Source organism: Pantoea eucalypti (assembly GCF_009646115.1).
Lineage (GTDB): Bacteria > Pseudomonadota > Gammaproteobacteria > Enterobacterales > Enterobacteriaceae > Pantoea > Pantoea eucalypti.
This window is the reverse complement of sequence record NZ_CP045720.1, coordinates 401,500-628,582: the sequence shown is the minus strand read 5'-3', so window position 1 is coordinate 628,582 and position 227,083 is coordinate 401,500. Positions and strand designations below refer to the sequence as shown.

Genomic DNA, 227,083 nt, shown 5'->3' with positions numbered 1-227,083 from the left:
AAGATTTGGTTAGTGTAAATAATGGGAAGCTAGAGTTATATAGTCATAATGCTTATGTAAAAATGGATGCAAATGGCGAAGAATATAAAACATTACCATTTTACTTCAAAGGAACTATACTTAGCATTACTTTAGCATGTGATGAAAAGTATTATCGACTCACATCAGAACTAGGGAGTTAATATGAATATTTCTATCAAAGAATTTATCGGTCCTCGATGCATTTTAAAAGATGACGGGCAAAAATTATTTGATATGGTTGCACCACATATTAACGACAGAGAGCAAGTAACGCTAGACTTCTCGAATGTTAAGATGTTTGCTTCACCTTTTTTTAATTTTAGCATCGGTCAGTTGCTCAATGCATTTCCGCAAAGCGATTTGTCAGGGTTATTGCACCTCGAAAACCTAGACCCTGTTGGGCATTCAATTGTTGATCGAGTGGTAGAGAATGTAAGCCGTTTCAATTCAAATGTGGACTACAAGCGAATTGTAGATGAAATACTTGAGCAGCAAGCCAAGGAGGCAGACTAATGGCTTTCAATGGTAAGATTTTATCGAATGTTTACAATATCAATAAATATACACCAAAAGATTCGGACAGTTTTTTTGTAGATACTAATGTATGGTTTTGGCTCACTTATTCCAAAGGCATACCTTCAAATAGACAATATCTCCAATGCTATAACCAGTTTATCAATTCAGCCTTGGGAAAAAATGCCACTCTTTTTCACTCAGGACTTTCATTGGCTGAGCTTGCACATATTATTGAAAAGTCGGAAAGAGAAATACACGAAAAAGTTGTCAATAAAAAGATCGGCACTAAAGACTTCCGCCATATTTATAGTAATGAAAGAAATGCAGCTATAAATGAAATCAAAACATCTTGGTTGCAAGTTGAGTCTTTGGCCACACAGATAGAAATTAGTGTTTGTGAGGAATTGACCAATGAATGTGTTAATCTAATGCCTAATAACACTTTAGATGGCTATGACTTGATGATTCATGAAAGCATGAAGTCTTCTGGAGTTCTAAATATCATTACTGATGATGGTGACTATACTACCGTTGATGGTATTAATGTTTACACTTCTAATGCAAATGTTTTAGCAGCAGCAGCGAGTCAAAATAAACTAGCTAACTAGTATCATGGGCATTTTATTATCCATACTGTTTGGGATTGTAGATGCCCCTTCATTCCTTGTCCCACAAGCACATTGTTCTCAATAAAATAATTGTATTGTCATATTTTTCATTCTCCTCTAAAGCACCAAACACCGCTCAAACCCCGCCACAGCTGGATATCATCGTTTTAAAGCATCATCACCAGAGATCCACTTGTAATCTGCCAGCTAACGTAAAACAAATCATTCCTTTATATTTCATAAAGATAAAACCTCATCGAGATCCAATTGAGATCCATGAAACTGAAAAAGATTGAAATTCTTTTCACTCTTTTCATTTGGAGGACTGTGTCAGAAAGCCAGCAGCCATGCGCTCTGTCGATACTGTTTGTAAAAAAATGAAACTGAAATATTTTTATGATGCAAAACCAGCAGGCGGGTGCGGTGTAGCGCCGATTTTGTCTGCGCAGCGATTATTTTGCCGGGGCTGACGCGCAGCCAGTGCCACGCTGTGCGGATGATCTATCTATGGTTACTGTGCGAGATGGCTGCGCATGTGCGTGGTGCATAGTGCGGCTGAGGCGTTCTGGTGACGGGTAATAAAAAACCCGCTGTGATAGCGGGTCGGTGTGATGGCTTAGCCAATGACGGGGGAATACTTCTTACTAAGCGCAGCAGCCTGCTGGCCACTCTGCCCGATAGCGCTGCTGTTCGTGGGCTGTCCTGTTGACGGGTGCGTATGATTTGCCAGTTGTTCAGCCAATTGCTGTACCAGCGCCACTGTATCGAGCATCAACTGGGCCACGTTAATCTTCTCTGAACCAATCCACACCACCGGCGCGATGATTTCCTGACGTGTACCGGCAATGCTCTGGCGCAGCTGGCCAATTTTCTCAGTCAGTGCCTGCCCGACTTTTATCGCCGCGCTGCCGGTGACGTCCGTTTCCGCATTGCCGCCCACTGTAATCAGTTGATTCTGCTGTGCGACCACGCTGTAACTGCCGGTTGTTACGTGCTGGATGGCTCCGGCCATCAGTGACGCCGTGCCGATCACAGTAGTTCTGTCCGTGGCTTTGACCGTCGTTTCCCTGCTGACCAGCTCACGCTTTTCCATATCCGCTTTAACTTCCCGGCTCATTGATGTTTCACGAATGGCCTGATCGGTCTGGCGCTCCCAGTCTCCCGCCTGCGTTACCCGTTGTGAAACTTCCGCGCGCTGCTGCTGCAGCTGTTCGCCCGGCTTCACGTCCGGCAGGCTGGTCCCTCCCGGCATCGTCTGCCGCACAAACGGCTTGTCCGGGCGTCCGCCGGTAAAACCCACCTCAACCAGCGTACCCTCCGGTGGGAACTGGAACATGCCGGAATCATTACCGGCCATCGGTACGGGCAGCGGCACGGCAGGATAAACCGGCGTACTGCCGTCCGGATTGCCGTCAGCGTCCAGCAGCTGCAGATTGACGGCATAGCGCGGCCTGAAGGGGTCAGCATGAAGGGGTCAGCAAAGTTTCCACTTTTGACCGCCTCAGTCGGGGCAACAACGCGCGCCATTTTAGGCAGGTGCAGGCCGCTGGCCAGCTCCGGATAATGGCTTTCCACCTGACGCTGCACCGGTGTTTTCTGCAGCGGCTGGCCTGTTGTGCGGTTTCGCGGCGTCCAGGTGATAATTCTGTGTCATATAGCGATTCTTCTGTGAAGGAGTTCCGTTATGGTCAGGCCTTAGGGAAGGTAGATCATATTATTGTAATTGTGTGGCAGCTGACAAAACGGGGAACTTTATCACCTGCTGTGAGCAATCAGAAAAGCCAGCGCCCTGCACGGGCTGACTCAATAAACATTCTTATGGTCAGTGGCTCTTTATCCTGTTTTACATTTTTGCGTGAGAACAGCGAGGAGGTTTTCCAGGGGAAATAAGCGACAAGATTGAAGCCTGCTGGCTGCACATCAAAGTCATTAAAAAACTTTTTCGCCATTTCAGCGATATCATCCGCCTCGAACTGTTCCTGCAGAATGTCATCGTCGCCGACTTCAATTTTCTTCAACAGAAACGTCGTCACCAGCGGCAGCTCACGCAGAATAAATTCGCGCACTGCATCAGGGGTTGCTGTCATATTATTCACCAGATTTTATCCTCCGGTCGCACAATCAGGTTATAGCGATGGACAGTGTGGAAACTAATTTGTGCAACATCGTTTGCCAGAATCAACCATCCGACAACAGGCACGGCTCTGCCTACAAATGCCCCCAGATTATTTACCCAAAAAATCTTCAGCCCACGCAGGCTGAAAGATTTGGCGGTCAGCGTTGGCAGAATGCGGCGCCGGAATTTGTAAGAAAGGTGTTTGCGGAAAAAGAGCGACGCAACGGAAGTACCGGGGGTTGCCGTGTTAGGTTTCCCTGGTACGTCGATATTATTGTTGCCCAGAATTAATCCCGCAACGGCCAAAATATCCTGAACGCCTAGTTGCTTTTGTGTCTCATCAATAAGTATCCAGAACAGCAACTCCTGCGGCGTCAGATTAGGCAATTGGTTGAAATAATACGTACCATCCAGTTGCTCTGTTGTATCCATACCTGCTGATCCCTTTCGTTAAATGGTTAGCGAATTTTACTTTACCATCTGTGTGCCAGGTTGTTAATCCATTGCCAGTTCGCCCGTCAGGCGGGCTTTTCGGGCCAACTGATATGCGGCGTGGCTAACACATTGGTGATCTGCACTGCCCATACGTACTTCATCCAGGCGGTGAGCGCGGCCATAATATCAAGTTTTTGGGCAAGTCGTTGCCCGCTCAGAGAAAGGCATAGCATGGCGATAGGTAAATTACCCACTGGGGAATGGCAGACTCAGGTTTTCCCGAACGGCCGAGACGATAAGAGAATACGCCGCCAGTTCGCCACTAAAGGCGAAGCGCAATCTTTTAAGAAGTTCGTAAAAGATCAGCGTCAGGACAAGCCTTGGCTGGGTGAGAAAACAGATAAGCGCCGGATAATTGAGCTGGTTGAATTGTGGTTCAACACGCATGGCATCACCTTGGCGGATGGTGAGAAGCGGCGAACTACGATGGCGTTCGCCTGCGAAGCGATGGGAAATCCACTCGCTACCGAGTTCAACGCGAAGATTTTTGCGTCTTATCGCGAGCAGCGGTTAAGCGGGAAGATCACCCGCTCCAGCCGAGTGAAGACAGTTACGCCGCGCACAGTTAATTTAGAGCTGGCGTATTTCAGGGCGATGTTCAACGAGCTGCGTCGATTGGATGAATGGACCGCAGCTAATCCACTTGAGAACGTACGCGAATTTAAGATCAGTGAATCCGAGATGGCGTATCTCACCATTGAGGAAATCAGAACCCTCCTCGCCGAATGTGAGAACAGCCGATCTAAAGATCTGACGACCATTGTGAAAATCTGCCTGGCAACAGGTGCACGATGGAGTGAAGCCGAAGGCTTGAAGGGCAACCAAATCCGCACCGGTCAGATCATCTACGTGAAAACTAAAGGCAAGAAAAACCGCGCGGTGCCGATAACTGAAAAATTACAGGCTGATCTGCCATCCAGCAGGAAAGCGCAGGAGCTCTTTAAACCTTGTTACTCAGCCTTTAGAAAGGCTATGCAACGCGCTGGTATCGAGACACCTGCAGGGCAGCTTACGCATGTTTTGCGCCACACCTTCGCGTCTCACTTCATGATGAATGGTGGCAACATCCTTGTGCTTCAGCGAATATTGGGACATACAGATATTAAGGTGACTATGCGGTACGCACATTTTGCACCGGATCATTTGTCGGAAGCAATGTTGCTTAACCCATTAAACTTCGTGGAGCTATAATTATTATGAAATGTGAGCTTATTCATAATACTCAACCTCCAAATCACACTGAATCTATTTTTCAATTAAAATCATCATATAGATAACGAACTAAATAACAAATCCCTTTAAGCACTAAAGATTCAATAATATGATTAATACGTCGCGCCATAGAAAATAGAAACTTAGCAAATAGCGAAACCTTGATTCATCAGAGTATATGGGCATCAAAATTATTAAGGAGAAAAATGTTAAACTCTAAAGACATTATAAATTCCTCAAAAGATTATTTTATTTTAGTAGGAAAAAATGGAAGCGGCAAAAGTAGGCTGCTGCACAATTTAGCTGAAGAGTTTCACGATTCAGGATACACTACAATTGCAGTTTCAAATACTCTTTTTGATAAATTTCGAACTCATCAAAAAAGCCTAAACTACAACTATATCGGCAATAAACTTGGTAGGAATTTTCCTGCTCAAGCGATCAAAAAAACTCTTTCCACTAAAAGCAAGAATAAAGTCAATAGCATATTTTCAGTTTTAGACCATATAGGATATGAACAGACAATTGGAATTTCAGTGAAATTCAAGAAAAAATTCAAAGATGCAATAAGATATAATAAAAACTCAGCAGGCGATTACTATCCAATTTTCTTTGATAGCAGCGATGAAGAAATACCTGATGAGCTTAAAATGGCCATAGATAAAGCTATTCATCAGATAAACTACGGTTACAGCGCTTTAGTTTGGCTAAATAATCAAAGCAATGTATTTTATGAAGGTAATTTCGACGCCTATTTGCTTTTACTAAAGTTCGAAAAAATTTTGAAAAAGGCAAAAATAATATCAGGAATAGAAGTTTTTTTGAGAAAAGGAAAAACGTCATTTCCACTGAGTTTTGCAAGTTCAGGAGAACTATCTTTTATAGCATTACTCGTACATATTGCTTTTTGTGCAAATGACCGCTCATTTATTTTTATCGATGAACCTGAGAATAGTCTTCACCCTCAATGGCAAAGGGAGTATTTCGACCTTCTGAAGGGAGCTATTGGATACAATCGATGTAAAGTTATTGTAGCAACACATTCACCTCTTATTATATCTTCTGTTTCAGAAAAGAATGAAGTGGCAATTTTCAAGAGAGAAAATGACTTTTTTTCCAGAGTTGTATCTTTTAGTGATAATGCTGAAGAGTTATATATTGATTATTTTGACACGCTGACACCTAAGAACAGAGCCTTATCAAACCGATGTGTAGATATCATTGATAAATTTACAAGCGGTGAAATATCATTAAAAACTGCAAGAGAACGTCTTGCGGAATTTCAAGACATGGCAAATGACATTGCTCAAGAAAAATTCCTTATTGGTGTTGGTGAGTTAATTTCAAAAGTTGCCATTAAGAAAGGGATTGAATAATGAATAACATTTCATTTCTAGAAGAGGAAAGAGTCTTAATGGCAAACGCTATCGAGCAAGGCCATACATTCTGGAGTGATGAGTCTCTTGGTGATCTTAAAAGAAAAATAAAAAATCACCTTAGACAAAATCAGCAGGAATGTTGTTGTTATTGTTCTCGTAACATTGACGATGAATTTAACATGGTACTTGACATTGAGCATATTATTCCAAAATCAAAAATCAAGTCAGAAATGTTTGAGATGATGAATTTGGCAGTATCTTGTAAAAGATGCAACATGAGAATTAAAGGTGAGGATGTTTCTTTTATTGAGGGAGATTTTGAAGATTTCAAAGCTTCTGAAAATTATTATCAAACCGAATGTTATAAGTTTATTCATCCCAACATTGATAATTGGGATGAAAACTTAACATATTTAGTGGCTCAAGTTAATAGAAGAAAAATTGTTTATTATAATGTAATGCCCGGAAGTGCAAAAGGGGAATTTACCAAAAAATATTTTGAGCTCGATAAAATTCAAGCTAATACATTTGATGAGGCACAGGAAGCTACAGGTAGAAAAGAACCCTTTGACCCGAAAATTGCTGAACAGTTTTCAAATCTCGTCAATTCAATGTTAGGTTAAAGTAAATTAAAGCTAAGAAAATTCAACAGCTATTAATCTATAACTATTATTAAGGCGAATTTTACAAACCCTTTAAAATAAAAAATCATTGAGAGTTACATCAAAAAACTGTTCAAAATGGAGTTCTTAAATTAGAGATAAAATATGTATAACTTAAATCCTGTTCTAAAATTGTACTTATCATTTAAGTGAAATCTTCTATTGATGATTGGCAGCAAAGTGGCAGCAGAGCGCAACGCTATATGCCACTTTTCATCACTATTCGGCCTAGCGGAAACTTAGAAATCAGTAAGTTACTGATTTCACTCACTTCAAATTGGGACTCATAATCCCCTGGTCGCTGGTTCAAACCCAGCAGGGGCCACCAAATTTAGTGATAAAAAAAACATATACTTAAGCCGCTCGTTGAAGCGGCTTTTTTGTTACTGGCTTTTCGAGTGGCGGCAAAGTGGCGATGCATTTTCACTGCCATGGGAAATCCTCAACTGATTATCCTGAGCAGCCCGAATCAAGACCGTGAATTGCAGAGCCTTCTGCGAGTCTTTATCATCAATGGCACGGCTGGCGCCACACAGCAGAATCAGTAGACGGTTTCAAAGAGTCCACCACGCATCAATAATGGCTGAAGCCGGAAACAGCGACCCGGTTTCTCACCTGTAACTAACCCTCAACGCCTCTCATAAATCCGGCCCATTAAATATTAGCTTCATGTTAAAGTCATTGGCATTGCCTGACTCGAACAAGTGAGCAACAGCTATGCATCAGATTTTCGAAATACTCTCAGAGTTATTTAGCGCGTGGCCTGTCATGTCGGGAAAGCGAAAGGAGAAGAAGCCCGCCAAGGACACCAGGAAGATCTCAGGTCTTGCCTACGAACCTTTATGCAAGATAACGCCCGACCAAAAAAGAAATGATGTGCCGCACAAAGATGAGAGCAACTGAGAAAACGTACTCATCCTCATATTTGCTGGTGTGAACACAAGCGAGACTGGCAGAAGCTATCTTCCACGCTGACCGTTTTACCTCAGCTCACAGTTTTCATCCTCTCAAGCGGCACCGCGAATCGTCAGCGATAGTCCTGAATGTGGCGTCATCGCCACATCGCAGATCATTATCCCGAAAGCGCCCGCAACACCATACTGGGTAAGGTACGACAACGGGTTGTGATATTCTCCAGCCAAACCTGGCGATATCCCGCATTGCCCTCTGCCTGATCGTCAGATTTAGTCATCTCTCATCCTTTCTGATCTGCAACCGCTCTTCATCCGAAGTTATCCCTGCGACCTGTCGATAACGTATGGAGAAAAGGTAGCTGCGATTAAAACAGCCTGACGAGGCAATTACTGTCGCCAGCATTTAGATTTCAGGTAATTTAACCCGCGCAAACCCCATGCTATCTTGTGGTTTTGATTTTTTCAGTGGGCAAAACAGATGACAAAGTTGCGGGTAGGGATCGTGTTTGGCGGGAAGTCGGCCGAGCATGAGGTGTCGTTGCAGTCGGCCAAAAATATCCTTGAGGCGATCGACAAAACCAGGTTTGACGTGGTGTTGCTGGGCATCGACAAACAGGGACACTGGCGTCTGAATGATGCGTCCAACTTCTTACTTAACGCTGAAAATCCGGCGCTGATCGCACTGAATCACGCCGCTGAAGATGTGGCGCTGGTGCCGGGCAAGACGCAGCAGCAGATCATCACCCGTCACAACGCCCATCCACTGTCGCAAATCGACGTTATCTTCCCGATTGTTCACGGTACGCTGGGTGAAGATGGTTCTCTGCAGGGTCTGCTACGTATGGCCTCTTTACCGTTCGTCGGGTCCGATGTGCTGGGTTCTGCGGTGAGCATGGACAAAGATTTCACCAAACGCCTGCTACGCGATGCCGGCCTCAACGTCGCGCCGTGGCTGAGCGTCACTCAGGCACAACGCGCCCATCTGGATCCAGAGGCCGTGATTGCCCGCTTTGGTCTGCCGCTGTTTATCAAACCCGCCAACCAGGGTTCTTCAGTGGGCGTGAGCAAAGTAGATAGCATTGAAGAGTTTGATGCCGCGCTGGCACTGGCTTTCTCCTTTGACCGCAAAGTACTGATTGAACAGGGGATAAAAGGTCGGGAGATTGAGTGCGCGGTGCTGGGCAACGATGCGCCCGAAGCCAGCCCCTGTGGCGAAGTGGTGGTGCATGACGCCTTCTACTCGTATGACACCAAATATATCTCTGAGAGCGGTGCGCAGACGGTGGTCCCGGCGGCTATCGCAGCGGAAACCAGCGATGCGATTCGTGACGTCGCCATCAAGGCCTTTACCGCGCTGGAGTGCTTTGGCATGGCGCGCGTCGATGTGTTCCTGACTGACGACGGCGAAATTATCGTCAATGAAGTGAATACCCTGCCCGGCTTTACCAATATCAGCATGTACCCGAAACTCTGGCAGGCAGCCGGGCTCAGCTATCAGGATCTAATCAGCCGTCTGATCGACCTGGCGATTGAACGCCACCAGCAGGCCAGCACGCTGAAAAGCAGCGTCAGTTGACCCGCCCCGGCGGCGTGGCGTTATGCCACGTCGCTGGAGATGCCGCAATAGTTGACGGGTGAGGTCTGGTTACGGCCATTGCGCTTCGAGAGATAGAGGTTTTTATCCGCTGCCGAAATGAGCCGGTTAATCACGCGGTGCCACTCCGTCGCTTCTCCGGCACTGCTATGCGCCAGCCCCAGGCTGACGGTCACGGTAGCCGTACTGCCCTGTAGCCAGAATTTCTCTTTCGCCATCTTCTGCCGGATGCTCTCGGCGAGAAAATAAAGCTTTGCGGGATTCTGGTCGAACAGCACCACCACAAATTCCTCTCCGCCAAACCGGCAGACACGTCCCTCTTTACCGATAACCTGCTGCATCCGGCGAGCGATCTCTTCCAGCACGCTGTCACCCGCGTCATGACCAAAATTATCATTAATCGCTTTGAAGTAGTCGACATCCAGCAGAATCACACCCACCTTACGATCCGGGAAAATAGGCTCCGCACCCAGGCTTTCATATAAGCCGGAACGCGACAGCAGCCGGGTCAGGAAATCGTAATTCGCGCGCAGCGCGAGCCGTTGATTCAGCTGGCGAATGGCATCCATGCTCGCGGCCACGATCAGCGGGCTAATTGCGATAGTCGCCACACCCAGCCGCGCCGAGGTCAGGTGGCTGACGGGCAGGAGGGTATCATCGCCCTGAATGTTCATTACGCCGTGCGAAACCAGAATGATTTCGACAATACCGCTCAGCAGAATCACCAGGCTGGTCAGCGGCATCGGCAACACGATGGCACACCACACCAGCGCCGGAACCGGTAACGTCAGGCTACCTGCGCCACCCATTATTGCCCCAATCATCATCGAAAAGATCAGAGCGATAACGGGTGCCAGCTTGCGCAGCTGCAAAAACTGGCGGGGCGACAGCGACGACCAGTCACGCGTCAGCAAAAACGGCAGCACCATGAGCCCGGTAGAGAACTGCTCACTAAACCACTCACCCCAGGCCATCGCCAGACCGACAGTGAAATCAGCCTGCTGTGCCAGTGCCCCCCAGCTGGCACAGGCTAACGCGGCCAGCAGGCAGGCGGGGAAAATACGTAGCACATTGATAATGCGCTCCCTTCCGGAATCATTCTGACGATGCTTTATCAGCAGCGTAACCGCTATCAGCACAAACAGAAGATTCGCCAGGTTTAGCGTGAAGGCAGAAAGCGCCCAGCCTGAAAAAACAGTGTCGTTAAACACCATGCCAGCAAACGTAGCCAGGTAATAGCGGGTCTGATGCAGATAAGGATTTCGGACGATAACGCCAGTGACGATCGCGTTGACTGGCCAGAACAGTGACAGCTCCTGTGGGATGCGCAGGTGTCCGCCGATAAAGCAAAATAACAACGTCACTAAAAACAGCGAAAATGCGTTCTTCTTAGCGTTGTGCTCTTCAAACAGCTGCATGCGCATACATCCGGACCTTGTCGCAGAGAGGCTGGCTGTCCACGTCAGCCTGCACAGGCGCGTGGTGTCAGAATGATTAAATCCTGGATACTCTCACTGTCATCCGGCGGTCAACCGCCCTTCCTGGGCTGACTCCGCAAAGTGACCCTGAAGAGTCTAACCCCATCAGATGACAGTAAAAATTGGGGACTTATTATGCCTCGCAAATAAAAAAATCGGATATCCGAGATATCCGATTTTTGCCTCTCAAACGACTTTACCGTTGCGTTTATCGCTATTTTACCGCAACCGGCCACTGACTCAGGCGAATGCCGCGTTTGTCTGCGTTATCGCCAAAATCTTTCAGCACCGCTTTGACGTCGGGATCGATATATTCCGCATTGTCGTTATCAACGATGACCACGCTGTTCTCCGGGATCTCATCCAGCAATCCCTGGAGCCTGGGATTATGCATAAAGGTCAGGTTCTGCTGAAAGCGCAGCACATAGTGGTCATCATAGCGGGTGAGCTGCAGTGCGTTGCGATGACTCTTGTAGATGCTATAGAGGATCTGCGTGGCGATACCGATACCAATACCGACCAGCATGCCCAGCGTGATAATCCCGATGATGGTGGCCAGAAACGGCACGTACTGCTGCGCGCCCATCCGGAACTGCTCAACGAACAGTCGCGGTGTCGCCAGTTTATAACCGGTATAGAGCAGTACGGCAGCGAGGCTGGCCAGCGGAATGGCATTAAGCATCTCGCTGAACCACATGCCGCAAATCAGCAGCAGTACACCGTGAATGAAAATCGACAATTTGGTCTGCGCACCCGCACTGACGTTCACTGAACTGCGCACAATCACCGCCGTGATCGGCATCGCCCCAAGGAAACCGGCCGCCAGGTTACCGATACCCTGCGCGAACATCTCTTTGTTGGGCGACGGCGCGGGCGTCTGAGGACGCAGTTTTTTCAGCGCCTCCTGGCTCAGCAGAGTTTCCAGACTGGCGACCAGGGCTAAGGTCACCGCAACCACCCAGACCTGCGGATTCTGCCAGGCCATCCAGTCAGGCGTTTCCAGCTCCGCCACCAGCGCAGAGACGCTGTCAAAAGCGGGCAGCGAAATGCGAGCCAGACCCTGCGTCATCTCAGGAAACAGCCTCCCACCCATCACGGTAGCCAGGCAGCCGATGAGCACGGCTATCAGCGGGCCGGGGATCCAGGCCAGCGCTTTGATCCGTTTAACCGGTGCGGTGGTCCAGAGACATAAAATGGCCAGACCGACACCCGCTACCAGGATGGCGGGCAGCGAGAAGGTCATCTCGCCGGTCACCAGCGACACCAGCTCCGCATCGCCAGCGGCACCCAGTGCCACCGGGATCTGCTGCATGATGAGCAGCAAACCAATCGCCGCCAGCATCCCTTTGATGACGCTGCCCGGCACCAGCGAAATAAACCGTCCGGCACGCAGCAGACCAAACAGGCATTGCAGTGCCCCGGCAATAATCAGTGCAGTGAGAAACGCGGAGAAACTGCCTAGCGACGCCATTGAGGCGACCACGATAGTGACCAGGCCCGCTGCCGGGCCGCTGACGGCAAATCGGGATGGACTCAGCGACGTCACGACCAGACCGCCAATCACACCCGTCAGCAGACCGGCAAACGGCGGTAATCCGCTGGCCTGTGCGATGCCAAGACAGAGCGGTAAGGCGACCAGAAACACCACCAGACCCGCCGGAATATCGCGACGCAGGGTATCGAGGTTCATAATGAAGGTTCCTCTGCAGATTGATGAATCAGTTCTTTGAGATGACCGGAGCGCAGGTCATAAACACAACCAAACACCTCCAGTTCCTGGCCCGATTGCCAGATTTGCCGGACCGGTTCAGATTTCACCAGTCTGGCGAATTGCGCCTTCACGTTGGCCTCAACCAGCCGATCAAGCTGTTCACCCGGCGCCACGTCTGAGGCCGGGCTTTCTGCCAGCCCCTGCTGAATATCATTTCGCAGCGTCTGAATACGTCTCGCCAGCGCGCTTTCCTGTCCGTCCAGCACGCTGCCCGGCAGGTTTTGCGCGGCTTCTACGCCGCCACAGCCATAGTGGCCGCTAAGGACAATGCGTTTCACACCGAGAAAGAAGAGCGCGTATTGCAGTACGCTCAGCAAATTGTCGTCGTCCTCAATCACCATGTTGGCGATATTACGATGTACAAAGAGTTCGCCAGGATGGGAGCCGGTTAATACCTCAGCCGGAACGCGACTATCAGAGCAACCTATCCAGAGTGAGTGCGGCTTTTGCTGATGAAGGAATTTTTTAAAATAATCCGGATTACGCTGGCGGCGCTGCAAGGCCCAACTGCGATTTTTCGCTAATAAGGGTTTAAGTGTCGTCACAATCATCTTCTCTCTACTACCGGGATGTCGCATCCTGGCTAACCACAACATGTGTCGGCACACAAATAAAGCATGAGCCGCCAGGGAAATAAGAACTGAATCACAGAAAAAGGTTATAGACGCTAACCATTCCCAATGCACGGGCAATATTTCACAACGCTTTGTTCTCACGGGTTTTGTCAATTTGCCGTCAGTAAGAGTCAGGGTTACGTAAATTTAATTAAGCAGCAAAGACGAAAGGGAAAAGCCAGAATTCATTTTTAATGAATCAAAAACATGTAGTTAGAAAATTAACTAAAGTTAATGCTGACAAATAAATACAAGCATTAACAAAGGGGTTTTTCAGCACCATACCAGCCAGCGCTCATTTCACCAGGAATCCTCTTAATTAAAAAATTAACCATTAGCACAATCAACCGGCTTAATGGGTATAAGCCAGTCAGATATACCTGTATTGAGTTAAGAAGGGAGCAAGAGATGATTAATTTAATTTGCAGGAAAATAGTGACGACAGTAAGTAAATAAGGACCAATAATAAACAGAGCCTGAACGAGCAGGCTCTTTTTCTTGACGAATTATTTACCGTTCCAGCTCTGCAGACGTGATTCACGCACCGACAACTGCTGTTCCGGGGTCAGCTTATTGTAGTTTTCCGCCATTCCGCTCTCCCAGTCGCCGTAGAGTGGATTAGGTAACACGATAAACTGCGTCCCGAACTGCTGATGATTAAGATTCACGAAATCGCGACGCGTCTGATTCCCTTTATGCCAGGTCGCCCCACCAAAATCGTTGAGGTTATCGCCGACGTAAAGCACCACGTTATAGCCCGCATTTTTGATGGCATCGAAACGTGCCTGCTTATTGGAGCTGTCGGTATTCAGACGTACCGTTTTATCGCTGACGTCAGGGAAGCCGAGCTGCTGCATATTGGCGACCGTGGCAGCGTAATCTTTCTGATCGCGGTTCGACACATAAAACAGCGTGCCGCCATTCTCTGTCACATGACGCGCGAACTCAACCGCGCCCGGCACCGCTTTCGCCTGACGCGCCTGCGTCCAGGCTGACCAGGTTTTGCTGCTGAACGGCTGGCCGTTTTTCGCCTGCCACGCGCTGTAGGCGCTGTTATCCAGCATGGTTTCATCCAGATCGACAATCACCGCTTTGGGTTTGCCGGTCAGCGACGGTGCCTGATCAAATGCCATGCGCGCGGTGTTAAACGCCTGCCAGGTCAGCGCCTGATATTCGCCAGACTGCTGGAACCAGTTTACAGCCAGCACCGATTGCTGACCGAGTTGCTGTTGCGCGGTCTGATGTGTCGACGAGGCGCAGCCGGTCAGGAGCAGCGCGACCAGTCCGGATGCTGCGAGTTTTGCGGAGGTTTTCATCATTTCATCCTTAAGGTGAGAAAGGTCTGAGGAGAAGCTTCAAAAATGTAGCAGTTAACGTAAGCTGTTGGCAGCCCAACGCACGCTGTTATAACAGGAGATTCTTATGGCCGTGATCCCGCGCTCGCCGTTGCTCGATTCGCTGGAGTGGCTCGATTATGCGTTTCAGCCAGCCGGTGAGCCGCCTCCCGCCGATGCCGCCTATGGACATCAGCGCCACAGCGCAACCGTGGTCACCGATAGTGAGAACATTCCGCCCAAAAGCTGTGAGTCCGATGGCGTGATCGGCAGCGGAACGCGACCGGTGGCGGTCTACACCGCCGATTGTCTGCCGGTGCTGTTCGCCGACCGCCAACAGCGGATCGTGGCGGCGGTGCATGCCGGACTTAAGGGTACGCTGGCGGGTGTGCTGACCCGCGCGGTAGAAAAACTGGGCGAGCAGGGCTGCAACCCACAGGATCTGGTGGTGGCGATTGGCCCGGCGATGGGCCCCTGCTGCTATGAGCTGGCCGAACCGCAGCTGGCGGAGATTGCGCAGAACCCAGCGTTTACCAGCGGGTTACGCTGGCACCGGAATCAACCGGTAAACCCACAAGCACAACGTCCACAGGCCGCAGCCCATCAGCAGGGTGTCTGGTTCGATCTGCCCGCACTGGCGACGCAGCTGCTGGTCAACGCGGGTGTGCCGGCCGCGCAGATCGACAACGTTAATGTCTGCACCTATTGCATGGCCGAGAGCGGTTCCAGCTACCGCTTCAATACCCACCATAGCAGCGGCTATCGTTCGCGCTATTCGTGGATCCGGCGGCGTTAACGGTTTCAGAGCCAGAAACATTAAAAGCCACGCACGCCACGGATGGCCGTGTTGCTTAAGGCCCGGGTTCCCTGCGCACGCTCGCCCTGCTCACCTGCCGATGTTTATGATTTCACTCACACCCTGACATTCTTTCACTTTTTTTTAATGCAGAAGTGGCTAGAGTAAACTCATCCGACCACTTTGCTGTGAGTGACTACCATGTCCGTCAATCCTGATTATCCTGCGCTGTTTACGCCGCTGGATCTTGGCTTTACCCGCCTGAGAAACCGCTTTCTGATGGGGTCGATGCATACCGGCCTGGAAGAGCATCCGGATGGCGCAGCCCGGCTGGCGGCGTTCTACGGCGAGCGGGCACGGGAAGGCGTAGCGCTGATTGTCACCGGCGGCATCGCCCCCAATGCGCAGGGTGTTACCACCGCGCATGGCGCGATGCTCACCGACGAAGCACAATGCAGCTGGCATCGACAAATCACAGAAGCGGTGCATCAGCATCAGGGAAAAATTGCACTGCAGATCCTGCATACCGGTCGTTACAGCTATCAGCCCGATCTGGTCGCGCCCTCCGCCCGTCAGGCACCCATCAACCCGTTTACGCCACAGGCGATGAGCGAGACGGCGATTGAACAGACCATTGAGGACTTCGCCCGCTGCGCGCGGCTGGCCCAGCAGGCAGGTTACGATGGTGTGGAGATCATGGGGTCCGAAGGCTACCTGATTAATCAGTTTCTGGTGAAACACACCAATCAGCGCACCGACCGCTGGGGCGGCGACTTCCGCCAGCGGATGCAGTTCGCACTGGCGATTACCCGCGCGGTTCGCGCAGCTACCGGCGACGCCTTTATCATTATCTTCCGGCTGTCGATGCTCGACCTGATCGAAGAAGGCAGTTCGCTGGAGGAGACCCTGTTGCTGGCGGGCGAGCTGGAACAGTGCGGCGTCACGCTGTTCAATACCGGCATCGGCTGGCACGAAGCGCGCATCCCGACCATCGCCACCTGCGTGCCGCGCGCGGCCTTTGCATGGGTGACGCAGCGCCTGCGTGCCCACGTTTCGGTGCCGGTGATCGCCACCAACCGTATTAACCATCCCGCTGTCGCTGAGGCCCTGTTGCAGTCGGGCTGTGCCGATATGGTGTCGATGGCACGCCCTTTCCTCGCCGACCCCGCCTTTGTCAGCAAAGCGCAGCGCGGCGAACCGGACAGCATCAACACCTGCATCGCCTGTAATCAGGCCTGCCTTGACCAGGTGTTCGCCGGTAAAATCACCTCCTGCCTGGTCAATCCGCGCGCCTGCCATGAGTCGCTGATGCCGGTCATCGCCAGCACCGCACCGCGCAGACTGGCAGTGGTGGGTGCCGGCCCGGCCGGGATGGCGTTTGCCCTGCAGGCGGCGCAGCGCGGACATCAGGTGACGCTCTATGAGGCCGCGCCCGAGATTGGCGGTCAGTTCAATATTGCCCGGCAGATCCCCGGCAAATCTGAGTTCAGTGAAACACTGCGTTATTTCCGCTATCAGCTGGCAGCAGCAGGCGTGACAGTTCAGACCGGCCGGCGGGTCACGGCAGATACCCTGAGTGATGCAGATGAAGTGGTGCTCGCAACCGGCATTAAGCCGCGTACACCGGCTATTCCGGGCATCCATCACCCCAGTGTGCTGAGTTATCTGGAGGTGCTGCGCGATAAGCGCCCGGTGGGTAAACGGGTGGCGATTATTGGCGCGGGTGGGATTGGCTTTGATGTGGCGGAGTATCTGTCTCAGCCGTCGCATGACGAGGACCTGGCGGCGTTTTACGCCGAATGGGGCATCGACCACAGCCTGACACAGCGCGGCGGCCTGGTTGCCCCACAGCCGCCTGCCGCATCACGGCAAATCTGGCTATTGCAGCGCCGATCAGGGAAACCGGGTGCCGGGCTGGCAAAAACGACCGGCTGGATTCATCGCACCAGCCTTCAGGCGCGCGGCGTGGAGATGTGGGGCGGCATTGAATATCTGGCCATTGATGACAGCGGCCTGCACGTGCGGCGTAACGGTGAAACGCTGCTGCTGGAGGTGGATAACGTGATTATCTGTGCCGGCCAGGAGCCGCAGCGCGAACTGGAAGCCGCGCTGCGTGCAAAAGGACAGGTGGTAACCGTAATAGGCGGCGCAGATGTCGCGGAGGAACTGGATGCGCGCCGCGCGATTGCGCAGGCAACGCAACTCGCTTTGACGATCTGACTAGCGCATTTTCACCGCGCGCAGCACCACAAACTTCTGGTTTGAGGCGATCAGCGTACAGTTGCCGAACAACTTTTTCAGCTTGTGGTGATAATCGAGGTGGCGGTTGCCGACAATGCGCAACTCGCCGCCATACTGAAGGCAGCGTTTCGCATCGCGGAACATCTGCCATGCCAGATGATCGGTAACAGCGTGCTGCTGATGGAATGGCGGGTTGCACAGCACCGCGTGCAGCCGATCTGATGGATAGCCGCTCAGCACGTTATTCACCAGGAACTGACAGCGCGACAGGTCATCAGGACGGTTTACTTCCACGTTAAGCTTGCTGGAGGCGACCGCCATATAAGACTCATCAAGGAAATGCACCTCGGCCTGCGGGTTCTGCTCCAGCGCCACCAGCCCTACCACACCGTTGCCACAGCCCAGATCGACAATCTCACCTTCAATGTTTTCAGGCAGATGCTGCACAAACAGCCGTGCGCCGATATCCAGCGAAGAACGCGAGAAGACGTTAGCGTAGTTGTGGATCTGATAAGGGGTGCCATCCAGCGGCCAGACCAGCGTCGGCGTGGCCTCACGCAGTTCAGGCTGACTGAACTGGCTGTAGATCAGGCGCGCTTTTTTCCAGGCCAGTGAGGTTTTGGTTTCACCGATGATCTGTTCGAACAGCTGCAGAGTCGAGTTGTGGATCTCTTTGGCGCGCGCCGCCGCCACAATCACCGTATCAGGCGTGACGACTTCACGAATGGCACGCAACTGATGCTCCAGCAACGCCAGCGTTTTAGGCACTTTAATCAGCACCGCCGCCGGAGCCGCGGGCAGCTCAGCCAGGCTATCAACAAAGTGTACGTTGCTGTCATCCATCTCATTGAAGCTCAGATTTTGGCGGGCGGCCTGCTGGCTCAGCCAGGAGTCGCTGACGTGCCAGACAGTGCGCGGATTCAGGGCGCAGGTTAACGCCCCGAAGCTGTCGTTGAAGATCAGCACGGGTCCTTCTGGCAGCGCCTGCTGTAACAGGTATTCATCAGCCGCATCCCAGGCTTGTAATGGACTTTCGTCACGCATCTGCGGGAAGCGATGCAGGATCAGTGTGCGATCGTTCAGTTCAAGTTGGCTCATGAATTCTCCGGCGTGGTACACTCTGATTGATTTTCGCCCCAAAATCGGGGGCGCAGTATACTGTCTTTCGCCAGGAATCCCTAATGTCCTCACTGATCTACCTTCAGGGTTATCCTGCCCCTCTTCTTGAGCAGGTCCAGACGCTAATCGCCCACCAGCGCTTAGGTGCATTTCTGCAGGAACGCTATCCTGACACCCACGACGTGATGAGTGATAAGGCGCTGTATGACTACACGCAGGCGCTGAAAAACCGCTATATGCGCAACGCGCCGCCAATCAGCAAAGTGATGTGGGATAACAAGATCAAGGTGATGAAGCATGCACTTGGACTGCACACGGCTATCTCGCGGATTCAGGGCGGCAAACTCAAGGCGAAAGCGGAAATCCGTATCTCAACCTTTTTCCGCCTCGCCCCTGAGCCATTTCTGCGGATGATCGTGGTGCATGAGCTGGCCCACCTGAAAGAGAAAGACCACGATAAAGCGTTTTACCAGCTCTGCTGCCATATGGAGCCGGATTACCACCAGCTCGAATTTGACGCACGCCTGTGGATGACTGACCAGGCGATGCGCGGCAATGCGGCTTAAAGAAACTCCTGCGCTTTCTGAATCAGGCTGGTTTTAGTCAGCGCCCCCAGAAAGCGTCGCTCCTGGGGATTATTCAGCACCGGCAGTCGTTCCAGCGTCACCGCCGCAAACGCCTCCCACCCCTCACGCATACTCTGATTCTGATAGACCACCGGGAAATCCTGATCCATGACACACTGTACCGGTGAGTCGAGAGTAATTTCCTGCGCCAGCACCCGGCGCGAAATCTCATGGATCGAGACCACACCGAGGAAAGCACCTGCGGCGTTGATCACATAGACGTAGCGCTCACGCTTCAGCGAACTGACCGCCAGCGCCTGCCCCACTGACTCCTCCGGCTGCAATGCCGCACCGGGAATAATCAGCTCAGCTATACGCATGTTATCGAAATCATACTTCGCCTCTGAACGGCTGAAGTGATGACTTACGACCGGATAGGTACTGGCGGATTGCAGGCGATAGACCACCATCGACGCCAGCACGGTGGCAATCATCAGCGGAAACAGCAGGCTGCTATTCAGCGTCATCTCCAGCACCATCAGCATCGCCATCAATGGCGCCTGACTGACCGCCGCCAGCACCGCTGCCATGCCAATCGCGGCATAAAGCAGCACATTGCCCAGCGGCAAATGCAGCGCCGCCCCGATCATCGCGATAATCACCCCAAGCAGCGCGCCTATCAGCAGCGAAGGCGTAAAGAGTCCGCCGACAGCGTTCGACCCCACAGACAGGCTGGTGGCGAGGGTTTTCAGCACCAGCAACAACAGTAATCCCGGCAGCAGATAGTCGCCTGCCATGACTTTGACGATGACTTCGTAGCCGTTGCCGAGAATATCAGTAGAGATCAGCGCCAGTAAGCCGACGGCGAATCCACCCGCGCCCAGGCGCAAGGGCAGAGAAGCGATGCCGCTGAACAGTACTTTGCTGCGGGCGATGCATTTAATCAGAAGCCAGCCCGCCAGACCGGCGCTCAAACCAATGACCACCGTCATCAACAGGCTGCTGAGATCCATGGCGAAGTTTGCGTCTGCCAGCGGATAGAGCGCGCTGCGGAAGCCCAGCGTCCACATGGTCATCACCGCTGTCGCCGACGCGATAATCAGAGGGATCAGCCGCTGCAGCGCAGAAATACCAAACGCAATCTCCGCCACAAAAATCGCTGAGGCCAGTGGCGCATGATAGACCGACGCCAGGCCCGCCGCAGCCGCCATCGCCACCACGTCACTGTTTTTCAGGTTCAGTGAGGCCGGTAACAGGCGGCCAATCGCACTGCCGCACAGCGCCGAAAGCTGTACCATCGGCCCCTCTTTACCGATCGACGCACCGCTGCCGATACTGGCAATCGACGATAAGGCACGGAACAGCGAGGTTCGTGTCGGTACCGCATCGAGTCGGGCGTTGATCACTTCAAGATAATCCGTTTTCACCGTCTGCTGTTGCTCAATGGCGACCGCATAACGCAAAAAATAGCCCGCCAGCACCCCGCCCGCCCCCACCAGCAGCGGCCAGAAGATCCACGGCCAGAGATGCAGGGATTCGGTAATTTCGCCACTGCGGGCAAAGAGCAGATGGTTGATCAGTTCTATCACGCCGCGAAAAGCCAGCGTCACCAGCGACGCCGCACACCCGACCGGAATGGCGATCAGTAGTGTGGTCCAGTTTAATGCGTGCTTACTTGCTTTCACCTTCGCTCCCTGGTTGATGCCTGAATATCATGGCTTCAGCATATTATTGGAATGCGGATCGCAGGATCAATCCTTGCGTACCCGGCCCCCTTGCACCGCCTCGGGGAGATGTTACTCTGCCGCTTTAACGCTGCCGGAGAGATGACGTGATTCGTTTTGCCATTGTGGGAACAAACTGGATTACACGCCAGTTTATTGATGCCGCCCATGAAACCGGAGCGATGAAGCTCTGTGCGGTCTACTCACGCAGTCAGCAGCAGGCCGACGCCTTTATTGCTGATTATCCCTGCAAACAGACCTTTACCTCACTGGATGCCCTGGCCGCCTGCCCGGAGATCGACGCGGTCTATCTTGCCAGCCCCAATGCCCTGCACTGCCAGCAGGCGCTGCTGTTTATGTCGCACGGCAAGCATGTGATTTGCGAAAAACCGCTGGCCTCTAACCTGGCGGAAGTGGAGCAGATGATCGCCTGCGCCCGTGAGCATCAGGTGGTGCTGTTCGAGGCGTTTAAAACCGCCAGCCTGCCAAACTTCCAGCGGCTGAAGCAGGCGCTGCCAGACGTGGGTACACTGCGAAAAGCCCTGCTGAATTACTGCCAGTACTCCTCACGTTATCCGCGTTATCTCAACGGCGAGAACCCTAATACCTTTGATCCCCGCTGGTCGAATGGCTCAGTCATGGATATCGGTTATTACTGCCTGGCATCGGCAGTAGCACTATGGGGCGAGCCAGACCGTGTGCAGGCCACCGCGACGTTGCTGGCGAGCGGCGTGGATGCCCATGGCGTGGTGGTGCTGAGCTACGGCGATTTCGACGTGACGATTCTGCATTCCAAGGTGAGTGACTCTTCACTGCCCAGCGAAATTCAGGGTGAAGCGGGTACGCTGGTCATTGAGAAGCTTTCGGAGTGCCAGAAGCTGAACTTTATTCCTCGTGGTGCTGAAAAGCAGGCGCTGAGTGAGCCGCAGCATATCAACACCATGCTATATGAAGCGGCTGCGTTTGCACGGCTGGTTGAGCAGCGTCAGGTGGACCATCCCGGACTGGAGGTTTCGCGGATTACCGCCGCGCTTCTGACCGAAATCCGCCGCCAGACCGGTGTCATCTTCCCGGCCGATCAGGCTGCTGTGTAAATATTTCTAAATATGTCTGAGATAGGTTGCTTCCTGTGCGGCTAAACCGTAACTTACTCTCCTGCAAAGGGGAGTAACTTGTAAGCTGATTGATCGTCACTACGTTGCGAAAGCATCCGGTCATCAGGCAACCCGGAATCGATTTCTGTGTTGTAAGTGAGACCTTGCCGGAAGGCGAGGTTTGCTTACACAAAAATAAGCGGCTGACGTCTTCTGACTTCAGCCGTTTTTTTTCTTTTTAAGACAGGATACGAATATGCAAACTGTGGGTACGCCTTTACTCTGGGGCAGCTTTGCGGTTGTGGTGCTTATCATGCTGGCTATCGACCTGCTGTTGCAGGGACGCCGCGGCGCGCAGACCATGTCTTTCAAACAGGCGGCTGTCTGGTCGCTGATCTGGGTTTCCGTCTCACTGCTGTTTAGCGCCGCTTTCTGGTGGTATCTGGAGGGCAGCGTGGGACGTGAAGTCGCTAACACCCAGACGCTCGCCTTCCTGACCGGCTACGTTCTGGAAAAAGCGCTGGCGGTAGATAACGTCTTCGTCTGGCTGATGCTGTTCAGCTACTTCTCTATTCCGGCTAACCTGCAGCGCCGTGTACTGATCTACGGTGTGTTAGGCGCTATCGTGCTGCGTACTATCATGATCTTTGCCGGTAGCTGGCTGGTCACCCAGTTCAGCTGGATCCTCTATGTGTTCGGTGCCTTCCTGCTGTTTACCGGTGTGAAGATGGCGCTGGCAAAAGAGGATGACGGTGCAGTGGGTGACAAACCGGTGGTGCGCTGGTTGCGTAAGCATTTACGCATGACCGATGATCTCGACGGCGAGAAGTTCTTTACCCGCAAAAACGGCGTGCTGTTTGCGACCCCGCTGCTGCTGGTGCTAATCATGGTGGAACTCAGCGATGTGATCTTTGCCGTCGACAGTATCCCGGCCATTTTCGCCGTAACCACCGACCCGTTCATCGTGCTGACCTCAAACCTCTTCGCTATCCTGGGCTTGCGTGCCATGTACTTCCTGCTGGCAAACGTGGCAGAACGCTTCTCGATGCTGAAGTATGGTCTGGCGATTGTGCTGGTGTTTATCGGCTTTAAGATGCTGATTGTGGACCTGTACCATATCCCGGTTGGTATCTCACTGGGTGTGGTCGGCGCCATTCTGGCCTCAACCCTGCTGATTAATGCCTGGGTTAACCGCAAAAGAGATCAGAAAAAGATCGCACCATAATTACCTGCAGGGGCAGCGTATGCCCCTGTTTTATTTTGCGACAGACTGTCGTGCCATTTCATCCCTCTGTCACACTTCCACTATTCAGCATAATTAAAATCTGACCTGCGCCACACTGACAGAACTTTCTCTTTTCTCATCTGATGTTTTCCTTATACTCCGCCGGGCAAACCGTTTTAGCCGATGTAAAACATCGCGTCTGAAACTACATCCGCGACAAAATACAGAAAATATTATGCAGAAAACTTTCTCCGCACGACTGGGCACGCTGCTCGCCGGAAGCCTGGTGAAGCAAATCTTGATTGGGCTGATCGCTGGTGTGGCGCTCGCCTGGATTTCACACGATGCCGCGCTGGCAGTCGGTCTGCTGGGTGAACTGTTTGTCAGTGCGCTGAAAGCGGTCGCGCCATTGCTGGTACTGATGCTGGTGATCGCCTCGATTGCCAACCACCAGCAGGGCCAGAAAAGTAATATCCGGCCAATTATCATGCTCTATCTGCTGAGCACCTTTTTCGCTGCGGTGGTCGCGGTGGTCTTCAGCCATCTGGTTCCGCAGACACTTACACTGGCGGCAGGCACCACGGAAATCGTTCCTCCTTCCGGCATCACCGAAGTGCTCCATGGGCTGCTGATGAGCATGGTCGCCAACCCAATCACCGCGCTGATGCAGGCTAACTATATTGGCATTCTGGTGTGGGCCATTGGCCTGGGGCTGGCGTTCCGTCACAGCAGTGACAGCACCCGCGCCTTGCTGAATGATGCGTCTCATGCCGTAACCTGGCTGGTACGCTGCGTCATCCGCTGCGCGCCAGTCGGTATTTTCGGTCTGGTGGCATCGATTCTGGCTTCAACCGGCTTTGGGGCACTGTGGCAATATGCGCATCTGCTGGCGCTGTTGATCGGCTGTATGCTGCTGATGGCACTGGTGGTGAACCCGATGTTAGTGTTCTCTAAAATCCGCCGTAACCCTTATCCACTGGTCTTCACCTGCCTGCGTGAAAGTGGCGTCACCGCCTTCTTTACCCGCAGTTCTGCTGCCAACATTCCGGTGAATATGGCGCTGGCGAAACGTCTGGATCTGGATGAGGATACCTATTCGGTGTCGATTCCGCTGGGCGCAACCATCAGTATGGCGGGTGCGTCGATCACGATTACCGTGCTGACGCTGGCGGCGGTGCATACGCTGGGGATCAGCATTGATGTGCCGACGGCGATTCTGCTGAGTCTGGTGGCGTCACTCTGCGCTTGTGGTGCATCGGGCGTGGCGGGCGGTTCGCTGCTGCTGATTCCGGTAGCCTGCAATATGTTCGGTATTCCGAATGACCTGGCGATGCAGGTGGTGGCGGTCGGCTTTATTATCGGCGTACTGCAGGATTCGGCGGAAACCGCGCTGAATTCCTCGACTGACATTCTGTTTACTGCCGCCGTCTGTCAGGCAGAAGCAGAGCGCGAAACCAGCCGGGCTTAATCTTTCAGATAGCTCAAAAGCTCAAAGAGCGGGTGGCAGAGTCCGAAGAGCAAAGCGTCCCGCGCCAGGGAAGGCGCGGGCCGAGCGAGCAGGGATGCTTTAAGCGACTTTGCGATCGGACTCTGCCATCCGCGAAGGGCACAGGATTAACCGACGGTAATGACGACCTCAAGGCCGCCATTTCGTCCGGCAGACTATAACGTCACACCACTTTTGAAAATCGCCAGCTCGCGGAAGTCGTTCTTCTCGTTGTTGGTCGGCTGACCGCTGGCAATCGCCACAATGCTGTCGACAAAATCTTCCAGCAGCGCATCCATGCTCATGCCCTCGATCAACCGTCCGGCATTAAAGTCGATCCAGTGCGGTTTCTTCTCCGCCAGCGGCGTGTTGGTCGCCAGCTTCACTGTTGGCACAAAACCGCCATATGGCGTGCCGCGTCCGGTACTGAACAGCACCATGTGGCAACCGGCTCCTGCCAGCGCACTGGTAGCGACCGCATCATTGCCCGGCGCACTCAGCAGATTGAGACCAGGCGTTTTTAACCGCTCGCCATACTTCAGCACATCGACGACCTGGCTCTGCCCCGCTTTCTGAGTACAGCCCAGTGACTTCTCTTCCAGCGTGGTGATGCCGCCTGCTTTATTGCCCGGCGACGGATTCTCGTAGATGGGCTGCTGGTGATCGATAAAGTACTGCTTGAAGTCATTGATCATGGCGACTGTTTTGCCGAAGGTCTCTTCGTCGCGACAGCGACTCATCAGAATCCGCTCTGCGCCAAACATTTCTGGCACTTCGGTCAGCACAGTCGTGCCGCCATTGGCGATCATCTGGTCCGAGAAACGCCCCAGTAACGGGTTGGCCGTGATGCCAGACAAACCGTCCGAACCGCCGCACTCCAGACCAAACTTCAGCTCGCTGAGTTTGCCTGGTTCACGCCGGTCATGCCGCATTTTTTCATACAAGGCATGCAGGCGCTCCAGCCCGGCTTCAACCTCATCATCATGCTGCTGGCACACCATAAATTCGACCCGGTCGCTTTCAAACGCGCCGAGGGTCTCACGGAAAACATCGACCTGATTGTTTTCACAACCGAGACCAATCACCAGCACCGCACCCGCATTAGGGTGGCGCACCATATTCTGCAGCATGGTGCGGGTATTTTCGTGGTCCTGCCCCAGTTGCGAACAGCCGAAGGTGTGGCTGAACAGGAATGCGCCATCGATTCCTTCGGCCTCCTGTGTCTCTTTCAGGAAACGCTGCAGGATCTGACGCGCAATGCCGTTTACACAGCCGACGGTCGGCAGGATCCACAGCTCATTGCGGATGCCGACTTCGCCGTTAGCACGACGATAGATCTGTACCTCACGATCACCCGGCTGCGGCGGTAAGGTCACGAACTCAGGCTGATACGCATACTCATCCAGATCGCTGAGATTGGTGCGGGCGTTCTGCGAATGGATTAACTCACCGGCGGCCACAGGCTGGGTGGCATGGGCAATCGGCAACCCATACTTGATCACCAGCTCATCCTGGGCGATAGGCTGCAGGGCAAATTTATGCCCGCGCCCGACCGCCTGTTGCACCGACACACTCAGTGGTGGCAGCTCTATGGTGGCGCCCGCCTCTAAGTCACGTAACGCCACGGCGACATTGTCGCGGGGATCAATTTTAATTGCGTCTTGCATAGCGTTATCTCAGTTGGCTCAGCGCCTCACGCATTCCGTGGGCGATGATATTTTGCAGGTGTTGGGTGACAACCGTAGCCAGTCCGGGCTGACGGGTTAAATCTTCGCCCCAGTGTTGCGCGTCGCTAAGCACGCCGTGCACCAGCTGTTGCGGTGACAGCTGATCCGCATCAAGTGCTTTCCAGGCGTCGGCGTAGTGCTGTAACCACTGCGGCTCATCCTGTAATGGCCAGCTTTTACCGGCTGACTCGCCGCGATAAAAGGCGATCAGCGCCGCCAGCGCAAAAGTGATGTGTGTCGGCCAGTTGCCCGTTTGCTGATGCGCGGCAAGCAGTGGCGTCAACAGACGGGTGCGGAACTTGGTCATGCCATTAAGCGCAATCGACAGCAGCGCATGGCGAATGAACGGATTGCGGAAGCGGCGTTGTACCGCATCAGCAAAGGCGTGCAGTTCATCGGCTGGCAGATCCAGCGTCGGGATCACTTCATGACGCAGCAGGTTATCCACAAATCCGGCAATCGCCGGATCGGCCATCGCCTCCCCGACACTTTCAACACCGGCCAGAAACGCCACCGGCACCATCGCGGTATGTGCGCCATTGAGGATCGCCACTTTCTGCGCTTTATAGGGCGCAATGTCATCCACATGACGCACCTGTGGCGACAGCGCCGCCAGTTTCAGTTCACTGAACAGCGCCGACGGCCCCTGAATCACAAACTGGTAGTAGACTTCGCCCGCCACCAGATAGCGATCTTCATAACCCAGTTCACGTTGCAACTGCTCGCTTTCCGCCGGAAAGCCGGTAACGATGCGGTCAACCAGGGTGTTATAGAAAGCACAGTGCTCATGAACCCAGGTTTTAAATTCGGATGGCAGATGCCAGTGATCGGCGTAACGCAGCACCAGATCGCGCAACGCGTCGCCGTTATGGTCAATCAGCTCACACGGCACCACCAGCCAGCCACGATCGCTGGCGCCATTGAAATGGGAATAGCGCGCCCACAGCAGCTGCGTCAGTTTGCCGGGGAAGCTGCTGGCGGGCTGATCGGTGAGCTGATCCGTGCCAACAAAGGCGATGCCCGCCTCAGTGGTGTTGGAGAAAACCATGCGCAGGTCGGGATTCCGGGCCAGCGCCATAAATTCAACAAACTGCTGCCAGGGCTGGATCTCACGGTTGAGGCTGCGGATCAGCCGGGTTTCACTGACCTGCTCGCCCTGATCGTTGAGTCCGCGGATCAGCGTGGTGTAGAGGCCATCCTGCTGATTCAGGCTGTCGCTGACTTCACGGTTGCGCGGCCGCACCACCACAATTCCGGCATCGGTGCCCTGATGTTCATTCAGCCAGTCAATCTGCCAGTCAATAAAGACGCGCAGGAAGTTACCTTCGCCGAACTGAATCACCCGGTCGCGATAGCGTGCGCCCGGGAAGTCGTGGCGGTTTAGCCTTTTCATCATCAGGCTCCCAGCTCGATGCCGAAGTAATCGCGGGCATTGTTGAAGCAGATGTTCTGAACCATCTGGCCTAACAGCGCTTCATCGGCTGGCGCTTCACCCTGCTCTACCCAGCGGCCAATCATCTGGCACAGCAACCGGCGGAAATATTCGTGGCGGGTGTAAGAGAGGAAGCTGCGGCTGTCGGTCAGCATCCCGACGAAGCGGCTCAGCAGGCCAATCTGCGCCAGCTGGGTCATCTGACGCTGCATACCGTCCAGCTGGTCATTGAACCACCAGGCGGAACCAAACTGCATTTTCCCCGCCTGACCTTCACCCTGGAAGTTGCCTGCCATCGTCGCCAGTACTTCGTTATCGCGCGGATTCAGGCAATAGAGGATGGTTTTCGGCAGCGCATTATTAAGGTTCTGTGCGCCCAGCAGGCGGGCCAGCGGTTCAGCCAGCGGCTGGTCGTTAATGGAGTCAAAGCCCACATCCGGCCCCAGCAACTGGTACTGGCGTGGGTTGGTATTGCGCAGTGCGCCAATGTGATACTGCTGTACCCAGCCACGGCGGGCATATTCGCTGCCCAGCCAGACCAGTACCGCCGTTTTGAACTGCGCCGTTTCGTGCGGATTCGGTGCTGTACCGCTGCGACGGCGCGCCAGAATCGCATCCAGCGTGGCGTCGTCCGCCTCGGCATAACAGACCACATCCAGCGCGTGATCGGAGACTTTGCAGCCATGCGCCGCAAAGTGATCCAGCCGCTGATACAGTGCGCTGCGCAGATCGTCAAAACGCTGCACGCTGATGTCGGTCAGTTGTTCCAGCGTCTCAATCCACGGCAGGAAGGTGTCGGCTTCGATATTAAAGGCTTTGTCCGGACGCCAGCTCGGCAGCACTTTAACGCTGAAACTGGTGTCGTCTGCCAGCGCGCGGTGATGGCGCAGGTCATCCAGCGGATCGTCTGTGGTGCCGACCATCTTCACCTTCATCTGCTGCATGATGCCTCGCGTGGTAAAGCTATCCTGCGCCAGCAGTTCATTGCAGCGATGCCAGATATTGTCGGCGGTTTTCTCAGAAAGCAGCGTGTCGGTAATGCCGAAAGGCCGGCGTAATTCCAGGTGGGTCCAGTGATAGAGCGGGTTGCCGATGGTGTGCGGCACGGTACGCGCCCAGGCGTCAAACTTTTCACGATCGCTGGCGTTGCCGGTACAGAACGCCTCAGCCACACCGTTGGCGCGCATTGCCCGCCACTTGTAGTGATCGCCCTTCAGCCAGATGTCATAAAGATTGGCAAAGCGATAATTTTCGGCAATCTGCTGCGGCGGTAAGTGGCAGTGATAGTCGAAAATCGGCTGATCCTTCGCGTAGTCGTGATAGAGACGGCGGGCGAATTCACTATCCAGCAAAAAATCCTCGGTCATGAAACGTGACATACATGCTTCCTCATCTACTGAACCACTGATGGCCCAAAGTTATCATACCAATTTTAGTCCGTTACGGATTTATTTGCGATCCTGCTCACATAAACGGCGATGTCTGGCTACCGTTATGGACATTTTTGTCGCCCGTAGCGCGCTAAATGGCTGTCATTACGCAGGTTTCCAGTATCCCACAGTGCAGAAAGGGTTTTTGTGATGGCTCTCAACTTTTAAAGTTGTATAACAAGTTAGGCTCTCGTCCTATCGTGAGGTCGTTAGCGGCCCACAAATGGCAAGGTAAGAACAGGGTTGCTCAGACAGAACCTGCGGGCGTGAGCAGAGCTGCATCACGGGCTGTCCCGCTCCAGATAACAACAGCGGCAAGACCGCATACAGAACTGGAAGAGGTAGAGGATGCGTAAGATCAAAGGGTTACGCTGGTACATGATTGGACTGGTGACGATCGGTACGGTATTAGGGTATCTGACCCGTAATACCATCGCCGTGGCGGCCCCGACATTGATGACAGAGCTGCATATCACTACGCAGCAGTATTCATACATCATTGCGGCCTATTCAGCCTGCTATACGCTGATGCAACCGGTGGCGGGTTATGTGCTGGATCTGCTGGGCACCAAAGTCGGCTACGCCGTGTTTGCTGTGCTGTGGGCAATCTTCTGTGCCGCCACGGCGATGGCAGGCAGTTGGGGCGGCCTTGCTCTGGCGCGTGGTGCCGTCGGTGCGGCTGAAGCGGCGATGATCCCGGCGGGTCTCAAAGCGAGTAGTGAGTGGTTCCCGGCCAAAGAGCGTTCGGTCGCGGTAGGCTACTTCAACGTCGGTTCATCTATCGGTGCGATGCTGGCTCCGCCGCTGGTGGTCTGGGCAATCGTGGCACACAGCTGGCAGATGGCCTTTATCATGACCGGTGTGCTGAGCATGGTCTGGGCACTCTGCTGGCTGGTGTTTTACAAACATCCGAAACAGCAGAAGAAGCTGAGTGATGAAGAGCGCGACTACATTATCTCCGGTCAGGAAGCACAGCATCAGACCGGCAACACCCGCAAAATGTCGGCGCTGCAGATTATCCGTAACCGCCAGTTCTGGGGCATTGCTCTGCCGCGTTTTCTGGCAGAACCGGCGTGGGGAACCTTCAACGCCTGGATTCCGCTGTTTATGTTTAAGGTGTACGGCTTCAATCTGAAAGAGATTGCGATGTTCGCCTGGATGCCGATGCTGTTCGCGGACTTCGGCTGCATCCTGGGCGGCTATCTGCCGCCGCTGTTTCAGCGCTGGTTCGGCGTTAACCTGATCGTTTCCCGTAAAATGGTGGTGACGATGGGTGCGCTGTTAATGATTGCGCCGGGCACCATTGGCCTGTTCACCAGCCCTTACGTTGCCATTGGTCTGCTGTGCGTCGGCGGCTTTGCGCATCAGGCCCTTTCAGGTGCGCTCATTACCCTGTCGTCAGACGTTTTCGGCCGTAATGAAGTCGCGACGGCTAACGGCCTGACCGGCATGGCAGCCTGGACCGCCAGCACGATGTTTGCGCTGGTCGTGGGTGCCCTGGCCGATACGCTGGGCTTCAGCCCGCTGTTTGCTGCCCTGGCGGTGTTCGATCTGCTGGGTGCCGCAGTGATCTGGACAGTCCTGAAAAATAAACCGATTTCAGAGCTGGAAGCGGAAACGGTGATTCCACCAGCCAGCGCCGTTCACAATTGATTTGCCGGGCTGGCGCGAGCCAGCCCATTTCCTCGCACCGCCTGAAGTGGTATAACAACTTATCTGTCTGCTACCAGGATTGTGCTATGGACCTCACTGAATCCCGTCGACTCTACCAACAGCTTGCCAGCGAGCTCAAAAGCCGCATTGAAACCGGAATCTATCCGGTGGGCGACAAACTGCCTGCTGAACGCCTGATTGCCGAAGAGATGGAAGTGAGCCGCACCGTTGTCCGTGAAGCGATCATCATGCTGGAAGTAGAAGGCTATGTTGAGGTCCGTAAAGGATCGGGTATTCACGTCATTGCCAGCCAGCAGCAGAATCGCATCGCCCCCACCAGCAGCCAGCTGGAATTTGCCACCTTTGGCCCGTTTGAGCTACTGCAGGCGCGCCAGCTCATTGAAAGTAACGTGGCCGAGTTCGCAGCCACCCAGGTCACGCGTCAGGACATTATCGACCTGATGGCGATTCAGGAAAAAGCCCGCCAGGAGGATCACTTCCGTGATTCCGAGTGGGACATGCAGTTTCATGTGCGCATCGCGCAATCCACCCAGAACAGTGCTTTAGCCGCCATCGTTGAAAAAATGTGGCTGCACCGCCTGCACAATCCCTACTGGCTCAAACTTCATGAACATATCGACCAGCGCAGCATTCTCAGCTGGTGCGACGACCACGATCAGATTCTCAAAGCGCTGATGCGTAAAGATCCCGCCGCCAGCAAACTGGCGATGTGGCAACATCTGGAAAATACTAAACAGATGCTGTTTAACGCGACGGCGGATGATTTTGAATTTAACGTGGATCGTTACATGTTCGGTGAGAATCCGGTCATCCTGCCTGATGGGTCCAATAACGCCCGTTAAAAGCGCCTGAAAACAGCCTGAGATGGTCAGTTAATCTGCAATAGTGTCAGGTCATGTAAAGCTCCTTTTTACAGGGCGTTTCACAAGGTAAAACTCCTGTTCGCAAGAGAGTTTTACTGTCTCAGACAGGCGATTTTTGTTACAGTTATCGCCCTTTTATTACCCTTTGCGACAAGGGTTTATAAAGTTGCTGATTTAACAATCGATTCTGGAAGGATCCGGAAAATCCCGCCCAGGCTGCGCGCCTAAAATTTATAACGAAATGCCGGTCTGCGTTTAAGTCCCTGTGGGACATGTTTAACAATGATGTTCAGGAATGATTGATGGATATTTTGCAAGCGTTGCTGCATGCCCTGTGGCAACAGGACTATGAAACTCTCTCCGATCCCACGCTGGTATGGGCCATTTACGGCGTGTTGTTCATGATTTTATTCTTAGAAAATGGCCTTCTTCCTGCCGCATTTCTGCCGGGTGACAGTCTGCTGATTCTGGTCGGTGTACTGATTGCCAAAGGCACCATGAGTTTCCCTTTAACGATTCTGGTTCTGACGACCGGCGCCAGTCTTGGCTGCTGGGTGAGTTACATACAGGGCCGCTGGCTGGGTAATACACCCACGGTTCAGAAATGGCTCTCTCATCTGCCTGCCCAGTACCATCTGCGCGCGCACAGCATGTTTCACCGTCACGGCTTATCTGCCCTGCTGATTGGTCGCTTTATCGCCTTTGTCCGAACGCTGCTGCCCACCATTGCCGGGCTGTCAGGCCTCAGCAATGCCCGTTTTCAGTTCTTTAACTGGGTCAGTGCATTCCTGTGGGTGGTAATTTTGACCGTTATCGGCTTCGCGCTGGGAAAAACCCCGATTTTCCGTCGTTACGAAGATGAGATGATGTTTTTCCTGATGATGCTGCCACTGGCGCTGCTGGTATTTGGCCTGGTGGGATCGCTGGTGGTGTTATGGCGTAAACGACAGGCGAATCAAAACGGGAAAGCCGAGTAATGAAACTGCTGCAGGCTATTCCTAAACGGTGGTTACCGTGGTTGATTGCTGGCGCGTTTGCGCTGGTCGCGCTCTGTGCGATCCCACCTTTGATGAAGCACGAGACAGTGGTGCAGATTCGGGTTTCTCATGCAGGTGCAACGCTGCCAGATGGTTTTTATCTCTATCAGCAATTAAGCGCACAAGGTATTCGTATCAAAAGCATAACGCCCGCGGGTGATGCGCTGATCATTCATTTTGACAGCGAAGAACAGAGTCTGGCAGCACAGAAGGTGTTGCGCCGCCTGTTGCCACAAGGCTTTATTGTGGCGCAGCACGATCACTCTCAGCACCTTTCGCTGGCGTAATCCCCCTCTCCCTCTTTTTCAGACCGTTGCCGCATGCCGCGACGGTCTGAAAGCCGCTCTATCTCCCGGTCTTCTTTGAACTTTTTACTATCGGTGTCTATGCTTAAGCGAGAGTCGATTCTGAGCACCCGCAGGCACAAGATCGCGCAGGTGATGAGGAGTCAGGTCGCAATGGAAGGTTCAGGACCGATGAAATATCAAGTATTGATGGGCATTGCTCTGTTTTCGCTATCGGGTTCGCTGCTGGCAGCAGAATCGCTGTGTGAGCAGAAAGAGCAGGATATTCAGCGTGAAATTGGGATGGCGCAAAAGCATAACAACCAGCGCCGGGTTAATGGTCTGGAGCGCGCGCTGACCGAAGTCCGGGCAGATTGCAGCGATAAAAAGCTTGAAGCCGCCCATCTGGAAAGAATTAACGCCCAAAAGCAGAAAGTTGCAGAGCGTGAGCACGCACTCAGGGAAGAGCGTGAAGAGGGCCATGACAGGGAAAAGATTGCTAAGCGACAACAAAAACTGGATGAAGCGCGCCGGGAACTGAAAAAGTTACAGGCGGAGCCCTATTAATTGGAATTAACCAACTGATGTTAAAGGAGTATTTTATGTCTAAAGACACATCATCGGAACATTTGCGTGCTGAACTGAAAAACCTCGCCGATACCCTGGAAGAAGTACTGAGCAGCAGTACTGAAAAATCCAAAGGTGAGCTGGATAAACTTCGCAGCAAAGCGCGTGATGCGCTGGACAGCTCACGTGAACGTCTGGGCGAATCAAGCGAGCGCATTGCTGCGACTACGCGTGAAGCGGCACAGAGAGCTGAAGGCTATGTGCGTGAAAATCCATGGCATGGTGTGGGCATCGGTGCAGCGATTGGCGTCGCACTGGGCATGCTCATTTCGCGTCGTTAACTATGGCTGACTCACAGCACAACCACGGCCCGGCTAAAGGGGTCATTAACATCGGCCAGCGTATTGTGACCACGCTGGTTGGCATGGTCGAGACGCGTGTTCGTCTGGCAGTGGTGGAACTGGAGCATGAGAAAGCTAACCTGATTCAGCTGCTGTTGATGGTTGGCCTGACAATGCTGTTCACTGCATTTGGTCTGATGAGCCTGATGGTTCTGATTATCTGGGCAGTAGATGCACAGTACCGTCTGATGGCCATTGGCATCACAACCGGCACACTGTTCCTGCTGGCGGTCATTCTGGGACTCTGGACACTTCACAAGTCGCGTCAGTCAACGCTGTTACGCCATACGCGTAAAGAGCTGGAAACTGATCGTAATTTGCTTGAGGAACAACGCTGATGAGCCGCCGCGAGCGTGAAGAACGCATCCATGAACTGCTTAAGCATGTGCAGCAGCAGCGGCTGGATTTAAGCGCTGCGCGGCGTGACTGGCTGGAAGGGACCGCCCATTACGATCGTGGCTGGTTTACTTTCCTCAGCTTACGTCGCTATCTGGCGATTGGCAGCAGCGCGCTGGCCGTCTACTCCATTCGTAGTCCCAGTAAGCTCTTACGCTGGGCCAAACGGGGATTCGGTGCCTGGAGTACCTGGCGCATGATTAAATCGGCTCTGCCACCGCGTTAATTTTGTTAATAGCCGGTCCTGAAAAGGCCGGCTTTTCTTCATCAGATTTTCTGAAAAACACAGACAGTATATCTCGCTTACAACCTTTCCACTCCGCGATTATCATCTCCAGCCATCAACCCAATGAACGCAGTAGTGCTTTCAGCGGGCATAAACCCTGCGGGCAGTTTGCCCTGCATTCCTGATAGCGCTGGAGTAGATGATGAAAAAATTCGAAGATGTCGGTTTATTAGTGGCTCGCATCCTGATGCCAATCCTGTTCATTACGGCCGGCTGGGGCAAGATCACCGGTTATGCAGGTACTCAGCAATATATGGAAGCGATGGGCGTCCCTGGCTTTATGCTGCCGCTGGTTATTCTGCTGGAGTTTGGCGGCGGTCTGGCCATTCTGTTTGGTTTCCTGACCCGTTTCACTGCCCTGTTCACTGCAGGCTTCACCATCCTGACCGCGTTTCTGTTTCACAGTAACTTTGCCGAAGGTGTGAATCAGTTGATGTTCATGAAAAACCTCTCTATCGCGGGTGGTTTCCTGGTGTTAGGTCTGGTGGGTCCAGGCGCATACAGCATTGATCGCCTGATCAGCAAAAGAAAACCACAGACGATTGCGCGCTAATCTCACATAAAGCGTAATGCCACATATACTTAGCAGGGCGGGGAAATTACCCCGCCCTGTTTGCATTGGAGCCACTATGGGACAGTTAATTGACGGTGTCTGGCATGACACCTGGTACGACACCAAATCCACTGGCGGACGTTTCAAACGTTCAGAGTCGGCTTTTCGCAACTGGGTCACGGCGGACGGTAGCGCCGGTCCGGTGGGCAAAGCGGGATTTGCTGCTGAGCGCGATCGCTATCATCTTTATGTCTCGCTGGCCTGCCCCTGGGCGCACCGTACGCTACTGATGCGTCAGCTGAAGGGTCTGGATAGCATGATCGACGTCTCCGTGGTGCATCCGTTGATGCTGGAGAACGGCTGGACCTTCGATGACACCTTTCAGGATGCGACGGGCGATAAGCTCTATCAGAACGAGTTCCTTTATCAGCTCTATTTGCATGCTGACCCGCAGTACAGTGGCCGTGTAACCGTGCCGGTATTATGGGACAAGCAGCAGAACACCATCGTCAGCAATGAATCGGCTGATATCATCCGCATGTTCAACAGTGCGTTTGATGCGGTCGGTGCCCGTGCCGGTGACTACTATCCGGTAGCGCTGCGCGAGAAGATTGATGAGCTGAATGGCTGGATCTACGATACGGTTAATAACGGCGTGTATAAATCGGGTTTTGCGACGTCGCAGTCCGCGTACGATGAGGCAGTGACTGCGCTGTTCCATTCGCTGTCGCGACTGGAGCAGCTCCTGGGCCAGCATCGCTATCTTACCGGTGATCAGCTGACCGAAGCGGATCTGCGTTTGTGGACCACGCTGGTGCGCTTTGATCCCGTCTATGTGACTCACTTTAAGTGCGATCGCCACCGGATCAGTGATTACAGAAACCTGAGCGGTTTCCTGCGTGATATCTATCAGATGCCGGGCATTGCAGAGACAGTCAATCTGCCGCATATCCGTCACCACTACTATTGCAGTCACAAGACCATTAACCCGAACGGCGTGATTTCGCTTGGGCCAGCGTTTGACTGGGATGAACCGCACGGCCGCGGTTAAGCTGCATTCGTATAGCGCCACAAAGCAAAAACCCCGCCGAAGCGGGGTTTTTGGTAAAAAATCGACGCTGACCGGTAAGCCACGTTCTTTTCATAGAGAGCGTCGTGGACAGTCATTCATCGCTGCCTGCACATAGCCCGCAAAAGCAAAAACCCCGCCGGAGCGGGGTTTCTGGTAAAAAGTCGAAGCTGACCGTTAAGCCGCGTTCTTTTCATAGAGAGCGTCGTGGACAGTCATTCATCGCTGCCTGCACATAGCCCGCAAAAGCAAAAACCCCGCCGGAGCGGGGTTTCTGGTAAAACGTCGACGCTGACCGTTAAGCCGCGTTCTTTTCATAGAGAGCGTCGTGGACAGTCATTCATCGCTGCCTGCACATAGCCCGCAAAAGCAAAAACCCCGCCGGAGCGGGGTTTCTGGTAAAAAGTCGACGCTGACCGTTAAGCCGCGTTCTTTTCATAGAGAGCGTCGTGGACAGTCATTCATCGCTGCCTGCACATAGCCCGCAAAAGCAAAAACCCCGCCGGAGCGGGGTTTCTGGTAAAAAGTCGACGCTGACCGTTAAGCCGCGTTCTTTTCATAGAGAGCGTCGTGGACAGTCATTCATCGCTGCCTGCACATAGCCCGCAAAAGCAAAAACCCCGCCGGAGCGGGGTTTCTGGTAAAAAGTCGAAGCTGACCGTTAAGCCGGGTTCTGTCGTGGACAGTCATTCATCTAGGCCAGCAATCGCTCACTGGCTCAAGCAGCCTACCCGGGTTCAGTACGGGCCGTACCTTGTGAACCCCTATTTGGCCTTGCTCCGGGTGGAGTTTACCGTGCCACGAACTGTTGCCAGTCGCGCGGTGCGCTCTTACCGCACCCTTTCACCCTTACCTGATCCCATTTCTGGGCCATCGGCGGTTTGCTCTCTGTTGCACTGGTCGTAGGCTTGCGCCTCCCAGGCGTTACCTGGCACCCTGCCCTATGGAGCCCGGACTTTCCTCCCCTCTGCCCGTCTCCCCACAAGTGAGGACGACGACAAAGCGGCGACTGTCTGGTCAGCTTCGGCGCGGGATAATAGGACATCCGAAGGCATTTGTCACGCCTCTTGCTGCTCCAGCGCATACTTATAAAGGGCATTCTTCTTTACGCTGTGGATCTCAGCGGTCAGCGCAGCCGCGCGCTTCAACGGCAGCTCTTTCTGCAACAGCGCCAGCGTACGCAGCGCATCGGCCGGTAACGCATCGTCATCGTCAACCTTGTGCCCTTCAACAATCAACACCATCTCGCCTTTGCGACGATTTTCATCTTCTTTGACCCAGGCCAGCAGCTCGCCGACCGGCGCACCATAAATCGACTCCCAGGTTTTGGTCAGCTCACGAGCCAGCACAACGTAGCGCTCAGGCCCCAGCTCACTCACCATATCCTGCAGGCTGTCGATTAAACGATGGGTTGATTCATAGAAAATCAGCGTGCGTGGCTCCTGCACCAGTGCTCGCAGGGTATCGCAACGGCCTTTGGTTTTTGCGGGCAGAAACCCTTCGTAACAGAAACGATCGGATGGCAGTCCTGCGGCGCTCAATGCGGCAATGGCGGCACAGGCGCCCGGTAGCGGCACTACACGAATGCCCGCTTCACGGCAGCGGCGCACCAGATGGTAGCCCGGATCGTTAATCAGCGGCGTGCCAGCATCGGAAACTAAGGCTATGCTTTGACCCTCTTGCAGCTTCGTCAGCAGCAGCTCAGCCTTATGCTGCTCGTTGTGGTCATGAAGTGAGAAGAGTCGCGCATTGATGGCGAAATGTTGTAGCAACAGCCCGGTATGACGTGTATCTTCCGCAGCGACCAGATCGACGCTCGAAAGCACCGTCAGCGCCCGCTGGGTGATATCACCCAAATTACCAATCGGGGTTGGAACGATGTAGAGCGTGCTGGCAGAAATCTCTGCCCGATCGAGTTGTTTCATTGTTTCATCCGAATTGCCGATTTAATATTGAGCATCTTGAAAAAAACATCACTGGATACAGTATGCTTCCTTCAAAAGTCGTTCGTCATAAAGCAGGACGCTTTCTGCCTGTCATTCTTGCAGGGCTGATTTTAGCCGCATGTAGCGGTCAGGCGCCGCAAACCTCAACCGTCAATATTCAGGGGCCAGCCACCGCCAGCTCCGCTTACTATCTGCAGCAAGCGCAGCAAAGCAGCGATGATAGCAAGACCGACTGGCAATTACTCGCAATCCGCGCCCTGTTGAAGGAAGGAAAGTATCCCGAGGCCACTCAGCAACTGAGTCAGTTGCCGCAGCAGCTCTCTGAGACGCAGCAACAGGAATCTCTGCTGCTGAAAGCGCAGTTGTTGATTGCCCAGCAGAAATCCAAAGACGCTGAACCGCTGTTAGCAGCGGTAAAGACCAGCGCACTGTCGCAGGATCAGCTGGCGCGTTACTACAGCCTGCAAATTGCCAGCGCGCAGGGCCGCCCTTCACTCTCACTGCTGCGCAACTATATTGCTCAGGAACCGCTGCTGAAAGACGCCGATCATCAGAGCAATATTGACGCTACCTGGCAGACCCTGACGCAGATGTCGCCACAGGAAGCCAGCAACCTGGTGATCAATGCCGACGAAAATGTGCTGCAGGGCTGGCTGGATCTGCTCGCGGTCTGGCGTGCTAATGCCCAGGATGCAGAAATGCTGAAGTCCGGCATCAAAGACTGGCAGACTCGCTATCCGCAGAACCCGGCGGCCAAAACGTTACCGACGCAGCTGAGCCAGATGCAGAACTACACCAAAGCCTCTACCAGCATCATCGCGCTGCTGCTGCCGCTGAATGGCCAGGCACAGGTGTTCGCGAATGCCATCCAGAAAGGCTTTAACGACGCGAAGAACGGCGTATCCGCGCCGGTCGCACAGCCTGCGGCAGCAACTGCCCAGCCCGCCGCTGCGGATGCAACAGCCAGCGCGCAACCTGCCGCCGCTGCGGGATCGTCTGCCGATCCGATCAGCGCACCGCAGCAGTCTGCTACCACCACACCACAGCAACAGCCTCAGTCACAGTCACAGCCTCAATCTCAGCCTGCCGCCGCCGCACCGGCCAGCAGCGCTCAGATCAAGGTCTATGACACCAGCAGCCAGCCGATTGAGCAGGTGATGCAGCAGGCACAGCAGGATGGCGCCACTATCGTGGTTGGCCCACTGCTGAAGAGCAACGTTGAGAAGGTCGCCAACAGCCAGACACCCTTAAACGTGCTGGCGCTCAACGAGCCGGAAAAGATCCAGAACCATCCGAATATCTGCTACTTTGCGCTTTCTCCTGAAGACGAAGCACGCGATGCCGCGCACCATATCTGGGACCAGGGCAAACGTCAGCCGCTGCTGCTGGTTCCGCGCAGCGGCCTTGGCGATCGCGTGACAAACGCTTTTGCACAGGAGTGGCAGACGCTGGGTGGCAGCACCGTCATGCAGCAGCGCTTTGGCTCGACCGCTGAGCTGAAACAGGGCATTAACAGCGGCGCGGGCATCAGCCTGTCAGGTACGCCGGTCAATGCGGCACCTGCTGAGCCGCAGGGCGTTTCCATTGCGGGCCTGACCATTCCGGCACCGCAACAGAGCACGCCTGATGTGGTCAGCACCAGCAGCGGCGGTGGCATCGATGCGGTCTACATCGTCTCGACCCAGGATGAACTGCAGCTGATCAAACCGATGATCACCATGCGCACCGGCAGTCGCAGCAACATCTCGCTCTACGCCAGTTCGCGCAGCGCGCAGGCTGGTGCCGGCCCGGACTTCCGGCTTGAAATGGATGGCCTGCAGTTCAGCGATATTCCGCTGCTCTCCGGCAGCAATCCTGGCCTGATGCAGCAGACATCGAAGTCATTCAATAATGACTACTCGCTGGTGCGCCTCTATGCCATGGGTATGGATGCCTGGACGCTGGCGAACCACTTTAACCAGATGCGCCAGTCACCTGGCTTCACGCTGGATGGCAATACCGGCAAGCTCAGCGCCGACACGGATTGTGTGATCAACAGGAAGTTGACATGGAATCAGTATCGCCGGGGCGAAATCGCACCGGCCAACTAAATCGCCGTCAGATTGGCGCCGGACATGAAGAAGATGCCCGGCGCTATCTGGAGCAGGCTGGCCTGATATGGGTCGCCAGTAATGTTCACTTTCGCAATGGTGAACTTGACCTGATTATGCGTGACGGGCACTGTTGGGTGTTTGTTGAAGTCCGCTACCGACGCGATGCGCGTTATGGTGGCGCGCTCGCCAGCGTAACCCGGAATAAACAACAAAAGCTGCTGCGCGCTGCCGCTCTCTGGCTGGCGCAACGCGGCGGCAGTTTTGAAACAGTGAATTGCCGTTTCGACATCATCGCCATTACCGGCACGGCGCTCGAGTGGCTGCCGAATGCCTTTAATGCAGACGTTTAGAACCAGGTGGTCGTGTGCAGGAAAGAATTAAAGCGTGTTTTACCGAAAGTATTCAGACTCAGATTGCCGCAGCCGAGGCGTTGCCCGATGCCATCTCCCGCGCGGCCATGACGCTGGTGCAGTCGTTATTGAATGGCAATAAAATCCTGAGCTGTGGCAACGGTGCCTCATCCGCCAATGCCCAGCACTTCGCCGCCAGCATGATCAATCGTTTCGAGACCGAACGCCCCAGCTTACCGGCGCTGGCGTTAAGTGCCGACAACGTGATGCTGACCGCGATTGGGAATGATCGTCTGCACGATGAGATCTATGCCAAGCAGGTACGCGCGCTGGGACACGCAGGTGATGTGTTACTGGCCATCTCGACCCGTGGCAACACCCGTGACATCGTTAAGGCCGTAGAAGCAGCGGTGACACGCGATATGACTATCGTTGCGCTTACCGGGTATGATGGCGGAGAGCTCGCCGGACTGCTGGGTCCGCAGGATGTGGAAATCCGCATTCCGTCGCACCGCAGCGCCCGTATTCAGGAGATGCATATGCTCACCGTGAATTGCTTATGCGATCTGATCGATAACACTCTCTTTCCCCATCAGGAATGACTGAAGGAGCACGAATGAAAGCATTGAATGCTATAGCTATTCTGTTAACCGCCATGCTACTGCAGGGCTGCGTGGCGGTCGTCGCTGGCGGCGCAGCTGTTGCCACCAAAACGGCCACGGATCCCCGCTCGGTGGGTACACAGGTTGATGACGGCACGCTGGAGCTACGCGTCACGAACGCGCTGGCAAAAGATCAGCAGATTAAAACCGATGCCCGCGTTGTCGCCACCGCCTATCAGGGCAAAGTGCTGCTGACCGGTCAGGCGCCTTCGCAGGAGATCGCCAATCGTGCCAAACAGATCACCATGGGCGTTGATGGCGCAACCGAGGTCTATAACGAGATCCGCATCGGCCAGAAAGTGACGCTGGGCACCACGTCGTCAGACACCTGGATTACCACCAAAATCCGCTCGCAGCTGTTGGGCAGCGATCAGGTGAAATCCTCCAACGTGAAGGTGACGACGGAGAATGGCGAAGTGTTCCTGCTGGGTCTGGTGACACAACAGGAAGCGCAGGCCGCGGCTGATGTCGCCAGCCGCGTCAGTGGCGTGAAACACGTCACCACCGCCTTTACCATGCTGAAGTAACACGCTAAAACGCAAAAAGGCGGCTATGGCCGCCTTTTTTATTGCCCGATTTTCAGACCGGAATATCGATGACCAGCGCGCGGGTCGCGGTTTTCGCCTTCAGCTGCAACAGCTTCTCTTCCTGCAAAAACGCACCATCGCCACAGCCCAGCTTTTCCTGATGATCCGTGCCGGACATCGCCTCCAGCGAACCATGAATTGACTGCAGATAGGCGCGTGGCCCCTGTATCCGCAGCGAGTGCTGTTCGCCCGGCGCCAGCTCAACCTGATGAATCCACACCTGCTGACGCAACTGCAGACTGTCATCTATCCCATCCGGCGAGGCGATCAGCTGAGACAACCGGCCTTCCGTCAGGGCAATCTTTTGCATCCGCGGATTTTCGCGCTCAGGACAGGCTGACAGCCATAGCTGCATACGTGTCAGTGGACGATCTTTGCTCAGGTTAATTTCGGTGTAACTTACCCCCTGCTGGGCAGAGAGCAGCAGCGCCTCTCCTTCCCGCACGCTGATGGTGTTGCCTTCGCTGTCGCGGTATTCAGCTTCACCCTGCAGCACGATGTTCAGCACATCGACCTGAGGATAGGTACGCGGCTGAAAAGCCGCACCCGGTGCCAGCACTTCCTGGTTCAGAACACGCAGCGATGCGTAACCCATCAGTTTAGGATCAAAATAGTGGCCAAAAGAGAAACTGTAACGCCCCTGCAACCAGCCGAAATCGGCCTGACCACATGCGGACGCACTGCGTGTCGTTATCATTATTTACCTCCGGCATCCGGTGACGAGGATCGGCCACGGACTTTATGCACCCATGGTAAAAGTCTGGACGCCGGATTGTTAGCCAGTTAATCTGCCCGGCATGTTCAAATTTCCTGACAGAGAACCGGGATGGCCAAAGAGCGTGCATTAACCCTTGAATCTTTACGCGTTATGGATGCGATTGATCGACGTGGCAGTTTTGCAGCAGCAGCAGATGAACTGGGGCGTGTCCCTTCAGCCCTCAGCTACACCATGCAAAAGCTGGAAGAGGAGCTGGATGTGGTGCTGTTTGACCGCTCCGGTCACCGCACTAAATTTACCAACGTGGGACGCATGCTGCTGGAGCGTGGCCGGGTACTGCTGGAAGCGGCCGATAAGCTCACCACCGATGCGGAAGCGCTGGCGCGTGGCTGGGAAACCCATCTGACCATCGTTACTGAAGCGCTGGTGCCCATTGATGCACTGTTTCCGCTGGTGACAAAGCTGGCTGACAAAGCCAATACACAATTTTCGCTGGTTACCGAAGTATTGGCAGGCGCGTGGGAGCGGCTGGAACAGGGCCGTGCCGATATCGTGATCGCCCCCGATATGCACTTCCGTGCCTCCACCGAGATCAATACCCGTAAGCTCTACACCATGATGAGTGTTTACGTCGCCAGTGCTGACCATCCAATCCATAACGAGCCTGAACCTCAGTCTGAAGTGACGCGGGTGAAATACCGGGGCATTGCAGTGGCAGATACCGCGCGTGAGCGCCCGGTGCTGACCGTGCAGTTACTGGATAAACAGCAGCGCCTGACCGTAAGCAGCATGGATGATAAGCGCCGTGCCCTGCTGGCGGGGCTGGGTGTCGCAACCATGCCCTATTCACTGGTGGAGCAGGATATCGCGGAAGGCCGTCTGCGCGTGGTGAGTCCGGAATACACTCGCGAGGTTGATATTATTATGGCGTGGCGGCGCGACAGCATGGGCGAAGCCAAATCCTGGTGTCTGCGCGAGATCCCCCGCCTGCTGGCGAAGAAAAACTAAAAGCCTATGGCCGACTCAGGCAATCCATCGCCACCGCCCTGAAGCAGGTGAAATCGGTGCAGTCCCGCAGCCGGGTCATCGCCCTTTCACGCAGGAACGTCACAAACAGATCGTATATCGCCATCGCCTCTTCATATTCACTTTTGCTGATCGCCAGCAGGAAGATGACATAGGCGGTATCGTCTCCCCAGGGAATACCGTGTGGGGCCAGCACGGTATAGACCACGGTTTTCTTTGCCAGGAGTCCCAGCGAGTGCGGCAGCGCAATGCCTTCGCCCAGCATCGTGCTGACAATCGCTTCACGCTCTTCGACCGACGGATAGAACGCCTCATCCACAAACCCCTCCTCCTGTAGCTGATCGCTTAGCTGGCGGAACAGCTCAGACCGGGTCGTCGGCTGGTCGACAATATGAAAGTGCTGGGCATCAAAAAATTTCGCCAACATATAGGGCCGCGTACGATCGACCAGCACCAGCTTGCCAATCTGCTCCAGCTGAAAACCGGTGGGAAACGGTGACATCACCACCACGGGTTTCTCTTTTTCGCTGAGCCGGATGGTTGAGATGACAAAATCTTCGTCAATGCGACTGCGCGCCTCATACTCGCGCTGTGACAGTCGGGCCGTGACCTGCAACTGCGGATATTTCCGCAGCAACATCGCTTCAATCATGCGCAGCGTGGAGTTACCGCTGTCGCACACCAGCAGCACCTGTGGATGACGCTGATAGCCCACGTCATAGTGGCGCTCCAGTCCGACACCAATATGCAGCACCAGAAAGCCAATCTCATTCTCGGTAATGACGTAAGGCGTATATTTCCCCCAGCTGGTCACCGCCGCCAGGGTGACATCATAGGCCATCGGATAGTGCTGCTTGATGTTGCTGAGCAGCGGGTTAGGGATGTGAATCTGATAGCGCACCCGGGTAATCATGGTTTTGATGTGGGTAAGCAGATCGGCTCGCAGCTGTTGATCGTTTTGCAGATTGAAGTTGTAGTGCGTGTTGATAAAGCTGAGCAGGTAATCCACCAGCGCGTCGGCATCATCGGCATTGATGGCGCTGGGAGCGATCGCCTGAATGCGCCGCGCGGCAATGTTAACCCGCAGCCAGTTTTCTTCAGCGGGTGAAATTGGTTTGCTGACCAGTGGACGCATCAGATTAATCAGCTGATGTGCCGCTTCACGCACCTCATCGCCAATCTCCTCAGCACCGGGATCGTTAAGCGGATAACCTTCGCTGATGCGACGCACAGCAACGGCGCAATAGAGCCGCAGATAGCGCTCGCCCTCATCACTGAGGCGAATGTTGTGCTGCGCAAAACAGCTTTGCAGCAGCGGACGCAGCGTCTCCAGCATGCCGCTGTTCAGCGCTTCAATAGTCAGCAGCGGACTCTCTGGCATCGCCTGATCGATTTGCCATAACAGGTCGGTGAGACAGGTCCGAATCGCCACTTCGCTGCCAAATAGCTTCATGCCGTAGTGCGGTTTACTCTCAATGGTGAGGTGATAGCGACCCAGCCACTCGCGCACCTCTGCCATATCGTTCTGCAGGGTCGCGCGGCTGACAAACCACTCTTCCGCCAGCTCTTCAAGTTTCAGTGAATAGGCAGCGGTAAGAAAACGGGTCAGGAGGTAGCGAACCCGGTCCTGCGAGGTACGCGGCACCCGCAGCGGTGAGGCAGTATGCTGCTGCAGATGCTGAAAGCGCTGAGCATCCTCGATCTTCAGCTGATAACCCGCGCCACGGCTCAGGATAAACTGCGCACCATGATCTGCCAGCAGCGCATTCAGCGCCGTAATATCGGTACGCACGGTGCGTGTCGAGACAGCAAAACGCCGCGCCAGCTCATCCTGAGGCAGCGTTTCGTTTTGCAGGGCATCGAACAGTTGCGCAAGGCGCTGATTGGGAAATCTCACAAGCGTTACCTGTTTGCTGGCAGAGAGTGAAAACTTCAGCCTACGGCGTTCGTCACGCAACGTCCATGCTGCACGATCTGCCTGTCAAAGGCAGATCGTGTCGATCACCGGGCCAGTACTGTTTTACAGATGGCCAGCAGCTGCTTCACATCGTCAATGCGGGTCTCTCCGCTGGCTTTGTCAATGATCGAACTGTAGACGTGCGGGATCACTTTGCTGACGCCCGCGTCCAGCGCAATGCGCACGATCTCGCCGACGTTTTCCAGATCGATGCCGCCGGTGGGCTCCAGCCAGAAATCCTGTTTTGCACAGGCTACCGCCACAGCGCGGTACTCATCCACCGCCTGCAGACCCCCCATCGGGAAATATTTCACCGAGCTGCCGCCCATATCCTGCAGCATCGCAATCGCCGTTTCGATGGACACAATCCCATCCTGCCGTTTTGCGCTGCGCGGTCCGGTAGAAATTTTTACCTGACCTGGCGTGCCGGTTGGCGAGACCAGACCGTTCACAATAGTCTGTGACTGACCCAACAGCGCACGACTGGTGGCGACACCGGTAAAGACCTGATTCACATGCTGCGGTTGCAGCACCGCCGAAATCTCACTGACCATCTGTGACTGATTTGGATCGCCCGCGCCCAGGCCCACCGAGAGTGCATTATCGATCAGCGCAGCATATTCACGCATATCAGCGATAGCGGCGTCATTGCTGGTGTAGTTTTTTGACAGCACGCCGACCAGCACGTGCCCTTCTGCTGCCTGCCAGATAGCGCGCGCATTCTCTTTTGATCCCGCAAGGACGTTAAGGCAGAGACGATCCTGATAAAAATTAGGTGTCAGCGTCATGCGTGTTTCTCCCCGTTTAACAGTGCCTGAATGCGGGTAAAAATAGTGTGCAGTTGATCGGCGCTGACGCTGCGCACATCCGCTTCAATGATTCCTTCGTTGGCTTTATAGCCGCGGAAATAGATCGCTATATCGCCCTTTTTCAGCGCCTGCACCAGATCGCCGGTGCGTTGCTGGATCGCGGCTTCATCGAACTTAATTTCAGCGCGGGCGATATCGCGTCCGGCACTGTCCCACACGACGCGGGCTGTCACGCCGTTCAGGCTGTTAAGCTGTTCAATAAACGGCGTCATTTTTTCCACCATCTGCGCGCCGCTGATTTTTGGCTGTGACAGATAATTTTCAATCGCCTGGGTCAGCCCCAGAATCCCCTCTTTGCCCACTTTCATTGCGCGGCCAATGCCGTTGGTCTGGCGTTTGACCCACTCAACGTAGTGGTGTCTGCCAATCACCAGCCCGCTGGTCGGCCCTTCAATCGCTTTTGCGCCGCTGTAGATCACCAGATCGGCGCCCGCCTGGTAGTAGCATTGCAAATCCTCTTCTGCTGCCGCATCGACGATAAGCGGGAGGCCATGCTCACGCGCAACCGTCGCGGCCTGCGCCACATCAAGATGGCTCTTCTGTACGCAGTGGTGCGATTTCACATAGAGGATCGCCGCCGTCTGTGGCGTGATCGCCGCCGCCAGCTGGGCAGGTGAGCATTCGTTGCTGTAACCCGCTTCCACCAGTTGCCCGCCACCCAGCGCCACCATGCTGCCGACCGGCGCGCCATAGTTCACGTTGTGCCCTTTCGGCACCACAATCTGGTGCGGAACGGTCAGCGGCGCGGCGTGCAGGTTATCCACCAGCCAGTCGTTGTCTTTTACAATCACCGCCGCCACGCACTGGGCGATTCCGGCCGAGGCGCAGGAGACCACCAGCGCGTTCTCCACTTTCAGCAGACCGGCGATATACGCACCGGTCTTATCCACCAGATCTTTCATTTCGAAGTAGTGATCGAGGCCATACTTCACCGTATCGACCACGTCACTCGATGGGGTCGATACGCCGAGGATCGTCATACGGCCAGAGGCGTTAATCACCGGCTTCAGGCCATACTTTTCATAAACCGAGGTCATGCGCTATTCCTTCTTCAGTGGCGATCCACGTACCAGCGACCACCGCCGCCAGCGGAACCAGTTGCTTCTCACCGGCGACCTCTTCACCTTCGGAATCGATAAAGGGCCGGGTTTCCTCTTTGATGCTAAAAACAGTCAGATCGGCGTCGTAGCCGACTTTCAGCTGGCCTTTACGCAGCAGGCGCAATCCGGCGGCCGCGTTTATCGTCACGCAGTCGATGACCTGCGGCAACGTCATGCCGACGCTGAAAAATTTCGACATCACATGCGCCAGGCTGTGAACCGGCCCGGCCAGACGATTGCGGCAGTAAATGTCAGAGCTGATGGTGTCGGGCAGAATGCCCTGCGCAATCGCCACCCGGGCGACCTCAAAGCTGAAGCTGGCGCTGCCGTGGCCGACATCAAGTTTTACGCCGCGCGCAATGGCATGTTTAACCGCTGCTTTGAGTTCACCCTGCGGCGTCAGAATGCGGTTGGGTTTGCCATTAAAGCAGTGCGTGATGATGTCGCCCGTGGTGAGCAGATCGGCAATCTGGTCAAGATTGGGCGGATTATTGCCAATATGAACCATCAGTGGCAGACCGCCGCTCGCCTGTTGAATAGCCTTCGCTTTTATCAGTGGCTGGACGCCGTTCTGACCGACCACGCTGCTGCTGATGCGCGCCTTAAGGCCGACGATAAAATCCGGCAGTCGCGCTACAGCCTGCTTCACCGCCTCCCCGTCGATCTGCGTCATGTCGGCCAGCTCATTCTGAGTGACGATGCCGGTGCGGGCGATATTAATCAGCGCATACACCTGGGTCTGTGCTGCGCGCGTCAGCTGGTAGAAATCATCGATGTGCTCTGCGCCGGTGCTGCCTGCATCGACCACCGTGGTGACACCGTGCGCTACGCCAATCGCGTCCGCTTCATCATGATAAAGGGGAGATTTGGGATAGCAGTGAACGTGGGAGTCGATCCAGCCCGCACTGAGGTAGAAGCGAGCCGCCAGATCGCGCTCGCGCCGTGCCGTGCCCTGCACGTTGCCCACGGCGGCGATGCGGCCATCCTGCAGCGCAATGTCGACCACCTGCTCATCGCTAAGGCGCGCATTGCGGATAATCAAGTCGTACATGGTTTCTCCTTAACGGCAGCCCGCTGCCGGGCTGCCGGTGAGATCAGAGAGCAATCGGGAACAGCGCACCCAGGATCATCGCGCCGAGAATCGCACCGCCGGTGATCGGCTTGTTCCAGAGATAGAACAGCAGCGCACCCAGCAGCGAACCCAGACCAATCGGAATCGAGGCCGCCATGGCGGACAGGATAATCAGCGGACCCAGAAAGCGCCCTGAGGCATTACCGGCTCCCATCATCACGTCTGCGCCGTAGGTGGAGTCGCTCTGATTGATGGTGAATTTACGCGCCAGAATAATCAGGTAGCCAATCGCCACACCAATCACCAGGCCCGTCACCAGCGAGGCCGCAAAATTCGCTACCGGAAAGACGATGCCCGCGCCCAGCAGCAGTGCCGGCACGCCCAGGCCGACGCCGGTCTGAATCGCCCCGCCGATATCCAGAATGCCCACCAGTGAACCTTCAATAATGCGGGCAAACAGGAAACTGGCACCAAAAGCGGCGACTGCGCCGTAGACGCCGGTCTCCATGCCTGCGCGCAGCATCGACACAAATGCCACCTCGTTGAACGCGCCGATGCCGTAGAGGTAATACATGTGCGTCCCGGCAAAGACGCCCGAGGAGAGCAGGCCAACAAAGATCGGGAAAGACCAGTCGGCATACCAGAAGCCTTTATTTTCGTTCATCGCATCGCCTCTTATTTGCCGCTGACTGAGTTGTGGATCATGTCGAGCCAGCCGGGAATGCCGAGCTGGAAGGACTGCAACAGCTTCATATCGAAACCACGGAAGAAGCCGCTCAGCACAAACAGCAGCACGATAGCGGTCATCATCACTTTGGTAACCCGATTCCAGCCGCTCTCTTCCACCCCTTTGCCGATCAGGATACCCAGCACCAGCCCAGGCACGGCATTGCCCATGATTAGCTGTGCCAGACCGCCAAAAATGGTGGCCCAGAAGCCTGACTTTTTACCTGCGTCGATTGCTGCCAGCCAGAAGATTACCGGCATCACCGTGTTCACCAGCAGGTTAGCGGCGGGCACCAGCACTTTGACTGCGGTAACCTGCAGCGCTGCGGGAACAGCTGACGCGGTAGAGTTGAGAAAGGCAACGACGATCATGCCGATAATGCCGCAGGCGATGGCCATTTTTTTCGGGTCGTGCAGCGTCTCTGCCACATTACGATTCTTCACCATCAGCGCGGCCGCGCCCCAGTTTGGGATGATGCGGTGATCGACATCCTGCGTGAATGAACCGGCTGCAACCGACGATGCCCAGGCATTGAAAAAGAAGCCAAGACCAAAGGAGAAATGAGAGGCCGGATCGCCTTCGCACGAGTTCAGCTCGCCCAGCGTACGAAAGGCGCCCATGCCCTGGGTGGTGGGCGCGTGGAACATGCGTGCAGCACCCGCCCCCACACCCACACCGACCAGTCCGCCAATGATCAACGACTTAAACAAAATGATTAAAAACATGTTGTTGTACCTTGTTGTCGTTTTTACCCATCCTGCCTCAGCGCCCGCGTCGCTCCGGTCTTAGCGTCGCGCTATCGCGACAGCTGAGATTCGGTTCAGTAGCGGGCTGATGTAAACAGGGTCTGTTTTACGATGCCGCCGTAAACGTCACCCGTTCGGTGTCGAAAACGGTGACGCTGACAGTGATCTCCAGGGTGACGCTGAAGCTTCGCCGCTGACGTGCCAGAAAGAAGAAGAGAAACTTCTCGGTTTTTACGCTCTCCTGCGCGCACAGCACCCGGACATCCTGCGGTTCGATGCGCAGCAGAATTTTTTGCGTCGCGCGCAGAACCTGGTTTTGCACCCGACTCAGCGCGTCTGCAAAGGCTTTCGCTTTGGTATCGCCTTTGCCTTCGACCGTCACCTGAGTAACGTATTGTTCTTTCATAATCAGCTGCCGTGCTTCTTGTTCCAGGCCTGCACCAGCCGCTCGCCTAACTCTTCTTTATCCATGAAACCAAAACCCAGTACCGTGGCACCTTCATTAATGGCGGTGACGCCCTCATCGATAGAGCGCATACCATGCTTTGCTTTGTAGCCATATTTGTTCTGGGCGGTAATGGCGCCAGCGCCGCCGCTGCCGCAGAAGGAGATACCGAAATCGGCATTTTCTGCCTTCATCACGTCACCCAGTTTCATATCAGCCGCCACACCGGGTACCACAACAGCACGGCCACCCGCTTTTTCGATGCCAATAGCCACTTTCTGGCCTTTACCTAAACGATCGCCAATCACTACTGTTACCATGTTGTCTTCCTCTCTAGTTGTTGGATCGCGCGACTTCAATATGCACTGACAGCAGCCAGGCCTCTTCCCGGGGCAGATTGCCAAACAGATCGACCACCTGCTGCGCCAGTGCCACGGTTTCCGGTGGAATATCTTCAAACAGCTCCGCTTCCACGTCCGGCAGCGGCTCTCCGCTCAGCGAGCGTGACGCCATGGCGCCGACATGGGATTGCAGCATCTGCTGCTGGACCGCGTTGGGCTGAATGCCATGCTGCTGATAGAGCGCCGCAATCTGCGTCATTACGCTGTCAGCCAGTTGCTGCACTTTCTCCGGTGACGCTTCATACACCGGGACGCCCTTATTGCTCACCTTGCTACTCCTGTTAAATCGGATAATTCGCGTTAAAAATAAATTAACGGTCATCACCCCGACTGTGGAGAGGCAACATTTCCAGCAGTAAGTGGAAATTGACGTGAAGGTTGTGCGTCAGATCGCAGCCTGCACGCTTAGTGCGACAGGCGTCGCATAATGCGCAAAATGCGGGTTTTAACAGGTAAAGACGACGATGTTGTGCGGCGACAGGCGCGTTGCAAGAGGCTTTACGGCGCGGTAATAAGCAGAAGTGATGGTAAAAATCGCCGGTCAGGGTGACCGGCGATCTGATTAACGGAATTTCTTATGGTTGGTATTGCGGATGTCATCAAATTTAGCAGCTTCGCGCTTAGCGCCATCCACGTTGTTGGCTTTCGCCAGTGCACTGACCACGTCGATCTGCGCAATCAGCGAATCGAGGCCCGCCTGATAATCTTTGACCTGCGCGCTGTCAGCAGGCTGACCTTCCAGCTTATCCGGCGTTGATTTTTTGGCATCCTGCGCCGCGGCACGCATTTTGGTTAACGCCTGCTGCATCTCCTGAGCATTGTCACTTTTCTTGACGATTTTCAGGTTCGCATTCAGCGTGTCCATATCCTTTTCCAGATCCGCCGCATAGAGGCTGACGCTGGAGAACAACAGAGAAGCCGACAACATTGCAATCACATGCTTACGCATCATTATTTCCTTTTTATTGTGATGAAAAAAAAGCAGCCTGCAGGCTGCTTCAGAAATCCATCTTATTGTCCCGCTATTTTCATCTCAGGCAGTAACACGGAACCGCACTGGATATTACTGCGGGTTTCAATATCGTCACCAATGGTCACCATGTTGCGCCACATCTCTTTGAGATTTCCGGCGATAGTGACTTCGCTGACCGGGTACTGAATAACGCCATTCTCGACCCAGAAACCGGCTGCACCGCGTGAGTAGTCCCCAGTAATGGCGCTGACGCCCTGGCCCATCAGTTCAGTCACCACTAATCCGGTGCCCATCTGCTTCAGCAGTTCGTCAAAGCTGTGGCCCTGGCCCGCAATGCGCCAGTTATGGATGCCACCAGCATGACCGGTGCTGGTCAGGCCCAGTTTACGGGCTGAATAGCTGGTCAACAGCCAGGTCTGCAGCACACCATCTTTGATGATGTCGCGCGCCTGAGTCCGCACCCCTTCGCTGTCGAATGGCGTGGAGGCGAGCCCTTTCAGCAGATGCGGCTGCTCATTAATAGTGAGCCACTCCGGCAGGATCTGCTGCCCCATGGAATCCAGCAGGAAGGTCGATTTACGGTACACGCTGCCACCGCTGATCGCGCCCACCAGATGACCAAACAAGCCGGTCGCCACTTCAGAAGCAAAAATCACCGGGGCTTTCATGGTCGGCAGTTTACGCGGAGCCAGACGGGAGAGCGTACGGCGTGCGCACTCTGCACCCACCCACTCCGGGCTTTTCAGATCCTCAAACGCACGGCCAATGGTATAAGCGTAATCACGCTCCATATTGCCATCCTGCTCGGCAATGACGCTGCTGGAGAGCGAGTGGCGGCTTGAGCAGTAGCTCTGCAACATACCGTGGCTGTTGCCAAAGACTTTGATGCCGACGTGGCTATTGAAACTGCCCCCTTCGGTGTTCGTAATACGCTTGTCTGCACGCAGCGACGCCTGCTCCGCCTGTGCCGCCAGTTCAATGGCGCGGTCGGCGTCAATCTCCCACGGATGGTAGAGATCCAGGTCCGGCGCATCATACGCGAGTAACTCCGCGTCAGCCGGGCCGGCAAACGGATCGGGCGAGGTGTAGCGCGCAATATCAATCGCCGCCTGCACGGTGCGTTTGATGGCGTCCGGACTGAGGTCGGTCGATGAGGCGCTGCCTTTACGATTCTGATGATAGACGGTGATGCCCAGCGCACCATCGCTGTTGAATTCGACGTTTTCCACTTCGCCATAGCGGGTGCTGACCCCGATGCCGGTAGTTTTACTTACTGCCACTTCCGCGCTGTCAGTGCTTGCTTTAGCCAGTTCAAGTGCCTGCGCAATGGCCTGCTCCAGGACTTTTCGCTGTTCTGCAACCTGAGTAGATACGTTCATCGACCTGCCCATAATCTTATGTGTGAATGATTTGAGTCTATCAGAGTCAGAGAACAATTTCGCAGTCACCCGATAAACTGGTACGATTAGCCTCTTTTTTTTGGGAGCCCGGAAATGACCAAACAGCCCGATGAGTGGCTCGACGATGTGCCAGATAATGACGAAGAAGAAGATGAAGAGATTATCTGGGTCAGTAAGAGTGAAATTAAACGCGATGCAGAAGAGTTAAAGCGCCTGGGTGCCGAACTGGTTGATCTGGGTAAAAACTCGCTGGATAAAATCCCGCTGGATGAGCGCCTGCGTAACGAAGTTGAACTGGCGCAGCGCATTAAGAAAGAGGGTCGCCGCCGTCAGCTGCAGCTGATCGGTAAACTGCTGCGCAGTATAGATGTGGAGCCGATTCGTGTTGCGCTGGACAAGCTCAATAATCGCCACAATCAGCAGGTTGCACTGTTCCATAAACTGGAAATGTTGCGCGATCGTCTGATTGAGCAGGGCGATGAGGCGATGGGCGATGTGATTGCGCTCTATCCCGAAGCCGATCGTCAGCAGTTACGCAGCATGATTCGTAACGCGCAGAAAGAGAAAGCGGGCAATAAGCCGCCGAAGTCTGCACGTCAGATTTTCCAGTATCTGCGCGAGCTGGCCGAAGCGAAGTAATGCCATGGCAGACGTGCTCAGACAGAGCACGGCCAGGGCAGGAAGTCTGAGCGGATTTGTAACGGCAAGAGATGAAAGGATTTACCAGGATTTTCCTGCAAAATAAGCGCCCTGTCGGGCGCCTGTCATATCAGGCCAGCCTGTCCAGCAGCTTCTGATGAATACCGCCGAACCCGCCGTTGCTCATGACCAGAATCGTGTCGCCTGGCTGAGCGGCTTTGACCACCATTTCGACCAGGGTATCGATATCCGCACTCCAGTGCGCAGGCGGTATACACGCTTCTGCCACGTCTGAAACCTGCCACGGAATATGGTGAGGCTGGAACAGGAAGACCTCATCAGCCCGCGCCAGAGACGGGGCCAGATCGTTTTTGCTGACGCCCATCTTCATCGTGTTGGAGCGTGGCTCCAGTACCGCCAGGATACGTGCTCTGCCGCCCACTTTACTGCGCAGCGCAGCCAGTGTTGCCAGAATCGCGGTCGGATGATGCGCGAAGTCATCATAGACTTTGATGCTGTTCACTTCACCGCGCAGCTCCAGCCGGCGACGTGCATTGATAAAGGTGTTCAGCGCCTGGCCTGCATCTTCCGGCTTCACACCGACATGCCGCGCGGCCGCAATCGCCATCAGGCCATTGTGCATGTTGTGTTCGCCAACCAGGCCCCAGTTCACTTCCCCGACTTTTTCGCCGTCGAGCCAGATTTCCCAGTGAGAGGCATCGTTGGTCAGCTTCTTCGCCTGCCAGCGCCCGTGCTCGCCAACGCTCTCCTGCTCACTCCAGCAGCCCATCGCCATTACCTGTTTGAGGTTAGGATCATGTTCCGGCAACAGGATCTTGCCCTGACCCGGCACGATCCGCACCAGATGGTGGAACTGCTTCTGGATCGCCCGCAGATCATCAAAGATGTCAGCATGATCAAACTCAAGGTTGTTGAGGATCAGGGTACGCGGACAGTAATGGACGAACTTGGAACGCTTGTCGAAAAACGCGCAGTCATACTCATCCGCTTCAATGACGAAGAATGGACTTTTTCCTAATTTTGCTGAGACATCGAAGTTTCCTGGTACACCACCAATAATGAAGCCGGGTTCAAGGCCGCATGCCTCGAGAATCCACGCTGCCATGCCTGCTGTGGTGGTTTTACCGTGGGTTCCGGCCACTGCCAGTACCCAGCGATCGCGCAGCACAAAATCGTGCAGCCACTGTGGGCCAGAGAGGTAGGGAATGTTGCGTTCCAGTACGGCTTCCACGCAAGGATTACCCCGCGTCATCGCATTGCCGATGATGACTAAGTCAGGCATCGGATCCAGCTGGCTGGCGTCATAACCTTCCGTTAATTCAATGCCTTGCTGTTCGAGCAGGGTACTCATTGGCGGATAAACGTTGGCGTCTGAACCGGTCACCTGATGACCAAGTGAACGTGCCAGCATCGCCAGACCGCCCATAAAAGTGCCACAAATCCCGAGGATGTGAATGCGCATAACATGATCCATTACTCAAAAGTTCGGCGCACAGTGTAACGCTGGTCGCGGACGGAAGAAACGGATTAGGACTATGGTTTTTGAAGTTCATTCGGCTAAACTGCGTACGCATCCGTTGGCAGACTGTTACGCGTGCTGCCACTCCATCGAAGATTCAGGGAATGTGTTATGAAAACGTTGGGCGAATTTATCGTCGAGAAGCAGCACGACTTTCCGCACGCCACAGGTGAACTGACGGCGCTGATTTCAGCTATCAAGCTGGGTGCCAAAATTATCCACCGCGACATCAATAAAGCCGGTTTAGTGGATATCCTTGGTGCCAGCGGCGTCGAGAATATTCAGGGTGAGCAGCAGATGAAACTGGATCTGTTTGCTAACGAAAAACTGAAGGCGGCACTGAAAGCACGTGGCATCGTCGCCGGTATCGCTTCTGAGGAAGAAGACGAGTTCGTTATCTTTGAAGGTGAGGAAAACGGTAAGTACGTGGTGTTAATGGATCCACTGGATGGTTCTTCTAACATCGACGTTAACGTTTCCGTCGGCACCATTTTCTCTATTTATCATCGCGTCAGTGAACCTGGCACGCCAGTGGTTGAAGCGGACTTCATGCAGCCGGGCAACAAGCAGGTTGCAGCAGGTTACGTGGTCTACGGCTCGTCCACCATGATGGTTTACACCACCGGTGCAGGCGTGCATGCGTTTACTTACGATCCGTCACTGGGTGTGTTCTGCCTCAGTCACGAACGTATGACCTATCCACCAACGGGTTACACCTACTCCATTAACGAAGGTAACTACATTCGTTTCCCGCAGGGTGTGAAGAAATATCTGAAGTTCTGTCAGGAAGAGGATCTGCCAACGCATCGTCCTTATACCTCACGTTACATCGGCTCGCTGGTTGCGGATTTCCATCGTAACCTGCTGAAAGGCGGTATCTACCTCTACCCAAGCACCGCCAGCCATCCTCAGGGTAAGCTGCGTCTATTGTATGAGTGCAACCCGATGGCGTTCCTGGCCGAGCAGGCGGGCGGTAAAGCCACCGACGGACAGAGACGTATTCTGGATATTCCACCGGTCACGCTGCATCAGCGTTGCCCGTTCTACTGCGGTAATGAGGCGATGGTGAACGACGTTGAGCGTTTCCTGGCTGAGTTCCCGGATTGCCGTCAGGGTTAATCAAACTCTGACCTGATAATCTTCATAAAAGCCTGCTCAATGCAGGCTTTTTTATTATTCCGCTAATTTCGCGTGTCAATCGCATCGCGATGCTGGTAATAATGGGCTATCTCTTTTTCAGCACGTTTGCGCATACCTGAATTAGCGGGAAAATGAACTAATCCTGCAAAATATGAAAGCAGCCCCAGGAAACTGATGAGTAAGCCAAAAAAGGATCCAGCAGAAATTATGAATATTCCCAGTGCCAGTGCTGCCAGACCTGTAACTAAGAGCATAGAAGCAGTGAAAATTCGGGATATTATCTTTGATTTGTTAAAATATAACTTACCATCATTGTCGACGCTCAAAACATATTGATGGACAGCAAAATATTTAAAATCTGTTATTTCACTCGAACAGTTAATTACGCCGATAACTTCCCGCTGAATAATCCTGTTTTTTATACCGTAAACCCTCTGGTTTAGCAGCGTCGCATAACGTTTTTTTAGATGCTCCGCTTCTTCCTCTTCAATAAATTCGTTATTAATTTCATTTTTCAGAAGTTTAATTTTATTGCTAAGTGTATGCTGAAAAACATGTTCAATCTTAATGTTTTTAGCAATCCGGCGAATCACATAAAATATAGTAAGTAATATCACAGCCATCACGACATCCAGAGGCGAACGTTCCAGCAGGGAAGTTAGCCTTTCAATGCTTTCAACGAATAAGGTATCCATATTCTCACTCCTGAAAATTTATAATAATCATTAAAGATCCATGGTAACTAAAAAGCATATGAGATAAACATATTTAGACTTGAAAAAAATTTAATATGTCGACTTCAGCAAAAATGAGAAAAAGAATGAGCGCATCATAAATGCGCTCACCATTTTTACGCCGTCTGCAATCTGAACTGTGCCATAGTTGCCTGAAGCTGATCGGACTGCGCTTCCAGCGACTGGGTCGCGGCGGTTGCCTGCTCAACCAGCGCGGCGTTCTGCTGCGCCGCCGCATCCATCTGAGTGACGGCCAGATTGACCTGCTCAATGCCACGGCTCTGCTCGTCGGAGGCCATCGAGATCTCTTTCATCAGTGCGGTTACGCGCATCACTTCACCAGAAATCTCATCCATGGTTTCCCCGGCGCGCGTCGCCATCTCGCTGCCCTCTTTGACCCGCGACTGTGAATCACTGATCAGCGTACGGATCTCTTTAGCCGCGTTAGCACTGCGCTGTGCCAGCGTGCGCACTTCATTTGCCACAACCGCAAAGCCCCGGCCCTGCTCGCCTGCCCGCGCCGCTTCCACGGCGGCGTTGAGCGCCAGAATGTTGGTCTGGAAGGCAATGCCGTCAATCACGCTAAGAATGTCGCCGATGCGATTGGCGCTGTCGGTAATCTCATTCATTTTTTCCATCACGTAGCTGACCACCTCAGCGCCGCGATCGGCGGTCTCGGAGACCGCGCTAGCCAGCTGATTCGCTTGCTGAGCATTCGTGGCGTTAAGGCGCACCGTGGCCGTGAGCTGCTCCATGCTGGCCGCCGTCTGCTCCAGCGAGGCGGCGGACTCTTCGGTGCGCTGCGACAGATTGACGTTACCGGCCGCCAGTTCACGGCTGCCGATGTCGATCTGCATACTCGCTTCACGCACCTGACTCACTGAGGTCCGCAATGAGTCCTGCATCCCGCTCAGTGCATGGTTAAGCCGGCCCAGCTCATTGTTGCTGGACGGTGGCAGCGCCTGCGACAGATCACCCGCCGCGATCTGCTCAAGATGGACAATCGCCTGGTTCAGCGGCTGCAGCAGCATCCGGCGCAGCAGTTGCCAGGCAAGCACCAGCAGCAGCAACGTTAATATCCCTGCCACACCGATCAGGATTTTCATTTTGGTTTCGTTTTGGGCCGCCTGCACCAGCTGAGCCTGCGTGACCTGGTCAGCAAACTGGCTGAAGTCAGTGACCGCCTTATCGTAACTGGCCGCCAGTGTTGCCAGGTTGCCTTCCAGCAGCTGGTAATATTCGTCGGTATATTGCTTATCCAGCGCGTCCATCATCGGTTTGATGCCCTGGTCGAGATAGGCTTTGTAACTGGCTGAAACCGCATCCGCCAGCATCTTACCGTGCGCCGTCACCGTTCCTGCGTCCACAAAGCGCTTCAGGTTGAGTTGTGATGACACCACATCCGCCTGTGAGAGTTTTGTAACTGCCGCGCCCTCTTCCAGCATACCAATTTCAATTTTACGCACTGCCAGCGCCGCGTTAGCGCGGGCACGCATCAGATCTGAATTGCTCTTATAAAGACTGTTCAGCTCGATCCCCTGAATGCGGTTAACCACATCCAGCGAGCGGTTTCCTTTGTTAATTGCCACGATACCCATAGAACTCACCGCCAACAGCAGCAGTGTCATAAATGCCAGCAAAGCCAGCAACCCCGTGCGAAGTGATAACTGTTTCATCCTGATAGTTTCCGTGTATGTGAAAAGGCGAATTTCAAGCGGCCTCAAAGCGGAGGAATTATCGGCAGTAACGGTCCGAAACTTTAACGCTGATTAGTGTTAACAACTTGATCATCACAGAAACATCCATCAAGCTGATTGCCGCCCATCCGTTATCCGGAGAAAAGAATGAAACCAGGTTTGTTTCTGATGCTGATCTGCCTCAGCACATCGGCGCTGGCAGAGGATATGCCGTCAGACGCTTCGCCTGATCGCTGCCTCAATAATGCCTCAACGACTCTTGCAATGAATCAGTGCTACGCGGCAGCAAGCAAGGTCTGGGATCAGGCGATGAATAAGCAGTACAACAAGCTGATGAAAACGCTCTCCGGCGAACCGAAGAACAAACTGCGTGCCGCTCAGCGTGCCTGGCTGAGCTACCGCGACAGCTGGCTGGAGGCGAGTCGCAGTCAGCTCAGTTCTCAGGGAACACTGGGTAGCGTGGCCCTGAGCGCGCAGCATCTGAGCCTGGTACGTAATCAGGCGCTGATGTTGCAATCACTTTCTAAAGGCAGTTGTGCGAATCCCGATGACTGCTGATCGATAACTGGCTTTTGCACTGGCGGAAGTCAGTGCGTTCCATAACCTTCAGGGAGAAACCATGGCTGCTTACGCCTCGACCATCATTCTGATTTGCCTCGCCGTGCTGAGTTATTTCGTACACAACAATGCGGTCACAATTTCGATTCTGGTGCTGCTGGCGATTAAAATTACCCCGCTGGCGCAGTTATTCCCCTACGTCGAAAAACAGGGCATTACCTTAGGCATCATTATTCTTACTGTGGCAGTCATGGCGCCGCTGGCCAGCGGCTCATTGCCCGCCTCCACCTTAATCAAATCCTTTGCCAACTGGAAGTCGATTGTGGCGATTCTGGTGGGGATTTTTGTCGCCTGGCTGGGCGGTCGTGGCGTGAATTTTATGAGCGTACAACCCTCTGTAATCGGAGGTCTGCTGATTGGTACGGTGATAGGCGTCGCGTTCTTTCGTGGCGTGCCAGTAGGGCCACTGATTGCCGCAGGCATTGTTTCACTGTTTGTGGCAGCTAAGTAGCGTTTGGGCGCATTCCGAAACGCCAAAAAGGGGGCATACATTCAGAGTCAGTTGGCTATAATAGCCGACACTCAACATACGACTACTGAAGGAATACCAGATGAGTTTGAACCAGGTGCCAGCAGGTAAAGACCTGCCAGAAGATATCTACGTTGTCATTGAGATCCCAGCGAACGCTGATCCGATCAAATATGAAGTTGATAAAGAGTCTGGTGCCCTGTTTGTAGACCGTTTCATGTCTACCGCCATGTTCTATCCGTGCAACTACGGTTACATCAACCATACCCTTTCTCTGGATGGTGATCCGGTTGACGTACTGGTTCCAACCCCGTATCCACTGGTCCCAGGCTCCGTGATCCGCTGCCGTCCGGTTGGCGTGCTGAAAATGACCGACGAGTCTGGTGAAGATGCCAAACTGGTTGCAGTTCCGCACACCAAGCTTTCTAAAGAGTACGATCACATCAAAGATGTGAACGACCTGCCAGAACTGCTGCGTGCACAGATCACCCACTTCTTTGAACACTACAAAGATCTGGAAAAAGGCAAATGGGTGAAAGTGGATGGCTGGGATAACGCCGAAGCCGCTAAAGCTGAAATCATCTCCTCTTATGAGCGCGCACAGAAGAAGTAATTCTGCTGCCGGTTTGTAAGTCGAAAAAAAAACACCGTCCAAATGGACGGTGTTTTTGTTCAGGCCTCTGGCTCCTCATCACGCTTTAGCCAGTCACCACTCATAATGCGCTGGCGTCCTGCCACTGAGCGTTGATAGACATAAAGCCATGCACTGCCAAACGGCGTCTGAGTCAGAAATCGTTTGTACTCTCCCCCTTTGGTGCGAAGCGCATCCAGCTCCGCAAGGGTTGAGGCATCAATGCGGTACACCTCACAATGTACCGCTCCATTGCCCTCTATTACGCCGGGATAATGGCCCAGACTATACAGCTCAAAGCCTTCAATCTGGTGATCACCCAGCCACTGCGCATTGGTCATCCAGTGACTGTTTCCCTGTTTGCGCCGTAAACTGCCGTAGACAATTATTCGCATTGCTAAAACTCAAACTGATAGAGCAAATCGAGAGCCTGATCCACACCGGACACGGCTTCCAGATAGAGCTTAGGCATCAGGCGGTAACGCAAGGTTAACGTCGCCAGTGAATCAAATATGCCAACACCGTATTTTACCTGCAGACCCGGTAGCACGTAGCCGCTGACCTGCACCTGCTGGCTATCGCCAACACCGGCAGTATCAACGGCGAGATTGCTGACACCGAAGGTCTCTCCGATTTTACCCACAACCTGACCACTTTGTGCAACCCCTAAGCCAACAAGTGCCGACGTTAGAGCGTTACTGTCGCCGTCGCTGCCTAATCCCTGACCACGCAGCAGGTAGGAAAGCGCTTCCTGTTGCGACATCGCCGGATCGGAGAAGACTTCCGCTTTAGGTTCATCGGCAAGGCCGGTCACGCGCAGACCGGCAGTGACGCCATCTTCCGTCGCATCCGGGTTACGAATGGCTTCCAGGTTAACGTAAGGCTGATCAGGCGGCCCGGCAAACTGCAGCTCACCTTTACGCACAATCAGATCCTGACCATAGGCGTGGAAGCGACCGGATGGAATGTTGATCTGGCCGTTTAAGCCCAGTCCTGACTTATCCTGCACCATTTTCAGATCGCCATTCAGCTTCGCTTTAAGACCAAATGCAGACAGACGCACATCGTTGCCGACGTGGATCACCAGGTTACTGTTAATCGGAATCGCAGCGGTTTGCGGTGCAATTGGCTTCAGCTGTTTATCCAGCATCACCTCATCTGACGAGACGCCCGTCGCGCTTTCCGGCACTTCCTGCACCGTAATGCGCGCCCACGGAATATCGACGCTGCCATCAAGGTTAAAGGCGGCTGGCGTCGCTTCAAATACCAGATCCGGCGAGACATCCATGCGCACCATCGGCGGCACGGTGACGCGAACCCGACTGCCCTGCGCCGCAATGCGCGCACGCCAGTTATCGAGCTGGCTCCAGTCGGCGTTACCGCTGAGATTGATGTTGCCCTGTGCAGTCTGGACCAGTCCGTTCAGGGTCGAGCTCATACCGTTGAACACCAGATTCAGGTTAGCGGCGGTCAGATCGACCGGCATAAAGTTGCCATCCACATCCACACCCGTCAGACCCAACTGCCCAAACACCTGCGGCTGCTGCACACTTCCCCCCAGGCGAAGGCTGCTGTTCAGGCTGCCTTTGATCTTCTCGCCCTGCATCAGCGCAGGATTGATCATCGCCAGCGAGATATTGCGGATGTTCACGTTACCGCCCAGCGTGCGGCGATTTTGCGGATCGTCGATCTGCACGTTGCCATCCAGCTGCCCGTTTTTGGCAATGCGGATCAGCCAGTCGAGCTGTGCGCGACCGTTTCGCAGTGCGGCATTCAGGTTAAGCGTGTCAAAGGCGATCGGCAGGCTGTTGCCCTGAACATCCTGCACCACTTTTACGCCGTTACCCTTCAGCGCCACAGTACCGGTTGGCAGGCTGCCATCCGCCGTCCAGTTAACGCGTACATCGCCACTGAACAGGCCGCTGAGCTGGGTTGCCTCCGGCATAAATGGCTTGACCATCGCAAGGTCAAAACGGTTCAGCACCACATGCGCCTTACCTGCCGGGCCCGCTTCAATCGGCTCCGGTACACAAATTTGTGCATTCGGGTTCTGCCAGCAATGCGGCCCGATGGTCGCCGTCTGACGGCTGTTCAGATAGTCAATGGCCATGGCGCGGGTCAGACGCCACTCGCCCACGGGCGTGTCAAAGCGGGTATCGTTTAGCGAGCCTTTCCAGCGCTCGGCCTGGCGATCAAAGCTGCCGTTGAGCGCCAGCTGACCCGAGACCGGTTTGCCCTGCACAGTCAGCTTCATCTGATGCTGACGCTCATTCCCCTCTGCATTCAGCGTCAGCAGGCCGATGTTCAGCGCATCCTGCTTCAGTTGCTCAACGCGAAGTTGCAGTTTACCGGCCACCTGTTCGCCGGAGCGGACATCGCCATTCAGGGTGACGCGATTAATCTGCATCTGCTGCCAGCGCAGACCACGGGCATTGAGATCGGCCAGCAGCTGCGGTGCCTTCAGAGTGCCACGCGCTTTAATCGTGCCGTTGACCACGCCGCCCAGACCCGGCAGCGCATTATCGAGCTGTGGCGCATCAATACTGGCATCAAGATCCAGACTGTCGCCCAGCGCCCCTTTGACATCCAGATGGTTGCGTCCCAGCGCCAGCTTAATACCCGGGACCGTCCACTGGTTGTAGCTGTTACCGGTCAGTGAGCCGTCAGCGGTTACGGCATTCTTTTTCACGTTACCTTTTAGCTGAAGCTGCGGCACGCTCAGCTGCCAGGTGCCGCCATACAGACTGCCGCGCGTGGTGATTTTGCCATCCAGTCGCGCGGGCCAGTCGGGATACTGTTTAGCGGTATTGATTCCCGCCAGCGTCAGTTCACTGCGCCAGCTGATCGCCTTGCTCCAGTCCACCAGCGCGGTGAGATCGATATTGCCCTGCAGCGCAGCCACGCGCAGACGATCGAGGCTGAACTGCTCAACGTTGCCTTTACCCGTCAGCGAGACATTGGCCGGTGGCACAGATTCGCCCTTCACGGCGGTTTGCAGCGACATTACATAGTCGGTGGCTTTGCCTTTGAACTGATAGTTCAGGTTATCGGCCTGATACTGTATCGGCCCCGTTAGCGGCCAGCGCAGTTGCGGACTGGTCAGTTGCAATGACAGCGGCAGTCCCGCGACCGCCAGTTGGGTCGTCGCATCCAGCTGCGCATTCACCGGACCTGAGAGGTTCAGGCCCAGCTTCAACTCGTCGCGCATCGCGCCGTTAAGTTTCAGCGCCAGCTTTTCGCCTTTAATCGGATCGGTATTGACCGTGCCGTTCAGGGAGAAATCGAGCGGCCAGTTATCCGCCAGCGTCGCCTGTCCGCTACCCTTCAGGTTGCCAAGATTCGAGTCCACTTCCAGCGTTGTCAGTTGCATCTGTCGATCGGCGGTTCTCGCTTTCAGCAACAACCGGCTGACGGAGACATCGGTGTCGCCGGTAATGCGCAGCTGTTCACCCAGAATCTGCTGCACGTCAATATCCAGCGGCAGACGGAAATCGGGCAGCGCAGGCAGCAGCGGTTGAGCAAACATTGCCTGCAGCGTTTCGCCCAGCGGTTTCTCAGCGGGATGCGGCTGCTGAACTTTCGGATCGACCACCTCTTCCTTCACCACTTTTGCCGCTTTTGGCAGCGCAATCAGCAGGCTTTGGATATGGGTCGGATTCAGCGTCAGCGCACGATCCTGCCACTGCAGGCCCGTGGTGAAATCAAGCAGCGAGATCGCGGTGTCATCAACCTTCACATTGATGTTGTGCAGGCCAAGATGACGCAGCGTGATGGGGTATGGTGTGCTGAGGTTAGTGTTGCTACTCTCCTCTTCCGGTGCGGCGGCGGCAGGTGCCATTTTCTTGCTGTCGACGACCACGCTGATATCGCGCAGGGAGACATCGTTGACGCACACGGAGGAGTGCAGCAGGCAGTTGAGATCCACCGCCAGGTGAATCTGCCCGGCATCAACACTGACGCCGGGCATCTCAAAGCGCAGACCGTTAAGGGTCAGGTTACGCCAGCCGCCATCGACCTGTTTGATCGACAGGCCAGGCACCCAGCGCGATGCACCCTTGAGCACTAAATGCAGTCCCGGCGTGGTCCCGATTAAAAATGCCACGCCACCCAACAGCACAACCAGAAAGATCAGAATACCGATCAGGACCTTTTTCCACAGCTTCATAGTTCAGGCCCCAGTCCTACGTAAAATTGCAATCCATGCTCCTCGTCATCCCCGATAGGTCTGGCAATATCAAATTTGATGGGGCCAACCGGTGAAGACCAGCGCACACCGACACCTGCACCGGTTTTGATATTGCTCTGTTTAATGTCGTTAACCGCTTCGCCTGAGTCGACAAACACCGCGCCCCACCATTTACCGGTGACGTTATACTGATATTCCAGCGATCCGGTGGCGAGTTTTGATGCCCCGGTGAGTTTGCCGTCGTCGTCACGCGGTGAAATATTTTTGTATTTGTAACCGCGAATACTGCGGTCACCACCCGCGAAGAAGCGCAGATCCGGTGGCACCTTGTCGAAGTCGTTGGTTTCAATCCAGCCAAGATTGCCGCGCGCCACAAAGCGATGACTGTCACCGAGAGTGCGAATCCAGACGTTTTGCGCCTGCAGAATCAGGAAGTCGACGTCGGAGCCCCATGTCGTATCGGAAACGTCGACGGAGTAGCGCTGTGAGTCGCCCCAGGTCGGCATCAGACCGCCGCGCGAGCGTGTGCGGTTTACGCTGACGCCGGGATAGAGCAGCATGGTGGTATTGGTCACACTGCCCTGCGTAAAGTGATCCAGGCTCCAGCGCAGGTTGACCGCCTTCTGCCAGCCGCTGCTGCTGTCCCAGTTGCGCGACATCGCAAGCGTGGTGGTGTCGGCTTTGGTGTCGTTAAGGTCGGTACGCTTGAGGCCTCCGGAGAAGGTGTAGTACTGCTCCAGTGGGCTCTTCAGTAACGGGACTTTATAGCTGAGGTCGACCTGCTGTTCCGGCGCAGACACGTAGGCGCTGGCTGTCAGGCTGTGGCCGCTGTCGTTGATCCACGGTTTTTTCCACGTTCCTTTCAGCCGCGGACCGACGTCAGTTGAGTAGCCGACGCCGGTTTCAATGGTGTTTTCGGTGCGGGGTGACATCACGGCACTCAGCGGCAGCACTTTAGTCTGTCGTCCCTTGCTGAATTCCGGCGCGACCACCACCGAATTAAACCAGCCGGTGGCGGAGAGGCGGCGATTCAGTTCGGCCAGATCGCGTGAGCTGTAGTAATCCCCTTCTTTAAAGGGCACCAGATTTTGCAGATACTCTTCACGAATCTGCGATCCCTGAAAAGTGACGTCACCAAAGCGATAGCGCTCGCCGCTGTCGTAGTCGATATCCCAGAACGCTTCATGGCGCTCAACCGAGACGCCGAGCTGGCTTTTTTTAAAGGTGCCGTCGAAGTAGCCGTTACGCAGCGCAAGATTAGAGAAGCCGCTTTTAAATTTGTCATACTGCCCGTGGTTAAGCTGCGTGCCCACTTTGGGCCGTCCCTGCTTCACCCAGGCTTTGTAATCAGGATCATTGCGCGCATCACCTTCCACCACAATGGTGCTGCCGCCAATTTTGACAGCCTCGCCCGGCGTCACATGTGCGATTAATACCGGCCGTCCTCCCTTCGCAGGCGCGGGGCGGGATTCGAAGTCGATGGTCGGCTCGTAATAACCAAGGGCGCGCAGCCCCTCTTTTATTGCAACAGAGACACGTGCACGAAAACGGCCATCATTCGAGACCTCGTCGCTGCCGATGGTGGAAAGGCGCGCTCTGACATTCTTTTGCAGATCCCCGGTTAAGCCATCTACCTGTAATCGCACGGTCGCCGCCTCAAGGGCGGGCGCGGCAAGCAGCAGGCCAGCTATGCAATAAACATAAAATCGTGGCACCTGTACTCCTGTTAATCATGCCGGCCCCTTTTCCGCGGGGCACTTATTAATCATCTTTGCCCGCACTACCGCAACGGCAACATCCTCATCATAGCCGCACTTTATGGCAAACGGCGGCGCAAAATCGACTTCTAACTCAAATAACGCGGCTATTGTCGGTAAATGGGGGGATTGATACAACTCCTGCAGGCGGGAATGAGCGGTCCAAAATGATTCACTCAGATAAATCTGAGTCGATAACGTACCGTTCTGCCTGCTAATCCTGAGGGAAGCGGCAGATTGCCCTCTGGCGGCCCGATGAGCGCTCCTGCTATAATCTGCCACCACAGGCATTCCGCCTGTTTTCATTTCTGCCCCGACATGTACGTTGTCGAACTGGCGCAGACATTTTTGGCACGGATAGCTCTGTTTCACGGATAAACCAACTCTGTTTGCGCTTACCCACGCTGCCCAGGCCAAAAATGACAAGTGGATAACCCTTTGGATCTCATATGTTAGATAGCTTGCTTGTCATTTTATTGCTGATTGTAATCAGTGCCTTTTTCTCCCTGTCGGAGATCTCGCTGGCGGCCGCCCGTAAGATCAAACTGAAACTTCTGGCCGACGAAGGCAACGTCAATGCCCAGCGTGTGCTGAAAATGCAGGAAACGCCGGGCATGTTCTTCACCGTGGTGCAGATTGGCCTTAACGCTGTCGCCATCCTGGGCGGTATTGTCGGCGACGCGGCATTTTCACCGGTTTTCAGCGGCCTGTTTAACCGCTTTGTTTCGCCGGAACTGGCGGAACAGCTCAGCTTTATCTGTTCATTCACCATCGTGACCAGCCTGTTTATCCTGTTTGCCGACTTAACACCAAAGCGGGTTGGCATGGTCGCACCGGAAACCATCGCGCTGCGCATCATCAATCCGATGCGTTTCTGCCTGTTAGTGATGCGTCCGCTGGTATTTCTGTTTAATGGCCTGGCCAACGTCTTCTTCCGTATTTTCAAGCTGCCGATGGTGCGTAAAGATGACATCACCTCCGACGATATCTACGCGGTGGTGGAAGCCGGTGCGCTGGCGGGCGTTCTGCGCAAGCAGGAGCATGAGCTGATTGAAAACGTGTTTGAGCTGGAGTCACGTACCGTTCCCTCTTCAATGACCTCACGCGAGAATATTGTCTGGTTTGATCTGCACGAAGATGAGACCAGCCTCAAGACCAAAATCGCCCAGCATCCTCATTCGAAGTTTCTGGTCTGCAGCGGCGACATCGATCATATCGTTGGCTATGTCGACTCAAAAGAGCTGCTGCTGCGCGTACTCGGCAATCAGAGCATGGCGCTGAACAGCGGCCTGCAGATTCGCTCTGCGCTAATCGTGCCGGACACGCTGACGCTCTCAGAAGCGCTGGAAAGTTTTAAAACCGCTGGTGAAGATTTCGCGGTGATCATGAACGAATATGCGCTGGTCGTGGGCATCATTACGCTGAATGACGTCATGACCACACTGATGGGCGATCTGGTCGGTCAGGGCATGGAAGAGCAGATCGTGGCGCGCGATGAGAATTCATGGCTGGTTGAAGGCGGCACACCGATTGATGACGTAATGCGCGTGCTGGACATCGATGATTTCCCGCAGTCAGGCAACTACGAAACCATCGGCGGCTTTATGATGTATATGCTGCGTAAGATTCCAAAGCGTACCGATTTTGTGAAGTTTGCTGGCTATAAGTTCGAAGTGGTAGATATCGATAGCTACCGTATCGATCAGCTGCTGGTCACCCGCATTGATGAACGACCACCCGTGCTGAACCTGACCAAAACCGAAGAAGAGTAAATGACTCAGAGCGTGTCCCGGCGGCTATTATTGTCCCAGGCAGTCCTGGATACAGAGCGCGCGGAACAACCGGAACGTTTACGTAGCAGTTGGAGATTGTGGGCACCGTCCGTGTTCGGACAGGCAAAGGGAATAGCCTGATAGGTCATACACTAAGGGCGCCATCGGCGCCCTTGTTATTAGTTGAACTCAAGTTTGAGACGAACGACCTGGCGGTTAATTTCTGACATCACGCTCAGGTGCTGTTTGTCTTTGACGCGAGGGATTAATACTTTCCCTTTATCGAACTCGAACGCGCCCACGTCCTTGATATACAACCTTCCTTTGAAAAGCGTTTTTACATATTTCGCTATTTGTAGCGGATTATAGCGCTGGAAGATCTTCATGCTGTTTAACTCCTGTACATTTTTAAGCACGCTTCGCCGTTTCCAAATTTGGTTCCAGCCCATGAAGCGCGAATTCGCGATAACTATAGAACACTAAAACTGACTGATGTTCCTAAAAGTGAATTTTTTTACTGAATTGACACATCATTACAGAACACTCTGTTATCAGGCTCACACAACACAGTATAAACCTTCATTGATTAAGGAATTGTGGCGGCCATAACAAACCTGACACCTTTCCAGGACAGGCGCATCATCCCTGCTTACTATTGCAGTAAAATGACTGACTGGTCTGATCACCTAAGGAAATAACAATGCGTATAACCCTGGCAGCTGTGGCGTTGTCTCTGTTGATACCGGCAGGCGCGATGGCTCAAAACCTCAGACTGGATATGCGGGTACCGGCTGTAGGCGTGAATGACAAAGGCGAGCTGTTATTGCAACAGGAGAAGTTTAGCTACAAAAACTGGAATAGCGCGCAGCTCAGCGGAAAAGTTCGCGTCATCCAGCATATTGCGGGTCGCTCATCTGCGAAAGAGATGAACGCGGCACTGGTAGAAGCGATCAAAGCCGCGAAGCTGCCGCATGATCGCTATCAGACCACCACCATCGTCAATACCGATGACGCGATTCCGGGCACGGGCATGTTTGTGCGCAGCAGCGTCGAGACCAACAAGCAGCAATATCCCTGGTCTCAGTTTGTCATAGACAGCAAAGGCAACGTGCAGCACAGCTGGCAGTTACAGCCTGGTGGTTCCGCCATCGTCGTGCTGGATAAGCAGGGCAAAGTGAAGTTTGTGAAGGATGGTTCGCTGACGCAGGATGAAGTGACAAAAGTTATCGCGCTGGTCAACTCACTGCTGAAAGAGTAATGCTGAACACCCGGGAGCGAGAGAATCGCTCGCCGGGCATTTATGCCAATATCGTCTTAAAAGAGCGAAACGCGGAAGCCGGGATTCAGGAAGGATTCGCGCGGCGCATAGTCCAGGGTTTTGCCCTGCCAGTCATGTACATGCGCACCCGCAGCCATCGCCACGGCATGACCCGCGCCGGTATCCCAGATATTGGTTGGCCCGAAACGGGGATAGAGCTGAGCTTTACCTTCTGCCACCAGACAGAATTTCAGTGAGGAGCCGGTCGCAACGGTCTGATGCTCACCTAACTGCTTCAGGTACTCTTTCATCTCGTCGTCGTCACCATGTGAGCGGCTGACCACGACCAGCGGAGGACGTGCGTCACGGACATGAATCTGTTCGCGATGACCGCCCTCTTCTTTCCACGCTTTACCCTCTGCCGCGGAATACATTACGCCCAGCACTGGCGCATAGACGACGCCCATCACCGGCTTGCCCGCTTCAATCAGCGCAATATTGACGGTAAATTCACCGTTACGCTTGATGAACTCTTTGGTGCCATCCAGCGGATCAACCAGCCAGTAGCGTTGCCAGTGCTGACGGACATCCCAGGCTGGCGGATCTTCTTCTGAAAGTACCGGTATGTCAGGCGATAGCTGTTTCAGCCCCTCCATGATGACTTCATGCGCCGCGATATCCGCAGCGGTCACCGGCGAATCGTCCGATTTGTGAGAAACGTCAAGCGGCGCGGCACCGTTATAGACCTGCATAATCGCGTCGCCAGCTTCGCGTGCCAGTTGGCAGATTTGCTCTAACATTTTTCACCTCGTTTTTGTCTGTCTGCTGCAGGATCAGCCCATCTTCAGATAGTGACATTTTAGCAGTTCCGCCTGACCAGCCTGTTTACTGGTCCGGCGGCAATTCAATTTATAGATATATCAATATCATAGTTACGTGCTTATCGCCATGCTGCCGCCAGTGAGCCTTTATCGTATAAGAATGAGTCGCAGGCTGATGCGTCAAAACGTTATATCCATCACGATTTAAAATGACTATCTGTCATGCTTTTACATTATTTTGAGAGCCTGATTTTAATTTGCAGCAGGAGCAAGCATGTTTAAGCCCGGAATGATGTTACTGGCCCTGAGCGTTTCCGTCGCCGCCCAGGCCGCGACGGTGGATTTACGCGTACTGGAAACCACCGATCTGCACAGCAATATGATGGATTTCGACTACTACAAAGATACGCCAACCGAGAAATTTGGTCTGGTGCGCACCGCCACGCTGATTCACGCCGCCCGGCAGGAGGTGAAGAACAGCCTGCTGGTTGATAACGGCGACATCATTCAGGGCAGCCCATTGGGCGACTACATGGCGGCTAAAGGGCTGCGTGAGGGTGAAATCCATCCGGTCTACAAGGCGCTTAATACGCTGGATTACGCTGTCGGCAACCTCGGTAACCATGAATTCAATTATGGCCTGCCCTACCTGAAAAAAGCGCTGGCGGGTGCGCGCTTCCCTTATGTGAACGCCAACGTGATTGATGTGAAGAGCGGCAAACCGCTGTTTACCCCTTACCTCATCAAATCCACTACGGTGGTTGATCGCGAGGGCAAATCGCAGACCCTGAAGATTGGCTATATCGGCTTTGTGCCGCCGCAGATCATGGTGTGGGATAAAGCCAATCTGCAGGGCAAGGTACGGGTGGATGACATCACCGAAACAGCTCGCCGCTATGTGCCTGAGATGCGCGCGCAGGGTGCCGATCTGATTATTGCTATCCCTCACTCCGGCCTGAGCAGCGAGCCGTATCACGCAATGGCAGAAAACTCGGTTTACTACCTCAGCCAGGTGGAAGATATTAACGCCATCCTGTTTGGTCATGCGCATGCCGTCTTCCCCAGCAAGGAGTTTGCTGGCATCAAAGGCGCAGACATTGCTAACGGCACGCTGAACGGGGTTCCGGCGGTGATGCCAGGCATGTGGGGCGATCATCTTGGCGTGGTCGATCTGGTGCTGAACAATGAGGGCGGACGCTGGCAGGTGAGCAGCGGCAAAGCAGAGGCGCGACCGATCTACGATACTGCCGCGAAGAAATCGCTGGCGGCGGAAGATCCGGCGCTGGTGAAAGTGCTGGCTGACGATCACCGCGCCACGCGGGAGTTTGTGGCGAAGCCCATCGGCAAGTCGGCTGACGTAATGTACAGCTATCTGTCGCTGGTTCAGGACGATCCAACGGTGCAGATCGTCAATAATGCGCAGCGCGCTTATGTGGAGCATTTCATTCAGGGCGATCCGGATCTGGGCCGTTTGCCGGTGCTCTCTGCTGCCGCGCCGTTTAAAGCGGGCGGACGTAAAAACGATCCTGCCAGCTATGTCGAAGTGGAGAAAGGTGCCCTGACTTTCCGTAATGCGGCCGATCTCTATCTCTATCCCAATACACTGGTCGTGATGAAAGTCACGGGTGCGCAGGTGAAAGAGTGGCTGGAATGCTCAGCAGGCCAGTTTAACCAGATCGATCCGCACAGCAGCAAAACGCAGTCGCTGATTAACTGGGATTTCCGCACCTATAACTTCGATGTGATTGATGGAGTCAATTATCAGATTGATGTGACCCAGCCCGCGCGTTATGACGCAGAGTGTCAGTTGATCCATCCTGACGCCTCACGCATCCGTCAGCTTACCTGGCAGGGTAAACCCATCGATCCGCAGGCTCTCTTCCTGGTGGCGACCAATAACTATCGCGCATATGGCGGCAAGTTTGCCGGCACCGGAGATAAGTACATCGCCTTTGCCTCGCCAGATGAGAACCGTTCGGTGGTAGCAGCCTACATCAGCGCGGAAACCAAAGCGCATGGCGCAGTTCAGCCGAAGGCGGACAATAACTGGCGTCTGGCACCGATTACCTCATCCACTCCGCTCGATATTCAGTTTGAAACGGCACCGGGCGATAAGGCGACCGGATTTATTAAGCAGCATGCGCAATATCCGCTTCAGCCCAAAGGAACAGATGCGATTGGCTTTGCACTGTGGCAGGTAAATTTACAGCAGAAATAAGGCGGGAGAAAACGCTGCAACCGGGGTGGTTGCAGCGTCTTATCTTACAGGATTTCCAGCAGCTCAACTTCGAAGAGCAGCGTGCTGAATGGTGGGATAGAGGCACCCGCACCGCGCTCGCCATACGCCAGGTTCTGTGGGATCACCAGTTCCCATTTTGAGCCAACCGGCATCAGCGTCAGCGCTTCAATCCAGCCAGGGATAACGCCGCTTACCGGGAATTCTGCCGGTTCGCCACGGGCAACTGAGCTGTCGAACACGGTGCCGTCGATCAGTTTGCCGGTGTAGTGAACGCGTACGCGATCCTGACGTGATGGGATTGGACCTTCACCCTGAGTAATCACGCTGAACTGCAGGCCTGATTCGGTGCTGCTCACGCCTTCACGCTGCGCATGTTCCTGCAGGAATGCCTGACCTTCTGCGGCCATAGCTTCGGTACGCTCACGACGCACGCCTTCCGCGCGTTCGTGCACTTCACGCAGTGCGCGATGAACCACATCAACCGGTACGGCCGGCGAGTTCCCTTCCAGCGCGTCGCGCAGACCCGCGAGCAGTGCTTCTGGTTGCAGACCCTGCAGACCAGATTCCAGCAACTGCTGGCCAACCTGTAAACCAATACCGTAACTTGCTTGTGCTTCGACGCTGTCGAAAGAAGGGGTAGTCATCTTCGTTCCTTTCACTCTCGGATAAATTCGAACCGGCAGCATAGCAGCGCAGGCCGCTGGCGTAAAATGCCCTGCGTCGCAGATGACTTTTGCTGATGAAAGAGAAACAATAGCCACGTCAAATTTATCAATGCTGGCAGGCACTTCGCGCCGGTATTGCCCATACTATAACTATCGATGGGGATCACCTCATCTGTAGCACCTGAATAAGAGAGCAAACATGGGCCAGATTGCCCCACGCCGCCGCAGGATGCGTGCAAAACAAATGGTATCCCGGCTGCAGACCTGGCTGGCCGCACGCAGGCTACAGCAAACTGCCGGAGAGGAGGAAACCCGAATGGCTTCAGACACGTCATCCCGCCTGCCGACATGGCTTCAGCGTATCTGGCATTTTACCGACCATATTCGCTGGATGGATCCGCTGCCTGCGCCGCACCGTCGTGGCATTGTGGCGGCACTGCTGGTGATGCTGGTGGCGTTTCTCTGGCCCACCAGTACCCTGCGTTATCCGGTCGAGCAGTCTTCGCCTTCTGCGGAGAAAGAGGTGCCGATGCAGGCGGATATTTATGATAACAACCGTGCCCGTCAGCCTTCATCCTCAGCGTCTCAGCAGACGCCAAAAGCTGATTCTCAGGGCGAATGGCGCAATATGACCATTGCGTCGGGTCAGACGCTGGCGCAGCTGTTTCGTGACAACAGTCTGCCGGTCAATGATGTGTTTGCGATGGCGCGGGTGGAAGGCAGTGACCAGCCGCTCAGCTCACTGAAAAGTGGTCAGCAGGTGAAAATCCGTCAGGATGCGCAGGGTGTGGTAACCGGTCTGACCGTTGATGGCGCAAATGGCCCGGTGCTGTTTACGCGTCAGCCAGATGGCAGCTTTATTCGCGCGCAGTAAGGCCAACAGCAGTTTATTGAAAGGCATAAAAACAAAAACGCCGGCACAAGGCCGGCGTTGATGTCGTGCTCAGTTAATAAAATTAACCAGCAACAACTTTCACGTTCAGTTTAGCGAAGACTTCGCTGTGAACCTGGAAGCTTACTTCATGCTCACCGGTAGTGCGCAGAACGCCGTTCGGCAGACGAACTTCGCTCTTAGCGACTTCAACGCCAGCTGCAGTAACTGCATCAGCGATGTCGCGGGTACCGATTGAACCGAACAGTTTACCTTCATCGCCCGCTTTAGACGTGATGGTTACAGTGCCCAGTGCATTGATTTTCTCAGCGCGTGCAGTTGCTGCAGACTGAACGTCAGCCAGTTTGGCTTCCAGTTCAGCACGGCGTGCTTCGAAGAACTCAACGTTTTTCTTGGTAGCAGGAACAGCTTTGCCCTGTGGTACCAGGAAGTTACGAGCATAGCCCGCTTTAACGTTAACCTGATCACCCAGGGTGCCAAGGTTTGCTACTTTATCAAGCAGAATAACTTGCATTACCTTATCCTCTTAAAGTCGTTAATGGACAGTTGCCGATTACTGATGACGATCAGTGTACGGCAGCAGAGACAGGTAACGCGCACGCTTGATGCAGCGAGCCAACTGACGCTGGTATTTTGCACGAGTACCGGTGATACGGCTCGGGACAATTTTACCGCTTTCGGTAATGTAGTTTTTCAACGTTGCGATGTCTTTGTAATCGATCTCAACAACGCCTTCCGCGGTGAAACGGCAGAACTTGCGACGACGGAAATAACGTGCCATTAGGCTAGTCTCCAGAATCTATCAATTCAATCTGCTCGGCATGGAACACCACTTTGCTCTGGCCATTTCGTGCCTGATGGCAACTAATGAAACCGTCGAGTGTGAGTTGCGTGCCGACCGTTATATGTTGAGTAATCACCTGATGGGCGCTGCCGCTAATAATAACAGGCATACGACACCAGGCTTGCCGGTGAAACCCGGCCTCCTCCTGCACTGAGCGGTGCTCAAGCACAAACTGACAGTGAGGAATTCCTGACGGGCTAACTCTTCGAACCGGTGTCTTGCACACAGTGCCAGACAGGCGAAGTCGATTGACCGTCACGATGGATTACTCTTCAGAATCCCCAGCATCTGACTCATCAGCGGATTCGTTAGCAAAATCTTCGCGACGATCACGACGCTCATCTTTCGCTTTAACCATCGGTGATGCTTCAGTTACCGCGTTTTTAACGCGCATAACCATGCTACGGATAACGGCGTCGTTGAAGCGGAAGTTCGTTTCCAGCTCATCGATCGCTTCCTGCGGCGCTTCAACGTTCATCAGAACGTAATGCGCTTTGTGCAGTTTATTGATCGGGTAAGCCAGCTGACGGCGGCCCCAGTCTTCCAGACGGTGAATCGTGCCTTCAGCACCAGTGATAGCACCAGTGTAACGCTCGATCATGCCAGGAACCTGTTCGCTCTGGTCAGGATGAACCATAAATACGATTTCGTAATGACGCATCGAAATTGCTCCTTACGGATTATTCAGCCTCCTGTCGGGGTCAACCGCGGCCCATGGAAGCAAGGAACGTTATAGGCTGTGTCCCACAAAGGTTCGCAGTGACGAGCGTTTGTGGGACACAGCCTGAGAATGCGGCTGAAAAATTGACGCGTAATCATACCGGCGAAGGTGCCTGAACTCAAGCGCACATTTAAACAAATCGCAGGCGTCGTGCCAGATATCGGGGCTTTTTGTGCTAATGACGTAAATACAGCAGGTTGGGCGGCGAAGGTTCAAAAATGCTGACAAAGAGGTTCAGGTGGATGATCTGGCGATAATTTACTCAGTCGCTAAACTGATTAGAGACGTCACGGTTCGCTTAGTGGCGTCACGCAGAGTGTGTTCCCTGAAGTGAGGAGTCGGGCATGAAAACGTTCGTCATCGCCACTTTACTGGGTCTCTTCCTGTCTCCACCCGCTCTTGCCAGCCATGCTGACTGTGCGCAGCAGATGAGAAGTCACAGCAGCGAAGCGGCATCGGGTTATGTTTACGTTAACCGGCTGGATACGCCGGAAAGAAACCCGGTTAATGCGCCTGCCAGCGCAGCAGAAAAAGCGTCTGCGTTCTGGTAAGTGCTGGTAATTTTACGGGCGGCAGAGTCCTTCTCCGCCCGTTCATTATTTATAACTGCTGTCTAAAAAAGCTGACCAGCGCCGTTAATGCAGAGGGCGTGATCTTATGCCCGATCTGTTTTTCCGACAGTGAGGTCAGATGCTGCGCCAGTCCATTGTCACGCAGCGCCCTCTCCAGCCGGACACTCTCCGCCCAGGGCACAACCTCATCCGCTTCGCCATGCCACAGCAGTAGCGGACGGTTAGCCAGTGCCTCCAGATGGTTGCAGGGATCATAGTCCGTCAGGGGAGCCATGCGGGCCGCAAACTGCGCTTTCTGCTCCGGCGTATCCGCCACCAGCGGTGGAAACAGCGATTCGCTCAGTTGCATAAAATAGCCCGATCCCATCATACAGGCGACGCTCTGGATCTGCGGATAACGCGCCATCGCGCCCAGTGCTGTCATGCCACCCATCGACGCACCCGCCACTGCGAAACGCCTGTCAGCGATCAGATTGTCTCTACGCAGCGCAGCCTCCAGCCATGGCAGCTCATCAATGTTCTGTTTCAGAATCTCCCAGAAGCGGCCCAGGCGTGCATTGGCATCACCGTAATAACGCGCGCCGTGCAGCTCCGCATCCGGCATCACCGCCCGAAACCCCGCCTGTGCCAGCGCCACGGCGAAATAGGCGTAGACCTCTTTTGATGAGGTAAAGCCGTGATAAAACAGCACGGTTGGCAGTGGCTGATGCCGTTGTCCGGCAGGCGTGGCGTGCAGGCATTCGATACCGGCCAGTGTTTCTGTAGTGAGTTCAATCATGGTCTCTCCTGAGAGGCAGCAAGGCATGCCGATCAAGTCTGTGTTCTGCGGGTTGATTTGCGAAATCACCCGCTCCGCTTAGCTGTCTAACTTCTCCCTAAACTTTTCCCCTGCTCTGCCGTTGATCGTGTATTCCCCTAACTTGATCAAAGGTAATTTATGAAGCGTCTATCTCTCAGCGGACTGAGTCTCGGAGTTAAGCTGTCTGTACTGACGTCTCTCAGCGTTGCACTGCTGTTGCTGGTACTGACACTGACTCAAAGCCACAACGCCTCGCGCCAGCTGGAAAATCTCGCCATCGATGACATGCACAACCAGGTGCAGGGCATCAGTGAAATGGCCACTATGTTTAATGCCACCCTCACCGAAGAGGTGGCTCACTATACCGATCTGTTTACCAGCTTCCTGCCTAAGCGCTTTAGCCTGGATGAAAGCTCGCGGGTGCAGGTCGGTGCCTTTTCGACGCCAGTGCTGCGTGCCGGGTTGAAAACACTGAATCTCGATCAAACTGCCGTAGACGATTTCACCGAGCGCACCGCCGCCGTGGCGACCATTTTCGTGCGCGATGGCGATGACTTTGTCCGTGTTTCAACCTCGCTGAAAAAAGAGGATGGCAGTCGCGCAATCGGTACGCAGCTTGACCGCACCGGGGCGGCCTGGAAACGTGTTCACCAGGGCGAAGTCTACCGCGGGCTGGCGACGCTGTTCGGCCATCGCTATATCACACAGTATCAGCCGATAAAAGATGAGAGCGGTAAAGTCGTTGCCATTCTGTTCGTCGGTGTGGGTATTGATAAACAGTATGCGCTGATGCGAGAAAAAATCCTGGCGCGTAAGCTGGGTGATAGCGGTCATTTCTTCGTGCTCAACGGCACGCCCGGTAAAACGCAGGGAGCGTATCTGTTCGATCAGCACGACGAAGGAAAACGCCCCGACTGGGATGATGCAACGCTGAAACCGCTGCTGACGGAGCCGAAAGGTATGCAGCAGGTGGAGATCAATGGTGAGATGCAGATTCTGGCCTGGGAGCAATTGCCGGACTGGAACTGGGTGATTACCGGCGAAGTTAACCGCGACAACCTGCTTGCGCCCATTACGCATAGCCGTAACCTGTTCCTGATTACCGGACTGGTTCTGGTAATCGTCTTTGCGCTGGGCTTTGTCTGGTACAGCCGTCGGGCGATTACCCGTCCGCTGCAGCAGGTGATTCATCTGGCGGAGCAGTATGCCGCCGGCAACCTGCAGGTCCATATGGATACGCTTCGTCGCGACGAAGTTGGCCAGCTGATCATTGCAATTAACGGCATTGGCGATGGCCTGGAGAAAATTGTCGGCCAGGTGCGCGGTGCGGCGCAGGAGATCAGCGACGGCACGGACACCATCGCGGCCAGCAGCCATAACATCAGCGAGCAGATCGGGCGTCAGGCCAGCAGCGTCGAGCAGACCTCTGCCAGCATGGAGCAGTTTGGTGCCACGGTTGAACACACCGCCGAAAGCCTGCGTCAGGCGATGTCACTGGTGGCCGAAGCCAGCAATATCGTCAGTCACGGCAGCAAAACCGTGGTGCGCTCTGTCAATACCATGTCAGCCATTAAGGTTTCATCGCAAAGCATTGCGGATATCACGCATGTGATTGAGTCGATCGCCTTCCAGACCAATATCCTGGCGCTGAATGCTGCGGTTGAAGCGGCGCGTGCTGGCGAACAGGGCCGGGGTTTTGCCGTGGTAGCCGCCGAGGTGCGCGCGCTGGCTCAGCGTTCCGCGCAAGCCGCTAAAGAGATCGACGGACTGATTGCGACCTCTATCAGCAACGTGGCAGAGGGCCATCAGCTCTCTGAGCAGACGCGCGATGCAATGACCAACATTGTGACGCACATCGAGCAGGTGCAGGCACTGATGGGCGAGATCAACGTGGCGGCGCAGGAGCAGGCGGCAGGTATCGGTCAGGTTAATATTGCGATGAACCAGATCAGTCAGGCGACGCACCAGAACAGCGAACTGGTGGCACAGGCGGAAAACAGCGCGCAGAACCTGAGTGATAAAGGGCACCACCTGACCCAGCTGGTCAGCGTATTCAGCCTGAAATCCTGACGTCTTTCAGGGCGATGACGTACACTCATTGTCTCGTCCTGAAAAAGGGTTTTGCTATGCGTTCTGCTTATTTACTGGTGTTCAGCCTGCTGCTGGCAGGCTGTTCGGCGTTTGACACCACGCCAAAAGCCCCGCCTGCGCCGACTCAACAGGCACAGGAGATTTCACGGGCGCAGAGTGGCGGTTTGCCGAAGCTGGGCAATATTACCGTTAACGTACACGGCTCACCGGATGATGCCCAGCGTGCCGTTGCCGCCCAGGCCAATCAGGCCGGAGCCGCTTACTATCAGATCGTGATGGTGAGCGAAACGGTCATGCCGGGCTTCTGGTACGCCAGTGCGATTCTGTACGGCGCATCACCTGCCGCAGGCACGGTCCAGTAAACGATCGGTAATCGCGGCCTCAAGCGGGCGCGAGCCACGCTGGTCGAGCCACTGCTGGCACCATGCATCCGCCAGCGGAGGTTCGGCATATTTCAGTAGCTGTGCACCCATTGCCAGCAGCAGCAGCGTGCGGGTAACCTCACGCGCCTGCTCTTCAGGAACGTGGTTAAGCCTCAGACGCAGCTGACGCCAGCGCGTATCAAAATGGCGGTTACTCCCCTTCACTGCTTCAAATTCCTGACTTAGCATCGCGGTAACCTCTGCCTGACGGGCAAGCACGCGCAGCACATCAAGGCACATCACGTTGCCCGATCCTTCCCAGATGCTATTGACGGGCATGTCACGATAGAGGCGCGGGAGCTCACTGGCCTCGCAATAGCCGATCCCTCCCAGCACCTCCATCGACTCCGCAACGAACGGCGCACCCGCTTTGCAGATCTCATATTTTGCCGCGGGCGTAAACAGGCGGGCAAAGGTGACTTCATGCGGTTTTGCCGGCTGTGACCAGGCGCGCGCCAGCCGCATCAGCAGTGCAGTTTGCCCCTCCAGCTGCAATGCCTGCTGAGCCAGAACCTGACGCATCAGCGGCTGCTCCACCAGATTTTTCCCCATTACCTGACGCTGATGGGCATGCGAGACGGCTACCGAGAAAGCGCGGCGCATCTGACCGTGACTGCCAAGGGCGCAGTCGAAACGCGTCATGCCGCCCATCTTCAGGATCAGCCGCACGCCTTCGCCCTCCTCACCCAGCAGCCAGCCAGTCGCGTCGCGAAACTCCACTTCACAGCTGGCATTGGAACGATTGCCCAGCTTATCTTTTAGCCGCTCCAGCTGGATGGCATTGCGTGACCCATCGGGTAACAGCCGCGGCAGGAAGAAACAGCTTAATCCGGCAGGCGTCTGAGCCAGCACCAGATGCGCATCACTCTGTGGCACGGAGAAAAACCATTTATGGCCCGTCAGGCGGTAGGCTTCACCTGCGCCACGCGCGCCCAGCGGTTCAGCGTGGGTGGTGCTGGTGAGCAGATCGCTGCCGCCCTGCTTTTCCGTCATACCCATTCCGATTAGCAGACCCCGCTTCTGGTCGCCGGGCTGTGCATGGGTGTCGTAGCGATCGCTGAGCAGCGGATCGAGCCAGCCTTCAAAGGCGGCCGGCAGATAAGTCTGTAGCAGGGGAATGGCCGCGTGTGTCATGGTCACCGGGCAGAGCGTGCCCGCCTCAACCTGCGCATGCAGAATAAAGCGCGCAGCGCGCGCCACGCTGGCCTGTTCACGAACCGTGGGCTGCCAGCTCAGGTTGTGCAGGCGACTGGCGCAGACACCCTGCATCAGCAGATGCCAGGCGGGATGGAAACGAACTTCATCCATGCGTTCGCCACGGGCGTCGTAGCGCAGCAGTTCAGGCGGCTCAGCATTGGCGAGTCGGCCCAGCTCCAGAGACTCGGCGCTGCCCAGCTGACGACCTACCGATGCCAGCCATTCCCGATCCCATCCGGCACCTTCGCGTGACAGTGCCTCGCCAAGCGGCGTATCAGACAGAAACAGATTGCTGTTGCTCAGAGGATGAGGCTGATTAAAAACAGTGTGTGTTGTCCAGGTCATAACGGCTCCTCGCGGATGTCACTCAGTAAGTATACCCGTCGTCTTTCAGGCTGCATGTTTGTTGGCTGCGTTCACTCACCCGAATCACTTACTCATGTAAGCTCATCGGGATTCGTTCTCTTGCCGCCTCAATGCAACCCGAAATTCTTTGGGTATATACGAATGACGTGCAGTTATGCCTGGTACAGAAACTAATTTGTGGCGAGGATCACATCGGGGATCAGGCGTTGCGCTGACGCACCGCTTCAAACAGGCAGACGCCGGTGGCGACCGAGACATTCAACGAAGAAACGCTGCCCGCCATCGGAATGCTGATCAGCTCATCGCAATGCTCACGGGTCAGACGACGCATGCCTTCCCCTTCTGCGCCCATCACAAGCGCCATCGGGCCGGTCATTTTGCTCTGGAAGACGGTATGGTCCGCTTCACCTGCGGTGCCAACGACCCAGATGTTATATTCCTGCAGCAGACGCAGAGTACGCGCCAGGTTGGTCACGCGGATCAACGGCACATTCTCTGCCGCGCCACTGGCCACTTTTTTGGCGGTGGCGTTCAGGGGAGCGGAACGATCTTTTGGCACGATGATGGCGTGAACACCGGCAGCATCAGCGCTGCGCAGGCAGGCACCCAGGTTATGGGGATCGGTGACACCGTCCAGCACCAGCAGGAACGGTTTGTCCAGGCTCTGCAGCAGATCCGGCAGATCGCCTTCCTGATACTGACGGCCCGGTTTCACCCGGGCTACGATACCCTGATGCACACCGCCTTCAACCTGGCTGTCGAGCCACTTGCGCTCGGCCAGCTGAATAACAATCCCCTGAGCTTCCAGCGCGGCGACCACGGGTTGCAGGCGACGATCGTCGCGGCCTTTGAGGATAAAGACTTCCTGGAAACGTTGTGGGTCACGTTCCAGCAACGCCTGCACGGCATGGATACCAAAAATAATTTCGCTCATCGATCTGCTCAGTGTTTGGAAATGAATAAATGACCGCCCTTTCTCAGGAGAAAGGGCGGGTGCGCGCATCAGTCAGGCTGCGCCTTTTTTCTGGCGCGCTTCGCCCGGGTGGCGGCGGCGATTTTACGGGTTTTTTCCGAGACATTTTTACTTTTATTCGCGGAATCCGCAGCGGCGGGCTTGCCTTTATCACCCCGGAACGCAGAATCCGGCTCGAAGTTAGACTTCTTGCTCGCATTGCGACGGCGTTTCGTTGGGGCGTTATCGTCACGTTTTGCCCGGTCACGCGCGGTTTTACCTTCACCACGGACCTGACGCTGGCTGGAGATCAGAGCAAAGTCGATTTTACGCTCGTCCATGTGGACCGCTTCAACACGCACTTCAACCGTGTCACCCAGACGATAGGTGCGACCGCCCGATTCACCAATCAGACGCTGACCAACCGGATCAAAACGGTAGTAATCGTTGTCGAGCGTTGAAACGTGCACCAGACCGTCGATGAACAAATCGCTTAAGCGGACAAAGAAGCCAAATCCGGTGACGCTGGAGATGACGCCGTTGAAGACATTGCCAACCTGATCCTGCATAAAGTCACACTTGAGCCAGTCCGCGACGTCGCGGGTCGCTTCATCCGCACGGCGCTCGGTCAGGGAGCAGTGCAGACCCAGCTGCAGCATCTCCGGCATCTCGTAGTGATAGCCGCCGGTTGCCGTAGTGAGATCTTTGGCATTTTTATCTTTAGGCATCAGGTACTTGATGGCACGTTGAACCAGTCCCTTGCCTTCACCCTGCTCTTTCGCCAGCAGATACTTGATAGCGCGGTGCAGCGTCAGATCCGGGTAGCGGCGAATCGGCGAAGTAAAGTGCGCATAGGACGAGAGTGCCAGACCAAAGTGACCGCGGTTTTCCGGATCGTAAACGGCCTGCTTCATCGAACGCAGCAGCATGGTTTGCAGCATTTCCGCATCAGGACGATCGGCAACCTGCTTCAGCAGCGCTGCATAATCAACCGGCTGCGGTTTATTGCCGCCAGGCAGCGTCAGTCCCAGCTCATTAAGCACGGTACGGAAGCTCTTGATGCTCTCGTCGGTCGGGCGATCGTGATCGCGGAACAGTGCCGGTTCCTGATTTTTCTCAACGAAGCGTGCCGAGGCGATGTTCGCCAGGATCATGCACTCTTCAATCAGTTTGTGGGCGTCATTACGTGATGCACGCTCAACACGTTCAATACGGCGCTCGGCGTTGAAGATGAACTTCGCCTCTTCCGTTTCAAACGAGATGCCGCCACGCTCTTCACGGGCAGCTTCCAGCGCATGATAGAGGTTATTCAGCTCTTCGAGGTCTTTGACCAGCGGTGCATACTGCTGACGCAGCTCTTTGTCGCCCTGCAGGATGTTCCAGACTTTGTTATAGGTCAGACGCGCATGGGAATTCATTACCGCTTCGTAGTGCTTAAAGCCTGTCAGCTTGCCCTTGGTCGAAATGGTCATCTCGCACACCATACAGAGACGATCGACCTGCGGGTTAAGCGAACATAAGCCATTCGACAGCACTTCCGGCAGCATCGGAACAACCTGCGACGGGAAGTAAACTGAGGTGCCGCGCTGATGCGCTTCGTCATCCAGTGGCGTGCCAGGACGGACGTAGTAACTCACGTCGGCAATCGCCACCCACAGACGCCATCCGCCACCGCGCTTCTTCTCACAGTAGACAGCATCATCAAAGTCACGGGCATCTTCACCATCGATGGTGACCAGCGGCAGTTTACGCAGATCGACGCGGCCTTTTTTGGCCTCTTCCGGCACTTCTTCTTTCAGCTTACTGATCTGCGCTTCCACTTCTGGCGGCCAGGTGTGCGGAATTTCATGGGTACGCAGCGCCATATCTACGGCCAGGCTGGTGCCCATATCATCGCCCAGAATCTCTGCAATTTTACCGATCGCCTTGCTGCGACGGTTCGGACGCTGGACCAGCTCAACCACCACCACGGAACCCATACGGGCATTCATCGTCTCTTCAGGCGGGATGAGAATATCAAAACTCAGGCGACTGTCGTCCGGTACCACAAAACCTGCGCCAGCGTCGGTAAAGTAACGGCCAACGATCTGATTGTTGCGGGGTTCCTGCACGCGAACCACACGCGCTTCGCGGCGGCCTTTGCGATCGGCACCCAGCGGCTGCGCCAGGATCACGTCACCGTGCATACAGAATTTCATCTGTTCTGCGGAGAGGTAAAGGTCATCTTTCTGGCCTTCTGCCCGCAGGAAGCCGTAGCCATCACGATGGCCAATGACTTTACCGCGCAGGAGATCAAGGCGTTCTGGCAGGGCATAACACTGACGGCGGGTGAACACCAGCTGACCATCACGCTCCATAGCGCGAAGGCGGCGACGCAGCGCCTCAAGGTGCTCTTCTTCCTGCAGATTCATCTCTTCAGCCAGCTCTTCACGGCTGGCCGGTTTTTCACGTTTTTCTAGCAGAGCCAGAATAAATTCACGGCTCGGAATAGGGTTTTCGTATTTTTCAGCTTCTCTATCCTGAAATGGATCTTTTGACATAGCGGTTCCTCCGATGTCATTTAATATTTATTGCCACTGGCGATCTGGACAAGATGATCTCATAAAGTGGTGTATTGCCTTCGACCAGGTCTGCCAGGGTATAGTTATCCAGCTCCTGCAAAAATCGCTGCACTGCATCATGTAATGCCTGCTTCAGACGACAGGCTGGCGTGATGGAACAGGAGGCGCAGTCAACCAGTTGTAGTGGCTCCATCTTACGTACCACGTCGCCAATGACAATCTGGCGCGCTGGCATACCCAAACGAATGCCGCCGTTTTTACCACGCGTGGCGGCGACATAGCCCGCCCGGCTCAGCTGATTGATGATTTTGACCATATGATTGCGGGACAAACCATAGGTGTTTGTCACTTCCGTAATATTGGTCTGCTGACCTTCTGGCAACGATGCCAGATAAATCAGGGCGCGTAAGCCATAATCAGTAAAACTCGTGAGCTGCACAGTAACCTCGGTGAACCTTCAGGCGTGGCATTAGGTTATTCGCCTTACGATTGATGTCAGGATTGAATCGGATCGCCATTCGATTAACTACGATGATAAACCAGAGTCTGATCAGCCGTGCGTTTTTTTAAGCCAGCACAAGGTTTGACAAGCGAAGGGAGATTAAGTGGCATCTGAGAGTGGAAAAACAAGGGCCGGACAGTGTCCGGCCTGAATGATTATGCGTCAAACGGGTCGCGCAGAATCATCGTTTCACTACGATCGGGACCGGTTGAGATGATATCAATCGGCACACCTGTTACCTCTTCAACACGCTTGATGTAATCACGCGCGGCCTGAGGCAAACCTTCCAGCGTCTTCACGCCAAACGTTGTCTCGCTCCAGCCTGGCAGGGTCTCGTAAACCGGCTCAATGCCTTCCCAGTTCTCTGCCGCCAGTGGCGTGGTGGTCACTTCGCGACCATCAGGCATACGGTAAGCCACACAGATTTTCACCTCTTTCAGGCCATCCAGCACGTCCAGCTTGGTCATGCAGAAACCTGACAGGGAGTTGATCTGAACCGCGCGGCGAACCGCTACTGCATCCAGCCAGCCGGTACGGCGGCGGCGGCCGGTGGTCGCACCAAACTCATTACCCTGCGCACAGAGGAATTCGCCGGTTTCGTCGAACAGTTCGGTCGGGAACGGGCCTGCACCAACGCGGGTTGAGTAAGCTTTCACAATACCCAGAACGTAGTCGACATAACGCGGACCAATGCCTGAACCGGTTGCAACACCACCTGCGGTCGTGTTGGATGAGGTCACGTACGGATAAGTCCCGTGATCGATATCCAGCAGCGTACCCTGCGCACCTTCAAACATAATCAGATCGCCACGCTTACGCGCGACATCCAGCAGTTCAGAGACGTCAACCACCATGCCAGTCAGGATGTCAGCGACTTCCATCACATCGCTCAGCACTTTATCGAAGTCGACTGCCGGCTCTTTGTAATACTCCACCAGCTGGAAGTTGTAGAAATCGACGACTTCTTTCAGTTTGGCGGCAAATGTTTCTTTATTAAACAGGTCGCTGACGCGCAGTGCACGACGGGCAACTTTATCTTCATAAGCAGGACCGATGCCACGGCCAGTCGTACCAATCGCTTTGGCACCACGGGCACGTTCACGCGCCATATCCATCGCAACATGATATTGCAGGATCAGCGGACAGGCTTCAGAAATCAGCAGACGCTCGCGTACCGGAATTCCGCGCGCTTCCAGGCCTTTCATCTCTTTCATTAAGGCTTCAGGAGAGAGCACTACGCCGTTACCAATGATGCTGGTCACGTTATCGCGCAGAATGCCAGAAGGGATCAGGTGGAGGACGGTTTTTTCACCGTTGATGACAAGCGTGTGGCCCGCATTGTGGCCGCCTTGATAACGCACAACGTAATTCGCGCGCTCAGTCAGAAGGTCTACAATCTTACCTTTACCTTCGTCACCCCATTGGGTGCCCAGTACGACGACGTTCTTACCCATTTCTCAAAATCACCGATTGCTTAAAAAAGGATTCTACCATCTGATCCTATGCTTTTCAGCACTTTTAGCATACGATTGCGCGCTTTTTTGCCTGCGTTTTGATCACTACAACATATTGGGGATAACGGCGCAAAGAGGCACAATTTAGCCGATCTTCTCCCGGTTTACAGGTTGCCGTGCAGACTCAGCATGCAATAGATCACCATGCCAGCCACCACCAGTCCACCACCAAATCGGTGCAGCAGGCGATCGGGTAAACGGCTCATCGTCAGGATCATGCGTCGCCAGGCGCGTGGCATAAACATCGGTCCCAACCCTTCCAGCACTAATACCAGCGCCAGTGCCATCCAGATGCTCGTTTTCATTCTGATACCCAAAAAAAAGGCCGACAACATTGTCGGCCTACAGGTTATATCAGTTCTTAACGTGTCGCGTTAGAGGGCGCCTTCATATATCGGAAGAAGTCGCTATCCGGACTTAACACCATCACATCCTGATTTTCACTGAAGCTGTTTTCATAGGCGCGCAGGCTACGAATGAAAGCGTAGAAGTCAGGATCTTTGCTGAACGCATCGGCAAACAACCGCGCCGTTTCCGCATCACCATCACCACGTGTAATCAGCGCTTCACGCTGGGCTTCAGCCAGAGTACGTGTCACCTGATAATCGGCCTGAGCACGCAGTTTTTCAGCCTCTTCCTGACCCTGCGAACGCTGGCTACGCGCTACCGCTTCACGCTCGGCACGCATACGGTTGAAGATCGCATCGGAAACCTCAGTCGGCAGGTTGATCTGCTTGATGCGCACATCCATCACCTGAATACCTAATGCCGCCATACTGTTCGGATTGGGCGCCGGCTCGCTGCTGTTGGTTTCACGCTCTACACGAGCCGCTGCACTGGCAATAGCGTCATCGGCCGCAGGCGTTGCGATTTCATCATCGCTGCCAGCAGAACCGGTGTTCAGCGCGTCACGCACATCCGTCGTCAGGCGACCACGAGAGTCCGTTACGATATCTTTCACATCCAGACGGCCCATTTCAGAACGCAAGCGGTCACTGAACTTACGTTTCAGCAGCACTTCCGCCTGAGAGACATCGCCGCCGCCGGTAGCCAGGTAGTAGCGACTGAAGTCGCTAATACGCCACTTGATGTAAGAGTCGACGATCAGATCTTTCTTCTCTTTAGTGACGAAGCGATCGGCCTGGTTATCCATGGTCTGAATGCGCGCATCCAGCGTTTTAACCGTTTCCAGGAATGGGATCTTGAAATGCAGGCCCGGCGCAAACACCTGCGGTTTGTTTTCACCATCGCGCAGGACTTTGCCGAAGCGCAGAACAATGCCTCGCTCCCCTTCCTGCACCACAAACAGCGACGCATAGAGCGCCACCAGCACGACAATGATCAAAAATACTATTGGCTTACGCATCGATTACTCTCTCCCTTCGCGCTGGCTGTCGCTGCGCTGAGCATTGGCCCGACGCTGATCCATGATGTTGTCCGGACTGTATGACGACGTGTCATTGCGGCTGGCGCCGCGATCGGAGATAGCCGGCAGCGAAGAACTGTTACTGCCCTTCTGACCGCTCTGGCCCGGTGCAGCCTGGGTGCCACGCATCAGTTGATCCAGCGGCAGCACCATCAGGTTATTACCCCGATCGTTAACCAGGACTTTGCGGGTATGGCTCAGCACACGTTCCATCGTCTCGATATAAAGACGCTCTTTGGTGATTTCAGGCGCGGCTTTATATTCCGGCAGAATTTTGGCGAATCGCGCCACTTCACCCTGGGCTTCCAGAACGGTACGCTCTTTGTATGCACGCGCCTCTTCCAGAATACGTTGCGCACGGCCGTTAGCTCGAGGCTGAACTTCGTTGGCGTAAGCTTCTGCTTCACGGACGTACTGCTCACGGTTTTCGCGTGCCGCAATCGCGTCATCAAAGGCAGACTTCACTTCTTCCGGCGGACGGGCAGCCTGGAAGTTAACGTCCACAACCGCGACGCCCATGTTGTAAGGGCGAATCGTCTCATCGATTTCACGCTGGGTTTCGCTACGCACCACGGTACGGCCTTCAGTCAGAATGCGGTCCATGGTGGAACGACCAATCACGCCGCGCAGCGCGCTGTCAGTTGCCTGACGCAGGCTGTCGTCCGCGCTGGTGACTGCATAAAGATAACGTTCCGGATCGGTCACGCGGTACTGCACGTTCATTTCGACACGCACAACGTTCTCGTCCGAAGTCAGCATGACACCTGAAGCCGCCAGTTCACGTACTGATTCAACGTTAACCGCACGAACCTGATCAATGAATGTAGGTTTCCAGTTCAGGCCGGGTTCGACCAGGTGACTGAACTTACCGAAACGCGTCACTACGCCACGCTCCGCTTCTTTGATGGTGTAGAAACCGCTTGCAGCCCAGATGACTACAGCAGCAACAGCCACGATGCCAACAATTTTGCCACCGCTGCCGGAGCCGCGTTGACCGTTGTCGCTCTGTTTGCCACCGCCCAGTCCACCAAGCTTCTTGCTCAGCTTACGGAAGATATCATCCAGATCAGGAGGCCCGGATTCCCGTCCTCCCTTATTTCCCCCAGAGTTGCCGCCTTGATTATTGCTGCTTCCCCACGGGTCGCGGTCCTGTCCGTTATTTCCGGGCTGATTCCACGCCATGTCTCTACTCCATTTATTGTAATTACGGTTTTTACCCTTCATCTTTCGGATTGCAGCGATGTTGGCTGCCTTCGCTCACCCCGGTCACTTACAGCAGTAAGCACCCAGGGATTCACTCAGTTGCCGCCTTGCTGAAATCCGAAATACCCGGGTAAATCCTGCGTATCTGGCCTGCAACGAAAATGCGACAATCTTCAATTTTGAGGTAAGTGCGTCGGGCAATATCAAACGATGTAACTGGTCAGCGACGGTTCCTGCTTACATAAACGCATCCATTCAATGATGGGCATACGTATCTGCAATCCTACACTGCCGTCTTCTTCATTCCACTCTTTCTCAATCGCCTGCAACTGATAGAAACGGCTACGAAGTCGCCCCGCTTCCGGTGGCAGACGTAACGCATGCTGGGCAATTTCACCCGCCAGACGTTCAGAGAGCGCCTGCCATAGCAGCGGAATACCCACACCGGTCTGAGCGGAGAGCCAGACGCGAATGGGCAGATTCTCTTCGTTACGATCGATACGCGGTTCAAAACCGTCAAGCATATCGATTTTATTCATTACCAGTAACGTCGGGATTTCATCCGCTTCAATCTCTTCCAGTACGGCATCAACAGCGGCGATATTTTCTGTCACGCGCAGGTCCGCGCCATCAATCACGTGCATTAACAGCGTCGCCTGACGCGTCTCCTGCAGTGTGGCTTTAAAAGCGGCAACCAGATCGTGAGGAAGATGGCGAATAAAGCCGACCGTGTCTGCCAGCACCACATCTCCGACATCGGCAACATTCAGGCGGCGCAGTGTGGGATCAAGGGTCGCAAACAGCTGGTCTGCGGCAAAGACGTTGGCAGAAGTCATGGCGTTAAAGAGGGTCGACTTGCCGGCGTTGGTATAACCCACCAGCGAAACCGTTGGCACATCCGCTTTGGCACGAGACTGACGTCCCTGCTCACGCTGTTTTTCAACCCGCTCAAGACGAGACAAAATCTGACTGATTCGTCCGCGCAGCAGTCGTCGGTCTGTTTCTAACTGTGTTTCACCCGGACCACGCAAACCGATCCCGCCTTTCTGGCGTTCAAGGTGAGTCCAGCCACGTACCAGACGTGTCGCAAGATGGCGTAACTGTGCCAGCTCAACCTGCAATTTACCTTCGTGGGTACGTGCACGCTGGGCGAAGATATCCAGAATTAAACCAGTGCGATCTATGACGCGGCATTCGCACAGGCGCTCGAGGTTTCTTTCCTGAGCGGGCGTGAGGGCATGATCGAATAACACGACCGATGCTCCAGTTGTTTTTACCGCATCGGCAATTTCAACGGCCTTTCCTTCACCGACAAAATACTTGGGGTGCGGCGCTTTACGGCTGCCAGTAACCACTTGCAGCGCCTCAACGCCAGCAGAAGAAACCAGGGTTTCAAACTCCTGTAAATCTTCTACTTCTTTGTCTTGGGAGAACCAGATGTGTACCAGTACGGCCTGCTCACCGGCTTCATAACGGTCAAACAAGCTATAACCTCGCTAAATAAAGACCAGGACGGAAAACGTTTGTCTTCCGTGCCTGGCTGTACGATGACGCGTTATTCTGCGCTATCACCGTCTTGTTGTGGCTGTGGCTGCGCAGTTGTGTTGCTGCCGCCCTGATGATAATTGTTGCTGCCGCCGCCGCCGGTATTATTGCTATGGTGAGAAACCGGGCGCGAAGGAACAACGGTAGAAATGGCATGCTTATAAACCATCTGACTTACCGTGTTTTTCAACAAAATGACGAACTGATCAAATGACTCAATCTGACCCTGCAGCTTAATACCGTTAACCAGATAAATCGAAACCGGAACACGTTCACGACGCAGTGCGTTCAAAAACGGGTCTTGTAATGATTGCCCCTTAGCCATTCTATCTTTTCCTTATATGCTTGTTGTTTGTTGCTAGTAGAACCTATGGTTCGAAAAATACTGCGTAAAAATTTGCGCACGATAACCCATCAATTGTACACAATCACCCATGCTTCGCACTAAGAACCTGTAACACTGTATCAAGCGCCAGCCGGGGCTCGTCACTGTCAAGCCAGTGAACATTTTCCCAACCGCGTAACCAGGTTATCTGTCGCTTAGCAAGTTGCCGGGTCGCGCAAATTCCCCGATAAACCATTTCGCTGTGATCGATTTCGCCCGATAAATAAGACCACATCTGACGATAGCCAACACAACGAATGGAAGGCATGTCCGTATGCAAATCACCTCGTGCAAACAGGGCCCGAGCCTCCGCTTCAAATCCTGACGCTAACATCTGCTCAAAACGCAACGCGATACGCTGGTGCAGCAGTTCGCGGCTCGCGGGGGCGATGGCAAACTGTTGCACGTCGTAGGGTAACGCTTCACCGGATGTTTTTGTCAGTTCCGTTAAAGTTTTACCCGAAATAAAAAAAACTTCCAGTGCTCGCGAAAGTCTCTGCGGATCATTCGGATGAATACGACTGCCGGCAACCGGGTCGATTTCACAAAGCTGGCGGTGTAAAGCATCCCAGCCTTTTTCACGCGCCGTTTGCTCTATCCGCTGACGAACATCAGGATCGGCCGAGGGCAACGGCGACAATCCTTCAAGTAACGCCTTGAAGTAGAGCATGGTTCCACCAACAAGCAACGGTATTCGTCCGGCTGCAACGATTTCCGCCATTTCTGCTAAAGCATCCCGCCGGAACTCCGCTGCCGAATAGGCTTCTGCGGGATCGCGGATGTCGAGCAGACGATGGGGCGCCACTGCTAACTCTTCAGCCGACGGTTTCGCCGTACCAATATCCATCTGACGATAAATAAGGGCAGAATCAACGCTGATAAGTTCCACGGGTAAGTGCTTACGCAACTCAATCGCTAAAGCGGTCTTACCCGAAGCTGTAGGTCCCATCAAAAAAATAGCCTTTGGCCGGCCAGCCTGGTTTAATTCACTCATGCTTCAACGCGTTGACCGCGCTCTCAATCTCTATGGGCTGTAATAAGCCTGAAGGCGGCGATTTCAGCAGCTGTGGGCAAAGCCGTTCAAGCTCTGCCAGCAGGTTGATCGCCTGTGAGTGATTCCAGTCGGAGTACGCTGTTTCCTGACGCTGCGCCAGCCACTGGGCCAGTTGCGTCGCAGTGTTCTCCTGCTGCCGGGCGAGATAGCCTAACAGCTCAGGAATCAAGATTTGTAAATTTTGTGTTCGTAACGGTAAAGGCACCGCGCGCAGCGTCACGTGGTCACCATCGAGCTGAAGATCGATACCCATCTGATTGAGCAGACTACTGTTTTCTTTTGCTGCCTGTCGTTCATTCAGCGCAATTTTCAGCCTGACCGGAATCAGTAGCGGCTGCGGCTTAAGCCCGTCTTCACCCGGTTCCAGCTGAGCCAGTTTCAGCCAGCGTGCCGCAACCGGCAGCGACATCAGCATTAATGTCTGGTCCTGCTCCAGCAGCGCAAAGTGATTGTGCAAAATCGTCAGCACCCGGCCAAAACTCTGGGCATGGGGGGCCAGCGGCGAGGGTTTCGCGGCCGGACGCGGTGCTGGCTCGCGGGCGCTCAGCGGCGGTGTGGTGCCGGACGAGGGGGGGCCAGAAGGGGTTTTCAGCAGTTGCTGATAAACCGCACCTTCACGCTGACGATAAACATTCTCTTTGTTTTGCCAGGCAGGCGGTGTTTCACGCGCGGACGAGGGTTTTGTCTCACTGGCAGACGCTGCAGGCTGCGCAAAATGATTTCCCCCGGCCGCCTGACGATTTTCAGGCTGCCAGCGTGGCGCGGGTTCTTCGGCCTGCAGCGCGGGTAAGGTGGGTGCCGCCATCGCCTGAAGCGCGCTGACCACGCCCTGATAAATAAAGTCATGTACCAGACGTGACTGGTGAAATCGTACTTCATGCTTGGCCGGGTGAACGTTGACATCCACCTGATGCGGATCGATCTCCAGATAAAGCACGTAAGCGGGCTGCTGGTCATCCTGAAGCTGTGTCTGGAATGCCTGACGGATAGCATGATTGATCAGCTTGTCGCGCATCATCCGGCCATTGACGTAGCAATACTGCAGATCGGTGACCTGTCGCGACCCTGCGGGATCGGCGACCCAGCCACGCAGCGAGAGGTCATCATGTTGCCAGTCAATTCGCAGCGCATGCTGCATAAAGGTGGTGCCGCAGATTGCCGCCAGTCGCCGTTCACGCTGACTCTCCTCACTGACAGCACGGTACTGACGCATCATTTTACCGTTGTGACTTAATGATATCGCCACGTCAAAACGTGCCAGCGCAATACGACGAATCACTTCGTCGATATGGCCGAATTCGGTTTTCTCCGTGCGCATAAACTTGCGGCGTGCCGGGGTGTTATAAAAAAGATCCAGCACTTCCAGCGTGGTGCCGCAGGGATGCGCTGCCGGTTTAACTGTCACCGTCATGTCACGCCCTTCCGCATAGGCCTGCCAGGCTTCAGTTTGATCGGCGGTACGTGAGGTTAAGGTCAGGCGGGAGACCGAACTAATGCTGGCCAGCGCTTCACCGCGAAAGCCCAGACTCATAATCGCTTCCAGGTCATCCAGTGAGGCTATTTTGCTGGTAGCGTGCCGGGCCAGCGCCATCGACAGCTCAGCTTTAACGATGCCGCAGCCGTTGTCACGGATCCGGATAAGCTTTGCGCCACCCTTTTCAATATCAACTTCAATGCGCGTAGCGCCAGCATCCAGACTGTTCTCCACCAGCTCTTTGACCACCGATGCAGGACGCTCAACGACTTCACCCGCCGCAATCTGGTTAGCCAGTTGTGGCGGTAAAATTTGAATCGGCATGGTTTTCCTTTTAACTGGTAGCCCGGCGCAGCGGCCGGGCAAGCAATCAGGATGCAGGAATTTTCAGGTTCTGCCCCAACATGACGTTGGTCGACTTGAGATTATTAGTCTGCATTATCGCTTTCGGGCTGACGCCGTAATGTGCGGCAATGCCAGTCAGCGAATCACCGACCACCACTTTATGGCGTACTACACCGCGTGGTGCCGCGCGCGCAGTTCGACTGGCCACTGCACTGGCCGGGACTTTTAACCGTTGTCCGACCCACACCACATCACGCTTCAGCGCGTTCATCCCACGCAGCGTGTCCATGCTGACACCATACTTTGCGGCAATGCCGGAAAGTGTCTCACCGCGCGTCACCGTATGACGCTGTGTCACACCGGTGTATTGCGGTACACCGGTCGCCGGATTACTGGCTACGCTGACCGCTGGCGACGAGCCCAGCGGCCGGTTTTCCTCCTTTGGGATGGATTGTAGCGGGTGCGCCAGGAAATAAGTGCGCAGACCTCTGTAGATCGACTGCGCAATCTTATCCTGGTGTGCGCTACTGCCAAGCAGTCGCTCCTCCGAGGAATTACTGATAAAGCCGGTTTCCACCAGCAAAGAAGGGATATCTGGCGAACGCAGCACGCCCAGGCTGGCATGCTCAGGCAGACGTTTATGCAGCGACGTTACGCTGCGTAGCTGCTGTAACACTTTCTGGGCGATGTCATAACCCACGCGCTGCGAGTGACCAAACTGCAGGTCCAGTACCGCCTGGCTGAGGTAAGGATCGGCCTGACTGTTGGCCAGCAGGTCACCTGCGCCGCCCAGCAGCTCAGACTGTTTCTCTTTCTGCTCCAGCCAGTTAGCCATCTCGTTATTTGCGCGACGGTTGGATAATACCCAGACCGATGCGCCAGTCGCCGCATGGCTCGGCGCGGCGTCAGCGTGAATTGACACCAGCACGTTGGCATTGGCTTTACGCGCGACATCAGAGCGGCCCATGACCGAGATAAAATAGTCGCCATCACGCGTCAGCACGCCTTTGAACATCGGATCATTGTTTAGCAACACTCGCAGTTTGCGGGCAATGGCGATTGTGACGTTCTTCTCTTTCAACCCGCGCTGCCCGATAGCACCCGGATCCTGACCGCCATGTCCGGCATCAATCGCCACAATCACGGTGTCATTCTGGCTGACCGCACGACCTGGACGTACGGTGCTGGCCGTGCTGGTCACTGAGGTCACTGGATTGGAATTAAATGGGTTAACCGCGTCGGCACTCTGTGTCGGCACAGGTCTCGGGGCCGTGACCGGCGCAGGCGCACTGCGCGTAATAGCAGGCGCCTTACCGGTAATTGTGAAGACCACGCTATAGCTATTGCCATTGCGCTGGGTGACCGCTCGGGTTTTACCCGCCTGCGTCAGTTCAAACACCAGCCGCACACTCTGTTTATCTTTAGGGGTGCTGGTACGAATCCGCTTTACGATATTTTCGCCGCTGAAATTGAGTGGCAGTCCCTGAACCACGCCGCTTTGGTTAACATCAAGCACCACACGATTCGGGTTGTGCAGTGAGAAAAAGGCATAGGCAGGCTGTCCTGCAAAGTTCAGGGTGATGGTGGCCTGACTGTCGCCATTGGCCACTTTGATATCTGACAGAGTAGCGGCAAAAAGAGGCGTACAGACCAGCAGCAGCAGTGTTACCAGCGCTATTTTCATCCGTGACATCATGTCTTATCCCTGCTCTGATCAAACAGTTCCAGCCATTTCTGGCCCGATGCCGACTGTGCCGTCAGCTCTGCCTCACGCGCTTCGCCCACGTAGCGCAGCGTTAACGTAAGGTCGGGCGAGGGCAGAAAACCGGCACCCTGCTGCGGCCATTCCACCAGACAGATGGCCTCGCCACTGAAGTAGTCACGGATGCCCATGAACTCAAGCTCTTCAGGATCGGCAAGTCGATAAAGGTCGAAATGATAGAGCGTATGGTTGTTAAGCGAGTAAGGCTCAACCAACGTATAAGTGGGGCTTTTGACGTTGCCCTGATGGCCCAGCGCCTGCAGAAAGCCGCGGCTGAAGGTGGTTTTACCCGCCCCCAGATCGCCATAGAGATAAATGACTGCCGCGCTGCCACAGGCGCGCGCCAGTTGAGCGCCCAAATCGAGCGTAGCCGCCTCATCGGGCAAAGAAATAACACAGGTCTTCATGCTTCTTTATTCATCTCAGGATTAACAAATTGCCACAGCAGATCCAGTAAATCAGTTGCCAGCATACCGCGTGTTCCGCGTTCTGCAGCCACCGCATCGGCCGCTGCACCATGTGCCACGCAGCCAGCGCAGGCTGCATCAAACAGCGTGAGTTTCTGACCCACCAGCGAGGCGATAATTCCACTCAGGAGATCGCCCATACCACCAGAAGCCATGCCGGCGTTGCCCACATCCGCAAAGGCCAGTTCGCCCTGCTCACTGGCAATGATCGTGCCGGCACCTTTCAGAACCACTACGCCACCATAATGCTGCGCCAATGTCTGCGCTGCATGTAAGCGGTCACTCTCAATTTCACTGGTCTCGATATTCAGTAAACGCGCCGCTTCTCCAGGATGCGGCGTAATAATGCGATTCTGACGTTTCTCCGCACTGATTGCCAGCAGGTTAAGCGCATCCGCGTCCCAAAGCATCGGCTTTTCACTAAGCGCGACCTGCTCCAGCGCCCGCTTGCCCCATTCACGCTGACCCAGACCAGGCCCAATCGCAATAACATCGGCCCACTCCAGCGCCTCAGTCAGCCGTTCATCGGTCAGCTCATCGACCATAACTTCGGGCCGGGCGGTAAGAATCGGAATGATATTATCTTTGTGAGTAAGTACTCGCACTAATCCGCTGCCGCTGCGTAGCGCGGCTTCTGCGGTCATTCGTACCGCGCCCGCGGTACCGGCATCGCCCCCGACGACCAGCAGCCGCCCATGACTGCCCTTGTGGGAGGTCGGCTTACGCGGTTTTAGCCAGCGGGTTAATGCACTGGCGTCATAACGCGCGATGGGCGCCGCTTCGCCCGCCAGAAAGGTGGCCAGGCCGAGATCGGCATAGCAGAGCTGTCCGATGTAGTCTCGCGCCTTGCCGGTGATCTGACCCGGTTTCAGTGCGACCATACTCAGCGTATGGCTGGCATTAATCACCTCACCAGGTGCAGTGCCGTTGCGGGCGGATAAGCCGGAAGGCATATCAATGGCGAGTATGGGTGCAGCGTGGGCGTTGGCCCGCTGGATAAGTGAGACATAGGGTTTCCCGGGCGCACGATTACAGCCGGTTCCCAGCAGCGCATCAACAATCACATCCACCCGCTCTGGCCAGGCGGCATCGGCCGCATGAATTTCACCGCCCGCATCCAGCCATGCCTCCCGCGCGCGCTGCGCCTCTTCCGGCAACGCTTTTTCACTTTCGCACGCCAGCAGCGTAACGGTTTTCCCAGCCGCCTGCCCCAGCCGCGCCACAACATAACCGTCACCACCGTTGTTGCCGTGACCGCACAGAATCAGCCAGTGGCTGGAATCAGGCCAGTTCGCATTCAGATGGTCATAAGCAGACTGCCCGGCTCGCAGCATGAGCTCATACAGGGTAATTCCGAGTACATCGGCGCCCTGTTGCTCAAGCGTTGGCACAGCCTGCGCAGGCCAGACAGAATATGGTAAACTACGGCTGTTTTTCTTCGAATCCTGGTCACTCATGTCATACCCTCTCGATCTTCATCAACTCGCACAACAGATTAAACAATGGGGATTGGATCTCGGCTTTCAGCAGGTCGGCATCACCGACACCGATCTCAGCGCAGAAGAGCCGCGCCTGCAGGCGTGGCTGGACAAACAATATCAAGGCGAGATGGCGTGGATGGCGCGACACGGCATGATGCGGGCGCGTCCTCATGAACTGCTACCCGGCACGCTGCGTGTCATCAGCGTTCGCATGAACTACCTTCCGGCCAAAGCCGCCTTTGCCAGCACGCTGAAAAATCCTCAATTGGGCTATGTCAGCCGTTATGCACTCGGTCGTGATTACCACAAAGTATTGCGCAATCGACTGAAAAAGCTCGGAGAAATGATCCAGCAGCATTGTGGCGAGCTGAATTTTCGACCGTTCGTGGATTCGGCGCCGCTGCTTGAGCGCCCACTGGCGGCTAAAGCAGGACTGGGGTGGACGGGCAAACATTCGCTGATTCTTAATCGGGAAGCGGGCTCGTGGTTTTTCCTCGGCGAATTGCTCATCGATATTCCGCTACCGTTAGATGCCCCGCAGGAGGAGCAGTGTGGTCGCTGTGTCGCCTGCATGACCATCTGCCCCACCAGCGCTATCGTTGAGCCTTACGTCGTCGATGCCCGTCGCTGTATCTCCTATCTCACCATTGAGCTGGAAGGGGCTATCCCGGAAGAGTTTCGTCCGCTGATGGGCAACCGGATTTATGGCTGCGACGACTGCCAGCTGATCTGTCCGTGGAATCGCTATGGACAACTCAGTGACGAAAGCGATTTTTCACCGCGAGCGGCGTTACATGCACCGGAACTGATCGATCTGTTTCAGTGGGATGAGGCGAAGTTTTTACGCATAACAGAAGGCTCAGCGATTCGTCGCATTGGTCATTTACGCTGGCTGCGTAACATCTCTGTCGCGCTGGGCAATGCGCCCTGGTCACCCGAAATTATTCAGATTCTGGAGCAACGACTGGGTGAGAGTGAACTCCTGGATGAACACATTCTGTGGGCAATCGCACAGCAGCAGCAGAAACGCGAGCAAATCGTGGTTGAAGTGCAGCCTGCCCAGCAGAAGCGGCTGGTTCGTGCAGTAGAGAAGGGATTACCGCGTGATGCGTGATTGTACAGCCCGATCGTGAATTATCGTTTTCCACATGCTGTGAATAAAAATAAAAAGCTGTTGTCATTCAAATGCAATAACACTGATTTCGCTGCGAAATAACACATTGAAATATCTTCATTTATCTAAATATCAATAACTTATGTAAAAGTTGTGTTTATTTGATAATGAGGCTATCGCTTCGGTTAAAGCACAAAGCTGTGGATAACTCTGTTCAAAAACAATTTACAGATCGCCGTAAAGGGCGCAGATGATGGGATGCAGTGTTGTGGATAACCTTCAGGAAACAATCAAAACCCCGCGGCGCAAAACAGCCGGAAAACGGACTGAAACAGGGTGATGTAAATCTGGAGCGGGAAACGAGACTCGAACTCGCGACCCCGACCTTGGCAAGGTCGTGCTCTACCAACTGAGCTATTCCCGCATAGAAGGGCACTGCTTAATCAAAACTGGAGCGGGAAACGAGACTCGAACTCGCGACCCCGACCTTGGCAAGGTCGTGCTCTACCAACTGAGCTATTCCCGCAAAGAGGTTACTGCTTACATTTTAAAACTGGAGCGGGAAACGAGACTCGAACTCGCGACCCCGACCTTGGCAAGGTCGTGCTCTACCAACTGAGCTATTCCCGCGCCTTGTACCGTTAATAAATTCTTCACCGGTACGGGGTGCGCATTATACGAGAAATCGTTGCTGCTGCAAGCGTCTGAAAGCAAATATTTTCGCTTTCAGCGCGTTTGATGATTAAAACAGCAAACTGGTGATTTCATGCGCACCCTCAGTGGATTAAAGCTGCAAAAAGTGTTCGCGGTAGTAAGCCAGCTCCGCGACAGACTCACGGATATCATCCAGCGCCTGGTGCGTACCACCTTTTTTGAAGCCAGGCAGGATCTCCGGTTTCCAGCGACGTGCCAGCTCTTTCAACGTACTGACATCCAGATAGCGATAATGGAAATACGCTTCCAGTTCAGGCATGTACTTAAACAGGAAGCGACGATCCTGCCCGATACTGTTACCACAGATAGGCGACGTGTTCGCCGGAACCCACTGTTTCAGAAACTCAATGGTCGCCAGCTCTGCTGCGCGATCGTCAATCTGACTCTCCTTCACCCGCGCAACCAGACCGCTGTTGGTATGGGTGCGGACATTCCACTCATCCATCAGCGCCAGCTGCGCATCGGACTGATGGACCGCCATGACCGGACCTTCTGCCAGAATGTTCAGGTTGGCGTCAGTCACCAGGGTTGCAATCTCAATAATGCGATCGTGCGTCGGATCCAGTCCGGTCATCTCAAGATCAATCCAGATCAGATTCTGTTCATTTCCAGTAGCCATGCTTTTTCCTGCGGTTGCTGTAGTCGTCATTCACGATGAATAAGGTGTATCATAGACGTTTTGCCCAGCCGGGCGAAATCTGGCTAACGCTGTGAGGGTGAGTGAGTAAAAATAAACTGTCGAAGGGCCAACAACGTCGCGTAAGCGCTAACCACGATCGCCGTCTCAACCAACGCAGAGAGCGTCCGGAAGCGGATGACAACATGTTTGGTGAAGCTGCAGATGGGGTCGTTGTCAGTCGTTTTGGCATGCATGCTGATGTTGAGGATAGCGCAGGCGTCACCCACCGCTGCAATATCCGCCGCACGATCCGTTCTCTGGTAACGGGCGACCGGGTGATGTGGCGTCCGGCCACCAGCGGCGGCAAAGGCATTGTTGAAGCGGTGCATGAGCGCACCAGCGTATTAACCCGCCCCGATTTCTACGACGGCGTGAAGCCCATGGCGGCGAATATCGATCAGATCATTATCGTCTCTGCGATCCTGCCGGAACTGTCGCTTAACATCATCGATCGCTATCTGGTCGCCAGCGAAACGCTGGACATCGAACCGTTACTGGTCCTGAACAAAACCGATCTGCTGGATGACAAGGCGCGCGCCTTTGTCGATCAACAGATGGATATCTATCGCAACATTGGCTACCGCGTAGTGATGGTCTCCAGCCGGGCAAAAAACGGCCTGGACGATCTGAAAGCGGCCCTGACCGACCGCGTGAGTATTTTTGCTGGTCAGTCCGGTGTGGGTAAATCGAGTCTGTTGAATGCCCTGCTCGGCTTCGACAAAGAAGAGCAGGTCGCGATTCTGACCAACGAAGTGTCGGATGGCTCTGGCTTAGGCCAGCACACCACGACCGCATCGCGGCTGTATCACTTCCCGCACGGCGGCGACGTGATCGATTCTCCTGGCGTCCGTGAGTTTGGTTTGTGGCATCTGGAGCCGGAACAGGTAACACGCGGCTTTGTCGAATTCCGCCCCTTCCTGGGCTATTGCAAATTCCGCGATTGTAAACATGACAGCGATCCGGGCTGTGCCATTCGTGAAGCGGTCGAACAGGGAAAAATCAACCGGTCCCGTTTCGCTAACTACCACCGCATCCTGGAGAGCATGGCGCAGGTAAAAACGCGTAAAAATTTCCCTGATAGCGAAAATTAATCGGTATAACCGCGTCTGAACGGATAAGCCGGCGCTTTTTGCGAAGTGCGTTCCAGTGGTGCGTTCAGGCCGTGCAGCGTGCCGGAAATCGCGTATAGTCGCCATCTGAACGGGGCGCTGCTACAATCCGTCCCCTTTTTTACAACGTCCTGAAATAGCCAGGAGGCTAAGGTGTTTGATCGTTTAAAACTCGGCTTGAATCATATTCTCCCGAAGAAATGGCTGACTGAACTTGCCGGTTGGGGCGCCAGTCGCCGCGGTGGTTGGTTGACCAAACTGGTCATTGACATCTTTGTCTGGTTTTACAAAGTCGATATGGCGGAAGCGCGTAAGCCTGATACCGCAAGCTATCGCACGTTTAATGACTTTTTCGTTCGTCCGCTCAAAGACGATGCGCGTCCGCTGGATGCTGACGCCAGCCTCATTGCCCTGCCTGCGGATGGTGCGATCAGTCAGCTCGGCCATATTCATGGCGATCAGATTTTCCAGGCTAAAGGTCATCACTACACCATTGATGCCCTGCTGGCCGGCGATGAGCGGATGGCCGCTCAATTTGTGGAGGGTGAGTTCGTCACTACCTATCTGGCTCCACGCGATTATCACCGCGTCCACATGCCGTGTAACGGTATCCTGCGTGAGATGATTTACGTGCCCGGAGACCTCTACTCTGTAAATCCGCTGACCGCGCGTAACATTCCTAACCTGTTTGCCCGTAACGAGCGCGTTATCTGCTACTTCGAAACCGATATCGGCCCGATGGTGCAGATCCTGGTGGGTGCCACCATTGTCGGCAGTATTGAGACCGTCTGGGCTGGCACGATAACGCCGCCTCGTGAAGGCGTAATTAAGCGCTGGCATTATCCGGCTGCGGACGACGAAGGCGCCGTGGTTTTGCTGAAAGGTCAGGAAATGGGCCGCTTTAAACTCGGCTCTACCGTCATCAACCTGTTCGCGCCCGGTCGCGTCAAGCTGGCGGAAAGCCTGGAAGCAGAAAGCAAAACCCGTCTGGGTCAACCGCTGGCGATTGCGCTGCCGGTCGCCACAGACATTTCCGACGTCATTGTCGATTAAATTGAGTGTCCTCTGTGCGTTCGATTCTCCTCCTGCTGCTGAGCCTGTGGCTCAGCAGCCCGGCCTTCGCGGCCAGCCTTCCTGATGCCAGCCAGCTCAAACAGCAGCTGGAAGAGATAAAATCGGCCAAGAGCTCTCCGGCTCAGGCCGAACAGATCCAGACGATTGAAGCCGCCTTAAACTTCCTCTCAGAACGTGATGATTCCCTGGAGCGCGCGGCGCAATATCAGCAGGTGATTGATGACTTCCCGCGTCTGGCGCGCGAATTGCGTCAGCAGATTGCTGCGCTGAGTGACAACGGAAAAACGGTGCGAAGCAACATGAGCAGCGCCGAGCTGGATCAGGAGATCCTGCAGGTTAGCAGCCAGTTGCTGGAAGAGGGCCGTCAGGCGCGCCAGGAGCAGGATCGAGCGCGGGAAATCAGTGATTCACTATCGCAGCTTCCACAGCAGCAGACGGAAGCGCGTCGGGCGATGACGGAGAGTGAACGCCGGCTGCAGGGCGTCAGCAGCAGTTCACCGCAGGGCCAGTTGCAGCTGGCAGCACGTCAGGCAGAAAGTGCCGCGAATAAAGCACTCGTCGATGAACTTGAGCTGGCACAGCTCTCTGCCAATAATCGTCAGGAACTGGCGCGGATGCGGGCTGAAGCCCACCAGCGCAAAGCCACTCAGCTCGACAACTATCTGCAGGCGCTGCGTAACCAGCTCAACGATCAGCGGCAACGCGAAGCGGAAGTAGCACTTGCCCGCACCGAGCAACTGGCGGAAAACAGTGGCGATCTGCCCCCAGAGATTAGCGATCAGTTTCGGGTTAACCGTGAACTCTCGGTTGCCCTGAATCAACAGGCGCAGCGCATGGATCTGGTGGCATCGCAGCAGCGGCTGGCGACTAATCAGATTATTCAGGTCCGTCAGGCGCTCTCTACACTGCGCGAGCAGTCCCAGTGGCTGGGGGCTTCTAATCTGCTGGGCGAAGCGCTTCGGGCACAGGTTGCGCGCCTGCCGGAGATGCCTAAGTCGCAGCAGATTGACAATGAGATGGCACAGCTTCGCGTACAGCGTCTCTATTATGAAGATCTGCTGGAGCGCCAGGAGACGCTGCGCAAGGGACGACAGGCCGATGGTCAACCCTTTACTGCTGAACAGAAGCGTATTCTTGATGCACAGCTACGCACCCAGCGGGAACTGCTTAATTCGCTGATATCTGGCTGTGACACGCTGATTCTGGAGATTACCAAGCTCAAAGTCGGCAACACCCAGTTGCAGGATGCGCTGACGGAAGTCAAAGACGCGACCCACCGCTATCTTTTCTGGACCGCCGATGTCAGTCCGATCGGTTTAAGTTATCCGCTGGATCTGGCCAAAGATCTTTCCCGTCTGCTGTCGCTGGATACGCTGGGTCAGCTTGGCAAAGCGATGGCGATGATGTTTACCAGCCGCAATTCGGTGATCCCCATTATGGGTGCCTTGCTGCTGGTCGGCTTCAGCATCAGTTCTCGTCGTCACTTCAATGCTTTCCTTGATCGCTCCGCCAGCAAAGTCGGCAAGGTCACCCAGGATCGTTTCCGCCTGACCATCCGCACCGTGTTCTGGTCGATCCTGGTGGCGCTACCGCTACCGGTATTGTGGGGGGCATTGGGTTATGGTCTGCAGAACGCCTGGCCCTACCCTATCGCCGTGGCAATTGGTGATGGTATTACCGCCACGCTGCCGCTGCTGTGGGCGTTTATGATCAGCGCCGCCTTTGCCCGTCCCAACGGACTCTTCATTGTGCATTTCCGCTGGCCGCAAAATCGGGTGGCGCGCGCCATGCGCTACTACTCGCTGAGTATCGGCCTGATTGTGCCGCTTATTATGCTGCTGATCGCCTTTGGCAATCTGGAGGATCGACAGTTCTCCTCGTCACTGGGCCGTCTCTGTTTCATCCTGATTTGCGGGGCAATCAGCATTGTTACCGTCAGCCTGAAACGTTCCGGCATTCCGCTTTATCTCGATAAAGAAGGAAATGGCGAGAACATGGTGAACCGGATGCTGTGGAACCTGATGATCGCCATGCCACTGATGGCTGCCCTCGCCTCTGCTGTGGGTTATCTGGCTACTGCGCAGGCGCTGCTGGCGCGACTGGAGACCTCCGTCGCCATCTGGTTTCTGCTTCTGGTTATCTATCACATTATCCGCCGCTGGATGCTGATTCAGCGCCGTCGTCTTGGCTTTGATCGCGCCCGTCAGCGTCGTGCCGATATGCTGGCTAACCGTGCGCGCAATGAAGAAGAGAAGGAGCAAGGCTCTCTGAATACCGACGCGATTGAGATCGAAGAGCCTGTGATCGATCTGGATGCGATCAGTGCACAGTCACTGCGGCTGGTGCGCTCGATCCTGACGCTGATCGCTCTGGTCTCTGTGATTGTGCTGTGGTCAGAGATCCACTCGGCCTTCGGCTTCCTGGAAAATATTCAGCTGTGGGATGTCAGTACGTCCGTACAGGGCGTCGAGTCGATTCAACCCATCACGCTGGGGTCAGTCCTGATCGCTATTCTGGTGTTTATTATCACCACGCAGCTTGTGCGTAACATGCCCGCACTGCTTGAACTGGCGTTATTACAGCATCTCAATCTGACGCCTGGCACAGGTTATGCCATCACCACACTGACCAAATATCTGCTGCTATTGATTGGCGGGCTGATTGGTTTCTCAATGATCGGCATTGAGTGGTCAAAACTGCAGTGGCTGGTTGCAGCACTGGGTGTGGGACTGGGGTTTGGTCTGCAGGAGATTTTTGCCAACTTTATCTCTGGCCTGATTATCCTGTTCGAAAAGCCCATTCGTATCGGCGATACCGTGACGATCCGTGATCTGACCGGTAGTATCACGCGGATTAATACCCGTGCGACCACCATTACCGACTGGGACCGCAAAGAGATCATCGTGCCCAACAAGGCCTTTATCACCGAGCAGTTTATTAACTGGTCGCTGTCAGATTCCGTCACGCGCGTGGTACTGACTATTCCGGCACCGGCGAAAGTGAGTAGTGAGCAGGTCACAACCATTCTGATTCAGGCGGCTGAGCGCTGCAGCTATGTGCTGGACACGCCGCAACCAGAAGCCTTCCTGGTCGATCTGCAGCAGGGAATTCAGTTGTTTGAACTCCGTGTGCATGCTGCGGAGATGGGACACCGAATGCCGCTGCGCCACGAGCTGCATCAGTTGATTCTGAGCGGATTTGACCAGCACGGTATTGAGATGCCGTTCCCGCCATTCCAGATGCGTATGGAGACCCTGGGCAAGAAGCTGCCTGCCAGCAACGGGGCGCCTGCAGCCCGCGCCTATAAATCTGGCGGCCTGTAATGCAAAACGCCCGGCAAAGCCGGGCGTTATTACAACTCTGAGCCGTCAGTTACTGCTTAACGAACTCTTCGCCCTGAGCGATATCTTTCTTCAGCGTGTCCAGCATGCCTGACAGCGCCTGCTGTTCGAACGCGCTGAGAGTACCAATTGGCATGCGTTCAGCAATGCCGTTTTTACCTAACAGCAATGGCTGAGAGAAGAAGCGGGCATGTTCACCCTCACCTTCCACGTAAGCACACTCCACCACATTCGCCTCACCCTTCAGTGCACGAACCAGTGATAAACCGAAACGTGCAGCTGCCTGGCCCATCGACAGCGTGGCCGAACCGCCACCCGCTTTGGCTTCCACCACTTCGGTACCGGCGTTCTGAATGCGTTTGGTCAGATCAGCCACTTCCTGATCGCTGAAGCTGACACCTTTGACCTGCGACAGGAGCGGCAGAATGGTTACACCAGAGTGACCGCCAATGACCGGTACTTCAATCTGATCTGGCTGTTTGCCTTTCAGCGCTGCCACGAAGGTATTGGCACGGATGATGTCCAGTGTGGTGACACCGAACAGGCGATTTTTGTCGTAAACGCCATGCTTTTTCAGCACTTCTGCCGCAATCGCAACGGTGGTGTTAACCGGATTGGTAATAACACCAATCAATGCTTCAGGCGCCGTGGTAGCGACCTGTTCGATCAGGTTCCGAACAATACCAGCGTTAACGTTAAACAGGTCTGCGCGATCCATACCAGGTTTACGTGCGACACCCGCGGAAATCAGTACCACATCTGCACCTTGTAAGGCGGGGGTGGCATCTTCTCCACTGAACCCCTGGATAGACACTGCAGTAGGAATATGGCTGAGATCGACGGCAACGCCCGGTGTAACCGGCGCGATGTCATACAGTGAGAGTTCTGAACCTGCAGGAAGCTGGGTTTTGAGCAGAAGTGCGAGCGCCTGGCCTATGCCGCCAGCGGCACCGAGAACGGCAACTTTCATTCTTAACTCCTTATTAAGGTGGGGCAGAGATGGGCCGAAATTCTATCTGTGTCAGACCTTAATCAACTGCTCAGGCGATGATAAATATCCGCTGTTAATTCTACGTGTTTTCACACTTAATCGCCGGATTCAAAAGTTACTTATCATTGCGCCTGAATGACCGACAACTTTGCCGTCGTCAGACAGAGAACGGCTGTGAGCGTTTTCTGTTGCTATTTCTGTTACTACACCACCAATAATATAACAACTTTGCAACCTTCGCCTTCCGGGGCTGTGACGGGGGTTTTGGTCTGAGCGTATTTATTTGCTATTATCGCCGCCCGCTAGCCGCCCGAACCCTGCTCATCAATCGACCGATTGCATAAAAATGCATTAAAATGCATAATCACCACTCTGCCGCAGGCGGCTGCGCGGTTATTCTCTCTATTTATTGGTAACCTATGCGAAACCCATCGAAACAAGACGATCTGATCAAGGCTTTTAAAGCCTTATTAAAAGAAGAAAAATTCAGTTCCCAGGGCGAAATTGTTCAGGCGCTTCAGGATCAGGGCTTTGAAAATATCAATCAGTCCAAAGTCTCGCGCATGCTAACCAAGTTTGGCGCTGTGCGCACCCGCAATGCCAAGATGGAGATGGTCTATTGCCTGCCTGCTGAGCTGGGTGTGCCGACCACGACAAGTCCGTTAAAAAACCTGGTACTGGATATCGACTACAACGATGCGCTGGTGGTAATTCATACCAGCCCGGGCGCAGCACAGCTGATTGCACGCCTGCTGGATTCACTGGGTAAGTCGGAAGGGATTCTTGGCACCATTGCTGGCGATGACACGATCTTTATCACCCGTGCGCGTGACTTCACGGTTAAGCAACTGCACAGCGCAATCCTGAACCTGTTTGAACAGGAACTGTGATTACTGACTGACGGCCTGCACTCCCGTGCCAGGTCGTCAGTTTTTTTTCTCTTCTCATCGTGTTACATCTCACTGTTCCGCTGCTTAATGTGTCATAAGCCCGTTTTCATGCGCCTGACAGTCAGACATATCGCTAACTCTGCTTCACTATTTGCGCTATTTTACACTGCTTTACATCACCGATCCGGTAACATTGCCCGGATCCAGATCAAACTCCAGTCCAATCCCCGCCAACTTTCGCACTAAACGTTAAAGTGATCTATCTCACTGTTTTTGTGATTAAAAAACCCTCAAAGGCTACTTTTTAACCCCTTTTTATAACGTTAAGTTATTAAAAGTAGCCATAAGGATAAAGAATCACAAAAAAACATTATTAGCGGAGTATTAATTTCTGTCGTTATTAGTTCTATACTTCTTTTCGTGATGCAAATCACACTAACTAAAAAGATAAAAATAGACGACGAGGAAATATCTATGAACGTAAAAACTACCATCGCTGCCCTGAGCATTCTCTCTGCCCTTTCATTTGGTGCAGTTGCCGCAGAATCTATCGATGCCTCTCAGGCACAGGATCTGCATGCAGTCGGCACCATCAGTGTCAGCGGCGTTGCCGGTTCACCGATGGATATCAAGCAGCAACTCAGTGACAAAGCCGATCAGCAGGGCGCAAAAGCCTATCGCGTGATTGAGGCCTACAACAACGGCAATTATCACGCTACCGCCGCACTCTATAACTAAGGCGTAGCCCGATAATGCCAGTGGTTCTCCGTCTGACGCGCCCTTTGCGCTCCGGAGAGCTGAAGCAAATAATTCAGGAGATTTGACCATGAAAACGAAATTAGCGATTGCCGCACTGAGTCTCGCTTCACTGTTCTCAGTAGGTGCCAGTGCTGCAAGCCTGGTGTCCAATGAGCAGGCACAGGGCCTGCAATCAATGAATCAGACCATCAGTATTGGTGGACGTAACGGTGACCAGACGCATGTCCGTCAGGTCCTGTCTGAGAAAGCGGACGCACAGGGTGCAAGCCACTATCGCATCATCGAAAACAACCAGGATAACACCTGGCATGTCACCGCTGAGCTTTATAAATAATTAACCGTGATGGCGCCTGAAGGCGCATGAAAATATCGACGACCCGCCTTTATGAGTAACCGCAGGTTGTTGATTGTATTGAGGAGATAATCATGAATATCAAAACAACCATCGCTACAGTCAGTCTGCTTTCCGTTATGGCGTTCGGCGCATCTGCTGCGCAGCTGGTAACCGGCGATCAGACGCAGAACCTGCAGCCTGCGGGCACCGTAAGCATCAGTGGAACCGCGGGTGCACCAATGGATTACCGTGCAGCGCTTTCACAGAAAGCGGATGAACAAGGTGCCAGCGCCTATAAAGTCATTGAAGCGCGCACGGGTGATAACTACCACATCACCGCACAGCTTTATAAGTAATTCCTCGTCAGATTTATGACGAACCCTTTGGCCCCGCTCGCCGGGGCCTTTTTTTATCTGACGTGTTATCTGACGTTAAAGTGCAGCCTGCCTTCCAGCTCCTCTTCCGCTTCATCAAATAACAGAATCAGCGCACCATAGCGACGCCGCTGTCCCCTGCCGAGATTTATAAATTCAATCTCCAGTGGCATGGGTAACAGATCGCTCGTCACGACATCCCATAATCCATCCAGGTCGCAGATGCGGCGTTCCTCCAGCGTAAAACGCTCGCTGAACTGGCGGAAAAAATGGGCCTGATCGACAATTTCATTAAAATCAAAACGCTCGATTTTCATGCTGACGGCTCCCATGCTCCGTCTGCGGGCGGCCTTTGCCGCCCCCGTTCATGTCCGCTAGTTCAAACCGCCCAGATGCAGCGCTTTGACCTCCAGATACTCCTCCATGCCAAGTACCGAGCCTTCTCGGCCCAGACCCGACTCTTTAACACCACCAAAGGGTGCCAGCTCGGTTGAAACAGCACATTCATTAATACCGATCATGCCACTTTCCAGCGCCGCTGAAACACGGAACACCCGTTGCAGATTTTGAGTGTAAAAGTAAGCGGCAAGACCAAACGGCGTATCGTTGGCCCGGCGGATGACATCCTCTTCGTCATCAAAGCGGAAACAGGCGGCCACCGGACCAAACGTCTCTTCCTGGGCGAGTTGCATACCTTCATGTGCCTCGGTAATGACGGTCGGCTGCCAGAAGTTGCCGCCCAGTGCATGACGTTCGCCGCCCGCCAGTAATTTGCCACCTTTCGCTACCGCGTCTTTAACGTGCTGCTCAACCTTCTCCACTGCTGAAGCTTCAATTAAGGGGCCGACAATGACGCCCTCTTCCATCCCGTTGCCCACCTTCAGCGCGTTCACTTCGGCAGCCAGTTGTTGTGTGAAGCGGTCATAGACGGCATTGTGAATGTAAAAGCGATTAACGCTGACACACACCTGGCCCGCATTACGAAATTTGTTGGCAATCGCACCCTGAACGGCAGCCTCAATGTCGGCATCGTCGAACACGATATAAGGGGCATTCCCGCCAAGCTCCATCGATACTTTTTTCATGGTTTCGGCGGCATTGCGCATCAGCAGCTTGCCCACCTGGGTAGAGCCGGTGAACGAGATTTTGCGCACCACTTTGCTGGCCATGATTGCATCGCTGATAGCATGAGTATCACCCGCGACCGCGTTCAGTACGCCATCTGGCACGCCTGCCTGCTTCGCCAGTGCCAGCAAGGCAAAGGCGGAAAGTGGCGTGTTGTTGGCGGGTTTGATAATGCCGGTACAGCCTGCTGCCAGAGCCGGGCCCAGTTTGCGGGTCAGCATTGCCATCGGGAAATTCCACGGCGTGATGGCAGCCACTACGCCAATCGGCTCGCGGGTGGCCAGAATACGGGAGCCTGGTTTTGCGGGTGGAATGATCTCTCCGTTAGCTCGTTTCGCCTGCTCGGCAAACCACTGGATAAAACTGGCGGCATACTCGACTTCCCCTTCCGCCTCTTTCAGGGGCTTGCCTTGTTCGGTCGTCATTAGCTGTCCAAGCCAGCGCTTATTCTCAATGATCAACTGATACCAGCGAGTAAGAATGTCAGCGCGCTCTTTCGCCGTCTTCGCCCGCCAGGCAGGAAAGGCTCGTTCTGCGGCGGCGATCGCCTGTTCCGTTTCAGCTTTCCCTGCTTTTGCCACCTGTGCAATCACCTCACCGGTTGCCGGGTTAGTGACGTCAAAAGTGGAGGCAGCCTGATGCCACTGACCGTCCGCTAAATAGCCGGTCCGGAACAGTTCGCTCTCTTGCAGTGATTTCATTGATTCGCTCCTGTCAGTTTTACGCTTCCGTCTGAAGAGTATAGTTGGCAAAAGCGACAGATTTTGTGTCAGGCGGGGATTGCGCTGGCCGCTGCAGGTGACAGCGGCCAGTTTCAGATTTGGATGAGCGTGTTCTGATACTTATCCAGCATCATCGCCAGTCGTTTTACGGGTTCTGTTACGCTGACGGGTGCATCGTAATGGACCAGTTTCTCCTGATAGACATCCAGCTCCTTCAGCAGACGCTCAAAGTAGTAACGGCGCTTGTCGTCGCTGCTGGCGGAGATCACCCGATCTGCGGTGTAACGCAGTTGTCGGTGATACGCAGAGAGGTCTGCGTTAACCGGCACGTCTGCATCACGTAAGCGCTGATGGCCAATAATCAGTGTCAGCGCGATGCGATATTTATTGATATCGCCCGGAAACAGATTCAGCAGCAAAAACAGTTGCTGATAGAGCGCTGGCAAATGGTTTTCACGCCGCCGCGCCTGATTGGTGGTCATGGCGGAGACGGCCGCATACATAAAGCGATTCAGCAGTTTGCGTCCGGTGCGCGCCTTTGATTTATCACGAATTAACAGGATCACCATCATTGCCACAAAGCAGCCGATAACCTGTCCGAGCACGTTGTCCAGAAAGACATTGGTGTGAAATTGCATCGGATTATCAAGAACCACGACGTTGAGGGTACCAATTAACGCGCCCAGCGTGCCGATCTGACGCCGCTGGATAAAGATGCCAGCGATAAAGCCCAGCACGCCAATTGCGATACAGAGCAGCAATGCGCTCTGCTGAGTAGCAGGGAGAACATACATAAAGTAGAGCCCGCCCAGCGGAACCGCGACTGTCATGCCATAGAGAAAATCTTTGGCCATCATCAGTGGATTAGGCATACGCATTGCCAGTGCGGTGATTACTGCCAGCATTACCATACAGCCACTGCCTGAGGTCCAGCCGGTATAAAGCCAGAACAGTGAACCCAGCGCGGTGGCAACAAAGGTACGAATACCATTGATCATGGCATGATGTGTTTCAGCGGAACGCGCCTGAATCACCACTTCCCGCTGTAAAATCTCCTCTTCCAGCGAGGTGATTCGGCTGTTGCTTTTAATACCATTGAGCAGCAGGAGATATTCGGTGGCAGTGCTAACCCAACTGGCCAGCGTGACCGGCGTCGATTTGCCACTGGCACCGATCACCCGCCGCATCACTTTCATCCGCTTGTGCACCTCTTCAACCGTCGACGCGGGCTTTTCAACCATCAAACGATATTGAGGCGGAATGTAGTCAGGGCGAGAATTCTGAATGAGGAAGGTTTCAGCAGCCTGCGTAATCAGCGTCAGCGACAACGTGTTCAGCATCTGCAAACGGCGGTGACTGTTCTTCCAGCGTGAAGACTCCATCATCAGCTGGCTGCGCATGCTGTTCAGGGCTGAAGTGCGACGCACCAGGGCTCCCCATGCTTTGTCGACCTCTTCTTTATCACCATGTGCGACGCAGAGTTGCAGCAGGTGATAATGCGCCACCAGCAGCGAATCCACTTCGGCGTCGATCACTTTTTTGATTGAACGTGGCGAGAAGATCATGTCGGCCAGAATGGCACACAAAATACCGAGAACGATTTCACTGCAACGCTCAACGGCGTATTGCGGTACCAGTGTCAGACCGCCGCTGGCGTTGGCCGTGACCACAATAATGAGCGCCGTGTAGCCCGCCAGTCCCAGTGCGTAAGAGTTTTCAACTTTGATCAGCGACGAGAGCCAGACGCAGAGCCCTGCCCAGATGCAGCACAGCAGCAGCATCACGACCGGCGCACGAACGGTGGCAATCATGATGGTCAGCGCGGCAATACACCCAATGAATGTCCCGATAATACGCAAAACACCGCGATAACGCAGCGCCCCGGAATAGGGATCGCCACCGGCCGCAAACGCGGTGCCGCCCGCCACGATCCCGGCGGTCATTACTGCCCAGCGTGGCGTTTCAAGGTTCAGGTGGAACCCCACCATCAGCGCTAATACCAGCGCAAAGGTGAGTTTTACCGGGAAACGCAGAAACTGGATCATATCGCCCTCTTAACCAAACTCACGCAGGCGATTAAACAGTCGGATCATCGGTGACACCTGTTCAGGCTGACGATCGACCTGACCCGTTATCACCACCGTTGCCGTGGTTCCTGCCGGGAAGCGATTACCTGGCTGATCATCCAGCCGAATTCGCACAGGCACACGCTGCGCCAAACGGACCCACTCCAGGTTGGAGTCCACTGTTGCCATGCCTTTACTGTCGACCGAACTGCTGCTATTGGTCACGCCAGCCGCCACACTATCGACCGTGCCACGCAATACAATGTTGCTGCCAAGCGGCGTAACTTCCGCGCGGTAACCCTTCTCAACACCGTGCAGTTTGGTCTCTTCCAGGTAAGCCAGTACATAGAAGGAGTGCTTCTGAACCAGCGCTACTGCCACAGAACCGCGGGTAATAAACTCACCCTGGTAGACATTAAGGTTAGTGACCCAGCCGTCAGATGGCGCTTTTACAGTGGTGCGTTCAAGGTCAATCGCCGCCAGATCGCGTGTTGCCACCGATTTCGCCAGCTGATGCTCACTGGTTTGCAGATCGTTATTGGATTGCTCGATAGCCTCGCGCGACATCGCGGAGGTACCAAGCTGATTTCGGCGTCCGGCTTCGCGACGTTTCTCACTCACCAGTGCCTGATAGTACTCAACATCCGCCTGTGCCTGATCAAGCGCTTTCTGATAGCGCGGCCGATCAACCACAAACAGCGTATCGCCCTTTTTAACCAGCTGATTGTCGTGTACCGGAACATCGGTAATGAGGCCGGTGACGTCAGGCGAAATCGCCACCACGTCTGCCGCGAAACGTGCATCCCGGGTCCAGGGCGATTCGGTGTAGAACACCCAGGCGCGGAAAATGATTACCACAGCGATGATGACCAGCAGAATAGTGATCGCGTAGCGCGCGATTTTTCTTATGAGTGCTTTCACTTCAACCTCAGACTAATAAACGGGAGACAAGGTAAAACACACAGCAGTAAAGCGCTGTATTAAAAAGTGCCGGATGCCAGACAAGATCGTAGATACCGCTCGGCGTGAGCACACGTTTCACTAACCAGAACAGCATCAGTGAAATAATAAGTTCGATGAAAACGGGCGGAAAAGAGAGCCCAAACATGACAAATACCGGAAGCACACTCATCAAAAATCCTTAGTTCGACCTTGCCGGGATACTCCTTTGCCTTTTCAGATTTCGCGGGAAAACCATCTGGCAGCGCTATCCGAACCGCAGCTGGCTTAATAATAGCGTATCATCGAAGGGTATCAGGCAATGAAGAATCACCGGGAAATACCCCGGCGCGCATATAGTAACGCGCCTGACTATACGTTTTCTACAGAATGTGATCTAAATCACTTTTAAGCCAGAGTAAATAATGGAACGACTGAAAGGCATGTCTGTCTTCGCCAGAGTGGTCGAACTGGGTTCGTTTACCGCCGCGGCACGCCAGCTTCATCTTAGCGTCTCATCAATTAGCCAGATTGTCGCGAAACTGGAAGATGCATTGCAGGTTAAGCTGCTGAATCGCAGCACCCGCAGTATCGGGCTGACCGAAGCGGGTAAAATCTATTATCAGGGTTGTCGCCGTATGCTGGCCGAAGCGACGCAGGTGCATGAGCAGCTCTATGCGTTTAACAACACGCCCATTGGCGAGCTGCGAATCGGCAGCTCCTCAACCATGGCGCAGAATGTGTTAGCCGGCATGACCAGCGACATGCTGCGGGAGTACCCGGGACTGAGTGTGAATCTGGTTACCGGTGTACCGGCGCCGGATTTGATTGCGGATGGTCTGGATCTGGTGATTCGGGTGGGCGCACTAAAAGACTCCAGCCTCTTTTCACGTCGTCTTGGTGCCATGCCAATGGTGGTGTGCGCTGCAAAAAGCTATCTGACGCAGCATGGCACGCCCGAGAAACCAGCTGACATTGATAATTTTTCCTGGCTGGAATATAGCGTACGGCCCGACAACAATTTCGAGCTGATTGCGCCGGAAGGCCTGGTGACCCGCCTGTCACCGCAGGGACGTTTCGTGACGAATGATTCTCTGACGCTGATCCGCTGGCTGAAGTCGGGCAATGGCATCGCCTATGTGCCAATGATGTGGGTGATTAATGAGATCAACGCGGGTGAGATCGATATTCTTTTTCCGCAGTATCAGTCCGATCCGCGGCCGGTCTACGCACTCTATACCGAGAAAGATAAGTTGCCGCTTAAGGTGCAGGTCTGTATCGATTACCTGACCGGCTATTTTGAACAGGTGGCTGAACAGTATCAGCAGCACCGTAAAAGCTAACAACCCGCCAGGTGGCGGGTTGTTGAGGTCACATCAGGCGGTGCCGCCGATGGTCAGTTTATCCAGCTTCAGCGTAGGCTGACCGACACCGACCGGCAGGCTCTGGCCCTCTTTACCGCAGACGCCCACGCCTTTATCCAGCGCCAGGTCGTTACCCACCATCGAGATCTGCTGCATCGCTTCAATGCCGGAGCCAATCAGCGTGGCACCTTTGACCGGTTTGGTGATTTTGCCGTTCTCAATCAGATAAGCCTCTGAGGTTGAGAAGACAAATTTGCCGGAGGTGATATCCACCTGACCGCCCCCAAAGTTTGGCGCATAGATGCCGTACTCAACGCTTTCAATAATATCCTGCGGTGATGATTTGCCTGCCAGCATGTAGGTGTTGGTCATGCGCGGCATCGGCAGATGGGCGTAGGATTCGCGGCGTCCGTTACCGGTCGGGCTGACGCCCATCAGTCGCGCATTGAGCTTGTCCTGCATGTAGCCTTTCAGCACACCATTCTCAATCAGCATGTTGTACTGGCCGGGAACGCCTTCATCATCCACCGCCAGTGAACCGCGCAGCCCTTCGAGGGTGCCGTCATCCACCACGGTACAGAGTTCAGACGCAACCTGCTGACCGATTTTACCGCTGAACACTGAGGTGCCACGGCGGTTAAAGTCGCCTTCCAGACCGTGACCAACTGCTTCATGCAACAGGACGCCAGGCCAGCCCGCACCCAGCACCACCGGCAATGCGCCGGCAGGTGCCGCTACAGCAGAGAGATTAACCAACGCCATGCGCACCGCTTCACGCGCCCAGGCATCAGCGCGCACTTCGCCATTTTCATCTTCAAGGAAGAACGTATAACCGGTACGCGCACCGCCGCCGCTTGCGCCGCGTTCACGCTTGCCCTGATCTTCAACCTGAACGCTGATAGAGAGGCGAACCAGCGGACGAACGTCAGCCGCCAGTGTGCCGTCAGTCGCGGCCACCAGCACCTGTTCGTAAACACCGGTCAGGCTGGCATTGACTTCCTGCACGCGCGGATCAGCCGCACGGGCCACTTTATCAACGCGATGCAGCAGGGCAATTTTATCTTCACGTGTCAGGCTGCTCAGCGGATCGACCGCAGAATAGAGCGGACGGTTCATTACGGCAGAGAGCGTGTGTGCCTTGCCATTTCCCTGTTCACGTACGATGCTACGTGCCGCTTCAGAGGAGAGACGCAGTGCATTCAGTGTGATCTGGTCTGCATAGGCGAAGCCGGTTTTCTCCCCGCTGACCGCGCGAACGCCCACACCCTGATCGATATGGTATGAGCCATCTTTAATAATTTTATCTTCCAGCACCCAGGATTCGTGAAAGCTGGATTGAAAATAGAGATCGGCATAATCCAGACGACGTTCTGAAAGCTGCCCTAACAGGGAAAATAGGTCCTGCTGATTAATGCCGTTAGCAGTCAGTAACTGCTCACTTACCAGGTTCAGAGTCATCGTTTCTCACTCATTATGTGCTCAGATAATCATAGCCTGCGGTAATTCCGGTACGGCGTCAAATTCACTTGTTGTCAGTTTCACGCGGTTTACGCAGTACTTCATTGATTTCCGGCTTATCCAGTGGGCCACTGATGTGATAACGCAGCAGCGATATCTTGTTCCAAAGGGGTCCCAGAACTTTACTGGCGGCAAACACCGCGGCACCAATCACCGGATTGATGGCAAAGGCGGTTGCCACGCCGACTGAAGCGGATATTTCCGGCGCCACCACCGCTTCCATGTCAATCTGACGTTTTACCAGGTCGAGATTGCCCTGCATGGCGATATCGGCTTCCAGCCCATCCACCAGCAGGTTATCGGTGCGCATCCTGCCGTTTTCGATCCAGGCGGTGCCGTTAATCGAATCGAAATAGAACGAGTTGGTAAAGGTGTCGCTGAAGTCGAAGCGCAGCTTGCGCAGCAGCGCATCAAAGCTCACCAGTCGCAGGATTTTTCCCGCTGTGCCTGTGTTGACATCCGCAATCTGGCCTTTGCCAAAGTGGGTCTTCAGGGTACCGCTCAGCGTCTCTGCGGAGGGCTGCCAGGGGGCAGAGCGCCAGTGCAGATCGTAAGAAATATCAAATGGCGCATCGCGCAGCGGCGTGTTGACACCAAACCAGTTGGTCGCGTTATTGACATTCGGGCCTTTGAGCGTCCCCTTCAGCGAGGTGCGCTGGTCATCGGGACGGTTGATCCACTCACCGTTAATTTTAAGCTGCGAACTGCCGGTATCCACTTTACCATTAGTAAGCGCTAACTTATCTCCTTCAGGTTGCAGCGCCGCAGATATCTGACCATATTTCTGGCCGAGCACCCAGCATTCTTTACAGCGTAATTGCAGAGCGGGCCACTGGCTGAAATTAATGTTTTTGGCTTGCTGAGGAGACGCTTTGCCGCCTTTATCGGCATCACCTGCATCATTACCCCACTGCGGATTGTAGTAGAGGTAATCCAGGTTCACTTGCCACGGCGCTTTAGGTGCCATTAGCAGCGCACCACGCAACTCTTTCGCATTGACGCTGACCTGGCTATTGCCGCCTGAACCCTGCGCCAGCGTCGCCTCAACATCATGCCATTGCTGCCCGGCCAGCGTGACTGCCGGACTGCGCAGCGTGATGTTACCCGGCAGCGTGACGCCACCCGTCTGGAAATCGCTACCGCCGCCTGATGCACGTGTCCCGGAAGAACCTCCGGCAGCCATCATCGCCACCCAGGCCTCGCCATCCAGCGCAGGCAGGTTCAGCACCATGCCAGCATGATCGGGCAGAGCCGGCGTTTTCCGGGCATCATTCAGCCAGATGCCGCGGTCAACACGCAACGTCGGCTCCAGCAACCAGCGGCTGTTAAAACGGTGGTCTTCATCAATGCTGCCACTGAGATCGAAATGGTTCAGGTCACCGCTGGCCTGAATGGCAATCGGCATTGCCTCACCGGCATTTTTATCGAGCGGTGCAGGTAAGTGACTACTTACTTCTTTGGCATTACCGTTCAGTACCACGTCATAACGCGCCCCGCCATGATGGGGCAGCGTGATATTCACGTCGCCCTGCCAGGGGAGATGCCCGCCCAGTTGCTTACTGACAGCTGCCGGGACCTCGCTGATTTTAGCGGGTTGCCAGTCGCCCTGAAGTTTGACGTTCACGCCAAAGTCGTCCGGGTTCTCTTTGGTGCTGAAACGGACGCCCATCGGCTGACCAAACCAGTTTGCCCGCAGATCCTCACTCTCCAGATTGCCATTATCGTAACGGAAGCGGCCTGAAAGGTTGTTGATCGTGGTTTTTAACGGCTTGATAAACAGTGAATTATTGTTCAGATCGACATTGCCGCGGGCGTGCACCTGCTCTCCATCCAGTGGAATATCCAGATTCAGATGGCCACCGACGCGGCCTTTGATTTCCAGCTCCGACAGCGCGGCACCCAATGAAGGTTTCAGCGGCGTCTGATCGAAATAGTCAGCGATCTGCGGACCTTCGCCGCTGATATCCCCGTCGATGATCAGTTTTTCTTTAAGATAGTCCGGGATCACCGCCGTGACATTATGCGCGTCCACCTCGCCCAGTCGGGCAATGGGTGCTTTCATCCACAGACCGTCGTTCAGGAAGTTAAGGTCAATATCGAGATTGCTCAACGCCGGCCATTTGGGCTGAAACGCATAGGTCGCCTGGCGAAGCGGCACCCAGACCTGGAACATGCCATCATTGTGCTTGAACGGGAACAGCGCCGGGTTACCTGCAAACAGCAGCGTGGCATTGTCCACCTTGCCACCCTTCACTGCCCCACTCAGATAGTGCGTCAGGCTATTACCCATCAGCGGTACCGGGAAGTAGCGCCAGGCATCGCCCGCATCGGTAAGCCGGATACCGGCCAGAATATCCAGACGGGGTTCACCACCGCTATTCTGCTGATAGCTGAAATCCCCACGCGCCCAGAGCGAGCGAGCCTGCAGGTCAAGGTTTTCACCCGCCAGCGTGAGGCCATGTTCATCACGCAGCCACCGCACCGCACCGGTCACGCGCTTAATCTCTAAAGGGGCCTGGAACATATCGCCATAGGGAACGGTTGCCGCCCCCATATCTACACTGACCTGACCATTGCTCAGGCTGCCGCGCGCTTCACCGCTTAAATGGCTGATGCCCGGCAACAATTTCCAGTGCTGCCAGCTGAAATCACGCCACTTTACCTGGACGCGGGTTTTTTCAGGCTGCTGTAAGGGAATATCCAGCGCCAGGCCATCGACGGTGCCTTGTGGCTGCAGCGTCTGCCAGTTTTCAAACAGCGCCGGAGAGAGCGGCGCAAACAGCGGAACGATAGGTGCAATATGGCTCAATACCAGTTGTGTCGCGCGAACACGTACTTCCGGCTGACCTTCCGGCCCCAGCAGCTGTTTATCCTCAGGACGCCATAACAGAGAGAAGTGGCCGGCGGGCCATGACTGGCCGTCAGTGCTGAGCCGCGTGTGCGGCACATTGACGACCCAGCCATTCTGGAAGCGTGACAAATGCGCGGTCAGCCCATCGACGTCTATGCGGTGTCGGCCGGTCTCGCCCTGCCAGTTGGCGCCCCCCTTGCGCAGCAGCAGATCACCGGCATAAATGTCGCCATCACGCAGGTTGACCCAGGCTGCCAGGCTGAAGCGGGCGCTGTCCAGGCGGGTGTTATCGCGCACCCAGCGGCCCAGCCATGGACGCATGTCGACGTCGTCGGCCTGCATCCAGATGCGACCATCATTGAGTACGCCGTTGCTGTCATTGAGATCGAGCCGCACCTGAACTACGCCGTGCTGGCCGGTAAAGCTCGACAGACTGACTTCACCCTCGGCCCGGTGGCGGTTGTCTTCGTTGACCCAGGAGAGTCGCGGAATCGCCAGTTCAGCATGCTGGCCGGAAGGGGTGCGGAAACGGATGGTGCTATCCCGCAGGTCGAAGTGGTCAAACTGACGCAGAAAGAGTTCATTAATCTGCGCCGGACGGAAGCTGTTTTTCTCTTTGTCGTTGTCGAGTAAAGGACGATTAGTCTCGAGGTGCAGCTGCCAGAAGGTCAGATCGCGAAACTGCCAGCGCCAGTGCAGCAGGGATTGCCAGACGTCGAGCGCCAGGTTGATGCGATTGATCGAGAGTTTACCGTTCTCATTAAGATCAACGTTGAGATCGCGTACCTGCAGAGTCGGGCCAAAGTTCTCCCACTTGCCCTCTAACTGGCTGGCGTTAACCGGCACACCTGTGCGGTCAGAGATGAATTGCAGAAGGTTGCTGCGATAGCTGTCGAGATGCGGCATCACCAGACGCAATCCGCTGACCAGCAGCGCGACAATCACGATGATTGCCGCGACCAGCAGTAACAAAATCCTCGGCAACTGCCTCACGCACGCCTCTCCTTGTGTTCCGTAAACGACGGATAGTTGGTTCTTAATACCCGACCGTCTTCAGATGAAAGCGTTAAAAGCGCGCATTTTATCTCAAACAAGGGCGATTTTTCAGCCCGATTTCCGAAGAAACCGGTATTCGGACTGGTGTTACATCATCACCACGTCGAACTGCTCCTGAGTGTAGAGCGCTTCGACATGGACTTTGACCTGCTTGCCGACAAAGATTTCAACTTCAGCCAGTGCATGAGACTCGTCGGTTTTTAACGCTTCACCGACCGTCGGTGAAACATAGACCAGGAAACGGTCAGAATCATAGGCGTGGTGAACCCGGACAATTTCACGCATGATCTCATAGCAAACCGTTTCAACGGTTTTCAGCGTGCCGCGCCCTTTGCAGACCGGGCAATCCTGACATAGAACGTGCTCAATGCTTTCACGGGTACGCTTACGCGTCATTTCCACCAGACCCAACGTCGAGAACCCATTGATACCGGTTTTAACCCGATCTTTACTGAGTGCGCTTTCCAGCGAATGCAGTACCCGGCGCCGGTGGTCTTCATTGCTCATGTCAATGAAGTCGATAATGATAATGCCTCCCAGATTACGCAGTCGCAGCTGACGCGCGATCGCCTGAGTGGCCTCAACATTGGTATTAAAGATCGTCTCATCCAGATTGCGATGGCCGACAAACGCACCGGTGTTGATATCGATAGTCGTCATCGCTTCGGTCTGATCGATGATCAGATATCCGCCTGACTTTAGTTCAACTTTGCGATCCAGCGAACGCTGAATCTCATTTTCGACATCAAACAGGTCGAAAATAGGCTGTTTACCGTTGTAAAGCTCCAGCTTGCCGGCCATTTCCGGGATATATTCACCGGTAAATTCCACCAGCATGTCGCAGGTCAGACGGGAGTCGACCCGGATGCGATCCAGCGCAGCGCCGGCAAAATCACGCAGAATACGCTGGGCCAGCGCCAGCTCGCCGTAAAGCAGGCAGCGGGTCTGGTTGCGCTTTTTACGTTCGCTGACTTTGGTCCAGAGACGTTTGAGAAAAGCCGCGTCCTGCGCCAGCTCCTCTTCTCCAATTCCCTCTGCGGCGGTGCGGATGATAAAGCCACCGAGGTCGTCGCAGTAGTCAGCCACCACCGCTTTAAGCCGATCGCGCTCTTTCTCACTCTCAATGCGCTGAGAGACACCAACATGCGATGCGCCCGGCATAAAGACCAGGTAACGCGAAGGCAGGGTAATGTCCGTCGTCAGCCGGGCACCTTTAGTACCCAGTGGATCCTTGACGACCTGAACCACCAGATCCTGTCCCTGACGCACCAGCTCAGCGATATCACGCACGATGAAGTTTTTCTTTTCGTCGCCCGCCACACATTCAGTATGCGGCATGATGTCAGAGGCGTGCAGAAAGGCCGCTTTTTCCAGACCGATATCGACAAAGGCGGCCTGCATGCCGGGCAGAACACGACTGACACGTCCTTTGTAAATATTGCCAACAATGCCGCGCCGCGCTTCACGCTCAATATGTATTTCCTGAAGGATGCCGCCGTCAATATAGGCAACACGCGTTTCAGAAGGCGTGACGTTAACCAGTAATTCAGCCGTCATGTTGACCTCTTACAGCACGCAGTGACTGGAAATGGCTGATCAGCTCCGCTGTCTCAACCAGAGGTAATCCGACCACTGCATGGTAGCTTCCATTAATTTTTCGGACAAAGTTTCCTCCCCTGCCCTGAATACCGTATGCACCCGCTTTATCCATCGGTTCGCCGGTAGCGATATAGTCGTCGATGTCGGTCTCCGTTAAGGTGCGGAATGTCACATCAGTGGTCACAACGCAATCCAGCGCCTGCTGGCTGTCGGCCAGCGCTACCGCCGTCATCACCTGATGTGTATGGCCCGAGAGTTTGCGCAGCATCGCGTGGGCATGGGCGGCATCGCGTGGTTTTTCCAGCACGTCGCCATTCAGCACCACGATGGTATCCGCGCCCAGCACCGGCAGATCCTGCGCGGCCAGTCTGACACCTGCCTGCGCTTTGTCGTTTGCCAGACGGCGGACATAAATTTCCGCCGCTTCATTTGGCTGACGTTGCTCTTCAACGTCAGTCACGATGCGCTCAAATGTCAGGCCAAGTTGAGTTAACAGCTCACGACGACGCGGTGAACCGGAAGCAAGATAAAGGGTTACCATAAATTTCCTTATTGAACAGCGAACTGACGACGAATTTTTCTCATTAATAAGAATAGCCAGGGCCAGAGAATACCGTCGACGACACTGCTCCAGAAAATTTCAGGTCGGAATGAAACGTTGATTACCAGGAACTCTGCCCAGAAGACAATCACATCCATCGCCAGTGACAGCACCATAACCATTAACGCTTGCTGCCACAACGCTAAGTTGCGGAATAACTGGAACTTAAAGGCAATCAGGTAGGCGATGATACTGAGCGCCAGCGCACGCACGCCAAGCGTCGATCCGGCAACCAGATCCATGATGGCACCCAGCACAAATCCAGTACCGACATTGACCCGATGTGGCAGTGCGAGAACCCAATAGATGAGGATCAGTAGCAGCCATGAGGGCCGGAACATATAAATCTCTTCCGGCCACGGCATGATTTGCAGGACTAACGCAACCAGGAAAGAGAGCCAGATGACCCAGCGTCCCTGGCTACGATATCGACTCAAGGCTGGCCCCCGCGTGAACGCGAGGAGTTGCTCTGTCCGCTGCTGCTGGCAGACGGAGCAGGCGGTCCCATCTGAGCGGCTGGCGCTGGCGGGCCCATTTCACCGGCAGGCGGTAAAACCTGCGGCATCATCTGCATCAGACGCTCGTTCGCAACGCGGTGCACTTCATCCTGCGGCAGTGGCATATCGCCATTGCGGTCAGCGCCCCACAGCAACAGCAGGTAACGCAGACGCTGCAGACCGGCGGTCGGATGGGCCTGAATCACCGTGTAAGCGCGCTGGGTGTCCACTTTCACAGAGGAAACTACACCCACCGGATAACCTTCAGGGAAACGACCACCAATGCCAGACGTCACCAGCACATCGCCGACACGAATGTCAGTATTACCCGGCAGATGCTCAAGCTGAAGATCTTCATTACAGCCGTTGCCGGCGGCAATCACACGAATGTCATTACGCAGCACCTGAATCGGCAGGGCATGAGATGCATCACAGATCAGCAGAACACGGCTGGTGAGTTGTCCGACCGCGATGACCTGACCCACCACACCTTTGTCGCTGATGACCGGCTGACCTTCATAGACACCGTTAACGCTGCCTTTGTCGATCACAACCTGGTCGGTGTAAGGATCGGTGCCGGTGGAGATCACCTGCGTCACCATCTTTTGCTCATCCTGACGCAGCGGTGAACCCAGCAGTTCACGCAGACGTGCGTTTTCCTGCTTATATTGCCCCAGCATTAGCAGGTTACTGTTTTTCAGGAAGAGTTCACGACGTAACGCTTTGTTTTCCTGCTCCAGTTGCTGACGCGATGCCAGCGACTCGGACACGCCATCCAACAGCTGACGTGGTCCATTGGCCAGGAAGTAAAACGGACTGACCGACGTATCCAGATAGTTGCGTATTTGGGTAAAAGAACCCACACGGCTGTCGGCAATAATAATGGCAATCGCCACAATTACCGCCAGAAAAAGACGCAACTGCAGGGAAGGCCCCCTGCTAAAAATCGGCTTCATATAATCTGCGTGATCCTCGACAACAGGAGAGGAAGCGACGGCAAAAAACCGTGCTTCCCTGGGCTGAACGCACTGTACCGGCACAGATATCGCCGGTTCACATGCCACTCCCTCGCATGATCATTGCGTTCTCAGCCGGTTGAGGCAATTATTCTTCGCTGAACAAATCGCCGCCATGCATGTCGATCATTTCCAGCGCCTTGCCGCCACCGCGAGCCACACAGGTCAGCGGATCTTCAGCAACCACCACCGGAATGCCCGTCTCTTCCATCAGCAGGCGATCCAGGTTACGCAGTAATGCACCACCACCGGTCAGCACCATGCCACGTTCCGAGATATCTGAAGCCAGCTCAGGCGGACACTGCTCAAGGGCAACCATCACCGCGCTAACGATGCCGGTTAATGGCTCCTGCAGCGCTTCCAGAATTTCGTTGGAGTTCAGCGTAAAGCCGCGCGGTACACCCTCTGCCAGGTTACGACCACGGACTTCAATTTCGCGGACTTCATCGCCCGGGTACGCTGAACCGATCTCATGCTTGATGCGTTCTGCGGTCGCTTCGCCAATCAGTGAACCGTAGTTACGACGCACATAATTAATAATAGCTTCATCGAAGCGATCACCACCAATACGGACTGATGAGGAGTAGACCACACCGTTCAGGGAGATCACGGCCACTTCTGTTGTACCACCACCAATGTCGACGACCATTGAACCGGTTGCTTCAGAAACGGGCAGACCTGCACCAATCGCCGCAGCCATCGGTTCTTCAATCAGAAAGACTTCACGCGCGCCTGCGCCCTGAGCCGATTCACGAATCGCACGGCGTTCTACCTGGGTTGCGCCAACGGGCACGCAGACCAGCACACGTGGGCTGGGACGCATAAAGCTGTTGCTGTGAACCTGCTTGATGAAGTGTTGCAGCATTTTTTCGGTCACGAAGAAGTCAGCGATAACGCCATCTTTCATCGGACGGATAGCTGCGATATTGCCTGGCGTACGGCCGAGCATCTGTTTGGCGTCATGACCCACGGCCGCGACACTTTTCGGCGAACCGGCACGGTCCTGTCGAATAGCGACCACGGAAGGCTCGTTCAGCACGATGCCCTGTCCTTTTACGTAAATCAGGGTATTCGCGGTACCCAGGTCAATGGACAAGTCGTTGGAAAACATGCCACGAAATTTTTTAAACATACTAAGGGATAATCCTGCAAGCTGGGGGCGGAAAATAAAATCCGCTTACTTTACCAACCACACGAAGCTGCCACAAGGCGCAAAAACGTTCTGCTTCGGTGAAAAAAGACGCCTGATTGCGTTTAAGTCATCTGAACCGACGATCTGCAACAGCAGAATGCCGACCAGACGCCATCAGCACTGCTTTTCCCGCGTTTTCCCTGCGCCATGCCCGACATAAAATCTAACATTTCCGGCAGCAAGGTCAGGGATTCAGATGCGGCTAAACATTAAAAAAACCGCAAATTGTCGTTGTTACGACGGCAATTCATTAAATACGGTAACGTTGAGAATATTTCTTCACGTTACTGTTTACCGGAAGCGAAGAGGCAAAAAAGTCTCCCTGTCCGCCTGCGACACCCAGCGCCACTAATGTCTGCCACTCCGCCTTTGTACGAACACCCGTTGCAAACACCTGAATGCCAGTACATTTACAGACTTCAAGCAGGCTCTGCACAAACAGCTGGTTTTCTGTTCGCCGCTCAATATTACGGACCAGACCCGCATCAAGCTTGATCAGTTCCAGCGGCAGCTGTCGTATATAGGCGCTGCTGACCACAGTCAGACCCGCCTGATTGACGGCAACCCGGCAGCCAAAGGCTTTAAGTGCGCGGAATACTGGCGCTAAACGGTTGATGTGTTGACATACATCTGCCTCGGCAAGTTCAAATAAAAATCGTTTTCTTTGTGCTTTCGGACACTGCAACAGCATATTCTGTAGCCAGACGACAAATGGACGCTGCAGGAGCGAGGTTATTGTCACCGGGATGACCAGCGTCTCTTCCGGCCAGAGTTCTGAGAGTGCGGCAATGCGGGTCATCAGTTGGCGATCCCAGGCATCAGCCATCCCCAGTTGCTGAACCAGCGGCATATATTCTGCGGCCAGCACCTCTTTATCGCCATCGAAGATGCGGGTCAGCATCACCCGATGCTGAACTTTACCTTCAATATTAACGGTGGGTTTGTGGTAAAGCCTTGGGCCACCCCGGCTGAGTGTGTTCTCCAGCAAGGTTCGCCAGCGCACACTTCCACGTCCGGCATCCTGAGGATTTCCAGCACCGTTAGTCCAGTTGTTACCGCCCAGCAGTGCCGCTCGTCGGGTGGCCATTTCAGCATTTTCAATTACCTGCGGCACGGTCTGTCCGCTGTGCCAGGCACTGATACCGATGTGAATCAGATCATCACGATTCACCATGCGCATCGGCGGCAGAGAATCGACAGCATTAATAAGTTGATCAGCAATACTGTTAGCCTCTTTGAGGCTGCGATGCGGCAGTAATACGGCAAAATCACTGCGGAAATAGCGTGCCAGTAAAGCGCCAGGGTAGCGCAGCACAAAAGTAGAGAGCATGTTGACGAAATTAAACAGGTACTCCTCGACCAGCCCCTGCTCCAGTCTGTCTTTCAGTGTGTCCAGATCGGGCAGACGCACCATCATCACAACACCGTGAGTGCCGACATTTTCCTGATCCTCCAGCAAAGTCGCGAGCTGGTTGTCAAAGAAAAGTCGGTTATTAAGACCGGTACGCCCATCCTGTGCGGCAAAGGTGCGGATTAGCGTGTCGATGCGCAGGCGCTGTTCGCCCGCTTCCTGCAGATCCGCCAGCAAGAGATCCATGGCACGGCTCGCCCTGGGAGGCCACTCATCCGCACCACGGTCTGGCACGATTCCACGCTCACCGTTGATAATCGCCTCTGCCCGTGCTTCAAAATTTTCCATGCCGCGCCACTGCCGACTAAGCCAGCGATGCATCATCAGCAACAACAGACTCATCACCAGCACAACGGTAAACAGAATGCCCAGCGTGTAAGTTCCGGTGATAGAACGTAGCCAGGTTTTAGCAGGATCAAGGGTAACGACCCGCAGCTGTAAGCCGGTTTGATGCATTAAAGGCACATCGACCTGAAAAAAACGATTGGGCTCGTCTTCCAGCATCTGATTTTCGTGTCGGGAGAGAGTGAGAAAAGTCTGTTTGCCGTCGTGAAGAGAAATCTGCTCAGCATTCATTATCGGCATCATACGCGTAAGCCAGCCGTGCAACGCTGCAGGCGACTCAGTGAACATCGCCTGATCGACCTCCGTCGCCAGCACCTGCGCCCGATGCTCAACCCGCTGATGGCTGAACCAGAAAACACTTAATGCGCAGCCAGCCAGCATCAACGACATTGCCAGCAAACTTAAAAAGGTAATAAACGCAGATAATTTTGTGGTTAATCGCATCCCTGTGCCTGTATTACTGCGGTGATAACCGGATCATCCGACCTTGTACCCTTAGCCTGACGAAAACGCGAGCAAAATAGCATAATTTGCCCCTGCCGACAGCGCCTGGACGCATGAAGCCGAAGTATATCCCCGGGATATCATCGCGAGTGTTAATCCCGGCAACTTTCAGTGCATTCTCATCGCCGTGCTCAGCCAGGAAATTTCACATTTTCACAGCGAAACTGGCTGATATCAGCGATAGTCATCATGCTGGATGATGACATCCTGTCTGGAGAAGCCAAATGAAACGCATATCCCACCTGACCGAAGCCGACGTAACGCCGGAAAGCATTTTTAACCTGAAGCGCCGCCAGGTGCTGAAAACGCTGGGACTGAGCGCGGCGGCAATGGGTATGCCGGGCGTGGCGAATGCCGATATTCTCAGTTGGTTTAAAGGTAATGACCGTCCACCAGCGCCCGCTGGCCGGGCGCTGGACTTTACTAAACCGGCGAAATATCAGGCCGATCTGACCTTAACACCTGAGGATAAAGTCTCTGGCTACAACAACTTCTATGAGTTCGGGCTGGATAAGGCCGATCCGGCTGCCAATGCAGGTACGCTAAAAACTGCCCCCTGGAAGCTGACCATTGATGGCGAAGTGGCTAAGCCTGTGACGCTGGACATGGATGACATCTTTAAGCGGTTTGCTATGGAACAGCGAATCTATCGCATGCGCTGCGTAGAGGCCTGGTCGATGGTCGTGCCCTGGATAGGCTTCGAGCTGAATAAGCTTCTTTCGCTGGCGGAACCCACCAGCAAAGCGCGCTTTGTCGCCTTCCAGACGTTGTACGACCCGGAGCAGATGCCCGGCCAGAAAGATCGCTTTATTGGCGGCGGACTCAACTATCCCTATGTAGAAGGTTTACGCATTGATGAAGCGATGCACCCGCTGACGATACTGACCACCGGTGTCTATGGCAAAGCGTTGCCGCCGCAAAATGGCGCACCGATTCGTCTGACGGTACCGTGGAAATATGGTTTTAAAGGCATCAAGTCGATTGTGAAAATCACGCTGACCGACAAACAGCCGCCAACGACCTGGAATCAGATTGCTGCCGACGAGTATGGCTTTTATGCCAATGTGAATCCCCATGTTAATCACCCTCGCTGGTCGCAGGCGACAGAGCGATTCATTGGCCCTGGCGGCAGTCTGAAGGTCGAACGCCAGCCAACGCTGTTGTTTAACGGTTATGCCGAACAGGTAGCGTCACTCTACCGAGGCATGGATTTACGGGAGAATTACTAGGTGGTCCGCCTGTCGCTAAAACAGATCACATGGCTCAAGGTGATCCTGCATCTGGCGGCCCTGTTGCCGCTGGTTTATCTGATTCTGGCCGCAATGCAGGGTGGACTGAGTGCGGATCCGGCAAAAGATATTCAGCATTTTACCGGCCGCATGGCGCTGAAACTGCTGCTGGGGACGCTACTGGTTTCACCGCTGGCACGTTACGGCAGGCAGCCGCTTCTTATCCGCACGCGTCGTCTGCTCGGCGTATGGACCTTTGTCTGGGCGTCCCTTCATCTGCTGAGCTATTACCTGCTGGAGCTGGGCGTGGACAATCTGCGTCTGCTGGGCAGCGAACTGATCTCCCGTCCCTACCTGACGCTGGGTATTATCAGCTGGCTGATATTACTGGCCCTGGCGGTAACCTCTTTCCAGCGCGCTCAGCGCAGACTCGGTAAGCGCTGGCAAACCCTGCACAACGCGGTCTATCTTGTCGCGATCCTTGTGCCGATTCACTATATCTGGTCGGTGAAAATCCTGTCACCCCAGCCACTTATCTATGCCCTTCTTGCTGCGATACTGTTAGCGTGGCGTTACAAAAAATTTCTCAAATGGTGGTCCCGCTAGCGCTTCACCCGTTGTTTTCCTCTGCCGTTTTCTGATAAAAGATGTGGCCCGCAGGCTACATCCGATCATCTTCGCAGATAAGACCAGTATTTTGCTGCGAAATGACACGAAACGGATATAATGCCCGGCTTTATTGCTCGTCGGGTCTTCTTTTTAGCCCCGAAAGGTGACAAATGAAGATTCGCAAGGTATTTTACGCGATGCCTCAATGATTGCGGGAGATGGCAGCACGATGGCGCATAAATTACATATTCTGCTTTTGAACGGGCCCAACCTTAATCTGTTGGGAACACGTGAGCCTGAGAAGTATGGTCATACCACGCTTAGTCAGATCGTGGACGATTTGACGCGTCAGGCAGACCAGCTGAATGTGGAGTTGAGCCACCTGCAGACCAATGCTGAATTTCAGCTGATTGATCGCATTCATGAGGCCAAAGGCAATGTGGATTACATCATCATTAATCCTGCCGCGTTTACCCATACCAGTGTCGCATTACGTGATGCCCTGCTGGCGGTAGAAATACCGTTTATCGAGGTTCATCTCTCTAATGTGCATGCCCGCGAGCCCTTCCGCCATCACTCCTATCTTTCTGATGTTTCTGCTGGCGTGATCTGTGGGCTTGGCGCTGACGGCTACACATGGGCTTTACAAACGGCAGTAAAACGCCTGTCTCAATCTCATTAATCAAACTGAGTACGGAACCCCACTCATGGATATTCGTAAAATTAAAAAACTGATCGAACTGGTTGAAGAGTCTGGCATTTCTGAGCTGGAAATCTCTGAAGGTGAAGAGTCCGTTCGCATCAGTCGTGCCCCTGTCAATACGGGTTACCCGATGATGCAGCAGGCTTACGCTGCGCCGGTTCAACAGCCTGCTCTGGCAACCGCTGTAGCCCCTGTTGCAGCGGCTGCCGAAGCGGCACCGGCTGAAATCAGTGGTCACATCGTGCGTTCACCGATGGTAGGGACCTTCTACCGTACGCCGAGCCCGGATGCGAAAGCCTTTGTGGAAGTTGGCCAGAAAGTGAATGCTGGCGATACCTTGTGCATCGTCGAAGCCATGAAAATGATGAACCAGATCGAAGCTGATAAGTCAGGCGTAGTGAAAGCTATCCTGGTTGAAAGCGGTCAGCCGGTCGAATTTGACGAGCCACTGGTTATCATCGAGTAACGGGGCAGATCATGCTGGATAAAATTGTTATTGCTAACCGTGGTGAGATCGCACTGCGCATTCTGCGTGCCTGTAAAGAGCTGGGCATTAAGACTGTCGCGGTTCACTCAAGCGCGGATCGTGACCTGAAGCACGTGCTGCTGGCAGACGAAACTGTCTGCATCGGCCCGGCGCAGTCAGTTAAAAGTTACCTCAATATCCCGGCGCTGATCTCTGCTGCAGAGATTACCGGCGCGGTGGCGATTCACCCAGGCTACGGCTTCCTCTCTGAGAATGCCGATTTTGCCGAGCAGGTTGAGCGCTCCGGCTTTATCTTTATCGGTCCGAAAGCAGACACTATTCGCCTGATGGGCGACAAAGTCTCTGCGATCAATGCGATGAAGAAAGCAGGCGTCCCAACCGTACCGGGTTCTGACGGTTCACTGACCGATGATATGGACAAGAACCGTGCCTTTGCTAAGCGCATCGGTTATCCGGTCATCATCAAAGCCTCGGGCGGCGGTGGCGGTCGTGGTATGCGCGTCGTGCGCAGCGACAAAGATCTGGAACAATCCATCAACATGACGAAAGCGGAAGCCAAAGCGGCATTCAGCAACGACATGGTTTACATGGAGAAGTATCTGGAGAATCCACGCCACATCGAGATTCAGGTACTGGCTGATGGTCAGGGCAACGCGATCTATCTGGGCGAACGTGACTGCTCAATGCAGCGTCGTCACCAGAAAGTGGTTGAAGAAGCGCCAGGCCCAGGTATTACTGAGGAACAGCGTCGCTTTATCGGCAATCGCTGTGCTAAAGCCTGTATTGAGATTGGCTATCGTGGCGCAGGTACGTTTGAGTTCCTGTATGAAAACGGTGAGTTCTACTTCATTGAGATGAACACCCGTATTCAGGTGGAACATCCGGTGACCGAGATGATCACCGGTGTTGATCTGATCAAAGAGCAGCTGCGTATCGCCGCAGGCCAGCCGTTGTCGATCAAACAGGAAGATGTGATCATTCGCGGACATGCGGTCGAGTGCCGTATCAACGCCGAAGATCCCGTGACCTTCCTGCCAAGCCCGGGTAAAATTACTCGCTTCCACGCGCCAGGCGGTTTTGGCGTGCGCTGGGAGTCGCATATTTATTCAGGCTATACCGTGCCGCCTTATTACGACTCCATGATCGGTAAGCTGATCACTTACGGCGAATCACGCGACGTGGCCATCGCCCGCATGAAAAATGCACTGGCGGAACTGATCATCGACGGTATCAAAACCAACGTTGAACTGCAGATGAAAATCATGTCCGACGAAAACTTCCAGCACGGTGGAACCAATATCCACTATCTGGAGAAAAAACTCGGCCTGCACGAGAAGTAATCGCAACGCTGAGTAGTCAGAGGCCGGTTAATCCGGCCTTTTTCTTTTTCCGCTGGCGTTAAGGTTGAATCATGGACGCTCGTTTTGTACAGGCTCATAAAGAGGCGCGCTGGTCGCTCTGGCTCACGCTGCTCTGGCTCGCGGCCTGGGGGCTCTCTGCCTGGCTGGGTGGCAGTGAAATCGGTGTCACCGGTCTGCCGCGCTGGTTCGAACTCTCCTGCCTGTTTGCTCCCCTGTTGTTCATTTTCCTGTGCTGGATGATGGTGCGGGTCATTTTCCGCGACATGCCGCTGGAGGATAAAAGTGAACAGTGAAATTATCCTGCCATTGCTGATTTATCTTGTCGTCATTGCCGCGCTGTCGGTATTTGCCGTTCGTAAAAGACGTGAAGGCAGTTTCCTGACGGAATACTTCCTTGGCAGCCGCTCCATGGGCGGGTTTGTGCTGGCAATGACGCTTACTACCACCTATATCAGCGCCAGCTCGTTTATTGGTGGCCCCGGTGCTGCCTATAAATATGGGCTGGGATGGGTATTGCTGGCGATGGTACAGGTGCCCGCCGTCTGGCTGTCGTTAGGTGTGCTGGGGAAGAAGTTTGCCATTCTGGCGCGTAAGCATAATGCGGTGACGCTGAATGACATGCTCTACGCCCGCTATCAGAGCCCGCTGCTGATCTGGCTGGCGAGCCTGAGCCTGCTGATCGCCTTTATCGGTGCCATGACAGTGCAGTTTATTGGCGGGGCGCGGCTGCTTGAAACCGCCGCAGGTATCCCCTATGACACCGGTCTGCTGATTTTTGGCGGCACTATCGCGCTTTACACTGCGTTCGGCGGATTCCGTGCCAGCGTGCTGAATGACGCGATGCAAGGCATTGTGATGCTGATTGGCACCTTTCTGCTGCTGTTCGCGGTGATTCATCAGGCTGGCGGCCTGAGCACGGCCGTGCAGAAACTGCATGACATCGATCCTGCTCTGCTGTCGCCGCAGGGGCCAGGCGAAATCATTACACCCACCTTCCTCAGCTCGTTTGTCGTGCTGGTCTGCTTTGGCGTGATTGGCCTGCCGCATACTGCGGTGCGCTGCATCTCATATAAAGACAGCAAAGCCGTACATCGGGCCATTATTCTCGGCACTATTGTGGTGGTGATTCTGATGCTGGGAATGCATCTGGCCGGTGCGCTGGGCCGGGCAATTCTGCCTAACCTGACTGTGCCGGATAGTGTTATTCCTGTCCTGATGATTACCGTACTGCCTCCGTTAGCCGCCGGATTGTTTCTGGCAGCACCGATGGCCGCGATCATGTCGACCATTAATGCCCAGCTGTTACAGGCTTCGGCCACGCTGATTAAAGATCTCTATCTGCGTGTCGCACCGCAACAGCTGGAAAATGAGACGCGGCTGCGACTGTTATCTGGCACCATTACCTTCGTACTGGGTCTCCTGCTGCTGATGGCGGCATGGAATCCACCCGATATGATTATCTGGCTCAACCTGCTGGCATTTGGCGGCCTTGAGGCGGTTTTCCTGTGGCCGCTGGTTCTGGGCCTCTACTGGGAGCGCGCTAATGCCGCTGGGGCCATCACCGGCATGGTGGTGGGGGGAGGCTGCTACGCTTTTCTGGCGAGCCTTAACCTGCAGATACTGGGTTTTCACCCCATCGTGCCCTCACTGCTTTTGAGCCTGCTGGCATTTTTAGTGGGCAACCTGTTTGGACGCGCGCCGCAAGCGGTCGACGCGCCGCAACACTGACGGAAAGAGAGACGTTATGCCGTGGATTCAAATCAAAATTAACAGCTCAGGTGAACATGCGGAAACGCTGAGCGATGCGCTGATGGACATCGGTGCGGTTTCAGTGACTTTTCAGGATACCCATGACACGCCGGTGTATGAGCCACTGCCAGGCGAAACGCGTCTGTGGGGTGATACTGATGTGATCGGCCTGTTCGATGCTGAAACTGACATGGCTGTCATTACTGCCGAACTGGAGCAGCATCCGCTGCTGGGCGCCGGTTTTCGCCACCGGATCGAGCAGATCGAAGACAAAGACTGGGAGCGCGAATGGATGGAAAACTTCCACCCAATGCGCTTCGGCGAACGTCTCTGGATCTGCCCAAGCTGGCGTGACGTGCCGGATCCCGATGCCGTCAACGTGATGCTTGACCCGGGTCTGGCGTTTGGAACGGGTACCCACCCCACTACCTCACTTTGCCTCACCTGGCTTGACGGTCTGGATCTGGACGGCAAAACAGTGATCGATTTTGGCTGTGGATCGGGGATCCTGGCGATCGCCGCATTGAAGCTGGGTGCAGCTCAGGCAATTGGCATTGATATTGATCCGCAGGCCATTCAGGCCAGCCGGGATAATGCAGAGCGCAACGGCGTCTCTGACCGCCTGTCACTTTATCTGCCCCACCAGCAACCCGACAACCTGCAGGCTGACGTGGTGGTCGCGAATATTCTGGCCGGTCCGCTACGTGAGCTGGCACCGCTGATCAGTGTACTGCCCAAGTCTGGTGGACACCTGGGCCTTTCGGGCGTTCTGGAGAGCCAGGCTGAGAGCGTATGTGAAGCATATGCCGGCGAGTTCACACTCGACCCGGTTGCCGTTAAAGAGGAGTGGTGCCGAATTACCGGGATTAAATCCTGAATCTGGCGCCTGTCTACCCCTTCTGATATCGCACTGGCCGGCCCGCAGTGCCTTAACAGAACATTCAACCAGCCCGCAGCGTAAGCTGCGGGATTTTGCGATTTGAAATGGATGCTTGTATCGTTAATCACGTTATGTGACGTTTTTTATCTGGTGAATTGACGTACTTTTCTGGAAAAACTTTTGTTCACAATTTCAGCATAAAAAATTAACTGACTGATATTTAAGGTGAATAATCATAATCCCCGATCATCATCCGGATTTCATTGATCTTTCTTGCTGATTGTTCAAAGTTTGGCCTTTCATCTTCCTGCAAAAATGCGTAATATACGCCGCCTTGCAGACACAGTATGGCCATTCTGACTTCATGCGTATTGGAAACCTCCAGCTGAGAAATCGACTGATTGCAGCACCGATGGCCGGTATTACCGACAGGCCGTTCAGGGCGCTGTGTCACGAAATGGGTGCAGGTATGGCAGTTTCTGAGATGTTGTCTTCTAACCCGGAAGTGTGGGCTAGCGACAAATCCCGATTACGCATGGTTCACAGTGATGAGCCAGGCATTCGCGCCGTGCAAATTGCCGGTTGCGATCCCAGTGAAATGGCGCAAGCTGCACGCATTAATGTTGAGGCTGGTGCACAGGTCATCGACATTAATATGGGATGCCCTGCCAAGAAGGTTAACCGCAAAATGGCGGGTTCAGCCTTGCTGCAATATCCCACCGTGGTGGAGTCTATCCTCTCCGCAGTGGTTAATGCAGTGAATGTGCCGGTTACGCTGAAAATTCGTACTGGCTGGGATCCTGAAAACAGGAACTGTGTCGCGATTGCCCAATTGGCTGAACGCTGCGGTATACAGGCTCTGACGATACATGGTCGCACTCGTGCCTGCCTGTTCAACGGAGAAGCTGAATATGACAGCATTCGGACAGTTAAGCAGAGTGTCTCCATTCCGATTATCGCGAATGGAGACATAACTGACCCGCATAAAGCCAGAGCGGTGCTCGACTATACAGGGGCCGATGCTCTGATGATAGGACGCGCTGCTCAGGGAAGACCGTGGATCTTCCGGGAAATCCAGCATTATCTGGACACTGGGGAGTTGCTTGCCCCGCTGCCAATGGCAGAGGTCAAGCGCTTGCTTGTTTCGCATATACGTGAGCTGCACGACTTTTACGGTTCAGGCAAGGGATACCGTATAGCGCGAAAGCACGTCTCCTGGTACCTGCAGGAGCACGCCCCGAATGACCAGTTTCGGCGCACATTCAACGCCATTGAGGATGCCAGCGAACAGCTGGAGGCGTTGGAGGCATACTTCGAAAATCTTGCGTAACGAAATAAAGAGCTGAAAGAACTATGTTCGAACAACGCGTAAATTCTGACGTACTGACCGTTTCTACCGTTAACTCACAGGATCAGGTAACTCAAAAACCTTTGCGTGATTCGGTTAAACAGGCACTGAAGAACTATTTTGCTCAACTGAATGGTCAGGATGTGAGCGACCTGTATGAGCTGGTTTTGGCTGAAGTCGAGCAGCCTCTGTTGGACATGGTGATGCAGTATACCCGTGGCAACCAGACCCGTGCTGCCCTGATGATGGGTATCAACCGCGGTACGCTGCGTAAGAAATTGAAAAAATACGGCATGAACTGATTTTTAGTTCTGTCTGTTAATCACGCCAGCCTTCGGGCTGGCGTTTTTATTTATGCCTGTTCACACAAATTCATCGCCAGACCAGTGAAACATTTGCGGGTAATATGGTAACTATAGTTGCAATTGCTGGCGTGATATTTCACCTTCTCGCTTTTGCTTGTGCTGATTTGACTTAATCTCTCTTCTGAAAATCACCCAGCCCAAACCCCCTGCCAGTGCTGGGGATGTGACTTTCTAAGCATTAAAAAGCAATACCATCCCTTCGTACATATATGCATGAGCGATTGCTCACACTGCTCCCATATAGTGAAACTATTTGCACTAATTGTGATCGAGTCGACTCGCATTGCTTCCTTTTGGTGCGCCATATTAGCGAAACTTTCTAAGTACTTCCGAATATTAACCGTTCTTTCATATGAATTCAGGATTCTGCAAAACTGGCATCAGCTTTGCAGAGTCGTGGATGGCTGACCGCCATAGACAGGAAAAAAACGCACATTAAAGTGCGCAAACATAACAACATGATCCCGCCACACAGGATGCTTTATGAAAAAGATGATGCTCTCTACGCTGATCGCCGCCGCCTCACTGGTTGGCCTTGCTCAGCAAGCACACGCAGGCACCACTCTGGATGCGATAAAGAAAAAAGGTTTTGTTCAATGTGGTATCAGTGACGGCCTGCCGGGCTTCTCCTACGCAGATGCGGGTGGCAAGTTTACCGGTATCGATGTAGATGTGTGTCGTGCGACGGCTGCCGCTGTGTTTGGCGATGCGACCAAAGTGAAATATACCCCGCTGACTGCGAAAGAGCGCTTCACCGCGCTGCAGTCAGGCGAAGTGGATGTGCTCTCACGCAATACCACCTGGACTTCATCGCGCGATGGCGGCATGGGCTTTCTGTTTGCGGGCGTGAACTATTATGACGGTATCGGCTTCCTGACTCACAAGAAAGCCGGCCTGAAAAGTGCGAAAGAGCTGGATGGCGCGACGGTCTGTATTCAGTCAGGTACCGATACCGAGCTGAACGTGGCGGACTATTTTAAAGCCAACAAAATGCAATATACGCCAGTGACCTTTGACCGCTCTGATGAATCTGCGAAAGCACTGGATAGTGGACGCTGCGATACGCTGGCATCTGACCAGTCTCAGCTTTACGCCTTACGCATTAAGCTCGGCAAGCCTGACGACTTTATTGTTCTGCCAGAAGTGATCTCCAAAGAGCCGCTGGGGCCATTGGTACGTCGTGGTGATGATGACTGGTTCACCATCGTCAAATGGTCGCTCTATGCCATGCTGAATGCGGAAGAGATGGGTATTAACTCGAAAAACGTCGACCAGATGACAGCCAAACCAACGACACCAGACATGGCACACTTCCTGGGCGCCGAAGGTGATTTTGGTAAAGATCTGAAGCTGGATAATAAGTGGGCCTACAACATCGTTAAGCAGGTAGGTAACTACCAGGAAAGCTTCGATCGTAACGTCGGTAAAGATAGCGCACTGAAGATCGCACGTGGCCAGAATGCGTTGTGGAATCAGGGCGGTATCCAGTACGCACCACCGGTACGTTAACAGACCTCACCAATCGGGCACCGTATTCTGCGGTGCCCTGCCCCAGCTCTCGTATTGAGGTTTCAACATGTCACAACGCCCAACCGTGAAAAGGGATTTTTCATTTGGTAATCCCACGGTTCGCGCCTGGATTTATCAGCTCATCGCCGTCGTCGCGGTGCTTGGTGTGGTGGGTTATCTGGTGCATAACACCATTATTAACCTGGACAATCGCGGCATTACATCGGGGTTTGGATTTCTTGAACGCACTGCCGGTTTCGGCATCGTTCAGCATCTTATTGAGTACACGGAGGGAGATACCTACGCGCGCGTGTTTCTGGTTGGATTAACCAACACGCTGCTGGTCTCTGCGCTCTGTATTGTTTTTGCGTCGATTCTCGGATTCGCGGTCGGTCTTGCCCGCCTGTCTGACAACTGGCTGCTGCGGAAGCTCTCAAATATCTATATTGAAACTTTCCGTAATATCCCGCCTTTGCTTCAGATTTTCTTCTGGTACTTCGCGGTTTTACGCAATCTGCCAGGCCCACGCCAGGCGCTGAATGCGTTTGATCTGGCGTATGTCAGTAATCGCGGACTTTATGTGCCGTGGCCGACCTATGCACCTGGCAGCTGGCCGTTTGTTATCGCACTGCTTCTGGCGGTAGCGGTGAGCTATGCTCTGTACCGCTTTAACCGCCAGCACCAGTTAAAAACCGGTGAGTTACGTCGCACCTGGCCCGCAGCCGTTGGAATGCTGATTCTCTTTCCTTTGCTTGCGCATCTTGGGTTTGGCGCAGCGATGCACTGGGATGTGCCGCAACTGCGTGGATTCAATTTCCGCGGCGGCTCGGTGATGATACCGGAGCTGGCGGCACTGACGCTGGCACTGTCGATCTATACCTCGTCGTTTATCGCTGAAGTGATCCGCTCAGGAATTCAGTCTGTGCCGCATGGGCAGCATGAAGCCGCCCGGTCGCTGGGTCTGCCGAGTCCGGTAACGCTGCGCCAGGTCATCATCCCTCAGGCCATGCGCGTCATTATTCCGCCGCTGACCAGCCAGTATCTGAACATCGTAAAGAACTCCTCACTCGCCGCCGCTATCGGTTATCCCGATATGGTGTCGCTGTTTGCCGGATCGGTGCTCAATCAGACTGGTCAGGCCATTGAGACGATCGCTATCACGATGGGCGTTTACCTGATTATCAGTCTGCTGATATCGATGCTTATGAACTTCTATAACCGCAAAATTGCGCTGGTTGAGCGTTAAGAGAACGGGATAACTATGTCTGTGACTACGCATGAAACGCCCCCCGTCCCGACGACGCCTGTCAGTCGCGCCTGGCTTTGGGCTCGTAAAAATCTATTTTCCAGCTGGTTTAACACGTTACTGACGCTGTTCTGCATCTGGGTAATCTGGCACGTTATTCCGCCCGCGCTGAACTGGCTGGTCTTTCAGGCAAACTGGATTGGTACCACGCGCGCCGATTGCACCAAAGAGGGAGCCTGCTGGGTGTTTATCCATGCGCGTTTCGGCCAGTTCATGTATGGGCTTTATCCGCATGAGTTGCGCTGGCGTATTAATCTGGCGCTGGTGATCGGCCTGGTGTCGATTGTGCCGATGTTCCTGAAGAGCCTGCCGTATCGTGGACGCTACATTGCGGCATGGGCCGTGATCTATCCGGTGATTGTCTGGTTCCTGCTGTATGGCGGGTATCTGGGGCTGGAGCGTGTCGAAACACGTCAGTGGGGAGGATTAACGCTGACGTTGATTATCGCGTCGGTCGGTATTGCCGGTGCGCTGCCGCTGGGTATTTTGCTGGCGCTTAGCCGTCGTTCACGTATGCCGGTGGTCCGCACGCTGTCGATTATCTTTATTGAGTTCTGGCGTGGCGTGCCGCTGATTACGGTGCTGTTTATGTCATCAGTGATGCTGCCGCTGTTTATGTCTGAAGGTACTAACATCGACAAGCTGGTGCGCGCACTGGTGGGCGTCATTCTGTTCCAGTCCGCCTATGTGGCCGAGGTGGTTCGCGGTGGTCTTCAGGCACTGCCTAAAGGCCAGTATGAAGCAGCCGAGTCTCTGGCGCTGGGGTACTGGAAGACGCAGATGCTGGTGATTCTGCCGCAGGCGCTGAAACTCACCATTCCCGGTCTGGTTAACACCATTATTGCACTGTTTAAAGATACCAGCCTGGTCATCATCATTGGTCTTTTCGATCTGTTCAGCAGCGTCCAGCAGGCAACGGTCGATCCGACCTGGCTGGGGATGTCGACTGAAGGTTATGTCTTTGCTGCACTGGTCTATTGGATTTTCTGTTTTAGCATGTCGCGCTACAGCCAGTATCTGGAAAAGCGCTTTCACACCGGGCGTACATCGCACTGAGGTTTTACATGACTGACTCTATGACACACACTTCCGACGCGTTGATGATTTCGCTTGAGAACGTGAATAAATGGTACGGGCAGTTTCACGTACTGAAAGACATCAACCTGCAGGTCAAACCCCGTGAACGCATCGTGCTGTGCGGGCCTTCCGGCTCCGGCAAATCGACGACGATCCGCTGTATTAATCATCTGGAAGAGCATCAGCAGGGTCGCATTGTTGTTGACGGTATCCACCTCAACGATGATGTGCGTAACATTGAGCGCGTGCGCACCGAAGTAGGCATGGTATTTCAGCACTTTAACCTCTTCCCGCACCTGACCGTATTGCAGAACTGTACGCTGGCACCTTCGTGGGTGAGAAAGATCCCTAAGAAGGAAGCAGATGAACTGGCCATGCATTATCTGGAACGCGTGCGCATTGCCGAGCATGCGCATAAATTTCCAGGCCAGCTCTCTGGTGGACAGCAGCAACGTGTCGCCATCGCCCGCTCACTCTGTATGAAGCCTAAAATTATGCTGTTTGATGAGCCAACGTCAGCACTGGATCCTGAGATGGTTAAAGAGGTGCTGGATACGATGATTGGTCTGGCTGAAGACGGGATGACCATGCTGTGCGTCACCCATGAGATGGGCTTTGCCCGCACCGTGGCTGACCGGGTGATCTTTATGGATCGGGGTGAGATCGTCGAAGTTGCGCCACCGCAGGAGTTCTTTGCGAACCCTAAATCGGAGCGCACACGGGCGTTTTTATCGCAGGTTATTCACTGATTACTGGCTCAGTGATCTTACAACCCGGCCTGGTGCCGGGTTTTTTATGGCCTGAAAACTGTCTGAATGCGCTCATTGCGTGGATGCACTGATGCACTGATGCACTGATGCACTGATGATAAACGCGAAGAGTGATGGACTGCTATGACGGTGTTTTATTGCGGACTTCCACAATGAAAGTGGATTGCCACAACGAAAAAAGCCCTTCGCATACGCGAAGGGCTCTCTTATTTGATGCCTGGCAGTTCCCTACTCTCGCATGGGGAGACCCCACACTACCATCGGCGCTACGGCGTTTCACTTCTGAGTTCGGCATGGGGTCAGGTGGGACCACCGCGCTACAGCCGCCAGGCAAATTCTTTTATTTACCGAACTCGTGTCTTAACTGGTGCTGATACCCAGAGTCGAACTGGGGACCTCACCCTTACCAAGGGTGCGCTCTACCAACTGAGCCATATCAGCACACTAAATTTGATGCCTGGCAGTTCCCTACTCTCGCATGGGGGGCGTTTCACTGAGTTCGGCATGGGGTCAGGTGGGACCACCGCGCTAAAGCCGCCGAGCAAATTCTTTGTGCACGAAACGAATCTTTTACGTCATGACCGCGTTGCCATCGCTCAGCCACACCGGTCACATACTTCAGTATGCTCCCGCTGATGTCTTCGCTCTGCGCCTCGTCACGCCGCAAAATCTTTCGTTTCCGCAAATTATTATCCGGTAACAGGCTGAAAATCATGTCTCTCAAAAACGCCTCTGGCGTTGTAAGGTTAAGCCTCACGGGTCATTAGTACCGGTTAGCTCAACGCATCGCTGCGCTTACACACCCGGCCTATCAACGTCGTAGTCTTCAACGTCCCTTCAGGACTCTCAAGGAGTCAGGGAGAACTCATCTCGGGGCAAGTTTCGTGCTTAGATGCTTTCAGCACTTATCTTTTCCGCACTTAGCTACCGGGCAATGCCATTGGCATGACAACCCGAACACCAGTGGTGCGTTCACTCCGGTCCTCTCGTACTAGGAGCAACCCCCCTCAATTCTCCAGCGCCCACGGCAGATAGGGACCGAACTGTCTCACGACGTTCTAAACCCAGCTCGCGTACCACTTTAAACGGCGAACAGCCGTACCCTTGGGACCTACTTCAGCCCCAGGATGTGATGAGCCGACATCGAGGTGCCAAACACCGCCGTCGATATGAACTCTTGGGCGGTATCAGCCTGTTATCCCCGGAGTACCTTTTATCCGTTGAGCGATGGCCCTTCCATTCAGAACCACCGGATCACTATGACCTGCTTTCGCACCTGCTCGAGCCGTCACTCTCGCAGTCAAGCCAGCTTATGCCATTGCACTAACCTCACGATGTCCGACCGTGATTAGCTGACCTTCGTGCTCCTCCGTTACTCTTTAGGAGGAGACCGCCCCAGTCAAACTACCCACCAGACACTGTCCGCAGCCCGGATCACGGGCCTACGTTAGAACATCAAACATTAAAGGGTGGTATTTCAAGGTTGGCTCCACGCGAACTGGCGTCCGCGCTTCAAAGCCTCCCACCTATCCTACACATCAAGGCTCAATGTTCAGTGTCAAGCTGTAGTAAAGGTTCACGGGGTCTTTCCGTCTTGCCGCGGGTACACTGCATCTTCACAGCGAGTTCAATTTCACTGAGTCTCGGGTGGAGACAGCCTCGCCATCATTACGCCATTCGTGCAGGTCGGAACTTACCCGACAAGGAATTTCGCTACCTTAGGACCGTTATAGTTACGGCCGCCGTTTACCGGGGCTTCGATCAAGAGCTTCTCCTTGCGGATAACCCCATCAATTAACCTTCCGGCACCGGGCAGGCGTCACACCGTATACGTCCACTTTCGTGTTTGCACAGTGCTGTGTTTTTAATAAACAGTTGCAGCCAGCTGGTATCTTCGACTGGCTTCGGCTCGGGGAGCAAGTCCCTCCACCTACGCGCCAGCGTGCCTTCTCCCGAAGTTACGGCACCATTTTGCCTAGTTCCTTCACCCGAGTTCTCTCAAGCGCCTTGGTATTCTCTACCTGACCACCTGTGTCGGTTTGGGGTACGATTCTGTGTTACCTGATGCTTAGAGGCTTTTTCCCCGAAGCTGGGCATTTATCACTTCAGCACCGTAGTGCCTCGTCGTCACGCCTCAGCGTTAATAAGGGACCGGATTTACTCGACCCTCCGCCTACACGCTTAAAACCGGGACAACCGTCGCCCGGCTGATATAGCCTTCTCCGTCCCCCTTCGCAGTAACACCGAGTACAGGAATATTAACCTGTTTCCCATCGACTACGCCTTTCGGCCTCGCCTTAGGGGTCGACTCACCCTGCTCCGATTAACGTTGAACAGGAACCCTTGGTCTTCCGGCGAGCGGGCTTTTTCACCCGCTTTATCGTTACTTATGTCAGCATTCGCACTTCTGATACCTCCAGCATGCCTCACAGCACACCTTCGACGGCTTACAGAACGCTCCCCTACCCAACAACACATAGTGTCGCTGCCGCAGCTTCGGTGCATGGTTTAGCCCCGTTACATCTTCCGCGCAGGCCGACTCGACCAGTGAGCTATTACGCTTTCTTTAAATGATGGCTGCTTCTAAGCCAACATCCTGGCTGTCTGTGCCTTCCCACATCGTTTCCCACTTAACCATGACTTTGGGACCTTAGCTGGCGGTCTGGGTTGTTCCCTCTTCACGACGGACGTTAGCACCCGCCGTGTGTCTCCCGTGATAACATTCCTCGGTATTCGCAGTTTGCATCGGGTTGGTAAGCCGGGATGGCCCCCTAGCCGAAACAGTGCTCTACCCCCGAGGATGAGTTCACGAGGCGCTACCTAAATAGCTTTCGGGGAGAACCAGCTATCTCCCGGTTTGATTGGCCTTTCACCCCCAGCCACAGGTCATCCGCTAATTTTTCAACATTAGTCGGTTCGGTCCTCCAGTTAGTGTTACCCAACCTTCAACCTGCCCATGGCTAGATCACCGGGTTTCGGGTCTATACCCTGCAACTTAACGCCCAGTTAAGACTCGGTTTCCCTGCGGCTCCCCTATACGGTTAACCTTGCTACAGAATATAAGTCGCTGACCCATTATACAAAAGGTACGCAGTCACCCCCATAAAGAAGGCTCCCACTGCTTGTACGTACACGGTTTCAGGTTCTGTTTCACTCCCCTCGCCGGGGTTCTTTTCGCCTTTCCCTCACGGTACTGGTTCACTATCGGTCAGTCAGGAGTATTTAGCCTTGGAGGATGGTCCCCCCATATTCAGACAGGATACCACGTGTCCCGCCTTACTCATCGAGCTCACAGCACGTGTGCTTTTGTGTACGGGAGTATCACCCTGTACCCTGCGACTTTCCAGACGCTTCCACTAACACACATGCTGATTCAGGCTCTGGGCTGCTCCCCGTTCGCTCGCCGCTACTGGGGGAATCTCGGTTGATTTCTTTTCCTCGGGGTACTTAGATGTTTCAGTTCCCCCGGTTCGCCTTGCAGCACTATGTATTCATGCTGCAATGATGCACAGAGTGCACCGGGTTTCCCCATTCGGACATCGACGGCTGTAGCGGTTCATATCACCTTACCGTCGCTTTACGCAGATTAGCACGTCCTTCATCGCCTCTGACTGCCTGGGCATCCACCGTGTACGCTTAGTCGCTTAACCTCACAACCCACAGGCGTTTTACAACGCTGCGAGCTGCAAGCATTTGAGAGACTCGAACGTGTCGCATTTTTCATTCTTATTACGGAGAATGAAAACGACACGTCGTTTCAATTTTCAGCTTGTTCCGGATTGTTAAAGAGCAAATATCTCAAACGCGCCACGGCTGCTTACGCAACCAGAACGGTTTTGAGATACTGTATGGAGACACCTTTCACCTGTCACCAAGCAGGTGGCGTCCCCTAGGGGATTCGAACCCCTGTTGCCGCCGTGAAAGGGCGGAGTCCTAACCGCTAGACGAAGGGGACACGATAGTGTCACGACTTCGCAGCCGTCCTGCTCATTACTTTTTATCAGACAATCTGTGTGGACACTGCGCGGGAAGGTATCTTCAGGTAAGGAGGTGATCCAACCGCAGGTTCCCCTACGGTTACCTTGTTACGACTTCACCCCAGTCATGAATCACAAAGTGGTAAGCGCCCTCCCGAAGGTTAAGCTACCTACTTCTTTTGCAACCCACTCCCATGGTGTGACGGGCGGTGTGTACAAGGCCCGGGAACGTATTCACCGTGGCATTCTGATCCACGATTACTAGCGATTCCGACTTCACGGAGTCGAGTTGCAGACTCCGATCCGGACTACGACGCACTTTGTGAGGTCCGCTTGCTCTCGCGAGGTCGCTTCTCTTTGTATGCGCCATTGTAGCACGTGTGTAGCCCTACTCGTAAGGGCCATGATGACTTGACGTCATCCCCACCTTCCTCCGGTTTATCACCGGCAGTCTCCTTTGAGTTCCCGACATTACTCGCTGGCAACAAAGGATAAGGGTTGCGCTCGTTGCGGGACTTAACCCAACATTTCACAACACGAGCTGACGACAGCCATGCAGCACCTGTCTCACGGTTCCCGAAGGCACTAAGGCATCTCTGCCGAATTCCGTGGATGTCAAGAGTAGGTAAGGTTCTTCGCGTTGCATCGAATTAAACCACATGCTCCACCGCTTGTGCGGGCCCCCGTCAATTCATTTGAGTTTTTAACCTTGCGGCCGTACTCCCCAGGCGGTCGACTTAACGCGTTAGCTCCGGAAGCCACTCCTCAAGGGAACAACCTCCAAGTCGACATCGTTTACGGCGTGGACTACCAGGGTATCTAATCCTGTTTGCTCCCCACGCTTTCGCACCTGAGCGTCAGTCTTTGTCCAGGGGGCCGCCTTCGCCACCGGTATTCCTCCAGATCTCTACGCATTTCACCGCTACACCTGGAATTCTACCCCCCTCTACAAGACTCAAGCCTGCCAGTTTCAAATGCAGTTCCCAGGTTAAGCCCGGGGATTTCACATCTGACTTAACAGACCGCCTGCGTGCGCTTTACGCCCAGTAATTCCGATTAACGCTTGCACCCTCCGTATTACCGCGGCTGCTGGCACGGAGTTAGCCGGTGCTTCTTCTGCGGGTAACGTCAATCGGTAAGGTTATTAACCTCACCGCCTTCCTCCCCGCTGAAAGTACTTTACAACCCGAAGGCCTTCTTCATACACGCGGCATGGCTGCATCAGGCTTGCGCCCATTGTGCAATATTCCCCACTGCTGCCTCCCGTAGGAGTCTGGACCGTGTCTCAGTTCCAGTGTGGCTGGTCATCCTCTCAGACCAGCTAGGGATCGTCGCCTAGGTGGGCCATTACCCCGCCTACTAGCTAATCCCATCTGGGTTCATCCGATAGTGAGAGGCCCGAAGGTCCCCCTCTTTGGTCTTGCGACGTTATGCGGTATTAGCCACCGTTTCCAGTGGTTATCCCCCTCTATCGGGCAGATCCCCAGACATTACTCACCCGTCCGCCACTCGTCACCCAAGAGCAAGCTCTCTGTGCTACCGTCCGACTTGCATGTGTTAGGCCTGCCGCCAGCGTTCAATCTGAGCCATGATCAAACTCTTCAATTTAAGTTTGATTTGCTTAAACAAGTTAAGCGGTGCTCATCTGTAAAACGTCATAATGAATTTCATTATGTGTTCACTCGTGAGGCTTTGATATTTTTTTACGTCCGGAGACGCTGATATCAATCCTGCGAGTGCCCACACAGATTGTCTGATAAATTGTTAAAGAGCAGTGCGAACAGTGCGTTAGCGTCCTGTCGCGAGGTGGCGTATATTACGCTTTCCTCCTGCAGAGTCAACCTCTATTTCAGAAGTTTTTCTCCGGCGGCGCAGTCTCCTGTGCCTGCTGACCCGTTTTCCGTTGCCGGTTTGCCGTGTCGATGGAGGCGCATTATAGGGATCCCGTTTCAGAGCACAACCCTTTTTTTGGATCTTTTATCTGAACGGTTATAAATGATCCAGATTGATGAGATCACCAGCGATCCGGGTCAGAATTGGCTTGTCAGCTGTGTAAAATCGCATCAGGCTGCAGTGAAAACAGAACAAAGGAGAACATGATGACTTCCGCCCTACGCCCCTATAAAGATCTTTTCCCGCAAACTGGCCAGCGCGTTATGGTCGATTCAAGCAGTGTTGTCGTTGGTGATGTGATTATGGAGGATGACGTCAGCATCTGGCCGCTTGTTGCGATCAGGGGTGACGTGAATCAGGTCCGGATCGGTGCCCGAACCAATGTGCAGGACGGCAGTGTTCTGCACGTTACGCATAAATCTGCCGCCAATCCGCAAGGCTTCCCTCTTATTATTGGCGAGGAGGTCACGGTCGGCCATAAAGCGATGCTGCACGGCTGTACCATTGGCGATCGCGTGCTGGTCGGAATGGGATCGATTTTGCTTGATGGCGTAATAGTAGAAGATGAGGTGATGATTGGTGCCGGCAGTCTGGTGCCGCCAGGTAAAAGACTGGAGAGTGGCTATCTCTATCTGGGGAGTCCGGTGAAGCAAATCAGGCCGCTTAATGACAGCGAAAAAGAAGGGTTACGCTATTCCGCTAACAACTATGTGGGCTGGAAAGATGATTACCTGGCTGACGCTAACCAGACCCAGCCCTGAGCATCAACGTTATCCTGACGGATAGCCTCTTCCGCCTCATCCTCCAGATCCCAGCGATGGTGCTGAAACAGCGCCATCGCCTCTCCTTCACCAAAACGTGATATCAACGACTCACAGCTGATTGCACAGTTCAGCCGCATGCCGTTGACCAGTACCGGGAAACAAACCGCCTTGAGTTCAGCATCATAGGCTTCATCATCAGGGAACTGTATCGCCTGATTCACGACTGCATGGCCTGCTTAAGCTGAGCAATGACCGGAGCAATGTCTGGCATTACTCCGTGCCATATATAGAAGGCATGAGCAGCCTGCCCCACCAGCATACCCAAACCATCTGCCAGATGATTCGTGCCATGCCCCTGACACCAGCGCAGGAAAGGCGTCAGCCCGCTTTGGTAAAACATGTCATAGCACTGCACGCCGGAATGGATCACGTCAGAAGGTAAAGGAGGCGTTTCTCCATTCACACCGCTTGAAGTGGCATTAACGATCAGATCGAAGTGCTGACCCGTCAGCTGTTCAAAACGACATGCCCGGATAGGCCCATTCTCTCCAAACAGCGTCGCCAGCTCTTCAGCGCGTGCAGCTGTACGATTGACGACGGTCAGTGTCACGCCCGCTGAAAGCAATGGCAGAATGACGCCGCGAGCAGCCCCGCCCGCGCCCACCAGCAATACATTGTCGCCAGCGTTGATCATCTTAAGCCGCTCAAGGTCACTTAACAGGCCAATGCCATCCGTGTTGTCCCCCAGGATCTGACCATCACTGAGTTTTTTCACCGTGTTTACCGCGCCGGACAGGGCTGCACGTTCACTCAGCTGATCGGCAAACTCCCATGCCTGCTGTTTAAAAGGCAACGTCACATTGGCACCACGACCTCCCTGTTCAAAAAAGGCAGAGAGCGCCTGGGGAAAACCATCAATCGGGGCGCAGATGCGACCATAGCGATGTTCAATACCCGTCTGCTCAGCGAAAGCCTGATGGATCAGCGGTGATTTACTGTGGCTGATGGGATTACCGAAAACGGCGAATTGATCCATGAATTAACCCTGACGTATAAGTTCGCCGCTAATCACATCGCGGATTTCAGAGGGATTAAGGCGGCCACCGGTTTTTCCCGACAGAACCGGGAAGTGCTCACCAAACTGTTGCTTCACTTCTTCCGCCGTGCGGCAGGGAGGCAGACCCGACAGATTTGCGCTGGTTGAAACCAGCGGTTTACCAAATGCGCGGCAAAGCGCCTGCACATCGGGATGGTCACTGACGCGAATGGCCAGCGAATCAAACTGCCCGGTCAGCCAGCGAGGGGTTTGTGGTGGAACGGGGACGACAAAGGTCACAGGACCGGGCCAGCATGCAAACATCCGCTCACGCTGCATCACCGAAAGTTCGCGTGCGGAGATATAAGGTTCAAGCTGGGTGTAATCAGCGGCAATCAGGATAAGTCCCTTTTCTACCGGACGCTGTTTCAGCGCCAGCAAGGCCATGACGGCAGATTCACTGTCAGGGTCACAGCCCAGACCAAATACAGCTTCAGTTGGATAGGCGATGACCGCCTGACGATTCAGATGCGCTAAGCAATTTTCAAATGAATCGGCGAGGTGTTGATTTTCCATGATCTATGAATTCTCTTCAGCGATGGCTTTGCCACAACTCTTACTGGCACAGAATCGTTTAATGCCCTGCGCCGTCTTTTTTTCAACTAACAGTGGATACTCACAATAAGGACAGATTCCGGCAACGGGTGTCAGATTCACAACAAACTGGCAGGCGGGATAGCGATCGCAGGAGTGAAACGTTTTGCCGTAACGGGAACGCCGCTGAACTAACCGGCCTTCATGGCACTGAGGACAGGCCAGCGAGGTTTCATCCGGTTTATCGATGGTTTCGGTGTATCCGCATTCCGGATAGCAGCTGCAGCCGATAAACATGCCAAAACGTCCCTGCCGCAGCACTTTATCCGCACCACATTCTGGACAGGCGTGGCCTTCCAGCACTTTGACCACGTGGCCATCGGCCTGACCTTTTAAAGGTCGAATGTAGTCGCAAGCCGGGTAGTTCGCGCAGCCCAGAAAAGGACCATGTTTACCGGAGCGAATAACCAGTTCTGCCCCGCAAGCGGGGCAGGGATCCTGTTTACGCACGGTGAAGAGTGCAGCTTTACTCATAGCGATCAATGCATGAAAGGAAATTTAATGCAGCATACCTTCATTGACGTCGAATAGCAGTTCTTCCATCTGCTGATAGGCATTTTCACATCCCGGGATGTTGAACAACACCATCAGCACCACCCATTTGAGATCCTCCAGGTCAAACTCAGAGGTATCCAGCGCCATGATACGTTCGATGACCATTTCACGGGTTTCCAGGTTCAGCACCTGAATCTGCTCCAGGAACAGCAGAAAACCACGGCTATCAGCATCTAAACGCTTGCTCTCTTCGTCGGTATAAATACGCATGGAGAGCGGATCACTTGTCAGTAAAACTGGCTCAACCAGCCCTTCCTGATAATCAGCCAGTCTTTCCAGCCAGTTCAGCGCACTGTAAACATCTTCACGATGGAACCCGGCATCCGTCAGGTCGTCTGTCAATCTGTCCTGATCAACACCCATTTCTGCTTCGTTGTGGATATATGTCTCAAACAAATACATCAGTACGTCGAACATGGCATGCCCTCCTCAATCGGACATAGCCGCCGGGTACAGCTGCGATCCATCCTGCTAACTCCAGTTCCAGCAACTGAGCTGAGATAACTGGCACAGATTGGCCGGCACGTTCAGCGACAACGTCAACAGGTGTAACATCATCACCTACGTTAGCCAACACATCAGCAAATGGCAATGGAGCATCGTCACTCACCTCAGAATAAATTTCGTCGGCCTGTGTCGCTGGCAGCCAGTTCAGCGCACCAGCCAGATCTTCCACAATGTTATTGGGGTGGGCCACCAGCAGCGCACCCTGCTGAATCAGCCAGTTAACGCCTTCACTTAATGGATTGCCGATCGCGCCAGGTAAGGCATAGACATTGCGATTCTGCTCCAGCGCATAACGTGCCGTCACCAGTGAGCCACTCTTCAGCGAGGCTTCTACCACCAGCACCCCATGACTCAGACCGCTGATGATACGATTACGGCGTGGAAAATTCGCCGGATGCGGCAGGGTCGCCAGCGGAAATTCAGAAATCACAGCACCACCCTGCTCAACAATCTCTGCGGCAAGGTCGGCATGATTTTTGGGATAGAGATTTTGTAACCCACTGCCCAGTACAGCCACCGTTTTGCCCTTCACGTTGAGTGCTGCCTTATGTGCAACACCATCAATACCCCGGGCCAGTCCGCTGGTAATGGTCAGACCGCTGAGGCTTAAGTGCTGAGTAAACCAGTCGCACCAGTAACGGCCATTATGTGAACAGTTTCGACTCCCCACCACCGCTAACTGAGGAGTACTTATCACAGCAGGATCGCCATGAATATAGAGCAGTGGCGGAAAGCGGCTCGTTTCTTTGAGACGGGCTGGATAGGCCTCGTCCAACGCAGTAATCAGATGATGAGCCGGACTCTGTGCCAGCCAGTCATACAATTCTGGAAGTTTTTTTGCACTGAAATCATAATATTGCTGGCGCTGACTGGCATCTAACCCTAATCGGATAAGCTGCTCCTTATCTGCTACCTGGCCACCTGTCTGCTGTGCGACGTCAATCCAGCGTTTCCCTGTCATTCCAGTGACGGCTGCCAGCCGCACGTACTGCGCTATTTTGTCCATCTCAGACTCCCTGATCGCCCTTGCTTCCTGCTGCACAATGCTGTCAATCAGGCCTCGAAAAGTCTACAATATGAGGTAGTAATCTTTTCTTAACCGAATACAGATCTGGATATTTATGTCAGTTTTGCAGGTATTACATTTCCCTGACGAGCGTCTTCGCAAAGTCGCTGCGCCCGTTAAAGAAGTTAACGCAGACATTCAGCGTATCGTTGATGATATGTTCGAGACGATGTATGCCGAAGAAGGTATCGGTCTTGCCGCTACGCAGGTCGATATTCATCAGCGCATTATCGTGATTGATGTCTCTGAAAGTCGTGAAGAACGTTTAGTTCTGATTAACCCTGAGCTGCTGGAAAAAAGCGGCGAAACCGGTATTGAAGAGGGTTGCCTCTCAATTCCGGAACAGCGCGCATTTGTTCCACGTGCAGAGCGGGTTAAAGTCCGTGCACTTGATCGTGACGGTAACAGTTTCGAGCTGGAAGCCAGCGAGTTACTGGCCATCTGTATCCAGCATGAGATCGATCATCTGGAAGGCAAACTGTTTATCGATTATCTGTCGCCTCTGAAGCGGCAACGAATCAAAACTAAGTTAGAGAAACTGGCGCGTCAGAACGCCCAGGCTTCCTGAGAACTTAAAAAGGGATACACGTGTCTGCCCCGCTAAAAATCATCTTTGCCGGCACACCTGACTTTGCAGCGCGTCATCTTGACGCGCTGCTTGCTTCTGAACATCAGGTTATCGGTGTATTCACCCAACCCGACCGCCCGGCGGGTCGCGGTAACAAATTAACCCCAGGCCCGGTCAAAACGCTGGCGATGGCACATGACATTCCTGTGTATCAGCCTAAGTCACTGCGACCGGAAGAGAATCAGCAGCTGGTTGCTGACCTTAAGGCTGATGTGATGGTTGTTGTGGCCTACGGATTAATTCTGCCAAAGGCCGTGCTTGATATGCCACGTCTGGGCTGCATCAACGTTCATGGTTCACTGCTGCCACGCTGGCGTGGAGCCGCACCGATTCAACGTGCGCTCTGGGCTGGCGACAGCGAAACCGGCGTGACCATCATGCAGATGGATGTGGGGCTGGACACCGGCGATATGCTGCACAAGCTTGCCTGTCCGATTACTGCCCAGGATACCAGTGCAACGCTATACGATAAGCTGGCTGAACTTGGACCACAGGGACTGCTGGATACGCTGACCTTACTGAGCACTCAGCAGGCTACACCTGAAAAACAGGATGAAGCGCTGGCCAACTATGCTGAGAAGCTCAGTAAAGAGGAGGCACGTCTTGACTGGACACTCTCAGCAGAACAGCTTGAACGTTGTATTCGCGCGTTTAACCCGTGGCCGATGAGCTTTTTCACCATTGATGATCAACCGGTGAAAGTCTGGCAGGCAAGCGTTCTGCCTCACAGCGATCGTTCGCCGGGTGAAATTATTCATGCGGATAAACGTGGCATCCAGGTGGCGACCGCTCAGGGTGTACTGAATCTACTGCAGTTGCAGCCCGCCGGTAAAAAACCGATGTCGGCTCAGGATCTTCTCAACTCGCGCCGGGAATGGTTTGAACCTGGAACCCTTCTGGACTGACTCTCAGGCCCGGTCACTCACCGGGCCTTTTGTTTGATGACAAAACCCTATGACTAAATCAATCAACCTGCGTAGCCTCTCCGCCCAACTTATTGAGCGCGTTGTCGACAAGGGCGAATCCCTGAACACGGCACTGCCTGCCGCTCAGAAAAAACTCTCTGACAAAGATAGCGCGTTAGTGCAGGAGATCTGTTTTGGCGTGTTGCGTACATTACCGCAGCTTGAAGCGCTAATCGGTAAACTGATGGCGCGTCCCCTTACCGGTAAACAGCGGGTTCTGCACTATCTGATCATGGTCGGGCTTTACCAGCTGGAATATACACGCGTGCCTGCTCACGCCGCACTGGCAGAAACTGTCGCAGGGGCCGAAGTCCTGAAGCGCACCAGCCTGAAAGGCTTATTAAATGGTGTATTACGCCAGTTTCAGCGCCAGCGCGAAGAGCTGCTCGCCAGCATTCAGGATGGCCCGCAGCGGTATCTGCATCCGGGATGGCTGCTAAAGCGATTGCAGCATGCCTGGCCAGAACAGTGGCAGCAGATCGTCGAAGCCAATAACCAGCGTCCGCCGATGTGGTTGCGGGTTAACCAACAGCACCACGAACGTGATGCATGGCTGGCCCTGCTGACTGAAAGTGGCAGGAATGCACAGCCTGCTGACGATGTGCCGGATGCACTGCGGCTCGATGCCCCTGCTCCGGTCAGTCAGTTACCAGGCTTCGGGCAGGGTTGGGTGACCGTGCAGGATTTGTCCGCTCAGCGCTGTGCTTTGCTGCTTGAACCCCAAAACGGCGAACAGATTCTGGATCTATGTGCTGCACCCGGCGGTAAAACGACCCATATTCTCGAAATCGCGCCGGAAGCAGAAGTCATGGCCGTCGACGTAGATGCACAGCGCCTTAAACGCGTTGAGGAAAATCTGCAGCGACTGGGCATGAAAGCAGATGTTAAACAGGGTGATGGACGGACGCCGCAGCAGTGGTGCGGTGATCGGCCGTTTGACCGAATTCTGCTGGATGCCCCCTGCTCTGCTACCGGAGTGATCCGACGTCATCCAGACATCAAGTGGCTGCGTCGCGATCGTGATATCGCCGAGCTGGCAAAGCTTCAGTCTGAAATTCTTGATGCTGTCTGGCCGCACCTGAAACCAGGCGGTACGCTGATTTATGCTACCTGTTCCATCCTGCCTGAAGAGAATCATCAGCAGATAGATGCTTTCCTGCAGCGCCAGCACGATGCACAAGCCGTTCCCCTCAGGGATGCACCCGCGAATGGCCTACAGGTATTCCCGCAAGCCGAAGGCGGAGATGGTTTCTTCTACGCTAAGCTGATAAAGAAATCGGGTACAAACTGAGATGAGTATTGATAAGCGATGAAAATAATCATTCTGGGCGCAGGTCAGGTTGGCGGTACCCTGGCAGAAAATCTGGTCGGTGAAAACAACGATATCACGGTGGTGGATACCGACTCTTCACGCCTGCGTCATCTGCAGGATAAATTCGATCTGCGCGTCGTGCAGGGTCATGGTTCTCATCCGCGCATTTTGCGGGAAGCAGGCGCGGAAGATGCCGACATGCTGGTTGCCGTGACCAACTCCGACGAAACCAACATGATTGCCTGTCAGATTGCTTATTCGCTTTTCAATACGCCGAACCGTATCGCCCGGATTCGCGCGGCCGACTATCTGCGTGATGCGGACAAGTTATTTATTCCTGAAGCGGTGCCCATTGATCACCTGATCTCACCGGAACAGTTGGTGATCGAAAATATCTACCGTTTAATCCAGTATCCTGGCGCGTTGCAGGTGGTTAACTTTGCTGAGGGCAAAGTCAGCCTTGCGGTGGTGAAAGCCTATTATGGTGGACCACTGGTGGGCAATCCGCTCTCCATTATGCGTGAGCATATGCCACACATTGATACCCGAGTAGCCGCTATCTTTCGTCAGGACCGGCCCATTCGTCCGCAGGGATCAACCATTGTTGAAGCGGGTGATGAAGTCTTTTTCATCGCGGCCAGCCAGAATATTCGTGCCGTAATGAGCGAGATGCAACGGCTGGAGAAACCCTACAAGCGGATTATGCTGGTGGGTGGCGGTAACATTGGTTTCGGTCTGGCACAGCGTCTTGAGAAACATTACAGCGTTAAGCTGATTGAACGTAATGCTCAGCGCGCAGCCGAACTTGCAGAACATCTGCATGACACGGTAGTTTTTTATGGCGATGCGTCCGATCAGGAGTTGCTGGCGGAAGAGCACGTTGAGCAGGTTGATCTGTTTATTGCCGTCACCAATGATGATGAAGCCAACATCATGTCAGCCATGCTGGCAAAAAAGATGGGGGCGAAGAAAGTTATGGTGCTTATTCAGCGTCGTGCGTATGTCGATCTGGTGCAGGGCAGCGTCATCGATATTGCTATTTCACCTCAGCAGGCCACTATCTCTGCTCTGCTGGGCCATGTGCGCAAAGCAGATATCGTGGGTGTATCGTCACTGCGACGCGGTATTGCAGAGGCAATCGAAGCAATAGCGCATGGTGACGAATCCACTTCACGCGTGGTCGGCCGTTCAATTGATGATATCAAATTACCGCCAGGGACCATTATCGGCGCAGTGGTTCGCGGTGACGATGTGATGATTGCCAATGACAATCTGCGTATTGAACAAGGAGATCATGTCATCATGTTCCTCACCGACAAGAAATTTGTCTCAGACGTTGAACGTCTCTTTCAGCCAAGTCCATTTTTCCTGTAAATGCCGCATTTACAGGCATAAAAAGTACGAGACGCGTGAAAGTGCCGCTTAAATCGCTGAGTTGATGGCAAAAACAGTAAGGTTTGTTAAACTTTATGACATTGGCTTAGGCAAGGAGATAAGTATGAGTTTAATCAAAGAGTTTCGCGATTTCGCGATGCGCGGTAATGTGATGGATCTCGCCGTCGGTGTTATCATCGGTGCGGCCTTCGGGAAAATCGTTTCATCGCTGGTCGCCAACATCATTATGCCACCATTGGGCTTGCTGATCGGTGGTGTCGACTTTAAATCATTCCAGTGGGTACTTAAGCCCGCAGTTGGTGATGCGCCAGCCGTTGTAATGCAATACGGTATCTTCCTTCAGACCATCTTCGATTTCGTCATCATCGCTTTCGCAATCTTCATGGCGATCAAGTTAATGAACCGTCTGTATAAGAAAAAGGAAGTTGAAAAGCCCGTTGCGAAACCAACGAACGAAGAATTACTGCTGACTGAAATCCGCGATCTGCTTAAACAGCAAAACACGCGGGTATAGTTGATAAGCCGCCGCACAGGCGGTTTTTTTAACCGTAAAAGCAGAAGGGCAGTGATAAGACGCTTTCTTATCACTGCCCTCCCATCCCGTCCCCTTGCCATGTTTCTCTTTTCGCTTAAAACTGCCTTTACCTTTTTGCTTCTGCTCAATACGTTGCCGAAATAGCGGGTCGTGTAAGAGGGCCTGAATCGCGTTGTCGCGAATTTGCCCTTTGGTGTGCTGATATTTACTCATGACGCCTCCTGTTTATAAGGTCTGATACTTTATTCTTTTGCAGCAAAATAACAATATCCTTATTTGCTCAAAGCCTCTCCCCGCTCCAGTGCCTCAAGAATTGAGCACGAAACGCTAGTGTGGCTGTCTCCACAACAGGCATCCGAGAGATGTCGCAGAGAACGCTGCATCGTTTCTAATTCTGCGATCATTTGAGCAACTTCATACAGCCGTTTTTCAACGATCGCTTTTGATTCCTGACAGGTGTGATGCACAGGATCGACCCGGATCGAGAGCAGCTCTCTGATGGCTTCAAGGCTAAAGCCGAGTTTGCGCCCGTAGCGAATAAATTTCAGACGCTGAAGATCACTCTCGCTATAAAGTCGAAAACCGCCTTCTGTCCGACCATCATGATCCATCATCTGTTGTTTTTCATAGAAGCGAATCGTGTCTGGCGTGACATCTGCAAGCTTAGCTAGCTGGCCAATGCGAAACATTTACTTCTCCTCACGGAAATGATGCTGGATGGCTGTGGAATAACGGCCATGAAGAAAATCGGTACTCATACCTGCCTGACGTAATCTTAGCTCCAGAACCTGCAGCCGATGACAATGATCCTGATAGCGATGATCCTCTGGATCGAGCTGACAAATAAGATCGTTAACTTCCATGGCTTCGCGTCTTAACTCAAGTTCAGGCGGCAGAAATCCTGAATTTTTGAGCAACCGGTAACCTGCTCTTAATTCGGGCGGAACATGGCTGTCATCATCCAGCTGCAGTGGCTTACCTGAGCCAGGAAGATTACTCAGCTCGCCTTTTTCTAACGCTGCTTTGATATGCTGTTCAGCAAGTTCATCAACCAGCCACATAGTTAGCTCCTTTGAACATAAAAGACTACGTTCTAAGGTAATAAATTGCAGGCAATAAAAAACCCGCCGAAGCGGGTTTTTTACGTTGCTACAGATTACTCTGCAGCTGCTTCTGCTTGAGCTTCTGGACGATCAACGAGCTCGATGTAAGCCATCGGAGCGTTGTCACCAGCACGGAAGCCACACTTCAGAATACGAGTGTAACCACCGGCACGGCTCGCGAAACGCGGGCCTAACTCATTAAACAGTTTTGCCACGATCTCGTTATCACGAGTACGGGCGAATGCCAGACGACGATTAGCTACGCTGTCGGTCTTGGCAAGAGTAATCAGCGGCTCAACTACGCGACGCAGTTCTTTGGCTTTCGGCAGAGTCGTTTTGATGATCTCATGACGAACCAGAGAACCGGCCATGTTGCGGAACATAGCCTGACGATGGCTGCTGTTGCGGTTCAGTTGACGACCACTCTTACGATGGCGCATGACCTTATCCTTCTCAGTGAAACCTTAACCTGTGATCTGATTATTCATCAGCAATGCTTGCTGGCGGCCAGTTCTCAAGGCGCATGCCCAGAGAAAGACCACGCGAAGCCAGCACATCTTTAATCTCGGTAAGAGATTTTTTACCAAGGTTAGGCGTTTTAAGCAGCTCAACCTCGGTACGCTGTACCAGATCACCGATGTAGTGGATAGCTTCTGCCTTAAGGCAGTTAGCAGAGCGGACAGTCAATTCCAGATCGTCAACAGGGCGCAGCAGGATCGGATCGAATTCTGGTTTCTCTTCTTTAACTTCCGGCTGACGTACATCACGTAAGTCAACGAAAGCTTCAAGTTGTTCAGCCAGAATGGTTGCCGCACGACGAATCGCCTCTTCAGGATCGATTGTGCCGTTGGTTTCCATTTCGATGACCAGCTTGTCCAGGTCGGTGCGCTGCTCTACACGCGCTGCTTCAACATTGTAGGCGATACGGTCTACAGGGCTGTAGCAAGCGTCAACTAACAGGCGGCCGATTGGGCGCTCATCTTCTTCCGAATGAATTCGGGCAGAAGCCGGCACATAGCCACGTCCACGCTGAACTTTGATACGCATGCTGATAGCAGCGTTCTCATCGGTCAGATGGCAAATGACATGCTGAGGCTTGACGATTTCGACATCACCATCATGGGTAATGTCGGCTGCAGTCACAGGGCCAATGCCAGATTTATTCAGGGTCAGAATAACTTCATCTTTACCCTGAACTCTTACCGCCAGCCCTTTCAGGTTGAGCAGGATTTCCAGGATATCTTCCTGTACGCCCTCTTTGGTGCTGTACTCATGAAGTACACCATCAATTTCAACCTCGGTCACCGCGCAACCCGGCATGGATGAAAGCAGAATACGGCGCAGTGCGTTACCAAGAGTATGGCCAAAGCCACGCTCTAAAGGCTCAAGGGTCACCTTGGCGTGCGTCGAACTCACTTGCTCGATATCTACCAGGCGCGGTTTTAGAAACTCTGTCACAGAACCCTGCATTGTGTCCTCTCTTTGGTACTAAGCCTTACTTGGAGTAAAGCTCGACGATCAGGTGTTCGTTAATGTCCGCAGACAGATCAGTACGTTCAGGAATACGCTTGAACACACCTTCCATCTTAGTCGCATCAACTTCCAGCCAGGTTGGCTTTTCACGCTGCTCAGCCAGCTCCAGAGCGGCCTTCACGCGAGATTGCTTTTTGGCTTTCTCACGGATGCTAACGACATCATTCGGAGATACCTGATAAGAAGCGATGTTAACAACGCGGCCATTTACCAGAACAGACTTATGGCTCACCAGCTGACGTGCTTCTGCACGAGTGGCACCAAAGCCCATACGATAAACTACGTTGTCCAGACGACCTTCCAGCAGAGCCAACAGGTTTTCACCGGTGTTGCCTTTCAGACGAGCTGCTTCTTTATAATAGTTACGGAACTGACGCTCCAGCACGCCGTAGATACGACGAACTTTCTGCTTTTCACGTAACTGACCGCCGTAATCAGACAGACGCGGTTTACGCGCACCATGCTGACCAGGGGCTTGTTCAATCTTACACTTGGAATCAATCGCGCGAACGCCAGACTTAAGGAATAAGTCAGTGCCCTCACGACGGCTCAGCTTGAGCTTAGGACCCAAATATCTTGCCATTTTCTTTCTCCAACTATCCTAAAAAAACGGGCGTTATACGCGACGTTTTTTCGGCGGACGACAACCGTTATGAGGGATCGGAGTCACATCAGTAATATTAGTGATGCGGAAACCAGCGGCGTTCAAAGCACGAATCGTAGATTCGCGTCCTGGACCCGGACCCTTTACCATAACTTCCAGGTTCTTAATTCCGTAATCTTTTACCGCTTCTGCACAGCGCTCTGCAGCGACCTGAGCAGCAAACGGAGTGGATTTACGTGAACCGCGGAAACCGGAACCACCGGCGGTTGCCCAACCCAGTGCGTTACCCTGACGATCAGTAATGGTAACGATGGTGTTGTTAAAAGAAGCATGGACATGAGCCACGCCATCTGAGACTTGTTTTCTTACACGCTTGCGTGCACGAACTGGTGCCTTTGCCATTATTTACTCACCCCGATTATTTCTTGATCGGTTTACGCGGACCCTTACGGGTACGTGCGTTGGTCTTAGTACGCTGACCGCGAACCGGAAGACCACGACGATGGCGCAAACCACGGTAGCAACCAAGGTCCATAAGACGCTTGATGCTCAGGGTGATTTCACGGCGCAGATCACCTTCTACAACGAATTTCGCAACTGCATCACGCAGCTGATCAATTTGTTCTTCAGACAGCTCACTGATCTTAACATTTTCAGCAATACCCGTTGAAGCGCAGATGGCTTTTGAACGGGTTTTACCGATACCGAAGATCGAAGTTAATGCGATAACGGTATGTTTTTGATCAGGAATGTTAATGCCTGCTATACGGGCCACTATGCACTCCTATAATTAAACAAGCACGTCCCATGCTGAAAAGCCCGTTTTCAGGATACTCAAATGGAAACGCACTGACATACAAAAGATTGGCTGGCTAATCTAGCCAGCTCAACCCGACTTTGCAAGAAAAATATGTGACAAAATCAGCCTTGGCGCTGTTTATGCTTAGGCTCGGCGCTACAAATCACACGGACGACACCGTCGCGACGAATGATTTTGCAGTTACGACATAATTTCTTGACGGAAGCACGAACTTTCATTTTTACTCTCCGTAACTTCTCAACCAACTGAATTAACGGCCGTAGCCTTTCAGGTTAGCTTTCTTCAGTGCCGACTCGTACTGACTTGACATCATCAGAGTTTGCACTTGAGCCATAAAGTCCATGATGACGACAACTACGATAAGCAGTGACGTACCGCCAAAGTAGAAGGGAACCTTCATCGCATCACGCATGAACTCCGGGATAAGGCAGATAAACGTAATGTACAGGGCGCCGATTAAGGTCAGTCGCGTCATTACTTTATCAATATACTTCGCCGTTTGCTCTCCCGGACGAATTCCCGGTACGAATGCACCAGACTTCTTCAGGTTATCTGCTGTTTCACGTGGGTTGAAAACCAACGCCGTATAGAAGAAACAGAAGAAGATGATTGCAGTCGCATAGAGTAGCACATAAAGCGGCTGTCCTGGCTGCAAATACAGCGAAATTGTTGTCAGCCAGTTCCAACCGGTACCGCCCCCAAACCACGATGCAATCGTTGCCGGGAACAGAATAATGCTGGAAGCGAAGATAGCTGGAATAACACCCGCCATGTTCACTTTCAACGGTAAATGTGTGCTCTGTGCAGCGTAAACGCGACGACCCTGCTGACGTTTTGCGTAGTTCACCACAATGCGGCGTTGACCACGTTCAACGAAGATAACAAAGAAGGTCACTGCGAATACGAGTACTGCAACCAACAGCAACAGAAGGAAGTGCAGGTCGCCTTGCCGCGCTTGCTCGATGGTATGGCCAATGGCCGGCGGGAGACCCGCAACAATACCTGCGAAGATAATGATCGAAATACCGTTACCGATACCACGTTCAGTAATCTGTTCGCCCAGCCACATCAGGAACATCGTTCCCGAGACCAGACTCACAACAGCGGTAAAGTAGAAAGCAAAGCCTGGATTCATTACCAGGCCTTGCATCCCTGGCATATTCGGCAGACCGGTAGCAATACCGATCGACTGGAATATGGCCAATACCAACGTACCGTATCGGGTGTACTGGCTAATCTTACGACGGCCAGCCTCCCCTTCTTTCTTAATTTCCGCTAACGCTGGGTGAACCACCGTTAATAACTGGATAATAATCGATGCCGAAATATACGGCATGATGCCCAGTGCGAAAATAGAAGCACGGCTGAGAGCACCACCAGAGAACATGTTAAACATTTCAATGATGGTGCCACGCTGTTGCTCAAGCAGTTTGGCAAGTACAGTGGCATCAATACCAGGGATTGGAATAAAAGAGCCAATACGGAAGACAATGAGTGCGCCGATTACAAACAGCAGTCTGCGTTTCAGCTCACCAAAGCCACCTTTGGCACTTTGAAAATCTAATCCCGGTTGTTTAGCCATCTGCTACTTATTCCTCGATTTTACCGCCAGCAGCTTCGATTGCAGCACGTGCACCTTTGGTGACACGCAGACCGCGAACCGTTACCGGTGTAGAAACTTCACCAGACAGAATTACTTTAACGAATTCAATCTGAACACCGACAATGTTGGCTGCTTTCAGCGCGTTCAGGTCGACGATACCGCCTTCAACTTTCGCCAGATCAGACAGACGAATCTCTGTGGTGATCATTGCTTTGCGAGAGGTGAAACCGAACTTCGGCAGACGACGGTACAGAGGCATCTGACCACCTTCGAAACCGCGACGTACGCCACCGCCAGAACGTGAGTTCTGACCTTTGTGACCACGACCACCGGTTTTTCCGAGGCCAGAACCGATACCACGACCCAGACGCTTGGTAGCGTGCTTAGACCCTTCGGCCGGAGACAGAGTATTTAAACGCATCTCTTACTCCTCCACTTTAACCATATAGGAAACCGCGTTGACCATACCGCGTACTGCTGGCGTGTCTTCACGCTCAACGGTGTGGCCAATACGACGCAGACCCAGGCCAACCAGAGTGGCTTTATGCTTAGGCAAGCGGCCGATTGAACTACGGGTTTGAGTGATTTTAATAGTCTTAGCCATCGTGATTACCCCAGAATTTCTTCAACGGATTTACCACGCTTAGCAGCGACCATTTCCGGAGATTTCATATTGCCCAGGCCATCGATAGTTGCACGAACCACGTTAATCGGGTTTGTAGAACCATACGCTTTTGCCAGTACGTTATGAACTCCAGCGACTTCCAGAACGGCGCGCATTGCACCACCGGCAATAATACCGGTACCTTCTGAAGCCGGCTGCATGAACACGCGGGAACCCGTGTGTGCACCTTTAACTGGGTGCTGCAGGGTGCCGTTGGTCAGCGCGACGTTAACCATGTTGCGACGGGCTTTCTCCATCGCTTTCTGGATCGCTGCTGGAACTTCACGCGCTTTACCGTAACCAAAACCTACGCGACCATTACCATCGCCTACCACAGTCAGTGCTGTGAAGGAGAAGATACGACCACCTTTAACAGTTTTAGAAACACGGTTTACCGCGATCAGTTTTTCCTGCAGTTCGCCAGCTTGTTTCTCGATGTGTGCCATCTTAGACCTCTACCTTAGAACTGAAGGCCAGCTTCACGGGCAGCATCTGCCAGTGCCTGGACGCGACCATGATATTGGAAACCGGAACGGTCGAAAGAAACACCAGTGATGCCTTTTTCGATTGCGCGTTCTGCGATAGCTTTACCTACTGCAGCTGCGGCTTCTTTATTACCGGTATACTTCAGTTGTTCAGTGATAGCTTTTTCTACAGTAGAAGCAGCGACCAGAACTTCGGAACCGTTCGGGGCGATTACCTGTGCGTAAATATGACGCGGGGTACGATGTACCACCAGGCGAGTAGCACCCAGCTCTTTGAGCTTGCGACGTGCACGGGTCGCACGACGGATACGAGCAGATTTCTTATCCATAGTGTTACCTTACTTCTTCTTAGCCTCTTTGGTACGCACGACTTCGTCGGCGTAACGGACACCCTTGCCTTTATAAGGCTCAGGACGACGGTAGGCGCGCAGGTCCGCTGCAACCTGACCAATCAGCTGTTTATCAGCGCCTTTCAGCACGATCTCAGTCTGAGTTGGACATTCTGCAGTGATACCCGCGGGCAGCTGGTGATCGACTGGATGAGAAAAGCCCAGAGACAGGTTGACCACGTCGCCTTTAACGGCTGCACGATAACCTACACCAACCAGCTGCAGCTTCTTAGTGAAGCCTTCGGTAACACCGATAACCATTGCGTTCAGCAGCGCGCGAGAAGTACCCGCCTGCGCCCAGCCGTCAACGAAACCTTCGCGCGGAGCGAAAGTCAGAGCGTTGTCAGCATGCTTAACTTCAACAGCATCATTGATAGTACGAGTCAGCTCGCCGTTTTTACCTTTAATCGAAATTACCTGACCGTTGAGTTTTACCTCTACGCCGGCAGGAACAACGACAGGTGCTTTAGCAACACGAGACATATGTATCCTCCGATTACGCTACGTAGCAGATAATTTCGCCACCAAGACCTGCCTGGCGCGCTGCACGATCAGTCATGACACCTTTAGATGTAGAAACTACAGCGATGCCCATACCGGCCATTACCTTTGGCAGCTCATCTTTTTTCTTATAGATGCGCAGACCAGGACGGCTTACTCGCTGAATGCTTTCTACAACAGCTTTGCCCTGGAAATACTTGAGAGTAAGTTCCAGTTCCAGCTTGATGTCGCCTTCGATTTTGAAATCTTCAATATATCCTTCTTCCTTCAGAACGTTGGCAATTGCCAATTTCAGCTTGGAGGAAGGCATGGTGACCGCAACTTTGTTTGCGGCCTGACCGTTACGGATACGGGTCAGCATATCCGCGATCGGATCTTGCATGCTCATCTGTGTTACTCCCGTGATTCAATTGGTGACAATTACCAGCTAGCCTTTTTCAGGCCCGGGATTTCACCGCGCATGGCGGCTTCGCGGACCTTGATACGGCTCAACCCAAACTTCCGCAGGAAACCGTGCGGACGACCTGTTTGACGGCAGCGGTTACGCTGACGCGAAGGGCTGGAATCACGCGGCAGACTCTGCAGCTTCAGAACAGCATCCCAACGATCTTCGTCGGAAGCGTTCACATCAGAGATGATCGCTTTCAGTTCAGCGCGTTTAGCGAAGAATTTGTCTGCTAATTTTGCACGCTTAACTTCGCGTGCTTTCATAGATTGCTTAGCCATTAAGTAACCCTACCTTACTTACGGAACGGGAAGTCAAAGGCAGCCAGCAGAGCACGGCCTTCATCATCAGATTTCGCAGTAGTGGTAATGGTGATATCCAAACCACGAACGCGATCGACTTTGTCGTAGTCGATTTCTGGGAAGATGATCTGTTCACGTACACCCATGCTGTAGTTGCCACGACCATCGAATGACTTAGCGGACAAGCCACGGAAGTCACGGATACGTGGAACAGCAATGGTGACCAGACGCTCAAAGAACTCCCACATGCGCTCGCCACGCAGAGTTACTTTACAGCCGATCGGATAGCCCTGACGGATTTTGAAGCCTGCAACTGATTTGCGTGCTTTGGTGACCAGCGGTTTTTGACCGGAGATTGCTGCCAGGTCAGCTGCTGCGTTATCCAGCAGTTTCTTGTCAGCGATCGCTTCACCAACACCCATGTTCAGGGTGATCTTCTCGACCCGAGGGACTTGCATGACAGAATTGTAGCCAAACTCTGTCATGAGTTTCTGGACTACTTCGTCTTTGTAGTAATCATGCAGTTTCGCCATCGTACTACTCCAAATTACTTGATAGTTTCGCTGTTAGACTTGAAGAAACGGACTTTTTTGCCGTCTTCGAATCTAAAGCCTACACGGTCAGCCTTACCAGTTGCCGCGTTGAACAGTGCAACGTTAGAAACCTGAATAGCAGCTTCTTTTTCAACGATGCCGCCTGGTTGATTCAGGGCCGGGACCGGCTTCTGATGTTTCTTAACCAGGTTGATACCTTCAACGATGACCTTACCAGAAGACAGGACATTCTTAACTTTACCGCGCTTACCTTTATCTTTACCGGTTAACACGATAACTTCGTCGTTACGACGGATTTTAGCTGCCATTGTTCGCTCCTTAGAGTACTTCTGGTGCCAGAGAGATAATTTTCATGAACTTTTCAGTACGAAGTTCACGAGTTACCGGCCCAAAAATACGCGTACCGATAGGCTGCTCACTGTTATTGTTCAGAATAACGCATGCATTACCATCGAAGCGAATGACAGAACCGTCCGGGCGACGAACACCCTTCCTGGTGCGCACCACTACCGCCTTCAGGACATCACCTTTTTTGACTTTACCACGAGGAATTGCTTCCTTGATGGTAACTTTGATGATGTCACCGACGCCTGCGTAGCGACGGTGCGAGCCACCCAGAACCTTGATACACATTACGCGACGTGCACCGGAGTTGTCGGCGACGTTCAGCATAGTCTGTTCTTGGATCATTTTAGTGCTCCGCTAATGTCAACTACTACTTCGGGACCTAAACCTCAGGTCGTTAGAAAGCCCCATAATTGAGGGCGCGGCATTGTAACACCGGTTCTCACAGATGGGTAGAAAAAATAAACGGCTCTCAATCGAGCCGCTGATTTTCCCTGATGACAGGGAGGGCGTATTCTAGGGAATAGTGCGAACAGTAGCAAATGTAATCTGCCTTATTTTTCGTCGCCTTCCAAATTAAGTGCCCTTCTGACTCAATCAACCAGCTTTCTGGCTAGTTGGTTATGCTGACGCAGTACGGCTGGCAGGTCAATTCCGGCCAGTTCTCCGTTACGCACCCTGACTTTACCGTTAATGATGCTGTAAGCGACCTGGCCGGGATTACAGAATACCAGCGCAGCAACGGGATCGTGCCCTGCCCCGGCAAGACCAATGCGATTGAGGTCAAAAATAGCCAAATCAGCCATCATGCCCGGCGCAATAGCGCCCACGTCATTGCGATTCAGCACTTTTGCTCCCCCCAGCGTCGCCAGTTCGAGTGCCTGACGCGCCGTCATCGCATCCGGGCCGAACCCCACGCGTTGCAGCAGCATGGCCTGACGTACTTCTGCCATCATATCTGCGCTGTCATTGGAGGCAGAACCATCCACCCCCAAACCGACATGTACTCCGGCATCGCACATGTGCCTTATCGGCGCAATGCCCGAGCCGAGACGCATGTTTGAGCACGGACAGTGCGCGATACCTGTCCCTGTACGCGCAAATAACTCAATACCGGGCTGATCCAGTTTGACGCAGTGTGCATGCCAGACATCCGGGCCTACCCAGCCGAGGTCTTCAACATACTGCGCGGGTGTCATGTTGAACTTTTCGCGGCTATATTGGATATCACTGTCATTCTCCGCCAGATGCGTATGCAGAGAGACGTTGAAGCTGCGTGCCAGTGCTGCGGATTGCTTCATCAGCTCACGGCTGACCGAGAACGGTGAACATGGCGCAACCACAATGCGTAGCATCGAGCCATAGCTGTCATCGTGATAGCGCTCAATCACCCGCTGCGTATCCTTCAGAATGGCTGCTTCACTCTCAACCAGCGAATCGGGCGGCAGGCCACCCTGGGATTGACCGACACTCATGCTGCCCCGGCTCGCATGGAAACGCATACCCATTAAGGATGCGGCTTCAATGCTGTTGTCAAGCTTACAACCATTAGGGTAAACATAGAGGTGGTCACTGGTGGTGGTGCAGCCGGAGAGGATCAGCTCGGCCATTGAGACCTGCGTTGACACCTGAATCATCCCGGGCGTTAAATTCTGCCACAGTGGATAGAGGTGAGTCAGCCAGTTGAACAGTTCACCATTTTGCACCGCAGGAATAGCGCGGGTCAGGCTCTGGTACATATGGTGATGCGTATTGATCAGGCCTGGAATAACAATGTGTCCCTGGAGATCAATCACCTCGTCGGCGTTATCAGGTAATGAGTCTGCTTCTCCAACCGCAGCAATTTGATTTCCTTTTATCAAAATACTGGCGTGTCGTATTTCCTGACGGTCAGCATCCATGCAGACCACATAGTCGGCATTCTTCAGTAACAGCGTTCGTGTCATAAACTTGCCTGTGGGTTGTCAGTGGTTATGTGCTATCCGATATTAGCGGCAAGTTTTTGGCTGAGACAATAGCAGGCAGTGCAGTGACAGTTGCTGGGGTGACAGGTAGTGCGGTGAACGGTGAAAACGTTCAACGGTAGCCGACACAATCAATCATGACTCTCCATTTTCAAGACTCATCACTTCCCTGGCGATGATAAACCGCTCGCTCCCGTGTGGCATTTTCAGGTCGCATTGACTGATGAACCGCAGGACCCACGGGCTCCCCGTTAAATTTGTGAACGCTCTCAGACTTGTACAACCACTGGCATGAATGGAACAGGCCAGATACCAGGCAAAAAAAAACCCCCTGCCGAAGCAGAGGGTTTCTCAGAAAAAACAATTCTTATTACAGAACCGCTTTCTCGATTACGCGAACCAGGGTCCAGGATTTAGTCTTGGACAGTGGACGGCATTCGCGGATTTCTACCACGTCACCAATTCCACATTCATTGTTCTCGTCATGGATGTGCAGCTTAGTCGTACGTTTGATGAATTTGCCGTAGATCGGGTGTTTCACAAAACGTTCGATAGCAACAACTGCAGATTTCTGCATTTTGTCACTTACTACACGACCCTGCAGAGTACGGATTTTATCGGTCATTACGAACCCGCCTTCTCAGTCAGTAAAGTCTTAACGCGTGCAACATCACGGCGCACCTGTTTCAGCAGATGGGTCTGCTGCAGTTGGCCAGATGCTGCCTGCATGCGCAGGTTAAATTGCTCACGCAGCAGATTAAGCAGCTCAGTGTTCAGCTCTTCAACGCTTTTTTCACGCAGCTCTGTTGCTTTCATTACATCACCGTCTTAGTTACAAAGGTGGTTTTGATAGGCAGTTTTGCTGCTGCCAGCTTGAATGCTTCACGGGCCAGCTCTTCTGGTACGCCGTCCATTTCATACAGGACTTTACCAGGCTGGATCAGGGCAACCCAATACTCTACGTTACCCTTACCTTTACCCATACGCACTTCCAGCGGCTTCTCGGTGATCGGTTTGTCCGGGAATACTCGGATCCAGATCTTACCTTGACGCTTAACTGCACGGGTCATAGCACGACGTGCTGCTTCGATCTGACGAGCAGTCAGACGACCACGGCCAACAGCTTTCAGACCGAAAGTACCGAAGCTGACATCCGTACCCGCAGCCAGACCGCGGTTACGGCCTTTGTGCACCTTACGGAATTTCGTACGCTTTGGTTGTAACATCAGCGACTCTCCTTACTTACGGCCTTTACGCTGCTGCTTTTTAGGTTGAGCAGCCGGTTCCGGTTGTTCAACAGCAGCCATACCACCCAGGATCTCACCTTTGAAGATCCATACCTTAACGCCGATTACACCATAAGTGGTGTGCGCTTCAGAGGTGTTGTAGTCAATGTCAGCACGCAGTGTGTGCAATGGCACGCGACCTTCACGATACCATTCGGTACGTGCGATCTCGGCGCCACCCAGACGGCCGCTAACTTCGACTTTAATACCCTTCGCGCCAAGACGCATGGCGTTCTGAACCGCACGCTTCATAGCACGACGGAACATCACACGACGCTCCAGCTGTGAAGTGATGCTGTCAGCTACCAGTTTCGCGTCCAGTTCCGGCTTGCGGACTTCGGCGATATTAATCTGTGCAGGAACGCCAGCGATTTTCGCGACGACCGTGCGCAGTTTTTCTACATCTTCGCCTTTCTTACCGATGACGATGCCCGGACGAGCGGTGTGAATAGTCACACGGATGCTCTTCGCAGGACGCTCGATAACGATACGAGAGACAGATGCTTTAGCCAGTTCCTTAGTCAGGAACTGACGTACTTTAAAATCGCTGTCCAGGTTGTCAGCGAATTCATTGGTGTTCGCAAACCAGGTAGAGTTCCATGGTTTTACAATACCCAGGCGAATACCATTAGGATGTACTTTCTGACCCATTGCTAGTCTCCAGAGTCTCAGCGATCGGACACAACCACAGTAATGTGGCTGGTGCGCTTCAGGATGCGATCTGCACGACCTTTGGCACGCGGCATAATGCGTTTCATGGTCGGACCTTCATCAACGAAAATTTTCGTGATTTTCAGATCGTCGATATCAGCGCCATCGTTGTGTTCGGCGTTAGCAATGGCAGATTCCAGAACTTTTTTGACCAGTACAGCCGCTTTCTTATTGGTGTAGGTCAAAATGTCCAGTGCCTGCGACACTTTCTTACCGCGAATCAGGTCAGCAACAAGGCGAACCTTCTGAGCAGAAGAACGAGCGTGGCGATGTTGAGCTAAAGTTTCCATCTCTTCCTCCTACTTATTTCTTCTTGGCTTTTTTATCAGCCGCGTGACCGCGATAAGTACGTGTCGGCGCGAATTCACCCAGTTTGTGACCAACCATTTCGTCGGAAACAAAGACAGGAACGTGCTGACGACCATTATGGACAGCGATGGTCAAACCGATCATGTTAGGAAAGATCGTTGAACGACGGGACCAAGTGCGCAAAGGCTTCTTGTCACCGCTTTCCACCGCTTTCTCTACCTTCTTCAGCAAGTGCAGGTCAATAAAAGGACCTTTCTTGAGAGAACGTGGCATGGCTTATCCTCTAATATTATTTGCTACGGCGACGTACGATAAACTTATCGGTACGCTTGTTGCTACGGGTCTTCTTACCTTTGGTCTGAACGCCCCACGGAGTTACCGGGTGCTTACCAAAGTTACGACCTTCACCACCACCGTGCGGGTGATCAACTGGGTTCATCGCGGTACCACGAACGGTCGGACGAACACCACGCCAACGGGCTGCACCGGCTTTACCCAGAACGCGAAGCATGTGCTCAGCGTTGCCGACTTCGCCCAGTGTTGCGCGGCAGTCAGACTCGACTTTACGCATTTCACCTGAACGCAGACGCAGGGTAACGTAAGAACCTTCACGAGCAACGATCTGCACGTAAGCACCAGCTGAGCGAGCAATCTGACCGCCTTTGCCTGGTTTCATTTCTACGTTATGCACGGTTGAACCCACCGGGATGTTACGCATCGGCAGAGTGTTACCTGCTTTGATCGCAGCATCAACGCCAGATTGAATCTGGTCGCCGGCTTTCAGGCCTTTAGGGGCCAGGATGTAACGGCGCTCGCCGTCTTTGTACAGAACCAGTGCGATGTTCGCAGAGCGGTTCGGATCGTACTCAAGACGTTCAACAACTGCCGGGATACCATCTTTGTTGCGTTTGAAGTCAACAATACGGTAAGCCTGCTTGTGACCACCACCGATATGACGGGTAGTGATACGACCATTGTTGTTACGGCCACCGGATTTGCTGTTTTTTTCTACCAGCGGGGCGAATGGTTTGCCCTTGTGCAGCTCCGCGTTTACCACTTTAACTACATGGCGACGACCCGGAGATGTCGGTTTACATTTAACAACTGCCATTGTCTTTCTCCTCCGACTTACTCAGCGCCGCCAGCGAAGTCCAGATTCTGGCCTTCTTTCAGGGTGACGTAAGCTTTTTTCCAGTCGCTACGACGACCGATACGCTGTCCTTGACGCTTAACTTTGCCCTTAACTACCAGGGTGTTTACGTCTTTAACTTCTACTTCGAACAGTTTCTCAACAGCAGCAACGATCTCTGCTTTGGTCGCGTCATTAGCAACTTTGAGAACGATGGTATTGGTTTTTTCCATCGCGCTAGATGCTTTTTCAGATACGTGCGGCGCGCGCAGTACTTTCAGCAGACGTTCTTCACGGATCATGCCAGCATCTCCTCAACTTGCTTAACTGCATCAGCAGTCATAACGACTTTGTCGAAGGCGATCAGGCTAACTGGGTCGATACCGGATGCATCACGCACGTCAACCTTGTACAGGTTACGCGCAGCCAGGAACAGATTCTCATCCAGTTCACCGGTGATGATCAGCACGTCTTCCAGAGCCATGTCTTTCAGTTTCTGTACCAGCAGCTTGGTTTTCGGTGCTTCTACAGCAAATGATTCGACAACGATCAGACGATCTTGACGTACCAGTTCGGACAGGATGCTTTTCAGCGCGCCGCGGTACATCTTTTTGTTAACTTTTTGACTGTGGTCCTGTGGCTTCGCAGCAAAGGTCACACCACCTGAACGCCAGATTGGGCTCTTTACAGAACCTGCACGCGCACGGCCGGTGCCTTTTTGACGCCATGGCTTTTTGCCTGAACCAGTTACTTCGGCGCGAGTTTTCTGCGCACGAGTACCCTGGCGGGCGCCAGATGCGTAAGCAACAACAACCTGGTGAACCAGCGCTTCGTTGAAATCACGACCGAAGGTAGTTTCGGAAACAGTCAGCGCGCTCTGCGCGTCTTTCAATACTAATTCCATTGCTATCCCCTTACGCCTTCACAGCTGGTTTAACGATCAGGTCGCTACCGGTAGCACCGGGAACTGCACCTTTAACCAGCAGCAGGTTGCGCTCAGCGTCAACACGTACCACGTCCAGACTCTGAACGGTTACGCGCTCATTACCCAGCTGACCTGCCATTTTCTTGCCTTTGAACACTTTGCCCGGAGTCTGGTTCTGACCGATTGAACCCGGAACGCGGTGAGACAAGGAGTTACCGTGAGTAGCGTCCTGGGTACGGAAGTTCCAGCGCTTAACGGTACCGGCGAAACCTTTACCTTTTGAGGTACCGGTTACGTCAACTTTTTTAACTTCAGCGAAAATTTCAACGCTGATGCTCTGACCTACAGAGTATTCTTCACCTTCAGCGGTGCGGAATTCCCACAGGCCACGGCCAGCTTCAACGCCAGCTTTAGCAAAATGACCAGCTTCAGGTTTGGTCACACGGTTTGCTTTTTTAGCACCGGTGGTAACCTGAATTGCCTGGTAACCATCGTTTTCCAGGCCTTTGACCTGAGTAACGCGGTTCGCTTCAACTTCGATTACGGTGACGGGGATAGAAACGCCATCTTCAGTGAAGATGCGGGTCATGCCCACTTTTTTACCGACTAAACCAATCATTGTTTCAACCTCTCAATCGCTCGATGACCTGATTAACCCAGGCTGATCTGCACGTCAACACCGGCAGCCAGATCCAGACGCATCAGAGCATCAACGGTTTTTTCAGTTGGCTCAACGATGTCTACCAGACGCTTGTGAGTGCGGATTTCGTACTGATCACGCGCATCTTTGTTAACGTGCGGAGAGATCAGAACAGTAAAACGCTCTTTGCGGGTTGGCAGCGGGATTGGACCACGAACCTGCGCACCAGTGCGCTTGGCGGTCTCAACGATTTCCGCGGTTGATTGATCGATCAGACGATGATCAAACGCTTTAAGACGGATACGGATTCTTTGGTTCTGCATGAGACCAGAGCTCCAAACTTTTTATAGACGAAAAAAATTACTACTCGAGCCCATTACGATTGATGGGAGAGTGTAATCGTTCAGCATATAACTCCACAATTGGGAGTATTGTCAGGCGGCCTAAAATTCAGCCGTCTGCGATTCTGCTCGAATCGCGCCTGCAATATCTGCAGGCCCGCGCATTATACGTAAATCTGTTCAGGAAGCAACCCGTGTTGCGCTTTTCCCTGCTAAATAGTGGCCGACGTGTGAGGCGCGCGTCGCAGTGAACTGCTTTAAGGCTGATAAATCATGGATTCAATTGTGAGCACATTTCCGGGGTTCCTCATTCGCAGATGACACAGAACAGCAAGCCGGTGAGAGTGTTCGTCACCTTTTACCTGGAGCATAACCATGTCCCTGCCCTTTATTACTCAAATCGCTGTTCTGGCTGGCGGAGGTGCATTAGGAAGCTTTCTGTCTCTGGCCTGTGCGCGCTTCTCTCCTGCCCTCCCTCCTGACCAGTGGTTTGCCTCACTCTGCTTCCCCGGGTCACGGTGCACCCATTGTCAGCAGCGCCTGCTATGGCGCGATAAACTGCCTCTGGTCAGCTGGCCAGTCTTAAAAGGACGGTGTCGTTTCTGCAATCAGCTATTCAGCGAATCGAGCTTTGTCATGGAATGTCTGACTGCAATGCTCTGTCTGCTGGTGCTACAAAGCTTTACCCATTCTGCAGACGCGATTTTTATTATTGCGGCCTCTGGCCTGTTGCTACTGGTGGCGGCTATTGATTGTCGCCACTACTGTATACCCGACCCGCTGAGCTATCTGCTGCTCTGGCTGGGATTACTGCACGCCTCACTAACCGGAAATGAAACAGCGGCGATATGGGGCGCCCTGACTGGATACTGTGCGTTGTGGCTGCTTGCCTGGGGCTATCGGCTGGTAAGGGGGTTTGAAGGATTAGGCTATGGCGATATCAAGCTTTTTGCAGCGCTAGGTGCCTGCTGTGGCTGGCAGGCATTACCCTGGATTGCGCTGGGTGCTACAGTTCTGGCGTTAGCGACCATCGTGATGTTGCAACGACGGGGCGTAGTCCAGATGGACAGCCCGCTACCCTTTGGGCCGTTCCTGGCCATTGCGGGCTGGGTGATGCTTGTACTTCAGGCGCGGTTCACTCTTCTTTGATTTGAGCCTGCAAATAGTTCTGGATGCCCATCCTCTGGATGAGCTCAAGCTCCGTCTCAATCCAGTCGATGTGGTGTTCTTCATCCGCCAGGATTTCAATCATCATGTCACGGCTGACGTAATCATGAACTTTATCAGCATAGGAGATCGCTTCACGAAGATCTTTAGCGCCTTCCAGCTCCAGATTCAGGTCTGAACTCAGCATCTCCTCAACGTCTTCTCCAATACGCAGACGTCCCAGATCCTGAAGATTTGGAATGCCTTCAAGAAAAAGAATGCGCTCAATATATTTGTCAGCATGCTTCATCTCATCGATTGATTCGTGATACTCCACATCATTGAGGCGCATCAGTCCCCAGTTTTTAAACATGCGTGCATGCAGAAAGTACTGGTTGATAGCAACCAGTTCATTTCCAAGCAGTTTATTGAGATGACTAATAACTTTGATATCACCCTTCATTGTTAACCCTCCGCGTCTGATTTATTAGAGCGTAGATGCGGTTAAAAAGAAGTCAAAAAAGCGTGAAAGATATTGTGGGTATTCACACACCGATGTTCGTCAGGCTATCTCTTTATAGAGTGGCGGATTTTGCATCTCTTCATCCAGGATTTCACGCGCAGCACGAACGCATTTGCCGCATTGTTTGCCTACTGGCACAAACTGACGCAGTTGCTGGATAGACTCAGGCTGATAGCGACGCACGACTTCACGAAGGGTTTTATCACTGATGGCATTACAAAGGCAGACGTACATTGATTCATCACTCTGGTACATTTTCTATACACAGTGTAAATGCGAATAGTTTTTATTTCAAACCCACCCTTTGCAGGGTTATGGCTTATTCAGAGCAAAAAAAAAGAGCACCGAAGTGCTCTTTTATCTGTGTTGCAGTGGCCGTTTGCACGACTACAGCAGATATCACAATTAAGCGATAACTTTAGCAACAACACCCGCGCCAACGGTACGGCCGCCTTCGCGGATTGCGAAGCGCAGACCTTCGTCCATTGCGATTGGGTGGATCAGGGTAACAACCATTTTGATGTTGTCGCCTGGCATGACCATTTCAACGCCTTCTGGCAGCTCTACTGAGCCGGTTACGTCAGTTGTACGGAAGTAGAACTGTGGACGATAGCCTTTGAAGAACGGAGTATGGCGACCACCTTCGTCTTTAGACAGAACGTAAACTTCTGACTCGAACTGGGTGTGTGGCTTGATTGAGCCTGGCTTAGCCAGAACCTGGCCACGCTGGATGTCTTCACGCTTGATACCGCGCAGCAGAACACCACAGTTTTCGCCTGCCTGACCCTGGTCCAGCAGCTTACGGAACATCTCAACACCGGTACAGGTTGATTTCGCAGTATCTTTGATACCAACGATTTCAACTTCGTCGCCGACTTTAACGATGCCGCGCTCAACACGACCGGTAACAACAGTACCACGGCCAGAGATTGAGAATACGTCTTCGATTGGCAGCAGGAACGGCATGTCGATCGCACGCTGTGGTTCTGGGATGTAGTTATCCAGATGCTCAGCCAGTTCGATGATTTTCGCTTCCCACTCAGCTTCGCCTTCCAGCGCTTTCAGAGCAGAACCACGAACGATTGGAGTGTCGTCGCCTGGGAAGTCATATGCTGACAGCAGGTCACGAACTTCCATTTCTACCAGTTCCAGCAGCTCTTCATCATCAACCATGTCACACTTGTTCAGGAACACGATGATGTAAGGAACGCCAACCTGACGACCCAGCAGGATGTGCTCACGGGTCTGTGGCATTGGGCCATCAGTCGCAGCAACAACCAGGATCGCGCCGTCCATCTGCGCAGCACCGGTGATCATGTTTTTCACATAGTCGGCGTGGCCTGGGCAGTCAACGTGCGCATAGTGGCGGGTTGGGGTTTCATACTCAACGTGTGAAGTGTTGATGGTGATACCACGTGCTTTCTCTTCTGGTGCGTTATCGATCTGATCGAATGCACGAGCCTGGCCGCCGTAAGTTTTAGACAGTACGGTGGTGATAGCTGCAGTCAGGGTGGTTTTACCGTGGTCGACGTGACCGATGGTGCCCACGTTTACGTGCAGTTTGTTACGCTGAAATTGCTCTTTCGCCATGGCGATAATTCCTTACGTTGTGCCTTCACCCTTTAGGTGAAGGCATCAGTTCAAATTTAAACCGTAGCTTATTTGCTACGAGCTTCAATAACGGCCTGCGCTACGTTGTTCGGCGCATCGTCATACTTCAGGAACTCCATGGAGTAAGAAGCACGACCTTTGGTCAGAGAACGCAGCTGAGTTGCGTATCCGAACATCTCAGACAACGGAACTTCAGCGTGAATCTGAACGCCAGTAGCGTTAGATTCCTGCCCTTTAAGCATACCACGACGACGGCTAAGGTCACCGATGACATCACCCGTGTTCTCTTCTGGCGTTTCAACTTCAACCTTCATGATAGGCTCAAGCAGGACTGGTGTCGCTTGTTTAAAGCCTTGTTTGAAGGCAATAGACGCGGCCAGTTTGAACGCCAGTTCTGAGGAGTCAACATCGTGGTAAGAACCGAAGTGCAGACGCACGCCCAGATCCACAACCGGATAGCCGGCCAGAGGGCCTGATTTCAGCTGTTCCTGAATACCTTTGTCAACCGCAGGGATGTATTCACCAGGAATCACACCACCTTTGATATCGTTGACGAATTCGTAACCTTTCGGGTTAGAACCTGGCTCCAGTGGGTACATGTCGATAACAACATGACCGTACTGACCACGACCACCAGACTGCTTGGCGTGTTTACCTTCAACATCGGTAACTTTGTTACGAATCGCTTCACGATAAGCAACCTGTGGTTTACCCACGTTCGCTTCAACGTTGAACTCACGCTTCATACGGTCAACGATGATGTCGAGGTGCAATTCACCCATACCAGCGATGATGGTCTGGTTAGATTCTTCATCAGTCCATACGCGGAATGATGGGTCTTCTTTCGCCAGACGGCCCAGAGCCAGACCCATTTTTTCCTGGTCAGCTTTGGTTTTCGGTTCAACGGCGATAGAGATTACCGGCTCCGGGAACTCCATGCGCTCAAGGATGATGACGTTATCTGGGTCACACAGGGTGTCACCAGTGGTCACATCTTTCAGGCCGATCGCAGCTGCGATATCACCCGCACGAACTTCTTTAATCTCTTCACGCTTGTTAGCGTGCATCTGAACGATACGGCCCAGACGCTCACGGTTTGATTTAACCGGGTTGAATACGGTATCACCCGTGTTAACAACACCAGAGTAAACGCGGAAGAACGTCAGGTTACCCACGAATGGGTCGGTAGCGATTTTGAACGCCAGTGCAGCAAACGGCTCGTTGTCATCAGAGTGACGAACAGCCGGCGTGTCTTTACCGTCGTCCAGCATACCGTTAATCGCGGTAACGTCAGTCGGTGCTGGCAGATATTCAACAACTGCATCCAGCATCGCCTGAACACCTTTGTTCTTAAATGCAGAACCACAGGTTACCAGGATGATTTCGTTGTTCAGAACACGCTTACGCAGAGATGTTTTGATCTCTTCTTCAGTCAGTTCTTCACCACCGAAGAATTTCTCCATCAGCTCATCAGAGCCTTCAGCAGCGGCTTCAACCAGCTTCGCATGCCATTCTTCAGCCAGTTCCTGCATATCAGCTGGGATATCTTCGTAGTCGAAGGTTACACCCTGATCTGCGTCGTTCCAGTTGATTGCTTTCATTTTCACCAGGTCAACAACACCGGTGAATTTCTCTTCTGCGCCGATAGCCAGCTGCAGAGGAACTGGAGTCGCGCCCAGACGAACTTCCATCTGTTTAACAACTTTCAGGAAGTTAGCACCCATGCGGTCCATTTTGTTAACGAACGCAATGCGTGGAACTTTATATTTGTTAGCCTGACGCCATACGGTCTCAGACTGTGGCTGAACGCCACCAACTGCACAGTAAACCATTACCGCGCCATCAAGCACACGCATAGAACGTTCAACTTCGATGGTGAAGTCAACGTGTCCTGGGGTGTCGATGATGTTGATGTGGTGTGGTTCGAACTGCTTTGCCATACCAGACCAGTAACAGGTGGTCGCAGCGGAAGTGATGGTAATACCACGTTCCTGTTCCTGCTCCATCCAGTCCATGGTTGCTGCGCCGTCATGTACTTCACCGATTTTGTGGTTTACACCGGTGTAGAACAGAACGCGTTCGGTAGTGGTAGTCTTACCGGCGTCGATGTGCGCACTGATACCGATGTTACGGTAGCGGGCAATGGGTGTTTTACGAGCCATTTGATTCCTCTGATTCTCGGGCGTTCAAGGTAAGTCGACCCCAGCGGGTTGGCTGATTGAGCGCCCGCTGGTTTAACTACGTGGTAATTACCAACGGTAGTGTGCGAACGCCTTGTTGGCTTCTGCCATGCGGTGAACGTCTTCACGTTTCTTCACTGCAGTACCTTTGTTCTCTGCAGCATCAGAAAGTTCGTTCGCCAGGCGAAGAGCCATTGATTTATCACCGCGTTTACGAGCAGCATCTACGATCCAGCGCATTGCCAGAGCATTACGACGAACCGGGCGGACTTCAACTGGTACCTGATAAGTAGAACCACCAACGCGACGTGACTTAACTTCGACAGTCGGACGCACGTTTTCCAGGGCTACTTCAAAAGATTCCAGTGCGTTTTTACCTGAACGCTGAGCCAGGGTCTCGAGCGCGGTATAAACGATTGATTCTGCAGTAGATTTTTTACCATCTACCATCAGGATATTTACAAATTTGGCCAGCAGCTCTGATCCGAACTTAGGATCTGGCAGAATTTTACGCTGACCAATGACGCGACGACGTGGCATGGAAATACTCCGTTGTTAATTCAGGATTGTCCAAAACTCTATGAGTTTATTATGACATTTAATTTAAAACGTTTGGCCTTACTTAACGGAGAACCATTAAGCCTTTGGCTTCTTCACGCCGTACTTGGAGCGAGCCTGCTTACGGTCTTTAACACCTGAGCAGTCAAGCGCGCCACGAACGGTGTGGTAACGCACACCTGGCAGGTCTTTTACACGACCGCCACGGATCAGGATCACGGAGTGTTCCTGCAGGTTATGACCTTCACCACCAATGTAGGAGGTAACTTCAAAACCGTTGGTCAAACGCACACGGCAGACTTTACGCAGTGCGGAGTTTGGTTTCTTAGGAGTGGTGGTGTACACACGAGTACAAACGCCACGTTTTTGCGGGCAAGCTTCCAGCGCCGGCACGTTGCTCTTTGCAACTTTGCGGACGCGTGGTTTGCGAACCAGCTGGTTAACTGTTGCCATTAAATAGCTCCTGGATTTGCTTTTGCTTCGTAAACACGTAATAAATCGCCTCGTAGAATTACGAGGAGGCAGAATTTTAGGGCTGAGTCAAAGGGGTGTCAAGAAATAACCAGGTTTTAGCCGATTACCACACGATTTGTTGCTGATGCCTGATCGTTAGCGTGACAAAGCCATTATAGTCTATTGACTGTACGCTGCTCGAAATTTGTCCAGCGAGACCGCGAGCCTGAACATCTTCGTCCAGCACCCACAGCTTCAGGTCGCTCTCTGAGAGCCGCATTAATGCACGGCTTCCGGTTAAGGCGGCCAGCACTCCATCCTGCAACAGCAGCAGGTCATCCCCGGCGCCCGCCATTAAAAGCAGAGTATCAAGATCACTGTAGGCCGGTGAATGCATTAAAGTGTGCAGCATTAACGTCTCTTAGAAAGTAAGAATGCGATCGTAGCTGGCCAGCATCTGCCGCAGTGCCGGCGCGTCCAGCAGGGTAACATCCAGCAACCGGTCAGCGTCAACCTTTAACCCCCGCGCAATCAGGGAGTCCTGGCAGAGATAGCACTGTTCAATGTCATACAGCGGCAGCACGCCAAAGGTCGCGGCATAGTGACGGCTCTTAATCGTCTCTGGTTGCTGATGAAGATTAAGCTGCAATACGCCATCACCAATAAAAAACAGGCCGATATCGTCACTGAGCGCGCCCGTGGCCAGCGCGGCATCCAGCCCTTCGCGCCCTGCACTGCTGCCGTGCGGCGCACGGGTAAAAACAAATGCGACACGATTCATCAGAACTGCACCATGCGTTCACAGCTCAGCGCGGCTTCCGCCAGCGCACCCAACCCACTCAGGGTAAAACCCGGCTGCAGGTTACTGCCCGCCAGCTGGAGCCGGTCCGCTTCCTGCGAATCGCTGACGCCGCGACGCAGCGCGGCCGCGACACAGATGTTCAATGCCACACCGTGCTCCTGATGCAAGGCCTGCCACGCACGTACAAGGTCAAATTCATCACTGGCAGGCGCGGTGAGCTGGTTAGCATTCAGCACCCCTTCGCGATAGAAGAACACGCTGTCGAGTTGATGGCCCGCCGTCAGCAGTGCACGGGCGAACAGGTATGCACTGGTCGCCTGTTGCGTCCCATAAGCCGGGCCGGTCACCATCAGGGTGTAGCGCATTACCGATCCTGTCCCACAAAGTCGCCATTTTTAAACTGACGGATGTAGAGATAGACAGTGTGTTTCGAAATGTTCAGCCGATCCGCAACCTGGTTGATGGCATCTTTGATGTCGAAGATCCCCTTCTCATACAGGTTCAGCACAATCTGACGATTCTTGGCGTTGTTCGATACATTGCGGTCAGCACTCACCTCTTCAATGGTGAACTCCAGCGTCTGCATCACCAGATCATCAACCGAACTGGCGAAGTTGACATTGGAGTCAACCTGCTGCATCTCGGGTGGCATAAAGGTCGACATGATTTGTGAAAACGGCACATCAAGGTTCATGTTGATGCAGAGCAGGCCAATGACCCGTTGCTGACGGTTGCGAATCGCAATGGTGACAGACTTCATCAGCACGCCGCTTTTGGCGCGCGTAAAATAGGCACGGGAGACATTGCTGTCCGCGCCATGCATGTCGTGCAGCATACGCAGGGCTAAATCAGTGATAGGCGAACCGACTTTACGACCGGTGTGTTCTCCATTGGCGATACGTACGGCCGAACACTTAAGATCTTCAAGCGAATGCAGGACAATTTCACAATGCGAGCCGATCAGCATCGCCAGGCCATCCACGACAGCCTCGTACGATTTCAGAATATCGTAATCGGATTGTTCGAACGGGCGCTGCTCCAGAAGATCGAAGTCGCTCAGTTCACCCGGATTGAATGGATTAGACATTGAAGAGTATCACCCTGAATGGCTGGAGCCTGTCACAGCGGCTTATGGGCAGACTCAATATTGGGATAATTAGGCAGGCATTAGTCTGGCAAATGTCGTCGGCTTATGCCAGAGGTTTGTCGTGAAGCTAAAATGAAACCGCCGCCCGGAGGCGGCGGTCAGCAGATTACTGCGCTTTTTCTGCCGCAGCAGGCGCAGGCGCCTGTGCTTTTTCATCTGCTTTAGGCGCTGGTTTGATATCAAGCAGTTCAACATCAAATACCAGGGTGGAGTTAGCCGGGATGCCCGGAACGCCATTTTTGCCGTAAGCCAGATTTGGTGGGATCACCAGCTTGATCTTGCCGCCTTTCTTCACATGCTTCAGACCTTCGGTCCAGCCTGGGATAACACCATCCAGACGGAACGAGAGTGGCTCACCACGGGTATAAGAGTTGTCGAATTCAGTACCATCAATCAGCGTACCTTTGTAGTTCACCACTACGGTATCGCTGTCTTTAGGTGCGTCGCCGGTCCCTTCTTTCTCAACTTTATAAAGCAGGCCGCTTTCGGTTTTCTTCACGCCGCTCTCTTTAGCAAATTTGGTCGCGAACGCTTCACCCTTTTCAGAGTTCTCTTTCGCATCTTTTTCCATTTTCGCTGAGGCTGCGCCTTTCACGCGGCCTTCAAAGGATTGCAGCGTCTGCTCAATCTCTTCATCAGACAGTTTGCTCTTACCACCAAATGCATCCTGAACACCAGCAATCAGCTGCTGCTTATCCAGTTTGATGCCCAGTTTTTCCTGCTCCTTCAGGGAGTTGTCCATGTAGCGACCCAGTGAAGCACCCAGTGCGTAGGCAGACTGCTGGTCTTCATCTTTGAAAGCAGCATTCTTAGGTGCCTGTGGCGCGGACTGTGGCGCAGCAGCGGGTGCAGCCTGTGGGGCCGCAGCGGTGTCTGCCGCCATTGCCAGCGGAGCATTCAGTGCAACAGCCATGGTGGTAGCTAACAATGTGACTTTAAACAGTGATTTCATCCATTCTCCAAAACCGAAGCGTCTAACCTCGGGAAACATTGCGGACTTCAGGGTCCACACTATAACTTTACGTGGCAGTGGCGAACACTCCCACAATGTAATTACCCGGTCTACCTCCGACCTTTATAACATCGGGAAGTTTCATCAGAGATGATGCCGCGCAGCCTTTTTTCAAGCGCAACGCTGGAGGTAGTGAAAAAAACAGGTGATTCCTGGCATTCAGGTCGTAGAATCACGCCCCGAGTCGCACCTTAACAGAGGAACAGGTCATGCAACAATCTGAGTGGGAACAGCGTCTGGAGACGTTAGAGAGTAAACTGGCCTTTCAGGAGATGACGATCGATCAGCTAAACAGCGCAGTGGTTCAGCATGAGCTTGAGATGAATAAAATGCGTGAACAGATGCGCATTTTAACTGACAAGCTCAAAGCGAATGCGCCCTCGATGGTCGCCTCACAGTCTGAAGAGACGCCGCCCCCGCACTACTGATCGCGGGCCATCTGGCCCCGGTTCAGCCGGGCTGAACCAGAGTAACGACCAAAAGAAAGGCCACCCGGAGGTGGCCTTTAAAGGACTGTTGAGACTTAGTGGCTGCAACCGCAACCGCCAGTTCCGCAACCGCCTTTACCGTGATCATGGTCGTGGTCGTGATCATGGCCGTGATCGTGGTCATGATGATGGCCATCTGCACCGTGAACATGGCCATGAGCCAGTTCTTCTGGTGTGGCTTCACGGATAGCAACCACTTCAACGTTGAAGTTCAGGTTCTGACCCGCCAGCATGTGGTTACCATCAACCACGACGTGTTCATCTTCAACTTCAGTGATTTCTACTGGCACCGGACCCTGATCGGTCTCTGCCAGGAAACGCATGCCAACCTGCAGTTCATCAACACCCATGAACACGTCTTTAGGAACGCGCTGCACCAGGTTGTCGTCATACTGACCGTAAGCATCGTTTGCCGGGATATGCACGTCAAACTTGTCGCCGGCAATGTGGTTTTCCAGCGCATTTTCCAGACCAGAAATCAGGGAACCATGACCGTGCAGGTAGTCTAACGGTGCACTCACCGGTGACTCGTCAACTAACACGCCGTCTTCTGTACGTACCTGATAGGCCAGGCTTACCACCAGGTCTTTTGCTACTTTCATGATATCTCCTAACCGTTGAGAGCTGAGATCCCGTCTCATTGGTCTATTCTTGCGTGCAATAACACCAACCAGAAAGGTTCGGGGCTGAGTACAAGAGGGATTTCACATTCTCTTGCGACTTAAGCCTTAATGGCGGTAATTGTAACGGAATTCAATCCCGCTGTAAGTTCAAGCGTAAAAAAAGCTGCCCGATTCCGCTACTCAGGATGGAAAATGCCAATAACCTGTTCATTTGAGCGAACCTGATCGCGCGCCTGCTTATCCGCCTCGCGCATCTGATGACCACACTTCACGCACTCCACCACATCAACATTATTTTCACGCCACATCGCCAGCGTGTCCTTTTCCTGACAGTGCGGGCATGTCGCACCGGCAATAAAACGTTTACGCATTAGCTTCTGCCTGTTTTAAGAGATTATTGGTCATCGTCCCAGCCGTCGAACTGCCGCTTCTCGTGCTGCATTTCGCGCTGGAAGATATCTTCCAGTTCACGCCGTGCTTCACGGACTCGTGAAGCCTGCGCCGCACTTTCAGAGAGATTGGGCATCAGCTCACGCAACATCCGCATATCAAGCCGGCGGAAATGTTGCTGGGCGCGGTGCGCCTGATGCGGATGCATCCCCAGCGTCATCAATGTTTTACGTCCCAGCTCCAGCGCACTGGAGAAGGTCTCGCGCGAGAACTGCGTGACGCCTGCCTGTAACAGCTCATGGGCTTCGACGCGGCCACGGGCGCGCGCCTGAATCTGCAGCTGCGGAAAATGCTGCTGGCACAGATGCACGATCGTCATCACATCTTCCGGTTCATTGCAGGTGATGACAATTGACTGCGCGTTGGCTGCACCGGCTGCCCGAAGTAACTCCAGTTCGGTAGCATCGCCGTAATAGACCTTATAGCCATATTTCCGCATCAGACTTACCACACTGATGTCGCGCTCCAGCACGGTGATGCGTTTATTGTTCGCCATCAACAAGCGTCCCACCACCTGACCGAAGCGACCAAAGCCCACCACAATCACCTGTGGCTGATCATCTTCAACAAAGTGTTTTTCTGCATCTTCATCCGTCTCGTTGAAGCGGCGTGCCAGCAGACGATCGACTCCCTTCATCAGCAGCGGCGTGGTCATCATCGACAGCGTCACCGTCACCAGCAGCATCGGCAGTTGCTCGCCTGAGAAGAGCTTTGCCGAGGATGCCGCTGAAAATAGCACAAAGGCGAACTCACCACCCTGACTCAGCACACCCGCGAACTGCTGTCGCTCTGAACTGCGCAGGCCATAAATGCGCGCCAGCACATAGAGCACCCCTGTTTTCACCGCCACCAGCGTCACCACACCCAGCAGGATGGTCACAATATGGGTATAGAGCACACCGAGATTGAGCGCCATGCCTACCGAAATAAAGAACAGGCCCAGCAGTAAACCTTTGAACGGGTCGATAGCCACTTCCAGCTCATGGCGGTATTCGCTCTCCGCCAGCAGGATCCCGGCAATAAACGTACCCAGCGCCATCGACAGGCCCAGCGCATCCATAAACAGCGCGGAACCCAGCACCAGCAGCAGCGACGCCGCGGTAAAGACCTCGCGCACGCCCGATGCGGCGATGTAACGGAAGATTGGTCGCAGCAGATAGCGTCCGCCTACCAGCATGCCGGCAAACGCCAGCACTTTCATGCCAACCTTCATCCAGTCGATATGGCCGCTGTCGGTCCCGGCCAGCAGCGGGATCAGCGCCAGGGCAGGAATAACCGCGATATCCTGGAACAGCAGCACCGAAAAGCCCAGCTGACCCGCTTCGCTGCGGTTCATGCCTTTATCCATCATCAGCTGCAGCGCCATGGCGGTCGAGGACATCGCCAGGCCAATCCCGCCGATGATCGCCGCCTGCCAGCTAAAATGGGTCAGCCACAATAAGCCGCCGAGAATGGCTGCGGAGAAGATGACCTGCGCCGCGCCGACCCCAAAAATGGAGCGGCGCAGCGCCCACAGCTTTGCCGGGTTCAGCTCCAGCCCGATAATAAACATCAGGAAAACCACGCCGAGCTCAGAGAAGTGAAGAATCTCGTCGACGTCGCTGATAAAACCTAATCCCCACGGGCCGATGGCGATACCCGCCACCAGATAACCCAGAACTGCACCAATACCGAGGCGAGCCGCCACCGGTACAATCAAGACCGCCGCGACCAGATAAATCACCCCCGCGGTCAGCAGCGTTTGCCCTTCCATCTATACCCCTCCATTCAGCAGCGGTGCCGCGAGCCAGTCACCATAAGCGCGGGCGTAATTTTTCAATAATTCAGGACTCTGACGACGTGCCATGTAAACAATCATCGGCGGCATCCAGTGCATACGGCACATCCGGGCGGTCAGCTCAAAAGGCCGCATAATGTCATTGAGCGAATAGCGGTTCAGACCCTGCTGCTTAAAGGCACTTTCCGGTTCGCCGGTCGTCACCACGCTGCGCCAGTATTTACCTTCAAGTGCATTGCCATCCACGCCATTGGCGAAGCCGCGGGACAGAACCCGATCCAGCCACTCTTTCAGCAATGCCGGACAGCTGTAGGTATAGAGCGGATGCTGAAAAATGATCACGTCATGTTCGCGCAGTAACTGTTGTTCATGATGAATATCGATAAAAAAATCCGGATAGGCCGCGTACAGATCGTGCACGGTGACGTGTTCCAGTGCCTGAGCCGGCTGTAACAAAATCCGATTCGCGATCGAATCCTGTGATTCCGGATGAGCATAAAGCAGCAAAACCCTGGGTGGCTGCGACATCCTTTCCCTCCAAAGCGTCGTCATTGGTGCGGTTTTCAGCTACCATGCACGACGCAGCAAAATCTCATTATGTTGCCAGTAAATTAACATATTCTGACGATACGGCGCTTACATGATTGTCTTCTCAGCCTTACAAATTCGCCGCGGCATCCGCGTCCTGCTCGACAATGCCACCGCCACCATTAATCCCGGTCAGAAGGTCGGGCTGGTGGGTAAAAACGGCTGTGGGAAATCCACGCTGCTGTCGCTGTTAAAAGGTGAAATCACCAGCGATGCCGGCACCGTCACGTTCCCCGCTCACTGGGCGCTGGCCTGGGTGAATCAGGAAACGCCAGCGCTGGATAAAGCCGCGCTGGAGTACGTGATTGATGGCGATCGCCAGTTTCGTCAGCTTGAAGCCGAGCTGGCGGACGCCAATCTGCGTGACGATGGCAATGCCATTGCGCTGCTGCATGGCCAGCTGGACGCGGTGCAGGCGTGGAGCATTCATGCGCGCGCCTCAAGCCTGTTGCACGGCCTGGGCTTCAGTCAGGAGCAGTTGCAACGGCCGGTCAGCGACTTTTCTGGTGGCTGGCGCATGCGCCTCAATCTGGCACAGGCGTTGATTTGCCGTTCCGATCTGCTGTTGCTGGATGAACCGACCAACCACCTCGATCTCGATGCGGTGATCTGGCTGGAGCGCTGGCTGAAAAGTTATGAAGGCACACTGATCCTGATCTCGCACGATCGTGACTTCCTCGATCCGGTCATCGACAAAATTATTCATATCGAACAGGAGTCGATGTTCGAATATACCGGCAACTACAGCTCCTTTGAACGGCAGCGCGTCGCCAAGCTGGCTCAGCAGCAGGCGCTGTATGAGAGTCAGCAGGAGAAAGTCGCGCATTTGCACAGCTACATTGATCGCTTCCGCGCCCAGGCGACCAAGGCGAAACAGGCACAGAGCCGCATCAAGATGCTGGAGCGCATGGAGATGATTGCGCCCGCCCATGTTGATAATCCATTCAGCTTCACCTTCCGCAAGCCGGAAAACCTGCCTAATCCACTGATGAAGATGGAGAAGGTCACCGCAGGTTATGGCGATCGCATCATTCTCGACGCGATCAAGCTCAACCTGGTGCCAGGCTCACGCATCGGCCTGCTGGGACGTAACGGAGCCGGTAAATCCACCCTGATTAAGCTGCTGGCAGGTGAGCTGGAGGCGATGCATGGCAAGATGGGGCTGGCGAAAGGGATCAAGCTTGGTTACTTCGCCCAGCATCAGCTGGAGTACCTGCGGGCCGATGAGTCACCGCTGCAGCATCTGTCGCGCATTGCGCCTGACGTGCTGGAACAGCAGCTGCGCGACTATCTGGGCGGCTTCGATTTCCGCGGCGACAAAGTCACGGAGAACACTGAGCGCTTCTCCGGCGGTGAGAAAGCGCGACTGGTGCTGGCGCTGATTGTCTGGCAACGCCCTAACCTGCTGTTGCTCGATGAACCAACCAACCACCTGGATCTTGATATGCGCCAGGCGCTGACCGAAGCGCTGATCGACTTCGAAGGTGCACTGGTGGTGGTCTCGCATGACCGTCACCTGCTGCGCGCGACCACGGACGATCTCTATCTGGTGCATGATGGCAAAGTGGATGTGTTTGAGGGCGACCTCGAAGATTATCAGCAGTGGCTGAGCGATCTGCAGAAACAGCAGGCGCAACAGGATGCCGCGCCGAAACTGGATAACGGTAACAGCGCCCAGGCGCGTAAAGATCAAAAGCGCCGTGATGCCGAACTGCGCACCCAGACCCAGCCGCTGCGCAAAGAGATAGAGAAGCTGGAAAAGCAGATGAGCAAATGGCAGAGCCAGCTGGCCGATGCCGAAGCGCAGCTCGCAGACAGTGCGATTTATGATCAGAGCCGAAAAGCGGACCTGACCACTGCACTCAAGCGGCAGGCGGAAAGTAAATCTGCGCTGGAAGAGGTTGAGATGGCGTGGCTGGAAGCCCAGGAACAGCTCGAACAGATTATGGCCTCATAAAAAATCTCCCCGCTTACGGGGAGATGCTTTTTAACGGGGTTTGTCGCCCAGTACCGTTGCCCGCTGCATGATCCGCCGGGCCGGATAATAGTCGGCATTGGCATAATGCTGCGTGACCCGATTATCCCAGATAGCCAGATCGTCTGGCTGCCAGCGCCAGCGCACCTGAAACTCCGGTTTGGTGGCGTGCGCAAACAGGAAGCCCAGCACCGCATCACTCTCCTTCTCGCTTAAATCCAGGATCCGCGTGGTAAAGCCTTCATTCACAAACAGCGCTTTTTTGCCGCTGACCGGATGCGTGCGGATTACCGGATGCTGCACGGGTGGATGTTTTGCCACCGCCTGCTGCCAGCGCAGATGTTCTTCCTCCGTTTTGCGGTACTTATACTCCTGGAATGATTTTTTAAAATCATGCTCGGCGCGGAGACCCTCCAGCAACTGCTTAAAAGGCACTGACAGCGCCTCGTAAGCGGCGATGCCACTGGTCCAGAGCGTGTCACCGCCCGCTTCCGGTAAGACTTTGGATGCCAGCAGCGCGACAGCCGGTGGTGTTTCGATAAAGGTGACATCGGTGTGCCAGTTGTCATTATCCGGCGGATTATCCTGATGGGTATCGAGCACGATAATCTCTTCGACGCCCTCCGCATGGGGATAGACCGGATGGATATGCAGGTCGCCAAAACGGATTGCCAGTGCGCGATGCTGTTCCGGCGTTATTTTCTGGTCCCGCAGAAACAGCACCTGATGACGCAGCAAGCCATGATACAGCTGCTCAAACTGCGCATCACTCAATGGCCGTGAGACATCCAGGTTTGAGACCTGCGCGCCTATGTAAGGGCCAAGCGGGGTAAAACTCAGACGTTCATTCATGATTGTTCTCCACTCCAGGGCGTCAGACGGCGCTGCAACGCGCGGAGCCCAAGTTCCAGGCTAAAAGCGATAAAAGCAATCACGGCGATACCCGCCAGCACCACATCGGTGGCGAGGAATTCTCCCGCTGACTGCACCATAAAACCGAGGCCACGCGTGGCGGCAATCAGCTCCGCCGCCACCAGCGTTGACCAGCCCACCCCGAGCCCAATGCGCAGGCCGGTCAGAATCTCCGGCAGCGCGCCCGGCAGAATCACCCAGCGCAGCAGCTGCCAGCGGTTAGCTCCCAGCGAGCGCGCCGCACGAATCCGTACCTGCTGGGTGTTACGCACCCCGGCCAGCGTGGAGAGCGTCACCGGCGCGAAGATGGCCAGGCTGATCAGCAGGATTTTCGACGTCTCACCAATGCCAAACCAGATCACCATCAGCGGCAGATAGGCAAGTGGCGGAATCGGGCGATAAAGCTCAATAAGCGGATCAAGCAGACCGCGAGCTACCGGGCTGAGGCCCATCAGAATCCCCACCGGAATGCCGATGACGGCAGCCGCGGTCAGCGCAATCAGCATCCGCGTCAGGCTGGCGGCCAGATGCTGCCACAGCGTGGCATCCATAAAGCCCTGGGCGCTGGCAATCAGCAGCAGCTTGCTGAACACCTGCTGTGGCGACGGCAGGAACAGCGGAGCAATCAGGCCCAGCGCGGTCACGCCCCACCAGAGCAGCAACAGCAGAGAGAGACTCAGCATGCTCAGCGTGAACGTGGTTGAAAATGGCCAGCGCAAACGACGGCGCACCGGCAGAGACTTGTCGTGGATTAACGCGCTCATGCAAACGCCTCCCGCTGGTCAAATACGCGGCTCAGCACATATTCGCGCTGGGCGATAAACTGCGGATCGGATTTTATGCTGCGGCACGACTCACCTGCGGCAAAGCGCTGACCAAAGCCGGGCCGCAAGCGTTCCACGATGCGGCCGGGTCCTGGCGACAGCAGAATCAGTTCGCTGGCCAGGAAAATAGCCTCTTCTATATCGTGCGTAATCAGCAGGATCTGTTTACCGCTGTCGCGCCACAGCGTCAGCAGCAGGGTCTGCATCTGCTCGCGGGTAAAGGCATCCAGTGCGCCAAATGGCTCGTCAAGCAGCAGCAGTTGCGGATCGGTCGCCAGCGCGCGTGCAATGCCGACCCGCTGCCGCTGACCGCCTGACAACTGCCAGATGGCGCGCTTCTCCGCCCCTTCCAGCCCCACCTGCCTGATGAGCTTCCGTGCGATGGCCTCGCGCGCCGGACGCGACATCCCCGCCAGCTGCAGACCAAAGGCAACGTTATCCAGCACGTTACGCCATGGCAGTAAGCCTTCATGCTGAAACACCACGCCGCGCTCCGCACCAGGCCCCGTCACTGGCTGGTTATCCAGCGTGATGCTGCCCGACTCCACCGGCAGAAATCCGGCAACCAGATTAAGCAGCGTGGTTTTGCCGCAGCCGGAGGGGCCGAGCACCACCAGCAGTTCATGGCTATCCAGCTGCAAATTGATATCCTGCAACACCGGTTGTCCGGCATAACGGGCATGAAGATGAGCGATACGCAGCATCGTGCCTCCTTAGGGTTTAACTAATGGTGCGACGAAACGGGAGGTCACATAGCTGCTGTAGTCGTTATCCGCCTGCGGCACCCGGCCCTGTGCTTTCAGAAACTGCGCAGTATCGACGATCGCTTTATTGACCGGTTTGCCCAGCTGCTCAACCTGCTGCTGCGCCGTGAGGTAGGTATTGCCCTTCACCAGATCCGGCACCTGCGCTTCCGGCACACCGCTAAGGCGGGAGAGTTTGCTGAGATTATCGGGCTGCTTCAGCCAGCTATCGGGGCTGTTAAGATAGGCCTGCTGCGCATCAAGCGCGCTGCGGGCAAATGCGGTCACGATCTCCGGATGCTGCTCAGCGAAATCTTTGCGGACCACCCAGACATCCAGCGTCGGCGATCCCCAGCTCCCCACTGCCGCCGAGTCGGTCAGCACTTTGCCCTGTTTTTCCAGTTCATTCACCGCAGGCGCCCAGACGTAAGCGCCATCAATGTCGCCACGCTGCCACGCCGCGATAATCGCAGGCGGCTGCAGATTAACCAGCTGTACCTGCGACGGCTTGATGCCCCAGTGTTTCAGTGCAGCAAGCAGGCTATAGTGAGTGGTAGAGATGAACGGCACCGCGATGCGCTTGCCGATGAGATCGTTGGGAGTGATGATGTTCTTCTTTACCACCAGCGCTTCAGAGTTGCCCAGCTGTGAGGCAAGCAGAAACGCTTCGATTGGCAGCTTTTGCGCCGCTGCGACCGCTAACGGACTGGAGCCGATATTGCCAATCTGGACGTCGCCGGACGCCAGCGCGCGCAATACGCCTGCACCGCTGTCAAACTTACGCCAGTCGACGCTGGCCCCGCTCTCTTTGGCAAAACTGCCATCAGCCTGTGCCACTTTCGCCGGTTCGGCAGAGGTCTGGTACGCAACGGTGACATTGACTGCATCAGCCCGAAACGCCAGCAGCGCCATCGCTGCGGCTAAGAAAGTTAAACGTGTTGCTGCCATGATCACTACCCCACCAGTTTTATCGTGGAGGCAGTGTCTCTGCACGCAATAGTTTCATAAAGGAATTAAAAATTATCCCTAATAGAAATAAGTTCTTAGATCACTATCTGCAAAACTAAGCTGAAAATCGCAAATGCTGAAAATAGCTAAAGTAAGCAAAAATGTCAGGCGCTCACATTGTGCCTGTGTTATTGATATGCGTTCCCAATTATTGCCTGTTAAGGTCTTTAAATCCGATGTCGATCGAGAAAGTCGCTCAGCTGGCTGGCGTTTCCAAAGCCACGGTATCGCGGGTTCTCAACGCGCATCCCGGCGTAAAGCCCGATACGCGTGAGAAAGTTCTGGCGGCAATCTCTGCCTGCGACTATCAGCCCAACTTACTGGCACGTCAGCTGCGGACGGCACAAAGCCACATGCTGCTGGTGCTGATCTCGGATATTACCAACCCCTTCTGTTCGCGCGTGGTTCAGGGCATTGAAGCCGAAGCAGAACTGCACGGCTATCACATTCTGCTTTGCAACTCCGCCTCGCAGCTTCAGCGTGAAGCCGCCTATCTTTCGCTGCTGACCGGAAAAGTGGTGGATGGTGTAATAACGATGGATGCCGCATCAGGGTTGCAGGATTTGCAGGCGCTGATCGCCGGGGCGCCCTGGGTGCAATGCTGTGAATTTGATCCGGATATTCCCGCCTCCTCGGTCAGCATTGATCACCTTGAAGCCGCGCGTGACACCATCCATTACCTCGCGGGTAAAGGGCGGAAACGCATTGGGCTGGTCAATGGCGACATGCGTTACCTCTACTCGCATCATCGTGAAAAGGGCTACCGCCAGGCCATTGAGGAGCTGGGCTATGCGTGGTCCGCCGTCTCCTATACCTATGAAATCTCCCCAGAGGCAGGCATTCAGGCGATGAAGGAATTAATGGCATTGCCGGAACCGCCGGATGCGGTGTTTGCGGTTTCAGATGTGCTGGCGATGGGCGTGGTGCATGCGGCGCTGGAAGCGGGTCTGCGCGTGCCGGAAGATCTGGCGGTGGTGGGGTTTGACGGAGTGCCCTTTACCCGCAGCCTGAATCCGCCACTGACTACCATTGAACAGCCGATGAATCAGCTGGGCGCACGCAGCGTACAGCTGCTGCTGCAGAAGATCCGCAACCCGAACGCGCCGGTGATGCGTGAGGTGCTGCCCTGGACGCGCGTTGAACGCGCATCCAGCTGACTCAGTGCCAGATTAATAGCACGCAGGCAGCGGTCAGCAGCCCCATGGCGAGGTTAAATATTCTCCAGGCGCGGCGACTGCGCAGAATGCGACCAATCATCGCGCCAAATCCCATCCAGATGACGCCCGACACCAGATTAACCAGAAACATACCGACGCTTATGGCCATCACGGAATGACGATACGCATCACCGGCCAGACTGAAGCTGGCGACCGCGCCCAGCGCCATCAGCCAGGCTTTGGGGTTGATCAGCTGTAGCAGCCCGCCCTGCCAGAACGGCATTGGCGCATCCGGTGCCTGGTCAGTTTCCAGCTTTGCATAGCTGGCGGTGGCTATCTTCCACGCCAGCCAGAGCAGATAGAGGCTACCGGCGATTTTCAGCATCAGATGCAGCGAGGGATAGAGCAGGATCAAACCGCCTACGCCAAAGGCCACCATCAGCAGCATCACCTGCATGCCGATCATGATGCCGATCATCAGCGGAATCGTGCGCAGAAAGCCAAAATTAGCGCCCGAGGCGGTGAGTAACATATTATTGGGGCCTGGCGTAATGGCCGCGACCCACAGAAATCCCAACATTGATAAGAAAAGACTCAGTTCCATGGCAATCGGGTACTCCTTACCCTGCAATAAAAAACTTATCGAAGCTAACAGTGTGATATGGAACAGACAAGCTTTTACCACATGAAATTTACCGGCCCGGAAAACGAGCAGTTCAGACCACCTGACACGCTGCGTAACGCGCATCTGCAGACGATGCTGCCGCGCCTGTTACGTCGCCGTATCACCTTCGCTCCTCACTGGCAGCGTCTCGATCTGCCCGATGGCGATTTCGTCGATCTCGCCTGGAGCGAAGATCCGCAGCTGGCGCAGCATAAACCGCGCGTGGTGCTGTTTCATGGACTGGAGGGCAGCTTTCAGAGTCCCTATATTCATGGCCTGATGGCGATCTGCCGCGCAAGCGGCTGGCTGGCAGTAGTGATGCATTTTCGCGGCTGCAGCGGCGAACCTAACCGGCTGAACCGCATCTATCACTCCGGCGAAACTGAAGATGCCCGCTTCTTCCTGCGCTGGCTGCGCACCCGCTGGGGTCATGTGCCTACCGCCGCCGTGGGTTTCTCGCTGGGCGGCAACATGCTGGGCTGCCTGCTCGGCCAGCAGGGTGCCGCTGCGGAGGTGGATGCCGCCGTGATTGTCTCCGCCCCGCTGCTGCTGGAACCGTGCAGCGTGAAACTGGAACGCGGCTTCTCGCGCTTCTATCAGTACTACCTGCTGGCGCAGCTCAAGAAAAATGCACGCCGCAAACTGCATGCCTGGCCGGACACCCTGCCGGTTAATCTGGCACAGCTCAAAGCGATGCGGCGACTGCGCGATTTTGATGATGCGATTACAGCCCGCGCCCACGGTTTTGTCGATGCAGCAGATTATTATCATCGTGCCAGCGCCATGCCCTGGCTGAAACACACAGAGAAACCGCTGCTGATCATCCACGCCAAAGACGATCCCTTTATGAGTGATGAGGTGATCCCGCACAGCAGCCAATTATCTGCCACTATTACTTATCAACTGACACCCTACGGCGGCCACGTCGGTTTTGTCGGCGGAACGCTACGCCAGCCTGAAATGTGGCTGGAACAGCGCATCCCGCAGTGGATCGCCCCTTTTCTGGATAACTGATCTTGTGATTATTCCCTGGCAACAGGTCTCACCTGAGACCCTTGAAAATCTGATTGAAACCTTTGTGCTGCGCGAAGGCACAGACTACGGCGAGCAGGAACGCAGCCTGCTGGACAAGGTAGCTGATGTGCGACGCCAGCTGGAAACCGGTGAAGTGGTGCTGGTGTGGTCGGAACTGCATGAATCGGTCAATATCATGCCGCGCAAAGAATTTCGTGGCTGATGCACCCGGCATCATTTCATGATAACAATGCTCATCGCCCGACCTCACAGGGAGCTTTTCTATGTCTGCACGTCATCCCATTATCGCGGTGACCGGTTCCAGCGGTGCAGGAACCACCACCACCAGCCTCGCGTTTCGTAAAATCTTTCAGCAGCTCGATCTTCATGCTGCTGAGCTTGAAGGCGACAGCTTTCACCGCTTTACCCGCCCTGAAATGGATATGGCGATTCGTAAGGCGCGCGATTTAGGACGTCATGTCAGCTACTTTGGCCCGGAAGCCAATGACTTTGGTCTGCTGGAGCAGAGCTTTAAAGAGTATGGTCAAAGCGGACAGGGCCAGTCGCGTAAATATCTGCACACCTACGATGAAGCCGTACCGTGGAATCAGGTGCCCGGCACCTTTACGCCCTGGCAGCCGCTGCCGCAGAACACTGACATTCTGTTCTATGAAGGACTGCACGGCGGCGTGGTGACGGCGCAGCATAACGTGGCGGAACAGGTTGATTTGCTGGTGGGCGTTGTGCCCATTGTTAACCTGGAGTGGATTCAGAAGCTGGTGCGCGACACCGGCGAGCGCGGTCATTCACGCGAAGCAGTGATGGATTCCGTGGTGCGTTCGATGGAAGATTACATCAATTTCATCACGCCACAGTTCTCGCGCACCCACATCAACTTTCAGCGCGTCCCGACCGTCGACACCTCAAACCCGTTCGCTGCCCGCGCCATTCCGTCACTGGATGAGAGCTTTGTGGTGATTCATTTCCAGGCGCTGGAAGATATCGACTTCCCCTACCTGCTGGCGATGCTGCAGGGTTCGTTTATCTCGCACATCAATACGCTGGTCGTGCCCGGCGGCAAAATGGGTCTGGCGATGGAGCTGATCATGGGTCCGCTGGTGAAGCGGCTGATGGAAGGTAAGCGGATAGAGTAAGAGGTCAGCAAAAAAAACGCAGAGAGCAGAGGCCTTTCGCAAAGATGTAAAACTGGCATTTCTGCGGGGAAAGGCTTACTGCTGAGCTGGCTTCAGGGAGCATACACCTTTCGCAAAGACGCAAAACCGCCATCCCTGGCAGGCTCAGCGCGGGCCATCCCTGGCCCGCTATGCTTTGCTACAGGCATATGCTCCCTTCGCTTCACGTCCGGCAACCACATCCGTTTTCAGAAAGGTCGCCACTGAAAAAACCTGGTGACAAAGAATCTGACAGCAACACCTAAGCTCAACACGCCGGGAACAGGGTCAGAAGAGGAAAGCGTCCCGCGACTGGGACAAAAACGCCGGGAGCGTTTTTGAACAACGCAAAGCGTTGGCCCGGTATGGGCGCACCTCAGGGATGAGGTGCGTAATAACGCGGGCACAGTCTTAAAGCGGACTCTCTATGCAGGAACGGCACGACACCAGACCGACTCCGAATTGGCCCGCGACTTTAAAATGCCCTTCAGCCTGTTACAGCTCAATCACTTCATAGCTATGCGTAATCGTCACACCTTTACCCAGCATGATGGCCACCGAACAATATTTTTCAGCAGAAAGATCCACCGCGCGTGAGACCGCTTTATCCTGGAGCGCTTTACCACTCACGATAAAGTGCAGGTTGATGTGCGTAAAGATTCGCGGCGCCTCTTCACGACGTTCTGAGGTCAGTTTTACTTCACAATCAGCCACATCGTTACGGCCTTTTTGCAGAATTGATACCACGTCAATCGCGCTGCATCCGCCGGCCGCCATCAGCACCATCTCCATTGGGCTGGGCGCTTTATCGCCCGAATTTCCATCCATCAGTATCTGATGGCCGGATGAGGATTCTCCGAGGAATGTCAGTCCTTCTACCCACTTCACTCTTGCCTGCATGATTTTTGCTCCGGAATACGCTGTTTTGTCGCCAGAGTACGCTTTCGCCTGGTAAACAGCAATCCAGAGAAATCCGCCTGTAGCTGAAGCGAGACAACACAAGACAGTCGGCAAAAGCTGTGCTACAAACAGTGCTGAAAATATTTTTCGTCACCCGATGGCGAAGCCGGGAAGAATGATGCGCACTGCGCCTGATGCGGCCCGAATAATTTCCTGAAAGGGAAACGCTTGAAGCTTTCACCGCCTGACAGGGAAAACTGCCCCCTGTATTTTGGGCACGATTACAACAGAGGATAATAGCGAATGGTTCTCGGCAAACCGCAAACAGACCCTACACTCGAATGGTTCCTGTCCCATTGCCATATTCACAAGTATCCATCCAAAAGTACGCTGATTCACCAAGGTGAAAAAGCAGAAACGCTTTACTACATCGTGAAAGGTTCCGTCGCGGTTCTGATTAAAGATGAAGAAGGCAAAGAGATGATTCTTTCCTACCTGAATCAGGGCGATTTCATTGGTGAGCTTGGCCTGTTCGAAGAAGGCCAGGAGCGCAGCGCCTGGGTACGTGCGAAAAGCGCGTGCGAAGTGGCGGAGATTTCTTACAAGAAATTCCGTCAGCTGATTCAGGTTAATCCCGACATCCTGATGCGACTCTCCTCGCAGATGGCGCGTCGCCTGCAGGTCACGTCTGAAAAAGTGGGTAACCTCGCTTTCCTCGACGTCACCGGACGCATTGCACAGACCCTGCTCAACCTGGCGAAGCAGCCAGATGCCATGACGCATCCCGACGGCATGCAAATTAAAATCACTCGTCAGGAAATTGGCCAGATTGTGGGTTGTTCACGCGAAACCGTGGGCCGTATTTTGAAGATGCTGGAAGATCAGAACCTGATCTCCGCACACGGCAAAACCATCGTCGTTTACGGCACCCGCTAATTCCTGTCACCCACGGCGTGATGGCAACATCACGCCGTTATTGTTTGTGTTGGGCCGATGTGGCGTCGAATTATTTACCATCCTGAAGTCAACTACGCCTTGCGGCAAACGCTGGTGCTTTGTCTGCCCGTCGCGCTGGGCTGGCTGGCTGGCGACCTGCAAAAAGGTCTGCTGTTCTCGTTAGTGCCTGCCTGCTGCAATATTGCCGGTCTGGATACCCCGCATAAACGCTTTTTCAAACGCCTGATTGTGGGTGGCAGCCTGTTTGCCCTCGGCAGCTTCCTGATTCAGTGGCTCACACTGCATGCCATTCCGCTACCGCTCATCCTGTTCGCCATGCCCCTGCTGCTCGGCGTGACGGGTGAGATCAGCCCGCTGCATGGTCGTCTGCTGCCCGGCACGCTTATCGCCGCCATTTTTACCCTGAGCCTCATTGGCCGCATGCCCATCTATGTTACCCCGCTGCTCTACATCGGCGGCACGCTCTGGTATGGGCTGTTTAACTGGTTCTGGTTCTGGCTGTGGAAAGAGCAGCCGATGCGCGAAAGCCTCAGCCTGATCTACCGCGAGCTGGCTAACTACTGCGACGCCAAATACACCCTGCTGACGCAGCTGACCGACCCGGAAAAGGCACTGCCGCCGCTGCTGGCGCGTCAGCAGAAAGTGGTCGATCTGATTAACACCTGCTATCAGCAGATGCACATGCTGTCGGCAAGCCGCGATCACAGCCATAAGCGGCTGACGCGCGCCTTTCAGGTGGCGCTGGATCTGCAGGAACACATCTCGGTTAGTCTGCATCGGCCGGAAGAGGTGCAGAAGCTGGTCGAACAGAGCCATGCCGAAGCGGTGATCCGCTGGAATGCCAAAACCATTTCGGCCCGGCTACGGGTGCTGGCGGATAACATCCTTTATCACCAGCTACCCGATCGCTTTGCGATGGACAAACAGCTTGGCGCGCTGGAGAAGATCGCCCATCAGCATCCCGACAATCCGGTGGGTAACTTCTGTCTTTACCACTTCAACCGCATTGCGCGGGTGCTGCGCACGCAGAAACCGCTGTATCAGCGTGATCTGATGGCGGATCGTCAGCGCCGTCTGCCGCTGTTACCGGCGCTGCGCAGTTATCTCTCTTTTCGCTCGTCAGCGCTGCGCACCGCCGGACGCTTTGCGGTAATGCTGATGCTGGGCAGTGCACTGGCGCTGTTCTTCAACATCCCCAAACCTTACTGGATCCTGATGACCATCATGTTCGTCAGCCAGAACGGTTACAGCGCTACGCGTGTTCGCATCCAGCACCGTGCGCTGGGCACCTTTGCCGGTCTGGTGATTGCGGCCGCCACGTTGCGGCTGGCGGTACCGGAGTCGCTGGTGCTGCTGATCATGCTGGCAATAACCTTTATCAGCTATCGCTTTACGCGCCAGTTCTATGGCTGGTCAATGATTGGCTTTACGGTCACGGCGGTTTACTCGCTGCAATTGCTGTCGCTGAATGGCGCGCAGTTTCTGCTGCCGCGACTGATGGATACGCTGATGGGCTGTCTGATCGCCTTTGGCGGAATGCTGTGGCTGTGGCCGCAGTGGCAGAGTGGCTTACTGCGACAGAACGCCCATGATGCGCTGGAAGCCGATCAGGACGCACTGAGATTGTTGCTGGGTAACGAACAGTCACCTGAGAAACTGGCGTATCAGCGCGTGAAGGTGAATCAGGCGCACAATGCGCTGTTTAACTCGCTGAATCAGGCGATGCAGGAACCCGCGTTTAACTCCCGCTATCTGAGTGATATGCGGCTCTGGGTCACGCACAGTCAGTTTATTGTTGAGCACATTAATGCCATAACGATTCTGGCGCGGGAGCACACTATGCTGACCGACTCGCTGGCAGAACGCTATCTGCAATCCTGTGAAATCGCGCTACAGCGGTGTCAGCAGCGGCTGGAATATGATGGTGAAAGCTCACAGGTTAATCTGCTGGATGATCTTGAGAACATCAGTGAGGGACCTGTCACGGTGGTGGAACAGCATGTGCGACGTATTCTTGACCATCTGAGCGTGATGTACACCATCTCCTCACTGGCATGGAACCAGCGACCACAACATGGCCGCTGGCTGATCAGACGCTTACGTAAAAACTAGCCTAGCCGTTAAGCACCTTGCCGACGGCGGTGGCGAAGCGGCGCATGCCCTCTTCGATATCGGCCGGTTCGATAATCAGTGACGGCGCAAAACGCATCACGTCGGTGCCGGCAACCAGCACCATCACGCCCTCAGCGGCGGCGGCATTCAGTATGTCGCGTGACTTCCCGGCATGCTGAGGTTTAAGCGCGGCGCCAATCAGCAACCCCTTGCCGCGAATGTCACTGAACAAGTCATACTTCGCATCAATGGCCTGCAGCGCTGTGACAAAGTGCTCACGCCGCATATCGACACCCGCCAGCACGTCCGGCGTATTGATAATATCCAGCGCCGTTTCAGCGATGGCGCAGGCCAGCGGATTGCCGCCATACGTGGTCCCATGCACGCCTGGTGCCATGGTCGAGGCGATCTCGTTAGTGGTCAGCATGGCGCTGACCGGGAAACCGCCGCCCAGCGCTTTGGCTGAGGTCAGAATATCGGGCTGGACGCCATAATGCTCATAGGCGAACAGTTTGCCGCTGCGTCCCATGCCACTCTGCACTTCATCCAGCACCAGCAGCGCCTGATGCTGATCGCAAAGCTCGCGCAGTCCCTGCATAAATTCCTGCGTCGCGGGCACTACGCCGCCTTCGCCCTGAATCGGTTCAACCACGATGGCGCAGGTGTGGTCGTCGATTACCGCTTTCACTGCATCAAGGTCATTAAACGGCACGTGGACGATATCCGCCGGTTTCGGCCCGAACCCGTCGGAATATTTTGGCTGTCCGCCGACCGTAACGGTAAACAGCGTCCGGCCATGAAAGGCGTTATGGAAGGCGATGATTTTACTTTTAAACGGGCTGTGACGTTTGCAGGCGTAGTAGCGCGCCAGCTTAAACGCGGCTTCGTTGGCTTCGGCACCGGAGTTGGCAAAGAAGACGCGATCGGCAAAGGTCGCCTGGATTAACTTACTGGCAAGGCGCAGCGCCGGTTCGTTGGTGAAGACGTTGCTGGTGTGCCACAGCGTCTCGCCCTGGCTTTTCAGCGTCTCCACCAGCGCAGGATGGCAGTGTCCAAGTGCGGTGACGGCGATACCACCCGAGAAATCGATATACTCTTTGCCCTGCTGATCCCATACACGGCTGCCCTTGCCTTTTACCGGCACGAACTGCGCAGGTGCATAAACAGGCAAAATAACGTTATCGAACGTCTCCCGCGTGACCGCAATTTTTTCCGCTGCCATTGATGACCCCATTTAAATGATTATTGTGCAAACATGAAATAATAATCACAAAATATGCATAAAAAATCACTCAAAGGCAACTTATTGCTCAAGGAAATTGCGCAGCAGCAGATGTCCCTGCTCGCTGAGAATGCTCTCGGGATGGAACTGTACGCCTTCCAGCGCCAGAGTTTTGTGGCGGAATCCCATAATTTCGTCAGGCTCGCCGTCACGCATCGTCCAGGCCGTCACCTCGAACGCCTCGGGCAGAGTATCGCGCTGCACAATCAGCGAGTGATAGCGGGTCACGGTAAGGGGATTATTGAGATTGCGAAACACGCCCTGGCCGGTGTGCTGAATGGCAGAGGTTTTGCCGTGCATCACCTGACGCGCACGTACCACCTGCGCGCCATACGCCTGCGCAATCGCCTGATGGCCCAGGCAGACGCCCAGCACCGGCAGCTGTCCGGCGAAGTGCCGGATTGCCGCCAGCGAGATGCCTGATTCCGACGGCGTGCAGGGGCCAGGCGAGATGGCCAGATGGGTCAGTGGCAGCGCCGCCATCTGCTCCAGCGTGATGGCATCATTGCGCACCACCTGAACCTGCGCGCCCAGCTCGCAGAAATATTGATAGAGATTCCAGGTAAAGGAGTCGTAATTGTCGATAAGCAGCAGCATGACGTGTCCAGAATGATAAACCGCGCCGCTATTCTACGCGGTCAGGCCGCCTCACTCACCACTTTCGCAAAGACCTGCTCCAGCGGGACCAAATCTCCGGCTACACCGGCCTGATTCGCCGCTTTCCAGCTTTCAGCATCCGTCTCTTCCCAGTTCAGCAGATATCCGGCATGCAGTGCAAGCTGTTCAAAGAAAATCCGCTGCGCCCGACCATTTCCGTGGCGGAAAGGATGCAGCATATTGATTTCGCAATAGTAGTGAGCGAGGCGCTGAATAAATTCGTCACGCGGCAAATCAGCTAACCCCTTCTCTTCTTCCAGCGCGGCCATCAGGGCATTGCCTTCCTTTTCGATATATTCGAAATGACAGAACGGCGTCTCATCACGCCAGATATCAATGGTGCGCAGTTCCCCCGCCCAGCTGTAGACATCCTGGAACAGCGTGCGATGGATCTGGCGCAGGTAAGGCAGCCCGGGATTACGCGGGCCCAGCTCCAGCGTGGCGGCGCGTGCCGCACTAAAGCTCAGCTCTGCCTTGCGCAGCTGCGCAGCGTCATGAATATCGGGCAGATTTTTCAGCACGTTGTCGTGCTGCCACAGGTAGGGATCCTGGCTGACGGCGGTATTAGAGTCCATATTGCCTCCTCAGTGACGCCAGACGTGCGGCTGCATCATCGCTGTTAACACTGGTTTCATTTGGCATGAAACCTTCCAGCCGACAGCTGGCCTGATAGCTGGCGCTACGTCGCTGTTGCCACAGGGTGACCTTCTGTTTTTCGGTGAGTTTGTTCGCCATGCCGCCTCCTGCTCAGGTTTTTGCCCTAAGTATAAGAGCAATTTCTGGCTTTGCCGGAGGCGACAGACGGTCGCCATCCGCAGATGGCGACGAAAAGCGTTAAGGCAGGACTTTAGCGGAGAGGATAACTACCGGTTTGGACGGAACATTCTGGTAAGGACCCACATCTTTGGTCGGAACCTGAGAAATTTTTTCAACCACATCCTGACCTTTCACAATCTTGCCAAATACGGCATAGCCAAAATCGCGCTGTCCGTGGTCGAGGAAGGCATTATCCGCGACGTTGAGGAAGAACTGGCTGGTCGCACTGTCTTTATCGGCGGTACGCGCCATAGAGATGGTGCCGCGCAGGTTACGCAGGCCATTGTCCGCTTCGTTTTTAATTGGCGCGTTGGTCTGCTTCTGCTGCATGTCTGTGGTGAAGCCCCCACCCTGCACCATAAAGCCCGGGATCACGCGGTGAAAAATGGTGTTGTTGTAAAAACCATTGTTGACGTAATCAACGAAGTTTTTCACAGAAACCGGCGCTTTTTGGTTATTCAGTTCGAGTTCAATATTGCCGGCGGAGGTGGTGAGCAGAACGTGGGTGTCACCTTTTGCGGCCAGCGCCTGGGCGGAAACGGAAGAGAGCGCTAACAGGGTGATGGCCGCTGTTAAAGTACGTTTAAACATGAAAGATTCCTTACCTGGGAGAGCGGGCACAAAAACGTGATTGATTGTAAAGAGACTCTATTCCATGAGCCAGCGTTTTACCTATATTTACGCTGTTGCAGCAAAAGGTCTGAGCAAACGTTAAACACCCGCAATTGCGTGATTAAAATCACACAACACATGAAATATGGATCTGTAGTTTCACTGCTTGTTTATTAAGATCACAGTTCCGTTTACACTTTCTGACACTTTTTGCCACCCGGTTCTCAACAGGTTCAGAACATGACAAACCGTAATCGTATTGGCCTCACCTGGATAAGCTTCTTCTCCTATGCGCTGACCGGCGCGCTGGTGATCGTTACCGGCATGGTAATGGGCGATATCGCAAAAGATTTCCAGATCCCCATCTCCAGCATGAGTAATACCTTCACCTTCCTCAACAGCGGCATTTTAGCTGCGGTCTTCCTGAACGCCTGGCTGATGGTCATTGTGCCGCTGAAGCGCCAGCTTATTTTCGGCTTCGTCCTGATGGTGCTGGCGATAATCGGGTTGATGACCAGTCGCGATCTCACTGTCTTTTCGCTCTGCATGTTTGTACTGGGTGTGGTGAGCGGCATTACCATGTCGATCGGCACCTTTCTGATTACCCACATGTATGAAGGTCGTCAGCGTGGTTCACGCCTGCTGTTCACCGACTCCTTCTTCAGCATGGCGGGCACACTGTTTCCGGTGCTGGCAGGGATTCTGCTGGCGCGTCAGTTGCCGTGGTACTGGGTCTACGTCTGCATCGGCTTTATCTACGTCGCCATCTTCATCATGACGCTGTTTGTTGAGTTCCCGGTGCTGCGTAAGCCTGAAAACAGCCCGACAGTTGAGAAAGAGAAATGGGGTGTGGGCGTGCTGCTGCTGGCAGTGGCGGCACTCTGCTACATTCTGGGCCAGCTCGGCTTTATCTCCTGGGTGCCGGAATATGCCACCAAAGTCATGGGCATGAACATCAATGACGCAGGACAACTGGTGGGCAGCTTCTGGACGGCGTATATGGTGGGTATGTGGGCCTTCAGCTTCCTGCTGCGTTTCTTCGATCTGCAACGCATTCTGATGGTGCTGGCAGGCCTGGCGACCGTGCTGATGTACTGGTTCGTCAGCAGCAGCGATGCTGGCATGCTGAAGTGGATCATCATGATTCTTGGTTTCAGCTCAAGTGCTATCTACACCACCATTATCACTCTGGGTTCACTACAGACCAAAGTGGCTTCACCGAAGCTGGTGAACTTCATCCTGACCTGCGGCACCGTCGGCACCATGCTGACCTTTGTGGTCACGGCACCTATCGTTGAGAAAAGTGGTGTGCATACCGCACTGGCGACGGCTAACGCGCTCTACGCCGTGGTGTTTGTAATGTGTGCCCTGCTCGGCTTTGTCAGCCGTCATCGTACTCACGGTCACGTCACGCATTAATCCTTCAGAGCGGCGAGTCATCGCCGCTCTGCTTTCTACCGCCGGAAGTCGATGCGCTCCCGTTCCCGCCAGTAAATCTCGCTTTCTGCGGGCTTTGTCTCTGCCAACACGACACCACGACGCACGGAATAGCGCACTGGCACCTGCCTTCTGACCGCATCAAAACCGCTTTCCGCTGGCAGAATGATCAGGCTGGCCTCGTTGCCGCTCTGAATGCCATAGCCTGACAGCTGCATCGTCTTCGCGCTGTTATGCGTAATCAGATCCAGACCCGCATCAATCTGCTCATAGCCCATCAGCTGACAGACATGTAAGCCCATATGCAACACCTGAAGCATATTGGCGGTGCCCAGCGGATACCAGGGATCAAACACATCGTCGTGGCCGAAGCAGACGTTAATCTCTGCCTCCAGCATCTCTTTCACCCGCGTAATGCCGCGCCGCTTAGGATAGGTGTCAAAGCGACCCTGCAGATGAATATTGACCAGCGGATTGGCAACAAAGTTAATGCCCGACAGTTTAAGCAGCCGGAACAGCCGTGAGGCGTACGCGCCATTGTAAGAGTGCATTGCGGTGGTATGACTGGCCGTCACACGTGCGCCGTTGCCATCGCGATGTGCCAGCGCCGCCACGGTTTCCACAAAGCGCGACTGTTCATCATCAATCTCATCGCAGTGAACATCGATCAGCCGGTCGTAGCGGTTAGCCAGCGCAAAGGTTTTATGCAGCGACTCGACGCCATATTCGCGGGTGAATTCGTAGTGCGGAATGGCGCCGACCACATCCGCGCCCAGCCGTAACGCCTCTTCCAGCAATGCTTCGCCGTTGGGATAAGAGAGAATGCCCTCCTGAGGAAACGCGACAATCTGAAGGGTGATCCATGGGGCCATCTCCGCTTTCAGCTCCAGCATCGCTTTCAGCGCCGTCAGTGACGGATCGGACACGTCAACGTGAGTGCGGACAAACTGGATACCGTTGGCGATCTGCCACTTCAGCGTCTGCAACGCCCGCTGTTTAACATCTTCGTGGCTGAGCAGCGCCTTGCGTTCGGCCCAGCGCTCGATTCCTTCAAACAGCGTCCCGGACTGATTCCATGCCGGTTCACCCGCCGTCTGGGTGGTATCCAGATGAATATGAGGCTCAATAAAGGGCGCGCAGGCTAAGCCGCCCTCACCGTCCAGTGATTGATCCGCGGGTGAAGGCTGCTGCGGCTGAGCTGAAATGCGGGCAATTTTTCCGTCGGCGATTTCGATTTGCCACAATCCTTCCCGCCAGGGTAAACGCACGTTATTGATCCACTTGGGTGACAACATGGCTGATTCCTTATCCGGTTAACCTGAGTGGTTAAAACTAGCACGATTCATACCACGCACGGCAATGCAGGATATTCAGCAGGTTAGCCACGCCAGATAAACTTAATTAAAATCAGAGTCATACATATTAATGGGTATATAGGGCCGTGGTTGATGTATATCAATAAGCGTCAGAAAGGGCGCGCTATTGTAGCCGCAGATATCGCAAATTTGAGGCAAAAATGAGCAAGCACAATGTCGTCGTTATTGGTAACGGCATGGTCGGCCAGCCGGACAGGTGATCAGTCCCAGCCTGATGATCATCGGCAGCGTGGTGAGTCTGCGTGACAGCCTGCGCTGGTTTTAAATCCTGCAAATAAAAACGGCGGGCACAAAGCCCGCCGCGTTGTTTGTCTGCTCAGCCATTATGGCATCGCGACAAAGCCTACCGCCTGATAAACCTTCTTCAGCGTTTCCTGCGCCTGTGCGCGTGCTTTGGCCGCGCCATCACGCATTACCTGCTCCAGCAGGGCTTCATCGTTGCGGAAGCGATGATAACGCTCCTGAAGCTCAGAGAGCATGCCCGACACAGCATCGGCTACCGCACCTTTCAGATGACCATACATTTTGCCTTCGAACTCCTGCTCCAGCTCAGCAATGGTTTTACCGGTCACGCCTGACAGAATATCCAGCAGGTTAGACACGCCCGCTTTCTCTTTGATGTCGTAGCGCACCACTGGCGGCTCTTCAGAATCAGTCACAGCGCGTTTGATCTTCTTCACGACCGCTTTCGGATCTTCCAGCAGGCCGATAACGTTATTACGGTTATCGTCGGACTTGGACATTTTTTTGGTCGGTTCCAGCAGCGACATGACGCGTGCACCCGATTTCGGAATGAACGGCTCTGGCACTCTGAATATGTCGCCATAGATCGCATTGAAGCGATGTGCGATATCGCGGCTCAGCTCCAGATGCTGCTTCTGATCTTCACCCACCGGCACCTGATTGGTCTGATAAAGCAGAATGTCCGCCGCCATCAGCACCGGATAATCGAACAGACCAGCGTTGATGTTCTCTTCGTAACGCGCTGATTTATCTTTGAACTGCGTCATGCGGCTCAGTTCACCGAAGTAGGCGTAGCAGTTCAGGATCCAGCTCAGCTGCGTGTGTTCTGGCACATGCGACTGAACAAAGATGGTGCTTTTTTCCGGGTCGATACCACAGGCCAGATAAAGCGCCAGCGTGTCCAGCGTCGCTTTGCGCAGTGCTGCAGGATCCTGACGCACGGTGATTGCGTGCAGATCAACGATGCAGTAAATGCAGTGAAAATCATCCTGCATCTGCACCCACTGACGCAGCGCTCCCATATAGTTGCCAATGGTCAGTTCGCCGGACGGCTGTGCGCCGCTGAAAACGATGGGTTTCATACTTAAGTCCTGATATTTACAGCCCCAGAGCGGGCAAAAGTTCGTCGAAAGAGTCGAGGGTTAAATCGGGCTGGCTGGTCGCAATCGGCTCGCCATAATTATAACCAAAGGTCATACCCACATTCGGTACGCCTGCCGCCTGCGCCGCCTGAATATCATTGCGAGAGTCGCCAACAAACAGCAACTCATTCTGCAATACGCCGAAGGTGCCCAGCACCATAAAGATCGCTGCAGGGTGCGGTTTTTTAACCGGCACATCGTCGCCACCAATAATCAGCGAAAACGCATCGGCAATGCCCAGCGATTCCAGTAACGGTGCCACAAACGGCGTCGGCTTGTTCGTCACAATCGCCATCGGCAATCCGGAAGCCTTTAATGCCTCCAGCGTCTGTTTTACCTGTGGAAACAGCGTGCTACCCGCCTCTACCGTATCGGCGTAGTGCCGGTCAAACAACGCCCGCGCATCACGCTGCTCTTCAGGCTGCGGTTCGCGACCCAGCGCGAAGGTCAGCGCGCGGGCCATCATGATATCGGCACCGTTGCCGATCCAGGTGGAGACCCGCTCAAGGCCCGCCTGCGGCAGGCGGAGATCGCTCAGCGTGCGGTCGATCGCATCAGCAAGACCTGGCGCGCTATCCACCAGCGTGCCATCGAGATCAAACGCCAGCGCACGAATCTCAGTGAAATGAGCCATTGGCTTTCTCCAGTTCATTGCGCATGTCGTCGATCACTTTTTTATAGTCAGGATGACCGAAGATGGCAGAACCGGCGACAAACATGTCAGCACCGGCAGCCGCTATCTCGCGGATATTGTCGATCTTCACGCCGCCATCCACTTCAAGGCGAATGTTGTAACCGCTCTGATCGATACGTCTGCGCGCTTCACGCAGTTTATCCAGGGTGCCGGGAATAAATGACTGACCGCCAAAACCAGGGTTCACTGACATCAGCAGAATGATATCCAGCTTATCCATGACGTAATCCAGATAGCTAAGCGGGGTCGCCGGGTTAAACACCAGACCTGCTTTACAGCCATGCTCTTTAATCAATTGCAGGGTGCGGTCAACATGTTCGCTGGCTTCGGGATGAAAGGTGATGTAAGTGGCGCCGGCTTTGGCGAACTCAGGGATCAGCGCATCTACCGGCTTCACCATCAGATGCACATCGATGGGAGCGGTGATGCCATAGTCCCGCAGTGCTTTTAGCACCATCGGACCCATGGTCAGATTAGGGACGTAGTGGTTATCCATCACGTCGAAGTGCACCACGTCACCTCCGGCCGCCAGCGCTTTGGCTGTGTCTTCGCCCAGACGGGCAAAGTCCGCCGAAAGGATTGAAGGGGCCAGCAAATATTGTTTCATCCGATTCTCCCACTGTTGTGCGCCAGCCCGGAGGCTGGCGTGATGCGTTGGTCGCGGACGAAACAGACTAGCGATAAAGTGCCAGCAGTTCGTCGACCTTGGTGCGACCCGTTATGCTTCGGCTGATAGAACGCCGGGCTTTGACCACATGTAACACTGCATCCTGATACCACAAACGCGTCAGTGCAGTGTCGTGGTTAGAAATCAGAACCGGAATACGGTTCTCCGACGAAGCGAGCTGTGCCGCTAACGCCGCCAGATTCTCCTGCTCACGCAGACTGAAGCTGTTGGTGTGATAAGCCGTGAAATTAGCCGTTGCCGACAGCGGGGCATAAGGCGGATCGCAATAGACCACAGAGCCCTTGCCAGCATTGGTCAGCGTAACATCGTACGATTCACAGACAAACGTCGCTTTTTGCGCGCGCTCGGCAAACCATAACAGTTCTGCTTCCGGAAAGTAGGGTTTGCGATAGCGGCCAAACGGCACGTTGAACTCACCACGCAGGTTATAGCGACAGAGGCCGTTGTAACAGTGACGGTTCAGATAGAGGAACAGCAGCGCGCGCTGGTAGGCGTCGGTGCTGGTGTTGAATTCGGTGCGCCGCTGGTAATAACAGATCTCGTTGTTACCTTCCGGCGTAAACAGCAGCTGCGCGTCACGAATGAAATCCGCCGTGCGCGTTTTAACAATGTTGTAGAGATTAATCAGGTCACTGTTGATATCTGCAAGATGGTAGCGATCAAACTCCGTGTTCAGAAACACTGAGCCTGCACCCACAAAGGGCTCGACCAGACAGTCGCCTTGCGGCAGGTGACGATGGATCTCTTCTACTAAGGGAAATTTTCCCCCTGCCCATTTCAGGAAAGCGCGATTTTTTTTCATGCTGTCGTGGTTATTACATCTTATTGTGAGGCTGTGGCTTTACCGACAGCAGATCTGCGCTTAAAACGGGGCCAGAACATGGCCCCACATCCGCTATTGGCTGGCTTCTTTCTTCACCTGGCTAACGGGTTTTACCCAGGGGTTTTTTGCACGTACTTCCGCAGGCAGCGACGCGACAGCGCGTTTGGCATCCGCCGGTGTGGCATAAGATCCACTCACCAGCACATACCACGGCTGACCGTTACGGGTGGTTTTGTAGACGTGATACCCGCTCAGATTCTGTTGTTTAGCCCAGGCATTCAGGCTTTCCGCCTTCGATGCACCGCTCAGCTGCAGCGTATAGCTGCCGCCTGGCACGGATTTGCTGGCTGAACTGCTGCCGGTGGACGCAGTGGCCGGAGCAGAACTGGCTGGGGAATGCGCTGGCGTGGTATGCGTTTTGCTGTCACGGGTTGCAGGTTTCGACGCCGTTTTATGCGATGAATCATGCGCCGGACGTGCAGAAGCACTGGATTTGTTGGGCGTCTGACGTGAAGGTGCGGCGACAGGATTGGCTGCCGTTCCTGCATTACCGCTGACCGTCGCGGGCGCCGTCGGCAGTGAACTGCCACCCTGCGTTCCCATCGCAGCGTTATCGACCTGCTGCTGCTGATTCGTCAGCGCGCTGTTCAGATCGCCTGGCAGCGTGACGCGCTGCTGATTTGCTGGCGCGTCAACCGGCGCGGCCTGGGTAGGCGTTGACGCCACAGGCGGCATGGAAACGTCACGCTGAGGAGCAGAGGCACCCTCACCGCTGGTCGATGCGTTATTTGCGTCAGCCGCTGGCGTGGTTTGACCTGACGGAGGAGTTTGCCCGGCTGACATGGAAGAGGAGCCGCCCAGATCGATATTCTTCTCGCTACCGGAACCGCCACTGGCGGCAGGAGTCGTGCCCGCAGTCGCTGGCTTTTTCTCATCCGGGCCATTCAGCGCTGAACCAATACCCAGTACCAGTAACAGCAGAACCAGAATCCCGACACCCATCATGATGCGCTGGCGCGACGCCGGTACTTTGGCTGCGGCAGACGGCTTACGCGGGCGCGAGGGACGGCGGTCGCTGGCGTCAGGTTTTAACTCGTCTTCCGGTTTAAACTCATCCATTTTGCCTCCTCCGTAAAGCGGCATTCCGCACTGCGCACCCTGCGCGCCGCGTCACCACTCAACTGCTTAATCTCAGGGTTGCTGACAATCATTAATCGCAGCCAGCACCATATCATGTGCCACGCCACCACGCACTTCAGAGCGACCAATCGACAGCGGGAGTATCAGCCGCAGTTCGCCCGCCAGAACTTTTTTATCGCGCATCATGTGCGGCAGATACATCTCCGCACTCATCGCCTGCGGCCCATGCACCGGTAAACCGGCACGGCGGAACAGCGCAATAATGCGGTCGGTCTCCTGCGCCTGGAACTGCCCCAGACGTTCAGCCGTTCGTGCTGCCATCACCATGCCTGCCGCAATGGCTTCACCATGCAGCCAGTTGCCATAGCCCATATGTGCTTCAATCGCATGACCAAAAGTATGGCCCAGATTAAGCAACGCCCGCTGACCGTTTTCACGCTCATCGGCCGAAACAACCTCGGCTTTCAGCTCACAGCAGCGACGAATGCAGTACGCCAGCGCCTGTTCATCCAGCGCCAGCAGAGCATCAAGATTCTGCTCCAGCCACTCAAAAAATATCCCGTCGAGAATGATGCCGTACTTAATGACTTCCGCCAGACCCGACGCCAGTTCGCGCGCGGGCAGTGTCTTCAGACAGGCCGTATCAATCACCACCGACGCGGGTTGATAAAACGCGCCGATCATGTTTTTGCCCAGCGGATGGTTAACGGCCGTTTTACCGCCAACCGAAGAATCAACCTGCGACAGTAAGGTGGTCGGTACCTGAATAAAGCGTACGCCACGCTGATAACTGGCCGCAGCAAAACCGGTAAGATCGCCAATGACGCCACCGCCTAAGGCGATAAGCGTCGTATCACGACCGTGCGGCTTTTGCAGAAGTGCGGTAAAAACCTGATCCATTACGGCCAGCGTCTTGTATTGCTCGCCGTCGGGTAAGATCACCTGATCCACTTTTACACCAGCCGCCTTCAGCAGCGCTGTAAGCGGGTCAAGATAAAGCGGAGCCAGCGTCTGGTTTGTCACCACCATGGCGTTTTCGCCCGCGCGTAGCGGCCAAAAAGAAGCCGGATCGTTAAACAGTCCGGCGGCGATAGTGATGGGGTAACTGCGTTCCCCTAGTGAGACGGTGATCTTCTCCATGATGCTCGATACCTGTTAAAGAGCCTTCGAACGTTGGATCAACTTTTTTCCAACATGTGGATAATCTGATTCGCCACCACTTTCGCACTCTGATCATCTGTGCGAATGGTTACATCGGCGATCTCTTCGTAGAGCGGGTTACGTTCGCCAGCCAGCGCTTCGAGCACTTCACGCGGCGGTGAATCCACCTGCAGCAACGGACGTTTTTTGTCACGTTGGGTGCGCGCCAGTTGCTTCTCGATGGTGGTTTCAAGATAAACCACAACACCGCGAGCGGAGAGCCGATTACGCGTTTCCCGGGATTTGACGGAACCCCCGCCTGTCGCCAGGACGATGCCTTGCTTCTCGGTCAGTTCGTTGATGATTTTTTCTTCGCGATCGCGAAAGCCAGCTTCGCCTTCGACATCAAAAACCCAGCCCACATCCGCTCCGGTGCGTCGCTCAATTTCCTGATCGGAATCGAAGAACTCCATGTTGAGTTGCTGAGCCAACTGACGGCCAATAGTGCTTTTGCCGGCACCCATCGGCCCAACCAGAAAGATATTGCGTTTCTCTGCCATTTTGTCGGTATTACTAAGAATTCGTTAATGATACCCCGCGTTCAGCATTCGCTGGCGGGACAGGAACTGAGACCTCATGAGCGTTAGCAAGAGTCAGATGAAAAATTATCTCAACACTCAAGGCTGTTTGGCAACCGATTATATTGCCTTCAGCACATCCATTTCTGAATTGGCCTGTGTTCGCGAAACTGTAACGCGCCAGCGCTGCGTCTTTTACAACGCTGCTTACAGAGAAGTTTTCTGATCTGTTTGCCGGGATTTACCCAGCCTAGACGGTTACACCGTATTGAAAATCGCTAAACCTTGTAAGCTAATTCCTCTCCTGCGTCAACGCAGATGGCCTTAAGGGACGCATTTTCCGTTTTATCCAGCCGTAAGCGCTGCTTCCCTGACCAATCGTGGCGTAATGAAGATCACCAGCTCTCTTTTTTTGCGCTGCTCAGATTGCTGGCGAAATAACCCGCCAATCAGCGGCACATTTCCCAGTAGCGGCACCTTATTCTCGCCACGACTACGCTGCTGCTGAAAGATACCCCCTAACGCCAGTGTTTGCCCGTCACTGACCGTGACCTGAGTCTCAATTTCCTGTTTATCAATGGATAATATGTTGCTGTCACCGGTTCTGATGCTGCGACCCGGCATATTCTGGCTGATACGAATTTTCAGCTGGATGCGGCCATTACCGGAAAGGGTCGGTGTCACCTCCATGCCCAGCACCGCTTCTTTAAACTCAATACTGGTTGCCCCGCTGTTTCCTGCTGACACTTCATAAGGAATCTCCGTGCCCTGTTTAATTGATGCGGTCTGCTGATGTGAGGTAAAAAGGCGCGGACTGGCGATGATTTCAATCTGGTTTTCCTGTTCCAGCGCGCTTAACTCCAGATCCAGAAGCTGGCCGCCTATACGCGCCAGCGCCATCCCCACGCTGATGCCGGGTGAACTCAACGCCAGCGGGATATCCAGACGGGGATGGTGCAGAATGTCAGTCACTGCGGCGTCACCCGCCTGCAATCCCCACTTCACCCCCAACTCCTGCAAATGCTCTTCGCTGATGGTAACGATATGCGCTGAGAGCTCAATCTGCTCCAGTGGCAGATCCAGCGCCCGTATCCAGCGTTCTGTCTCTTTTAAAGCCGCTGCGGTATCGCGCAGTAACAGCGCATTGGTCCGTTTATCGACTGTCACGCTGCCGCGCGCCGTCATCAGCGACTGCCGCTCACTCAGCAGACTGGCATGCACCTCGCTGGCGCTGGCATAACGCAATGTGACCGCGCGCTGCTGCAAAGGTACCTGCTGCAACTGCGCCTGCTGCTCAGCCGCACGAGCCTGCTGTTGCGCCTGTTGCCAGCTTTCCGGATAGACCAGCAGGACATTATCCTGTTCAATCAGCGTCAGCTTTGCCATGCGCGCCACCAGCTCCAGCGCCTGATGCCACGGCAGGTTATCCAGCCGCAGCGATAACGAACCTTCCACCTCTGGCGCAATCATCAGATTGATCTGCTGATAATCAGCCAGCGCCTGCAAAATACGCTCTACCGGTGCATTATCAAATGTCAGGCTGAGCGGTTCCTCATCAGCGGCGTAAACCGGCAGCAGGCAGCTGATGACCAGCAGCAGAGTGGCTATCCAAACCATACGAACGTCCTTTTAAATAGAATGTAGTCTGTTGTGCGGTGCAGCTGTTTTGCACCGCTAAGGTGATGCTGCGGCGGGTCATGTCAGTGAGTTGCCAGGGCGCTACAGGAAAAGGTTTGCCGATGCGGGCGATGACAATCTCCTTCTGCGGACCAATCAGCCAGGCATGGAAATGCGCCTCCCGGCCAATGATCCCCTGCAGACGCCAGCCAGTGAGCGGTTCCACTGACGCTTCACACACTGAACCGGCAACCGGCCTGAACGGATCACGCGCCACCACACTGCTACAGCACAGCAGTAAAATCAGCAGGCTATGGCGCATCGTCAGATTCCAGCCAGAGTTGAGCGATCAGGAACTGCGGCTGCGCCAGCAGCTGAAAATGAACCGGAAACGGTGCGGAGGCATCGGCAAGCTCGGCAAAAAGCGACTGGAATGCCGGCCACTGCAGATGCAGCGTCAGCATGCGGGAGGGTGCATCCGGCTGCCACTCTTCCAGTTGGTTACGACGTGCCGCCAGAATCGTTTCCAGTGCCAGGCCTGATGTGCCAGATACAGACCGGGCACGCTGCATTTCCGCCAGTTGCGCCTGCAACACCTCATCATCAGGATGTTGACGCCACTGCAGCTGGCGCTGCTGCAGGGTGCGGGTCAACTGCAACAGCGCCACCTTTTCAGTTGTCAGCGCCTGCTGCTGTGGCCGCAGCCAGAGAATCCACGAGAGCAGGAGCAGGCAGAATGCGAAGGCGGCCAGCAAGCCGTAACGCGGAAGCGCGGCCATCTGCCACCACCGCTCCCACCACTCATTCATCAGCCACCGCCTGGACCGTTGCCCGCAGTGAAAAACGATAACTGCCATCGGCCTGCCGCTTTACACCGCCCTGCTTAACCTGATCCAGCAGGGCGACCGTAGTTAACTGCTGGCGGAATTGCCGGACCGAGGCCATATCCTGCGCCTGGCCCTCCAGAGTCAGATGATTGTCACGCTTCTCCAGACGGGTCAGCCAGGCGGAATCGGGCATCAACACGGGTAAATTGAGCCAGAACTGCTGCCAGGCAGCCAGTTGCACGGCCTGCTGACGCTGCTTTGCCTGCTGTTTTTGTACGACGGCGAGCCGGGCGAGTAACTGCTTTTGCTGCGCGAGTTGTTGTCCCAGAGCGTCCAGCGCCTGCTGCTGTAAACTGCGCGTCTGCGCCACCTGCTGACGCGCCTGATGGATCTGCCAGGTTTGTTGCACAACAACCAGAAACAACGTACCCAGCATCAGTAACAGCATCACCAGACTCTGCCGCTGCTGCTGTTGCCGACGGTGCTGCCGCCAGGGCAGCAGATTAACCGCCACCATTATTCATCTCCATCACGTAGCGCCAGCCCGGCCGCCAGCGCAAAGGCTCCCGGGTTTTCCGGCAAAGGAGGTTGCTTATAGCGAAAGAGATCAAAAGGGGAAAAGCGGGTGGCTTCGGCGGGCAGTACACCCGGCTCTGCGGCGCACCAGGCAACAAAACTGGCGTCGGGGAAAGCCTGCTGCCGCAGGGCCGCCAGTGTGGCGACTTCGCCGATGTCAGCCGCTGAGTGCGCATCGCTCCAGAGCCAGCGGTTATCCTGCTGCAGAACCAGTACCGCGCCGGATTTCAGTGCTGCCTGCCGGGCTAATCGCTTCAACGCATTAGTGGTCAGTTCAAACACCTGCGGCTTTAATCCTGACTGTAACAGTGGCGCTGCCCACTGATCGATAATCTCCAGCCGCGCTGCCGTGACGCAGAGTTGATCACGCTTTGCATCCGGCCGGTAATCCAGCGCCAGCGCAGTGGGCTCCAGAGGAAAGAGACGGCGCGCGGCCGCCTGCACGTAATGCCCCAGCGCGGGTTCGTTCAGCGCCTGCGCAGGCAGGGGAAGCTGGCGCTGTAACACCAGCCGGGCGGGCAGTGCGACACGCAGCGAATAACGACGCGGCAACCGCTGACGCCATGCCGTTAAGGCCGCCAGTAATTCAGGCGAAGATTGCAGCACGCCGTTTCTTAACGTATCTTGCGGCAGCCGCTGCTGCCACCAGTGGCGTAGCTGCCAGCCATCACGACGAGGCTGGAGGGCAAGGGCACAAATCTGCCTATTCTGAATATCCAGCCCAATTTGCCAGGTATGAAAAGCCATGCGCGCGATCTCCTTATCGTCCGGGAAAATGGACATATCAAAGCGTCTGGCTTGCCTTTATACTACCGCGCGGTTGTTTATAAACTGCTCAAACGACAACAGATGGGAAATTCCAGGTGAAGTTCGTAAAGTATTTATTAATCCTTACAGTGTGTTGCATCCTGTTGGGAGCTGGCTCGATTTATGGTTTATACAAATATATAGAGCCACAGCTGCCCGACGTGAACACGCTGAAAGATGTGCGTCTGCAAACCCCTATGCAGGTTTACAGCGCCGATGGCGACCTGATCGCCCAGTATGGCGAAATGCGCCGTATCCCTTTGACTCTGCAGCAAGTGCCACCTGTCATGGTGAAAGCGTTTATTGCGACCGAGGACAGCCGTTTTTATGAGCACCATGGTGTTGATCCGGTGGGTATTTTCCGTGCGGCCAGCATTGCACTGGTCTCCGGTCATGCTTCACAGGGTGCAAGTACCATCACTCAACAGCTGGCCCGTAACTTCTTCCTGAGTCCGGAACGCACCCTGATGCGTAAAATAAAGGAAGCGTTCCTGGCGATCCGCATTGAGCAGTTGCTGAATAAAGATGAAATCCTTGAGCTCTACCTGAATAAGATCTACCTGGGCTATCGCGCTTATGGCGTCGGTGCAGCCTCACAGGTCTATTTCGGTAAGCCCGTTGACCAGCTGTCGCTGAGTGAGATGGCGATGATTGCCGGTCTGCCGAAAGCGCCGTCTACCTTTAACCCGCTTTACTCGCCGAGCCGCGCCCTGTCGCGCCGCAACGTGGTACTGGCGCGTATGCTGGATCAGCATTACATCACGCAGCAGCAATATGACGAGGCCCGTAATACACCGCTGGTGGCGAAGTATCATGGCCCGGAAATCGCTTTCTCTGCCCCTTATCTCAGCGAGATGGTGCGTCAGGAGATGGTGAAACGCTACGGCAATAATGCCTACACCGACGGTTACAAGGTTTACACCACCGTGACTCGTCGTCTGCAGGAAGCCGCGCAGACCTCGGTGCGCAATAACGTCATGGCCTACGATATGCGTCATGGTTATCGCGGCCCGACCAGCGTGCTGTGGAAAGTGGGTGAACCGGCCTGGGATCAGACGAAGATCGAGAAAGCGCTGAAGGTGCTGCCGGTTTATGGCCCGCTCCACCCGGCCGTCGTGACAGAAGCACGCAGCGATGAAGCGACCGTCATGATGCAGGATGGCAGCAATGTGTCGCTGTCATTAGCCGGTGTGCGCTGGGCGCGTGCTTATAAGTCTGACACCGTGCAGGGCCCGACGCCGAAAAGCGTGACGCAGGTCCTGCAGGCTGGCCAGCAGATTTGGGTGCGTAAAGTGGGTGACGACTGGTGGCTGGGTCAGGTGCCGGATGTGAACTCGGCACTGGTCTCACTGGATCCGAATGATGGTGCGGTGCGCGCGCTGGTAGGTGGTTTTGCCTTTAACCAGAGCATGTTTAACCGTGCGACCCAGGCACTGCGCCAGGTCGGCTCTAACATCAAGCCTTTCCTTTATACCGCCGCCATGGATCGCGGGTTGACGCTCGCCTCCATCCTGAACGATGTGCCGATTTCACGCTGGGATGCAGGTGCCGGTGCAGACTGGCGTCCGAAAAACTCACCGCCAACTTACGATGGTCCGATTCGTCTGCGTCAGGGATTAGGTCAGTCGAAAAACGTCGTGATGGTGCGTGCGATGCGTGCGATGGGCGTGGATTATGCCGCAGAGTATCTGCAGCGCTTTGGTTTCCCGGCGCAGAACATTGTTCACACCGAGTCGCTGGCACTGGGTGCGGCCTCATTCACTCCATTACAGGTGGTGCGTGGCTACTCCGTGATGGCGAATGGCGGCTTCCTGGTTGATCCTTACTTCATTACGAAGATTGAGAACGAACAGGGCGGCACCGTCTTTGAAGAGAAACCGAAGATCGCCTGTCCGCAGTGCAATCTGCCGGTGATCTATGGTGAGACCAAAAAAGCGCTGGCGCTGAATGAAGAGAGTGTTGAGAACGTTGCTGCCTCAAATAACAACCAGAATCAGGCAGTTCCTCAGCCTGAACTGGAGCAGGTTCCTGCTCAGGCTCAGCAGGGCGATCAGCAATATGCACCTCACGTGATCAATACGCCGCTCAGCTTCCTCATCAGAAGCGCGCTGAACAGTAACATCTTTGGCGAACCGGGCTGGATGGGAACGGGCTGGCGTGCCGGACGTGACCTTAAACGTAATGATATCGGCGGGAAAACCGGTACCACCAACAGCTCGAAAGATGCCTGGTTCTCGGGTTACGGCCCTGGCGTAGTGACCTCCGTATGGATCGGTTTTGATGATGCGCGCCGTAATCTGGGCCGCAGTACGCTTTCCGGCGCGATTCCCGATCAGATATCGGGCTATGAAGGTGGCGCGAAGAGTGCGCAACCGGCATGGGATGAGTTCATGAAGAGCGCGCTCGACGGTGTACCGGTGCAGCCATTGACACCGCCGGATGGCGTCGTCACGGTGACAATCGATCGCAGTACCGGCAAGCTGGCAAATGGCGGCGGTAACACGCGTCAGGAGTACTTCATCAATGGTACCCAGCCGACCGAATATTCGGTTCACGATGTGGGTACCACTATTATGGATAACGGCGAGAGTCACGAACTGTTCTGATGTGATCCCTGTTATTGCACGATAAAAAAAGCCGACATCTGTCGGCTTTTTTATTCATTAAAGCATCCTGTTCAGTAACGCAGCCGTCCCTGTTTCACCAGCCATTCGCGCGCCATAAACAGTGCACTGACATTACGCGCCTCGCGGAAATCGGGTTCGTCCAGCAGCGACAGCATATCGCTGAGCGGCCAGCGGTGGATAATCAGCGGCTCCGGCTCATCACCCTCCAGCTTTTCAGCATAGAGACCTTCCGCGATCACAATATTCATTTTGCTGGAAAAGTAAGAAGGTGCCATGGTGAGCTTGCCCAGCGTGGTCAGCTGATCTGCACCAAAGCCGACTTCTTCTTTCAGTTCGCGCACCGCCGCTTCATTCACGGTTTCGCCTGCATCGATCAGCCCTTTCGGGAAGCCGAGTTCATAGGTTTCCAGTCCGACGGCGTACTCCTGAATCAGGATCAGATGATCATCAATAATCGGCACAATCATCACCGCTTCGCGCTCTGAAGGCTTCATCCGCTCATAGACGCGATGTGCACCATTGCTGAAAGCCAGATCAACCGACTCGATAGTGAATAACCGTGAACGTGCCACGGCGGTGATATTGAGGATGTCAGGTTTTTTTGGAATTTTCATATCAGCCTCAAATTATTCTGCGCCGGCTATCAGTAGCGAATTAGCATACCTAACCGCAGGCAATTGTGCGACAGTCAGACAGTGACGTTATCGTTGCACAGATTCAGTCGGTTGAATAACAGGCTTTAGTTATCAGTTAAGACTAAATTTGCATTAGTCAATACGCTGCGATAAGTTTCAGATAATACCGATATTTAATCCAGTCTGTGCCGGTTACCATTCGGACAAGGCAGGGTTTAACAAATGCCAATCAGATATACGCTGGCACTATTTCATCGGGTGTCTGACTCCTCAGGGTTATATAATCTTTCGGAATGTCTCTTTTATAGTGAGCATAACCGGGAGCGAAAGTTTAAAGTGAAGGCAGCATTTTGGCTGAATTGAGCAGAGCATGAGCACAATCTTGATGATCCTGGCCATAGTGCTGACCTGTTCAATCCTGGCAGGCATGGGGTTTTGGTACGCTATGCGGCATCGTCCGCCGTTGGCGAAACCACTGCCATTCATCAGTCCGCCCTGCCGTAAGCTCTCTCCGCAGGAACGTGAGGCTGTCGATAAGTATGTCGCCGCGCTGGAAAAACAACTTAGTACGCCTGTCACTACCCATAAGCGAAGCGCGTCTGAACGGCTGACGCTGACAGCGCAGAGCAACAATGTCTATCCGGTTACCCGCGCAATTACCCGTTACGGCCTCTCTACAGACGATCCCCATAAATGGCGCTATTACCTGGATGAGGTTGAAGTTCATCTGCCGCCGCTGTGGGAACAGTACATTACCGACGAAAACTATGTGGAGTTAATCCGCACCCAATCTATTCCGCTGGTGATCTCGCTGAACGGCCACTCGCTGGTTGATTACGCTGTGGATCAGCAATCGCTGCCTGTGCTCATGCGTCCTGTGTCCACCAACGCCTCAATCCGCAAAGCAGAAACAGAAAATGTTGAGCTGCTGCAGGTGCGTAAAGAGACGCCAGAAGAGTATCGTCTGTCGCGGCCAGACGGCACGCGTGAAGCGGTGACGATCTCTCTGGCCTTCTTACTGTTCTTCTTCAGCCTGTTAGTGCCTGCCACGCTGATGATCTGGCTGGTGTTGACGGGGACATTAATGATTGGCGCCAGCCTCTGGCTGCTTTATCGCATTCCCGGCGAACGCGGGCTGCGTGATATACACTGCCTGCGCGGCGCACCAAAACGCTGGGGTCTGTTCAGTGAATCGAACCAGGAGCAGAGCAATATCACGCTGGGCATTATTGACCTTGCCTATCCGCCACATTGGCAGCCTTACGTCGCACACGATCTCGGTCAGGTAACGGATGTCGAGATCTACCTTAATCGTCAGGTGGTGCGTCAGGGTCGCTTCCTGTCGCTACAGGATGAGGTCAAAAACTTCCCTATCCAGCGCTGGCGGAAAAACGTGGTGCTGGCGTGTGGTTCACTGTTGGTGCTGACTATGCTGGTCACCTGGATCCCGCTCACGATGCCGATTAAACTGAGTCTGGCCTGGGCAAGAGGCACCGACAGCCTGGAGGTCAGCAGCGTTGATAAGCTCAGCAACGTGGCACTGAACATTGGCGACAACCTCAAAGTGAGTGGCACCGGTATGTGTTCAGTGCCGGACAACTATCAGAGCAACCGCAGCTACGCCTACATGCCGTTCGACTGTTCGGCGATCTACTGGAATAACGCGACGCCACTGCCGCAGCCGCAATCGGACATTATTGATAAAGCGGCGGCGCTGCTGGAGACCACCACAAAGCAGCTGCATCCCGAAACCAATACTGACCCTAAACTGAACCCACAGCTGGCTTCCGCGATTCAAAAGTCCGGAATGATTCTGCTGGATGACTTCTCAGATCTGGTGATGAAAACGCAGGATCTCTGCAATCAGCCGCAGGATTGTATGCGGCTGAAAAACGCCCTGGTAAACCTTGGCAATGCCAAAGACTGGGAAGCTTTGATGCGTCGGGCAGATTCCGGTCAGTTAAACGGCATGAATGTGCTGCTGCGCCCGGTGAGTGCGGAAGCGCTGGAAAACCTGGTTAATACCGCTACATCCACCTTCTTTTTCCGCGAAACCCGTCGGGCGGCAGAAAATCTTAACAGCCCGCCGCCAGGGGGATTCCTGATCGTCAGCGACGAAGGTCGCCAGTTAGTGAATCAGCCGCAGCCCACCGTATCGCTGTTTGATCTCGATCCGCCTTCTCAGTGGCGTGAGCTGCAACGACTCTCCACCGTACTGCTGCATACACCTTTCAGCGCCAGCGGCATCATCACCAGCATTTCAACGGATGCCAACGGCACGCGTCACATTGTCCTGCACAATGAACCGGATGCCATGGCGCAGTGGCGCTATCTCGGCACCGTATTGCTGCTTCTGATGCTGCTGACCTGTGGGATAATTAACGGCTTACTGGCGCTTCGCCGCATGCACCGTAATCGCCAGCGCATGATCGATATCCAGCAGTATTACGAAAAGTGTTTCAACCATAACCTTGGCACTTTGCAGGGTGTGCGCTCGATATTCTGAGTCCTGCCCTTCTGTGCTACCCTGTCGCCCGGTTTTTTCACAGGGTGAACCTGGATGCTCAACTGGTCTGAGATTGATACCGTGCTGCTCGACATGGATGGCACGCTGCTGGATTTGGCGTTTGATCGTCACTTCTGGCTGGAGCATGTGCCTGAACAGCTCAGCCAGCAACGCGGCATCAGCCGGGCGGAAGCCGACGCGATCATTGCGGAAAAATATCAGGCCGTCGCCCATACGCTAAACTGGTATTGTCTGGATTACTGGGCAGACGCGCTGAAGCTTGATATCCGTGCCATGACGCTGGCGATGCGCAGCCTAATTGCCCTGCGTGACGATACGCTGCCTTTTTTGCAGGCGCTGCGTCGCGCGGGCAAGTCCACCATCCTGCTGACCAACGCGCATCCTTACAATCTGGACGTCAAACTGGCGCAGACAGGTTTAGCGCCGCACCTTGATTTATTACTTTCCACCCATACCTTTGGGTATCCGAAAGAAGACCAACGTTTATGGCAGGCGGTACAACAGCACACCGGCTTTTCTGCGGCGCGCACGCTGTTTATCGATGACAACGAAGTGATTCTGGATGCTGCAACGTTATGGGGCATCGGCTGGTGCTTAGGCGTGAAGAACCCTGATTCGGGTCGTCCTGAGCAAATCTTTCAGCGTCACCGGGCCACTGGCGATTACCGGACGCTGATCTGAGTCAGGAGCAGCAATGAAAGAGAAAAGCAGCGAAGAGGTCCGCCTCGACAAGTGGCTGTGGGCCGCGCGCTTCTACAAAACCCGGGCGATTGCGCGGGAGATGATTGAAGGCGGCAAAGTCCATTACAACGGCCAGCGCAGCAAACCCGGCAAAGTGGTGGAACTGAATGCGGAACTGACACTGCGTCAGGGCAATGATGAACGCACCGTGATCGTGGCGGATATCAGCGCCCAGCGCCGTCCCGCCAGTGAGGCCCAGCAGCTCTATCGCGAAACCGATGCCAGTATTGAAAAACGCGAAAAAATGGCGCAGGCGCGCAAACTCAATGCGCTGACTATGCCCCATCCCGATCGGCGACCTGACAAAAAAGAGCGTCGCGATTTGATGAAGTTTAAATTATCGGGCGATGAATAACGCCGTCTTCGCTGACGCACCGTCGCCCCGTTCCAGTGAGAGAAAAAATATGTCAGTCCAGGATCAACTGCACCGTTATCTGTTTGAAAATGCCGCCGTGCGCGGCGAGCTGGTGAACGTCTCTGACACCTGGCGTGAAACCGTGAAAAATCACGACTATCCGGCACCGGTTAAAACGCTGCTGGGTGAGATGCTGGTAGCGACCAGCTTGCTGACCGCCACGCTGAAGTTTGATGGCGAAATCACCGTACAGCTGCAGGGTGACGGTCCGCTGTCGCTGGCCGTGATTAACGGCAACAACAATCAGGAGCTGCGGGGCGTAGCGCGTATCAAAGGCGACATCCCGGACGACAGCACCCTGAAAAGCATGGTCGGCAACGGTTATCTGGTAATCACGATTTCGCCTGAAAAGGGTGAACGTTACCAGGGTGTGGTCGGGCTGGAAGGTGAAACCCTGGCTGCGTGCCTGGAAGATTACTTCATGCGCTCAGAGCAGCTGCCAACGCGTCTGTTTATCCGCACCAGCGACAAAGGCGCCGCCGGTATTCTGCTGCAGGTGCTGCCCGCGCAGGACACAGAGAAAGAGGTCTTCGAGCACCTTGCGACGCTGACCGAAACCATTAAAACAGAAGAGCTGATCGATCTGCCGGCGAATGAAGCGCTCTGGCGTCTCTATCATCAGGAAGAGGTCACCCTCTACGATCCGCAGCCGGTGATCTACAAATGCACCTGCTCGCGTGAACGTTGTGGCGAAGTGCTGACTACGCTGCCACAGGAAGAAGTGGACGAGATCATCGCGGAAGATGGCAAAATCGACATGCACTGTGACTATTGCGGTTCAAACTACGTGTTTGATGCTGTCGATATCGCCGGTATTCGCAGCCACTCCCTTGAGAATGATGACCGTCTGCATTGATTTGATTGTTCGGGCGGCGTCTGCCGCCCCTTCTCCTCTCCCCCTTTCCTATCCCCATAATTTTCCAGACAAATTATCTTTTTTTACTTTCATAACATCTTTTAAACGTTCGAAACATAGCCTTAACGCGCCCTGAGTCGCATTTTTAGATCACTGCCCTTTTTCCCGTAACGCAGAAGAGTAAACTGCGCGCGATCGTGCAAACGCCCGGAAGCCAGAGGCAGATGCCCTGAAAAGTCCGGTTCTCTTTGCAGGCTGTCGTGACGAAGCGCAGTGGACTGTCAGTGATTCGCCGCACCTGATGCAACAGCCGGTTGGCACGATCCCAACCTATCTCTGCTTTGCAGAACAGACACCGATTTAAGGAGCAGTAAAATGCGCGTTAACGGCCTGACCTCGCAAGACCTTGCCGCTTTGGGCATCGTGGATACCACGGAAGTGGTTTACAACCCTGATTACGACACACTATTTCAGGAAGAGACGCGCCCGGACCTCGAAGGTTTTGCTCGTGGCACCCTGACGCAGAGCGGCGCGATTGCAGTAGACACCGGGATTTTCACCGGGCGATCGCCTAAGGATAAGTACATTGTGCGTGATGACACCACGCGCGATACCCTGTGGTGGAACGACCAGGGCACCGGCAAAAACGACAATCAGCCTCTGTCGCAGGAGACCTGGAACGCACTGAAAAGCTGCGTCACCCGCCAGCTTTCCGGCAAGCGTCTGTTTGTTGTGGATGCGTTCTGCGGGGCCAATGCCGATTCACGTCTGAGCGTACGTTTCGTCACCGAGGTCGCCTGGCAGGCGCACTTCGTGAAGAATATGTTCATCCAGCCTGACGATGCTGAGCTGGCCGACTTCAAACCTGACTTTGTGGTGATGAACGGAGCTAAATGCACCAATCCTGACTGGCAGGCGCAGGGTCTTAACTCAGAGAACTTTGTCGCTTTCAATCTGACTGAGCGTATGCAGCTGATTGGCGGAACCTGGTACGGCGGCGAGATGAAGAAAGGTCTGTTCGCCATCATGAACTACCTGCTGCCGCTGAAAGGCATCGCCTCCATGCACTGCTCTGCTAACGTGGGTAAAGCAGGTGATGTGGCGGTCTTCTTTGGCCTTTCGGGTACCGGCAAAACCACCCTCTCCACCGATCCTGATCGCCAGTTGATTGGCGATGATGAACACGGCTGGGACGATGATGGCGTGTTTAACTTTGAAGGCGGTTGCTACGCCAAAACCATCAACCTCTCTGAGCAGGCTGAGCCGGAGATCTACCGCGCCATTCGCCGCAACGCGCTGCTGGAAAATGTGGTGGTACGCGAAGATGGCAGCGTTGATTACGCAGATGGCAGCAAAACGGAAAACACCCGCGTCTCCTATCCGATCAATCACATCGACAATATCGTGCAGCCGGTCTCAAAAGCGGGCCACGCGAAGAAAGTGATTTTCCTTACCGCCGATGCGTTTGGCGTGTTGCCACCGGTTTCACGTCTGACGCCGGAGCAGACACAGTATCATTTCCTGTCAGGATTTACGGCCAAACTGGCCGGTACCGAGCGTGGCGTGACGGCACCCACCCCAACCTTCTCCGCCTGTTTCGGCGCGGCATTTCTGACGCTGCATCCGACGCAGTACGCTGAAGTGCTGGTGAAGCGAATGGAAGCGTCCGGTGCGCAGGCTTACCTGGTGAACACTGGCTGGAACGGCAGCGGCAAACGCATCTCACTGAAGAATACCCGCGCCATCATCAATGCGATCCTGGCGGGTGAGCTGGATGATGCGCCAACGGAAACGCTGCCGATCTTTAATCTGCAGATGCCGGTTGCGCTGGGCGAGCTGGATAGTGACACGCTGGATCCGCGTCGTAGCTGGGAGAGTGAAGAGAAGTGGACCGCTGCTGCCGAGGGTCTGGCACAGCGCTTTATTGATAACTTCGACAAGTACACCGATAACGCCGCAGGTGCTGCGCTGGTGAAAGCGGGCCCGCAACGCTAAAAGAACCGGCGCGGCAATAAC

At 54.1% G+C, this 227,083-nt stretch carries 232 protein-coding genes, 6 tRNA genes, 3 rRNA genes, 1 other RNA gene and 1 pseudogene (1 of these 243 cut by a window edge); 86 read left to right on the top strand and 157 right to left on the bottom strand.

Features of this window, described 5'->3' with window-relative positions; translation table 11 throughout:
- The 3 genes in view from EE896_RS03045 to EE896_RS03035 are tightly spaced (at most 1 nt apart) and all read left to right on the top strand, a layout consistent with a single transcriptional unit that may run on beyond the window.
- Positions 1-182, top strand: the 3' portion of a protein-coding gene (locus EE896_RS03045) for an ATP-binding protein (protein WP_140916597.1). The gene continues 715 nt to the left of window position 1, outside the view; only the last 182 of its 897 coding nucleotides appear in the window; its start codon lies off the left edge, out of view; the stop codon is at positions 180-182.
- A 1-nt stretch (position 183) separates the two neighbouring features.
- Positions 184-534, top strand: coding sequence for an STAS-like domain-containing protein (locus tag EE896_RS03040; RefSeq protein ID WP_140916596.1), 351 nt, complete (start codon positions 184-186; stop codon positions 532-534).
- Positions 534-1,145 (top strand): PIN domain-containing protein, encoded by a 612-nt coding sequence (locus EE896_RS03035; protein WP_153574535.1) that lies wholly within the window; start codon positions 534-536, stop codon positions 1,143-1,145. Before EE896_RS03040 ends, EE896_RS03035 begins: the two co-directional genes overlap by 1 nt.
- A gap of 616 nt (positions 1,146-1,761) precedes the next feature.
- Here EE896_RS03035 and EE896_RS03030 read toward each other — a convergent pair.
- The 4 genes and pseudogenes from EE896_RS03030 to EE896_RS22520 all read right to left on the bottom strand — a co-directional run.
- Positions 1,762-2,786: pseudogene (locus tag EE896_RS03030) on the bottom strand (hypothetical protein); the annotation flags it as partial.
- Positions 2,787-2,917: 131 nt separating this feature from the next.
- The gene (locus EE896_RS03025; RefSeq protein WP_140915508.1) at positions 2,918-3,241 is read right to left on the bottom strand and encodes a DUF1493 family protein; all 324 of its coding nucleotides are present in this window, start codon (positions 3,239-3,241) and stop codon (positions 2,918-2,920) included.
- Positions 3,238-3,693, bottom strand: a complete 456-nt coding sequence (locus EE896_RS03020; protein WP_140915509.1) for an STM2901 family protein — start codon at positions 3,691-3,693, stop codon at positions 3,238-3,240. The genes EE896_RS03025 and EE896_RS03020 overlap by 4 nt, the downstream gene beginning before the upstream one ends.
- An 86-nt stretch (positions 3,694-3,779) precedes the next feature.
- Entirely contained in the window at positions 3,780-3,857 is a 78-nt protein-coding gene (locus EE896_RS22520) for a hypothetical protein (protein WP_231001659.1), read from the bottom strand.
- Positions 3,858-3,927: 70 nt separating this feature from the next.
- Here EE896_RS22520 and EE896_RS03010 point away from each other — a divergent pair, with 70 nt between their 5' ends.
- From EE896_RS03010 to ddlA, 5 genes are all read left to right on the top strand, one after another.
- Positions 3,928-4,947: a phage integrase gene (locus tag EE896_RS03010; RefSeq protein WP_140915510.1), complete on the top strand. Its 1,020-nt coding sequence runs from the start codon at positions 3,928-3,930 to the stop codon at positions 4,945-4,947.
- Between the two features lie 227 nt (positions 4,948-5,174).
- The gene (locus EE896_RS03005; RefSeq protein ID WP_153574534.1) at positions 5,175-6,344 is read left to right on the top strand and encodes an AAA family ATPase; all 1,170 of its coding nucleotides are present in this window, start codon (positions 5,175-5,177) and stop codon (positions 6,342-6,344) included.
- The gene (locus tag EE896_RS03000; protein ID WP_140915765.1) at positions 6,344-6,970 is read left to right on the top strand and encodes an HNH endonuclease; all 627 of its coding nucleotides are present in this window, start codon (positions 6,344-6,346) and stop codon (positions 6,968-6,970) included. The genes EE896_RS03005 and EE896_RS03000 overlap by 1 nt, the downstream gene beginning before the upstream one ends.
- Before the next feature lie 264 nt (positions 6,971-7,234).
- Positions 7,235-7,337: transfer RNA gene (locus tag EE896_RS02995), tRNA-Leu, on the top strand.
- 1,064 nt (positions 7,338-8,401) lie between these two features.
- Entirely contained in the window at positions 8,402-9,499 is a 1,098-nt protein-coding gene (ddlA, locus tag EE896_RS02990) for a D-alanine--D-alanine ligase (protein WP_140915764.1), read from the top strand.
- Between the two features lie 20 nt (positions 9,500-9,519).
- Here the strand turns inward: ddlA and EE896_RS02985 are convergent, their stop codons facing one another.
- The 4 genes from EE896_RS02985 to EE896_RS02970 form a co-directional block, all read right to left on the bottom strand.
- Entirely contained in the window at positions 9,520-10,941 is a 1,422-nt protein-coding gene (locus EE896_RS02985) for a GGDEF domain-containing protein (protein ID WP_140915763.1), read from the bottom strand.
- Positions 10,942-11,209: 268 nt separating this feature from the next.
- Positions 11,210-12,685, bottom strand: a complete 1,476-nt coding sequence (locus tag EE896_RS02980) for a SulP family inorganic anion transporter (RefSeq protein WP_003850186.1) — start codon at positions 12,683-12,685, stop codon at positions 11,210-11,212.
- A complete protein-coding gene (locus tag EE896_RS02975; protein WP_008925756.1) occupies positions 12,682-13,317 on the bottom strand; it encodes a carbonic anhydrase in 636 nt (211 codons plus the stop codon). Before EE896_RS02975 ends, EE896_RS02980 begins: the two co-directional genes overlap by 4 nt.
- Before the next feature lie 569 nt (positions 13,318-13,886).
- A complete protein-coding gene (locus EE896_RS02970) occupies positions 13,887-14,696 on the bottom strand; it encodes a 5'-nucleotidase, lipoprotein e(P4) family (RefSeq protein WP_008925757.1) in 810 nt (269 codons plus the stop codon).
- 106 nt (positions 14,697-14,802) lie between these two features.
- Here EE896_RS02970 and EE896_RS02965 point away from each other — a divergent pair, with 106 nt between their 5' ends.
- Both EE896_RS02965 and EE896_RS02960 read left to right on the top strand, forming a co-directional pair.
- Complete coding sequence (locus tag EE896_RS02965) at positions 14,803-15,510, top strand: purine nucleoside phosphorylase YfiH/LACC1 family protein (protein ID WP_140915762.1); 708 nt, start codon at positions 14,803-14,805, stop codon at positions 15,508-15,510.
- 201 nt (positions 15,511-15,711) lie between these two features.
- Positions 15,712-17,730, top strand: a complete 2,019-nt coding sequence (locus EE896_RS02960) for an NADPH-dependent 2,4-dienoyl-CoA reductase (RefSeq protein WP_140915761.1) — start codon at positions 15,712-15,714, stop codon at positions 17,728-17,730.
- Here the strand turns inward: EE896_RS02960 and rlmG are convergent, their stop codons facing one another.
- On the bottom strand, positions 17,731-18,849 hold the full coding sequence (rlmG, locus tag EE896_RS02955) for a 23S rRNA (guanine(1835)-N(2))-methyltransferase RlmG (protein ID WP_008925760.1): 1,119 nt from the start codon (positions 18,847-18,849) through the stop codon (positions 17,731-17,733). It lies immediately after the preceding gene.
- 83 nt (positions 18,850-18,932) lie between these two features.
- On the opposite strand from rlmG, the gene EE896_RS02950 reads away from it, so the two are divergent.
- Positions 18,933-19,436, top strand: a complete 504-nt coding sequence (locus EE896_RS02950) for a M48 metallopeptidase family protein (RefSeq protein ID WP_003850199.1) — start codon at positions 18,933-18,935, stop codon at positions 19,434-19,436.
- On the opposite strand, the gene EE896_RS02945 is transcribed toward EE896_RS02950, so the two are convergent.
- Positions 19,433-21,121, bottom strand: a complete 1,689-nt coding sequence (locus EE896_RS02945; RefSeq protein WP_003850202.1) for a chloride channel protein — start codon at positions 21,119-21,121, stop codon at positions 19,433-19,435. The genes EE896_RS02950 and EE896_RS02945 overlap by 4 nt on opposite strands.
- A gap of 146 nt (positions 21,122-21,267) precedes the next feature.
- Between EE896_RS02945 and EE896_RS02940 the strand changes: the two genes are divergently transcribed.
- The 3 genes from EE896_RS02940 (at position 21,268) to sstT (ending at position 24,947) form a co-directional block, all read left to right on the top strand.
- Positions 21,268-22,254 carry a Gfo/Idh/MocA family protein gene (locus EE896_RS02940; protein ID WP_140915760.1) on the top strand — a complete coding sequence of 329 codons (987 nt, stop codon included), beginning with the start codon at positions 21,268-21,270 and terminating at the stop codon, positions 22,252-22,254.
- Positions 22,255-22,510: 256 nt separating this feature from the next.
- Positions 22,511-23,479: a TerC family protein gene (locus tag EE896_RS02935; protein ID WP_003850208.1), complete on the top strand. Its 969-nt coding sequence runs from the start codon at positions 22,511-22,513 to the stop codon at positions 23,477-23,479.
- Positions 23,480-23,714: 235 nt separating this feature from the next.
- The gene (gene sstT, locus EE896_RS02930; protein WP_039659397.1) at positions 23,715-24,947 is read left to right on the top strand and encodes a serine/threonine transporter SstT; all 1,233 of its coding nucleotides are present in this window, start codon (positions 23,715-23,717) and stop codon (positions 24,945-24,947) included.
- 194 nt (positions 24,948-25,141) lie between these two features.
- On the opposite strand, the gene EE896_RS02925 is transcribed toward sstT, so the two are convergent.
- The 3 genes from EE896_RS02925 to uxaC are packed head-to-tail and all read right to left on the bottom strand — an operon-like array spanning position 25,142 to position 29,503.
- A complete protein-coding gene (locus EE896_RS02925) occupies positions 25,142-26,632 on the bottom strand; it encodes a UxaA family hydrolase (protein ID WP_039659399.1) in 1,491 nt (496 codons plus the stop codon).
- Positions 26,633-26,636: 4 nt separating this feature from the next.
- Entirely contained in the window at positions 26,637-28,085 is a 1,449-nt protein-coding gene (locus tag EE896_RS02920; RefSeq protein ID WP_140915767.1) for a tagaturonate reductase, read from the bottom strand.
- 2 nt (positions 28,086-28,087) lie between these two features.
- Positions 28,088-29,503 (bottom strand): glucuronate isomerase, encoded by a 1,416-nt coding sequence (uxaC, locus tag EE896_RS02915; protein ID WP_140915759.1) that lies wholly within the window; start codon positions 29,501-29,503, stop codon positions 28,088-28,090.
- A gap of 399 nt (positions 29,504-29,902) precedes the next feature.
- Between uxaC and EE896_RS02910 the strand changes: the two genes are divergently transcribed.
- The 10 genes from EE896_RS02910 to EE896_RS02865 all read left to right on the top strand — a co-directional run bounded on the left by EE896_RS02910 (position 29,903) and on the right by EE896_RS02865 (position 36,666).
- Complete coding sequence (locus EE896_RS02910; RefSeq protein ID WP_003850215.1) at positions 29,903-31,207, top strand: MFS transporter; 1,305 nt, start codon at positions 29,903-29,905, stop codon at positions 31,205-31,207.
- An 86-nt stretch (positions 31,208-31,293) separates the two neighbouring features.
- Positions 31,294-32,070: a transcriptional regulator ExuR gene (exuR, locus tag EE896_RS02905; RefSeq protein WP_003850218.1), complete on the top strand. Its 777-nt coding sequence runs from the start codon at positions 31,294-31,296 to the stop codon at positions 32,068-32,070.
- Between the two features lie 323 nt (positions 32,071-32,393).
- The gene (locus tag EE896_RS02900; protein WP_003850219.1) at positions 32,394-33,068 is read left to right on the top strand and encodes a DedA family protein; all 675 of its coding nucleotides are present in this window, start codon (positions 32,394-32,396) and stop codon (positions 33,066-33,068) included.
- Positions 33,068-33,415 carry an EnvZ/OmpR regulon moderator MzrA gene (mzrA, locus tag EE896_RS02895; protein ID WP_003850221.1) on the top strand — a complete coding sequence of 116 codons (348 nt, stop codon included), beginning with the start codon at positions 33,068-33,070 and terminating at the stop codon, positions 33,413-33,415. Before EE896_RS02900 ends, mzrA begins: the two co-directional genes overlap by 1 nt.
- A gap of 189 nt (positions 33,416-33,604) precedes the next feature.
- Complete coding sequence (locus EE896_RS02890; RefSeq protein ID WP_033743157.1) at positions 33,605-33,979, top strand: DUF1090 domain-containing protein; 375 nt, start codon at positions 33,605-33,607, stop codon at positions 33,977-33,979.
- 35 nt (positions 33,980-34,014) lie between these two features.
- Positions 34,015-34,320: an ElaB/YgaM/YqjD family protein gene (locus tag EE896_RS02885; RefSeq protein WP_003850224.1), complete on the top strand. Its 306-nt coding sequence runs from the start codon at positions 34,015-34,017 to the stop codon at positions 34,318-34,320.
- 2 nt (positions 34,321-34,322) lie between these two features.
- Complete coding sequence (locus EE896_RS02880) at positions 34,323-34,718, top strand: phage holin family protein (RefSeq protein ID WP_003850226.1); 396 nt, start codon at positions 34,323-34,325, stop codon at positions 34,716-34,718.
- Positions 34,718-35,002 (top strand): YqjK-like family protein, encoded by a 285-nt coding sequence (locus tag EE896_RS02875; protein ID WP_033733988.1) that lies wholly within the window; start codon positions 34,718-34,720, stop codon positions 35,000-35,002. The genes EE896_RS02880 and EE896_RS02875 overlap by 1 nt, the downstream gene beginning before the upstream one ends.
- A gap of 202 nt (positions 35,003-35,204) precedes the next feature.
- Positions 35,205-35,615 carry a DoxX family protein gene (locus EE896_RS02870; RefSeq protein ID WP_110410973.1) on the top strand — a complete coding sequence of 137 codons (411 nt, stop codon included), beginning with the start codon at positions 35,205-35,207 and terminating at the stop codon, positions 35,613-35,615.
- A 76-nt stretch (positions 35,616-35,691) separates the two neighbouring features.
- Complete coding sequence (locus tag EE896_RS02865) at positions 35,692-36,666, top strand: glutathione S-transferase family protein (RefSeq protein ID WP_008925771.1); 975 nt, start codon at positions 35,692-35,694, stop codon at positions 36,664-36,666.
- Positions 36,667-37,330: 664 nt separating this feature from the next.
- Here EE896_RS02865 and rnpB read toward each other — a convergent pair.
- Positions 37,331-37,709: RNase P RNA component class A (gene rnpB / locus EE896_RS02860), an RNA gene on the bottom strand.
- A gap of 33 nt (positions 37,710-37,742) precedes the next feature.
- Positions 37,743-38,609 carry a 16S rRNA (cytidine(1402)-2'-O)-methyltransferase gene (rsmI, locus tag EE896_RS02855; protein ID WP_140916445.1) on the bottom strand — a complete coding sequence of 289 codons (867 nt, stop codon included), beginning with the start codon at positions 38,607-38,609 and terminating at the stop codon, positions 37,743-37,745.
- Positions 38,610-38,671: 62 nt separating this feature from the next.
- Here rsmI and EE896_RS02850 point away from each other — a divergent pair, with 62 nt between their 5' ends.
- The 4 genes from EE896_RS02850 to dolP are packed head-to-tail and all read left to right on the top strand — an operon-like array spanning position 38,672 to position 42,262.
- The gene (locus tag EE896_RS02850) at positions 38,672-40,720 is read left to right on the top strand and encodes a penicillin-binding protein activator (RefSeq protein WP_140916444.1); all 2,049 of its coding nucleotides are present in this window, start codon (positions 38,672-38,674) and stop codon (positions 40,718-40,720) included.
- A complete protein-coding gene (locus EE896_RS02845) occupies positions 40,678-41,073 on the top strand; it encodes a YraN family protein (RefSeq protein WP_140916443.1) in 396 nt (131 codons plus the stop codon). The genes EE896_RS02850 and EE896_RS02845 overlap by 43 nt, the downstream gene beginning before the upstream one ends.
- A 14-nt stretch (positions 41,074-41,087) precedes the next feature.
- On the top strand, positions 41,088-41,675 hold the full coding sequence (diaA, locus tag EE896_RS02840; RefSeq protein ID WP_003855538.1) for a DnaA initiator-associating protein DiaA: 588 nt from the start codon (positions 41,088-41,090) through the stop codon (positions 41,673-41,675).
- 14 nt (positions 41,676-41,689) lie between these two features.
- Entirely contained in the window at positions 41,690-42,262 is a 573-nt protein-coding gene (gene dolP, locus EE896_RS02835; RefSeq protein ID WP_008925774.1) for a division/outer membrane stress-associated lipid-binding lipoprotein, read from the top strand.
- Between the two features lie 52 nt (positions 42,263-42,314).
- On the opposite strand, the gene EE896_RS02830 is transcribed toward dolP, so the two are convergent.
- Positions 42,315-43,019: a pirin family protein gene (locus EE896_RS02830; RefSeq protein WP_003855536.1), complete on the bottom strand. Its 705-nt coding sequence runs from the start codon at positions 43,017-43,019 to the stop codon at positions 42,315-42,317.
- A gap of 129 nt (positions 43,020-43,148) precedes the next feature.
- Here EE896_RS02830 and EE896_RS02825 point away from each other — a divergent pair, with 129 nt between their 5' ends.
- Complete coding sequence (locus EE896_RS02825; RefSeq protein ID WP_003855535.1) at positions 43,149-44,048, top strand: LysR family transcriptional regulator; 900 nt, start codon at positions 43,149-43,151, stop codon at positions 44,046-44,048.
- Positions 44,049-44,052: 4 nt separating this feature from the next.
- Here the strand turns inward: EE896_RS02825 and EE896_RS02820 are convergent, their stop codons facing one another.
- From EE896_RS02820 to pmbA, 11 genes are all read right to left on the bottom strand, one after another.
- Positions 44,053-45,963, bottom strand: a complete 1,911-nt coding sequence (locus EE896_RS02820) for a BglG family transcription antiterminator (protein WP_003855534.1) — start codon at positions 45,961-45,963, stop codon at positions 44,053-44,055.
- 104 nt (positions 45,964-46,067) lie between these two features.
- Entirely contained in the window at positions 46,068-46,811 is a 744-nt protein-coding gene (gene dagF / locus EE896_RS02815) for a 2-dehydro-3-deoxy-phosphogluconate aldolase (RefSeq protein ID WP_078805005.1), read from the bottom strand.
- Complete coding sequence (locus EE896_RS02810; protein WP_039659410.1) at positions 46,808-47,929, bottom strand: DgaE family pyridoxal phosphate-dependent ammonia lyase; 1,122 nt, start codon at positions 47,927-47,929, stop codon at positions 46,808-46,810. Before EE896_RS02810 ends, dagF begins: the two co-directional genes overlap by 4 nt.
- Positions 47,913-49,043 carry an amidohydrolase/deacetylase family metallohydrolase gene (locus EE896_RS02805; protein WP_110410969.1) on the bottom strand — a complete coding sequence of 377 codons (1,131 nt, stop codon included), beginning with the start codon at positions 49,041-49,043 and terminating at the stop codon, positions 47,913-47,915. The genes EE896_RS02810 and EE896_RS02805 overlap by 17 nt, the downstream gene beginning before the upstream one ends.
- 43 nt (positions 49,044-49,086) lie before the next feature.
- Positions 49,087-49,728 carry a DUF4310 family protein gene (locus tag EE896_RS02800; RefSeq protein WP_008925779.1) on the bottom strand — a complete coding sequence of 214 codons (642 nt, stop codon included), beginning with the start codon at positions 49,726-49,728 and terminating at the stop codon, positions 49,087-49,089.
- Between the two features lie 11 nt (positions 49,729-49,739).
- Positions 49,740-50,516 (bottom strand): DUF4311 domain-containing protein, encoded by a 777-nt coding sequence (locus tag EE896_RS02795; RefSeq protein ID WP_008925780.1) that lies wholly within the window; start codon positions 50,514-50,516, stop codon positions 49,740-49,742.
- A gap of 127 nt (positions 50,517-50,643) precedes the next feature.
- On the bottom strand, positions 50,644-50,943 hold the full coding sequence (locus EE896_RS02790; RefSeq protein ID WP_003855530.1) for a DUF4312 family protein: 300 nt from the start codon (positions 50,941-50,943) through the stop codon (positions 50,644-50,646).
- 2 nt (positions 50,944-50,945) lie between these two features.
- The gene (locus EE896_RS02785) at positions 50,946-51,302 is read right to left on the bottom strand and encodes an SFCGS family glycine-rich protein (RefSeq protein ID WP_003855529.1); all 357 of its coding nucleotides are present in this window, start codon (positions 51,300-51,302) and stop codon (positions 50,946-50,948) included.
- Between the two features lie 13 nt (positions 51,303-51,315).
- Positions 51,316-51,651 (bottom strand): glycine dehydrogenase, encoded by a 336-nt coding sequence (locus EE896_RS02780; protein ID WP_003855528.1) that lies wholly within the window; start codon positions 51,649-51,651, stop codon positions 51,316-51,318.
- A gap of 294 nt (positions 51,652-51,945) precedes the next feature.
- Positions 51,946-52,332 carry a cytochrome b562 gene (cybC, locus tag EE896_RS02775; RefSeq protein WP_003855527.1) on the bottom strand — a complete coding sequence of 129 codons (387 nt, stop codon included), beginning with the start codon at positions 52,330-52,332 and terminating at the stop codon, positions 51,946-51,948.
- A 62-nt stretch (positions 52,333-52,394) separates the two neighbouring features.
- Positions 52,395-53,735, bottom strand: a complete 1,341-nt coding sequence (gene pmbA, locus EE896_RS02770; protein ID WP_003855526.1) for a metalloprotease PmbA — start codon at positions 53,733-53,735, stop codon at positions 52,395-52,397.
- A 114-nt stretch (positions 53,736-53,849) separates the two neighbouring features.
- On the opposite strand from pmbA, the gene yjgA reads away from it, so the two are divergent.
- Entirely contained in the window at positions 53,850-54,395 is a 546-nt protein-coding gene (yjgA, locus tag EE896_RS02765; protein ID WP_003855525.1) for a ribosome biogenesis factor YjgA, read from the top strand.
- A gap of 130 nt (positions 54,396-54,525) precedes the next feature.
- Here yjgA and mpl read toward each other — a convergent pair whose 3' ends face one another.
- Positions 54,526-55,878: a UDP-N-acetylmuramate:L-alanyl-gamma-D-glutamyl-meso-diaminopimelate ligase gene (gene mpl, locus EE896_RS02760; RefSeq protein ID WP_003855524.1), complete on the bottom strand. Its 1,353-nt coding sequence runs from the start codon at positions 55,876-55,878 to the stop codon at positions 54,526-54,528.
- 168 nt (positions 55,879-56,046) lie between these two features.
- On the opposite strand from mpl, the gene fbp reads away from it, so the two are divergent.
- Positions 56,047-57,054: a class 1 fructose-bisphosphatase gene (gene fbp / locus EE896_RS02755; protein WP_003855523.1), complete on the top strand. Its 1,008-nt coding sequence runs from the start codon at positions 56,047-56,049 to the stop codon at positions 57,052-57,054.
- Between the two features lie 62 nt (positions 57,055-57,116).
- Here the strand turns inward: fbp and EE896_RS02750 are convergent, their stop codons facing one another.
- Together EE896_RS02750 and EE896_RS02745 are read right to left on the bottom strand one after the other, a co-directional pair.
- Complete coding sequence (locus EE896_RS02750; RefSeq protein ID WP_078805009.1) at positions 57,117-57,770, bottom strand: hypothetical protein; 654 nt, start codon at positions 57,768-57,770, stop codon at positions 57,117-57,119.
- A gap of 155 nt (positions 57,771-57,925) precedes the next feature.
- Positions 57,926-59,485, bottom strand: a complete 1,560-nt coding sequence (locus tag EE896_RS02745) for a methyl-accepting chemotaxis protein (protein WP_140916442.1) — start codon at positions 59,483-59,485, stop codon at positions 57,926-57,928.
- Positions 59,486-59,653: 168 nt separating this feature from the next.
- Between EE896_RS02745 and EE896_RS02740 the strand changes: the two genes are divergently transcribed.
- From EE896_RS02740 to ppa, 3 genes are all read left to right on the top strand, one after another.
- Complete coding sequence (locus EE896_RS02740) at positions 59,654-60,064, top strand: lysozyme inhibitor LprI family protein (RefSeq protein ID WP_039659418.1); 411 nt, start codon at positions 59,654-59,656, stop codon at positions 60,062-60,064.
- A gap of 61 nt (positions 60,065-60,125) precedes the next feature.
- Positions 60,126-60,575, top strand: coding sequence for a DUF441 domain-containing protein (locus EE896_RS02735; RefSeq protein WP_140916441.1), 450 nt, complete (start codon positions 60,126-60,128; stop codon positions 60,573-60,575).
- A gap of 100 nt (positions 60,576-60,675) precedes the next feature.
- The gene (gene ppa, locus EE896_RS02730; protein ID WP_003855519.1) at positions 60,676-61,206 is read left to right on the top strand and encodes an inorganic diphosphatase; all 531 of its coding nucleotides are present in this window, start codon (positions 60,676-60,678) and stop codon (positions 61,204-61,206) included.
- 59 nt (positions 61,207-61,265) lie between these two features.
- Here ppa and EE896_RS02725 read toward each other — a convergent pair whose 3' ends face one another.
- From EE896_RS02725 to tamA, 3 genes are read right to left on the bottom strand one after another with little or no spacing between them, the layout of a single operon-like run.
- Positions 61,266-61,619, bottom strand: a complete 354-nt coding sequence (locus EE896_RS02725) for a gamma-glutamylcyclotransferase family protein (protein ID WP_008925784.1) — start codon at positions 61,617-61,619, stop codon at positions 61,266-61,268.
- Between the two features lie 2 nt (positions 61,620-61,621).
- On the bottom strand, positions 61,622-65,389 hold the full coding sequence (gene tamB, locus EE896_RS02720; protein ID WP_110410967.1) for an autotransporter assembly complex protein TamB: 3,768 nt from the start codon (positions 65,387-65,389) through the stop codon (positions 61,622-61,624).
- A complete protein-coding gene (gene tamA, locus EE896_RS02715; protein WP_140916440.1) occupies positions 65,386-67,125 on the bottom strand; it encodes an autotransporter assembly complex protein TamA in 1,740 nt (579 codons plus the stop codon). The genes tamB and tamA overlap by 4 nt, the downstream gene beginning before the upstream one ends.
- Before the next feature lie 491 nt (positions 67,126-67,616).
- On the opposite strand from tamA, the gene paeA reads away from it, so the two are divergent.
- Positions 67,617-68,939 (top strand): polyamine export protein PaeA, encoded by a 1,323-nt coding sequence (gene paeA / locus EE896_RS02710; protein ID WP_008925787.1) that lies wholly within the window; start codon positions 67,617-67,619, stop codon positions 68,937-68,939.
- A gap of 179 nt (positions 68,940-69,118) precedes the next feature.
- Here paeA and EE896_RS02705 read toward each other — a convergent pair whose 3' ends face one another.
- Positions 69,119-69,325: a DUF1107 domain-containing protein gene (locus tag EE896_RS02705; protein WP_003855513.1), complete on the bottom strand. Its 207-nt coding sequence runs from the start codon at positions 69,323-69,325 to the stop codon at positions 69,119-69,121.
- Positions 69,326-69,639: 314 nt separating this feature from the next.
- Between EE896_RS02705 and EE896_RS02700 the strand changes: the two genes are divergently transcribed.
- Positions 69,640-70,197 (top strand): YtfJ family protein, encoded by a 558-nt coding sequence (locus tag EE896_RS02700; protein WP_110410966.1) that lies wholly within the window; start codon positions 69,640-69,642, stop codon positions 70,195-70,197.
- Positions 70,198-70,253: 56 nt separating this feature from the next.
- On the opposite strand, the gene cysQ is transcribed toward EE896_RS02700, so the two are convergent.
- Complete coding sequence (gene cysQ, locus EE896_RS02695) at positions 70,254-70,997, bottom strand: 3'(2'),5'-bisphosphate nucleotidase CysQ (RefSeq protein WP_003855511.1); 744 nt, start codon at positions 70,995-70,997, stop codon at positions 70,254-70,256.
- A gap of 295 nt (positions 70,998-71,292) precedes the next feature.
- On the opposite strand from cysQ, the gene EE896_RS02690 reads away from it, so the two are divergent.
- Positions 71,293-73,236 carry a bifunctional 2',3'-cyclic-nucleotide 2'-phosphodiesterase/3'-nucleotidase gene (locus tag EE896_RS02690; protein ID WP_140916439.1) on the top strand — a complete coding sequence of 648 codons (1,944 nt, stop codon included), beginning with the start codon at positions 71,293-71,295 and terminating at the stop codon, positions 73,234-73,236.
- Between the two features lie 44 nt (positions 73,237-73,280).
- Here EE896_RS02690 and fklB read toward each other — a convergent pair whose 3' ends face one another.
- On the bottom strand, positions 73,281-73,901 hold the full coding sequence (fklB, locus tag EE896_RS02685) for a BamJ family beta-barrel-assembly machinery protein (protein ID WP_003855508.1): 621 nt from the start codon (positions 73,899-73,901) through the stop codon (positions 73,281-73,283).
- A 220-nt stretch (positions 73,902-74,121) separates the two neighbouring features.
- Here fklB and EE896_RS02680 point away from each other — a divergent pair, with 220 nt between their 5' ends.
- Positions 74,122-74,796, top strand: coding sequence for an OapA family protein (locus tag EE896_RS02680; protein ID WP_152333568.1), 675 nt, complete (start codon positions 74,122-74,124; stop codon positions 74,794-74,796).
- Between the two features lie 82 nt (positions 74,797-74,878).
- On the opposite strand, the gene rplI is transcribed toward EE896_RS02680, so the two are convergent.
- From rplI to rpsF, 4 genes are read right to left on the bottom strand one after another with little or no spacing between them, the layout of a single operon-like run.
- Positions 74,879-75,328: a 50S ribosomal protein L9 gene (rplI, locus tag EE896_RS02675; RefSeq protein WP_003855506.1), complete on the bottom strand. Its 450-nt coding sequence runs from the start codon at positions 75,326-75,328 to the stop codon at positions 74,879-74,881.
- 39 nt (positions 75,329-75,367) lie between these two features.
- Positions 75,368-75,595, bottom strand: coding sequence for a 30S ribosomal protein S18 (rpsR, locus tag EE896_RS02670; protein ID WP_002210155.1), 228 nt, complete (start codon positions 75,593-75,595; stop codon positions 75,368-75,370).
- Positions 75,596-75,599: 4 nt separating this feature from the next.
- Entirely contained in the window at positions 75,600-75,917 is a 318-nt protein-coding gene (gene priB / locus EE896_RS02665) for a primosomal replication protein N (RefSeq protein WP_010256154.1), read from the bottom strand.
- 6 nt (positions 75,918-75,923) lie between these two features.
- Positions 75,924-76,319: a 30S ribosomal protein S6 gene (gene rpsF, locus EE896_RS02660; protein ID WP_003855334.1), complete on the bottom strand. Its 396-nt coding sequence runs from the start codon at positions 76,317-76,319 to the stop codon at positions 75,924-75,926.
- Positions 76,320-76,723: 404 nt separating this feature from the next.
- Between rpsF and EE896_RS02655 the strand changes: the two genes are divergently transcribed.
- Positions 76,724-76,930 (top strand): hypothetical protein, encoded by a 207-nt coding sequence (locus EE896_RS02655; RefSeq protein WP_003855333.1) that lies wholly within the window; start codon positions 76,724-76,726, stop codon positions 76,928-76,930.
- Positions 76,931-76,979: 49 nt separating this feature from the next.
- Here the strand turns inward: EE896_RS02655 and yjfP are convergent, their stop codons facing one another.
- Positions 76,980-77,729 carry an esterase gene (yjfP, locus tag EE896_RS02650; RefSeq protein WP_140034128.1) on the bottom strand — a complete coding sequence of 250 codons (750 nt, stop codon included), beginning with the start codon at positions 77,727-77,729 and terminating at the stop codon, positions 76,980-76,982.
- Positions 77,730-77,888: 159 nt separating this feature from the next.
- On the opposite strand from yjfP, the gene EE896_RS02645 reads away from it, so the two are divergent.
- Both EE896_RS02645 and bsmA read left to right on the top strand, forming a co-directional pair.
- Complete coding sequence (locus EE896_RS02645) at positions 77,889-79,820, top strand: methyl-accepting chemotaxis protein (protein WP_140916438.1); 1,932 nt, start codon at positions 77,889-77,891, stop codon at positions 79,818-79,820.
- 56 nt (positions 79,821-79,876) lie between these two features.
- The gene (gene bsmA / locus EE896_RS02640) at positions 79,877-80,203 is read left to right on the top strand and encodes a biofilm peroxide resistance protein BsmA (protein ID WP_003855330.1); all 327 of its coding nucleotides are present in this window, start codon (positions 79,877-79,879) and stop codon (positions 80,201-80,203) included.
- Here the strand turns inward: bsmA and EE896_RS02635 are convergent.
- The 15 genes from EE896_RS02635 to nnr form a co-directional block, all read right to left on the bottom strand.
- On the bottom strand, positions 80,177-81,805 hold the full coding sequence (locus tag EE896_RS02635; RefSeq protein ID WP_039659428.1) for an isovaleryl-CoA dehydrogenase: 1,629 nt from the start codon (positions 81,803-81,805) through the stop codon (positions 80,177-80,179). The genes bsmA and EE896_RS02635 overlap by 27 nt on opposite strands.
- A gap of 220 nt (positions 81,806-82,025) precedes the next feature.
- Positions 82,026-82,760 carry a 23S rRNA (guanosine(2251)-2'-O)-methyltransferase RlmB gene (rlmB, locus tag EE896_RS02630; RefSeq protein ID WP_003855328.1) on the bottom strand — a complete coding sequence of 245 codons (735 nt, stop codon included), beginning with the start codon at positions 82,758-82,760 and terminating at the stop codon, positions 82,026-82,028.
- A 68-nt stretch (positions 82,761-82,828) separates the two neighbouring features.
- Complete coding sequence (gene rnr / locus EE896_RS02625; protein ID WP_003855326.1) at positions 82,829-85,318, bottom strand: ribonuclease R; 2,490 nt, start codon at positions 85,316-85,318, stop codon at positions 82,829-82,831.
- Between the two features lie 16 nt (positions 85,319-85,334).
- Entirely contained in the window at positions 85,335-85,778 is a 444-nt protein-coding gene (gene nsrR / locus EE896_RS02620) for a nitric oxide-sensing transcriptional repressor NsrR (RefSeq protein ID WP_003855325.1), read from the bottom strand.
- A gap of 218 nt (positions 85,779-85,996) precedes the next feature.
- On the bottom strand, positions 85,997-87,295 hold the full coding sequence (locus EE896_RS02615) for an adenylosuccinate synthase (RefSeq protein ID WP_008925795.1): 1,299 nt from the start codon (positions 87,293-87,295) through the stop codon (positions 85,997-85,999).
- A 164-nt stretch (positions 87,296-87,459) separates the two neighbouring features.
- Positions 87,460-87,660: a DUF2065 domain-containing protein gene (locus tag EE896_RS02610; RefSeq protein WP_033743145.1), complete on the bottom strand. Its 201-nt coding sequence runs from the start codon at positions 87,658-87,660 to the stop codon at positions 87,460-87,462.
- Between the two features lie 56 nt (positions 87,661-87,716).
- Entirely contained in the window at positions 87,717-88,721 is a 1,005-nt protein-coding gene (gene hflC / locus EE896_RS02605; RefSeq protein ID WP_003855319.1) for a protease modulator HflC, read from the bottom strand.
- Between the two features lie 3 nt (positions 88,722-88,724).
- The gene (hflK, locus tag EE896_RS02600; protein WP_008925797.1) at positions 88,725-89,963 is read right to left on the bottom strand and encodes an FtsH protease activity modulator HflK; all 1,239 of its coding nucleotides are present in this window, start codon (positions 89,961-89,963) and stop codon (positions 88,725-88,727) included.
- A 224-nt stretch (positions 89,964-90,187) separates the two neighbouring features.
- Positions 90,188-91,468, bottom strand: a complete 1,281-nt coding sequence (gene hflX, locus EE896_RS02595; protein WP_003855317.1) for a ribosome rescue GTPase HflX — start codon at positions 91,466-91,468, stop codon at positions 90,188-90,190.
- Between the two features lie 71 nt (positions 91,469-91,539).
- Positions 91,540-91,854, bottom strand: a complete 315-nt coding sequence (gene hfq, locus EE896_RS02590) for an RNA chaperone Hfq (protein ID WP_003855314.1) — start codon at positions 91,852-91,854, stop codon at positions 91,540-91,542.
- Between the two features lie 103 nt (positions 91,855-91,957).
- Positions 91,958-92,908, bottom strand: coding sequence for a tRNA (adenosine(37)-N6)-dimethylallyltransferase MiaA (gene miaA / locus EE896_RS02585; RefSeq protein ID WP_033743148.1), 951 nt, complete (start codon positions 92,906-92,908; stop codon positions 91,958-91,960).
- Complete coding sequence (gene mutL, locus EE896_RS02580; RefSeq protein ID WP_153574533.1) at positions 92,901-94,766, bottom strand: DNA mismatch repair endonuclease MutL; 1,866 nt, start codon at positions 94,764-94,766, stop codon at positions 92,901-92,903. Before mutL ends, miaA begins: the two co-directional genes overlap by 8 nt.
- A gap of 46 nt (positions 94,767-94,812) precedes the next feature.
- Complete coding sequence (amiB, locus tag EE896_RS02575; RefSeq protein ID WP_003855309.1) at positions 94,813-96,483, bottom strand: N-acetylmuramoyl-L-alanine amidase AmiB; 1,671 nt, start codon at positions 96,481-96,483, stop codon at positions 94,813-94,815.
- Positions 96,480-96,956, bottom strand: coding sequence for a tRNA (adenosine(37)-N6)-threonylcarbamoyltransferase complex ATPase subunit type 1 TsaE (gene tsaE, locus EE896_RS02570; protein ID WP_008925801.1), 477 nt, complete (start codon positions 96,954-96,956; stop codon positions 96,480-96,482). The genes amiB and tsaE overlap by 4 nt, the downstream gene beginning before the upstream one ends.
- A complete protein-coding gene (nnr, locus tag EE896_RS02565) occupies positions 96,953-98,473 on the bottom strand; it encodes a bifunctional ADP-dependent NAD(P)H-hydrate dehydratase/NAD(P)H-hydrate epimerase (RefSeq protein WP_140916436.1) in 1,521 nt (506 codons plus the stop codon). Before nnr ends, tsaE begins: the two co-directional genes overlap by 4 nt.
- Between nnr and queG the strand changes: the two genes are divergently transcribed.
- Complete coding sequence (gene queG / locus EE896_RS02560) at positions 98,472-99,611, top strand: tRNA epoxyqueuosine(34) reductase QueG (protein WP_140916435.1); 1,140 nt, start codon at positions 98,472-98,474, stop codon at positions 99,609-99,611. The two genes, nnr and queG, sit on opposite strands and share 2 nt — an antisense overlap.
- Before the next feature lie 348 nt (positions 99,612-99,959).
- Here queG and EE896_RS02555 read toward each other — a convergent pair.
- The 4 genes from EE896_RS02555 to orn form a co-directional block, all read right to left on the bottom strand.
- Positions 99,960-100,035 (bottom strand) — tRNA-Gly (locus EE896_RS02555).
- 26 nt (positions 100,036-100,061) lie between these two features.
- Positions 100,062-100,137, bottom strand: a tRNA-Gly gene (locus EE896_RS02550).
- Between the two features lie 28 nt (positions 100,138-100,165).
- A tRNA-Gly gene (locus EE896_RS02545) sits at positions 100,166-100,241 on the bottom strand.
- Between the two features lie 154 nt (positions 100,242-100,395).
- Positions 100,396-100,944, bottom strand: coding sequence for an oligoribonuclease (gene orn / locus EE896_RS02540; RefSeq protein WP_003855299.1), 549 nt, complete (start codon positions 100,942-100,944; stop codon positions 100,396-100,398).
- A 101-nt stretch (positions 100,945-101,045) separates the two neighbouring features.
- Here orn and rsgA point away from each other — a divergent pair, with 101 nt between their 5' ends.
- The 3 genes from rsgA to mscM all read left to right on the top strand — a co-directional run bounded on the left by rsgA (position 101,046) and on the right by mscM (position 106,510).
- Positions 101,046-102,095, top strand: coding sequence for a small ribosomal subunit biogenesis GTPase RsgA (gene rsgA / locus EE896_RS02535; RefSeq protein WP_008925804.1), 1,050 nt, complete (start codon positions 101,046-101,048; stop codon positions 102,093-102,095).
- Between the two features lie 171 nt (positions 102,096-102,266).
- Positions 102,267-103,166, top strand: a complete 900-nt coding sequence (gene asd, locus EE896_RS02530; RefSeq protein ID WP_003855296.1) for an archaetidylserine decarboxylase — start codon at positions 102,267-102,269, stop codon at positions 103,164-103,166.
- A gap of 14 nt (positions 103,167-103,180) precedes the next feature.
- The gene (mscM, locus tag EE896_RS02525; RefSeq protein WP_140916434.1) at positions 103,181-106,510 is read left to right on the top strand and encodes a miniconductance mechanosensitive channel MscM; all 3,330 of its coding nucleotides are present in this window, start codon (positions 103,181-103,183) and stop codon (positions 106,508-106,510) included.
- A 49-nt stretch (positions 106,511-106,559) separates the two neighbouring features.
- Here the strand turns inward: mscM and mdh are convergent, their stop codons facing one another.
- Complete coding sequence (mdh, locus tag EE896_RS02520) at positions 106,560-107,498, bottom strand: malate dehydrogenase (protein ID WP_003855294.1); 939 nt, start codon at positions 107,496-107,498, stop codon at positions 106,560-106,562.
- A 440-nt stretch (positions 107,499-107,938) separates the two neighbouring features.
- Here mdh and argR point away from each other — a divergent pair, with 440 nt between their 5' ends.
- From argR to yhcN (EE896_RS02500), 4 genes are all read left to right on the top strand, one after another.
- Complete coding sequence (gene argR / locus EE896_RS02515) at positions 107,939-108,409, top strand: transcriptional regulator ArgR (RefSeq protein ID WP_003855293.1); 471 nt, start codon at positions 107,939-107,941, stop codon at positions 108,407-108,409.
- Between the two features lie 474 nt (positions 108,410-108,883).
- Positions 108,884-109,147 (top strand): peroxide/acid stress response protein YhcN, encoded by a 264-nt coding sequence (yhcN, locus tag EE896_RS02510; protein ID WP_078805020.1) that lies wholly within the window; start codon positions 108,884-108,886, stop codon positions 109,145-109,147.
- Positions 109,148-109,235: 88 nt separating this feature from the next.
- On the top strand, positions 109,236-109,502 hold the full coding sequence (locus EE896_RS02505) for a YdgH/BhsA/McbA-like domain containing protein (protein ID WP_003855289.1): 267 nt from the start codon (positions 109,236-109,238) through the stop codon (positions 109,500-109,502).
- 92 nt (positions 109,503-109,594) lie between these two features.
- Positions 109,595-109,858 (top strand): peroxide/acid stress response protein YhcN, encoded by a 264-nt coding sequence (gene yhcN, locus EE896_RS02500; RefSeq protein ID WP_003855286.1) that lies wholly within the window; start codon positions 109,595-109,597, stop codon positions 109,856-109,858.
- 65 nt (positions 109,859-109,923) lie between these two features.
- On the opposite strand, the gene EE896_RS02495 is transcribed toward yhcN (EE896_RS02500), so the two are convergent.
- From EE896_RS02495 to aaeX, 5 genes are all read right to left on the bottom strand, one after another.
- Positions 109,924-110,193, bottom strand: coding sequence for a barstar family protein (locus tag EE896_RS02495; protein WP_003855285.1), 270 nt, complete (start codon positions 110,191-110,193; stop codon positions 109,924-109,926).
- A gap of 57 nt (positions 110,194-110,250) precedes the next feature.
- A complete protein-coding gene (locus EE896_RS02490; RefSeq protein WP_140916433.1) occupies positions 110,251-111,702 on the bottom strand; it encodes an NAD-dependent succinate-semialdehyde dehydrogenase in 1,452 nt (483 codons plus the stop codon).
- Between the two features lie 113 nt (positions 111,703-111,815).
- Complete coding sequence (gene aaeB / locus EE896_RS02485; RefSeq protein ID WP_003855280.1) at positions 111,816-113,768, bottom strand: p-hydroxybenzoic acid efflux pump subunit AaeB; 1,953 nt, start codon at positions 113,766-113,768, stop codon at positions 111,816-111,818.
- A gap of 9 nt (positions 113,769-113,777) precedes the next feature.
- Positions 113,778-114,710 carry a p-hydroxybenzoic acid efflux pump subunit AaeA gene (aaeA, locus tag EE896_RS02480; protein ID WP_140916431.1) on the bottom strand — a complete coding sequence of 311 codons (933 nt, stop codon included), beginning with the start codon at positions 114,708-114,710 and terminating at the stop codon, positions 113,778-113,780.
- Positions 114,711-114,717: 7 nt separating this feature from the next.
- The gene (gene aaeX / locus EE896_RS02475) at positions 114,718-114,921 is read right to left on the bottom strand and encodes a p-hydroxybenzoic acid efflux pump operon protein AaeX (RefSeq protein WP_003855277.1); all 204 of its coding nucleotides are present in this window, start codon (positions 114,919-114,921) and stop codon (positions 114,718-114,720) included.
- A gap of 232 nt (positions 114,922-115,153) precedes the next feature.
- Between aaeX and aaeR the strand changes: the two genes are divergently transcribed.
- Positions 115,154-116,071 (top strand): HTH-type transcriptional activator AaeR, encoded by a 918-nt coding sequence (aaeR, locus tag EE896_RS02470; RefSeq protein ID WP_003855274.1) that lies wholly within the window; start codon positions 115,154-115,156, stop codon positions 116,069-116,071.
- 33 nt (positions 116,072-116,104) lie between these two features.
- Here aaeR and tldD read toward each other — a convergent pair whose 3' ends face one another.
- The 8 genes from tldD to csrD form a co-directional block, all read right to left on the bottom strand.
- Entirely contained in the window at positions 116,105-117,550 is a 1,446-nt protein-coding gene (tldD, locus tag EE896_RS02465; RefSeq protein WP_039659443.1) for a metalloprotease TldD, read from the bottom strand.
- Between the two features lie 64 nt (positions 117,551-117,614).
- Positions 117,615-121,454, bottom strand: a complete 3,840-nt coding sequence (yhdP, locus tag EE896_RS02460) for an AsmA2 domain-containing protein YhdP (protein ID WP_140916430.1) — start codon at positions 121,452-121,454, stop codon at positions 117,615-117,617.
- A gap of 150 nt (positions 121,455-121,604) precedes the next feature.
- Positions 121,605-123,074: a ribonuclease G gene (gene rng, locus EE896_RS02455; RefSeq protein ID WP_008925811.1), complete on the bottom strand. Its 1,470-nt coding sequence runs from the start codon at positions 123,072-123,074 to the stop codon at positions 121,605-121,607.
- The gene (locus tag EE896_RS02450) at positions 123,064-123,657 is read right to left on the bottom strand and encodes a Maf family protein (RefSeq protein ID WP_003855266.1); all 594 of its coding nucleotides are present in this window, start codon (positions 123,655-123,657) and stop codon (positions 123,064-123,066) included. The genes rng and EE896_RS02450 overlap by 11 nt, the downstream gene beginning before the upstream one ends.
- Positions 123,658-123,665: 8 nt before the next feature.
- On the bottom strand, positions 123,666-124,154 hold the full coding sequence (gene mreD, locus EE896_RS02445) for a rod shape-determining protein MreD (protein ID WP_003855265.1): 489 nt from the start codon (positions 124,152-124,154) through the stop codon (positions 123,666-123,668).
- Positions 124,151-125,170: a rod shape-determining protein MreC gene (mreC, locus tag EE896_RS02440; RefSeq protein WP_003855263.1), complete on the bottom strand. Its 1,020-nt coding sequence runs from the start codon at positions 125,168-125,170 to the stop codon at positions 124,151-124,153. The genes mreD and mreC overlap by 4 nt, the downstream gene beginning before the upstream one ends.
- Positions 125,171-125,318: 148 nt before the next feature.
- Positions 125,319-126,362, bottom strand: a complete 1,044-nt coding sequence (mreB, locus tag EE896_RS02435; protein WP_003855260.1) for a rod shape-determining protein MreB — start codon at positions 126,360-126,362, stop codon at positions 125,319-125,321.
- Positions 126,363-126,672: 310 nt separating this feature from the next.
- Positions 126,673-128,622 carry an RNase E specificity factor CsrD gene (csrD, locus tag EE896_RS02430; protein WP_140916428.1) on the bottom strand — a complete coding sequence of 650 codons (1,950 nt, stop codon included), beginning with the start codon at positions 128,620-128,622 and terminating at the stop codon, positions 126,673-126,675.
- Between the two features lie 284 nt (positions 128,623-128,906).
- Between csrD and msrP the strand changes: the two genes are divergently transcribed.
- From msrP to EE896_RS02360, 14 genes are all read left to right on the top strand, one after another.
- Positions 128,907-129,911, top strand: a complete 1,005-nt coding sequence (gene msrP / locus EE896_RS02425; protein WP_003855250.1) for a protein-methionine-sulfoxide reductase catalytic subunit MsrP — start codon at positions 128,907-128,909, stop codon at positions 129,909-129,911.
- Positions 129,912-130,517 (top strand): protein-methionine-sulfoxide reductase heme-binding subunit MsrQ, encoded by a 606-nt coding sequence (msrQ, locus tag EE896_RS02420; RefSeq protein ID WP_003855248.1) that lies wholly within the window; start codon positions 129,912-129,914, stop codon positions 130,515-130,517.
- Between the two features lie 232 nt (positions 130,518-130,749).
- Complete coding sequence (aroQ, locus tag EE896_RS02415) at positions 130,750-131,202, top strand: type II 3-dehydroquinate dehydratase (protein ID WP_008925813.1); 453 nt, start codon at positions 130,750-130,752, stop codon at positions 131,200-131,202.
- A 25-nt stretch (positions 131,203-131,227) separates the two neighbouring features.
- Positions 131,228-131,689: an acetyl-CoA carboxylase biotin carboxyl carrier protein gene (gene accB, locus EE896_RS02410; RefSeq protein WP_003855242.1), complete on the top strand. Its 462-nt coding sequence runs from the start codon at positions 131,228-131,230 to the stop codon at positions 131,687-131,689.
- 11 nt (positions 131,690-131,700) lie between these two features.
- Entirely contained in the window at positions 131,701-133,050 is a 1,350-nt protein-coding gene (gene accC / locus EE896_RS02405; protein WP_003855240.1) for an acetyl-CoA carboxylase biotin carboxylase subunit, read from the top strand.
- A 71-nt stretch (positions 133,051-133,121) separates the two neighbouring features.
- Entirely contained in the window at positions 133,122-133,364 is a 243-nt protein-coding gene (locus tag EE896_RS02400; RefSeq protein ID WP_140916426.1) for a YhdT family protein, read from the top strand.
- Positions 133,354-134,799, top strand: coding sequence for a sodium/pantothenate symporter (gene panF, locus EE896_RS02395; RefSeq protein ID WP_039659448.1), 1,446 nt, complete (start codon positions 133,354-133,356; stop codon positions 134,797-134,799). Before EE896_RS02400 ends, panF begins: the two co-directional genes overlap by 11 nt.
- A gap of 16 nt (positions 134,800-134,815) precedes the next feature.
- Complete coding sequence (gene prmA / locus EE896_RS02390) at positions 134,816-135,697, top strand: 50S ribosomal protein L11 methyltransferase (protein WP_003855234.1); 882 nt, start codon at positions 134,816-134,818, stop codon at positions 135,695-135,697.
- 367 nt (positions 135,698-136,064) lie between these two features.
- Positions 136,065-137,030, top strand: coding sequence for a tRNA dihydrouridine synthase DusB (dusB, locus tag EE896_RS02385; protein WP_008925814.1), 966 nt, complete (start codon positions 136,065-136,067; stop codon positions 137,028-137,030).
- Between the two features lie 23 nt (positions 137,031-137,053).
- Positions 137,054-137,350 carry a DNA-binding transcriptional regulator Fis gene (gene fis, locus EE896_RS02380; RefSeq protein ID WP_003855228.1) on the top strand — a complete coding sequence of 99 codons (297 nt, stop codon included), beginning with the start codon at positions 137,054-137,056 and terminating at the stop codon, positions 137,348-137,350.
- 546 nt (positions 137,351-137,896) lie between these two features.
- Positions 137,897-138,922: an amino acid ABC transporter substrate-binding protein gene (locus EE896_RS02375; protein WP_003855224.1), complete on the top strand. Its 1,026-nt coding sequence runs from the start codon at positions 137,897-137,899 to the stop codon at positions 138,920-138,922.
- Between the two features lie 67 nt (positions 138,923-138,989).
- Positions 138,990-140,168 carry an amino acid ABC transporter permease gene (locus EE896_RS02370; protein WP_003855223.1) on the top strand — a complete coding sequence of 393 codons (1,179 nt, stop codon included), beginning with the start codon at positions 138,990-138,992 and terminating at the stop codon, positions 140,166-140,168.
- A 15-nt stretch (positions 140,169-140,183) separates the two neighbouring features.
- Positions 140,184-141,284: an amino acid ABC transporter permease gene (locus EE896_RS02365; protein ID WP_140916425.1), complete on the top strand. Its 1,101-nt coding sequence runs from the start codon at positions 140,184-140,186 to the stop codon at positions 141,282-141,284.
- Between the two features lie 8 nt (positions 141,285-141,292).
- Positions 141,293-142,054, top strand: a complete 762-nt coding sequence (locus EE896_RS02360) for an amino acid ABC transporter ATP-binding protein (RefSeq protein ID WP_003855214.1) — start codon at positions 141,293-141,295, stop codon at positions 142,052-142,054.
- A 236-nt stretch (positions 142,055-142,290) separates the two neighbouring features.
- On the opposite strand, the gene rrf is transcribed toward EE896_RS02360, so the two are convergent.
- From rrf to EE896_RS02335, 5 genes are all read right to left on the bottom strand, one after another.
- Positions 142,291-142,406, bottom strand: a 5S ribosomal RNA gene (gene rrf / locus EE896_RS02355).
- A gap of 34 nt (positions 142,407-142,440) precedes the next feature.
- Positions 142,441-142,516, bottom strand: a tRNA-Thr gene (locus tag EE896_RS02350).
- 301 nt (positions 142,517-142,817) lie between these two features.
- Positions 142,818-145,725: ribosomal RNA gene (locus tag EE896_RS02345) — 23S ribosomal RNA — on the bottom strand.
- A gap of 230 nt (positions 145,726-145,955) precedes the next feature.
- Positions 145,956-146,030: transfer RNA gene (locus EE896_RS02340), tRNA-Glu, on the bottom strand.
- Positions 146,031-146,118: 88 nt separating this feature from the next.
- A 16S ribosomal RNA gene (locus tag EE896_RS02335) occupies positions 146,119-147,660 on the bottom strand.
- Together the 16S, 23S and 5S rRNA genes with 2 tRNA genes alongside form the textbook arrangement of a ribosomal RNA operon.
- A gap of 491 nt (positions 147,661-148,151) precedes the next feature.
- Here EE896_RS02335 and EE896_RS02330 point away from each other — a divergent pair.
- Complete coding sequence (locus EE896_RS02330) at positions 148,152-148,706, top strand: gamma carbonic anhydrase family protein (RefSeq protein ID WP_003852332.1); 555 nt, start codon at positions 148,152-148,154, stop codon at positions 148,704-148,706.
- Here EE896_RS02330 and EE896_RS02325 read toward each other — a convergent pair.
- From EE896_RS02325 to dprA, 6 genes are read right to left on the bottom strand one after another with little or no spacing between them, the layout of a single operon-like run.
- Complete coding sequence (locus tag EE896_RS02325; protein ID WP_003852334.1) at positions 148,673-148,930, bottom strand: DUF1488 family protein; 258 nt, start codon at positions 148,928-148,930, stop codon at positions 148,673-148,675. The genes EE896_RS02330 and EE896_RS02325 overlap by 34 nt on opposite strands.
- Positions 148,927-149,745 carry a shikimate dehydrogenase gene (aroE, locus tag EE896_RS02320; RefSeq protein ID WP_003852337.1) on the bottom strand — a complete coding sequence of 273 codons (819 nt, stop codon included), beginning with the start codon at positions 149,743-149,745 and terminating at the stop codon, positions 148,927-148,929. Before aroE ends, EE896_RS02325 begins: the two co-directional genes overlap by 4 nt.
- A gap of 3 nt (positions 149,746-149,748) precedes the next feature.
- On the bottom strand, positions 149,749-150,321 hold the full coding sequence (gene tsaC / locus EE896_RS02315) for an L-threonylcarbamoyladenylate synthase type 1 TsaC (protein ID WP_003852339.1): 573 nt from the start codon (positions 150,319-150,321) through the stop codon (positions 149,749-149,751).
- A gap of 3 nt (positions 150,322-150,324) precedes the next feature.
- Complete coding sequence (locus EE896_RS02310) at positions 150,325-150,873, bottom strand: DNA topoisomerase family protein (RefSeq protein ID WP_003852341.1); 549 nt, start codon at positions 150,871-150,873, stop codon at positions 150,325-150,327.
- 24 nt (positions 150,874-150,897) lie between these two features.
- On the bottom strand, positions 150,898-151,371 hold the full coding sequence (smg, locus tag EE896_RS02305) for a DUF494 family protein Smg (RefSeq protein ID WP_003852344.1): 474 nt from the start codon (positions 151,369-151,371) through the stop codon (positions 150,898-150,900).
- The gene (gene dprA / locus EE896_RS02300) at positions 151,343-152,467 is read right to left on the bottom strand and encodes a DNA-protecting protein DprA (RefSeq protein ID WP_003852346.1); all 1,125 of its coding nucleotides are present in this window, start codon (positions 152,465-152,467) and stop codon (positions 151,343-151,345) included. Before dprA ends, smg begins: the two co-directional genes overlap by 29 nt.
- 115 nt (positions 152,468-152,582) lie before the next feature.
- Between dprA and def the strand changes: the two genes are divergently transcribed.
- The 5 genes from def (at position 152,583) to mscL (ending at position 157,341) form a co-directional block, all read left to right on the top strand.
- Entirely contained in the window at positions 152,583-153,095 is a 513-nt protein-coding gene (gene def / locus EE896_RS02295; RefSeq protein ID WP_003852348.1) for a peptide deformylase, read from the top strand.
- 20 nt (positions 153,096-153,115) lie between these two features.
- Positions 153,116-154,060 (top strand): methionyl-tRNA formyltransferase, encoded by a 945-nt coding sequence (gene fmt, locus EE896_RS02290; RefSeq protein WP_110410954.1) that lies wholly within the window; start codon positions 153,116-153,118, stop codon positions 154,058-154,060.
- Positions 154,061-154,109: 49 nt separating this feature from the next.
- Entirely contained in the window at positions 154,110-155,411 is a 1,302-nt protein-coding gene (rsmB, locus tag EE896_RS02285; protein ID WP_140916233.1) for a 16S rRNA (cytosine(967)-C(5))-methyltransferase RsmB, read from the top strand.
- 18 nt (positions 155,412-155,429) lie between these two features.
- Positions 155,430-156,806, top strand: coding sequence for a Trk system potassium transporter TrkA (gene trkA / locus EE896_RS02280; protein ID WP_008927128.1), 1,377 nt, complete (start codon positions 155,430-155,432; stop codon positions 156,804-156,806).
- A gap of 124 nt (positions 156,807-156,930) precedes the next feature.
- The gene (gene mscL / locus EE896_RS02275; RefSeq protein ID WP_003852356.1) at positions 156,931-157,341 is read left to right on the top strand and encodes a large-conductance mechanosensitive channel protein MscL; all 411 of its coding nucleotides are present in this window, start codon (positions 156,931-156,933) and stop codon (positions 157,339-157,341) included.
- On the opposite strand, the gene EE896_RS02270 is transcribed toward mscL, so the two are convergent.
- The 32 genes from EE896_RS02270 to rpsJ all read right to left on the bottom strand — a co-directional run bounded on the left by EE896_RS02270 (position 157,288) and on the right by rpsJ (position 173,997).
- The gene (locus EE896_RS02270) at positions 157,288-157,575 is read right to left on the bottom strand and encodes an alternative ribosome-rescue factor A (RefSeq protein WP_008927129.1); all 288 of its coding nucleotides are present in this window, start codon (positions 157,573-157,575) and stop codon (positions 157,288-157,290) included. The genes mscL and EE896_RS02270 overlap by 54 nt on opposite strands.
- A 59-nt stretch (positions 157,576-157,634) precedes the next feature.
- Positions 157,635-158,051 (bottom strand): Zn(2+)-responsive transcriptional regulator, encoded by a 417-nt coding sequence (gene zntR, locus EE896_RS02265; protein ID WP_003852359.1) that lies wholly within the window; start codon positions 158,049-158,051, stop codon positions 157,635-157,637.
- A complete protein-coding gene (locus tag EE896_RS02260) occupies positions 158,052-158,423 on the bottom strand; it encodes a DnaJ family domain-containing protein (RefSeq protein WP_008927130.1) in 372 nt (123 codons plus the stop codon). It abuts the gene before it with no gap.
- Positions 158,424-158,518: 95 nt separating this feature from the next.
- A complete protein-coding gene (rplQ, locus tag EE896_RS02255) occupies positions 158,519-158,905 on the bottom strand; it encodes a 50S ribosomal protein L17 (protein WP_003850180.1) in 387 nt (128 codons plus the stop codon).
- Between the two features lie 40 nt (positions 158,906-158,945).
- On the bottom strand, positions 158,946-159,935 hold the full coding sequence (locus EE896_RS02250) for a DNA-directed RNA polymerase subunit alpha (protein WP_003850179.1): 990 nt from the start codon (positions 159,933-159,935) through the stop codon (positions 158,946-158,948).
- 25 nt (positions 159,936-159,960) lie between these two features.
- Positions 159,961-160,581: a 30S ribosomal protein S4 gene (gene rpsD / locus EE896_RS02245; RefSeq protein ID WP_008927131.1), complete on the bottom strand. Its 621-nt coding sequence runs from the start codon at positions 160,579-160,581 to the stop codon at positions 159,961-159,963.
- Positions 160,582-160,614: 33 nt separating this feature from the next.
- Positions 160,615-161,004: a 30S ribosomal protein S11 gene (gene rpsK, locus EE896_RS02240; protein ID WP_004160563.1), complete on the bottom strand. Its 390-nt coding sequence runs from the start codon at positions 161,002-161,004 to the stop codon at positions 160,615-160,617.
- A 16-nt stretch (positions 161,005-161,020) separates the two neighbouring features.
- Positions 161,021-161,377, bottom strand: a complete 357-nt coding sequence (gene rpsM / locus EE896_RS02235; RefSeq protein WP_003850176.1) for a 30S ribosomal protein S13 — start codon at positions 161,375-161,377, stop codon at positions 161,021-161,023.
- Positions 161,378-161,523: 146 nt separating this feature from the next.
- On the bottom strand, positions 161,524-161,640 hold the full coding sequence (gene rpmJ / locus EE896_RS02230; RefSeq protein WP_004160566.1) for a 50S ribosomal protein L36: 117 nt from the start codon (positions 161,638-161,640) through the stop codon (positions 161,524-161,526).
- A 32-nt stretch (positions 161,641-161,672) separates the two neighbouring features.
- Positions 161,673-163,004, bottom strand: coding sequence for a preprotein translocase subunit SecY (secY, locus tag EE896_RS02225; protein WP_003850175.1), 1,332 nt, complete (start codon positions 163,002-163,004; stop codon positions 161,673-161,675).
- A gap of 7 nt (positions 163,005-163,011) precedes the next feature.
- Complete coding sequence (gene rplO, locus EE896_RS02220) at positions 163,012-163,446, bottom strand: 50S ribosomal protein L15 (RefSeq protein WP_003850168.1); 435 nt, start codon at positions 163,444-163,446, stop codon at positions 163,012-163,014.
- Between the two features lie 3 nt (positions 163,447-163,449).
- Positions 163,450-163,629 (bottom strand): 50S ribosomal protein L30, encoded by a 180-nt coding sequence (rpmD, locus tag EE896_RS02215; RefSeq protein WP_003850166.1) that lies wholly within the window; start codon positions 163,627-163,629, stop codon positions 163,450-163,452.
- A 5-nt stretch (positions 163,630-163,634) separates the two neighbouring features.
- Positions 163,635-164,135 (bottom strand): 30S ribosomal protein S5, encoded by a 501-nt coding sequence (gene rpsE / locus EE896_RS02210; RefSeq protein WP_003850164.1) that lies wholly within the window; start codon positions 164,133-164,135, stop codon positions 163,635-163,637.
- A gap of 14 nt (positions 164,136-164,149) precedes the next feature.
- A complete protein-coding gene (gene rplR / locus EE896_RS02205) occupies positions 164,150-164,503 on the bottom strand; it encodes a 50S ribosomal protein L18 (protein ID WP_003850163.1) in 354 nt (117 codons plus the stop codon).
- Positions 164,504-164,512: 9 nt separating this feature from the next.
- Positions 164,513-165,046, bottom strand: a complete 534-nt coding sequence (gene rplF, locus EE896_RS02200; protein ID WP_003850161.1) for a 50S ribosomal protein L6 — start codon at positions 165,044-165,046, stop codon at positions 164,513-164,515.
- Between the two features lie 13 nt (positions 165,047-165,059).
- The gene (rpsH, locus tag EE896_RS02195) at positions 165,060-165,452 is read right to left on the bottom strand and encodes a 30S ribosomal protein S8 (protein ID WP_003850158.1); all 393 of its coding nucleotides are present in this window, start codon (positions 165,450-165,452) and stop codon (positions 165,060-165,062) included.
- Between the two features lie 32 nt (positions 165,453-165,484).
- A complete protein-coding gene (gene rpsN / locus EE896_RS02190) occupies positions 165,485-165,790 on the bottom strand; it encodes a 30S ribosomal protein S14 (RefSeq protein WP_008927132.1) in 306 nt (101 codons plus the stop codon).
- A gap of 14 nt (positions 165,791-165,804) precedes the next feature.
- Entirely contained in the window at positions 165,805-166,344 is a 540-nt protein-coding gene (gene rplE / locus EE896_RS02185; protein ID WP_003850155.1) for a 50S ribosomal protein L5, read from the bottom strand.
- A gap of 14 nt (positions 166,345-166,358) precedes the next feature.
- The gene (gene rplX / locus EE896_RS02180) at positions 166,359-166,673 is read right to left on the bottom strand and encodes a 50S ribosomal protein L24 (RefSeq protein ID WP_003850150.1); all 315 of its coding nucleotides are present in this window, start codon (positions 166,671-166,673) and stop codon (positions 166,359-166,361) included.
- A 10-nt stretch (positions 166,674-166,683) separates the two neighbouring features.
- The gene (gene rplN / locus EE896_RS02175; protein WP_006120590.1) at positions 166,684-167,055 is read right to left on the bottom strand and encodes a 50S ribosomal protein L14; all 372 of its coding nucleotides are present in this window, start codon (positions 167,053-167,055) and stop codon (positions 166,684-166,686) included.
- 248 nt (positions 167,056-167,303) lie between these two features.
- Positions 167,304-168,656: an 8-oxoguanine deaminase gene (locus tag EE896_RS02170; RefSeq protein WP_140916232.1), complete on the bottom strand. Its 1,353-nt coding sequence runs from the start codon at positions 168,654-168,656 to the stop codon at positions 167,304-167,306.
- A gap of 388 nt (positions 168,657-169,044) precedes the next feature.
- Positions 169,045-169,299 (bottom strand): 30S ribosomal protein S17, encoded by a 255-nt coding sequence (gene rpsQ / locus EE896_RS02165; protein ID WP_003850147.1) that lies wholly within the window; start codon positions 169,297-169,299, stop codon positions 169,045-169,047.
- Positions 169,299-169,490 (bottom strand): 50S ribosomal protein L29, encoded by a 192-nt coding sequence (rpmC, locus tag EE896_RS02160; RefSeq protein WP_003850146.1) that lies wholly within the window; start codon positions 169,488-169,490, stop codon positions 169,299-169,301. Before rpmC ends, rpsQ begins: the two co-directional genes overlap by 1 nt.
- Positions 169,490-169,900: a 50S ribosomal protein L16 gene (gene rplP, locus EE896_RS02155; protein WP_008927134.1), complete on the bottom strand. Its 411-nt coding sequence runs from the start codon at positions 169,898-169,900 to the stop codon at positions 169,490-169,492. The genes rpmC and rplP overlap by 1 nt, the downstream gene beginning before the upstream one ends.
- Before the next feature lie 12 nt (positions 169,901-169,912).
- Positions 169,913-170,611 (bottom strand): 30S ribosomal protein S3, encoded by a 699-nt coding sequence (rpsC, locus tag EE896_RS02150; protein ID WP_008927135.1) that lies wholly within the window; start codon positions 170,609-170,611, stop codon positions 169,913-169,915.
- A 17-nt stretch (positions 170,612-170,628) separates the two neighbouring features.
- Positions 170,629-170,961, bottom strand: a complete 333-nt coding sequence (gene rplV / locus EE896_RS02145; RefSeq protein WP_008927136.1) for a 50S ribosomal protein L22 — start codon at positions 170,959-170,961, stop codon at positions 170,629-170,631.
- Positions 170,962-170,974: 13 nt separating this feature from the next.
- The gene (gene rpsS / locus EE896_RS02140) at positions 170,975-171,253 is read right to left on the bottom strand and encodes a 30S ribosomal protein S19 (protein WP_001138115.1); all 279 of its coding nucleotides are present in this window, start codon (positions 171,251-171,253) and stop codon (positions 170,975-170,977) included.
- A 16-nt stretch (positions 171,254-171,269) separates the two neighbouring features.
- Complete coding sequence (gene rplB, locus EE896_RS02135) at positions 171,270-172,091, bottom strand: 50S ribosomal protein L2 (RefSeq protein ID WP_008927137.1); 822 nt, start codon at positions 172,089-172,091, stop codon at positions 171,270-171,272.
- A 17-nt stretch (positions 172,092-172,108) separates the two neighbouring features.
- Entirely contained in the window at positions 172,109-172,411 is a 303-nt protein-coding gene (gene rplW / locus EE896_RS02130) for a 50S ribosomal protein L23 (protein ID WP_003850708.1), read from the bottom strand.
- Positions 172,408-173,013 (bottom strand): 50S ribosomal protein L4, encoded by a 606-nt coding sequence (rplD, locus tag EE896_RS02125; RefSeq protein ID WP_003850711.1) that lies wholly within the window; start codon positions 173,011-173,013, stop codon positions 172,408-172,410. Before rplD ends, rplW begins: the two co-directional genes overlap by 4 nt.
- 10 nt (positions 173,014-173,023) lie before the next feature.
- Complete coding sequence (rplC, locus tag EE896_RS02120; protein WP_003850712.1) at positions 173,024-173,653, bottom strand: 50S ribosomal protein L3; 630 nt, start codon at positions 173,651-173,653, stop codon at positions 173,024-173,026.
- Positions 173,654-173,685: 32 nt separating this feature from the next.
- On the bottom strand, positions 173,686-173,997 hold the full coding sequence (gene rpsJ / locus EE896_RS02115) for a 30S ribosomal protein S10 (RefSeq protein WP_001181005.1): 312 nt from the start codon (positions 173,995-173,997) through the stop codon (positions 173,686-173,688).
- Between the two features lie 393 nt (positions 173,998-174,390).
- Here rpsJ and EE896_RS02110 point away from each other — a divergent pair, with 393 nt between their 5' ends.
- Positions 174,391-175,164, top strand: a complete 774-nt coding sequence (locus EE896_RS02110) for a prepilin peptidase (RefSeq protein ID WP_003850715.1) — start codon at positions 174,391-174,393, stop codon at positions 175,162-175,164.
- Here EE896_RS02110 and bfr read toward each other — a convergent pair.
- The 11 genes from bfr to fkpA form a co-directional block, all read right to left on the bottom strand.
- The gene (bfr, locus tag EE896_RS02105; protein ID WP_008927139.1) at positions 175,151-175,624 is read right to left on the bottom strand and encodes a bacterioferritin; all 474 of its coding nucleotides are present in this window, start codon (positions 175,622-175,624) and stop codon (positions 175,151-175,153) included. The two genes, EE896_RS02110 and bfr, sit on opposite strands and share 14 nt — an antisense overlap.
- A 99-nt stretch (positions 175,625-175,723) precedes the next feature.
- Positions 175,724-175,918, bottom strand: coding sequence for a bacterioferritin-associated ferredoxin (bfd, locus tag EE896_RS02100; RefSeq protein WP_008927140.1), 195 nt, complete (start codon positions 175,916-175,918; stop codon positions 175,724-175,726).
- Between the two features lie 171 nt (positions 175,919-176,089).
- Positions 176,090-177,274, bottom strand: coding sequence for an elongation factor Tu (gene tuf, locus EE896_RS02095; protein ID WP_105099977.1), 1,185 nt, complete (start codon positions 177,272-177,274; stop codon positions 176,090-176,092).
- Between the two features lie 68 nt (positions 177,275-177,342).
- Positions 177,343-179,457, bottom strand: a complete 2,115-nt coding sequence (gene fusA, locus EE896_RS02090; protein ID WP_003852908.1) for an elongation factor G — start codon at positions 179,455-179,457, stop codon at positions 177,343-177,345.
- Positions 179,458-179,544: 87 nt separating this feature from the next.
- Positions 179,545-180,015: a 30S ribosomal protein S7 gene (gene rpsG / locus EE896_RS02085; protein ID WP_003852909.1), complete on the bottom strand. Its 471-nt coding sequence runs from the start codon at positions 180,013-180,015 to the stop codon at positions 179,545-179,547.
- Between the two features lie 96 nt (positions 180,016-180,111).
- Positions 180,112-180,486, bottom strand: a complete 375-nt coding sequence (gene rpsL / locus EE896_RS02080; RefSeq protein ID WP_003852912.1) for a 30S ribosomal protein S12 — start codon at positions 180,484-180,486, stop codon at positions 180,112-180,114.
- A 124-nt stretch (positions 180,487-180,610) separates the two neighbouring features.
- The gene (tusB, locus tag EE896_RS02075; RefSeq protein WP_140916373.1) at positions 180,611-180,898 is read right to left on the bottom strand and encodes a sulfurtransferase complex subunit TusB; all 288 of its coding nucleotides are present in this window, start codon (positions 180,896-180,898) and stop codon (positions 180,611-180,613) included.
- 9 nt (positions 180,899-180,907) lie between these two features.
- Positions 180,908-181,267, bottom strand: a complete 360-nt coding sequence (gene tusC, locus EE896_RS02070) for a sulfurtransferase complex subunit TusC (protein WP_008926258.1) — start codon at positions 181,265-181,267, stop codon at positions 180,908-180,910.
- Positions 181,267-181,653 carry a sulfurtransferase complex subunit TusD gene (gene tusD / locus EE896_RS02065; RefSeq protein ID WP_008926259.1) on the bottom strand — a complete coding sequence of 129 codons (387 nt, stop codon included), beginning with the start codon at positions 181,651-181,653 and terminating at the stop codon, positions 181,267-181,269. The genes tusC and tusD overlap by 1 nt, the downstream gene beginning before the upstream one ends.
- Complete coding sequence (locus EE896_RS02060) at positions 181,653-182,375, bottom strand: helix-turn-helix transcriptional regulator (protein WP_003852919.1); 723 nt, start codon at positions 182,373-182,375, stop codon at positions 181,653-181,655. The genes tusD and EE896_RS02060 overlap by 1 nt, the downstream gene beginning before the upstream one ends.
- Before the next feature lie 166 nt (positions 182,376-182,541).
- Positions 182,542-183,387: an FKBP-type peptidyl-prolyl cis-trans isomerase gene (gene fkpA / locus EE896_RS02055; protein ID WP_003852921.1), complete on the bottom strand. Its 846-nt coding sequence runs from the start codon at positions 183,385-183,387 to the stop codon at positions 182,542-182,544.
- Positions 183,388-183,656: 269 nt separating this feature from the next.
- On the opposite strand from fkpA, the gene EE896_RS02050 reads away from it, so the two are divergent.
- Positions 183,657-183,875, top strand: coding sequence for a SlyX family protein (locus tag EE896_RS02050; protein ID WP_003852923.1), 219 nt, complete (start codon positions 183,657-183,659; stop codon positions 183,873-183,875).
- Between the two features lie 95 nt (positions 183,876-183,970).
- On the opposite strand, the gene slyD is transcribed toward EE896_RS02050, so the two are convergent.
- From slyD to kefG, 4 genes are all read right to left on the bottom strand, one after another.
- A complete protein-coding gene (slyD, locus tag EE896_RS02045; protein ID WP_003852924.1) occupies positions 183,971-184,537 on the bottom strand; it encodes a peptidylprolyl isomerase in 567 nt (188 codons plus the stop codon).
- A 197-nt stretch (positions 184,538-184,734) separates the two neighbouring features.
- Entirely contained in the window at positions 184,735-184,929 is a 195-nt protein-coding gene (locus EE896_RS02040) for a YheV family putative zinc ribbon protein (protein ID WP_003852926.1), read from the bottom strand.
- A gap of 23 nt (positions 184,930-184,952) precedes the next feature.
- Complete coding sequence (gene kefB / locus EE896_RS02035; RefSeq protein WP_003852928.1) at positions 184,953-186,761, bottom strand: glutathione-regulated potassium-efflux system protein KefB; 1,809 nt, start codon at positions 186,759-186,761, stop codon at positions 184,953-184,955.
- Positions 186,762-187,313: a glutathione-regulated potassium-efflux system ancillary protein KefG gene (gene kefG / locus EE896_RS02030; RefSeq protein ID WP_003852930.1), complete on the bottom strand. Its 552-nt coding sequence runs from the start codon at positions 187,311-187,313 to the stop codon at positions 186,762-186,764. It lies immediately after the preceding gene.
- Positions 187,314-187,425: 112 nt separating this feature from the next.
- Between kefG and EE896_RS02025 the strand changes: the two genes are divergently transcribed.
- Entirely contained in the window at positions 187,426-189,330 is a 1,905-nt protein-coding gene (locus tag EE896_RS02025) for an ABC transporter ATP-binding protein (RefSeq protein WP_003852931.1), read from the top strand.
- A 30-nt stretch (positions 189,331-189,360) separates the two neighbouring features.
- On the opposite strand, the gene tauD is transcribed toward EE896_RS02025, so the two are convergent.
- From tauD to tauA, 4 genes are read right to left on the bottom strand one after another with little or no spacing between them, the layout of a single operon-like run.
- Entirely contained in the window at positions 189,361-190,200 is an 840-nt protein-coding gene (gene tauD / locus EE896_RS02020) for a taurine dioxygenase (RefSeq protein WP_003852933.1), read from the bottom strand.
- On the bottom strand, positions 190,197-191,024 hold the full coding sequence (gene tauC, locus EE896_RS02015) for a taurine ABC transporter permease TauC (protein ID WP_003852935.1): 828 nt from the start codon (positions 191,022-191,024) through the stop codon (positions 190,197-190,199). Before tauC ends, tauD begins: the two co-directional genes overlap by 4 nt.
- Positions 191,021-191,788: a taurine ABC transporter ATP-binding subunit gene (tauB, locus tag EE896_RS02010; protein WP_039660809.1), complete on the bottom strand. Its 768-nt coding sequence runs from the start codon at positions 191,786-191,788 to the stop codon at positions 191,021-191,023. The genes tauC and tauB overlap by 4 nt, the downstream gene beginning before the upstream one ends.
- A 9-nt stretch (positions 191,789-191,797) precedes the next feature.
- On the bottom strand, positions 191,798-192,775 hold the full coding sequence (tauA, locus tag EE896_RS02005; RefSeq protein WP_082040849.1) for a taurine ABC transporter substrate-binding protein: 978 nt from the start codon (positions 192,773-192,775) through the stop codon (positions 191,798-191,800).
- A 236-nt stretch (positions 192,776-193,011) separates the two neighbouring features.
- On the opposite strand from tauA, the gene EE896_RS02000 reads away from it, so the two are divergent.
- Positions 193,012-193,992, top strand: a complete 981-nt coding sequence (locus EE896_RS02000) for a LacI family DNA-binding transcriptional regulator (RefSeq protein WP_105099974.1) — start codon at positions 193,012-193,014, stop codon at positions 193,990-193,992.
- Position 193,993: 1 nt separating this feature from the next.
- On the opposite strand, the gene EE896_RS01995 is transcribed toward EE896_RS02000, so the two are convergent.
- The gene (locus tag EE896_RS01995; protein WP_003852942.1) at positions 193,994-194,596 is read right to left on the bottom strand and encodes a LysE family translocator; all 603 of its coding nucleotides are present in this window, start codon (positions 194,594-194,596) and stop codon (positions 193,994-193,996) included.
- A gap of 57 nt (positions 194,597-194,653) precedes the next feature.
- On the opposite strand from EE896_RS01995, the gene EE896_RS01990 reads away from it, so the two are divergent.
- The 3 genes from EE896_RS01990 to EE896_RS01980 all read left to right on the top strand — a co-directional run bounded on the left by EE896_RS01990 (position 194,654) and on the right by EE896_RS01980 (position 196,824).
- Positions 194,654-195,670, top strand: a complete 1,017-nt coding sequence (locus EE896_RS01990) for a hydrolase (RefSeq protein ID WP_140916371.1) — start codon at positions 194,654-194,656, stop codon at positions 195,668-195,670.
- Positions 195,671-195,674: 4 nt separating this feature from the next.
- The gene (locus tag EE896_RS01985; protein ID WP_003852945.1) at positions 195,675-195,893 is read left to right on the top strand and encodes a YheU family protein; all 219 of its coding nucleotides are present in this window, start codon (positions 195,675-195,677) and stop codon (positions 195,891-195,893) included.
- Between the two features lie 61 nt (positions 195,894-195,954).
- Positions 195,955-196,824, top strand: a complete 870-nt coding sequence (locus EE896_RS01980) for a phosphoribulokinase (protein ID WP_003852946.1) — start codon at positions 195,955-195,957, stop codon at positions 196,822-196,824.
- 513 nt (positions 196,825-197,337) lie between these two features.
- Here EE896_RS01980 and EE896_RS01975 read toward each other — a convergent pair.
- Complete coding sequence (locus EE896_RS01975) at positions 197,338-197,742, bottom strand: OsmC family protein (RefSeq protein WP_003852949.1); 405 nt, start codon at positions 197,740-197,742, stop codon at positions 197,338-197,340.
- A gap of 303 nt (positions 197,743-198,045) precedes the next feature.
- Between EE896_RS01975 and crp the strand changes: the two genes are divergently transcribed.
- Positions 198,046-198,678, top strand: a complete 633-nt coding sequence (gene crp / locus EE896_RS01970; RefSeq protein ID WP_003852956.1) for a cAMP-activated global transcriptional regulator CRP — start codon at positions 198,046-198,048, stop codon at positions 198,676-198,678.
- Between the two features lie 57 nt (positions 198,679-198,735).
- A complete protein-coding gene (locus tag EE896_RS01965) occupies positions 198,736-200,811 on the top strand; it encodes a YccS/YhfK family putative transporter (protein ID WP_003852957.1) in 2,076 nt (691 codons plus the stop codon).
- Between the two features lies 1 nt (position 200,812).
- On the opposite strand, the gene argD is transcribed toward EE896_RS01965, so the two are convergent.
- The 5 genes from argD to ppiA all read right to left on the bottom strand — a co-directional run bounded on the left by argD (position 200,813) and on the right by ppiA (position 204,157).
- Complete coding sequence (gene argD / locus EE896_RS01960; RefSeq protein WP_003852959.1) at positions 200,813-202,033, bottom strand: bifunctional acetylornithine/succinyldiaminopimelate transaminase; 1,221 nt, start codon at positions 202,031-202,033, stop codon at positions 200,813-200,815.
- 81 nt (positions 202,034-202,114) lie between these two features.
- Entirely contained in the window at positions 202,115-202,690 is a 576-nt protein-coding gene (locus EE896_RS01955; protein ID WP_003852961.1) for an aminodeoxychorismate/anthranilate synthase component II, read from the bottom strand.
- Positions 202,691-202,731: 41 nt separating this feature from the next.
- Positions 202,732-203,325, bottom strand: coding sequence for a putative adenosine monophosphate-protein transferase Fic (locus EE896_RS01950; protein ID WP_003852963.1), 594 nt, complete (start codon positions 203,323-203,325; stop codon positions 202,732-202,734).
- On the bottom strand, positions 203,315-203,485 hold the full coding sequence (locus EE896_RS01945) for a YhfG family protein (protein ID WP_003852968.1): 171 nt from the start codon (positions 203,483-203,485) through the stop codon (positions 203,315-203,317). The genes EE896_RS01950 and EE896_RS01945 overlap by 11 nt, the downstream gene beginning before the upstream one ends.
- 99 nt (positions 203,486-203,584) lie before the next feature.
- A complete protein-coding gene (gene ppiA / locus EE896_RS01940; protein WP_003852970.1) occupies positions 203,585-204,157 on the bottom strand; it encodes a peptidylprolyl isomerase A in 573 nt (190 codons plus the stop codon).
- Positions 204,158-204,418: 261 nt separating this feature from the next.
- Between ppiA and tsgA the strand changes: the two genes are divergently transcribed.
- Positions 204,419-205,597, top strand: coding sequence for an MFS transporter TsgA (tsgA, locus tag EE896_RS01935; protein ID WP_003852972.1), 1,179 nt, complete (start codon positions 204,419-204,421; stop codon positions 205,595-205,597).
- 35 nt (positions 205,598-205,632) lie between these two features.
- On the opposite strand, the gene EE896_RS01930 is transcribed toward tsgA, so the two are convergent.
- From EE896_RS01930 to pilM, 13 genes are all read right to left on the bottom strand, one after another.
- Complete coding sequence (locus EE896_RS01930) at positions 205,633-206,910, bottom strand: cytosine deaminase (protein WP_140916369.1); 1,278 nt, start codon at positions 206,908-206,910, stop codon at positions 205,633-205,635.
- Between the two features lie 404 nt (positions 206,911-207,314).
- Positions 207,315-208,316, bottom strand: a complete 1,002-nt coding sequence (gene trpS, locus EE896_RS01925) for a tryptophan--tRNA ligase (protein WP_003852975.1) — start codon at positions 208,314-208,316, stop codon at positions 207,315-207,317.
- 16 nt (positions 208,317-208,332) lie between these two features.
- Positions 208,333-209,010 (bottom strand): phosphoglycolate phosphatase, encoded by a 678-nt coding sequence (locus EE896_RS01920; RefSeq protein WP_008926265.1) that lies wholly within the window; start codon positions 209,008-209,010, stop codon positions 208,333-208,335.
- Positions 208,994-209,677: a ribulose-phosphate 3-epimerase gene (gene rpe, locus EE896_RS01915; RefSeq protein ID WP_003852981.1), complete on the bottom strand. Its 684-nt coding sequence runs from the start codon at positions 209,675-209,677 to the stop codon at positions 208,994-208,996. Before rpe ends, EE896_RS01920 begins: the two co-directional genes overlap by 17 nt.
- A gap of 67 nt (positions 209,678-209,744) precedes the next feature.
- Positions 209,745-210,560, bottom strand: a complete 816-nt coding sequence (gene dam, locus EE896_RS01910; RefSeq protein ID WP_039660819.1) for an adenine-specific DNA-methyltransferase — start codon at positions 210,558-210,560, stop codon at positions 209,745-209,747.
- A 93-nt stretch (positions 210,561-210,653) separates the two neighbouring features.
- Positions 210,654-211,700, bottom strand: coding sequence for an SPOR domain-containing protein (locus EE896_RS01905; RefSeq protein WP_078805148.1), 1,047 nt, complete (start codon positions 211,698-211,700; stop codon positions 210,654-210,656).
- A 72-nt stretch (positions 211,701-211,772) separates the two neighbouring features.
- Complete coding sequence (aroB, locus tag EE896_RS01900) at positions 211,773-212,861, bottom strand: 3-dehydroquinate synthase (RefSeq protein WP_078805147.1); 1,089 nt, start codon at positions 212,859-212,861, stop codon at positions 211,773-211,775.
- Between the two features lie 38 nt (positions 212,862-212,899).
- Entirely contained in the window at positions 212,900-213,421 is a 522-nt protein-coding gene (gene aroK, locus EE896_RS01895; RefSeq protein WP_003852989.1) for a shikimate kinase AroK, read from the bottom strand.
- A 363-nt stretch (positions 213,422-213,784) separates the two neighbouring features.
- Positions 213,785-215,056 carry a DNA uptake porin HofQ gene (gene hofQ, locus EE896_RS01890; RefSeq protein WP_078805146.1) on the bottom strand — a complete coding sequence of 424 codons (1,272 nt, stop codon included), beginning with the start codon at positions 215,054-215,056 and terminating at the stop codon, positions 213,785-213,787.
- On the bottom strand, positions 214,995-215,378 hold the full coding sequence (locus EE896_RS01885) for a HofP DNA utilization family protein (protein ID WP_039660823.1): 384 nt from the start codon (positions 215,376-215,378) through the stop codon (positions 214,995-214,997). The genes hofQ and EE896_RS01885 overlap by 62 nt, the downstream gene beginning before the upstream one ends.
- Positions 215,368-215,865 carry a HofO family protein gene (locus EE896_RS01880; RefSeq protein WP_039660824.1) on the bottom strand — a complete coding sequence of 166 codons (498 nt, stop codon included), beginning with the start codon at positions 215,863-215,865 and terminating at the stop codon, positions 215,368-215,370. The genes EE896_RS01885 and EE896_RS01880 overlap by 11 nt, the downstream gene beginning before the upstream one ends.
- Entirely contained in the window at positions 215,858-216,400 is a 543-nt protein-coding gene (locus EE896_RS01875) for a PilN domain-containing protein (RefSeq protein ID WP_003852996.1), read from the bottom strand. Before EE896_RS01875 ends, EE896_RS01880 begins: the two co-directional genes overlap by 8 nt.
- Entirely contained in the window at positions 216,400-217,206 is an 807-nt protein-coding gene (gene pilM / locus EE896_RS01870; protein ID WP_140916367.1) for a pilus assembly protein PilM, read from the bottom strand. The genes EE896_RS01875 and pilM overlap by 1 nt, the downstream gene beginning before the upstream one ends.
- 116 nt (positions 217,207-217,322) lie before the next feature.
- Between pilM and mrcA the strand changes: the two genes are divergently transcribed.
- On the top strand, positions 217,323-219,872 hold the full coding sequence (gene mrcA / locus EE896_RS01865; protein WP_008926270.1) for a peptidoglycan glycosyltransferase/peptidoglycan DD-transpeptidase MrcA: 2,550 nt from the start codon (positions 217,323-217,325) through the stop codon (positions 219,870-219,872).
- 71 nt (positions 219,873-219,943) lie between these two features.
- Here the strand turns inward: mrcA and nudE are convergent, their stop codons facing one another.
- Entirely contained in the window at positions 219,944-220,507 is a 564-nt protein-coding gene (gene nudE, locus EE896_RS01860; protein ID WP_003853003.1) for an ADP compounds hydrolase NudE, read from the bottom strand.
- A 391-nt stretch (positions 220,508-220,898) separates the two neighbouring features.
- Between nudE and EE896_RS01855 the strand changes: the two genes are divergently transcribed.
- The 5 genes from EE896_RS01855 to pckA all read left to right on the top strand — a co-directional run bounded on the left by EE896_RS01855 (position 220,899) and on the right by pckA (position 227,062).
- Positions 220,899-223,034 carry an intracellular growth attenuator family protein gene (locus EE896_RS01855; RefSeq protein WP_033743308.1) on the top strand — a complete coding sequence of 712 codons (2,136 nt, stop codon included), beginning with the start codon at positions 220,899-220,901 and terminating at the stop codon, positions 223,032-223,034.
- A 54-nt stretch (positions 223,035-223,088) separates the two neighbouring features.
- Positions 223,089-223,736 (top strand): GMP/IMP nucleotidase, encoded by a 648-nt coding sequence (yrfG, locus tag EE896_RS01850; protein WP_003853007.1) that lies wholly within the window; start codon positions 223,089-223,091, stop codon positions 223,734-223,736.
- A 13-nt stretch (positions 223,737-223,749) separates the two neighbouring features.
- On the top strand, positions 223,750-224,151 hold the full coding sequence (gene hslR / locus EE896_RS01845; protein ID WP_003853009.1) for a ribosome-associated heat shock protein Hsp15: 402 nt from the start codon (positions 223,750-223,752) through the stop codon (positions 224,149-224,151).
- 49 nt (positions 224,152-224,200) lie between these two features.
- Positions 224,201-225,067 (top strand): Hsp33 family molecular chaperone HslO, encoded by an 867-nt coding sequence (hslO, locus tag EE896_RS01840; protein ID WP_003853011.1) that lies wholly within the window; start codon positions 224,201-224,203, stop codon positions 225,065-225,067.
- Between the two features lie 375 nt (positions 225,068-225,442).
- Positions 225,443-227,062 (top strand): phosphoenolpyruvate carboxykinase (ATP), encoded by a 1,620-nt coding sequence (pckA, locus tag EE896_RS01835; RefSeq protein WP_003853012.1) that lies wholly within the window; start codon positions 225,443-225,445, stop codon positions 227,060-227,062.
- Positions 227,063-227,083 lie beyond the last annotated feature (21 nt).

Coding starts and splice junctions, on each gene's coding strand:
- EE896_RS03040 (WP_140916596.1), top strand. CDS start 184: ATGAATATTTCTATCAAAGAATTTATCGGTCCTCGATGCATTTTAAAA.
- EE896_RS03035 (WP_153574535.1), top strand. CDS start 534: ATGGCTTTCAATGGTAAGATTTTATCGAATGTTTACAATATCAATAAA.
- EE896_RS03020 (WP_140915509.1), bottom strand. CDS start 3,693: ATGGATACAACAGAGCAACTGGATGGTACGTATTATTTCAACCAATTG.
- EE896_RS22520 (WP_231001659.1), bottom strand. CDS start 3,857: ATGAAGTACGTATGGGCAGTGCAGATCACCAATGTGTTAGCCACGCCG.
- EE896_RS03010 (WP_140915510.1), top strand. CDS start 3,928: ATGGCGATAGGTAAATTACCCACTGGGGAATGGCAGACTCAGGTTTTC.
- EE896_RS03005 (WP_153574534.1), top strand. CDS start 5,175: ATGTTAAACTCTAAAGACATTATAAATTCCTCAAAAGATTATTTTATT.
- EE896_RS03000 (WP_140915765.1), top strand. CDS start 6,344: ATGAATAACATTTCATTTCTAGAAGAGGAAAGAGTCTTAATGGCAAAC.
- ddlA (WP_140915764.1), top strand. CDS start 8,402: ATGACAAAGTTGCGGGTAGGGATCGTGTTTGGCGGGAAGTCGGCCGAG.
- EE896_RS02985 (WP_140915763.1), bottom strand. CDS start 10,941: ATGCGCATGCAGCTGTTTGAAGAGCACAACGCTAAGAAGAACGCATTT.
- EE896_RS02980 (WP_003850186.1), bottom strand. CDS start 12,685: ATGAACCTCGATACCCTGCGTCGCGATATTCCGGCGGGTCTGGTGGTG.
- EE896_RS02975 (WP_008925756.1), bottom strand. CDS start 13,317: ATGATTGTGACGACACTTAAACCCTTATTAGCGAAAAATCGCAGTTGG.
- EE896_RS02970 (WP_008925757.1), bottom strand. CDS start 14,696: ATGAAAACCTCCGCAAAACTCGCAGCATCCGGACTGGTCGCGCTGCTC.
- EE896_RS02965 (WP_140915762.1), top strand. CDS start 14,803: ATGGCCGTGATCCCGCGCTCGCCGTTGCTCGATTCGCTGGAGTGGCTC.
- EE896_RS02960 (WP_140915761.1), top strand. CDS start 15,712: ATGTCCGTCAATCCTGATTATCCTGCGCTGTTTACGCCGCTGGATCTT.
- rlmG (WP_008925760.1), bottom strand. CDS start 18,849: ATGAGCCAACTTGAACTGAACGATCGCACACTGATCCTGCATCGCTTC.
- EE896_RS02950 (WP_003850199.1), top strand. CDS start 18,933: ATGTCCTCACTGATCTACCTTCAGGGTTATCCTGCCCCTCTTCTTGAG.
- EE896_RS02935 (WP_003850208.1), top strand. CDS start 22,511: ATGCAAACTGTGGGTACGCCTTTACTCTGGGGCAGCTTTGCGGTTGTG.
- sstT (WP_039659397.1), top strand. CDS start 23,715: ATGCAGAAAACTTTCTCCGCACGACTGGGCACGCTGCTCGCCGGAAGC.
- EE896_RS02925 (WP_039659399.1), bottom strand. CDS start 26,632: ATGCAAGACGCAATTAAAATTGATCCCCGCGACAATGTCGCCGTGGCG.
- EE896_RS02920 (WP_140915767.1), bottom strand. CDS start 28,085: ATGAAAAGGCTAAACCGCCACGACTTCCCGGGCGCACGCTATCGCGAC.
- uxaC (WP_140915759.1), bottom strand. CDS start 29,503: ATGTCACGTTTCATGACCGAGGATTTTTTGCTGGATAGTGAATTCGCC.
- EE896_RS02910 (WP_003850215.1), top strand. CDS start 29,903: ATGCGTAAGATCAAAGGGTTACGCTGGTACATGATTGGACTGGTGACG.
- exuR (WP_003850218.1), top strand. CDS start 31,294: ATGGACCTCACTGAATCCCGTCGACTCTACCAACAGCTTGCCAGCGAG.
- EE896_RS02900 (WP_003850219.1), top strand. CDS start 32,394: ATGGATATTTTGCAAGCGTTGCTGCATGCCCTGTGGCAACAGGACTAT.
- mzrA (WP_003850221.1), top strand. CDS start 33,068: ATGAAACTGCTGCAGGCTATTCCTAAACGGTGGTTACCGTGGTTGATT.
- EE896_RS02890 (WP_033743157.1), top strand. CDS start 33,605: ATGAAATATCAAGTATTGATGGGCATTGCTCTGTTTTCGCTATCGGGT.
- EE896_RS02885 (WP_003850224.1), top strand. CDS start 34,015: ATGTCTAAAGACACATCATCGGAACATTTGCGTGCTGAACTGAAAAAC.
- EE896_RS02880 (WP_003850226.1), top strand. CDS start 34,323: ATGGCTGACTCACAGCACAACCACGGCCCGGCTAAAGGGGTCATTAAC.
- EE896_RS02875 (WP_033733988.1), top strand. CDS start 34,718: ATGAGCCGCCGCGAGCGTGAAGAACGCATCCATGAACTGCTTAAGCAT.
- EE896_RS02870 (WP_110410973.1), top strand. CDS start 35,205: ATGAAAAAATTCGAAGATGTCGGTTTATTAGTGGCTCGCATCCTGATG.
- EE896_RS02865 (WP_008925771.1), top strand. CDS start 35,692: ATGGGACAGTTAATTGACGGTGTCTGGCATGACACCTGGTACGACACC.
- rsmI (WP_140916445.1), bottom strand. CDS start 38,609: ATGAAACAACTCGATCGGGCAGAGATTTCTGCCAGCACGCTCTACATC.
- EE896_RS02850 (WP_140916444.1), top strand. CDS start 38,672: ATGCTTCCTTCAAAAGTCGTTCGTCATAAAGCAGGACGCTTTCTGCCT.
- EE896_RS02845 (WP_140916443.1), top strand. CDS start 40,678: ATGGAATCAGTATCGCCGGGGCGAAATCGCACCGGCCAACTAAATCGC.
- dolP (WP_008925774.1), top strand. CDS start 41,690: ATGAAAGCATTGAATGCTATAGCTATTCTGTTAACCGCCATGCTACTG.
- EE896_RS02830 (WP_003855536.1), bottom strand. CDS start 43,019: ATGATAACGACACGCAGTGCGTCCGCATGTGGTCAGGCCGATTTCGGC.
- EE896_RS02825 (WP_003855535.1), top strand. CDS start 43,149: ATGGCCAAAGAGCGTGCATTAACCCTTGAATCTTTACGCGTTATGGAT.
- dagF (WP_078805005.1), bottom strand. CDS start 46,811: ATGACGCTGACACCTAATTTTTATCAGGATCGTCTCTGCCTTAACGTC.
- EE896_RS02810 (WP_039659410.1), bottom strand. CDS start 47,929: ATGACCTCGGTTTATGAAAAGTATGGCCTGAAGCCGGTGATTAACGCC.
- EE896_RS02805 (WP_110410969.1), bottom strand. CDS start 49,043: ATGTACGACTTGATTATCCGCAATGCGCGCCTTAGCGATGAGCAGGTG.
- EE896_RS02800 (WP_008925779.1), bottom strand. CDS start 49,728: ATGAACGAAAATAAAGGCTTCTGGTATGCCGACTGGTCTTTCCCGATC.
- EE896_RS02795 (WP_008925780.1), bottom strand. CDS start 50,516: ATGTTTTTAATCATTTTGTTTAAGTCGTTGATCATTGGCGGACTGGTC.
- EE896_RS02790 (WP_003855530.1), bottom strand. CDS start 50,943: ATGAAAGAACAATACGTTACTCAGGTGACGGTCGAAGGCAAAGGCGAT.
- EE896_RS02785 (WP_003855529.1), bottom strand. CDS start 51,302: ATGGTAACAGTAGTGATTGGCGATCGTTTAGGTAAAGGCCAGAAAGTG.
- cybC (WP_003855527.1), bottom strand. CDS start 52,332: ATGCGTAAGCATGTGATTGCAATGTTGTCGGCTTCTCTGTTGTTCTCC.
- pmbA (WP_003855526.1), bottom strand. CDS start 53,735: ATGAACGTATCTACTCAGGTTGCAGAACAGCGAAAAGTCCTGGAGCAG.
- yjgA (WP_003855525.1), top strand. CDS start 53,850: ATGACCAAACAGCCCGATGAGTGGCTCGACGATGTGCCAGATAATGAC.
- mpl (WP_003855524.1), bottom strand. CDS start 55,878: ATGCGCATTCACATCCTCGGGATTTGTGGCACTTTTATGGGCGGTCTG.
- fbp (WP_003855523.1), top strand. CDS start 56,047: ATGAAAACGTTGGGCGAATTTATCGTCGAGAAGCAGCACGACTTTCCG.
- EE896_RS02750 (WP_078805009.1), bottom strand. CDS start 57,770: ATGGATACCTTATTCGTTGAAAGCATTGAAAGGCTAACTTCCCTGCTG.
- EE896_RS02745 (WP_140916442.1), bottom strand. CDS start 59,485: ATGAAACAGTTATCACTTCGCACGGGGTTGCTGGCTTTGCTGGCATTT.
- EE896_RS02740 (WP_039659418.1), top strand. CDS start 59,654: ATGAAACCAGGTTTGTTTCTGATGCTGATCTGCCTCAGCACATCGGCG.
- EE896_RS02735 (WP_140916441.1), top strand. CDS start 60,126: ATGGCTGCTTACGCCTCGACCATCATTCTGATTTGCCTCGCCGTGCTG.
- ppa (WP_003855519.1), top strand. CDS start 60,676: ATGAGTTTGAACCAGGTGCCAGCAGGTAAAGACCTGCCAGAAGATATC.
- EE896_RS02725 (WP_008925784.1), bottom strand. CDS start 61,619: ATGCGAATAATTGTCTACGGCAGTTTACGGCGCAAACAGGGAAACAGT.
- tamB (WP_110410967.1), bottom strand. CDS start 65,389: ATGAAGCTGTGGAAAAAGGTCCTGATCGGTATTCTGATCTTTCTGGTT.
- paeA (WP_008925787.1), top strand. CDS start 67,617: ATGTTAGATAGCTTGCTTGTCATTTTATTGCTGATTGTAATCAGTGCC.
- EE896_RS02705 (WP_003855513.1), bottom strand. CDS start 69,325: ATGAAGATCTTCCAGCGCTATAATCCGCTACAAATAGCGAAATATGTA.
- EE896_RS02700 (WP_110410966.1), top strand. CDS start 69,640: ATGCGTATAACCCTGGCAGCTGTGGCGTTGTCTCTGTTGATACCGGCA.
- cysQ (WP_003855511.1), bottom strand. CDS start 70,997: ATGTTAGAGCAAATCTGCCAACTGGCACGCGAAGCTGGCGACGCGATT.
- EE896_RS02690 (WP_140916439.1), top strand. CDS start 71,293: ATGTTTAAGCCCGGAATGATGTTACTGGCCCTGAGCGTTTCCGTCGCC.
- fklB (WP_003855508.1), bottom strand. CDS start 73,901: ATGACTACCCCTTCTTTCGACAGCGTCGAAGCACAAGCAAGTTACGGT.
- EE896_RS02680 (WP_152333568.1), top strand. CDS start 74,122: ATGGGCCAGATTGCCCCACGCCGCCGCAGGATGCGTGCAAAACAAATG.
- rplI (WP_003855506.1), bottom strand. CDS start 75,328: ATGCAAGTTATTCTGCTTGATAAAGTAGCAAACCTTGGCACCCTGGGT.
- rpsR (WP_002210155.1), bottom strand. CDS start 75,595: ATGGCACGTTATTTCCGTCGTCGCAAGTTCTGCCGTTTCACCGCGGAA.
- rpsF (WP_003855334.1), bottom strand. CDS start 76,319: ATGCGTCATTACGAAATCGTATTTATGGTTCATCCTGACCAGAGCGAA.
- EE896_RS02655 (WP_003855333.1), top strand. CDS start 76,724: ATGAAAACGTTCGTCATCGCCACTTTACTGGGTCTCTTCCTGTCTCCA.
- yjfP (WP_140034128.1), bottom strand. CDS start 77,729: ATGATTGAACTCACTACAGAAACACTGGCCGGTATCGAATGCCTGCAC.
- EE896_RS02645 (WP_140916438.1), top strand. CDS start 77,889: ATGAAGCGTCTATCTCTCAGCGGACTGAGTCTCGGAGTTAAGCTGTCT.
- bsmA (WP_003855330.1), top strand. CDS start 79,877: ATGCGTTCTGCTTATTTACTGGTGTTCAGCCTGCTGCTGGCAGGCTGT.
- EE896_RS02635 (WP_039659428.1), bottom strand. CDS start 81,805: ATGACCTGGACAACACACACTGTTTTTAATCAGCCTCATCCTCTGAGC.
- rlmB (WP_003855328.1), bottom strand. CDS start 82,760: ATGAGCGAAATTATTTTTGGTATCCATGCCGTGCAGGCGTTGCTGGAA.
- rnr (WP_003855326.1), bottom strand. CDS start 85,318: ATGTCAAAAGATCCATTTCAGGATAGAGAAGCTGAAAAATACGAAAAC.
- EE896_RS02615 (WP_008925795.1), bottom strand. CDS start 87,295: ATGGGTAAGAACGTCGTCGTACTGGGCACCCAATGGGGTGACGAAGGT.
- EE896_RS02610 (WP_033743145.1), bottom strand. CDS start 87,660: ATGAAAACGAGCATCTGGATGGCACTGGCGCTGGTATTAGTGCTGGAA.
- hflC (WP_003855319.1), bottom strand. CDS start 88,721: ATGCGTAAGCCAATAGTATTTTTGATCATTGTCGTGCTGGTGGCGCTC.
- hflK (WP_008925797.1), bottom strand. CDS start 89,963: ATGGCGTGGAATCAGCCCGGAAATAACGGACAGGACCGCGACCCGTGG.
- hfq (WP_003855314.1), bottom strand. CDS start 91,854: ATGGCTAAGGGGCAATCATTACAAGACCCGTTTTTGAACGCACTGCGT.
- miaA (WP_033743148.1), bottom strand. CDS start 92,908: ATGAGTGAATTAAACCAGGCTGGCCGGCCAAAGGCTATTTTTTTGATG.
- mutL (WP_153574533.1), bottom strand. CDS start 94,766: ATGCCGATTCAAATTTTACCGCCACAACTGGCTAACCAGATTGCGGCG.
- amiB (WP_003855309.1), bottom strand. CDS start 96,483: ATGATGTCACGGATGAAAATAGCGCTGGTAACACTGCTGCTGCTGGTC.
- tsaE (WP_008925801.1), bottom strand. CDS start 96,956: ATGAAGACCTGTGTTATTTCTTTGCCCGATGAGGCGGCTACGCTCGAT.
- queG (WP_140916435.1), top strand. CDS start 98,472: ATGTCATACCCTCTCGATCTTCATCAACTCGCACAACAGATTAAACAA.
- nnr (WP_140916436.1), bottom strand. CDS start 98,473: ATGAGTGACCAGGATTCGAAGAAAAACAGCCGTAGTTTACCATATTCT.
- orn (WP_003855299.1), bottom strand. CDS start 100,944: ATGGCTACTGGAAATGAACAGAATCTGATCTGGATTGATCTTGAGATG.
- mdh (WP_003855294.1), bottom strand. CDS start 107,498: ATGAAAGTTGCCGTTCTCGGTGCCGCTGGCGGCATAGGCCAGGCGCTC.
- argR (WP_003855293.1), top strand. CDS start 107,939: ATGCGAAACCCATCGAAACAAGACGATCTGATCAAGGCTTTTAAAGCC.
- yhcN (WP_078805020.1), top strand. CDS start 108,884: ATGAACGTAAAAACTACCATCGCTGCCCTGAGCATTCTCTCTGCCCTT.
- EE896_RS02505 (WP_003855289.1), top strand. CDS start 109,236: ATGAAAACGAAATTAGCGATTGCCGCACTGAGTCTCGCTTCACTGTTC.
- yhcN (WP_003855286.1), top strand. CDS start 109,595: ATGAATATCAAAACAACCATCGCTACAGTCAGTCTGCTTTCCGTTATG.
- EE896_RS02495 (WP_003855285.1), bottom strand. CDS start 110,193: ATGAAAATCGAGCGTTTTGATTTTAATGAAATTGTCGATCAGGCCCAT.
- EE896_RS02490 (WP_140916433.1), bottom strand. CDS start 111,702: ATGAAATCACTGCAAGAGAGCGAACTGTTCCGGACCGGCTATTTAGCG.
- aaeB (WP_003855280.1), bottom strand. CDS start 113,768: ATGATCCAGTTTCTGCGTTTCCCGGTAAAACTCACCTTTGCGCTGGTA.
- aaeX (WP_003855277.1), bottom strand. CDS start 114,921: ATGAGTGTGCTTCCGGTATTTGTCATGTTTGGGCTCTCTTTTCCGCCC.
- aaeR (WP_003855274.1), top strand. CDS start 115,154: ATGGAACGACTGAAAGGCATGTCTGTCTTCGCCAGAGTGGTCGAACTG.
- tldD (WP_039659443.1), bottom strand. CDS start 117,550: ATGACTCTGAACCTGGTAAGTGAGCAGTTACTGACTGCTAACGGCATT.
- rng (WP_008925811.1), bottom strand. CDS start 123,074: ATGACGGCTGAATTACTGGTTAACGTCACGCCTTCTGAAACGCGTGTT.
- EE896_RS02450 (WP_003855266.1), bottom strand. CDS start 123,657: ATGGTAACCCTTTATCTTGCTTCCGGTTCACCGCGTCGTCGTGAGCTG.
- mreC (WP_003855263.1), bottom strand. CDS start 125,170: ATGAAGCCGATTTTTAGCAGGGGGCCTTCCCTGCAGTTGCGTCTTTTT.
- mreB (WP_003855260.1), bottom strand. CDS start 126,362: ATGTTTAAAAAATTTCGTGGCATGTTTTCCAACGACTTGTCCATTGAC.
- csrD (WP_140916428.1), bottom strand. CDS start 128,622: ATGCGATTAACCACAAAATTATCTGCGTTTATTACCTTTTTAAGTTTG.
- msrP (WP_003855250.1), top strand. CDS start 128,907: ATGAAACGCATATCCCACCTGACCGAAGCCGACGTAACGCCGGAAAGC.
- aroQ (WP_008925813.1), top strand. CDS start 130,750: ATGGCGCATAAATTACATATTCTGCTTTTGAACGGGCCCAACCTTAAT.
- accB (WP_003855242.1), top strand. CDS start 131,228: ATGGATATTCGTAAAATTAAAAAACTGATCGAACTGGTTGAAGAGTCT.
- accC (WP_003855240.1), top strand. CDS start 131,701: ATGCTGGATAAAATTGTTATTGCTAACCGTGGTGAGATCGCACTGCGC.
- EE896_RS02400 (WP_140916426.1), top strand. CDS start 133,122: ATGGACGCTCGTTTTGTACAGGCTCATAAAGAGGCGCGCTGGTCGCTC.
- prmA (WP_003855234.1), top strand. CDS start 134,816: ATGCCGTGGATTCAAATCAAAATTAACAGCTCAGGTGAACATGCGGAA.
- dusB (WP_008925814.1), top strand. CDS start 136,065: ATGCGTATTGGAAACCTCCAGCTGAGAAATCGACTGATTGCAGCACCG.
- fis (WP_003855228.1), top strand. CDS start 137,054: ATGTTCGAACAACGCGTAAATTCTGACGTACTGACCGTTTCTACCGTT.
- EE896_RS02375 (WP_003855224.1), top strand. CDS start 137,897: ATGAAAAAGATGATGCTCTCTACGCTGATCGCCGCCGCCTCACTGGTT.
- EE896_RS02370 (WP_003855223.1), top strand. CDS start 138,990: ATGTCACAACGCCCAACCGTGAAAAGGGATTTTTCATTTGGTAATCCC.
- EE896_RS02365 (WP_140916425.1), top strand. CDS start 140,184: ATGTCTGTGACTACGCATGAAACGCCCCCCGTCCCGACGACGCCTGTC.
- EE896_RS02360 (WP_003855214.1), top strand. CDS start 141,293: ATGACTGACTCTATGACACACACTTCCGACGCGTTGATGATTTCGCTT.
- EE896_RS02330 (WP_003852332.1), top strand. CDS start 148,152: ATGACTTCCGCCCTACGCCCCTATAAAGATCTTTTCCCGCAAACTGGC.
- aroE (WP_003852337.1), bottom strand. CDS start 149,745: ATGGATCAATTCGCCGTTTTCGGTAATCCCATCAGCCACAGTAAATCA.
- tsaC (WP_003852339.1), bottom strand. CDS start 150,321: ATGGAAAATCAACACCTCGCCGATTCATTTGAAAATTGCTTAGCGCAT.
- EE896_RS02310 (WP_003852341.1), bottom strand. CDS start 150,873: ATGAGTAAAGCTGCACTCTTCACCGTGCGTAAACAGGATCCCTGCCCC.
- smg (WP_003852344.1), bottom strand. CDS start 151,371: ATGTTCGACGTACTGATGTATTTGTTTGAGACATATATCCACAACGAA.
- dprA (WP_003852346.1), bottom strand. CDS start 152,467: ATGGACAAAATAGCGCAGTACGTGCGGCTGGCAGCCGTCACTGGAATG.
- def (WP_003852348.1), top strand. CDS start 152,583: ATGTCAGTTTTGCAGGTATTACATTTCCCTGACGAGCGTCTTCGCAAA.
- rsmB (WP_140916233.1), top strand. CDS start 154,110: ATGACTAAATCAATCAACCTGCGTAGCCTCTCCGCCCAACTTATTGAG.
- trkA (WP_008927128.1), top strand. CDS start 155,430: ATGAAAATAATCATTCTGGGCGCAGGTCAGGTTGGCGGTACCCTGGCA.
- mscL (WP_003852356.1), top strand. CDS start 156,931: ATGAGTTTAATCAAAGAGTTTCGCGATTTCGCGATGCGCGGTAATGTG.
- EE896_RS02270 (WP_008927129.1), bottom strand. CDS start 157,575: ATGAGTAAATATCAGCACACCAAAGGGCAAATTCGCGACAACGCGATT.
- zntR (WP_003852359.1), bottom strand. CDS start 158,051: ATGTTTCGCATTGGCCAGCTAGCTAAGCTTGCAGATGTCACGCCAGAC.
- EE896_RS02260 (WP_008927130.1), bottom strand. CDS start 158,423: ATGTGGCTGGTTGATGAACTTGCTGAACAGCATATCAAAGCAGCGTTA.
- rplQ (WP_003850180.1), bottom strand. CDS start 158,905: ATGCGCCATCGTAAGAGTGGTCGTCAACTGAACCGCAACAGCAGCCAT.
- EE896_RS02250 (WP_003850179.1), bottom strand. CDS start 159,935: ATGCAGGGTTCTGTGACAGAGTTTCTAAAACCGCGCCTGGTAGATATC.
- rpsD (WP_008927131.1), bottom strand. CDS start 160,581: ATGGCAAGATATTTGGGTCCTAAGCTCAAGCTGAGCCGTCGTGAGGGC.
- rpsK (WP_004160563.1), bottom strand. CDS start 161,004: ATGGCAAAGGCACCAGTTCGTGCACGCAAGCGTGTAAGAAAACAAGTC.
- rpmJ (WP_004160566.1), bottom strand. CDS start 161,640: ATGAAAGTTCGTGCTTCCGTCAAGAAATTATGTCGTAACTGCAAAATC.
- secY (WP_003850175.1), bottom strand. CDS start 163,004: ATGGCTAAACAACCGGGATTAGATTTTCAAAGTGCCAAAGGTGGCTTT.
- rplO (WP_003850168.1), bottom strand. CDS start 163,446: ATGCGTTTAAATACTCTGTCTCCGGCCGAAGGGTCTAAGCACGCTACC.
- rpmD (WP_003850166.1), bottom strand. CDS start 163,629: ATGGCTAAGACTATTAAAATCACTCAAACCCGTAGTTCAATCGGCCGC.
- rpsE (WP_003850164.1), bottom strand. CDS start 164,135: ATGGCACACATCGAGAAACAAGCTGGCGAACTGCAGGAAAAACTGATC.
- rplR (WP_003850163.1), bottom strand. CDS start 164,503: ATGGATAAGAAATCTGCTCGTATCCGTCGTGCGACCCGTGCACGTCGC.
- rplF (WP_003850161.1), bottom strand. CDS start 165,046: ATGTCTCGTGTTGCTAAAGCACCTGTCGTTGTTCCTGCCGGCGTAGAG.
- rpsH (WP_003850158.1), bottom strand. CDS start 165,452: ATGAGCATGCAAGATCCGATCGCGGATATGCTGACCCGTATCCGTAAC.
- rpsN (WP_008927132.1), bottom strand. CDS start 165,790: ATGGCTAAGCAATCTATGAAAGCACGCGAAGTTAAGCGTGCAAAATTA.
- rplE (WP_003850155.1), bottom strand. CDS start 166,344: ATGGCGAAACTGCATGATTACTACAAAGACGAAGTAGTCCAGAAACTC.
- rplX (WP_003850150.1), bottom strand. CDS start 166,673: ATGGCAGCTAAAATCCGTCGTAACGACGAAGTTATCGTGTTAACCGGT.
- rplN (WP_006120590.1), bottom strand. CDS start 167,055: ATGATCCAAGAACAGACTATGCTGAACGTCGCCGACAACTCCGGTGCA.
- EE896_RS02170 (WP_140916232.1), bottom strand. CDS start 168,656: ATGACACGAACGCTGTTACTGAAGAATGCCGACTATGTGGTCTGCATG.
- rpsQ (WP_003850147.1), bottom strand. CDS start 169,299: ATGACCGATAAAATCCGTACTCTGCAGGGTCGTGTAGTAAGTGACAAA.
- rpmC (WP_003850146.1), bottom strand. CDS start 169,490: ATGAAAGCAACAGAGCTGCGTGAAAAAAGCGTTGAAGAGCTGAACACT.
- rplP (WP_008927134.1), bottom strand. CDS start 169,900: ATGTTACAACCAAAGCGTACGAAATTCCGTAAGGTGCACAAAGGCCGT.
- rpsC (WP_008927135.1), bottom strand. CDS start 170,611: ATGGGTCAGAAAGTACATCCTAATGGTATTCGCCTGGGTATTGTAAAA.
- rplV (WP_008927136.1), bottom strand. CDS start 170,961: ATGGAAACTTTAGCTCAACATCGCCACGCTCGTTCTTCTGCTCAGAAG.
- rpsS (WP_001138115.1), bottom strand. CDS start 171,253: ATGCCACGTTCTCTCAAGAAAGGTCCTTTTATTGACCTGCACTTGCTG.
- rplB (WP_008927137.1), bottom strand. CDS start 172,091: ATGGCAGTTGTTAAATGTAAACCGACATCTCCGGGTCGTCGCCATGTA.
- rplW (WP_003850708.1), bottom strand. CDS start 172,411: ATGATCCGTGAAGAACGTCTGCTGAAAGTACTGCGCGCGCCGCACGTA.
- rplD (WP_003850711.1), bottom strand. CDS start 173,013: ATGGAATTAGTATTGAAAGACGCGCAGAGCGCGCTGACTGTTTCCGAA.
- rplC (WP_003850712.1), bottom strand. CDS start 173,653: ATGATTGGTTTAGTCGGTAAAAAAGTGGGCATGACCCGCATCTTCACT.
- rpsJ (WP_001181005.1), bottom strand. CDS start 173,997: ATGCAGAACCAAAGAATCCGTATCCGTCTTAAAGCGTTTGATCATCGT.
- EE896_RS02110 (WP_003850715.1), top strand. CDS start 174,391: ATGTCCCTGCCCTTTATTACTCAAATCGCTGTTCTGGCTGGCGGAGGT.
- bfr (WP_008927139.1), bottom strand. CDS start 175,624: ATGAAGGGTGATATCAAAGTTATTAGTCATCTCAATAAACTGCTTGGA.
- bfd (WP_008927140.1), bottom strand. CDS start 175,918: ATGTACGTCTGCCTTTGTAATGCCATCAGTGATAAAACCCTTCGTGAA.
- tuf (WP_105099977.1), bottom strand. CDS start 177,274: ATGGCGAAAGAGCAATTTCAGCGTAACAAACTGCACGTAAACGTGGGC.
- fusA (WP_003852908.1), bottom strand. CDS start 179,457: ATGGCTCGTAAAACACCCATTGCCCGCTACCGTAACATCGGTATCAGT.
- rpsG (WP_003852909.1), bottom strand. CDS start 180,015: ATGCCACGTCGTCGCGTCATTGGTCAGCGTAAAATTCTGCCAGATCCT.
- rpsL (WP_003852912.1), bottom strand. CDS start 180,486: ATGGCAACAGTTAACCAGCTGGTTCGCAAACCACGCGTCCGCAAAGTT.
- tusB (WP_140916373.1), bottom strand. CDS start 180,898: ATGCTGCACACTTTAATGCATTCACCGGCCTACAGTGATCTTGATACT.
- tusC (WP_008926258.1), bottom strand. CDS start 181,267: ATGAATCGTGTCGCATTTGTTTTTACCCGTGCGCCGCACGGCAGCAGT.
- tusD (WP_008926259.1), bottom strand. CDS start 181,653: ATGCGCTACACCCTGATGGTGACCGGCCCGGCTTATGGGACGCAACAG.
- EE896_RS02060 (WP_003852919.1), bottom strand. CDS start 182,375: ATGTCTAATCCATTCAATCCGGGTGAACTGAGCGACTTCGATCTTCTG.
- fkpA (WP_003852921.1), bottom strand. CDS start 183,387: ATGAAATCACTGTTTAAAGTCACATTGTTAGCTACCACCATGGCTGTT.
- EE896_RS02050 (WP_003852923.1), top strand. CDS start 183,657: ATGCAACAATCTGAGTGGGAACAGCGTCTGGAGACGTTAGAGAGTAAA.
- slyD (WP_003852924.1), bottom strand. CDS start 184,537: ATGAAAGTAGCAAAAGACCTGGTGGTAAGCCTGGCCTATCAGGTACGT.
- EE896_RS02040 (WP_003852926.1), bottom strand. CDS start 184,929: ATGCGTAAACGTTTTATTGCCGGTGCGACATGCCCGCACTGTCAGGAA.
- kefB (WP_003852928.1), bottom strand. CDS start 186,761: ATGGAAGGGCAAACGCTGCTGACCGCGGGGGTGATTTATCTGGTCGCG.
- kefG (WP_003852930.1), bottom strand. CDS start 187,313: ATGTCGCAGCCACCCAGGGTTTTGCTGCTTTATGCTCATCCGGAATCA.
- EE896_RS02025 (WP_003852931.1), top strand. CDS start 187,426: ATGATTGTCTTCTCAGCCTTACAAATTCGCCGCGGCATCCGCGTCCTG.
- tauD (WP_003852933.1), bottom strand. CDS start 190,200: ATGAATGAACGTCTGAGTTTTACCCCGCTTGGCCCTTACATAGGCGCG.
- tauC (WP_003852935.1), bottom strand. CDS start 191,024: ATGAGCGCGTTAATCCACGACAAGTCTCTGCCGGTGCGCCGTCGTTTG.
- tauB (WP_039660809.1), bottom strand. CDS start 191,788: ATGCTGCGTATCGCTCATCTTCATGCCCGTTATGCCGGACAACCGGTG.
- tauA (WP_082040849.1), bottom strand. CDS start 192,775: ATGGCAGCAACACGTTTAACTTTCTTAGCCGCAGCGATGGCGCTGCTG.
- EE896_RS02000 (WP_105099974.1), top strand. CDS start 193,012: ATGTCGATCGAGAAAGTCGCTCAGCTGGCTGGCGTTTCCAAAGCCACG.
- EE896_RS01995 (WP_003852942.1), bottom strand. CDS start 194,596: ATGGAACTGAGTCTTTTCTTATCAATGTTGGGATTTCTGTGGGTCGCG.
- EE896_RS01990 (WP_140916371.1), top strand. CDS start 194,654: ATGGAACAGACAAGCTTTTACCACATGAAATTTACCGGCCCGGAAAAC.
- EE896_RS01980 (WP_003852946.1), top strand. CDS start 195,955: ATGTCTGCACGTCATCCCATTATCGCGGTGACCGGTTCCAGCGGTGCA.
- EE896_RS01975 (WP_003852949.1), bottom strand. CDS start 197,742: ATGCAGGCAAGAGTGAAGTGGGTAGAAGGACTGACATTCCTCGGAGAA.
- crp (WP_003852956.1), top strand. CDS start 198,046: ATGGTTCTCGGCAAACCGCAAACAGACCCTACACTCGAATGGTTCCTG.
- EE896_RS01965 (WP_003852957.1), top strand. CDS start 198,736: ATGTGGCGTCGAATTATTTACCATCCTGAAGTCAACTACGCCTTGCGG.
- argD (WP_003852959.1), bottom strand. CDS start 202,033: ATGGCAGCGGAAAAAATTGCGGTCACGCGGGAGACGTTCGATAACGTT.
- EE896_RS01955 (WP_003852961.1), bottom strand. CDS start 202,690: ATGCTGCTGCTTATCGACAATTACGACTCCTTTACCTGGAATCTCTAT.
- EE896_RS01950 (WP_003852963.1), bottom strand. CDS start 203,325: ATGGACTCTAATACCGCCGTCAGCCAGGATCCCTACCTGTGGCAGCAC.
- EE896_RS01945 (WP_003852968.1), bottom strand. CDS start 203,485: ATGGCGAACAAACTCACCGAAAAACAGAAGGTCACCCTGTGGCAACAG.
- ppiA (WP_003852970.1), bottom strand. CDS start 204,157: ATGTTTAAACGTACTTTAACAGCGGCCATCACCCTGTTAGCGCTCTCT.
- tsgA (WP_003852972.1), top strand. CDS start 204,419: ATGACAAACCGTAATCGTATTGGCCTCACCTGGATAAGCTTCTTCTCC.
- EE896_RS01930 (WP_140916369.1), bottom strand. CDS start 206,910: ATGTTGTCACCCAAGTGGATCAATAACGTGCGTTTACCCTGGCGGGAA.
- trpS (WP_003852975.1), bottom strand. CDS start 208,316: ATGAAACCCATCGTTTTCAGCGGCGCACAGCCGTCCGGCGAACTGACC.
- EE896_RS01920 (WP_008926265.1), bottom strand. CDS start 209,010: ATGGCTCATTTCACTGAGATTCGTGCGCTGGCGTTTGATCTCGATGGC.
- rpe (WP_003852981.1), bottom strand. CDS start 209,677: ATGAAACAATATTTGCTGGCCCCTTCAATCCTTTCGGCGGACTTTGCC.
- dam (WP_039660819.1), bottom strand. CDS start 210,560: ATGAAAAAAAATCGCGCTTTCCTGAAATGGGCAGGGGGAAAATTTCCC.
- EE896_RS01905 (WP_078805148.1), bottom strand. CDS start 211,700: ATGGATGAGTTTAAACCGGAAGACGAGTTAAAACCTGACGCCAGCGAC.
- aroB (WP_078805147.1), bottom strand. CDS start 212,861: ATGGAGAAGATCACCGTCTCACTAGGGGAACGCAGTTACCCCATCACT.
- aroK (WP_003852989.1), bottom strand. CDS start 213,421: ATGGCAGAGAAACGCAATATCTTTCTGGTTGGGCCGATGGGTGCCGGC.
- hofQ (WP_078805146.1), bottom strand. CDS start 215,056: ATGGTTTGGATAGCCACTCTGCTGCTGGTCATCAGCTGCCTGCTGCCG.
- EE896_RS01885 (WP_039660823.1), bottom strand. CDS start 215,378: ATGCGCCATAGCCTGCTGATTTTACTGCTGTGCTGTAGCAGTGTGGTG.
- EE896_RS01880 (WP_039660824.1), bottom strand. CDS start 215,865: ATGAATGAGTGGTGGGAGCGGTGGTGGCAGATGGCCGCGCTTCCGCGT.
- EE896_RS01875 (WP_003852996.1), bottom strand. CDS start 216,400: ATGGTGGCGGTTAATCTGCTGCCCTGGCGGCAGCACCGTCGGCAACAG.
- pilM (WP_140916367.1), bottom strand. CDS start 217,206: ATGGCTTTTCATACCTGGCAAATTGGGCTGGATATTCAGAATAGGCAG.
- nudE (WP_003853003.1), bottom strand. CDS start 220,507: ATGAAAATTCCAAAAAAACCTGACATCCTCAATATCACCGCCGTGGCA.
- EE896_RS01855 (WP_033743308.1), top strand. CDS start 220,899: ATGAGCACAATCTTGATGATCCTGGCCATAGTGCTGACCTGTTCAATC.
- yrfG (WP_003853007.1), top strand. CDS start 223,089: ATGCTCAACTGGTCTGAGATTGATACCGTGCTGCTCGACATGGATGGC.
- hslR (WP_003853009.1), top strand. CDS start 223,750: ATGAAAGAGAAAAGCAGCGAAGAGGTCCGCCTCGACAAGTGGCTGTGG.
- hslO (WP_003853011.1), top strand. CDS start 224,201: ATGTCAGTCCAGGATCAACTGCACCGTTATCTGTTTGAAAATGCCGCC.
- pckA (WP_003853012.1), top strand. CDS start 225,443: ATGCGCGTTAACGGCCTGACCTCGCAAGACCTTGCCGCTTTGGGCATC.